At 64.7% G+C, this 226,062-nt stretch carries 209 protein-coding genes, 1 tRNA gene and 1 pseudogene (2 of these 211 only partly in view); 110 read left to right on the top strand and 101 right to left on the bottom strand.

The window, feature by feature from the left end:
- The 10 genes from addB to U0023_RS07415 all read right to left on the bottom strand — a co-directional run.
- Positions 1–595, bottom strand: the start of a protein-coding gene (gene addB, locus U0023_RS07460) for a double-strand break repair protein AddB (RefSeq protein ID WP_009490437.1). The gene continues 2,621 nt to the left of window position 1, outside the view; 595 of the gene's 3,216 nt are visible here — the first part of the coding sequence; its start codon is at positions 593–595; its stop codon lies off the left edge, out of view.
- Between the two features lie 18 nt (positions 596–613).
- Positions 614–1,348 carry a nucleotidyltransferase family protein gene (locus U0023_RS07455; protein WP_009490435.1) on the bottom strand — a complete coding sequence of 245 codons (735 nt, stop codon included), beginning with the start codon at positions 1,346–1,348 and terminating at the stop codon, positions 614–616.
- An 8-nt stretch (positions 1,349–1,356) separates the two neighbouring features.
- Positions 1,357–2,943: a tRNA (adenosine(37)-N6)-threonylcarbamoyltransferase complex ATPase subunit type 1 TsaE gene (gene tsaE / locus U0023_RS07450; RefSeq protein WP_009490434.1), complete on the bottom strand. Its 1,587-nt coding sequence runs from the start codon at positions 2,941–2,943 to the stop codon at positions 1,357–1,359.
- An 8-nt stretch (positions 2,944–2,951) separates the two neighbouring features.
- The gene (locus U0023_RS07445) at positions 2,952–5,522 is read right to left on the bottom strand and encodes a sensor histidine kinase (RefSeq protein WP_009490433.1); all 2,571 of its coding nucleotides are present in this window, start codon (positions 5,520–5,522) and stop codon (positions 2,952–2,954) included.
- A gap of 389 nt (positions 5,523–5,911) precedes the next feature.
- On the bottom strand, positions 5,912–7,312 hold the full coding sequence (ahcY, locus tag U0023_RS07440; RefSeq protein ID WP_009490432.1) for an adenosylhomocysteinase: 1,401 nt from the start codon (positions 7,310–7,312) through the stop codon (positions 5,912–5,914).
- Between the two features lie 243 nt (positions 7,313–7,555).
- Entirely contained in the window at positions 7,556–7,876 is a 321-nt protein-coding gene (locus tag U0023_RS07435) for an HPr family phosphocarrier protein (protein ID WP_009490431.1), read from the bottom strand.
- Positions 7,877–7,881: 5 nt separating this feature from the next.
- Positions 7,882–8,280, bottom strand: coding sequence for a PTS sugar transporter subunit IIA (locus U0023_RS07430; protein ID WP_009490430.1), 399 nt, complete (start codon positions 8,278–8,280; stop codon positions 7,882–7,884).
- An 88-nt stretch (positions 8,281–8,368) separates the two neighbouring features.
- Positions 8,369–8,824: an HPr kinase/phosphorylase gene (locus U0023_RS07425; protein WP_009490429.1), complete on the bottom strand. Its 456-nt coding sequence runs from the start codon at positions 8,822–8,824 to the stop codon at positions 8,369–8,371.
- Entirely contained in the window at positions 8,821–10,674 is a 1,854-nt protein-coding gene (locus tag U0023_RS07420; protein WP_009490428.1) for a sensor histidine kinase, read from the bottom strand. Before U0023_RS07420 ends, U0023_RS07425 begins: the two co-directional genes overlap by 4 nt.
- Positions 10,675–10,764: 90 nt before the next feature.
- On the bottom strand, positions 10,765–11,463 hold the full coding sequence (locus tag U0023_RS07415; RefSeq protein WP_009490427.1) for a response regulator transcription factor: 699 nt from the start codon (positions 11,461–11,463) through the stop codon (positions 10,765–10,767).
- A 511-nt stretch (positions 11,464–11,974) separates the two neighbouring features.
- Between U0023_RS07415 and U0023_RS07410 the strand changes: the two genes are divergently transcribed.
- The 3 genes from U0023_RS07410 (at position 11,975) to U0023_RS07400 (ending at position 15,458) form a co-directional block, all read left to right on the top strand.
- A complete protein-coding gene (locus tag U0023_RS07410) occupies positions 11,975–13,585 on the top strand; it encodes a phosphoenolpyruvate carboxykinase (protein WP_009490426.1) in 1,611 nt (536 codons plus the stop codon).
- Positions 13,586–13,762: 177 nt separating this feature from the next.
- Complete coding sequence (locus U0023_RS07405; protein WP_009490425.1) at positions 13,763–14,677, top strand: DMT family transporter; 915 nt, start codon at positions 13,763–13,765, stop codon at positions 14,675–14,677.
- Complete coding sequence (locus U0023_RS07400; RefSeq protein WP_009490424.1) at positions 14,670–15,458, top strand: SDR family NAD(P)-dependent oxidoreductase; 789 nt, start codon at positions 14,670–14,672, stop codon at positions 15,456–15,458. The genes U0023_RS07405 and U0023_RS07400 overlap by 8 nt, the downstream gene beginning before the upstream one ends.
- 109 nt (positions 15,459–15,567) lie before the next feature.
- Here the strand turns inward: U0023_RS07400 and U0023_RS07395 are convergent, their stop codons facing one another.
- The 3 genes from U0023_RS07395 to U0023_RS07385 form a co-directional block, all read right to left on the bottom strand.
- Positions 15,568–16,611, bottom strand: coding sequence for an aldose epimerase family protein (locus U0023_RS07395; RefSeq protein WP_009490423.1), 1,044 nt, complete (start codon positions 16,609–16,611; stop codon positions 15,568–15,570).
- Positions 16,612–16,672: 61 nt separating this feature from the next.
- A complete protein-coding gene (gene araD / locus U0023_RS07390) occupies positions 16,673–18,394 on the bottom strand; it encodes an L-arabinonate dehydratase (RefSeq protein ID WP_009490422.1) in 1,722 nt (573 codons plus the stop codon).
- A 119-nt stretch (positions 18,395–18,513) separates the two neighbouring features.
- Positions 18,514–19,302: a FadR/GntR family transcriptional regulator gene (locus U0023_RS07385; protein WP_009490421.1), complete on the bottom strand. Its 789-nt coding sequence runs from the start codon at positions 19,300–19,302 to the stop codon at positions 18,514–18,516.
- A 350-nt stretch (positions 19,303–19,652) separates the two neighbouring features.
- Here U0023_RS07385 and U0023_RS07380 point away from each other — a divergent pair, with 350 nt between their 5' ends.
- From U0023_RS07380 to U0023_RS07370, 3 genes are all read left to right on the top strand, one after another.
- Positions 19,653–20,633, top strand: a complete 981-nt coding sequence (locus U0023_RS07380; protein ID WP_009490420.1) for a Bug family tripartite tricarboxylate transporter substrate binding protein — start codon at positions 19,653–19,655, stop codon at positions 20,631–20,633.
- 78 nt (positions 20,634–20,711) lie between these two features.
- Positions 20,712–21,650, top strand: a complete 939-nt coding sequence (locus U0023_RS07375) for a dihydrodipicolinate synthase family protein (protein WP_040638220.1) — start codon at positions 20,712–20,714, stop codon at positions 21,648–21,650.
- Positions 21,651–21,713: 63 nt separating this feature from the next.
- Positions 21,714–23,171 (top strand): FAD-binding oxidoreductase, encoded by a 1,458-nt coding sequence (locus tag U0023_RS07370; RefSeq protein ID WP_009490418.1) that lies wholly within the window; start codon positions 21,714–21,716, stop codon positions 23,169–23,171.
- A 9-nt stretch (positions 23,172–23,180) separates the two neighbouring features.
- Here the strand turns inward: U0023_RS07370 and U0023_RS07365 are convergent, their stop codons facing one another.
- Positions 23,181–23,375, bottom strand: a complete 195-nt coding sequence (locus tag U0023_RS07365; protein ID WP_154660988.1) for a hypothetical protein — start codon at positions 23,373–23,375, stop codon at positions 23,181–23,183.
- On the opposite strand from U0023_RS07365, the gene U0023_RS07360 reads away from it, so the two are divergent.
- The 8 genes from U0023_RS07360 to U0023_RS07325 all read left to right on the top strand — a co-directional run bounded on the left by U0023_RS07360 (position 23,374) and on the right by U0023_RS07325 (position 31,467).
- Entirely contained in the window at positions 23,374–24,015 is a 642-nt protein-coding gene (locus tag U0023_RS07360; RefSeq protein WP_009490417.1) for a TetR family transcriptional regulator, read from the top strand. The genes U0023_RS07365 and U0023_RS07360 overlap by 2 nt on opposite strands.
- A gap of 120 nt (positions 24,016–24,135) precedes the next feature.
- On the top strand, positions 24,136–24,942 hold the full coding sequence (locus tag U0023_RS07355) for an ABC transporter permease (RefSeq protein WP_009490416.1): 807 nt from the start codon (positions 24,136–24,138) through the stop codon (positions 24,940–24,942).
- A gap of 35 nt (positions 24,943–24,977) precedes the next feature.
- Positions 24,978–25,985 carry an ABC transporter substrate-binding protein gene (locus tag U0023_RS07350; protein ID WP_009490415.1) on the top strand — a complete coding sequence of 336 codons (1,008 nt, stop codon included), beginning with the start codon at positions 24,978–24,980 and terminating at the stop codon, positions 25,983–25,985.
- A 17-nt stretch (positions 25,986–26,002) separates the two neighbouring features.
- Positions 26,003–26,827, top strand: coding sequence for an ABC transporter ATP-binding protein (locus U0023_RS07345; protein ID WP_009490414.1), 825 nt, complete (start codon positions 26,003–26,005; stop codon positions 26,825–26,827).
- 4 nt (positions 26,828–26,831) lie between these two features.
- The gene (locus U0023_RS07340; protein WP_009490413.1) at positions 26,832–28,220 is read left to right on the top strand and encodes an enolase-like domain-containing protein; all 1,389 of its coding nucleotides are present in this window, start codon (positions 26,832–26,834) and stop codon (positions 28,218–28,220) included.
- 12 nt (positions 28,221–28,232) lie between these two features.
- The gene (locus tag U0023_RS07335; protein ID WP_009490412.1) at positions 28,233–29,420 is read left to right on the top strand and encodes a Gfo/Idh/MocA family protein; all 1,188 of its coding nucleotides are present in this window, start codon (positions 28,233–28,235) and stop codon (positions 29,418–29,420) included.
- Complete coding sequence (locus U0023_RS07330; protein WP_009490411.1) at positions 29,407–30,597, top strand: dihydrodipicolinate synthase family protein; 1,191 nt, start codon at positions 29,407–29,409, stop codon at positions 30,595–30,597. The genes U0023_RS07335 and U0023_RS07330 overlap by 14 nt, the downstream gene beginning before the upstream one ends.
- Positions 30,598–30,600: 3 nt before the next feature.
- On the top strand, positions 30,601–31,467 hold the full coding sequence (locus tag U0023_RS07325; RefSeq protein WP_009490410.1) for a sugar phosphate isomerase/epimerase family protein: 867 nt from the start codon (positions 30,601–30,603) through the stop codon (positions 31,465–31,467).
- Positions 31,468–31,541: 74 nt separating this feature from the next.
- Here U0023_RS07325 and U0023_RS07320 read toward each other — a convergent pair whose 3' ends face one another.
- Complete coding sequence (locus U0023_RS07320) at positions 31,542–32,654, bottom strand: Ldh family oxidoreductase (RefSeq protein WP_040638218.1); 1,113 nt, start codon at positions 32,652–32,654, stop codon at positions 31,542–31,544.
- A 77-nt stretch (positions 32,655–32,731) separates the two neighbouring features.
- Entirely contained in the window at positions 32,732–33,982 is a 1,251-nt protein-coding gene (locus U0023_RS07315; protein WP_009490408.1) for a Gfo/Idh/MocA family protein, read from the bottom strand.
- Positions 33,983–34,341: 359 nt separating this feature from the next.
- On the opposite strand from U0023_RS07315, the gene U0023_RS07310 reads away from it, so the two are divergent.
- The 6 genes from U0023_RS07310 (at position 34,342) to U0023_RS07285 (ending at position 40,344) form a co-directional block, all read left to right on the top strand.
- On the top strand, positions 34,342–35,622 hold the full coding sequence (locus tag U0023_RS07310; RefSeq protein ID WP_009490407.1) for an ABC transporter substrate-binding protein: 1,281 nt from the start codon (positions 34,342–34,344) through the stop codon (positions 35,620–35,622).
- Positions 35,623–35,709: 87 nt separating this feature from the next.
- Positions 35,710–36,651, top strand: a complete 942-nt coding sequence (locus U0023_RS07305) for a carbohydrate ABC transporter permease (protein ID WP_009490406.1) — start codon at positions 35,710–35,712, stop codon at positions 36,649–36,651.
- Positions 36,644–37,504, top strand: a complete 861-nt coding sequence (locus U0023_RS07300; protein ID WP_009490405.1) for a carbohydrate ABC transporter permease — start codon at positions 36,644–36,646, stop codon at positions 37,502–37,504. The genes U0023_RS07305 and U0023_RS07300 overlap by 8 nt, the downstream gene beginning before the upstream one ends.
- A 10-nt stretch (positions 37,505–37,514) precedes the next feature.
- On the top strand, positions 37,515–38,546 hold the full coding sequence (locus U0023_RS07295) for a Gfo/Idh/MocA family protein (RefSeq protein ID WP_009490404.1): 1,032 nt from the start codon (positions 37,515–37,517) through the stop codon (positions 38,544–38,546).
- Complete coding sequence (locus U0023_RS07290) at positions 38,546–39,424, top strand: SMP-30/gluconolactonase/LRE family protein (RefSeq protein ID WP_009490403.1); 879 nt, start codon at positions 38,546–38,548, stop codon at positions 39,422–39,424. The genes U0023_RS07295 and U0023_RS07290 overlap by 1 nt, the downstream gene beginning before the upstream one ends.
- A 116-nt stretch (positions 39,425–39,540) precedes the next feature.
- Positions 39,541–40,344: an NAD-dependent epimerase/dehydratase family protein gene (locus tag U0023_RS07285; protein ID WP_009490402.1), complete on the top strand. Its 804-nt coding sequence runs from the start codon at positions 39,541–39,543 to the stop codon at positions 40,342–40,344.
- Positions 40,345–40,429: 85 nt separating this feature from the next.
- On the opposite strand, the gene U0023_RS07280 is transcribed toward U0023_RS07285, so the two are convergent.
- Complete coding sequence (locus tag U0023_RS07280; RefSeq protein ID WP_009490401.1) at positions 40,430–41,530, bottom strand: Gfo/Idh/MocA family protein; 1,101 nt, start codon at positions 41,528–41,530, stop codon at positions 40,430–40,432.
- Between the two features lie 307 nt (positions 41,531–41,837).
- On the opposite strand from U0023_RS07280, the gene U0023_RS07275 reads away from it, so the two are divergent.
- Both U0023_RS07275 and U0023_RS07270 read left to right on the top strand, forming a co-directional pair.
- Positions 41,838–42,893 (top strand): ABC transporter ATP-binding protein, encoded by a 1,056-nt coding sequence (locus tag U0023_RS07275; protein WP_009762989.1) that lies wholly within the window; start codon positions 41,838–41,840, stop codon positions 42,891–42,893.
- Positions 42,894–43,115: 222 nt separating this feature from the next.
- On the top strand, positions 43,116–44,210 hold the full coding sequence (locus tag U0023_RS07270) for an NAD(P)/FAD-dependent oxidoreductase (RefSeq protein ID WP_040638927.1): 1,095 nt from the start codon (positions 43,116–43,118) through the stop codon (positions 44,208–44,210).
- Positions 44,211–44,271: 61 nt separating this feature from the next.
- On the opposite strand, the gene U0023_RS07265 is transcribed toward U0023_RS07270, so the two are convergent.
- Positions 44,272–45,678 (bottom strand): sodium:proton antiporter, encoded by a 1,407-nt coding sequence (locus U0023_RS07265; RefSeq protein WP_009762991.1) that lies wholly within the window; start codon positions 45,676–45,678, stop codon positions 44,272–44,274.
- Between the two features lie 175 nt (positions 45,679–45,853).
- Between U0023_RS07265 and U0023_RS07260 the strand changes: the two genes are divergently transcribed.
- Positions 45,854–46,642 (top strand): class II glutamine amidotransferase, encoded by a 789-nt coding sequence (locus U0023_RS07260; RefSeq protein ID WP_009762992.1) that lies wholly within the window; start codon positions 45,854–45,856, stop codon positions 46,640–46,642.
- A 21-nt stretch (positions 46,643–46,663) separates the two neighbouring features.
- On the opposite strand, the gene U0023_RS07255 is transcribed toward U0023_RS07260, so the two are convergent.
- The 3 genes and pseudogenes from U0023_RS07255 to U0023_RS07245 all read right to left on the bottom strand — a co-directional run bounded on the left by U0023_RS07255 (position 46,664) and on the right by U0023_RS07245 (position 50,218).
- Positions 46,664–46,945 (bottom strand): hypothetical protein, encoded by a 282-nt coding sequence (locus U0023_RS07255; protein WP_009762993.1) that lies wholly within the window; start codon positions 46,943–46,945, stop codon positions 46,664–46,666.
- Positions 46,946–47,037: 92 nt separating this feature from the next.
- Positions 47,038–47,746 (bottom strand): annotated as a pseudogene (locus tag U0023_RS07250) (glutathione S-transferase).
- A 153-nt stretch (positions 47,747–47,899) separates the two neighbouring features.
- The gene (locus U0023_RS07245) at positions 47,900–50,218 is read right to left on the bottom strand and encodes a calcium-binding protein (RefSeq protein WP_009762995.1); all 2,319 of its coding nucleotides are present in this window, start codon (positions 50,216–50,218) and stop codon (positions 47,900–47,902) included.
- Positions 50,219–50,626: 408 nt separating this feature from the next.
- Here U0023_RS07245 and U0023_RS07240 point away from each other — a divergent pair, with 408 nt between their 5' ends.
- Positions 50,627–50,830, top strand: coding sequence for a hypothetical protein (locus tag U0023_RS07240; RefSeq protein WP_040638646.1), 204 nt, complete (start codon positions 50,627–50,629; stop codon positions 50,828–50,830).
- A 430-nt stretch (positions 50,831–51,260) separates the two neighbouring features.
- On the opposite strand, the gene U0023_RS07235 is transcribed toward U0023_RS07240, so the two are convergent.
- From U0023_RS07235 to U0023_RS07225, 3 genes are all read right to left on the bottom strand, one after another.
- The gene (locus U0023_RS07235; RefSeq protein WP_009762997.1) at positions 51,261–51,767 is read right to left on the bottom strand and encodes a GNAT family N-acetyltransferase; all 507 of its coding nucleotides are present in this window, start codon (positions 51,765–51,767) and stop codon (positions 51,261–51,263) included.
- Between the two features lie 7 nt (positions 51,768–51,774).
- The gene (gene polA, locus U0023_RS07230) at positions 51,775–54,834 is read right to left on the bottom strand and encodes a DNA polymerase I (RefSeq protein ID WP_009762998.1); all 3,060 of its coding nucleotides are present in this window, start codon (positions 54,832–54,834) and stop codon (positions 51,775–51,777) included.
- A gap of 74 nt (positions 54,835–54,908) precedes the next feature.
- Entirely contained in the window at positions 54,909–56,117 is a 1,209-nt protein-coding gene (locus U0023_RS07225) for an ROK family transcriptional regulator (RefSeq protein WP_195904205.1), read from the bottom strand.
- A gap of 224 nt (positions 56,118–56,341) precedes the next feature.
- Here U0023_RS07225 and xylF point away from each other — a divergent pair, with 224 nt between their 5' ends.
- The 4 genes from xylF to U0023_RS07205 all read left to right on the top strand — a co-directional run bounded on the left by xylF (position 56,342) and on the right by U0023_RS07205 (position 60,525).
- The gene (gene xylF / locus U0023_RS07220) at positions 56,342–57,385 is read left to right on the top strand and encodes a D-xylose ABC transporter substrate-binding protein (RefSeq protein WP_009763000.1); all 1,044 of its coding nucleotides are present in this window, start codon (positions 56,342–56,344) and stop codon (positions 57,383–57,385) included.
- A gap of 154 nt (positions 57,386–57,539) precedes the next feature.
- Positions 57,540–58,841: a sugar ABC transporter permease gene (locus tag U0023_RS07215; RefSeq protein WP_009763001.1), complete on the top strand. Its 1,302-nt coding sequence runs from the start codon at positions 57,540–57,542 to the stop codon at positions 58,839–58,841.
- Between the two features lie 11 nt (positions 58,842–58,852).
- The gene (locus U0023_RS07210; protein ID WP_009763002.1) at positions 58,853–59,632 is read left to right on the top strand and encodes an ATP-binding cassette domain-containing protein; all 780 of its coding nucleotides are present in this window, start codon (positions 58,853–58,855) and stop codon (positions 59,630–59,632) included.
- A gap of 140 nt (positions 59,633–59,772) precedes the next feature.
- On the top strand, positions 59,773–60,525 hold the full coding sequence (locus tag U0023_RS07205) for an SDR family NAD(P)-dependent oxidoreductase (RefSeq protein WP_009763003.1): 753 nt from the start codon (positions 59,773–59,775) through the stop codon (positions 60,523–60,525).
- Between the two features lie 171 nt (positions 60,526–60,696).
- Here U0023_RS07205 and U0023_RS07200 read toward each other — a convergent pair whose 3' ends face one another.
- The 4 genes from U0023_RS07200 to U0023_RS07185 all read right to left on the bottom strand — a co-directional run bounded on the left by U0023_RS07200 (position 60,697) and on the right by U0023_RS07185 (position 65,022).
- On the bottom strand, positions 60,697–61,980 hold the full coding sequence (locus U0023_RS07200; protein ID WP_407667412.1) for an AmpG family muropeptide MFS transporter: 1,284 nt from the start codon (positions 61,978–61,980) through the stop codon (positions 60,697–60,699).
- A gap of 124 nt (positions 61,981–62,104) precedes the next feature.
- On the bottom strand, positions 62,105–62,857 hold the full coding sequence (locus U0023_RS07195) for an SGNH/GDSL hydrolase family protein (RefSeq protein WP_009763005.1): 753 nt from the start codon (positions 62,855–62,857) through the stop codon (positions 62,105–62,107).
- 11 nt (positions 62,858–62,868) lie between these two features.
- Positions 62,869–64,026, bottom strand: coding sequence for an OpgC family protein (locus U0023_RS07190; RefSeq protein ID WP_009763006.1), 1,158 nt, complete (start codon positions 64,024–64,026; stop codon positions 62,869–62,871).
- 162 nt (positions 64,027–64,188) lie between these two features.
- Complete coding sequence (locus tag U0023_RS07185; RefSeq protein WP_009763007.1) at positions 64,189–65,022, bottom strand: SIR2 family NAD-dependent protein deacylase; 834 nt, start codon at positions 65,020–65,022, stop codon at positions 64,189–64,191.
- A 122-nt stretch (positions 65,023–65,144) separates the two neighbouring features.
- Here U0023_RS07185 and U0023_RS07180 point away from each other — a divergent pair, with 122 nt between their 5' ends.
- The gene (locus U0023_RS07180; protein ID WP_009763008.1) at positions 65,145–65,720 is read left to right on the top strand and encodes an NUDIX domain-containing protein; all 576 of its coding nucleotides are present in this window, start codon (positions 65,145–65,147) and stop codon (positions 65,718–65,720) included.
- Positions 65,721–65,891: 171 nt separating this feature from the next.
- On the opposite strand, the gene fghA is transcribed toward U0023_RS07180, so the two are convergent.
- Positions 65,892–66,740 carry an S-formylglutathione hydrolase gene (gene fghA, locus U0023_RS07175; protein WP_009763009.1) on the bottom strand — a complete coding sequence of 283 codons (849 nt, stop codon included), beginning with the start codon at positions 66,738–66,740 and terminating at the stop codon, positions 65,892–65,894.
- Positions 66,741–66,754: 14 nt separating this feature from the next.
- Positions 66,755–67,867 (bottom strand): S-(hydroxymethyl)glutathione dehydrogenase/class III alcohol dehydrogenase, encoded by a 1,113-nt coding sequence (locus tag U0023_RS07170; RefSeq protein WP_009763010.1) that lies wholly within the window; start codon positions 67,865–67,867, stop codon positions 66,755–66,757.
- 117 nt (positions 67,868–67,984) lie between these two features.
- Between U0023_RS07170 and U0023_RS07165 the strand changes: the two genes are divergently transcribed.
- On the top strand, positions 67,985–68,650 hold the full coding sequence (locus U0023_RS07165) for an MBL fold metallo-hydrolase (RefSeq protein WP_009763011.1): 666 nt from the start codon (positions 67,985–67,987) through the stop codon (positions 68,648–68,650).
- Between the two features lie 126 nt (positions 68,651–68,776).
- Here the strand turns inward: U0023_RS07165 and U0023_RS07160 are convergent, their stop codons facing one another.
- Positions 68,777–70,243, bottom strand: coding sequence for a catalase (locus U0023_RS07160; protein WP_009763012.1), 1,467 nt, complete (start codon positions 70,241–70,243; stop codon positions 68,777–68,779).
- A 97-nt stretch (positions 70,244–70,340) separates the two neighbouring features.
- Here U0023_RS07160 and U0023_RS07155 point away from each other — a divergent pair, with 97 nt between their 5' ends.
- Entirely contained in the window at positions 70,341–71,252 is a 912-nt protein-coding gene (locus tag U0023_RS07155; protein ID WP_009763013.1) for a LysR substrate-binding domain-containing protein, read from the top strand.
- A 24-nt stretch (positions 71,253–71,276) separates the two neighbouring features.
- Here the strand turns inward: U0023_RS07155 and U0023_RS07150 are convergent, their stop codons facing one another.
- The gene (locus U0023_RS07150) at positions 71,277–72,512 is read right to left on the bottom strand and encodes a YeeE/YedE family protein (protein ID WP_009763014.1); all 1,236 of its coding nucleotides are present in this window, start codon (positions 72,510–72,512) and stop codon (positions 71,277–71,279) included.
- Positions 72,513–72,728: 216 nt separating this feature from the next.
- Here U0023_RS07150 and U0023_RS07145 point away from each other — a divergent pair, with 216 nt between their 5' ends.
- Positions 72,729–73,760: a cysteine synthase A gene (locus U0023_RS07145; protein WP_009763015.1), complete on the top strand. Its 1,032-nt coding sequence runs from the start codon at positions 72,729–72,731 to the stop codon at positions 73,758–73,760.
- Between the two features lie 210 nt (positions 73,761–73,970).
- Here U0023_RS07145 and U0023_RS07140 read toward each other — a convergent pair whose 3' ends face one another.
- The 4 genes from U0023_RS07140 to U0023_RS07125 all read right to left on the bottom strand — a co-directional run bounded on the left by U0023_RS07140 (position 73,971) and on the right by U0023_RS07125 (position 76,601).
- Positions 73,971–74,447 carry a hypothetical protein gene (locus U0023_RS07140; RefSeq protein ID WP_009763016.1) on the bottom strand — a complete coding sequence of 159 codons (477 nt, stop codon included), beginning with the start codon at positions 74,445–74,447 and terminating at the stop codon, positions 73,971–73,973.
- A 128-nt stretch (positions 74,448–74,575) separates the two neighbouring features.
- Positions 74,576–75,343, bottom strand: coding sequence for a sulfite exporter TauE/SafE family protein (locus U0023_RS07135; RefSeq protein ID WP_009763017.1), 768 nt, complete (start codon positions 75,341–75,343; stop codon positions 74,576–74,578).
- 110 nt (positions 75,344–75,453) lie between these two features.
- Complete coding sequence (locus U0023_RS07130) at positions 75,454–75,993, bottom strand: GNAT family N-acetyltransferase (protein ID WP_009763018.1); 540 nt, start codon at positions 75,991–75,993, stop codon at positions 75,454–75,456.
- A gap of 8 nt (positions 75,994–76,001) precedes the next feature.
- Positions 76,002–76,601: a helix-turn-helix domain-containing protein gene (locus tag U0023_RS07125; RefSeq protein WP_040638650.1), complete on the bottom strand. Its 600-nt coding sequence runs from the start codon at positions 76,599–76,601 to the stop codon at positions 76,002–76,004.
- Positions 76,602–76,782: 181 nt separating this feature from the next.
- Between U0023_RS07125 and U0023_RS07120 the strand changes: the two genes are divergently transcribed.
- A complete protein-coding gene (locus U0023_RS07120) occupies positions 76,783–77,040 on the top strand; it encodes a hypothetical protein (protein WP_009763020.1) in 258 nt (85 codons plus the stop codon).
- A 136-nt stretch (positions 77,041–77,176) separates the two neighbouring features.
- Here U0023_RS07120 and U0023_RS07115 read toward each other — a convergent pair whose 3' ends face one another.
- Together U0023_RS07115 and U0023_RS07110 are read right to left on the bottom strand one after the other, a co-directional pair.
- Positions 77,177–78,730 (bottom strand): hypothetical protein, encoded by a 1,554-nt coding sequence (locus U0023_RS07115; RefSeq protein WP_009763021.1) that lies wholly within the window; start codon positions 78,728–78,730, stop codon positions 77,177–77,179.
- A gap of 63 nt (positions 78,731–78,793) precedes the next feature.
- The gene (locus tag U0023_RS07110) at positions 78,794–79,906 is read right to left on the bottom strand and encodes a TAXI family TRAP transporter solute-binding subunit (RefSeq protein WP_052600579.1); all 1,113 of its coding nucleotides are present in this window, start codon (positions 79,904–79,906) and stop codon (positions 78,794–78,796) included.
- A 493-nt stretch (positions 79,907–80,399) separates the two neighbouring features.
- On the opposite strand from U0023_RS07110, the gene minC reads away from it, so the two are divergent.
- The 3 genes from minC to minE are packed head-to-tail and all read left to right on the top strand — an operon-like array spanning position 80,400 to position 82,160.
- Positions 80,400–81,068, top strand: a complete 669-nt coding sequence (minC, locus tag U0023_RS07105) for a septum site-determining protein MinC (RefSeq protein ID WP_009763023.1) — start codon at positions 80,400–80,402, stop codon at positions 81,066–81,068.
- Positions 81,069–81,084: 16 nt separating this feature from the next.
- Positions 81,085–81,900: a septum site-determining protein MinD gene (gene minD, locus U0023_RS07100; protein ID WP_009763024.1), complete on the top strand. Its 816-nt coding sequence runs from the start codon at positions 81,085–81,087 to the stop codon at positions 81,898–81,900.
- Positions 81,897–82,160, top strand: a complete 264-nt coding sequence (gene minE, locus U0023_RS07095) for a cell division topological specificity factor MinE (RefSeq protein ID WP_009763025.1) — start codon at positions 81,897–81,899, stop codon at positions 82,158–82,160. The genes minD and minE overlap by 4 nt, the downstream gene beginning before the upstream one ends.
- A gap of 51 nt (positions 82,161–82,211) precedes the next feature.
- Here minE and U0023_RS07090 read toward each other — a convergent pair whose 3' ends face one another.
- From U0023_RS07090 to U0023_RS07075, 4 genes are all read right to left on the bottom strand, one after another.
- A complete protein-coding gene (locus tag U0023_RS07090) occupies positions 82,212–83,324 on the bottom strand; it encodes a micrococcal nuclease-like nuclease (protein ID WP_009763026.1) in 1,113 nt (370 codons plus the stop codon).
- Complete coding sequence (locus tag U0023_RS07085; protein WP_154661109.1) at positions 83,317–84,120, bottom strand: hypothetical protein; 804 nt, start codon at positions 84,118–84,120, stop codon at positions 83,317–83,319. Before U0023_RS07085 ends, U0023_RS07090 begins: the two co-directional genes overlap by 8 nt.
- 160 nt (positions 84,121–84,280) lie before the next feature.
- A complete protein-coding gene (locus U0023_RS07080) occupies positions 84,281–84,613 on the bottom strand; it encodes a septal ring lytic transglycosylase RlpA family protein (RefSeq protein WP_052600637.1) in 333 nt (110 codons plus the stop codon).
- 268 nt (positions 84,614–84,881) lie between these two features.
- Positions 84,882–86,114, bottom strand: a complete 1,233-nt coding sequence (locus tag U0023_RS07075) for an MFS transporter (RefSeq protein WP_009763029.1) — start codon at positions 86,112–86,114, stop codon at positions 84,882–84,884.
- Between the two features lie 257 nt (positions 86,115–86,371).
- Here U0023_RS07075 and U0023_RS07070 point away from each other — a divergent pair, with 257 nt between their 5' ends.
- On the top strand, positions 86,372–87,298 hold the full coding sequence (locus U0023_RS07070; protein WP_040638935.1) for a DMT family transporter: 927 nt from the start codon (positions 86,372–86,374) through the stop codon (positions 87,296–87,298).
- A gap of 6 nt (positions 87,299–87,304) precedes the next feature.
- Here the strand turns inward: U0023_RS07070 and U0023_RS07065 are convergent, their stop codons facing one another.
- On the bottom strand, positions 87,305–87,589 hold the full coding sequence (locus U0023_RS07065; protein WP_009763031.1) for a hypothetical protein: 285 nt from the start codon (positions 87,587–87,589) through the stop codon (positions 87,305–87,307).
- Between the two features lie 229 nt (positions 87,590–87,818).
- Between U0023_RS07065 and U0023_RS07060 the strand changes: the two genes are divergently transcribed.
- The 5 genes from U0023_RS07060 (at position 87,819) to U0023_RS07040 (ending at position 90,685) form a co-directional block, all read left to right on the top strand.
- Positions 87,819–88,160: a hypothetical protein gene (locus U0023_RS07060; protein ID WP_009763032.1), complete on the top strand. Its 342-nt coding sequence runs from the start codon at positions 87,819–87,821 to the stop codon at positions 88,158–88,160.
- 285 nt (positions 88,161–88,445) lie between these two features.
- Positions 88,446–88,655 (top strand): cold-shock protein, encoded by a 210-nt coding sequence (locus U0023_RS07055; RefSeq protein WP_009763033.1) that lies wholly within the window; start codon positions 88,446–88,448, stop codon positions 88,653–88,655.
- An 89-nt stretch (positions 88,656–88,744) separates the two neighbouring features.
- Entirely contained in the window at positions 88,745–88,963 is a 219-nt protein-coding gene (locus U0023_RS07050; protein ID WP_009763034.1) for a hypothetical protein, read from the top strand.
- A 46-nt stretch (positions 88,964–89,009) separates the two neighbouring features.
- Entirely contained in the window at positions 89,010–89,939 is a 930-nt protein-coding gene (locus tag U0023_RS07045; RefSeq protein ID WP_322883777.1) for a class I SAM-dependent methyltransferase, read from the top strand.
- Positions 89,936–90,685, top strand: a complete 750-nt coding sequence (locus U0023_RS07040; protein ID WP_009763036.1) for a pseudouridine synthase — start codon at positions 89,936–89,938, stop codon at positions 90,683–90,685. The genes U0023_RS07045 and U0023_RS07040 overlap by 4 nt, the downstream gene beginning before the upstream one ends.
- Before the next feature lie 3 nt (positions 90,686–90,688).
- Here U0023_RS07040 and U0023_RS07035 read toward each other — a convergent pair whose 3' ends face one another.
- Positions 90,689–91,108, bottom strand: coding sequence for a nuclear transport factor 2 family protein (locus U0023_RS07035; protein WP_009763037.1), 420 nt, complete (start codon positions 91,106–91,108; stop codon positions 90,689–90,691).
- Positions 91,109–91,310: 202 nt separating this feature from the next.
- Here U0023_RS07035 and U0023_RS07030 point away from each other — a divergent pair, with 202 nt between their 5' ends.
- From U0023_RS07030 to U0023_RS07000, 7 genes are all read left to right on the top strand, one after another.
- Positions 91,311–91,655 (top strand): hypothetical protein, encoded by a 345-nt coding sequence (locus tag U0023_RS07030; protein WP_154661110.1) that lies wholly within the window; start codon positions 91,311–91,313, stop codon positions 91,653–91,655.
- A gap of 191 nt (positions 91,656–91,846) precedes the next feature.
- Positions 91,847–92,527 (top strand): TerC family protein, encoded by a 681-nt coding sequence (locus U0023_RS07025; protein ID WP_009763039.1) that lies wholly within the window; start codon positions 91,847–91,849, stop codon positions 92,525–92,527.
- 170 nt (positions 92,528–92,697) lie between these two features.
- Positions 92,698–92,774, top strand: a tRNA-Arg gene (locus tag U0023_RS07020).
- A gap of 110 nt (positions 92,775–92,884) precedes the next feature.
- Positions 92,885–93,343, top strand: coding sequence for a hypothetical protein (locus U0023_RS07015; RefSeq protein ID WP_154661111.1), 459 nt, complete (start codon positions 92,885–92,887; stop codon positions 93,341–93,343).
- 542 nt (positions 93,344–93,885) lie between these two features.
- A complete protein-coding gene (locus U0023_RS07010) occupies positions 93,886–95,418 on the top strand; it encodes a c-type cytochrome (RefSeq protein ID WP_009763040.1) in 1,533 nt (510 codons plus the stop codon).
- Between the two features lie 8 nt (positions 95,419–95,426).
- A complete protein-coding gene (locus U0023_RS07005; protein WP_009763041.1) occupies positions 95,427–96,185 on the top strand; it encodes a gluconate 2-dehydrogenase subunit 3 family protein in 759 nt (252 codons plus the stop codon).
- 14 nt (positions 96,186–96,199) lie between these two features.
- Positions 96,200–97,963, top strand: coding sequence for a GMC family oxidoreductase (locus U0023_RS07000; RefSeq protein ID WP_009763042.1), 1,764 nt, complete (start codon positions 96,200–96,202; stop codon positions 97,961–97,963).
- A 14-nt stretch (positions 97,964–97,977) separates the two neighbouring features.
- Here the strand turns inward: U0023_RS07000 and U0023_RS06995 are convergent, their stop codons facing one another.
- Positions 97,978–98,478 (bottom strand): GlcG/HbpS family heme-binding protein, encoded by a 501-nt coding sequence (locus tag U0023_RS06995; RefSeq protein WP_009763043.1) that lies wholly within the window; start codon positions 98,476–98,478, stop codon positions 97,978–97,980.
- Positions 98,479–99,064: 586 nt separating this feature from the next.
- On the opposite strand from U0023_RS06995, the gene U0023_RS06990 reads away from it, so the two are divergent.
- The 10 genes from U0023_RS06990 (at position 99,065) to U0023_RS06945 (ending at position 110,254) form a co-directional block, all read left to right on the top strand.
- On the top strand, positions 99,065–99,982 hold the full coding sequence (locus tag U0023_RS06990) for a LysR family transcriptional regulator (RefSeq protein WP_009763044.1): 918 nt from the start codon (positions 99,065–99,067) through the stop codon (positions 99,980–99,982).
- A gap of 98 nt (positions 99,983–100,080) precedes the next feature.
- Positions 100,081–101,076: an ABC transporter substrate-binding protein gene (locus U0023_RS06985; RefSeq protein ID WP_009763045.1), complete on the top strand. Its 996-nt coding sequence runs from the start codon at positions 100,081–100,083 to the stop codon at positions 101,074–101,076.
- Between the two features lie 9 nt (positions 101,077–101,085).
- Positions 101,086–101,625 carry a deaminase gene (locus U0023_RS06980; RefSeq protein WP_009763046.1) on the top strand — a complete coding sequence of 180 codons (540 nt, stop codon included), beginning with the start codon at positions 101,086–101,088 and terminating at the stop codon, positions 101,623–101,625.
- Positions 101,622–102,401 carry an ABC transporter ATP-binding protein gene (locus U0023_RS06975; RefSeq protein WP_009763047.1) on the top strand — a complete coding sequence of 260 codons (780 nt, stop codon included), beginning with the start codon at positions 101,622–101,624 and terminating at the stop codon, positions 102,399–102,401. The genes U0023_RS06980 and U0023_RS06975 overlap by 4 nt, the downstream gene beginning before the upstream one ends.
- 61 nt (positions 102,402–102,462) lie before the next feature.
- Complete coding sequence (locus tag U0023_RS06970; RefSeq protein WP_245272981.1) at positions 102,463–103,203, top strand: ABC transporter permease; 741 nt, start codon at positions 102,463–102,465, stop codon at positions 103,201–103,203.
- A 35-nt stretch (positions 103,204–103,238) separates the two neighbouring features.
- A complete protein-coding gene (locus tag U0023_RS06965; protein WP_009763049.1) occupies positions 103,239–104,318 on the top strand; it encodes an aromatic ring-hydroxylating oxygenase subunit alpha in 1,080 nt (359 codons plus the stop codon).
- A gap of 40 nt (positions 104,319–104,358) precedes the next feature.
- Positions 104,359–105,279, top strand: coding sequence for a PDR/VanB family oxidoreductase (locus tag U0023_RS06960; RefSeq protein ID WP_322883776.1), 921 nt, complete (start codon positions 104,359–104,361; stop codon positions 105,277–105,279).
- An 18-nt stretch (positions 105,280–105,297) separates the two neighbouring features.
- A complete protein-coding gene (locus tag U0023_RS06955) occupies positions 105,298–106,374 on the top strand; it encodes an aromatic ring-hydroxylating oxygenase subunit alpha (RefSeq protein ID WP_009763051.1) in 1,077 nt (358 codons plus the stop codon).
- Between the two features lie 518 nt (positions 106,375–106,892).
- On the top strand, positions 106,893–107,333 hold the full coding sequence (locus U0023_RS06950; protein ID WP_009763053.1) for a lipid-binding SYLF domain-containing protein: 441 nt from the start codon (positions 106,893–106,895) through the stop codon (positions 107,331–107,333).
- A 116-nt stretch (positions 107,334–107,449) separates the two neighbouring features.
- Positions 107,450–110,254, top strand: coding sequence for an SH3 domain-containing protein (locus U0023_RS06945; protein ID WP_210161016.1), 2,805 nt, complete (start codon positions 107,450–107,452; stop codon positions 110,252–110,254).
- Positions 110,255–110,279: 25 nt separating this feature from the next.
- Here U0023_RS06945 and U0023_RS06940 read toward each other — a convergent pair whose 3' ends face one another.
- The 5 genes from U0023_RS06940 to U0023_RS06920 form a co-directional block, all read right to left on the bottom strand.
- Positions 110,280–111,722, bottom strand: a complete 1,443-nt coding sequence (locus U0023_RS06940; protein WP_009763055.1) for a porin — start codon at positions 111,720–111,722, stop codon at positions 110,280–110,282.
- A 151-nt stretch (positions 111,723–111,873) separates the two neighbouring features.
- On the bottom strand, positions 111,874–113,442 hold the full coding sequence (locus tag U0023_RS06935; protein WP_009763056.1) for an aspartate:alanine exchanger family transporter: 1,569 nt from the start codon (positions 113,440–113,442) through the stop codon (positions 111,874–111,876).
- Positions 113,443–113,451: 9 nt separating this feature from the next.
- Positions 113,452–114,273 (bottom strand): pyruvate formate-lyase-activating protein, encoded by an 822-nt coding sequence (gene pflA / locus U0023_RS06930; protein WP_009763057.1) that lies wholly within the window; start codon positions 114,271–114,273, stop codon positions 113,452–113,454.
- A 4-nt stretch (positions 114,274–114,277) separates the two neighbouring features.
- The gene (gene pflB / locus U0023_RS06925) at positions 114,278–116,623 is read right to left on the bottom strand and encodes a formate C-acetyltransferase (RefSeq protein ID WP_009763058.1); all 2,346 of its coding nucleotides are present in this window, start codon (positions 116,621–116,623) and stop codon (positions 114,278–114,280) included.
- Positions 116,624–116,699: 76 nt separating this feature from the next.
- The gene (locus tag U0023_RS06920) at positions 116,700–118,346 is read right to left on the bottom strand and encodes an L-serine ammonia-lyase (protein ID WP_009763059.1); all 1,647 of its coding nucleotides are present in this window, start codon (positions 118,344–118,346) and stop codon (positions 116,700–116,702) included.
- A 559-nt stretch (positions 118,347–118,905) separates the two neighbouring features.
- Between U0023_RS06920 and U0023_RS06915 the strand changes: the two genes are divergently transcribed.
- Entirely contained in the window at positions 118,906–119,895 is a 990-nt protein-coding gene (locus U0023_RS06915) for a 2-hydroxyacid dehydrogenase (RefSeq protein ID WP_009763060.1), read from the top strand.
- A 519-nt stretch (positions 119,896–120,414) separates the two neighbouring features.
- On the opposite strand, the gene U0023_RS06910 is transcribed toward U0023_RS06915, so the two are convergent.
- Both U0023_RS06910 and U0023_RS06905 read right to left on the bottom strand, forming a co-directional pair.
- Positions 120,415–120,666: a hypothetical protein gene (locus tag U0023_RS06910; protein WP_210161017.1), complete on the bottom strand. Its 252-nt coding sequence runs from the start codon at positions 120,664–120,666 to the stop codon at positions 120,415–120,417.
- A gap of 70 nt (positions 120,667–120,736) precedes the next feature.
- The gene (locus U0023_RS06905; protein WP_195904208.1) at positions 120,737–121,243 is read right to left on the bottom strand and encodes a Spy/CpxP family protein refolding chaperone; all 507 of its coding nucleotides are present in this window, start codon (positions 121,241–121,243) and stop codon (positions 120,737–120,739) included.
- A gap of 723 nt (positions 121,244–121,966) precedes the next feature.
- Between U0023_RS06905 and U0023_RS06900 the strand changes: the two genes are divergently transcribed.
- Entirely contained in the window at positions 121,967–122,362 is a 396-nt protein-coding gene (locus U0023_RS06900; protein ID WP_009763064.1) for a hypothetical protein, read from the top strand.
- Between the two features lie 36 nt (positions 122,363–122,398).
- Here U0023_RS06900 and U0023_RS06895 read toward each other — a convergent pair whose 3' ends face one another.
- Positions 122,399–122,566, bottom strand: coding sequence for a YqaE/Pmp3 family membrane protein (locus U0023_RS06895; protein ID WP_040638945.1), 168 nt, complete (start codon positions 122,564–122,566; stop codon positions 122,399–122,401).
- A 178-nt stretch (positions 122,567–122,744) separates the two neighbouring features.
- On the opposite strand from U0023_RS06895, the gene U0023_RS06890 reads away from it, so the two are divergent.
- Positions 122,745–123,197 carry a baeRF12 domain-containing protein gene (locus tag U0023_RS06890; protein WP_009763066.1) on the top strand — a complete coding sequence of 151 codons (453 nt, stop codon included), beginning with the start codon at positions 122,745–122,747 and terminating at the stop codon, positions 123,195–123,197.
- Between the two features lie 12 nt (positions 123,198–123,209).
- Here U0023_RS06890 and U0023_RS06885 read toward each other — a convergent pair whose 3' ends face one another.
- From U0023_RS06885 to U0023_RS06865, 5 genes are all read right to left on the bottom strand, one after another.
- A complete protein-coding gene (locus U0023_RS06885) occupies positions 123,210–123,407 on the bottom strand; it encodes a hypothetical protein (protein ID WP_009763067.1) in 198 nt (65 codons plus the stop codon).
- A 52-nt stretch (positions 123,408–123,459) separates the two neighbouring features.
- Entirely contained in the window at positions 123,460–124,263 is an 804-nt protein-coding gene (iolB, locus tag U0023_RS06880; protein ID WP_009763068.1) for a 5-deoxy-glucuronate isomerase, read from the bottom strand.
- Between the two features lie 12 nt (positions 124,264–124,275).
- On the bottom strand, positions 124,276–125,160 hold the full coding sequence (iolE, locus tag U0023_RS06875; protein ID WP_009763069.1) for a myo-inosose-2 dehydratase: 885 nt from the start codon (positions 125,158–125,160) through the stop codon (positions 124,276–124,278).
- A 22-nt stretch (positions 125,161–125,182) separates the two neighbouring features.
- Complete coding sequence (iolD, locus tag U0023_RS06870; RefSeq protein WP_009763070.1) at positions 125,183–127,030, bottom strand: 3D-(3,5/4)-trihydroxycyclohexane-1,2-dione acylhydrolase (decyclizing); 1,848 nt, start codon at positions 127,028–127,030, stop codon at positions 125,183–125,185.
- 91 nt (positions 127,031–127,121) lie between these two features.
- Entirely contained in the window at positions 127,122–129,035 is a 1,914-nt protein-coding gene (locus U0023_RS06865) for a bifunctional 5-dehydro-2-deoxygluconokinase/5-dehydro-2-deoxyphosphogluconate aldolase (RefSeq protein WP_009763071.1), read from the bottom strand.
- A 146-nt stretch (positions 129,036–129,181) separates the two neighbouring features.
- Between U0023_RS06865 and iolG the strand changes: the two genes are divergently transcribed.
- Positions 129,182–130,171 (top strand): inositol 2-dehydrogenase, encoded by a 990-nt coding sequence (iolG, locus tag U0023_RS06860; protein ID WP_009763072.1) that lies wholly within the window; start codon positions 129,182–129,184, stop codon positions 130,169–130,171.
- A gap of 381 nt (positions 130,172–130,552) precedes the next feature.
- Here the strand turns inward: iolG and U0023_RS06855 are convergent, their stop codons facing one another.
- Entirely contained in the window at positions 130,553–131,398 is an 846-nt protein-coding gene (locus U0023_RS06855) for a MurR/RpiR family transcriptional regulator (protein ID WP_040638946.1), read from the bottom strand.
- A gap of 281 nt (positions 131,399–131,679) precedes the next feature.
- Between U0023_RS06855 and U0023_RS06850 the strand changes: the two genes are divergently transcribed.
- The 4 genes from U0023_RS06850 to U0023_RS06835 all read left to right on the top strand — a co-directional run bounded on the left by U0023_RS06850 (position 131,680) and on the right by U0023_RS06835 (position 135,996).
- Positions 131,680–132,621, top strand: coding sequence for a sugar ABC transporter substrate-binding protein (locus U0023_RS06850; protein WP_009763074.1), 942 nt, complete (start codon positions 131,680–131,682; stop codon positions 132,619–132,621).
- A gap of 71 nt (positions 132,622–132,692) precedes the next feature.
- Positions 132,693–133,835: an ABC transporter permease gene (locus tag U0023_RS06845; RefSeq protein WP_009763075.1), complete on the top strand. Its 1,143-nt coding sequence runs from the start codon at positions 132,693–132,695 to the stop codon at positions 133,833–133,835.
- On the top strand, positions 133,835–134,620 hold the full coding sequence (locus U0023_RS06840; protein WP_009763076.1) for an ATP-binding cassette domain-containing protein: 786 nt from the start codon (positions 133,835–133,837) through the stop codon (positions 134,618–134,620). Before U0023_RS06845 ends, U0023_RS06840 begins: the two co-directional genes overlap by 1 nt.
- Before the next feature lie 236 nt (positions 134,621–134,856).
- Positions 134,857–135,996, top strand: a complete 1,140-nt coding sequence (locus U0023_RS06835; RefSeq protein WP_009763077.1) for a Gfo/Idh/MocA family protein — start codon at positions 134,857–134,859, stop codon at positions 135,994–135,996.
- Between the two features lie 42 nt (positions 135,997–136,038).
- On the opposite strand, the gene phnF is transcribed toward U0023_RS06835, so the two are convergent.
- Complete coding sequence (phnF, locus tag U0023_RS06830) at positions 136,039–136,761, bottom strand: phosphonate metabolism transcriptional regulator PhnF (protein WP_009763078.1); 723 nt, start codon at positions 136,759–136,761, stop codon at positions 136,039–136,041.
- Positions 136,762–136,859: 98 nt separating this feature from the next.
- On the opposite strand from phnF, the gene phnG reads away from it, so the two are divergent.
- The 13 genes from phnG (at position 136,860) to phnN (ending at position 147,332) form a co-directional block, all read left to right on the top strand.
- Positions 136,860–137,312: a phosphonate C-P lyase system protein PhnG gene (gene phnG, locus U0023_RS06825; protein ID WP_245272982.1), complete on the top strand. Its 453-nt coding sequence runs from the start codon at positions 136,860–136,862 to the stop codon at positions 137,310–137,312.
- A complete protein-coding gene (phnH, locus tag U0023_RS06820) occupies positions 137,312–137,908 on the top strand; it encodes a phosphonate C-P lyase system protein PhnH (protein ID WP_009763080.1) in 597 nt (198 codons plus the stop codon). The genes phnG and phnH overlap by 1 nt, the downstream gene beginning before the upstream one ends.
- Before the next feature lie 3 nt (positions 137,909–137,911).
- The gene (locus U0023_RS06815) at positions 137,912–139,012 is read left to right on the top strand and encodes a carbon-phosphorus lyase complex subunit PhnI (RefSeq protein ID WP_009763081.1); all 1,101 of its coding nucleotides are present in this window, start codon (positions 137,912–137,914) and stop codon (positions 139,010–139,012) included.
- Complete coding sequence (locus tag U0023_RS06810; RefSeq protein ID WP_009763082.1) at positions 139,009–139,914, top strand: alpha-D-ribose 1-methylphosphonate 5-phosphate C-P-lyase PhnJ; 906 nt, start codon at positions 139,009–139,011, stop codon at positions 139,912–139,914. Before U0023_RS06815 ends, U0023_RS06810 begins: the two co-directional genes overlap by 4 nt.
- Entirely contained in the window at positions 139,911–140,687 is a 777-nt protein-coding gene (gene phnK / locus U0023_RS06805) for a phosphonate C-P lyase system protein PhnK (RefSeq protein WP_009763083.1), read from the top strand. Before U0023_RS06810 ends, phnK begins: the two co-directional genes overlap by 4 nt.
- 1 nt (position 140,688) lies before the next feature.
- Entirely contained in the window at positions 140,689–141,429 is a 741-nt protein-coding gene (phnL, locus tag U0023_RS06800) for a phosphonate C-P lyase system protein PhnL (RefSeq protein ID WP_009763084.1), read from the top strand.
- The gene (locus U0023_RS06795) at positions 141,429–142,136 is read left to right on the top strand and encodes a DapH/DapD/GlmU-related protein (protein WP_009763085.1); all 708 of its coding nucleotides are present in this window, start codon (positions 141,429–141,431) and stop codon (positions 142,134–142,136) included. The genes phnL and U0023_RS06795 overlap by 1 nt, the downstream gene beginning before the upstream one ends.
- The gene (gene phnC / locus U0023_RS06790; RefSeq protein ID WP_009763086.1) at positions 142,133–142,972 is read left to right on the top strand and encodes a phosphonate ABC transporter ATP-binding protein; all 840 of its coding nucleotides are present in this window, start codon (positions 142,133–142,135) and stop codon (positions 142,970–142,972) included. The genes U0023_RS06795 and phnC overlap by 4 nt, the downstream gene beginning before the upstream one ends.
- A gap of 28 nt (positions 142,973–143,000) precedes the next feature.
- Positions 143,001–143,990 carry a phosphonate ABC transporter substrate-binding protein gene (gene phnD / locus U0023_RS06785; protein WP_009763087.1) on the top strand — a complete coding sequence of 330 codons (990 nt, stop codon included), beginning with the start codon at positions 143,001–143,003 and terminating at the stop codon, positions 143,988–143,990.
- A gap of 71 nt (positions 143,991–144,061) precedes the next feature.
- A complete protein-coding gene (gene phnE / locus U0023_RS06780) occupies positions 144,062–144,913 on the top strand; it encodes a phosphonate ABC transporter, permease protein PhnE (RefSeq protein ID WP_009763088.1) in 852 nt (283 codons plus the stop codon).
- Positions 144,913–145,602 (top strand): DUF1045 domain-containing protein, encoded by a 690-nt coding sequence (locus U0023_RS06775; protein WP_009763089.1) that lies wholly within the window; start codon positions 144,913–144,915, stop codon positions 145,600–145,602. Before phnE ends, U0023_RS06775 begins: the two co-directional genes overlap by 1 nt.
- A 4-nt stretch (positions 145,603–145,606) precedes the next feature.
- Positions 145,607–146,746, top strand: a complete 1,140-nt coding sequence (locus tag U0023_RS06770; protein WP_040638654.1) for an alpha-D-ribose 1-methylphosphonate 5-triphosphate diphosphatase — start codon at positions 145,607–145,609, stop codon at positions 146,744–146,746.
- 4 nt (positions 146,747–146,750) lie between these two features.
- Entirely contained in the window at positions 146,751–147,332 is a 582-nt protein-coding gene (gene phnN, locus U0023_RS06765) for a phosphonate metabolism protein/1,5-bisphosphokinase (PRPP-forming) PhnN (RefSeq protein WP_009763091.1), read from the top strand.
- Positions 147,333–147,407: 75 nt separating this feature from the next.
- Here the strand turns inward: phnN and U0023_RS06760 are convergent, their stop codons facing one another.
- Positions 147,408–148,301, bottom strand: coding sequence for a LysR family transcriptional regulator (locus U0023_RS06760; RefSeq protein ID WP_009763092.1), 894 nt, complete (start codon positions 148,299–148,301; stop codon positions 147,408–147,410).
- Positions 148,302–148,405: 104 nt separating this feature from the next.
- Here U0023_RS06760 and U0023_RS06755 point away from each other — a divergent pair, with 104 nt between their 5' ends.
- Positions 148,406–149,275 carry an NmrA/HSCARG family protein gene (locus U0023_RS06755; protein ID WP_009763093.1) on the top strand — a complete coding sequence of 290 codons (870 nt, stop codon included), beginning with the start codon at positions 148,406–148,408 and terminating at the stop codon, positions 149,273–149,275.
- A 41-nt stretch (positions 149,276–149,316) separates the two neighbouring features.
- A complete protein-coding gene (locus U0023_RS06750; RefSeq protein WP_009763094.1) occupies positions 149,317–149,790 on the top strand; it encodes an SRPBCC family protein in 474 nt (157 codons plus the stop codon).
- Positions 149,791–149,982: 192 nt separating this feature from the next.
- Here U0023_RS06750 and U0023_RS06740 read toward each other — a convergent pair whose 3' ends face one another.
- The 3 genes from U0023_RS06740 to U0023_RS06730 are packed head-to-tail and all read right to left on the bottom strand — an operon-like array spanning position 149,983 to position 152,307.
- A complete protein-coding gene (locus tag U0023_RS06740) occupies positions 149,983–150,390 on the bottom strand; it encodes a DUF2000 domain-containing protein (RefSeq protein ID WP_009763095.1) in 408 nt (135 codons plus the stop codon).
- Between the two features lie 32 nt (positions 150,391–150,422).
- Entirely contained in the window at positions 150,423–151,355 is a 933-nt protein-coding gene (locus U0023_RS06735; RefSeq protein WP_009763096.1) for an AraC family transcriptional regulator, read from the bottom strand.
- Positions 151,356–151,368: 13 nt separating this feature from the next.
- Complete coding sequence (locus U0023_RS06730) at positions 151,369–152,307, bottom strand: LysR family transcriptional regulator (protein ID WP_040638655.1); 939 nt, start codon at positions 152,305–152,307, stop codon at positions 151,369–151,371.
- Between the two features lie 90 nt (positions 152,308–152,397).
- On the opposite strand from U0023_RS06730, the gene U0023_RS06725 reads away from it, so the two are divergent.
- The 4 genes from U0023_RS06725 (at position 152,398) to U0023_RS06710 (ending at position 156,770) form a co-directional block, all read left to right on the top strand.
- Positions 152,398–153,417 (top strand): NADP-dependent oxidoreductase, encoded by a 1,020-nt coding sequence (locus tag U0023_RS06725; RefSeq protein WP_085985168.1) that lies wholly within the window; start codon positions 152,398–152,400, stop codon positions 153,415–153,417.
- A gap of 221 nt (positions 153,418–153,638) precedes the next feature.
- Positions 153,639–154,217 carry a L,D-transpeptidase gene (locus U0023_RS06720; RefSeq protein WP_009763099.1) on the top strand — a complete coding sequence of 193 codons (579 nt, stop codon included), beginning with the start codon at positions 153,639–153,641 and terminating at the stop codon, positions 154,215–154,217.
- A gap of 264 nt (positions 154,218–154,481) precedes the next feature.
- The gene (locus U0023_RS06715; RefSeq protein ID WP_407667411.1) at positions 154,482–155,702 is read left to right on the top strand and encodes an epoxide hydrolase family protein; all 1,221 of its coding nucleotides are present in this window, start codon (positions 154,482–154,484) and stop codon (positions 155,700–155,702) included.
- Positions 155,703–155,717: 15 nt separating this feature from the next.
- Positions 155,718–156,770 (top strand): alpha/beta fold hydrolase, encoded by a 1,053-nt coding sequence (locus U0023_RS06710; protein WP_009763101.1) that lies wholly within the window; start codon positions 155,718–155,720, stop codon positions 156,768–156,770.
- 171 nt (positions 156,771–156,941) lie between these two features.
- Here the strand turns inward: U0023_RS06710 and U0023_RS06705 are convergent, their stop codons facing one another.
- The 6 genes from U0023_RS06705 to U0023_RS06680 all read right to left on the bottom strand — a co-directional run bounded on the left by U0023_RS06705 (position 156,942) and on the right by U0023_RS06680 (position 164,372).
- A complete protein-coding gene (locus U0023_RS06705) occupies positions 156,942–157,250 on the bottom strand; it encodes a UBP-type zinc finger domain-containing protein (protein ID WP_009763102.1) in 309 nt (102 codons plus the stop codon).
- Positions 157,250–158,938 (bottom strand): FAD-dependent oxidoreductase, encoded by a 1,689-nt coding sequence (locus U0023_RS06700; protein ID WP_009763103.1) that lies wholly within the window; start codon positions 158,936–158,938, stop codon positions 157,250–157,252. Before U0023_RS06700 ends, U0023_RS06705 begins: the two co-directional genes overlap by 1 nt.
- Before the next feature lie 137 nt (positions 158,939–159,075).
- Positions 159,076–160,299 carry an MFS transporter gene (locus U0023_RS06695; protein WP_009763104.1) on the bottom strand — a complete coding sequence of 408 codons (1,224 nt, stop codon included), beginning with the start codon at positions 160,297–160,299 and terminating at the stop codon, positions 159,076–159,078.
- A gap of 319 nt (positions 160,300–160,618) precedes the next feature.
- Positions 160,619–162,919: a xanthine dehydrogenase family protein molybdopterin-binding subunit gene (locus tag U0023_RS06690; RefSeq protein WP_009763105.1), complete on the bottom strand. Its 2,301-nt coding sequence runs from the start codon at positions 162,917–162,919 to the stop codon at positions 160,619–160,621.
- On the bottom strand, positions 162,916–163,899 hold the full coding sequence (locus U0023_RS06685; protein WP_009763106.1) for an FAD binding domain-containing protein: 984 nt from the start codon (positions 163,897–163,899) through the stop codon (positions 162,916–162,918). The genes U0023_RS06690 and U0023_RS06685 overlap by 4 nt, the downstream gene beginning before the upstream one ends.
- Positions 163,896–164,372: a (2Fe-2S)-binding protein gene (locus U0023_RS06680; protein ID WP_009763107.1), complete on the bottom strand. Its 477-nt coding sequence runs from the start codon at positions 164,370–164,372 to the stop codon at positions 163,896–163,898. The genes U0023_RS06685 and U0023_RS06680 overlap by 4 nt, the downstream gene beginning before the upstream one ends.
- Before the next feature lie 251 nt (positions 164,373–164,623).
- Here U0023_RS06680 and U0023_RS06675 point away from each other — a divergent pair, with 251 nt between their 5' ends.
- Positions 164,624–165,202, top strand: a complete 579-nt coding sequence (locus U0023_RS06675) for a TetR/AcrR family transcriptional regulator (RefSeq protein ID WP_009763108.1) — start codon at positions 164,624–164,626, stop codon at positions 165,200–165,202.
- A 338-nt stretch (positions 165,203–165,540) separates the two neighbouring features.
- Here U0023_RS06675 and recQ read toward each other — a convergent pair whose 3' ends face one another.
- Both recQ and U0023_RS06665 read right to left on the bottom strand, forming a co-directional pair.
- Positions 165,541–167,355, bottom strand: coding sequence for a DNA helicase RecQ (gene recQ / locus U0023_RS06670; protein ID WP_009763109.1), 1,815 nt, complete (start codon positions 167,353–167,355; stop codon positions 165,541–165,543).
- A complete protein-coding gene (locus tag U0023_RS06665) occupies positions 167,352–168,623 on the bottom strand; it encodes a TIGR03862 family flavoprotein (RefSeq protein WP_009763110.1) in 1,272 nt (423 codons plus the stop codon). The genes recQ and U0023_RS06665 overlap by 4 nt, the downstream gene beginning before the upstream one ends.
- Before the next feature lie 152 nt (positions 168,624–168,775).
- Here U0023_RS06665 and U0023_RS06660 point away from each other — a divergent pair, with 152 nt between their 5' ends.
- Positions 168,776–169,240, top strand: a complete 465-nt coding sequence (locus U0023_RS06660) for a CAP domain-containing protein (protein ID WP_009763111.1) — start codon at positions 168,776–168,778, stop codon at positions 169,238–169,240.
- Positions 169,241–169,380: 140 nt separating this feature from the next.
- Positions 169,381–171,159, top strand: a complete 1,779-nt coding sequence (locus U0023_RS06655) for an SLC13 family permease (RefSeq protein WP_009763112.1) — start codon at positions 169,381–169,383, stop codon at positions 171,157–171,159.
- A gap of 6 nt (positions 171,160–171,165) precedes the next feature.
- On the opposite strand, the gene U0023_RS06650 is transcribed toward U0023_RS06655, so the two are convergent.
- The gene (locus U0023_RS06650) at positions 171,166–171,417 is read right to left on the bottom strand and encodes a hypothetical protein (RefSeq protein WP_009763113.1); all 252 of its coding nucleotides are present in this window, start codon (positions 171,415–171,417) and stop codon (positions 171,166–171,168) included.
- Between the two features lie 390 nt (positions 171,418–171,807).
- Between U0023_RS06650 and U0023_RS06645 the strand changes: the two genes are divergently transcribed.
- Complete coding sequence (locus tag U0023_RS06645; RefSeq protein WP_009763114.1) at positions 171,808–172,767, top strand: DMT family transporter; 960 nt, start codon at positions 171,808–171,810, stop codon at positions 172,765–172,767.
- On the opposite strand, the gene U0023_RS06640 is transcribed toward U0023_RS06645, so the two are convergent.
- Entirely contained in the window at positions 172,730–173,692 is a 963-nt protein-coding gene (locus U0023_RS06640; protein WP_009763115.1) for a hypothetical protein, read from the bottom strand. The two genes, U0023_RS06645 and U0023_RS06640, sit on opposite strands and share 38 nt — an antisense overlap.
- A gap of 252 nt (positions 173,693–173,944) precedes the next feature.
- Here U0023_RS06640 and ribA point away from each other — a divergent pair, with 252 nt between their 5' ends.
- Together ribA and U0023_RS06630 are read left to right on the top strand one after the other, a co-directional pair.
- Positions 173,945–175,057: a GTP cyclohydrolase II RibA gene (ribA, locus tag U0023_RS06635; RefSeq protein WP_009763116.1), complete on the top strand. Its 1,113-nt coding sequence runs from the start codon at positions 173,945–173,947 to the stop codon at positions 175,055–175,057.
- A gap of 159 nt (positions 175,058–175,216) precedes the next feature.
- Complete coding sequence (locus U0023_RS06630; RefSeq protein ID WP_040638657.1) at positions 175,217–176,899, top strand: L-lactate permease; 1,683 nt, start codon at positions 175,217–175,219, stop codon at positions 176,897–176,899.
- Positions 176,900–176,959: 60 nt separating this feature from the next.
- On the opposite strand, the gene U0023_RS06625 is transcribed toward U0023_RS06630, so the two are convergent.
- The 5 genes from U0023_RS06625 to U0023_RS06605 all read right to left on the bottom strand — a co-directional run bounded on the left by U0023_RS06625 (position 176,960) and on the right by U0023_RS06605 (position 182,098).
- A complete protein-coding gene (locus U0023_RS06625) occupies positions 176,960–178,129 on the bottom strand; it encodes a M20 aminoacylase family protein (RefSeq protein WP_009763118.1) in 1,170 nt (389 codons plus the stop codon).
- Between the two features lie 91 nt (positions 178,130–178,220).
- A complete protein-coding gene (locus U0023_RS06620; protein WP_009763119.1) occupies positions 178,221–179,432 on the bottom strand; it encodes a hypothetical protein in 1,212 nt (403 codons plus the stop codon).
- Positions 179,433–179,642: 210 nt separating this feature from the next.
- The gene (gene mmsB / locus U0023_RS06615; protein WP_009763120.1) at positions 179,643–180,533 is read right to left on the bottom strand and encodes a 3-hydroxyisobutyrate dehydrogenase; all 891 of its coding nucleotides are present in this window, start codon (positions 180,531–180,533) and stop codon (positions 179,643–179,645) included.
- A 45-nt stretch (positions 180,534–180,578) separates the two neighbouring features.
- Entirely contained in the window at positions 180,579–180,950 is a 372-nt protein-coding gene (locus U0023_RS06610; protein ID WP_009763121.1) for a DUF5367 family protein, read from the bottom strand.
- Positions 180,947–182,098 carry an isobutyryl-CoA dehydrogenase gene (locus U0023_RS06605; RefSeq protein WP_040638957.1) on the bottom strand — a complete coding sequence of 384 codons (1,152 nt, stop codon included), beginning with the start codon at positions 182,096–182,098 and terminating at the stop codon, positions 180,947–180,949. Before U0023_RS06605 ends, U0023_RS06610 begins: the two co-directional genes overlap by 4 nt.
- Before the next feature lie 160 nt (positions 182,099–182,258).
- On the opposite strand from U0023_RS06605, the gene U0023_RS06600 reads away from it, so the two are divergent.
- The 3 genes from U0023_RS06600 to U0023_RS06590 are packed head-to-tail and all read left to right on the top strand — an operon-like array spanning position 182,259 to position 183,558.
- Positions 182,259–182,891, top strand: a complete 633-nt coding sequence (locus U0023_RS06600) for a TetR/AcrR family transcriptional regulator (RefSeq protein WP_009763123.1) — start codon at positions 182,259–182,261, stop codon at positions 182,889–182,891.
- Positions 182,888–183,088 (top strand): hypothetical protein, encoded by a 201-nt coding sequence (locus tag U0023_RS06595; RefSeq protein ID WP_009763124.1) that lies wholly within the window; start codon positions 182,888–182,890, stop codon positions 183,086–183,088. Before U0023_RS06600 ends, U0023_RS06595 begins: the two co-directional genes overlap by 4 nt.
- Positions 183,085–183,558, top strand: a complete 474-nt coding sequence (locus tag U0023_RS06590) for a cupin domain-containing protein (RefSeq protein ID WP_009763125.1) — start codon at positions 183,085–183,087, stop codon at positions 183,556–183,558. Before U0023_RS06595 ends, U0023_RS06590 begins: the two co-directional genes overlap by 4 nt.
- 57 nt (positions 183,559–183,615) lie before the next feature.
- On the opposite strand, the gene U0023_RS06585 is transcribed toward U0023_RS06590, so the two are convergent.
- On the bottom strand, positions 183,616–185,112 hold the full coding sequence (locus tag U0023_RS06585; protein WP_009763126.1) for a CoA-acylating methylmalonate-semialdehyde dehydrogenase: 1,497 nt from the start codon (positions 185,110–185,112) through the stop codon (positions 183,616–183,618).
- Positions 185,113–185,266: 154 nt separating this feature from the next.
- Here U0023_RS06585 and U0023_RS06580 point away from each other — a divergent pair, with 154 nt between their 5' ends.
- From U0023_RS06580 to U0023_RS06570, 3 genes are all read left to right on the top strand, one after another.
- Entirely contained in the window at positions 185,267–186,157 is an 891-nt protein-coding gene (locus U0023_RS06580) for a LysR family transcriptional regulator (protein WP_009763127.1), read from the top strand.
- Positions 186,158–186,228: 71 nt separating this feature from the next.
- Complete coding sequence (gene tal / locus U0023_RS06575; protein ID WP_009763128.1) at positions 186,229–187,200, top strand: transaldolase; 972 nt, start codon at positions 186,229–186,231, stop codon at positions 187,198–187,200.
- 5 nt (positions 187,201–187,205) lie between these two features.
- On the top strand, positions 187,206–187,763 hold the full coding sequence (locus U0023_RS06570) for a cysteine hydrolase family protein (protein ID WP_009763129.1): 558 nt from the start codon (positions 187,206–187,208) through the stop codon (positions 187,761–187,763).
- Between the two features lie 81 nt (positions 187,764–187,844).
- On the opposite strand, the gene U0023_RS06565 is transcribed toward U0023_RS06570, so the two are convergent.
- The 3 genes from U0023_RS06565 to U0023_RS06555 form a co-directional block, all read right to left on the bottom strand.
- On the bottom strand, positions 187,845–189,524 hold the full coding sequence (locus U0023_RS06565) for a thiamine pyrophosphate-binding protein (protein ID WP_009763130.1): 1,680 nt from the start codon (positions 189,522–189,524) through the stop codon (positions 187,845–187,847).
- A 76-nt stretch (positions 189,525–189,600) separates the two neighbouring features.
- Positions 189,601–191,151 carry an L-piperidine-6-carboxylate dehydrogenase gene (amaB, locus tag U0023_RS06560; RefSeq protein ID WP_009763131.1) on the bottom strand — a complete coding sequence of 517 codons (1,551 nt, stop codon included), beginning with the start codon at positions 191,149–191,151 and terminating at the stop codon, positions 189,601–189,603.
- A gap of 329 nt (positions 191,152–191,480) precedes the next feature.
- Entirely contained in the window at positions 191,481–192,614 is a 1,134-nt protein-coding gene (locus U0023_RS06555) for a saccharopine dehydrogenase family protein (RefSeq protein ID WP_009763132.1), read from the bottom strand.
- A gap of 114 nt (positions 192,615–192,728) precedes the next feature.
- Between U0023_RS06555 and U0023_RS06550 the strand changes: the two genes are divergently transcribed.
- Together U0023_RS06550 and U0023_RS06545 are read left to right on the top strand one after the other, a co-directional pair.
- The gene (locus U0023_RS06550; protein ID WP_009763133.1) at positions 192,729–193,157 is read left to right on the top strand and encodes an Lrp/AsnC family transcriptional regulator; all 429 of its coding nucleotides are present in this window, start codon (positions 192,729–192,731) and stop codon (positions 193,155–193,157) included.
- Entirely contained in the window at positions 193,154–194,362 is a 1,209-nt protein-coding gene (locus U0023_RS06545) for an NAD(P)/FAD-dependent oxidoreductase (RefSeq protein ID WP_009763134.1), read from the top strand. Before U0023_RS06550 ends, U0023_RS06545 begins: the two co-directional genes overlap by 4 nt.
- A 43-nt stretch (positions 194,363–194,405) precedes the next feature.
- Here the strand turns inward: U0023_RS06545 and U0023_RS06540 are convergent, their stop codons facing one another.
- A complete protein-coding gene (locus U0023_RS06540; protein WP_009763135.1) occupies positions 194,406–195,125 on the bottom strand; it encodes a hypothetical protein in 720 nt (239 codons plus the stop codon).
- Between the two features lie 206 nt (positions 195,126–195,331).
- On the opposite strand from U0023_RS06540, the gene ugpB reads away from it, so the two are divergent.
- The 5 genes from ugpB to U0023_RS06515 all read left to right on the top strand — a co-directional run bounded on the left by ugpB (position 195,332) and on the right by U0023_RS06515 (position 202,059).
- Positions 195,332–196,642 carry a sn-glycerol-3-phosphate ABC transporter substrate-binding protein UgpB gene (ugpB, locus tag U0023_RS06535; RefSeq protein WP_009763136.1) on the top strand — a complete coding sequence of 437 codons (1,311 nt, stop codon included), beginning with the start codon at positions 195,332–195,334 and terminating at the stop codon, positions 196,640–196,642.
- Between the two features lie 127 nt (positions 196,643–196,769).
- On the top strand, positions 196,770–197,651 hold the full coding sequence (ugpA, locus tag U0023_RS06530) for a sn-glycerol-3-phosphate ABC transporter permease UgpA (protein WP_009763137.1): 882 nt from the start codon (positions 196,770–196,772) through the stop codon (positions 197,649–197,651).
- Positions 197,651–198,496: a sn-glycerol-3-phosphate ABC transporter permease UgpE gene (gene ugpE, locus U0023_RS06525; RefSeq protein WP_009763138.1), complete on the top strand. Its 846-nt coding sequence runs from the start codon at positions 197,651–197,653 to the stop codon at positions 198,494–198,496. The genes ugpA and ugpE overlap by 1 nt, the downstream gene beginning before the upstream one ends.
- Positions 198,497–198,608: 112 nt before the next feature.
- Positions 198,609–199,685, top strand: coding sequence for a sn-glycerol-3-phosphate import ATP-binding protein UgpC (locus U0023_RS06520; RefSeq protein WP_009763139.1), 1,077 nt, complete (start codon positions 198,609–198,611; stop codon positions 199,683–199,685).
- 742 nt (positions 199,686–200,427) lie between these two features.
- Positions 200,428–202,059, top strand: coding sequence for an HAL/PAL/TAL family ammonia-lyase (locus tag U0023_RS06515; RefSeq protein ID WP_009763140.1), 1,632 nt, complete (start codon positions 200,428–200,430; stop codon positions 202,057–202,059).
- 46 nt (positions 202,060–202,105) lie between these two features.
- Here U0023_RS06515 and U0023_RS06510 read toward each other — a convergent pair whose 3' ends face one another.
- Complete coding sequence (locus tag U0023_RS06510) at positions 202,106–202,414, bottom strand: hypothetical protein (protein WP_009763141.1); 309 nt, start codon at positions 202,412–202,414, stop codon at positions 202,106–202,108.
- 80 nt (positions 202,415–202,494) lie between these two features.
- On the opposite strand from U0023_RS06510, the gene U0023_RS06505 reads away from it, so the two are divergent.
- Positions 202,495–203,010: a GNAT family N-acetyltransferase gene (locus tag U0023_RS06505; protein ID WP_009763142.1), complete on the top strand. Its 516-nt coding sequence runs from the start codon at positions 202,495–202,497 to the stop codon at positions 203,008–203,010.
- A 6-nt stretch (positions 203,011–203,016) separates the two neighbouring features.
- Here U0023_RS06505 and U0023_RS06500 read toward each other — a convergent pair whose 3' ends face one another.
- The 8 genes from U0023_RS06500 to U0023_RS06465 all read right to left on the bottom strand — a co-directional run bounded on the left by U0023_RS06500 (position 203,017) and on the right by U0023_RS06465 (position 211,150).
- On the bottom strand, positions 203,017–203,457 hold the full coding sequence (locus tag U0023_RS06500) for a GNAT family N-acetyltransferase (protein ID WP_009763143.1): 441 nt from the start codon (positions 203,455–203,457) through the stop codon (positions 203,017–203,019).
- A gap of 10 nt (positions 203,458–203,467) precedes the next feature.
- The gene (locus U0023_RS06495; RefSeq protein WP_040638659.1) at positions 203,468–204,706 is read right to left on the bottom strand and encodes an allantoate amidohydrolase; all 1,239 of its coding nucleotides are present in this window, start codon (positions 204,704–204,706) and stop codon (positions 203,468–203,470) included.
- Between the two features lie 204 nt (positions 204,707–204,910).
- Positions 204,911–205,954 carry an NAD(P)/FAD-dependent oxidoreductase gene (locus tag U0023_RS06490; RefSeq protein ID WP_009763145.1) on the bottom strand — a complete coding sequence of 348 codons (1,044 nt, stop codon included), beginning with the start codon at positions 205,952–205,954 and terminating at the stop codon, positions 204,911–204,913.
- 62 nt (positions 205,955–206,016) lie between these two features.
- The gene (locus tag U0023_RS06485) at positions 206,017–206,331 is read right to left on the bottom strand and encodes a 2Fe-2S iron-sulfur cluster-binding protein (protein WP_009763146.1); all 315 of its coding nucleotides are present in this window, start codon (positions 206,329–206,331) and stop codon (positions 206,017–206,019) included.
- Positions 206,332–206,437: 106 nt separating this feature from the next.
- Positions 206,438–207,154 carry an ABC transporter ATP-binding protein gene (locus U0023_RS06480; RefSeq protein ID WP_009763147.1) on the bottom strand — a complete coding sequence of 239 codons (717 nt, stop codon included), beginning with the start codon at positions 207,152–207,154 and terminating at the stop codon, positions 206,438–206,440.
- Positions 207,151–207,927 carry an ABC transporter ATP-binding protein gene (locus tag U0023_RS06475; RefSeq protein WP_009763148.1) on the bottom strand — a complete coding sequence of 259 codons (777 nt, stop codon included), beginning with the start codon at positions 207,925–207,927 and terminating at the stop codon, positions 207,151–207,153. Before U0023_RS06475 ends, U0023_RS06480 begins: the two co-directional genes overlap by 4 nt.
- The gene (locus U0023_RS06470; RefSeq protein ID WP_009763149.1) at positions 207,924–209,771 is read right to left on the bottom strand and encodes an ABC transporter permease; all 1,848 of its coding nucleotides are present in this window, start codon (positions 209,769–209,771) and stop codon (positions 207,924–207,926) included. Before U0023_RS06470 ends, U0023_RS06475 begins: the two co-directional genes overlap by 4 nt.
- A gap of 173 nt (positions 209,772–209,944) precedes the next feature.
- Positions 209,945–211,150: an ABC transporter substrate-binding protein gene (locus U0023_RS06465; protein WP_009763150.1), complete on the bottom strand. Its 1,206-nt coding sequence runs from the start codon at positions 211,148–211,150 to the stop codon at positions 209,945–209,947.
- A 158-nt stretch (positions 211,151–211,308) separates the two neighbouring features.
- Between U0023_RS06465 and U0023_RS06460 the strand changes: the two genes are divergently transcribed.
- From U0023_RS06460 to U0023_RS06450, 3 genes are all read left to right on the top strand, one after another.
- On the top strand, positions 211,309–212,502 hold the full coding sequence (locus U0023_RS06460; protein ID WP_009763151.1) for an amidase: 1,194 nt from the start codon (positions 211,309–211,311) through the stop codon (positions 212,500–212,502).
- A gap of 76 nt (positions 212,503–212,578) precedes the next feature.
- Positions 212,579–213,460, top strand: coding sequence for an SMP-30/gluconolactonase/LRE family protein (locus U0023_RS06455; RefSeq protein ID WP_009763152.1), 882 nt, complete (start codon positions 212,579–212,581; stop codon positions 213,458–213,460).
- Between the two features lie 5 nt (positions 213,461–213,465).
- Positions 213,466–214,467 carry an aldose epimerase family protein gene (locus tag U0023_RS06450; protein WP_009763153.1) on the top strand — a complete coding sequence of 334 codons (1,002 nt, stop codon included), beginning with the start codon at positions 213,466–213,468 and terminating at the stop codon, positions 214,465–214,467.
- A gap of 296 nt (positions 214,468–214,763) precedes the next feature.
- Here U0023_RS06450 and U0023_RS06445 read toward each other — a convergent pair whose 3' ends face one another.
- On the bottom strand, positions 214,764–216,842 hold the full coding sequence (locus U0023_RS06445; protein WP_009763155.1) for a M3 family metallopeptidase: 2,079 nt from the start codon (positions 216,840–216,842) through the stop codon (positions 214,764–214,766).
- 45 nt (positions 216,843–216,887) lie between these two features.
- Positions 216,888–217,640: a dienelactone hydrolase family protein gene (locus tag U0023_RS06440; protein WP_009763156.1), complete on the bottom strand. Its 753-nt coding sequence runs from the start codon at positions 217,638–217,640 to the stop codon at positions 216,888–216,890.
- Positions 217,641–217,874: 234 nt separating this feature from the next.
- On the opposite strand from U0023_RS06440, the gene U0023_RS06435 reads away from it, so the two are divergent.
- The gene (locus tag U0023_RS06435; protein ID WP_009763157.1) at positions 217,875–219,899 is read left to right on the top strand and encodes an AI-2E family transporter; all 2,025 of its coding nucleotides are present in this window, start codon (positions 217,875–217,877) and stop codon (positions 219,897–219,899) included.
- Positions 219,900–220,021: 122 nt separating this feature from the next.
- On the opposite strand, the gene U0023_RS06430 is transcribed toward U0023_RS06435, so the two are convergent.
- The 6 genes from U0023_RS06430 to U0023_RS06405 all read right to left on the bottom strand — a co-directional run.
- On the bottom strand, positions 220,022–220,849 hold the full coding sequence (locus U0023_RS06430; RefSeq protein ID WP_009763158.1) for an ABC transporter ATP-binding protein: 828 nt from the start codon (positions 220,847–220,849) through the stop codon (positions 220,022–220,024).
- Positions 220,846–221,703 carry an ABC transporter ATP-binding protein gene (locus U0023_RS06425; protein ID WP_009763159.1) on the bottom strand — a complete coding sequence of 286 codons (858 nt, stop codon included), beginning with the start codon at positions 221,701–221,703 and terminating at the stop codon, positions 220,846–220,848. The genes U0023_RS06430 and U0023_RS06425 overlap by 4 nt, the downstream gene beginning before the upstream one ends.
- 2 nt (positions 221,704–221,705) lie before the next feature.
- The gene (locus tag U0023_RS06420; RefSeq protein WP_009763160.1) at positions 221,706–222,620 is read right to left on the bottom strand and encodes an ABC transporter permease subunit; all 915 of its coding nucleotides are present in this window, start codon (positions 222,618–222,620) and stop codon (positions 221,706–221,708) included.
- Positions 222,617–223,627: an ABC transporter permease subunit gene (locus tag U0023_RS06415; RefSeq protein ID WP_009763161.1), complete on the bottom strand. Its 1,011-nt coding sequence runs from the start codon at positions 223,625–223,627 to the stop codon at positions 222,617–222,619. Before U0023_RS06415 ends, U0023_RS06420 begins: the two co-directional genes overlap by 4 nt.
- 65 nt (positions 223,628–223,692) lie before the next feature.
- Positions 223,693–225,294: an ABC transporter substrate-binding protein gene (locus U0023_RS06410; protein ID WP_009763162.1), complete on the bottom strand. Its 1,602-nt coding sequence runs from the start codon at positions 225,292–225,294 to the stop codon at positions 223,693–223,695.
- Positions 225,295–225,537: 243 nt separating this feature from the next.
- Positions 225,538–226,062, bottom strand: the 3' portion of a protein-coding gene (locus tag U0023_RS06405; protein WP_009763163.1) for a response regulator. Its footprint extends 1,392 nt past the window's final position; 525 of the gene's 1,917 nt are visible here — the last part of the coding sequence; its start codon lies beyond the right edge, outside the window — the gene reads right to left on this strand; its stop codon occupies positions 225,538–225,540.

Raw genomic sequence — 226,062 nt, 5'->3', positions numbered from 1 at the left:
AATAGGTCGAGTAGTCGGAATCCACCGCCCCTTCGAGGGCGTGCCAGTCGATGCCTTCCGTCGTGAAGGCATCCATCAGGGTTTCGAGATCGCCCGCGAGGTTCACCGCGTCGGCCGGCGAGGCCGGCACCATGAAGGGCACTTCGGGGCCGAGCTGCAGCAGCGCGCGGTCCACCTCCGCCGACCAGCGCTGCACGAGGCGGGTGAGGATGAGGCGCCGCTCCAGGGGTGGGATCGGGGGCTTGAGGCTCGCGGCTTCCTGGAGCGGCGTGCCCTCCAGGCCCGTCAGCTCGAACTCGGCCTCGTCGGTCTCGCCCAAAGGCACGATCCGCGGCAGAAGCTGCGCCCGGCCTGCGCCGCGCTCGGCAAGCAGCGCGATCAGCGCCCGGGTGGCGCGGCGGTTGGGAACATAGATCGTGATGTCGGACAGCGCCGCGGGATCATCCGGCAAGGGGCCGACGAGATGGCCGTCGAACAGTGCATCCACCAGGGTCGGCAGGAAGGCGCAACCGGGAGGAATCGAAAAGACGCGCGGCGAGGTCCGCGAGTCATGCATGACCGGTTCGGAAAACCGGCTCCCATGGTTCCGGGTCATGCTCGGCACTCGAAAACCTCATCGCTTGCTGGCGGCGAGGCATTGTTCGGCCTCGGTAATCGCCTGAGGCTCCCCAACATGCAGCCATTGCCCCTCCATGCACAAGCCGTAGAGACGCTCCTTCGCGATGGCGCGGTCGTAGAAGGTGTTGGCCGAGAACGCTCCATCGGGCGTCCCGTGAACGAGTTCCGGCTTCACGATGGCGACGCCCGCATAGGCGAAAGGAGCGCTCGGGTCCGTTCCGCGGCGGCGCAGGCGGCCGCTCTCGTCCCTATGAAAATCGCCCCGGCCTTCGAATCCGATGCTTGTGGATAACGGCGCCACGAGCATGAGGATGTCCATCCGGTCCGGGTCCCAGGCCGCCACGAGACGCTTCAGATTCGGCTCTTTGCCCTCGATCCAGAGCGAATCGGAGTTGAAGGTGATGAAGGGCTCTTCGCCCAGAAGCGGCAGGGCCTTCTTCACGCCGCCGCCGGTTTCCAGAAGCTCGCCGCGCTCGTCCGAGATGACGATGCGCGGGAATTCACGGGTGCGCAGATGCGCTTCGAGCATGTCGGCGAAGTGGTGCACGTTCACCACCACCGTGTCGATGCCGGCCTCGTCCAGCCGGTCGAGAGCGAAGTCGATGAGGCTTTGTCCCGCCACCTTCACGAGGGGCTTCGGCAGGGTGGCGGTGATCGGCAGCATGCGCTTGCCTAAGCCTGCGGCGAGGACGATGGCTTTGTGCGGCGCGCGCGTTGAGGTCTGGGACAAGGGGCTGCTCAGGATTCGGGAGGGAGTTCATCCGCCTGCGGGATGAGCCTCGGCAGATAGTTTTCGTACCAGACCTTGAGCTTGCCCAGGGCCGGATGGGCGAGGTTGCGGATGAGATAGGCCTCGATCCGCGGCAGATGCTTGAGGTAATGCGGTTTGCCGTCGCGCCGGTCGAGGCGGGCGAAGATACCGAGGATCTTGGTGGCGCGCTGGCCCGCCATGATCGCATAGGCGCGGGCGAAGGCCGACACGTCGAAATCGGGATCGGCGGCCTTCCGGTCGCGGGCATAGAGGCCGATGAGCTTCAGTTCGAGCTCGGGCGGCACGGTCACGCGCGCGTCCTGCAGGAGCGACGCGACGTCGTAGGCCGGAGAGCCCAGCACCGCATCCTGGAAGTCGATCATGCCGACCCGCTGCAGGCCGTCGCGCTTGGGCAGCCAGATCAGGTTGGGCGAGTGATAGTCGCGCAGGGTCCAGGTGGCCGGGGCGGCGAGAACCTCGCCCAGGGTCTCGGTCCAGAGATTGACGAACTCCGCCCGCGCCGAGCCCGAGAGCTGCGTGCCGATGATGTGGGGCACGTACCAGTCGAGCAGAAGCTCCACCTCGATGAGGAGCGCTTCGAGGTCGTAGGGCGGAATGGCATGGTCGATGCCATCGGCCACGGGGAGCACCTGCGGCAGGGTCTGGCCGTGGAGCTGCGCCAGGACGCGGGTCGCCTCCGCGTAGCGCTCCGGGATCGGCCCCTTGGCGTCGGTGAAGGGCTCCGAGCCGAGATCCTCGATGAGGAGAAGGCCCGCATCGAGATCCTCGCCGTAGATGTAGGGCGCGCTGAAGCCGAGGGCGCGCAGTCCCTTGTCCATCGCCACGAAGGCATGCACCGTCTCGGCGAGCTTCGCGATGGTCGTGTAGGGCTTGCCGCGCCGCACGGCGGGGCCGACCGGACGCGGGGGCGAGATCATCAGCAGCGCGGTCGAGCCGTCGGGCTTCACGAGGCGCTCGTAGGAGCGGATCACGGAGGCGTCGCTCTGCATGGGCTGGCGCTTTGCATCGCCCCAGCCGCAGCGCTCGACGAGGCCGCGATAGGCCTTCATGCGCTGGAGCCGCGACGCGAAGGTGCCGGTTCCGGTGAGCATCGCAAGGCGGCCGCGGCCCTGGCTGCCGGGTGCGAAATCGAGCCGGATGTCGAGATGCTCGGGGTTGAGCGCGTCGTCGGCGCGCTCCGGCCATTCGACGAGGGCGATGGCGTTCTCCGTCATTTCGTCCCAGCCCAGCTCCGCGAGTTCGTAGCCGCCGGAGAGACGGTAGAAATCCGCGTGGACAATAGGGGGCTGCTGGCCGTCATAGACCTGCATCAGTGTGAAGGTGGGGCTTGGAACCTCGAGCTCCGGATCGCCCGCCAGAATCCGCACCAGGGCGCGGGCCAGCGTGGTCTTGCCGGCGCCGAGGCCGCCCGACAGGGTCACGAGATCCCCCGGTTTCAGTTCTTCGGCCAGGATCCGCGCGAAGCGCTCCGTCGACTGGTGGTCGGGAAGCGTCACGATCCATGCGGCTTGCAAAAGGTCCTGCTCGGGCATGAGGGCCAGTCCATTCACCATCGCTGTTCCTACTCGGCTGCGATTGGAGTTAGCGCAGATTGCGCGGATCGGCCATCGGAGGGGGTCTCGTGCCGGTCATTGGGGAAGATGCACGTGACCGTGGTGCCGAGGCCGGGCGTGGACGACACCTCGATGCGCCCGCCATGCAGCTCCACGAAGGACCGCACGATGGACAGCCCCAGGCCCACGCCGCGATGGCGCGTTCCCAGCGTATGGCTCTCGAACCGCTCGAAGATGCGCGCCTTGATCTCGGGCGGAATGCCGCGTCCCTGGTCCTTCACGTCGAAGATCACCTCGCCGCCGCGCTTGCGCGCCGACACCTGGATCGTCTGGCCGGGCGACGAGAAGCCGACCGCGTTGGAGAGCAGGTTGAACAGGATCTGGCGCACGCGCTTGCCGTCGGCCACGAAGGTGCCGATGTCGTCCGGCGTGTCGATGACCAGGTTGAGCGAGGATTCCGCCAGCCGGTCCTCGAGGCCGCGCATGGCCGCCTCGATGGTGGAGCGGATGTCGACGATTTCCGGCGTCAGCTCCAGCGAGCCCGTGTCGATGGACGCGAGATCGAGAATGTCGTTCAAAATCGCGAGCAGCGATGCCGAGGACCGCATGATGTGGTCCGCGTAGTCGCGCTGGCGCGGATTGAGGGCGCCCACCGTCTCGTCGCCGAGCAATTGCGTGAAGCCGATGATGTTGGTGAGCGGCGAGCGCAGCTCGTAGGACACGTGGTGCACGAACTCGTCGCGCAGCCGCGAGGCGCGTTCCAGCGCCTCGTTGCGCTCGGTGAGCGCGCGCTCCACGTTCACGCTCGCGGTCACGTCCGTGAAGCTCAGGAGCGTCGCGCCGTCGGGCAGGGGCTGGGCTGCGCAGTCGAGCGCGGTACCGTCGTGGCGTTCGATGCGGCAGGTGAGGCCCATGCGCATGTCGGCGAGGCCCGCCACTGCGCCGCGAATGTCGATCCAAGGCTCGTCCTGCGGCGCCAGCAGGCGGGCGGCCCTGATGATCGTGTCGATATGCGGGTTCTCCGCCGTCATCTCGGGCGAGAGGTTCCACATGTCGGCGAAGGCGCGGTTGTGCAGCTTGAGGCGCCCGTCGGAGCCGAACACGGCCACGCCTTCCTTGAGCGTATCCAGGGTCTCGGACTGGACGCGGGTCAGCGAATGGACCTGCGAGGCGAGCTCGAAGCGCTCGCTCACATCGTCGAACAGGTACGTGACGCCGCCCTGCGGATTGGGGTTGATGACCACGCGCAGGGTGCGCCGGTCCGGCAGGTGCCACCAGGTCTCCTGCTGCTCGACCGAATGGTAGCCCTGCAGGAACTCGGTCTTCCAGGCGCGGAAATCCGCCTGTTCTGGAAGCTTGCGGCCGGTGCGCAGCTTGTCGAGCACCTCGCTGTCCGTGGGGCGCGAGGCCAGAAACGCGGCGTCCAGCCCCCAGAGGCGCTGATAGGCGGCGTTGCTGAAGATGAGGGTCTGAGACCCGTCGAAGATCGCGACGGCCGTCGGAAGCTGATCCAGGGTGCGCACATGGGCATCCATCTGGCGCTGCAGATCGGTGCGCACCGCTTCGAGTTCGGACACGTCCACCGCGATGCCCGCGCTGCCGCCGGCGGTCGGGCGCTCGATCACGTCGAGCACTGCGCGATGGCCCGCGACGACGGCCGTGACCCGGCCCGAATAGGTGATGCCGGACAGGCGCTGCCGCCGCGCCTCGTCCCGGGTGCCGGTGCCGAGGAGTTCGAGGGAGCGGGCGATGGCGTCGTCGAGATTCTTGGCCTCGACGGAGCGCAGATAGGCCTGGTTGGCCCAGAGCAGCTTGTCGTCCGTGTCGCGGATCCAGAGCGGATAGGCCACGTCGTCGAGCAGCATCGTCATGGAGCGGAGGTCGCTGCGCGCCACCGCGAGCTGGCCCTGCACCTTCATGAGTTCGGCCCGGTCGCCGGTCACGTCCCGCAGGCGCAGGAGCGCCCGCCCGCCGATGGTGCGGCCCTCCACGTCGACGAAGCGGCTGCCCGCGGTGCAGCGCCCCGTCAGGCGGAACGCCTGGCCGCGCTCCTTGAGCTGTTCGAGGGCGCCCTCGACCATGGTGGCGTCGGCCGGGGCGAGCCAGGTGCCGAAAGCGAGGGCGCGATGGGCCGAGGCGTTCTCGCCCACGATGGTGGGGTCGCCCTGGAAGCGCGGCTCCCCGTCCCGCCCGTGCCAGCTCACGAGGAGCTGGCGCTCCGATCCCATGAGCAGGGTCGCGAGATCGTCCGAGCCGCGCAGGGCGTCGAGTTCGTTGCGCAGGCGCCGCTCCATCCGGGCGGCGCGCTTGCGCTCGTGCATCAGCAGCAGGGCGGTCGTGGTCGAGACGGCCACGAGGCCCATGAAGAGGCCGAAATAGACCGCGTTGTGCAGGTCGAATCCGTTCAGGAAGCCGAGAAGGTCCGAGGCTCCGTCCGTGATCGGCCGCAGCAGGTCGTTGGCGAGGGCCGCCTGGGAGGTGCCGGCCAGGAGCGCCAGGGACAGGGGAACGCGGGCCGAACCGACGAGGGAGCCTCTCCCATCGCTGTTGCCGCTATGACGCTCCCGTTGCCCGGCCATGCCGTGCTGCCCTTCCTTTGTTGGCGGCCGAAAAATCATGGCCAAGTTGGATCGATCCCGGCGACGCCTTGCGGCGCTGCAGAGGTCAACCGTCTACGCATGAACGGAACTGCCGGCGCAGGTTCGAAGCCACAGCACAGCCGGTCGATTCGTGTTCACTCTAGACTACCCCCGACTCCGCCAGGAAGAGGGTTAACACCGGCTTAAACTTCCTTTGGAGAACCTGTGTGCAATTCCTCGAACCATATTGCATTTGTGACACACACATGCGGGTGCGACAGTTTGTTCGATTCGACGGCGTCTCATGTCGTCCTGGCCGGCCACGCATGCAGCAAGAAAAAAGCCCGGCTTGAAGCCGGGCTTTTATCGTTCGCGAGGAGCTTATCCCATCAGTAGCGGTAGTGATCCGGCTTGAACGGGCCCTGCTCGGACACGCCGATATAGGACGCCTGGTCGGGGCGCAGCTTGGTGAGCTTCACGCCGATCTTCTCCAGATGCAGGGCGGCGACCTTCTCGTCCAGGTGCTTGGGCAGGGTGTAGACCTTGCGCTCGTACTTGCCCTGGTTGGCGAAGAGCTCGATCTGGGCCAGCGTCTGGTTGGTGAACGAGGCCGACATCACGAAGGACGGGTGGCCCATGGCGTTGCCCAGGTTCACGAGGCGGCCTTCCGACAGCAGGATGATCCGGTGCCCGTCGGGGAATTCGATCTCGTCCACCTGCGGCTTCACGTTGTTCCACTTCAGGTTCTTGAGCGATGCGACCTGGATCTCGTTGTCGAAGTGGCCGATGTTGCAGACGATGGCCCGGTCCTTCATCGCGCGCATGTGCTCGATGGTGATCACGTCCTTGTTGCCGGTGGCGGTGACGAAGATGTCGGCGCGGGGAGCCGCGTCCTCCATGGTCGTGACCTCATAGCCTTCCATGGCGGCCTGGAGGGCGCAGATCGGATCGACTTCCGACACGAGCACGCGGCAGCCGGCCTGACGGAGCGAAGCGGCCGAGCCCTTGCCCACGTCGCCGAAGCCCGCCACCATGGCGACCTTGCCGGCCATCATCACGTCCGTGCCGCGGCGGATGCCGTCGACCAGGGATTCGCGGCAGCCGTAGAGGTTGTCGAACTTGGACTTGGTGACCGAGTCGTTGACGTTGATCGCCGGGAAGAGGAGCTTGCCCTCCTTCTCCATGATGTAGAGGCGGTGAACGCCCGTGGTGGTCTCTTCCGACACACCCTTGATCGACTGCGCCAGCTCGGCGAACCAGCCCTTCGGCTTCTCGGAGAGGAGGCGCTTGATGAGGGCGAAGAACACTTCCTCTTCCTCGGAGCCCGGCTTGTCGAGGAAGGCGGTGTCGCCCTGCTCGGCGCGCAGGCCGAGATGGACGAGCATGGTGGCGTCGCCGCCGTCGTCGAGGATCATGTTCGGCATGCCGCCGCCGTGCCAGTCGAACAGCTTGGCGGTGTAGTCCCAGTACTCCTTCAGGGTCTCGCCCTTATAGGCGAAAACCGGGATGCCGGCGGCCGCGATGGCGGCGGCGGCGTGGTCCTGGGTGGAGTAGATGTTGCAGGACACCCAGCGGATGTCGGCCCCGAGAGCCTTGAGGGTCTCGATCAGCACCGCGGTCTGGATCGTCATGTGCAGCGAGCCGGCGATCCGGGCGCCCTTCAGGGGCTGCTTCGGGCCGTACTCGGCCCGGACGGCCATGAGGCCCGGCATCTCGGTCTCGGCGATGGAGATCTCCTTGCGGCCGAAATCGGCAAGGCTGATGTCTTTGACGATGTAATCCTGCGCCATGATGGCCTCTCTCTTGCACCTGTTCGGTTGAATTGGCGCTGTCTCTACCAGAGACCCGGGAGAGAGGCAATCAAGATATAAAGATGTCTTTATATGTTGGCTGAGGTGCCGAGACGGACACCCCCGGTCATGACCGGGCTTGTCCCGGCCGTCCCGGTTCCGAAGGGCTCGGCGCTCGACAGAAGCGAGATCACCGGCACAAGACCGGTGATGAGGTGTGGAGCAATTGCTTGTGCCGAAGACCTACTCGTCCTCGCCGAACCTGTTGGCGAGCAGGTCGTCGATGGCCTGGAGGCAGGCCTGGGCGTCCTCGCCCTTGGCCGTCACCGTGATGGAGGTGCCCTGGGCGGCCGCGAGCGTCAGGAGGCCCATGATCGAACGCCCGCCGACGGTCTCGCCGCAACGGGTCACGGTCACGTCGGAATGGAAGCGTTCGACGGTCTGGACGAACTTGGCCGAGGCGCGGGCATGCAGGCCCCGGCGGTTGATGATGGGAAGTTCCCGGACCTCGGCTCCATCCGGTACGGGAGCCGGAGGGCAATCCTCGTCGCTGAGCCTGTGCATGACGGTCACTTTCCGGAGAGAACGCGCGAGGCGATGTTGATGTATTTGCGCCCCGCCTCCTGGGCATGGGAGACGGCGTCGGACAGGGATTCCTCGTCACGGACCGAAGCCAGCTTGATCAGCATGGGCAGGTTGATGCCGGCTACGACCTCGACCGAGCCGTTCATGCAGGACAGGGCGAGGTTCGAGGGAGTGCCGCCGAACATATCGGTCAGAACCACGACCCCCTGGCCCGTATTGACCCGGCAGACGGCGGCCATGATGTCCTTACGCCGAGTTTCCATGTCGTCGTCGGGGCCGATCGTGATCGTTTCAAGCTGCTCTTGAGGACCCACGACATGCTCGAGCGCCGCTTTGAATTCCGTCGCGAGCTGCCCGTGGGTGACGAGCACCATTCCAATCATAATGTTACAAGTCCGAACGCTCCGAGAGCGGAGCCGCTATTTTGTGCACTGCGAAGCCAAGCGCAAGAGCATTGAGAGGAAAAGTTCATCACAGTGTCACGACCGTGTCGCAAACACCACTCAGGCAGGCCAGGGCGACATCCGGCGAGCTTGCCCCGGCCGGCATCCGGATGCGAGGGACCATGACGCCGCAGATCTCGACCCTCCTGTCCTCCTCCTCCGGGTAGCGGGCAGGGGCGTCGGAGAGGTCGGCCACCAGGCGTACCACGGCGGCGCTCTCGAAAGGCTGGCGGACGATACCGAGGCCGAAGACCTCGATGCGGCCGCCGAGGGGCACCACCGGCCGCGCCAGGAGGCGGCCGTGATGCGCTTCAAGGAGGGTGCGGTCGTCGCTGACCAGTCGTCCGAAACGGCCGGCCCTGAGGGCGAGCGACACCACCTCGCGGGCCAGCGTCGACTTCCCCGATCCCGAGGCGCCCCGGATCAGGAGGCCCGCCTCGCCGACGAGCACGCAGCCGGCATGGATCGTCTCACGCTTGCTCAAGGAGCCTTCTTCCCGGCGTCGCGCCTGACCTTGTCCCTGTCCTTCTTCTCCTGCTCCTTCTTGGCCCTCGCCCCTTCGACGGGCAGGCGGATGACGAAGCGGGCGCCGAGGCGCACGGGCTCGCCATCCTCGTCGGGAGGGCCGAGCCGGTTCTCGGCCCGGATCGTGCCGCGATGGGCCTCGATGATCTGGCGGGAAATGGACAGGCCGAGACCGGAATTCTGGCCGAAACCCTGCTCGGGCCGGTCCGTGTAGAAGCGCTCGAAGATCCGGTCGAGGGCATCCGGCTCGATGCCGGGCCCGCTGTCCTCCACGAGGATCTCCACCTGGTTCTTGCGGCGGCGCATGGAGACGTTGACGGTTTCGTCGGGCGGCGAGAAGGAGCGGGCGTTGTCGATCAGGTTGTTGAAGACCTGGCCCAGGCGGCTGTCATGGCCGAGCACCAGGAAGGCGTCGCGGCCCTGAGCCTGCCTGTCGATGCTGAGGGTGATCAGCGGGTCGCCGTCCTGGCGACGTTCGTTGGCGACCGACACCACCGCGTCGAGCAGCTGCACCATGTCCACCGGCTCCGCGTCGGCACGGGCGAGTTCAGCGTCGAGGCGCGACGCGTCCGAAATGTCGCTGATCAGCCGGTCGAGGCGCTTCACGTCGTGCTGAATGATCGACAGGAGGCGCTCCCGGGACTCGTCGCTGCGGGCGAGCGGCAGGGTCTCGACGGCGCTGCGCAGGGAGGTCAGCGGGTTCTTCAGCTCGTGCGCCACATCCGCCGCGAAGCTCTCGATGGCGTCGATGCGGTTGTAAAGCGCCCGGGTCATGTCGCGCAAGGCGCCGGACAAGTGGCCGATTTCGTCGGACCGGGTGGTGAAATCGGGAATCTCCTGGCGGGACTTCGTCCCCCAGCGCACCCGTTCCGCCGCTTCGGCCAGCCGCCGGACCGGGCCCGCGATGGCGCCGGCGAGGAAGAGCGACAGGACGATCATGACCACGGCCGCCACCAGGAAGACCTGGAGCAGGGCGAACCGCTCGGACGCGATGATCGCGTCGATGTCGCCTTCCTGGGTCGAGAGCAGCAGGGCACCCTGGACCGTGCGGAAGCGCTGGACCGGCACGGCGACCGACACGATGGTCTCGCCGCGGTTGTTGACGCGCACCACGCTCGATTGCTGGCCGGCGAAGGCCTGCTGCACCTCCGGCAGGGACTTGCCGTTGGCCGGGCCGACCTCCTCCAGCACCGGACGTCTGGTGCGCCGGAACATCTTGCGGATGCTGTTCCAGGTGCGCTCGATGAAACTCGTCGTATCCTCGACATTGGCGACCGGCGGCAGCTCCATGCGCAGGATGTCGCCGCGGGAATAGAACGACCTGGAATCGAGCAGCAGGGTGCCTTCCCGGTCGAAGATCCGGGCCCGGGTCTTGGTCGGCGTCACGAGCCGGCGCAGCAGGGGAGCGACGCGTTCCGGATTGATGGAGAACTCGAGCGCCGAGATGGTCTCGTCGTTGAACCGCTCGGTCTCGCCCGCCTGCATCTGCAGGAGCTGGTCCGGGTCGATGGTGATGGTGTTGGTCTCGACCGTGGCGGAGCTCGCGATCGCGCCCGCGATGATCTCGCCCTGGGTGAGGAGGCTCTGCACCCGGGCCTCGATGAGGCCCTCGCGGAACTGGTTGAGATAGAGGAAGCCGATCAGCAGGGCCACGAGGCCGGCCAGGTTGAGCACCACGATCCGCCGCGTCAGGCTCGACGAGCCGCGCTGCACGATCATGCGGCCGAAATGCTTCAGCCGCGCCAGGATGCCCTGAGGGGCCGGCGGATCGTCGAACGCCGACTCGGCGTGGATGGGGTCAGCCTTCATGCCACTCGTTCAAGCCCGATCCGGTTCCCTCGTCCCGGACCATGGCCGCCGTTCCAGGTTGTCTGCCAGGGTGCTTGCGCCACCAAAGCGTCAGGCTTCCTTGAAACGGTAGCCCACGCCGTAGAGGGTCTCGATCATTTCGAAACTCTGGTCAACCGACTTGAACTTCTTGCGCAGGCGCTTGATGTGGCTGTCGATGGTGCGGTCGTCCACGTAGACCTGGTCGTCATAGGCCGCGTCCATCAGGGCATTGCGGCTTTTCACCACCCCCGGACGCGTCGCGAGGGCCTGCAGGATCAGGAATTCCGTCACGGTGAGGGTCACCGGCTCGCCCTTCCACGTGCAGGCATGGCGCTCCGGGTCCATCTTGAGCTGGCCGCGCTCCAGGGCCTTCGGATCTGCCTCCTTGGGGACGGTCTGGTCCTTCGGCGCGAAGCGCCGCAGGACGGCCTTCACGCGCTCGACGAGAAGGCGCTGGGAGAACGGCTTCCGGATGAAGTCGTCGGCACCCATCTTGAGGCCGAACAGCTCGTCGATCTCCTCGTCCTTGGAGGTCAGGAAGATCACCGGCAGGTCCGACTTCTGCCGCAGGCGACGCAGGAGCTCCATGCCGTCCATGCGGGGCATCTTGATGTCGAAGATCGCCAGATCCGGAGGAGCATGCTTGAGACCGTCCAGAGCCGAGGCCCCGTCCGTATAGGTCTGAATGCGGTAGCCCTCCGCTTCGAGGGCGATGGAAACAGAGGTCAGGATGTTGCGATCGTCATCGACAAGGGCGATCGTTGGCATGAACTCTTCCTTGGTTTGGCACAAACTATGTCAGATTTTCGTATCGTCTGACAACGCAGGAGGCCCTAGAACGTCCCCAACTGCGCCTTTCTCGTGGCGTAAATATGGTTTCCCCTGGCCGAGACCAGGGGCGGCCCTGATAGTGGTGTCTAAAGCAGCCCCCTTCAACCGCAGATGAACGATCCATGACGGTTCCGACAGGATCTGCCTCTGCGGCATCCCCATCGGCATGCATCGGATAGCCGGCTGAAATGGCCACTCGATCATACGAAAGAATTCGGAAAATACCTTGAAATTCGAGGGATTGAGGCCGGTTGAGGTCTGGCTCTCGGAAAAATAGAATGCGATGAAATGACCTGAGTTGACGGCACCGTCAGGTGACCTAAAGAAGGTTCCATGTTCAAGCGAGGCGGCAAAGTCTTGCCCGAATTGTTTGGCCTACCCCATGTGACGGTCATCGGACGGCGGCTGATCCGGCTGCGCGGCGACCGCCAATCAGGAGAAGTCTTCCGTGGAAAATATCGGCGTCTTCAACAGCGCACAGGGCGCTGAGGCCTCCGGCCTCCGCAATCTCAAACGGGTCTACTGGAACCTCGAGGCGCCTGCTCTCTACGAGCAGTCCCTGACCCGGGGCGAGACCAGGCTCGTGCAGGGCGGTGCGCTTCTGGCCGACACCGGCGTGCATACGGGCCGCTCGCCCAAGGACAAGTTCGTGGTGCGCGACGAGACCACGGAGAACACGGTCTGGTGGGACAACAACGGTGCCATCACGCCCGGTCATTTCGACACCCTGCTGGCGGATTTCCTCGCCCATGCGGAGGGCAAGGAGCTGTTCGCGCAGGATCTCTACGGCGGCGCGGACCCGGCCTACCGGGTCAAGGCCCGCGTCTTTACGGAATATGCCTGGCACTCGCTCTTCATCCGCAACCTGCTGATCCGTCCCGACCGGGGTGAGCTGGCGGATTACGCGCCCGGCCTGACCATCATCGACCTGCCGTCCTTCAAAGCCGACCCGGCCCGGCACGGCTGCCGCACGGAGACGGTCATCGCCTGCGACTTCAAGCGCAAGATCGTGCTCATCGGCGGCACGTCCTACGCGGGCGAGATGAAGAAGTCGGTCTTCACCTATCTCAACTACGTGCTGCCGGCCCAGAAGGTCATGCCCATGCATTGCTCCGCCAATGTGGGCGACCAGGGCGACGTGGCGGTGTTCTTCGGCCTCTCCGGCACGGGCAAGACCACGCTCTCGGCCGATCCGAACCGCGTCCTGCTCGGCGACGACGAGCATGGCTGGGGGCCGAACGGCGTGTTCAACTTCGAGGGCGGCTGCTACGCCAAGACCATCCGTCTTTCCCGCGAGGCCGAGCCCGAAATCTTCGCCACCACCGAGCGCTTCGGCACGGTGCTGGAGAACGTGACCATCGATCCCATCACGCGCCTTCCCGATTTCGACGATGCTTCGAAGACGGAGAACACGCGCTGCGCCTATCCGCTCGACTTCATTCCCAATGCGAGCGCCACCGGCCGCGCGGGCATTCCGAAGAACATCGTGATGCTCACCTGCGATGCCTTCGGCGTGCTGCCTCCCATCGCGAAGCTGACCCCGGCCGAGGCCATGTACCACTTCCTTTCCGGCTATACGGCGAAGGTCGCGGGCACGGAGAAGGGCGTGAAGGATCCGGAGGCCACCTTCTCCACCTGCTTCGGCGCGCCCTTCATGCCGCGTCACCCGTCCGAGTACGGCAACCTGCTGCGCGATCTGATCGCCAAGCACTCGGTGGATTGCTGGCTCGTCAACACGGGTTGGACCGGCGGCAAGTACGGCGTCGGCCGGCGGATGCCGATCCGCGTCACCCGCCGCCTGCTCACCGCCGCGCTCGACGGCTCGCTGTCCCGCGCCGATTTCCGTCGCGACCCGTATTTCGGCTTCGCGGTGCCGACCTCGGTGCCCGGCGTCGAGCCGCACATCCTCTACCCGGTGAAGACCTGGCAGAACAAGGCGGAGTTCGCCGAGACCGCCAAGCGCCTGATCGACATGTTCAACGAGAACTTCAAGCGCTTCGAGGGCCATGTGGATGCCGATGTCCGCTCGGCCGCGCCGCAGACCTCTATCGCCGCATAACGACGATCTCGATCTTCCTAACGGAAGGCGGCCTTCGGGCCGCCTTTTTGTTTGCCCGTCCCACCGGCAGCGCTCCCCACCCATGCGCTGCGGGAATTCCGACTCACTGAAAAGGATGTATGATGACAGGCAAATAAGATGGGGCCGAGAGCCTCATAAGCCAGGTGGGATACGCCCGTGACCCGATTGACAGGTGTCCTTTTTGCGATTGCCGCAAACGGGCTTTTCGCAACCAGCGACACCCTGGTGAAGCTCCTCTCCCTGCATTATCCCATCTTCCAGATCATCGCCATGCAGGCGAGCGTCGCCTGTGTCGTGGTCGCAATCGTCATCTGGCGCGACAAGGCCTACAGGCTCTCGGCGGTGCGCAATCCGAAGATGCTGATCGGGCGCGGCTTCCTCGCCGGCGTGGGGACGGTTTCCGGGTTCTATGCCTTCTCGCTCCTGCCGCTTGCGGACGTCTATGCCATCACCTTCGGCTCGCCGCTCGTCGTCACGGTCGCCGCCGCGTGGCTCCTGGGCGAACGTACGGGACCGGCACGGTGGATCGCGATTCTCGTGGGCTTCTCCGGAATCCTGGTCATGGTGCAGCCGGGCTATGCGGCCTTGTCGCTCGGCCACCTGGCGGCGTTCCTCAACGTCTTCGTCGGGGCGAGCGTCATCCTGATCATGCGCACCATCGGATCGCAGGAAAACCGCGCCATCATGGTGGCGGCCGTAATGGCCGGCCAGCTGACCGCGAGCCTGCCCGGCCTGTCCCTGAGCCATGCGCCCGAGTGGAGCGATGTCGGGCTCGTGATCGTCTCCGGCCTCGTCATGGTGTCGGCGCAGTTCCTGATGATCGAGTCTCTCCGTCGCGCGCCGGCCTCGAGCGTCGCGCCCATGCAATACACCAAACTCATCTGGGCCCTTCCGGTCGGGCTGTTCGTGTTCGGCGACGAGCCGAAGCTGCATGTTGTCGCCGGTGCGCTCGTGGTGATCGGATCGGTCCTGTACCTCCTCGACCATCAGCGAAGGGCCGACAACAGGCTGGCCCGGCGCCGCGAATCGTTGATGCGGCAGGATTGTCTGGAGGAGAAGAAGCTTGGTTGAGCATCAGGACGCCATGCCAGGATCGCCGTTCTCGCTGCAGGGCCGGACGGCTCTCGTCGTGGGCGGATCGAGCGGGATCGGCAACGCCATTGCGCACGGCTTCCAGGACAGCGGCGCCCGCATCGCGATTGCCGCCCGGACACCCGAGAAGGTGAAGGGAGCGACGCTCCGCCTTCAGGAGAAGGATCCGTCCGCGCGAGGGTATGTGGTGGATGCTACGCGGCCGGAGGAAATCGACCGGCTTGCCGCGTCGGTCCTGGGGGATTTCGGTCCTGTGGACGTCCTGGTCGCCTGTCAGGGCACGACCATCCTCAAGCCCGCCGAAGACGTCACGCCGGCGGAATACGACGAGATCATGCAGACGAACCTGCGCAGCGTGTTCTTCACCTGCACGCGCTTCGGCCGGGCGATGCTGGAGCGAGGGTCGGGCTCGATCATCACCGTCGCGTCCCTGTCGGCCCATCGCGGCTGGCCGCTCGCCTCGGTCTACGCCGCGAGCAAGCATGGCGTCGTAGGGCTGACGAAGACCCTGGCGGCCGAATGGGCCGAGCGCGGCGTTCGCGTCAACGCCATCTCGCCGGGATTCTTCATGACGGAGCTGAACCAGTCCAAGATGAGCCCGAAGCGCAAGGAGAACGCGCTCCTGAGAACGCCCGCGGGCCGCTTCGGGCAACGCGACGAACTCGTCGGTGCCGCGATCTATCTCGCTTCGCCCGCATCGGGATTCGTGACGGGCACGGTGCTCAACGTGGACGGAGGCTATCTCGCTTCCGGCATCTGATCGGCTACAGCATCGGACCTAAAAGTGGGCCAACTTTTAGTCTGATGCTTTTTCTGAGCTGGAGCATAGTCGGGCGCGGAAAACCGGATTCCCTTTTCCGCGCGACGCTCTAGACGACGAAGAACGGGATGCGCATCACGTGCCGGTATGTTTCGCCCGGACGCAGCACGGCGGAAGGGAAATGCGGCACGTTCGGCGCATTGGGAAAATTCTGCGTCTCGAGCGCGAAGCCGGCATGCCTGTCATAGACGGCACCGCCCTTGCCGACAGCCGGGACCTTGCCGAAATGGTTGGCCGTGTAGAACTGCACGCCCGGCTGGTCGGTCCAGATTTCCAACCCGCGGCGTGATACGGGATCGACCGCACGCGCCGCGCGCCGCAGAGGTTGCCCGTTGTCGTTGAGGCAGAAATTGTGATCGTAGCCGGCCTCCGGCAGTTGCGTGATGTCGTCGATCATTGCGCCGATCGGCCGAGACGACCTGAAGTCGAAGGCGGTTCCGGCGACGGGCGCCAGCTCGCCGGTCGGGATCTTGCCGGGGCCGACGGGCGTGTAATGGTCGGCGTCGATCAGGAGAACCTGGTCGCGCACATGACCGGATTCATGACCGGCGAGGTTCCAGTAGCCGTGATAGGCGAGGTTTACGACGGTCGGACGGTCCGTCGTCGCTTCCATGGTGATCTCAAGCGCGGGATCGTCCGTCAGCCTGTACGTGACCGTCGTCGTGACGGCGCCAGGATAACCCTCGTCGCCGTCGGGACGCTGCAATGTCAATCGGACGGCCTTGTTCGCCGTATCGGCGTCTCCGGTCCAGATCCGCTTGCCGAACCCCCGAAAGCCGCCATGGATGTGATTAGGCGCTTCGTTCGGCGAGAGGGAATAGGTCGCGCCGTCGAGGGTGAAGCGCGCATCGGCGATGCGATTGGCATAGCGGCCGCAGATCGCGCCCGCCGAACCCCGATTCTTCACGTAGGAGGCCGGGTCGTCATAGCCGAGGACGATGTCGGCCTGCCGCCCGTCGCCATCGGGGACGAACAGCCGGCTCAGGGCGGCCGCATAGGTGATGATCGTGGCGCGGATCTGGCCCGCCTCGATCTCGAAGACTTCGACGGGCTCGCCGTCGATCGTGCCGAAGGTGGATGTCTTGATGCTCATGAGCCGATGGGAAAAATGCCGGCAGCGCCGCGATGCGGCGGCACTGTCGGCCAGGGGAGGATCAGTGGATCTCCGGTTCCGGCACGCCGCCGGATCCTTCGAGGAAGTCGAAATCGCAGCCCTCGTCGGCCTGACGGATATGCTGCGCGAAGAGCTTGTTGTAGCCGCGCGGATAATCGCGCGGCGGTGGCGACCAGGTGCGCAGGCGGTCCTTGATCTGCTCGTCGCTCACATGAAGATGGATCGAGCGGTTCGGCACGTCGACCGTGATGAGATCTCCCGTCCTCACGGCCGCCAGCGGCCCGCCGATATGCGCCTCCGGCGAGACGTGCAGGATGCAGGCGCCGTAGCTGGTGCCGCTCATGCGCGCATCGGAGATGCGCAGCATGTCGCGCACACCCTGCCGCAGGAGCTTCTTCGGGATCGGAAGCATGCCCCATTCCGGCATCCCCGGCCCGCCGATGGGGCCGGCATTGCGCAGCACCATGATGTGATCGGGCGTCACGTCGAGGTCGAGGTCGTTCACGGCTTTCGTCATCTCGTCATAGGTGTCGAAGACGATGGCCGGCCCCGTATGCTGCAGCAGGCGCGGCTCCGCCGCCGGCGGCTTGATCACGCAACCCTTCGGGGCCAGATTGCCGCGCAGGATGGCGGTGCCGCCAGAAGCCGCGATCGGCTTGTCGAGCGGGCGGATCACGTCGTCGTTGTAGACGGCAGCACCTTCCAGCGCGTCGCGCAGGGTGCCGGTCACGGTGCGCTCGTCCAGATGCAGCAGCGGCGCGAGGCGGGAGAGGAGGCCACGAATGCCGCCGGCGATATGGAAGTCCTCCATCAGCCATTGGCCCGAGGGCCGCACGTTGGCGATCACCGGCACCTTCTGGGCGAAATCGTCGAAATCCTGCAGCGAAACCTCGATGCCGGCGCGCCCCGCCATGGCCACGAGATGGATCATCGCGTTCGTCGAGCCGGCGAGGGCGTTGTGAACCATCAGGGCGTTCTCGAACGAGCGCCGCGTGAGGATGTCGCTGGGCTTCAGATCGTCCCACACCATCTCGACGATCTTGCGTCCCGTGAGGCTCGCCATGCGCGGATGGGCGGCGTCGACGGCCGGGATGGAGGCGGCGCCAGGAAGGCTCAGGCCCAGCGTCTCGACGATGGATGTCATGGTCGAGGCCGTGCCCATGGTCATGCAGGTGCCGGGCGAGCGCGCGATGCCGGCCTCCATGTCGTTCCATTGCTGGTTCGTGATTGTGCCGGCTTCCTTCTCGGCCCAGTACTTCCAGATGTCCGATCCGGAGCCCAGGATCGTGCCGGCATGATGGCCGCGGATCATGGGGCCGGCCGGCATGAAGATCATCGGCAGGTTCATGCTGATCGCGCCCATGACCGTGGCGGGCGTCGTCTTATCGCAGCCGCCCATGAGCACCGCGCCGTCGATCGGATGGGAGCGCAGGAGCTCCTCCACCTCGAGCGCGAGAAGATTGCGATAGAGCATCGTGGTCGGTTTGACGAAGTTCTCCGACAACGACAACGCCGGCAGCTCGATGGGGAATCCGCCCGCCTGCCAGACGCCGCGCTTCACATCCTCGACGCGCGCGCGGAAATGCGAATGACAGGGGTTGATGTCGCTCCAGGTGTTGATGATCGCGATGACCGGCTTGCCCATGAAGTCTTCACGGGCGTAGCCCATCTGAAGCGTCCGGGACCGGTGCCCGAAGGAGCGCAGATCGGTGACGCCAAACCAGCGGTAGCTTCTCAACTGTTCGGGCGATCGCTTGGCCATTCTTGTTTCACTCCCCGCGCCTGCGGCGCAAAAGCCATATGTCATACAACTTTAAAAAGTCGTCGCCGTTTTAAGGCCAGCTGTCAAGGGCAGCCGGCCCTTTTGCTTATCGCGCCGGATCAAGCTTTGGCGGCTGAGCGGACCTTGACGGGTTTGGCCGCGGACTTGCCGGACGCCTGCAGAATCCGGGCCGAATAGCGGTTGCGGCTGTTGGCCAAATGCGCGCGCATCATGGCGGCGGCGAGGTTCGAGTCGCCCATGGCGATGGCATCCCGGATCGCCCTGTGTTCGCGCTCGATCACGCTGAGATAGTCGCGCTGGCGCTGGTCCATGCCCACCGGGTCCGATTGGCCGGAGCGGCGCGGGACGGCGAATTCTCCCAGGAAGTCCAGGAAGCGGGCGAAGTAAGGGTTCTTGGTCGCGCCCGCGAGGATACGATGGAACTCAAGATCCGCCGCGATGCCGTAATCCTCGCCCTTGGTGATGTTCTCCAGGGCGCGGTCGAGCGCAGCCATTTCCTCGTCGGTTCGCCGCACTGCGGCCAGCGACGCGGCCTCCACTTCCACGGCAAGGCGCAGTTCCAGCATGGCCAGGATATCGTCCACCTCGCCGTTGCTGAGCGATGCGAAGAAATCCGATTTCGGCGGGGGTGGGAGCACGAAGGCGCCGGCGCCCTGCCGGGTCTGGACGAGCTTTGCGGCCTTCAGCGCCGCCACGGCTTCGCGCACCACGGTCCTGCTGACCCCGGCTGCCGCGGCGAGCTCGGCCTCGGTCGGCAGACGATCGCCCGCCTGCAGCCGTCCTTCGGCGATCTCGCGGGAGATCGCTTCCGCCAGATCGCTCACGAGATTGCGCTTGCGGGCGACGGTGTTGAGGGACAGGTCGGAGAGGAAGGAGCGATCGTTCATGGAGCCGTTGATGCCTGTTGCAAGGCGCTGAGAAGGAAGATGTCCGGATGCTGCTTCCAATCGGTTCGGAAGCGATCCGCCAAGCCTGCGCCGGGTTCCGGAGCTTCGACCGGCCGCACGGGCCATGTGCCCGATCCGGCAGGCCAACTTGTCGTATGTCCCACTACCGTGCCGGCATCTCCCAAGTCAAAAGAAATTGTTATTACAGCAGCTTTCCCTGGTGGAAATCCGCCACCGGGAACCGAGTGTGCACGGTCGCGGCGCGCTTGTCAAAATTTGTATGTTGCCATACAAGATAGGCCGCAGTTCCAAGGCCTCGGCTCGATAAGATGGAAACAGGGAGAGAACGCATGAAGACATGGCTCGCTGCAATCGGCCTTTCGCTCCTCGGCGCAGGCGCGGGATTCGGCTCCGCGCAGGCGCAGGCTCCGGACTGGCCGCAGAAGCAGGTCACGATCGTCGTGCCGTTCGGCCCGGGCGGAACGACCGACCTGTTCGCCCGCATCGTGGCCGAGCAGCTTCATGCGAAATACGGCAAGCCCTTCATCATCGAGAATCGCCCCGGCGCCGGCGGCAATATCGGCACGACGGCGGTCGCCAAGGCCGCGCCGGACGGCTACACGCTGCTCGTCGGCACAGTGAGCACGCACGCGATCAATCCGTTCCTCTACAAGAACCTTCCCCATGACGCCGAGAAGGACTTCGTCCCGATCACGGGGCTGGCGAAGCTCCCCAATCTTCTGGTGGTGACCCCCAAGATCCCGGTGAAGACTTTTGTGGAATTCGTCGAATACGCGAAGCAGAATCCCGGCAAGCTGAACTACGGCTCGTCCGGGGCCGGAACATCGCAGCATCTCGCGGCCGAGCTGTTCCAGCTCAAGACCGGCGCCAAGATGACCCATGTGCCGTTCCGCTCATCCCAGGACATCGTCAACGGCCTGATCGGCGGCCATATCGATCTGGCGTTCGACAACATGACCATCGCCTGGCCCCAGGCGCAGGGTGGAACCGTGCGGGCGCTCGCCGTCACCAGCCCCGAGCGCAGCCAGCAGGCTCCCGAGATCCCGACCGTCGGCGAGACGCTGACCGGTTTCGACGCGACCTCCTGGAACGGGCTGTGGGCCCCGGCCGGCACCCCGCAAGCCATCGTCGATACGATCGCGGCCGACGTGAAGACCATTCTCGAAAAGCCCGAGATCCAGAAGAAGGCGGCCGAAATGGCCTCGACCACCGCGGCGATGACTCCGAAGCAATTCGCCGAATACATCCAGAGCGAGCGGCAGAAATGGTCCGAGGTCGTCAAGACCGTCGGTATCCAGATCGGCCAGTGAGAACCCACCCTTGACGAAGGCGGCCGGGCGATGCCCGGCCCCTGCAGAACCGCCCCTGAAAACAGCGAGACACCCTCCATGCTGACGACCATCGACACCTCCCACCTCGCCCGCTCTGTTCTGGCGGTTCCGCCATTCGCCCTGACGGCCGATTTCGAGATCAACCGGGAGGCGAATGCGAAGCTGATCCGCCATCTCGAAGCCGGGGGCGTGTCGACGCTGCTCTATGGCGGCAACGCCAACGTCCATAACTGGCCGGTGTCGAAATTCGCCGAATGGCTCGACAGTCTCGAGGAGTCGGCAGCCGAAAGCACATGGCTGATCCCGTCGGTCGGGCCCGATTGGGGCAAGCTCGTCGACGAGGCCGCGATCCTCAAATCGCGCCGTTATCCCGTCGCCATGGCGCTGCCGATGATCGCCCCGCAGACGCCCGAAGGCGTGGTGCGCGGGCTGCAGGATTTCGTGGACCGCTCCGGCGTGCCGCTGATCGTCTACATCAAGACCGACCAGTACGTGCCCGCGAAGGCCATGGCGAAGCTCGTGGAGCAGGGCGCCGTCTTCGGCATCAAATATGCGGTTCCGCGCGCCGACCTGACGCAGGATTCCTACCTGCGGGAGCTGATCGACGCGGTCGGCGCGGAGCGCATCGTCAGCGGCTTCGGCGAGCCTCCGGCGCTGCCGCATCTCACGCATTTCAAGCTCGCCGGCTTCACGGCAGGCTGCGTGTGCATCGCGCCGCATCTGTCCATGTCCTTCCTCCATGCGCTGAAGCGCGGCGACGAGGCCGAGGCGCGGCGTCGACTGGAGGTCTTCATGCCGCTCGAAGCCCTGCGTGAGCGCCACAACGCGATCCGGGTCCTCCACACCGCCGTGTCCCTTTCGGGCGTGGCCGAGATGGGCCCGATCCTGCCGCTCCTCACCGAGGCCGACCCGGCGGTCCATGGCGACATCAGGGAAGCCGCCAGGGCGCTTCTCGCGGCGGAAATGACCGCTCGACAGGAGGCCGCGGCTGCGTAATCTGACCGGCATCATCGGTCGACCGGCCCTGCGCCGGCAGCATGCAAGGCGTCTGTGATCTCCATGCCTGAAACCCCCTCCGATTTCCTAGGCGTGCTCTCCGCACGCCTGGGAGAAAAGCACGTCATCGCCGATCCCGCCGGGATGGAGAGCTATCTCGTCGAGGAGCGGAAGCTCTACCGCGGCAACGCCCTGGCGGTGGTCCGTCCCGGCAACACCGAGGAGGTTGCCTTCGTGGTGCAGGAATGCGCCAAGGCGAAGGTCGCTGCCGTGCCGCAGGGCGGCAATACGGGGCTCGTCGGGGGAGGGGTGCCGCACACGGGCATCGTCCTGTCGCTGGCGAGGCTCGACCGCATCCGCGAGGTCAATCCTTTCAACGCCACGATGATCGTCGAGGCCGGGTGCATCCTGAAGACCATTCAGGATGCGGCGGAAAAGGTCGATTGCATCTTCCCGCTGTCCCTGGCCTCCGAGGGATCCTGCCGGATCGGCGGCAACATCTCGACCAATGCCGGCGGCGTGAACGTGCTGCGCTACGGCAATACCCGCGAGCTCGTTCTCGGGCTCGAAGTCGTCCTTGCCGACGGTCGGATCTGGAACGGCCTGAAGAGCCTGCGCAAGGACAACACCGGCTACGACCTGAAGAACCTGTTCATCGGCTCGGAAGGCACGCTCGGCATCGTCACGGCGGCGGTGTTGAAGCTCTTCCCGAGGCCGAAGACCCGCGTGGTGGCCTTCATCGGCTGCGCCTCGCCGCATGCCGCCCTCGATCTCTTCGAGGGCCTGCGCCAGACCCTGGGCGATGCGCTCACGGCCTTCGAGTTCATGCCGCGCTTCGCCCTGGACATCGTGCTCAGGCATGCGCCCGGCGCCGTCCGTCCGCTGAGCGGCGACCATGCCGCCTACGCGTTGATCGAAGTCGCGTCTCCTGATCCCGAGATCGATCTGCGCGCGCTTCTGGAGAAGGCCTTGGGAAGCGCCTTCGAGAACGGCACCATCGAAGACGCCACCATCGCGGCCAGCGAGGCTCAGAACGCGGCCCTCTGGTACCTGCGGGAAAGTCTCTCCGACGTGCAGGGTCTCGAAGGAGGCTCGATCAAGCACGACGTTTCCGTGCCGGTCTCGGACGTGGCGGATTTCATCGTCACGGCGAGCCGGGCCTGCGAGGAAGCCTTGCCCGGAATCCGCGTCTGCGCGTTCGGCCATTTCGGCGACGGCAACATCCACTTCAACCTGACGCAGCCCATCGACATGGAGAAGCCGCTCTTCCTCGCTCAATGGGGGCGCTTCAACCGGATCGTCCACGACATCGTTCACGCCATGAACGGATCGATTTCCGCCGAGCACGGAATCGGCCTCATCAAGCGCGACGAACTCGCCCGCTACAAGGATCCGGTGGCGCTCGACCTGATGAAGACCCTGAAGCGGGCGCTCGACCCGCAGAACATTCTCAATCCCGGAAAGGTCGTCGCCCTGGAAGGAGATCTGCCGCCGGCCTTGCCTATGGGGAAGAAGGGGTGAGGGGAGAAGTCAAAGCGATGCAGCCGATGTCATCACCGGCACGAGGCCGGCCGTGACGGATACGTCTTGCCAATCTTTCGCGCCTAATTTCGAGATGAAAACATGCATTCCCCGGCGGCCGTTTCGTTTTTGCGCCGATTGAGGTAACAACATTGGATCTGCAAAGCGGACCGGCCGCCGGCCTGCGGAAATCTGGAGCTTCATGAACGTCCCCGCCGTCAGCAAGCTAGCCGTTCGAGACGCCGAGGCGACGAAGCGGCGCATCCTCGAGGCGGCAACGGCCGAGTTTGCCGGGCACGGCTATGGCGGAGCGCGCGTGGACCAGATCGCGGAAGCGGCCCGCACCAACAAGCGCATGCTCTATTATTATTATGGGAGCAAGGAAGCGCTGTTTCTCGCGACTCTCGAGGCGGCCTACGATCATATCCGCGCCGCCGAGCGCGAGCTGCATTTGGAGGAGCTCTCGCCCTTGCAGGCGCTCGAGGAGCTCGTGCGTTTCACGTGGAACTATTTCGTGCAGTATCCCGAGTTCATGATGCTGCTCAACGCGGAGAACCAGCACCGCGCCAAGCACCTGAAGAAATCCACCCGGGTGCACACCATGAACTCCCCGGTCATCGAGACCATCGGGGTCATCCTCAAGCGGGGCGAGAAGGCCAAGACCGTCCGCCCCGGCATCGACCCGGTCCAGCTTTACGTGTCCATTGCCGGGCTCTGCTACTTTTACCTGTCGAACGTCTATACCCTCTCCGTGGCCTTCGGCCGCGAGCTTCTGTCTCCGCCGGCCATGAAGGAGCGCATCGACCACGTGGTCGATTTCGTGCTGGCGGGCGTGCGCGCCTGAATCTTCCAAAGAGCGCTTGACATGTCCGACAACCGGGCATCTAATTAACCAGGTAGTTACATAGAGCGGCTCAAGCCGCCCGGCTGCACCCTTTGGAAACGCCCTTGAGGAAGACGCTGCATGACGTCGAAGCTCGCGCGCGCCTGTCAAAATCTGCTGAATTCCGCCTGGATCAAACCGTTCGGGCTTCTCGTCCTCACGGTCGTGCTCTGGGACCTCACGGTCCGGATCTTCGCAATCCCGGCCTATCTGATCCCGCCGCCGAAGGACGTGGCGGTGGCCTTCTGGAATGAGGGCGGCATGCTGCTCAGGGAGGCCGTCCCGACCACGACGGCGACGCTCGGCGGCTTCCTCCTCTCCGCCCTGTTCGGCATCCCGATCGCCATGCTCATCGCAGGATCGCGGACGGTCGAGTCCTACGTCTATCCGCTGCTCGTCTTCTCGCAGTCGATCCCCAAGGTCGCGGTGGCGCCGCTCTTCGTGGTCTGGTTCGGCTTCGGCATGGCGCCCAAGGTGATCTCGGCGTTCCTGCTCGGGTTCTTCCCGGTGGTCGTCGCCGGCGTGCAGGGCTTCAAGTCCCTCGACCCCGAGATGCGCGACCTCGTGCGCTCCATGAAGGCCTCGCGCCTGCAAGCCTTCACCATGGTCAATCTGCCTCACGCCCTGCCGGCGATCTTCTCCGGCCTGAAGGTCTCCGTCACGCTGGCCGTCGTCGGCGCAGTCGTCGGGGAATTCGTCGGCGCCAATTCGGGCATCGGCTTCGTGCTGCAGCGGTCCATCGGCAATTTCGAGCTGCCGACCATGTTCGCTGCCCTCGTCATCCTGGCGCTGATCAGCGTCATCCTCTTCTGGATCATCGATCTCGTCGAGCGTCTCACCGTGCCCTGGCACGCCAGCCAGCGGCACGACTTTGCAGCAACCGCCTAAAAAAGGCGGAGCCCAAAAACCATCGGAGGAAGTCCATGAAGAAACGTACGTTCCTGAAAGCCACTCTCTTTGCCGCAACCGCCCTCATGCCCTTCGTGTCGCTGCCGGCGCAGGCCGCGGACAAGGTCGTGCTGATGCTCAACTGGTATGTCTATGGCGAGCACGCGCCGTTCTTCTACGGCAAGGAGAAGGGGCTCTATGCCGCCGAGGGGATCGATCTCGAAATCCAGGAAGGACGCGGATCGGCCGTGACCGTGCAGGCGGTGGCCGCAAAGACGGTGGACTTCGCCTATGCGGACGTTCCGACCATGATCCGCGCGGCGGTCAAGGGCGCTCCCGTCACGTCTCCCGGCGTGCTGCTGCAGAAGAACCCCATGTCGGTGATGGGTTTCTCCGAGAAGAACATCCGCAAGGCCGAGGACCTGCGCGGCAAGACGGTGGCGACGACACCGGGCGATTCCATGTCGCAGATCTGGCCGCTCTTTCTGAAGAAAGCGGGCCTCAAGGAAAGTGAGATGCGCATCGTGTCCGGTGATGCTCAGACGAAGCTCAACGCGGTCATCAACGGCCAGGCCGACGTGCTGCTCGGCTACGTCATGGACCAAAGCATGAAGATCAAGGACGCGACGGGCAAGAACGTCACGCCGATCATGTTCGCGGATTACGGCGTCAACCTCGTGTCCTCCGGCATCATCGCGCACAAGGACACCCTGAAGGACAAGGCCGATCTCGTGCGCCGCTTCATGAGCGCCACCACCAAGGCCATCGAAGGCGCGGAGAAAGCCCCGGCCGAGGCCACGCAGGCCGTCCTCAAAGCTCTGCCGAAGGCCGGAAAGCCCGACACGCTGCAGGAGGGCTTCGAGCTGACGATCCCGCTTTATCGCACCGAGGAGACGAAGAGCCAGCGCCCGTTCAACGTCACCGACGCCAACATGGCCGAGACGGTCAATCTCCTCATCGAATACGGCGGACTCGATCCGGCCGCGAAGGAGAACCCCAAGGCGTTCTACACCCGCGACTTCCTGCCGAAGGCCACGCAGTGAGCAGGACCGCGCACGCCATGGCACATCTTCGTGTCATACCCAAGAATGAACTCAAGAGCGAGGCGTCCGCGCCTCGCAACATGATCGAGATCCGCAATCTCGCGAAAACCTATCGCACCCGGGGCGGCGACGTGCCGTCCCTGCGGCCGATCAATCTCGACATCACCGACGGCGAGTTCGTCGCCGTGGTCGGGCCTTCGGGCTGCGGCAAGTCCACGCTCCTCAAACTCGTGGCCGGCCTCATTCGGCCGACCGAGGGCGAGGTCCAGATCGGCGGCGTCGCCGTTCGCGAGCCGCCGGACGACGTGGGCATCGTCTTCCAGAGCCCGGTGCTGCTGCCCTGGCGCTCGGTTCTGCGCAACGTGATGATGCCCGTGGAGGTGCGAAAGCTCGACCGGGAAACCCATCTCGCCCGCGCCCGCAAGCTTCTGTCGATGGCGGGACTCGAGGATTTCCAGAACAAGTATCCCTGGCAGCTCTCCGGCGGCATGCAGCAGCGGACCGCCATCTGCCGGGCCCTGGTGCACGATCCGAAGATCGTGCTCATGGACGAGCCCTTCGGCGCGCTCGACGCCATGACGCGCGAGCGCATGAATCTCGAACTGCAGCGCATCCATCACGAGACCGGCAAGACGATCCTCCTGATCACCCACTCGATCCCGGAAGCGGTGTTCCTGGCGGACCGCGTGGTCGTCATGTCGGAACGTCCGGGCGCGATCGCCGCGATCTACGACGTGACGCTGCCGCGTCCGCGCAACCTGGAGATCATGGGTCACCCGACCTTCGTCGAGCTCACGCAAAGGATCCGCGCTCACTTCTACGCCCGCGGTCACCTGGACTAGGACCATGTCAGGCATTCGGCTTCGCATTCGTGAGATTGAGGCCTTCGAGCGGCCCATGCGCTTCGCGCGGCCGTTCCGCTTCGGCCTCGTCACGGTCGACGAGGCGCCCCAGGCTTTCGTGCGGGTCGTAGTCGAGGTGGAGGGCGCAGGCACCGCGACCGGCGTCACGGCCGAGATGATGATGCCGAAATGGTTCGACAAGAACCCGGCGAAGTCCCCGCAGGACACGATCGCAAACCTGAAGGCGAGCCTCAGCGAGGCCGCCCGCAGCTACGCGCAAGCGGGGGACTGGGACACGGCCTTCGGCCACCACGCGCGAGGCTTCTCGGCGCAGAAGATGTGGGCCGTCGATCACGGTCTGCCGGGACTCGTCGCCTCCTTCGGTCCTGCCCTGATCGACAAGGCCGTCGCCGATGCGCTCCTCAAGGCGTCGGGGATCGGCTTCGCCGAAGGTCTGCGCCGCAATGTCTTCGGCATCGACGCACGGCAGACGCCGGATCTCGCCGAGGACCTCATTCGGTCCTTCCTGTCGGGGGTTCACCCGGTCGGCGACGTTCTTTTGCGGCACACGGTCGGGCTATTGGATTCCCTGGACGGCGCGGGCGGGCTCGAAGACGAGATCCGGCTGGCGAATTTAAGGCTCTTCAAGATCAAGATCGGCGGCGATGTCGATGCGGACATCGCGCGCCTGGCCGCCATCCACGATCTCCTGTCGCGACACGTGCCCGATTATCGCGCCACGCTCGACGCCAACGAGCAGTACGATCCGCAGCGTCTGCGGGTTCTGCTGCAGGCCATGAGCGGCGGCGTCTTGCGGGCCTTCCGCGATCATCTCCTCTACATTGAGCAGCCCTTCGACCGGGCCGGGACTTTCGCCGCGCCCCTGGACGATCTCTCCGGCGAGATCCCGTTCATCATCGACGAGGCGGACGGCGATTACGACGCCTTCCCGCGCGCCGTCGCGCTCGGCTATCGCGGCGTGTCCTCGAAAGCCTGCAAGGGGTTCTACAAGTCGGTCCTGAACGCCGTGCGCGTGTCGGCTTTGAACGAAGCGCATCAGGCCAAGTTCTTCGTCTCCGCCGAGGATCTCACGTGCCAGGCAGGGCTTGGGATCCAGCAGGACACGGCGCTCGTCGCGACGCTCGGGCTGACCCATGCCGAGCGCAACGGACATCATTATGTCGAGGGCTTCGGCCCCGCACCGGATGCGGAGGCGGCGCGCTTTGCGGCCGCGCATCCCGATCTCTACCGGAAGCAGGGCGGCCGTGTCGGCCTTGCTTTCGAACGCGGGTCGCTTCCGACCGCTTCGCTCCTGTCTGCTCCAGGTTTCGCCAGCGGTGCCGAGCCTGACTGGAGCAGTCTCGTTCCGCTCGCACAACATCATCGTTCATAGGGGATATTCATTATGGCACAGCGCAGATTAGGCATCGTGATGCACGGCATCACCGGCCGAATGGGCATGAACCAGCACCTCATCCGTTCCGTCGCGGCGATCCGCGCCCAGGGCGGCGTGACACTCGCGGACGGGTCGAAGGTGCAGCTCGATCCGATTCTCGTCGGACGCAACGCCGACAAGATCCAGGAACTCGCCAAGACCTACGGCATCGACCGCTGGACGACCGATCTCGATGCGGCCATCGCGGACCCGAAGGACGAGATCTTCTTCGACGCGGCGACGACCCAGATGCGTCCGACCCTGCTGGAGCAGGCGATCAATGCCGGCAAGCACATCTATTGCGAGAAGCCGATCTCCACGAATCTGCCGGAAGCCCTGAAGATCGTCCGTCTTGCGCGCGAGAAGGGCGTGAAGAACGGCACCGTACAGGACAAGCTGTTCCTGCCGGGGCTTCAGAAGCTGAAGATGCTGCGCGATTCCGGTTTCTTCGGCCGCATGCTCTCCGTGCGCGGCGAGTTCGGCTACTGGGTGTTCGAAGGCGATTGGGGCCAGCCGGCGCAGCGTCCGTCCTGGAACTACCGTTCCGAAGACGGCGGCGGCATGATCCTCGATATGGTCTGTCACTGGCGCTACGTGCTCGACAACCTCTTCGGCGAGGTCCGCTCGGTCTCTTGCATCGGCTCGACCCATATCCCCGAGCGCGTGGACGAGAAGGGCAAGACCTATCAGGCCACCGCCGACGATTCGGCCTATGCCACCTTCATGCTCGACGGCGGCGTGATCGCGCACATCAACATGTCCTGGTGCACCCGCGTCTACCGTGACGATCTCGTCACGTTCCACGTGGACGGAACGCATGGCTCCGCCGTCGCCGGCCTCACCGATTGCGTGATCCAGCCGCGTCAGGCGACGCCCCGCCCGGTCTGGAACCCGGACCAGAAGCAGACCATCGACTTCTACGACACCTGGCAGCCGGTGCCGGACAACACGGTCTACGACAACGGCTTCAAAACCCAGTGGGAGATGTTCGTCCGCCACGTGGTCGAGGATGCGCCCTACAAGTACACGCTGGTGGAAGGCGCCAAGGGCGTCCAGCTCGTGGAATGCGCGCTGGAGAGCTGGCGCGAGCGCCGCTGGGTCGACGTGCCGCCGTTGAACGTGGGCGCCGCCAAGGAGAAGCAGCATGAACCGGCCTGAGTCCATCAGTGCCCTGTCGATCCGCCTGCCACAGGCGGATCGCAGCCTGGAGACGTACAAGCTCTCCGCGCCGAAATCCTTCCCCGAGAAGGCGAGCGGGCCGATGAACCGCATCGCGTTCTCGGCCGCCCACGTGGTCGCCGATCCGCTCGCAGATGCGGATCCGTGGCTGCAGGCCGCCATCGACTGGGACAAGACCATCGCCTATCGCGAGCGCCTGTGGGATCTCGGCCTCGGGGTCGCCGAGGCGATGGACACTGCGCAGCGCGGCATGGGGCTCGACTGGCCCACCTCGCTCGAACTGATCCGCCGGTCCGTCGGAGCCGCCAAGGCGCGCGGTGACGCCCTGGTGTTCTCCGGGGCCGGCACGGATCATCTCGCTCCGGAGGGGGCGCGCGGCATCGACGACGTGATCCGCGCCTATGAGGAGCAGTTCGCCGCCATCGAAGCCGTCGGCGGGCGCATCATCCTGATGGCGTCGCGCGCGCTCGCCCGCGTCGCCACGTCGCCGGGCGATTACGTCAAGGTTTACAACCGGATCCTCGGCCAGGCGAAGGAACCGGTGATCATTCACTGGCTCGGCGACATGTTCGATCCGGCCCTCGCGGGCTATTGGGGCACGGGTGATCTCGATGCCGCCATGGACACGGCCGTGTCGATCATCAACGACAACGCCGCCAAGGTCGACGGCGTCAAGATCTCCCTCCTCGACAAGGACAAGGAGATCGCCATGCGCCGCCGCCTCGACGAGCGCGTGCGAATGTATACGGGCGACGACTTCAATTATGCGGAGCTGATCGCCGGCGACGAGCAGGGGCATTCGCACGCGCTGCTCGGCATCTTCGACGCCATCGCGCCGGCGGCGTCGTCCGCGCTCGTGAGCCTGGCGGCCGGCAACCTCGATGCGTTCCACGAGGCGCTCGCGCCGACCGTTCCCTTGTCGCGGCACATCTTCCGGGCGCCGACACGGTTCTACAAGACCGGCGTGGTGTTCATGGCCTATCTCAACGGCCATCAGGACCATTTCACGATGGTCGGCGGACAGGAGAGCGCACGCTCGACCCTGCACCTCGCCGAGCTCTTCCGCCTGGCGGACAAGGCCGGGTTGCTGCGGGATCCGGATCTTGCGGTGGAGCGCATGCGCTTCGTCCTCGCCACGCGCGGCGTGGAGGCTTGACGCATGCGTGACTTTTCCGACGATCATCGCGCCCTGTCGATCAACACGGCGACGGTGAGAAAGCAGGGCGATCTCGTGGCCATCACGGAAGCCTGCGCCAGGGCCGACATCAAGGCGATCTCGCCCTGGCGCGATCAGGTGGCCCATGTCGGCCTCAACCGGGCTGTGGCCGCCGTGAAGGATGCGGGGCTCGAACTCTCCGGTTATTGCCGCGGCGGCATGTTCCCGGCCGATGCGGCGCGCCTGCAGGAGGCCACCGACGACAACCGCCGCGCCGTGGACGAGGCGGTCGCGCTCGGGGCCCCCTGTCTCGTGCTCGTGGTCGGCGGCCTGCCGCAATATTCACGGCTTGGCTCTCCCGTATCGAAGGACATCGATGCCGCCCGCGCCATGGTCGAGGACGGCATCGCGACCCTGCTCGAATATTCCAGCCAGGCCGGCCTCCCGCTCGCCATCGAGCCGCTGCATCCCATGTATGCGGCGGATCGCGCCTGCGTGAACACGATGCGCCAGGCTCTCGATATCTGCGACCGGGTCGATCCGGAGCGGACGGGCATGCTCGGCCTTGCGGTCGACGTCTATCACGTCTGGTGGGACCCGGAGCTGAAGGAGCAGATCCGGCGCACGGGACAGGACCGGCTGCTGGCCTATCACGTCTGCGACTGGCTGGTGCCCACGACGGACCTGCTGCTCGATCGCGGCATGATGGGCGACGGCGTCATCGATCTGCGCGGCATTCGTGAGGCCGTCGAGGCGGTCGGCTTCGCGGGCTATTCGGAAGTCGAGATCTTCTCGGAAAACAATTGGTGGAAACGGCCGATGGAGGAGGTGCTCGCCACCTGCATCGAGCGTCACCGCACGGTCGTCTGAGAAGACGACCGTTCGATCTTTGACATCGTGTCTTTGACTATTGGCTCCCGCCTACGGGCGGGAGCCGAAAAACACTACGCGGCCATGGCGGCTTTCAGCAGGTAGGGAGCGCCGGCCGCCTCCGCGATGTCCTGCACTTTCAGTTTCAATGTCTCGGGGATCGGGATGCCCTTTGCGAGACGCTCTTCGCGGGCCGTCCATTCCGGCTCTCCCGGGATGAGGACCGGATTGTCCTCCCGGACGGGCCGCGTGGTGTGGAGCGTGTCGACGATCGCCTCCACGTCGGCCTGGAACTCGTCGAACGGCCTGAAGGCCGCCGGGTTCAGGGCCATGAAGAAATGCCCGATATTGTCGGGATCGGACGGCTTCTGCGTCCGGTTCCTCACGGGCGAGAAGGATGCGCCGGAGAGGGTACCCGACAAGATCTGAGCAATGAGGCCGAGCCCGTATCCCTTATGGCCTCCCATGTCGCTGCCGTCGCCGCCGATGGGCGTGAGGCCGCCCTCGCGCCCCTCGAAAATCTGGCGGAAAGCCTGTCCTGAATCGGTGACCGGCTGTCCCTGACCGTCGATCACCCACCCGGGAGGAAGCTCCTTGCCCTGGAGGGCATAGACCTTCACCTTGTTGGCGGCCACGACACTGGTGGAAATGTCGACGCAGATGTCCGGATGGGATCCGGCCGGGACCGCGACTGCGATCGGGTTCGTGCCGAGCACGCGCTCGACGCCGTTCGTCGGCACGACGGAGATGACGCGGGTCGTCGACGAGACGACGCCGATCAGCCCACGCTCCGCCGCCATCGTGGCGTAGTAGCCGGCGGCGCCGAAATGGTGGGAATTGAACACCGAGACGATGCCGACATCGTGCGCCAGCGCCTTCTCGATGGCGAGATCCATGCCCATCAGGGCCGCGGGATGGCCGAGGCCCGCTCCGCCGTCGATCAGGGCAGTGCTCGCACTCTGCCGGACGATCCTGGGTTCGGCCTGAAGCCGCAGCTGTCCGGCATTCTGCATCTGAGCATATTGGGTCAGCATCGAGATGCCGTGCGAATCGACGCCGCGCAGATCGGTCTCGACCATCACCTCGGCGGTCAGGCGCAGCTTGTCCTCGTCCATGCCCCAGGCCCGCAGGATCGCCTCGATCTGGGCGCGAATCACATCCGCCGAGAAGTTCTCACTCGCGACCATTGAGTATGCTTTCGTTTCATCAATTCGGCTGCTGCGTAGAGCCGGTGAGGAGGTGGTTTGCGCCACCTCCTGGATCATCAGGCGGCGATGGCCTGCGCCGGATCGAGCAGCTTCGAGACGCTGACCATCTGGCCCGTCTTCGCGCTTTGAAGTGCCGCGATGCCGCACAGGACCGACATGGCGCCGGCGCGCGAACCGGCGCGCTGGTTCAGCGGGTCCGGCGTATCCGGCTTGAAGAGCATGTCCTGCAGCTTCGGGTCGCCGCCGAAATGGCCGCCGGGCTCATGCGGGACCGTGATGGTCTCCGCGCCGCCGAAGTTCCGCACGAGCAGGATCTCGTCGTGCTCCGGCGTCTCCCAGGGCTGGCGCTCGAACTGGCGCATTTGGATGCGGCCCTTGGTGCCGTCGAACGCGATGAAATGGCCCTCGATCGGCATGTAGGTATTCACCGAATAGGTGACCTGCACGCCCTTCCGGTAGCGGATCATGGCCGACATGGTGTCGGGGATGTTGATCTCCTCGCGGAACACGCAGGCGTCGCGCACATAGCCGTCCTCGCGCGAGGGATCCTCGTAGAGAGCCTCAAGCCAGGGATCCTTGCTGATGTCCATGTAGTAGTCGCAATAGCTGGCATGCGGGCATGTCTTGCAGCGCTCGCCGCGGAAGGGGCCGGCCTTGCCGTATTTGCGCAGGCTCGCGAAGGCGGACACGTCCTCCGGGTCGTCGTCCAGGTACCAGTTCATCAGGTCGAAATGGTGCGTGCTCTTGTGCACGAACAGGCTGCCGGAATTCTCCTCGACGGCGTGCCAGCGGCGGAAGTAGTCGGCTCCGTGTTTGTTGTCGAGGAACCAGTGGAAATCAATGGAGGTGACGTCGCCGATCACGCCCGAGTTCAGGAGCTCCTTGATCTTCCGGACGGTCGGCGCGTAGCGGTAATTGAAGGTCACGTCGACGCGCTTACCCGTGCGCTTCTCGGCATCGAGGATCCGGCGCACCTTCTCGGCCGTCGTGGTCATCGGCTTTTCGGTGATGACGTTCACGCCGGCCTCGAGCGCCCGCACGATCATCTCGTCGTGATTCGAATCACGCGTGCAGATGATCACCGTGTCCGGCTTGACGGTCGCAATCATCTCCTGAGCGTCGGCATAGATGGGGGCATCGATTCCCAGGAAGCCCCGAGCGCGCTCGGCGCGAAGCCTGTTGATGTCGCACAGGGCGACGATCTCGACGAAGTCGCCGTAACCCTTGACGACGTTGATCCCCCACATGCTCGTGCCGCGATGGCCTGTGCCGATGAGGGCAATGCGTTTCCTGTTCGCGCGATCCATACTCTTGGGTTCTCCTGCTGCTTCGCTCGTGGCGTTCGCTGAGCGATTGATTTGTCAGACAAATTGGAGCTTCGGCCGTCGGAAAACCAGAGGGGCAGACTCTTCTCGGTCTGATTGTTCCTAGGGAAGCTTCGGTAAAGAAGCTTAGATCGCCAAATTACATCATACAACTGGTTGACATACAACCGTTCTAAATTTTAGCTTCATGTCGGAGGGCGACAAAAGAAAACTGCCGGCGTAGCGTAGGGCTAGGGACCAGAACCTCGACGCGACGCAAGCCAAAGAAAAAGAACCGGCGCCAGGAGAGAGAAATAAGTCCGGGTGGCCGCCCAAGCGGCGCCCAAGAGGGAGAACGCCACATGACTCACGACCTTAACCGTAGGACTTTGTTGAAGGCGGCCCTCGGGTCTGCCGGCCTCAGCGCTCTGGGAAGCCTTCCGGCCTTTGCGCAGGACGCGCGCATTCGCCTGTACTGGTGGGGCTCGAAGGAGCGCTCCGACCGTACGCTGAAAGCGGTCGCGCTCTATCAGGAGCGGAACCCGAGCGTGAAGATCGACGGCGAAACCCTGGCATGGGGCGATTACTGGCCCCGGCTCGCCACTCAGGCGGCTGGCCGCAACGCTCCCGACCTGATCCAGATGGATTACCGGTATGTCGCGGAATATGCCCGCCGCGGCGCCCTGCTGCCGCTCGACGAGTTCCTGGGCAAGTCGCTCACCATCAGTGACTTCGACAAGGCCTCCCTCGACAGCTGCAAGGTCGACGGCAAGCTCTACGGCATCAATATCGGCAACAACTCGAACGCCCTGATCTACAACAAGGCCGCATTCCAGAAGGCCGGCGTGCCCGAGCCGATCGACGTGACCTGGGACAAGTTCTTCGAACTCGCCGCCGCGGTGACGAAAGCGCATAACGGCGAATATTACGGAACGTCCGACGGAAGCTCCGAAGAGACCGCCTTTGAGAACTGGCTCCGCCAGCGCGGCAAGGCGCTCTACACGGAGGACGGCAAGCTCGGCCTGACCGAGCAGGATGCGACCGACTGGTTCGCCATGTGGGCCAAGGCGCGCGAGGCGAAGGCGTGCCCTCCGGCCGACCTGCAGGCGCTCGACAAGAACAATATCGAGACGAACCTGCTGACCCAGGGCCGCGCGGCCTGCGCGTTCAATCACTCGAACCAGTATGTGGGCTATCAAGTTCTCAACAAGAACCCGCTCGGCGTCACCATGTATCCGCAGGGGGCGGGCCCCAATCCCGGCCATTACCTCAAGCCGTCGATGATGTGGAGCATCTATGCCCGCTCCAAGGTGGCCGAGCAGGCCGTCAAGTTCGCCAACTTCACCGTGGAGGACGTGGACGGCGCGAAGGTCCTCGGCGTGGAGCGCGGCGTGCCCGCCTCGCCCAAGATCCGCGACGCCGTCTCGGCAGAACTCGACGACATGGGCAAGCTCGTGGTGGGCTTCATCGCTCACGTCACGCCCAAGGTCGGACCGATCCCGCCCGCTCCCCCGAAGGGCGCCGGTGAGATCCAGACGATGCAGCGCCGGATCGCCGAGCAGGTCAGCTTCGCTCGCCTGTCTCCGGCCGACGGCGGCAAGCAGTACGTCAGCGAAGCCCAGGCCATTCTGAGCCGCGCCTGACATGACCGCCTTCTGACTCACCAGGCCGACCCAGCCGAACCGGGTCGGCCTGTCCGTCTATCATGACATTGCTGTGAGCCATTCCGCATGACAACAACTGCTCAAATCCCTTTGACGATCAGCGAGCCGGAGAAGCGCAGCAAGCGCCGCGGAGGATGGTCCCGGACGCTTGTCTCCTATTCCTTTCTTGCGCCCTGGCTCATCGGCTTTCTCGGGCTGACCCTCGGCCCGACGCTCGCGTCCCTTTATCTGTCCTTCACCAATTTCGACCTGCTGCAGGATCCGCAGTTCATCGGATTGGCCAATTACCAGCGCATCGTCACCAACGACGTGAAGTTCTGGCACTCCATGCAGGTGACGTTCACCTACGTCATCCTGGCGGTTCCGCTGAAGCTCGCTTTCGCACTCGGCCTCGCGATGGTGCTCAACCGCGGCATCGCCGGCCTGCCCCTGTACCGTGCTCTCTTCTATTTGCCCTCGCTGCTCGGCGCGAGCGTCGCTATCGCGGTGCTGTGGCGCCAGCTCTTCGCCAAGGACGGCCTCGCGAACGTGGCGCTGGGCTTCTTCGGCATCCAGGGGCCGAGCTGGATCTCCGACCCGAACTACTCGCTCTACACGCTGGTGCTGCTCAGCGTCTGGCAGTTCGGATCGCCGATGATCATCTTCCTCGCCGGCCTGCGCCAGATCCCGCCGGACGTGTACGAGGCCGCGAACATCGACGGCGCCAACAAGGTGCAGCAGTTCTTCAAGATCACCCTGCCGCTGCTTACGCCGGTGGTATTCTTCAACGGCATCGTGCAGACCATCGACGCCTTCAAGGCCTTCACGCCGGCCTTCATCATCAGCGAGGGCACCGGCGGACCGATCGACTCGACCCTCTTCTACACCCTGTACCTGTATCAGGAAGGCTTCGCCTATTTCCGCATGGGATATGCGTCGGCCCTGGCATGGATCCTGCTGATCATCATCGCCTGCTTCACCGCCTTCTCGTTCCTCACCTCTCGTTACTGGGTCCATTACAATGACTGATGCTGCAGCTACGACGCAGAATGTCGGCGGCGCCCGCTCGCTTCTCTACCATGTGATCCTGTGCGGCGTGTCGCTGGTCATGCTCTATCCGCTGCTCTGGATGCTCGCGAGCAGCTTCAAGCCCGACGACGAGATCTTCGGCAACGCGTCCCTGTGGCCGGACAGCTTCACCCTCGACGCCTACATCCGCGGCTGGAGCGGTCTGACGGTGAGCTTCGGGACCTTCTTCTGGAACTCGCTCGTGATCGCGGTGCTCAGCGTAATCGGAAACGTGATCTCATGCTCGCTGGCGGCCTATGCCTTCGCGCGCCTGAAGTTCCCGCTGAAGAATTTCTGGTTCGCGCTCATGCTCGGCACGCTGATGCTGCCGTACCACGTGACCCTGATCCCGCAATACGTGCTGTTCCTGAACCTCGACTGGGTGAACACCTTCCTGCCGCTGGTGGTGCCGAAGTTCCTGGCCGCGGACGCCTTCTTCATCTTCCTGCTCTACCAGTTCTTCCGGGGCATTCCGCGCGAGCTCGACGAGGCGGCGATCATCGACGGCGCCGGCCCCTGGCGCATCTTCTGGAGCGTCATGCTGCCCCTGTCGGTGCCGGCGCTCGCCACGGCGGCGATCTTCACCTTCATCTGGACCTGGGACGACTTCTTCGGCCCGCTTATCTATCTGAACGATGCGAGCCAGTACACGGTCCAGCTCGGCCTGCGCACCTTCGTGGACTCGACGGGCAAGTCCGACTGGAGCGCCCTGTTCGCCATGTCGGTGGTCGCCCTGATCCCGGTCCTGCTGTTCTTCGGCGTCTTCCAGCGCCTGCTGATCGAAGGCATCGCGACCACGGGCCTCAAGGGTTAAGGATCAACGAATGTCAGCATCCGGTATTCGCTTTTCCGTGATCGGCATCAACCACAACCATATCTTCGGTCAGGTTGATGCCCTTCTCGGCGCTGGGGCCACCTTCGTGTCCTTCTTCGCCAGGGAGGACGATCTCGCGGTTCCCTTTGCGGAGCGCTATCCGCAGGCGGAGCGTGTTCATGATGCCCGCCGCATCCTGGAGGACGACAGCATCGCCATCGTGCTGAGCGCCGCGATCCCCAAGGATCGCGCACGGATCGGCATCGAGGTCATGCGCCACGGCAAGGACTACATGGTCGACAAGCCGGGCATGATCACGCTCGAGGAACTGGCGGAGGTCCGCCTGGTCCAGCAGGAGACGGGGCGCATCTACTCGATCTTCTACTCGGAGCATTTCAACAGCCGGGTCACCAACAAAGCCGGCGAGCTGATCCGCGACGGAGCGATCGGCAAGGTGGTGAACACCTTGGGGCTCGGCCCGCACCGCCTCAATGCGCAAAGCCGCCCGTCCTGGTTCTTCGAGCGGGAGGCCTATGGGGGCATCCTGACCGACATCGCGTCCCATCAATGCGAGCAGTTCCTGTTCTATACGGGCGCGAAGGACGCGGAGGTCACCCACGCGATGGTGGCCAACCGCAACAATCCCCAGACGCCGGGCCTCCAGGATTTCGGCGAGATGACGCTCCGGTCGAACGACGCCACCGGCTATATCCGCGTGGATTGGTTCACTCCGGACGGCCTGCCGATCTGGGGCGACGGGCGCGTGATGGTCGTCGGGACCGACGGCTATATCGAGATGCGCAAGTACATCGACATCGCCGGCCGCGAGGGCAAGGATCACCTCTTCCTCGTGGACAAGACCGGCACGCGCCATCTCGACTGCTCCGGCGAAGACTTGCCCTATGGGCGCGATCTTCTGAACGACGTGCGCGACCGGACCGAGACGGCCATGGGCCAGGAGCACTGCTTCAAGGCCATGGAGCTGACCCTCCAAGCGCAAGCCCTGGCGGAAGCGGCGCCGGCCGGGCAGGGACCCCGCTGATGCCCGAGTTCCGTCTGCTCAAGGATGTGCGCTGCTCCATCGGCGAGAGCCCGGTCTGGGACGATCGCCGCAAGGTCCTGTTCTTCGTCGACATCAAGGCTCCGGCCATCCATTCCATCCGGCTCGACGGTACGGAGCATCGCACCTGGGCGATGCCGAGGGCCGTCGGCTCCATCGGACTCGGCGCCAGCGGGCGCCTGGTCGTGGCGCTCGAGCGCACCATCGCCGTCTTCGACCCGGATGCCGAGAGCCTCGACATCATCGCGGAGCTCCCCGACGAGCCTTCATGGCACCGGTTGAACGACGGCAAGGTGGGCCCCGACGGTGCCTTCTGGGTCGGGTCCATGGACGACCGGCCGCAGAAGGAGCCGCGCGGTTCGCTCTATCGGGTCGATGGGCGCGGTCGGGTGACCCGCGTGCTCGAACATGTCTGCCTCGTGTCGAACGGGCTCGCCTGGTCGGACGACGGCCGCACCATGTTCCATTCGGATTCCCGTGGCCGCTGGATCGACCGCTACGATTTCGAGCCCTCCTCGGGCGGCCTCGCGAACCGGGCTCGCATCGCCACGCTCGATGACGCCAGGGGGCGACCGGATGGCGGCGCGTGCGACGCGGAGGGGTTCTACTGGAGCTGCGGCGTATCGGCCGGACGGCTGAACAGGTTCTCCCGCGAGGGAGAGATCGTGGAAACCCATCCGGTCCCCGTGCCGGCCCCCACCATGCCGTGCTTCTGCGGCGACGACCTCAAGACGCTCGTGATCACATCCCTCAAGCCGGACGATCCCGACGTTCTGGCCGCCGCGCCGCAATCGGGCAGCCTGTTCATCGCGTCGTCTCCCGTCGCCGGTGCACGGATCGCCCGGTGGGCGGACGCCTGACGGGCCGGTTCCATCCATCATCGTGAGGATCCGTCCGGTATCAGGTTCTCTGTACCCGCAGAATTCATCATATATCTTATAAATATCGCCTTCATCATCAGCCCCGCGGACCAGCCATGACCTCGAAACGAATCCTGATCACCGGAGCCGCCGGTCGTCTCGGAACGATCCTGCGCCAGTCCCTCGCCGGACGATTCGAGCTGCTGCGGCTGTCCGACATCGTCCCCATGACAGCAACGGCCGAGGGCGAGCAGATCGCTCCCTGCGATCTTGCCGACGCGGCGGCCGTTCGGGATCTGTGCGAAGGCATGGATGCCGTCATCCATCTCGGCGGCATCCCTTACGAAACCGGATGGTCCGAGATGCTGAGAACCAACATCGCGGGCACCGTCAATCTCTATGAAGGCGCAAGACACGCCGGCGTCGATCGCGTGATTTTCGCCAGCAGCAACCATGCCACCGGCATGTATCCGAACGACAGGACGCTGACCGGCGGCAGCCCGCCCCGTCCCGACTCACGCTACGGCCTGACGAAGGCCTTCGGAGAGGACGTGGCGGCGCTCTATGCCTACAAGCACGGCATCCGCAGCCTCTGCCTGAGGATCGGGTCGTGCCTGCCGAAGCCGGACAACAGGCGCGCCTTGTCCACGTGGCTGTCCCATAAGGATTTCGTCCGACTGGTCGAGGTGGGCCTGACCGCCGATTACGTCCATGAGATCGTCTATGGCGTCTCCCGGAACACGCGCTCCTGGTGGGACAATTCCGCCGCCTATCGGCTCGGCTACGAACCGCTGGACAATGCGGAGGTTTACGCAGCCGAGGTCGAGAGCATCGAGCTCAAGGCGGAGCTTGCCCGCCTCTATCAGGGCGGGAATTTCGTGCCGGAGGAGTTCACGAGCCGCAGGGAATGGCTCGGCTGAGCGATCGCTCGGCGGTTCGTATCAGCAAAAGGAAAAAGCCGGGGCGCCACATGGGCGCTCCGGCTTTCTTCATGTCGCCCGTGGATCAAGCCCGGGCTGCGTAGCGCAGGATGTCGGCGCCTTTGTTCGCGAGGCTCCAGTTCGTATAGCGGGGATGATCGGGGCCCACCTGCAGGGTCTGCGGGCGCTCGGTCTCGATGGATTGGTAGAAAGCCGTCAGCAGCTCCAGCGAGCGGCGCGCATCGGCCAGGGTGATGGGAAGGGCACCACCCGTGACGAGCGCTTCGTGATAGGGCGCGAACAATCCCTCGAAGCGCGTCGGGACGAAATTCCATCCCTCGAAGGCCTGATCGATTTTGGCCTGCACCTCGGGCGAGGCGGGGATGATCTTCCACGGGTCGTCGCCAGGCGCATAAGGCTTCTGGCAGCTCTCGAAGGTCACGTTCTCGAAGCAGAAGCGCAGGCGGCTGATCTCGTCCTGGGAGCCCAGGGTCGCGGCCGTGGACGCCAGGGCGCCGTTCTGCAGTTCCAGGCTGCCGACGACGCAATCCTCCACTTCGATGTCGTTCACGCGGGTCGCCGCGCGAGCGAACACGGATTTCACCGGGCCCATCACGAAGGTGAGAAGGTCGTGCAGATGGATCGCGTGGGTGACGAGAACCCCGCCGAGCTCGGTTTCCCAACGCCCACGCCAGGGATTGTCGTAGTACTTGGAGGTGCGCTTCCAGAACACCTCCACGGAAGCGAGATACGGCTTCCCGGCAATGCCCTGGTCGATGATGTGCTTGGCCTTCATGATGCCGTTGCCGTAGCGATACTGGAAGATCGGCAGCACGCGGCCCTTGGACTGCTTCTCGGCCGCGATCACCTTGTCCACATCCGCCACGGAGCCGACGAGCGGCTTCTCGCAGACGACGTTCTTGCCGGCGGCGAGTGACGCAAGGATCTGCTCGAGATGGACCGCCGGGGGCGTGCAGACGTCGACGATGTCCACATCCTCCATCCGGAGGACTTCATCGAAGTCCTTCGTCCGCCGCGCGATGCCGAACTCGTCGCCGATGCTCGCCAGGCGCTCGTCGTTGAGGTCGCAGATCGCGACCACGCGGAACTTGTCCGGATGAGCCGCATAGGAAACGATGTGAGTGCGGCCAATTCCGCAGCCGACGACCGCAACGTTCTTGATCATGAGCGCTATTCTCCCTTCGCTCCGGGCCGCGCGGGCTTTTCGGAGCTTGACGATGCAAAACGGCTCCTGTGCGTGAGGGCAGACGGATCTGCGAACGGACGACAGCGACTCATTGTGGCTGAGCTTCAGGAACCGTAATCTTCGCGATGCAACGTCACTCCGGCTTGCATGTCAAGATTTGTCGTGCAACATGATATGTGCTTAACTTGATCAAGTCGTGAAAACAGATACGTTAGCGTAGCCGTATCAAGGTTCTGCAGAGCACCCTGAGAGTGCCGCGAACGCACAAAGTTTTGGAGGAAGCCCCGTGGCCTCAGTTGAGATCCGCAACATCCGCAAGAATTTCGGCACGGTCCCGGTCATTCACGGGGTGTCGATCGACATCCAGGACGGGGAGTTCGTGATCCTGGTGGGCCCGTCGGGCTGCGGCAAGTCGACCCTGCTGCGCATGATCGCCGGGCTGGAGAGCGTCTCGGGCGGCGAGCTGCGCATCGGCCCGAAGGTGGTCAACGACATGCCGCCGAAAGAGCGCGACATCGCCATGGTGTTCCAGAACTACGCCCTCTACCCGCATATGACGGTCGCCGACAACATGGCCTTCTCGCTCAAGCTCAAGAAGGCGCCGAAAGCCGAGATCAAGGCCCGCGTCGACCGCGCCGCCGAGATCCTGGGGCTCAACAAGCTGCTCGACCGCTACCCGCGCCAGCTCTCGGGCGGCCAGCGCCAGCGCGTCGCGATGGGCCGGGCCATCGTGCGCGACCCGCAGGTGTTCCTGTTCGACGAGCCCCTGTCCAACCTCGACGCCAAGCTGCGCGTGGCCATGCGCACCGAGATCAAGGCCCTGCACCAGCGCCTGAAGACCACCACCATCTACGTCACCCACGACCAGATCGAGGCCATGACCATGGCCGACAAGATCGTGGTGATGCACGACGGCGTGGTCGAGCAGGTCGGGGCGCCGCTCGAGCTCTACGACCGCCCGGCCAACCTGTTCGTGGCCGGCTTCATCGGCTCGCCGGCGATGAACTTCCTCAAAGGCCACCTGCAGGGCGGGCGCTTCGTCACCGCGAGCGGCACCAGCCTGCCGGTGGCCAATGCCCCGGCGGCCTCGGACGGGCAGCCGATCATCTACGGCATCCGGCCCGAGCACTTCATTCTCGACGACACCAACGGCCTGCCGGCCGAGGTGGCGGTGGTCGAGCCGACCGGTTCGGAGACGCAGGTCTTCGCCAAGTTCGGCGGCGCCGACGTGGTCGGCGTGTTCCGCGAGCGCGTCGACGCTCAGCCCGGCCAGCAGATCCGCGTCACTCCTGATCCGAAGCTCGTGCACCTCTTCGACGAGCAGACCGGCAAGCGTCTCTGAACGGCAAGTCACTCAGGGGCGGCCCGCATCTGCGCGGCCGCCTTTTTTTGTTGCTCCTCGGAGGCTGCCCTCATGACGGACCGACAACCACTCACGTCATCACCGGCCTTGTGCCGGTGATCCCGATTGATTGAGGCAGCGCACGACACAGCACCGGGATGGCCGGGGAAATGTCCGCGATATGCCCGTTGATCGTAGATCTTGAAAGATTGGGAGGCGACCATAGACGTCCTGGTGATCGGCGCAGGGGTCGTCGGCCTTGCTGTCGCGCGGGCGCTGGGCCTTCGCGGGCATGGCGTGATCGTCGCTGAAGCGACCGGCGGCATCGGCAACGGCGTGTCCTCGCGCAACAGCGAAGTGATCCACGCCGGCATGTATTATCCCTCCGGGTCCTTACGGGCGCGTCACTGCGTCGAAGGGCGGCGGGAGCTCTATGCTTTCTGCGAGAGCCACGGTGTGCCTCATGCGAAATGCGGCAAGCTCATCGTCGCTACCAACGATCTCGAACAGGCCAAGATCGAAGGCATCTACGAGCAGGGGCTGGCGAACGGCGTCGAAGGGCTGGCCTATCTCACGGCCGGGGAGGCGCGAGCCCTCGAACCGAATCTCGCCTGCACGGGCGCCGTGCTGTCGCGCGAAACGGGCATCGTCGACAGTCATGCTCTCATGCTTGCCCTGCAGGGCGATCTCGAGAATGCGGGCGGCGTCATCGCCTTTCAGGCTCCGGTGGAACGCATCACGCGAAACGGAACCGGATGGGACGTGCATGTCGGCGGATCGGAGCCGACCGACCTGACCGTCGATGCGGTGATCAACGCGGCGGGCCTCGGCGCGCAGGCGCTCGCCCGCGCGACGGAGGGCTATCCTGAAGATCGCGTTCCCCCGTTGGTTCTCGCCAAGGGCAATTACTTCGGCTGCCTCGGGAAGCCCGCCTTCTCGCGCCTGATCTATCCGGCTCCCGTGGATGGCGGGTTGGGCACGCATGTGACGCTCGATCTTGCCGGCCGCATGCGCTTCGGTCCCGATGTGGAATGGATCGACAGGGAGGAATACGAGGTCGATCCGCGCCGGGCCGAGAGCTTCTATGCCTCCATCCGCCGCTACTGGCCGGGGCTCCCCGACGGCGCCCTCGTGCCCGACTATTCCGGCATCCGCCCCAAGCTCACGGGCCCCGGCGAGAAGGCCGCCGATTTCATGATCGACGGCCCGGCCGAGCATGGACTCCCCGGGCTCGTGCACCTCTTCGGCATCGAGAGCCCGGGGCTGACCTCGTGCCTGTCGATCGCCGAGGACGTGGCGGAGAGGCTGAGCGCTTAAGGAAATTCCGCGCCGTCATCCCGCGGCCACACAGCGGAGCCCGGGATGATGGTGGTGAGGCTCATCCCCTGAAGAACAGCAGCGTCACGAGCAGGAAGGTCGGGATCAGGATCGCGCCCGACCAGAGCAGGTAACCGAAGAAGCTCGGCATCTTCACGCCGCCTTCGCGGGCAATCGCATAGACCATGAAGTTGGGCGCGTTGCCGATATAGGAGTTGGCGCCCATGAACACGGCGCCGGCCGAGATGGCGCTCAGCGTCAGTGCGCCGGTGGTCATCAGCGTCTGCGGATCGCCGCCGGCAAGCTCGAAGAACACCAGATAGGTCGGGGCATTGTCGAGGAACGAGGACAGGCCGCCCGAGAGCCAGAAATAGGCCGCGTTGTTGGCACTGCCGTCCGGATGGGTCACGAGGGCCACGAGCGGCGCGAAGGCGCCGTCCGCGCCGGCCTTCAGCATGGCGAGCACCGGAATGATCGCGATGAAGATTCCGGCGAAGAGTTTCGCCACCTCCTTGATCGGCCCCCAGGAGAAGCCGTTCTCGATCCGGTTGGCCTTCGGCGTCGTCTTGAGGGAGATGATCGTGACCACGATCATGATGAGGTCGCGCAGGGCGTTGGCGAGTTCGATCTCCACGCCGAGCAGGGTCACGCGGCCGAGATCGGTGGTGGCGCTCATGAGGATGGCCGCGATGACGATGAAGATCAGCAGGAAGTTCATGCCGCCCGTGACGCGCACCGGATTGTCGGGCGTCGGATCCGGGCGGACGCGACCTTCCTTCTTGTAGATCGCCAGATCGATCGCGAAGAAGACGACGAGCAGGAGAAGGCTGGCGAACAGCGTCTCCGGAAACAGATGCCTGGTGGTCCAGAAGAACTCGACGCCGCGCAGGAAGCCGAGGAAGAGCGGCGGATCGCCGAGCGGCGTGAGCGAGCCGCCGATGTTCGACACCAGGAAGATGAAGAACACGATCACATGGACGTTGTGCCGCCGGTCGTCGTTGGCGCGCATGATCGGCCGGATCATCACCATGGAGGCGCCCGTCGTGCCGATGAAGCTCGCGAGCACCGTGCCGATTCCCAGGAGTATCGCGTTGGTACCCGGCGCGCCATGAATGTTGCCGCGCACGAGGATGCCGCCTGCCACCGTGAACAGCGCCAGGAGCAGCAGGATGAACGGGATGTATTCCAGGAACGCCGTGTGGGCGAGGGCATGGATCGCCGCCACCGGGCCGAAGGCGAGCGCCATCGGGATCAGCACCATGAGGCCCCAGGCGGCCGCGATCTTGCCCTGGTGATGCTCCCAGAAATGCGGAGCCAGCAGGGGGAACAAGGCGATGGAGAGAAGGATTCCCGCGAAGGGCAGGGCCCAGGCCAAGCCGAGGCTCGCCCCGTCGAATTCCGCCGCGAAGGCTGCCTGAGGCAGGGCGATCAGCGCTGCAGCCGGCGCCAGGCTCGAGAGGCGAAGCATGCTGTCGAATTCCCCATGCCGGCCCGGCCGGCTTTTTATCGAATGATTGAGAATGCTTTTATGGGAATCGACAGGCTGTCGCAACGGCGTGCCTGTTAACCGGCTATTCACCATAAGTCAAAGATAGTACAACATCATTACAGGGGTCGCTGGGGTAAGGGGTTGCCGTCAAACCATGTGCCGCTTTCTCGCCTATAAGGGGGAGCCGATCTTCCTCGACGAACTCGTCTGCGCTCCGGCCCATTCGCTGGTTCATCAGTCGCTGCACGCGATCGAGGCCAAGACCGAGACGAACGGGGACGGCTTCGGCATTGGCTGGTACGGGGAGCGCAGCGAGCCGGGCATCTACCGAGAGGTCCGCCCGGCCTGGTCCGACGAGAATCTGAGGAGCCTGTGCGAGCAGGTGCGATCAAAGCTCTTCTTCGCCCATGTGCGCGCCTCCACGGGCACATCGACCACGCGGGCCAATTGCCATCCCTTTGCCCATGGCCGCTATCTCTTCATGCACAACGGCCAGATCGGCGGCTACGGACGCATCAAGCGGCGGCTGGAAGGGCTGATCCCGGACGAGCTCTACGACCGTCGCCTCGGCACCACGGATTCGGAGGCGATCTTCCTCCTCGCCCTCGCCAACGGGCTGCCCGAGGAGCCCGTGGTCGCCATGGCCAGGACCCTCAAGCAGGTCCGCGGCCTGATGAACGACGCCGGCATCGACGAGGCCCTGCGCTTCACCGCCGCCTTCACGGATGGCGAGAACCTCTGGGCCTATCGCTGGGCCTGCGATGCCAAGCCGCCGACCCTCTATTTCCGCGAGCTGGACGGCAACCTGCTGGTGGTTTCCGAGCCCATCGACGACAAGACCCGGGGCTGGCGCGAGGTGCCGAAGGGCTGCAGCCTCGTCGCCCGGGCCGGCAGCGTCACGGTCGAATGCCTGAACCAGGCCATGGGGCGCCTGGCCGCCTAAGGGCGGCGCTGGCACTCTTCCTCAATTCAAGCTGTCCGTCGGCCGCGCGATCAGGGACATCAGGGCGCCTTTCAGGGCTTCCATCTGAAGCTCCGTCTCCGTCCGGGACGATCCATCGTCCGGGCTCGCGAGGGATCTGAGCCGGGCATTCTCCGTGGCGAGCCGGTCGTTCTCGGCCATGAGGATCGCGATTTTCTCCTCGGCGATCCGAAGACGGGCCTGAAGCTCGTTCCGCTCCTGCTCGCGCAACTGCGCGCGGTCGCGCCAGAGCCGGATCGCAACGCCCTCGGTGTCGTCGTTCATGGTCTGCTCCTGATCTCCCGCCCAAAGTCGAGAGGCAGCGTGGAGGAATTGAGGCATGATCCCATCAGTCCTGCCGATCCTTAAAAAAGGAGTTAACCGTCGAGCTCGGGATAGTGGCGGTAGATGCCCTCCTGGTTGAAGGGAATGCGCCGAGGGCTGTCGAGATAGGCTTTGATCCGCGGCCGCCCGGCCACGGCGTCGTGCAGGGCGGCCACCCGCGGGACCTCCTTCAAGGCGCGCTGCGCGGCCCTGGGGAAGGCGTAGCTCAGCCCCTCCACGACCTGGAACAGGGATAGGTCCGCATAGGTCAGCGTGCGGCCGACGAGATGCGCATCGCCGGCGGGGTTGCGGGCGAGGATCGTCTCGAACCAGTTCAGGAACTTCGGAATCCGGCTTTCGCGGAATTCCTTGGAGCGCCGGCGCGCCTCGTCCTTCTGGTCCTCGTAATAGAGGCCGACCCCGACGGGATGGTGGGTGTCGTGCGCCTCGGCGACGAAATCCGCCAGGGTAAGCTGGATCTGGTGCGCCCAGAGGCCTCCGGCGGGATCCTGGGGGGCAAGGCCGTGCCGCGCCGAGATAGAGCAGGATGGCCGCACTCTGCCCGATGATCGTCTCGCCGTCCTTGAGAAAGGGTGGCGCAAAGGGCGGGTGTTCCGCGCGGTCCATCATCCGCATCATCGCCGCGACGCCCTCCGGTTCCCGGGCCACGTCCACATACTCGGCCCCGGCTTCCTCCAACGCCAGCCTGACGAATTCCCCACGCCCCTGGATGCTCGGCCAATAATAGAGTTCATAGGACATGCTGATCTTCCTGTGGTGCTCTGACACAAAGGGCGAAGGGTCCGGGACGGTTCCGCTCGATGCACCGCTGACCGCTGGGACGAAAAAAGGGCGTCCTGCGAACAGGACGCCCTTGCAGAACCGGTCCGGCCTAGGGGAAAGGCCAGGGCCGGTTTAGATCACGAAGAAGTCCTTGTGGGTCATCTTCAGCTTCGGCGAGAGCGTGGCGATCTTGATCTGCGCCGCGCCGCCGGTGCCGTCCGCATCGTAGTACAGGATGCCCTTCTTGCTGTCGTAGATGATCCGGTCGTCCGCGTCGTGCGCCTTTGAACCCTTGAAGAAGTGCTTGCTCGCCATCTGCTTGGGCTTCGTGAGCGTGCCGGACGGCGTGACCTTGAAGTACTTGTTCTCAAGGTAGATCGAATCGTCCGCGACGTTGAAGTCGACGATCCTGTCGACGTTCTTCGATTTGTGCGGCTTCGTGTCGAAGACGAAGATGTCGTTGCCCTTGCCGCCCGTGAGGACGTCGTTGCCGTCGCCGCCATGGATGCGGTCGTTGCCCGCCCCACTGTCCAGGATGTCGTTGCCCTTGCCGCCATAGAGGATGTTGGCGCCGTCGTTGCCGGTGAACACGTTGTTGCCGTCGTTGCCCGTCAGGGTGATGTTGACGGCGCCGACACCCGTGATGTTCTCGATGGCACCGAGGCGGGAGATGTCGTAGCTGACGGCAAGATAGACGGTATCGACGCCGGAGCCGTCGATGATCTGGTCGTTGACGTCGTCGATGTAGTAAGTGTCGTTGCCCGCGCCGCCGATCATCACGTCGGCCCCGGCACCGCCGATGAGCACATCGTCGCCGTCACCGCCTTCGAGCGTGTCGTTGCCGCCACCTCCGTTGAGGGTGTCGTTGCCGCCCATGCCGTAGAGCTTATTGGCGGCCTCGTTGCCCACGATGAGGTTGTTGGCGCTGTTGCCGATCAGGTCGATCGCATTCGCGCCGGTCGCGAACAGGTTCTCGAGATGGTCGGACAGCGTATAGGTCGCATCGGTGTAAACCGAGTCGGTCCCGCCGCCGGCGCCCTCGACGATCGTCGTGCCGGCCTTGACGAAGTACACGTCGTTGCCGGCGCCGCCCTGCAGCGTGCTTGCGGCGTTCCCGCCCGCGAGCGTATCGGCGAAGTTCGAGCCGATGACCCGCTCGAAGCTCGTGTAGGTGTCGCCCGCCGCGATGCCGGCCGTTCCCACGCCTGCCGCGAGATCGACCGCCACACCGCTGCCCGCAGCCTGGAAGGTCAGGGTGTCGATGCCGCCGCCGCCGTTGAAGTTGTCGCCGGGATGGTCCGACGGAGCGTAGATGTCGTTCTTCGACGTGCCCACGACGGCAACGGCCGTGGCACGGGCGTCGACGATCTTCGTTTCGATGCCGGAGCCGGATGTCGGATGAGAGGGATTTTCCCAGGAAACGGCCAAACGGCCATCGGCCATCTCGAAGACCGAAGGCGTGGTCTGAAGGCCCGCCTCGGCACTGACATTGATAGCCGGGCCCTGCTGGCCGTTCGCATCGACGACCTTGACCCAGATGTCGGGATTGCCGCTGGCCGTCGAGACATAGGCGACCGCATAGCCGCCGCTCCGGAGGGCAATCACGCTCACCTTGTCGCCTGCGCTGGGCAGCGCCGGGTTCTGGGCCGGGGAGAGCGCCACGGATCCGACCAAGGTGGCCGAGCCGTCAGCATTCGCCGTGTAGGTCTGGGCGATGATCGGCTCGAGCTGACCGGCATTGGTGACGACCACGAACTGGCCGGAAGGCTGCCCGTCCGCAGTCTTGAGAACAGCGACCTTGCTCTCGGTCGCGCCCGCGATGTCGGCGCCTGTTCCGACGATGCTGCCGTCGACGATGCGAACTGAACTGCCGGTGTCCGTCAGGAACGAAACGGCATATTTCGTTCCTCCGAGCCAGGTCACATCCGGGCGGCCGACGCCGCTGGCACCTGAGACGGAAATCGGGTTTCCAGCTGTGCCAGCCTGATCGAACAGAGAGAGGCGAACCGTATTCGTGCCGCCGACGTTCTCGATGTAGGCCGTGGCCCAGCCGCTCCCATTGGCGACCATCTGAGCGCCGTCGGATTGGACAGGAGCATCGAGGGACGTCGCTGCCCCATTCGGGCTGCCGTCGAAATTGAATTTCTGCGTCCGAAGGGTGCGCCCGGTCTGCGTTCTGACACCTTCGGTCCAGGTGATGGCGAAGCCCCCGTCGGCCGTGTAGCTGACGACATCGGAAAACTGCTGTGCCGTCCCGCTGGAAGCATCGACGAAGCTCTTTCCGGCGACCTTGGCGCCGGTCCCATCGTAAAGCTGGAACGCGATCTTCTCGTTCTCGCGCCACGTCACCACATAGCCGCCGTTCGGCAGCATGGTGAGCGAATCCCGATCGACACCGATCACCGAGGTGGTGTCCATGGGGCTCCAGATCTTGGGCGTAACGACGGCCATTATGTATTCTCCTGAAAGGCGAAGGCGCCAAATGATGAGAGATGGTGTGCACCGCCGAGCCTGAACTCGTCGGTGGCCACAGGCGTGATGAACCCGGCCTTGGCCGGATTCCATGAAAGCAAGAGTGAGCTTTGCCCTGTCGTGTCTTCGTTCAGACGCTGCTCTCTCGACCCGCAGCCGTTCAGGCTGCCGATTCATCGGAGCGAGTTACGTAACGCTATATTGGCCGGGATTCGGTCCCACAACTCTCCGTTCAGAGAGGTGCGACCGCAAGAGAAGACAGTCTCTCGTCTCGAAGCTCGCGCGGAGAGCCGCTAAGCGCTTGCCGCTGCATCAGGAAGTCCGTTTCCGGCCGCGAGGAGCAGAGGCTTCAGGGCCGACCTTGGCTGTGCGCTGTAGCACATTTTCGTGTCGTCGCTCGTGTTCCACTTCGTCATGGCCGCTCCGGACGTGATCCGGGGACCAGGCCCAATCATCCCCATTGTCCTTGCCGCCGCTCTGTCCTCATCTGAGGAGCAGCGCCGCGGCGGCTCGAAGGATCGTCCTAACAAGCGCGGGGATGACCTCTCCCACGTCATCACTGGCCTTGTGCCGGCCATCTCGATTGTGTGAAGCGCCGCGTCTTTCCGACCGGGACGGCCGGGACAGGCCCGGCCATGACGGGTGAGGGCGTGAGCAGCATGATGTTATGTTCTCACTTTGTTCTTGACAGGGGGATGAGCCTTGGCTATATCGTTGCACAGCCTGATCCGACGAGGGGCGCGCTTCGCGAGGCGTCGCACGGTGTGGGATCCGGCACGGTCCTGTCGGCCGGTCACGCAGCCGGCGGCAGGAGGCCCTTGGCAGCCCTGCGCTGGTCCAAGTCGAAACGCCTAAAAGAACCGTGCGCGAGGAGCCGTCGGGTTCTTCCTTTAGCTTACAACCGAGCCGGACGCCTTCTCGCGCCCTCCCTCGACTGACCTGCAGGCTCGCAGCGCAAGCGGCGGGCCCCAAGGTGCTGCTCTTTGACAGGAAACCATCGGCATGCGCCCGCCATGCGACGTCAAAGGTCGCTTCGCGCCAAGCGCTCCAACGCTTCTCCTTCCAGGCGCATATGCCTGTGACGAAGATCCCGCATCCCGATCCGTTCATAGAAGGCGATGGCGGTCCTGCCTTCCTCGACGAAAAGCTCGATCCGGATCCAGCCGCGTTCCAGGGCGATTCGGGCCACGCCCGCCATGAGCGCCCGCGCCGCCCCTGAGCGGCGCTCGTCCGGCACAACGTAGAGGGCGTGCACGATGCCCATCGGTTGGCCGCGCCATCCGGCATAACCACGAAAGAACGACACGAAGCCAATGGGCCTTCCATTGCGCTCGGCGATCAGGGCCTCGAAGAGCGGATCGGCCCCGAAGCCGTTGGCCTTGATGGCCTCCGCATTCGTCCAGGGTTCCTGACCGGGCAGATGATCCTCGATCAAGCCGGCGGTGAGGCGGAAAAGCGTCTCGGCATCCTCGGGGCCGGCCTTGCGGACGAGAACCGGGGATGCCGGCATATCGGTGGCTCTGGGCATGCGCGGCTCAATGCGCCTCGTCCCAGTTCTGCGCCGCGCGGGCTTCGACGGCGAGCGGAACTTTCAGCGATACGGCCGGGAACGGCGCTTCCGTCATGACGCGGGAGATCACCGGCAGCGTCGCATCGACCTCGTCGTCCGGGACCTCGAACACCAGTTCGTCGTGCACCTGCAGCAGCATGCGGGCGGAGAGGCGCTCGGCCTTCAACGCATCCTCCATGCGCACCATGGCGCGGCGGATGATGTCGGCGGCGGTGCCCTGGATCGGCGCGTTGATCGCCTGGCGCTCCACGCCCGCGCGCTCGGACGGGTTCGACGACTTGATCTGCGGGTAATGGCACACGCGCCCGAACAACGTGGTCACGTAGCCCTTTTCCTTACAGAACCGCTTCGTCTCGTCGATATAGGTGCGGATGCCGGGGAAGCGCTCGAAATACTGCTTGATGAAGGCGGAGGCTTCCTGGTTCGGGATGCCGAGGCGCGTGGCGAGGCCGAAGGCCGAGATGCCGTAGATGATGCCGAAATTGATGGTCTTCGCCTGACGGCGCAGATCGCCGGTCATCTGGTCGAGCGGCACGCCGAACATGGCCGAGGCCGTCGCCGCGTGAATGTCGATGCCTTGCGCGAACGCCTCCTGCAATTGCGGGATATCGGCGATGTGCGCGAGCAGCCGCAGCTCGATCTGGCTGTAATCGGCCGAGATGATCTTGTGGCCTTCCTGTGCCACGAAGGCCTTGCGGATCTTGCGGCCGGCTTCCGTGCGGATCGGGATGTTCTGCAGGTTCGGGTCGGACGAGGACAGGCGTCCCGTCGTCGTGGCGGCGAGCGAGAACGAGGTGTGCACCCGCTTGGTCTCGGGATGCATGTGCTCCTGCAGCGTATCCGTGTAGGTGGATTTCAGCTTGGAGAGCTGGCGCCATTCGAGGATCTTCGCGGGCAGCTCATGGCCGGCCTGCGCGAGCTCGTCGAGGAGCGTCGCGGGCGTGGCCCATTGGCCGGACGGCGTCTTCTTGGCGCCCGGCAGGCCCATCTTGCCGAAGAGAATATCGCCGATCTGCTTGGGCGAGCCGAGGGCGAACTTTTCGCCCGCCATCTCGTGGATCTCGTCCTCGAGCCGCGCGAGCGTCTGGGCGAAATCGCCCGACAGGCGGCTCAAGATCTGCCGGTCCACCATGATGCCGCGCATCTCCATGCGGGCGAGCGTGTCGACCATGGGACGCTCGAGCGTCTCGTACACCGTGGCGCGGTGCTCGGCGGCGAGCCGCGGCTTCAGGAGCTGCCACAGGCGCAAGGTGACGTCCGCGTCCTCCGCCGCATAGGCGGTGGCCTTGGAGATTTCGACCTTGTCGAAGGTGACCTTGTTCCGGCCGGTGCCCGCCACCTCGGAGAAGGTGATGGGCGAGTGGCCGAGATGGCGGCGCGAGAGCTCGTCCATGCCGTGCGAACCCTTGCCCGCATCGAGCACATAGGAGATCAGCATCGTGTCGTCGAAGGGATGCACCTCGATGCCGTGGCGCTTCAGCACGACCCAGTCGTATTTCAGGTTCTGGCCCACTTTAAGGACCGACGGGTCCTCCAGCAGCGGACGCAGGACATCGAGCGCTTCGGTGATCGGGATCTGGCCCTTCACGAGACCGCCGCCGAAGAGATCGGATTCGTCGCGGTGCTGGAGGGGCACGTAGCAGGCCTTGCCCGCTTCCAGCGCCAGGGAGAAGCCGACGAGATCGGCCCGGGTCGCGTCGAGGTCGCTGGTTTCCGTATCGACCGCGACGAAGCCCTGCTCGCGTCCCAGAGCGACCCATTCCTTCAATCGTTCCAGGCTCGTGACGGTCTCGTAAGCTGTCACGTCGAAGGGCACGGACGAGGCTTCCGTCGCGCGTTTGCCCGCGAGCTGCGACGGCGTGCCGATCCCGTCGACGGGCTTGCGCGGGCTTCCGGTCTCCGGCAGGTCGAGACCGGCGAAGGGATCGACCTCGCCCGCCCCGGGATCGCTCTTACCGAAGAACGGTACGGCGTCGTCGGTCGGCGCCGTCACGCCGGTGCCCGCGCCGTTGCGCTCCCACCGGATCGCCTCGCCGCCAGGCATGAGGCGCGGGTCGGGCGAGATGGCGGCCGGGTCCGCCTCGTAGAGTTCCGCCACGCGCCGGGTGAGCGTGCTGAACTCCATGGCCTTGAGAAAACCGATCAGCGTCTTCGGCTCGGGCTCAGGGACGCGCAGGTCGTCGAGGGGCACCGGAACCGGGGCCTCGCAATCGAGCGTCACGAGCTTCTTGGACAGGCGCGCCGATTCCGCGTTGTTGATGAGGGTCTCGCGGCGCTTGGGCTGCTTGATCTCGGGCGCGCGCTCCAGCAGGGTTTCGAGATCGCCGTATTCCTTGATCAGCTGGGCCGCGGTCTTCAGGCCGATGCCGGGAACGCCCGGCACGTTGTCCGAGGTGTCGCCCATGAGGGCCAACACGTCGCCGATCTTTTCCGGCGGAATGCCCTCCCACTTCTCGATGACGGCGGCCTCGTCCAGGTTGCGCTCGGGCCGATAGCCCGGCTTGCCCTTGGAGCCCGACTCGAAATCGTAGAAGCACACCTTCGGGCCCACGAGCTGCATCAGGTCCTTGTCGGACGAGATGATGAGCACGTCCGCCCCGCGGGCCTTGGCCTGCTGGGTGTAGGTCGCGATCAGGTCGTCGGCCTCGTAGCGCTGCAGCTCCACCGGCTCGAGCCCGAAGGCCCGGATCGCCTCGCGCATGATCGGCATCTGGACCTTCAGGTCCTCCGGCGCGTCCGGCCGGTGGCCCTTGTAATCCTCGTAGAGTTCCTTGCGGAACGAGCCCTCGGACTTGTCGAGCACGATCGCGAGATGCGTCGGCTTCAGGCCCGCCGCCCCGTCGCGCATGAACTGCAGGAGCTTGGACACGAAGAGCCGCACGGCTCCCGTCGGCATCCCGTCCGACGAGCGGGCATTGTACTTCTGGTCCTGGTTCATGGACTGAAAGTAGGCCCGGAAGATGAAGGAGGAGCCGTCGACGAGGAAGACGTGGTCGCCGGCTTGGACGGGACGGGAGGAGGCCATGGGTCTCTTTTGGTGAGAAATCGACCCGTTACAGATAGTGTTTTTGAGGGCTGATGGCTACGCCCGCGGCGGGTTTATGCAGCCTTGAGGCGGGCGAGGTCCAGGTCGAGTTCGCGCAGGGCCTGGATCACCACCCCTTCCGTCAGCAGGTCCATGGAGGATTCCACCACATGGATGGCGGCGAGCGCCCGCAGCTCGGGAATGGTCTGCGATTCGAGAGCGGCCTCGAAGGAGGGGCGCAGCAGGTCCATGGCCCGCGTGCCCGGGCCGCAGAGGACGATGTGGTCGGGTTCCAGCGTCTGGATCAGGATCCCGACCGCATCGCCGAGAACCTCGCCGGCGGCCTGGAAGAGATTGAGCAGGGCGGGATCGCCCGCCCGGGCCTGCTCGACGATGGATTCCATGGCGTCCTCGCCCGGCAGCAGCAGGGTCGGGGCGGGGCGATGGTCGATGAGCTGAGCATCCCGGTGCAGGGCGTAATCGGCGAGATAGGCCTCGATGCAGCCACGGCCGCCGCATCGGCATTGCGGGCCGCCCCGGCGCAGGCGCACATGGCCGAACTCGCTGCCGCCGAAGCGGGCGCCGCGATAGAGTTCTCCCTGGATGAGGAAGCCCAGGCCAACGCCGTCGCCGACCATCAGGCAGGCGGTGCGCCCGGATCGCAGGTCCGAGTTCCGCTGAGTGATGGCGAAGGCCATGGCGCTGGCGTCGTTCTCCATGAGGACGGGCAGGCCGAGCCTCTCCCCGAGGCCCGAGGCCAGGGGCAGGTCGCGGGTGCCGAGCACCGGGCTCCAGGCGACGATGCCGTCCCGCGTGTCCACATAGCCCTGGCAGGCGAGGCCGATGGCCTTCACGTCATGGGCGCCGGTCCCCTGGGCAAAGGCGGTGATCGTCTCCGCCAGCACGTCCATCAGCTCGTTCGCGCCGAGATTGCGCAGGGGGCGTTCGATGTGGCGGCTGGCCCGGTTGCGCCCCGCGCTGTCGACGAGCCGCAGCTCGATGCGGTTGAAGCCGGTCCAGACGCCGATCACCGAACCGAGGGTTTCGGCAAAATAGAGACGAGTCTTGGGCCGTCCGCGAATCAGCCCCGAGGCCTGATCGGCCGTCTCTTCCGCGACCAGGATCCCCTCGTCGAGGAGGCTCGCCGTCAGTTCGGACACGGAGGCCGGGCTCATGCCGAGATGCTGGCCGATCTCGACCCGGGCCATGGGGCCTTCCCGGCGCAGGGCATCGAGCAGGCGCCGCCGGGCCGTTTCACGGGGAGAGAGGGGGATCAGGGGCATCGCGGTCATTTGTTCGATATACGAATAAAACAATTCCAAAGTGAATGGATATCAGACGAAAAGATGAGCTTAGGGGTGCTTGAAGGTCCCAATGGCTGAGATAATTATTTCCCCGCTCGAACTATAAAGCATGGCAGAGCGAGCCTCATCGTCGATCCAGCCGGACCGACAGCCTGCCATGAGCCACGGACCTGCAAGGGAACGCAAGGTCCAGGAGGAAGCCGATGCTATCGAAGAAACACGCCCTGATCAGCCTTGCCGCCCTGGCTCTGTCCGCCACCGCCGCCTTCGCCCAGAAGGGGCCCGTCGTCGGCGTCAGCTGGTCGAATTTCCAGGAAGAGCGTTGGAAGACGGACGAAGCCGCCATCAAGGCCGCCGTCGAGAAGGCCGGCGGCACCTATGTGTCGGCGGATGCGCAATCCTCGCCCGCCAAGCAGCTCACCGACATCGAGAGCCTCATCTCCCGCGGCGCCAAGGCGCTGATCGTGCTGGCGCAGGATTCGGATGCCGTGCGCCCGGCCGTCGAGAAGGCCATCGCGGAAGGCATCGCGGTGGTCGGCTATGACCGCCTCATCGAAATCCCGCAGGCCTTCTATCTCACCTTCGACAACGTCGAGGTCGGCCGTCTCCAGGCCCGCGAAGTGCTGAAAGTAAAGCCCGAGGGCAACTATGCCTTCATCAAGGGCTCGGGCTCGGATCCGAACGCCAACTTCCTGTTCCAGGGTTCGATGGAAGTGCTGAAGCCCGCCATCGATGCCGGCAAGATCAAGAACGTGGGCGAGGCCTACACGGACGGCTGGCTCCCGGCCAACGCGCAGCGGAACATGGAGCAGTTCCTCACCAAGAACAACAACAAGATCGATGCGGTGATCGCCGCCAACGACGGCACCGCCGGCGGCGCCATCGCGGCTCTCGCGGCGCAGGGCCTGGCCGGCTCGGTGCCGGTTTCCGGTCAGGACGCCGACAAGGCGGCTCTCAACCGGGTCGCGCTCGGCACGCAGACCGTGACGGTCTTCAAGGATGCCCGTGAACTCGGCCGCAACGCGGCAGAAATCGCCGTGCAGCTCGCAGGCGGCAAGAAGCTGAGCGAGATCCAGGGCGCGAAGCCGTGGAACCTCGGCCCTAAGAAGCAGAACATGACGGCTCTCTTCCTCACCCCCGTGGCGATCACGAAGGACAATCTCGACGTGGTCATCAAGGCCGGCTGGGCTTCCAAGGAGGTGGTCTGCCAGGGCGTGAAGGCAGGCACCGTGAAGGCCTGCGATTAAGGTCGGCAATTGGAAAGAGCCGTCTCCGCGTCATTCCCGGCCGGAGGCGGCGAAGCCGCTGGAGGGGAAGGGGATCCATGCGCGATAGCCTATGGATCCCTTCCCTCGCTTCGCTTGCCGGGGATGACACTTCATTGATTTCTTGCGTGACGCCATGACCGCACCCATTGCCACGACTGCTCCGCCGCCGCCGAGCACCGCTTCCGGATCGCTCCTCTCGAAACTCGAAATCGATGTCCGCATGCTCGGCATGCTGGCGGCGCTCGCCGTGATCTGGATCGGGTTCGACATCCTCTCCGGCGGCGTGTTCCTGACGCCCCGCAACCTCTGGAACCTCTCGGTCCAGACGGCCTCCGTGGCCGTCATGGCGACCGGCATGGTGCTCGTCATCGTCACGCGCAACATCGACCTGTCGGTCGGGGCGATCCTCGGCGTCGTCGGAATGATCATCGGCGTCGCGCAGGTGCAGTGGCTGCCGGCCTATCTCGGCCTGGAGCATTGGCTGACGGCACCGCTCGCCGTGCTGATCGCGCTTGTGGCCGGCGGGCTCATCGGTCTGTTCCAAGGCTGGCTCATCGCCTATCTCGGCATTCCCTCTTTCATCGTCACCCTGGGCGGCCTGCTCGTGTGGCGCGGCGCGGCCTGGTGGGTCACGACGGGTCAGACCGTCGCGCCGATGGATTCGCGCTTCAAGGCTTTCGGCGGCGGCGTGGAAGGCGCGCTCGGCGCCACGGCCACCTGGATCATCGCGGCGATCGCCTGCGGCCTCATCATCGTGGGCTTGGGCCTGACGCGCCGACGTCGCCTGCGCTTCGGGTTCCCCGTGCGCCCGGGCTGGGCCGATGCGGTAATCGCCGTCGTCGCCTGCGGGGCCGTTCTCGCGACGGCTGCGGTCTTCAACGCCTATCCCATGCCGATGGGATCGGCCCGGGCCTGGGCGGAAGCCCGCGGTATCGCGTGGCCCGACGGCGGCATGTTCATCTCCCAGGGCGTCGCCTTGCCGGTGCTGATCGCCGTCCTGGTCGGGCTCGTTATGACCTTCATCGCCACGCGCCGGCGCTTCGGCCGCTACGTCTTCGCCATCGGGGGCAATCCGGAGGCGGCGGAACTGTCGGGCATCAACACACGCTGGACGCTCATGAAGGTGTTCGGCCTCATGGGGCTTCTGTGCGGCATCTCCGCCTGCATCTCGACCGCGCGCCTGAACGCGGCCACGAACGCGGCCGGGACCCTCGACGAATTGTACGTGATCGCGTCCGCGGTCATCGGCGGCACGTCGCTCGCCGGCGGCATCGGGACGATCGCGGGGGCGATGCTCGGCGCCCTCGTCATGCAGTCGTTGCAATCGGGCATGGTGCTGCTCGGCGTCGACACGCCCCTGCAGAACATCGTCGTCGGCGCGGTGCTCGTGCTGGCGGTGTGGGTCGACAGCCTCTATCGCCGTCGCATCAAGTAAGGAGGCGCATCATGCACACCAATGGAACGACGCCTCTCGTCGAGATGCGCAACATCTCCATCGCGTTCGGCGGCATCAAGGCCGTGGACGGCGTGTCCGTGGACCTTCGCCCCGGCGAGGTGGTGGGCCTGCTCGGCCACAACGGCGCGGGCAAGTCGACGCTGATCAAGATCCTGTCCGGCGCCTACCGGCCGGATTCGGGCGAGATCTACGTCAACGGCGAGCATGCGGACATCGCGACGCCCCGCGACGCCAAGCGCTACGGCATCGAGACGATCTACCAGACGCTCGCGCTCGCCGACAACATCGATGCGGCGGGCAACATCTTCTTAGGCAGAGAAGTGCTGACGCCCTACGGCACTCTCGACGACGCGACGATGGAGGCCGAGACCCGCAAGGTCATGGCGCGTCTCAATCCGCATTTCCGCCGCTTCAAGGAGCCCGTGAAGGCGCTCTCCGGCGGCCAGCGCCAATCCGTGGCGATCGCGCGCGCGATCTATTTCAATGCGCGCGTGCTCATCATGGACGAGCCGACGGCCGCGCTCGGCCCCGCCGAGACGCAGCAGGTCGCCGACCTCGTGCTGCAGCTGAAGAAGGAAGGCATCGGCATCTTCCTCATCAGCCACGACATCCACGACGTGTTCGGCCTAGCCGACCGGGTGAGCGTGATGAAGAACGGCAAGCTCGTGGGCTCTGCCGATGTGCAGGACGTCACGCAGGACGAAGTCCTCGGCATGATCATCCTGGGCAAATGCCCGCCCGGCGCGACGCCGGGGCCGGGCGCGAGCTGATCCTTTGATGTCATCCCGGACGAAGCGTAGCGAAGAACCGGGATCGGTTGCAGAATAAGACCCGATTCTGTTCCGAAGACTCCGGAACCTGCGGCGCAGCTCCGGGATGACGGAACTCCATTTCAATCAAGTGAGAAACCATGACCCAGACGACTTATGGCTCCCTGAAGGGCAAAACTGTTCTCATCACCGGGGGAGCCAGCGGCATCGGTGAGAGCATCGCGCGTTCGTTCCATGCGCAGGGCAGCAAGGTCGCCATTCTCGACTACAATGCCGAAGCCGGGCAGGCTCTGGCGAAGGAGCTCGGTGAGCGCGTGCATTTCGAGCACAGCGACGTGCGCGACATTCCGGCCTTCCAGGCGGCGATCCGCCGTGCGAGCGAGGCGATCGGCCCGATCACGATTCTCGTCAACAACGCCGCCCGCGACGACCGCCACACCATCGATCAGGTGACGCCGGAATATTGGCGCGAGCGCTTCGCCACCAATCTCGACCACCAGTTCTTCGCAGCCCAAGCCGTGCTGCCCGACATGGAGAAGGCCGGCGGCGGCTCGATCATCAACATGGGCTCGACGAGCTACATGGTGAGCGACGATTCCTTCGCCGCCTACAAGACGGCGAAATCCGCCGCCGTCGGTCTGACCCGCGCCCTGGCGCGCGAACTCGGACCGAAGAACATCCGCGTCAACTGCCTCGTGCCCGGCTGGATCATGACCCAGCGTCAGATCGACCTCTGGCTCACGCCGGAAGGCGAGAAGGAATTGCTCAAGCGCCAATGCGTGAAGCGCAAGCTCGTGCCGCAGGACATCGCGAACTTCGCCCTGTTCCTCGGCGCGGACGATTCCAGCGCCATGTCGGCGCAGACCTATCTCGTGGACGGCGGCTGGGTCTGACCGCCGTTCGGGCGCTGTCGTTCAGGATGTCGCCAGACGAACCGATGAGTACTCCCGTCATGGCCGGCACTGTGCCGGCCATCCCGCTTCTGAATGGCGCCTCGCCTTAATGAAACGGGATCCCCGGCACAGTGCCGGTGATGACGTGAGAGCGCGTGATGACGGTGAGACTCAAGCCCTCGAGCCGGCGCCGACCGGCTCGGAATCCATACCGGCCGCTTCCTCTTTATCCTCGACAGACTTCATCGTATCCCGGCGGATGATGAAGCACAGGACGACGAGCGGAATGGCGATGGTGGCCGTGCCCGTGAAGAGGGTCGGATAGCCGAAGTTCTCCACCACCGCGCCCGAGGCTCCCCCGATGAGCTTGCCCGGCAGGGCATAGAGCGAGCTGAGTAGCGCGTATTGCGTCGCGGCGAAGCCGGGTGAGGTGAGGCCCGACATATAGGCGACGAGGGCTGAGCCCGCAAAGCCCCCGGCGAAATTGTCGACGCTGATGGCGAGCGTCAGGCCCCACAGCGTCGCGTGTCCGGAGGCGAGCCATGAGAACATCAGGTTCGACCCGGCGGCGATGACGGCGCCGATGAGCAGGGTCCACCAGAGGCCGATCCGGGTGAGGGCCAGTCCGCCGGCAAAGGCGCCGATGATGCCGATCCAGACGCCGTAGAGCTTCGACACATTGGCGATGTCGGCCTTGCTGAAGCCCAGGTCGATGTAAAGGGGATTGGCCATGATGCCCGACGCATAATCGGGGATCCTGTAGCAGGCGATGAGCGCGAGGATGGGGATCAGCATCGAGCCCTTGCGCCGGTAGAGATCCGCCAGCGGCTCGATGATGGCCTTGGCGATGGGCAGGCGCTCCCGGGCCGGTCCTTCGTCGATGCGGGGGGCGAGCAGGGTGCCGATGAGACCGACGGCCATGAGGGCGGCCATGGCAAGGTAAGCGCTGTGCCAATTCGCGAATTCGGCGATGTACAATGCGCCGGCGCCCGCCGTGATGAGGGCGAGCCGATAACCCAGCAACAGGGCTGCCGCCATCATGCCCTGGCGCTCGGTCGCGGCGGCATCGATGCGCCAGCCGTCGATGACCACATCCTGGCTCGCCGAAGCGAAGGCGACGAGAACGGCGAAGAGGATGGAGAAGGGAAGACCGGATTGCGGGTCGGTCGATGCCATGCCGATCAGCCCAGCAGCGACACCGAGCTGCGTCAGAACCATCCAGCCCCGACGACGGCCGAGAAGGCGCGCGAGAACAGGAACGTCGTAGCGGTCCACGACCGGAGCCCAGAGGAATTTCAGGGAATAGGCCAGGGCCACCCAGCTCATCATGCCGATGACGGTCAGCGAGATGCCCGCTTCCCTAAGCCATGTGGACAGGGTGCTGAAGACGAGCAGGAACGGCAGCCCCGAGGAAAAGCCGAGGGGCAGCATGAGCGCGACGCGCCCGTCGGTCAGGACGTCGCGCAGGGACAGACGGCGTTTGGCTGAGGCGGCGATGGGAACCCCCGAACATGGTTGCCGCAGGCCCGGCCCGGGATCGGGAGGCGTGCGGTTCGGCCGATATCGTCCCGCAGAGGCGTTAACGATCTCTCACGGAAGCCGCCGCCGTGACGGTTGGCCTCGCTTCGGCGACGGAATGCTCCACCATGGCCTGAAGGGCATCGGCCATGCAATCGGCAAGACGATCATAGCCCTTGTCGCCCATGTGGAAGCCGTCGGCGGACAGCATGGAGCGCAGTTCCTCGGGGGAGCGGCTGTTCCACTCCTTCATGAGGGCATAGCGTGAGAACACGCCGATCTTGCGCTCGAAGCCGGTTGCGCTGACGGCGTTCACGAACCGCTCGTAGCGGGCCAAGTCCTTGATCGAGGGAAAGTACTGCTGGTCCAGGAGGACCATTTCGGTCCCCGACTGCCGGACGGCGGAAATGCCCCGCTCCAGCAGGGCCCTGAATGCGGTCTCGTCGACGCCGTTGATGGCGTCGTTCGTGCCGACCTGCCAGATCACGAGATCGTATCTGTCGGCCTTGAGAGCGGCTTCCAGGCGTTCGATGGTCTGGATGACGGTTTCGCCGCCCTTGCCGGAATTCACGACCGTGACCGGCTCTTTCCAGAGCGCCGCCAGATCGTCCTCGAGCTGGGCCGGATAGGTGTGATCGGGCGAAGAGGCGCCGATGCCCTCGGTCGAGGAGGAGCCGATGGCGAGAATGCGAATGGGCTGGTGCCGGAACAGCTTGCCGGCGAGACCCGGGATGGCGCTCTGCCCTTTCAGGCGAGCGGAGGCGCTGGAACACGCGGGAGCGTTGTCGGCCCGTGCCGAAGCCCCCGCCCCCAAAACTGCAAGACCTAAGAGAACCGCCCCTGAGAGGCGGGCAATCCGAGATCCTTTGCCAGCCCCTTCGGCGGGACGGCCACGTTGAGCTTGTTCCATTCGAGATATCGCGCCAGCGCAAGAAGACCAATGATACCGATGATGGTGAATACCATCCCGATCATCTGCGGACTAGCGGAGGATTTGACGGCGGCCAGCGTCATGGTGACCTGCCCCAGGGCGCTCAACAGCGATCCCGCGGCGAAGATCATGAGTGCGTTACGGCCCAGCCGCTTCAGGTCGGGGCCGACGAAGGTGCGCTTGAGGACTTCGCCCACGGGGAACTGGGTCACGATGTAGGCAAGGGCGAGGAAGTGGACGATCCGGCCGAGCCCCAGGTCATGCTTCGTCAGGTCGAAAAGCGCATGGGCCGTTTCGGGCAGGTGCGGGAAGAACCCGAAGCCCGCCGTCGTGAACAGCAGGGACAGGACCACGACGAAGATGGACGCGAGCATCAGGGGGCGGCTGTAGAAGTTCTGGCGCCTGAGCATGAGAATGCCGGTCCCAATCCCCAGCGTGAACAGAATCTGCCAGGCGAAGGGGTTGAAGAACCAGGTTCCCGGCTCGGGCCAGCTCCGCAGAGTGAGAAGCTCCATGCGGGCAAGGCCGTAGAGGCCGGCGGATACCGCTAGGGCGAGACCGAGATGGACCCGCGCCAGGACCAGCGCCACCGGAGCCCACAGCATGAGCATGATGTAGAGCGGCAGGATGTTGAAATAGCCGAGCTGATGGCCGAGCAGGAGGATCCCGGTCACGCCCTTCGCCGTGTCGCCGAAGACCATGCTGCGGCCATGCTCTTCGATGAGGCCGATCTCCTCGCTCAGCTCGTAGCCGATGGAGAAGAGCGCGATGGCGCCGGCGGTGAGGAGGAGATGCATCCGGTAGAGCTCGAAGGCACGTCTCAGGCAGCGCTTGACGACGCCGACGATGTCGCCCTGGGGGATCTTTGGATAATAGACGAGCGCGACGGACAGGCCGGAGATGAAGATGAACGCCTCTGTCGAATCGGAGAACCCGAAATTCCGCGGCGTGACATGCTCGATCAGGTTGCCGGGGATGTGATTGACGAAAATGATCACGAGGACAAGCCCGCGCCAGAAATCGATCGTCGTGTTGCGTCCCAAGACCTTCATCGACCCACTCTTGAACCTGTCCTCGATGGAAACGCCAACAAGGCAAAGGGGTTGCCCAGGAGCAATCGCACCTGTGCAGGAACCCCGCGAATCTTCTTGAATGGATGAGTTTTAGCACAAAAGCTTGGCGGGTCGAGATGCGATGCCATCACACATGCATGATCAGGTCCGCGTTTCTCTGTCGTCGGCCCCTTCCACGGCCTTGCTCAGCTTGGCGAGAAAGGTTTCCAGCGCCTGCTCGGACGGGCAATCCTTCTCCGTCAGGACCTGCAGGCCCCATTGCTCCAGGACCGCCTGCTCGACGGGATTGGAGCGCAGCATGAAGATATAGGATTGCGGCCGGTCCCGTTCGTAGCCGGAATCCACCCAGGTCTTCCAGAGTCGGTGCAACAGGAAACGGATGTTGAGGTCCCGCATGCTGTAGCCGATGAACAGGATGGTCTTGCCCAGCGCATCCGAGCGGAACTTGATGTCGATGGGCGATTCGAAGGACAGGCGGTCGAGATAATCGGTCTCGGCGATCACGATGGAACTGTCGTCGTCGAAATCGCCGTGGTACTTCACGATCTGCGGCACGCCCGGCTGAATGCGCGCGATGTCCTTGGCATTGACGATCTTCACGTATTCCCTGCCATGCAGCTCGAACGAGGTCTCGAGGTTCCGGTCGAAATTCGTGGTGTAGACGATCGGGAACTCGAGCTTGCAGATCAATTCGTGCACGCGCGAGGATTTCAGCGCTTCCTCCGGGATGCTCCAGTTCCGGTCCATCCAGCTGCGCAGCGGGCCGATGCTGCCCTGCTTGAGACGGTAATATTCCGCCAGCGTCAAATGGTTGAGCTCGGTGCCCCGGAATTCCGACAGGTCGATCTCCAGTTCGTCGGCGACATGTTCGATCAGGGTGTTCCAAGAGGGCAGGCCGACCGTCATGGAGACGCCGGCCCCGGCGAACAGAATGGCTTGCCGCTTCCGGATGGCGGCAACCAGGTCATCGAGCACGCAACTCTCCTTATACTAGCGACAGCCTTAACGCACGAAGCCGGCACTCTGCTTCAGCTGGGCTTGTGGGATAAGTTGAGCCCCTCGCGTGTTGCCATAGGCTTTAGAGGAGAGAACTGGACGTGGCAGGCTATCGGATCCAACAGATCGAGACCCTCTATGAGGGATGGCGCAAGCTTCTCAAGCTCACGGTCCGGATGCCGGATGACCGGACCATGGCGCGGGAGGTGCTGAACAGCGCCGATGCCGCTGCCGTGCTCCCCTACGATTCCGAGCGGCGCATGGTTATCCTGGTCCGGCAGTTTCGCGCGCCCGTGATGCATGTGGAGGGCCACCCGGATTTCCTGGAGGCCGTGGCAGGCCTGCTCGACGGGGACGATCCCGAGGGCTGCGCCCGGCGCGAGGCCATGGAGGAGGCGGGCCTTCGCATCGACCGGCTGGAATTCGTGGCCAAGGCCTGGTCGGCGCCCGGCCTGACGACGGAGCGCCTGCACCTGTTCCTTGCCCCCTACACGTCCGCCGACCGGGTCGGCGAGGGCGGCGGGCTGCCGGAAGAGCACGAGGACATCGAGGTGTTGGAAATCAGCCTCGACGCGTTGATGCGGATGCGGGACCAGGGCGCCATCGCCGACATGAAGACCCTGACCCTGGTCCAGGCCTTGCAGCTCCGGCACCCGGAGCTGTTCGGGAAGGAGTGAAGTGCTTCTTGCCGATGGGGCATATTTAGCACTTGGCCGATGACATCCTCCACGTCATGGCCGGGCTTGTCCCGGCTATTCCGATGCTGTGAATCGCTGCGTCTTTCCAATCGGGATCACCGGCACGAGGCCGGTGATGACGTCAGGGTTCAATCATCGCCGATCAAGCTCCTACTCGGCTCCAAGCCGTTCGGCATGCCAGCGCAGGTGGTCCTCGATGAAGGTCGCGATGAAGAAATAGGAATGGTCGTAGCCGTCTTGGCGACGCAGCGTGAGAGGCTGGCCCGCCTTGGCGCAGGCGGCTTCCAGGAGCTGCGGTTTCAGCTGGCTGTCCAGGAAGCCGTCGGCCGTGCCCTGATCGACCAGGATCCCGGGGAGCCGGGCACCGTCTTCGATCAGCGCGCAGGCATCGTAGTCGCGCCACGACGCGCGGTCTGGCCCGATATAATGCGACAGCGCCTTCTCGCCCCAGGGGCAGTTCATGGGTGAGACGATGGGCGCGAAGGCCGAGACCGCTTTGAAGCGCTCAGGATCGCGAAGCGCGATGGTGAGCGCCCCGTGGCCTCCCATCGAATGCCCCATGATGCCTTGCCGGCTCATGTCGGCGGGAAGGCTCTCGGCCACGAGCGCCGGCAGCTCGCGCTCCAGATAGGAGCGCATGCGGTAGTTCCGCGCCCATGGGGCCTCGGTGGCATCCACGTAGAAGCCGGCGCCCAGACCGAAATCGTAAGCGCCTTCCGGATCGTCCGGCACATTCTCGCCGCGCGGGCTGGTATCCGGGGCGACGAGGATCAAGCCGAGTTCCGAGGCCACCCGCTGCGCGCCCGCCTTCACGGTGAAGTTCTCTTCCGTGCAGGTGAGCCCGGAGAGGAACCACACCACCGGCACCTTGGCATCCCCGGCCTGAGGCGGAACGTAGACCGCCAGGCGCATGGGCGTGCCGGTTTCCCGGGAAGCATGACGGTAGACGAACTGCGTGCCGTTGAAGCAACGCGCCTGCGAGATGATCTCGAAACTCAACCCATCTCTCCCGATCAGTACACGATCACGGAGCGGATCGACTTGCCTTCGTGCATGAGATCGAAGGCGGTGTTGATCTCGTCGAGCGGCATCTTGTGGGTGATCAGATCGTCGATGTTGATCTTGCCCTCCATGTACCAGTCGACGATCTTCGGCACGTCTGTGCGACCACGCGCGCCGCCGAAGGCCGTGCCCTTCCAGACGCGGCCGGTGACGAGCTGGAATGGACGCGTCGAGATTTCCTTGCCGGCTTCCGCCACGCCGATGATGATGCTCTCGCCCCAGCCGCGATGGCAGCATTCGAGCGCCTGGCGCATCACGTCCGTGTTGCCGGTGGCGTCGAACGAGAAATCCGCGCCGCCGCCCGTGAGGTCGACGATGGCCTGCACGACCTTGTCGTTGCCGATCTCCTTCGGGTTGATGAAATCGGTCATGCCGAACTTCTCGGCCATGGCGCGCTTGGAGGGATTGATGTCGACGCCGATGATCTTGTCGGCGCCGACCATGCGTGCCCCCTGGATCACGTTGAGGCCGATGCCGCCGAGGCCGAACACCACCACGTTCGCGCCGGGCCAAACCTTCGCCGTGTAGATTACCGCGCCGATGCCCGTGGTGACGCCACAGCCGATGTAGCAGATCTTGTCGAAGGGCGCGTCCTCGCGCACCTTGGCGAGCGCGATCTCCGGCAGCACGGTGAAGTTCGCAAAGGTCGAGCAGCCCATGTAGTGGAACACGGTCTCGCCGTCGCAGCGGAAGCGGGACGTTCCGTCGGGCATCACGCCCTGGCCCTGCGTGGACCGGATGGCGGTGCAGAGATTGGTGCGGCGCGACAGGCAGGATTTGCAGTTGCGGCACTCGGGCGTGTAGAGCGGGATCACGTGATCGCCGGGCTTGAGCGTCGTGACGCCGGGGCCGACCTCGCGCACGATGCCCGCGCCCTCGTGGCCCAGGATCGCCGGGAACTTGCCCTCGGAATCGAGGCCCGAGAGCGTATAGGCGTCGGTGTGGCACACGCCCGTCGCCATCACTTCCACGAGCACCTCGCCAGCCTTGGGACCTTCGATGCGGATGGTTTCGATGGTGAGCGGCTTGCCAGCCTCCCATGCCACGGCGGCCCTGGTTTCCATGCTCGTGTCCTTAGCTCGTGATTCGATGCGGGGACTATGTGAAGCCGGGCTCCTCAAGGTCAATAGACGCGAGCCTTTCCAGCGCCCTCCGCAGCACCTATGTGTGGATGCGACACGATGAAGGAATTCTCTGTGCCAGACGTCAGCGCCACCATCATTCCCGTGACGCCCTTCCAGCAGAACTGCACGTTGCTGTGGTGCGAGAAGACGAAGAAAGCGGCCGTGGTCGATCCCGGTGGCGATCTCGACCGCATCCGCGAGGCGATCGCGCAGTCGGGCGTCAGCGTGGAGAAGATTATCCTCACCCATGGCCATATCGATCACGCGGGCGGAGCGGCCGAGCTGCGCGAGGACTTGGGCGTTCCGGTCGAAGGACCGCACGAGGCCGATCGTTTCCTGCTGGAGCGGCTGGCCGAGCAGGGGCAGGTCTATGGCTTTCCCGCCCGCGCCGTCACGCCGGACCGCTGGCTGAAGGAAGGCGATACAGTCACGGTCGGGGATCTCACCCTCGATGTGCTGCATTGCCCCGGCCACTCGCCGGGCAGTGTCGTTCTCGTCTCGCCGGCGCAGCGCTTCGCCCTCGTGGGCGACGTGCTGTTCCAGGGCTCCGTCGGCCGCGTGGACCTTCCCGGCGGCGACGGCAAGGCGCTGATCGCCTCGATCAAGGACAAGCTCCTGCCGCTTGGCGACGACATCGCCTTCATCTGCGGTCACGGTCCGATGAGCACCATCGGCCAGGAGCGGCAGACCAACCCGTTCCTGCAGGGTGAGGGGTTGCTTTAAAAACCTTCCTGTCATTCCGGGTTCGCCTCCGGCGCCCCGGAATGACAGTCCTGCAAACTGCAGAAACAAAAAACGGCCCGGGATCGCTCCCGGGCCGCTCCGTTTTGCCCCTACGGATCGTGCCGCTTACTCGGCGGCCTGGATCATCACGGCGCCCTTGAGGCCCATGCGATCCGCCACGCCGAGGCCGTAGGCCTTGTCGGCGAGGTAGAAGTGGACGATCTGGCGCTTGACGATCGCCTCCGGTACGCCCTGCATGGCTTCCGCGATGTTGTCCATGAGCCGGTCCTGCTCGTCCGGCGTCATGAGGCGGAACAGGTCGCCCGGCTGCTTGTAATCGTCGTTGCCGGCGCGGTGGTCGTAGCGGTCGGCATCGCCCGAGATCTTGAGCGGCGGCTCCGCGGCGCGCTGCGTCTGCACCGGGCCGTTGAAGGAGTTCGGCTCGTAATAGGCATCGCCGCGGTTCGGGATGTCGAACAGCATCGGGCCGTCCGCATGGTAGTGGTTCACGGCGCTGCGCGGACGATTCACCGGCAGCGCTTCGTAGTGGGTGCCGACGCGGTAACGGTGTGCATCCGCATAGGCGAAGATGCGGCCCTGCAGCATCTTGTCCGGCGAGAAGCCGATGCCGGGCACGATGTTCGACGGCGAGAACGAGGATTGCTCGACCTCGGCGAAATAGTGCTGGGCATTGCGGTTGAGCTCGAGGATGCCGACCTCGATCAGCGGATACTCGGCATGCGGCCACACCTTGGTGACGTCGAACGGATTGTAGGAGGTCTTCTCCGCATCCGTTTCGGGCATGATCTGGACGCAGAACTTCCAGCGCGGGAACTCGCCGCCTTCGATGGCCTCGTAGAGGTCACGCTGCGCGCTCTCGCGGTCCTTGGCCACGACGGCCTCGGCCTCGCGGTTCGTCCAGGTCTTGATGCCCTGCATGGACTTGAAGTGGAACTTCACCCAGAAGCGCTCGCCGGCCTCGTTGATGAACGAGTAGGTGTGCGAGCCGAAGCCGTGCATGAAACGGTAGCCCTGCGGCAGGCCGCGATCCGAGAACAGGATCGTCACCTGATGCAGGCTCTCGGGGCTGAGCGACCAGAAATCCCACATGGCCGTGGTGGAGCGCAGGTTCGTCGCGGGATGACGCTTCTGCGTGCGGATGAAGTCGGGGAACTTCACCGGATCCCGCACGAAGAACACCGGCGTGTTGTTGCCGACGATGTCCCAGTTGCCCTCTTCCGTGTAGACCTTCAGGGCGAAGCCGCGCACGTCGCGCTCGGCATCGGCCGCGCCGCGCTCGCCGGCCACGGTGGAGAAGCGCAGGAACACCTCCGTCTTCTTGCCGATCTCGGAGAAGACCTTCGCCTTGGAATATGGCGTGATGTCGTTGGTGATGGTCAGGGTGCCGTAGGCGGCCGAACCCTTGGCATGAACCACGCGCTCCGGAATGCGCTCCCGGTTCTGGTGCGCCAGCTTCTCGATGAGCTGGTAATCCTGGAGCAGAAGCGGGCCGCGGGATCCGGCCGACAGGCTGTTCTGGTTGTCGGCAATCGGCGCCCCCGCCGTCGTGGTCATGGTGGTTGTTTTTGTCATGGTCGTCCCCATTGAGTGCCGGGCACCATGCCGGGGAGGTTCGATAAGGTCCAATTGTATTGATTACAGGGTGTGATCAGATATTCTTATCGGCATCATGGTCACCCTTCGACAGCTCCGATATTTCGAAACGCTTGCGCGCACCCGGCATTTCGGCATGGCGGCCGACCAATGCGCCGTCACTCAGCCGGCCTTGTCCATGCAGATCAAGGAGCTGGAGCGGGAGCTCGGCATCGAACTCGTGGAGCGGCGGGGGAACTCGGTGGCGATCACGCCGGCCGGGCAGGAGATCGCCCAGAGGGCCGAGGCGATCCTGAATCAGGTGCGGGAGCTGTCGGATTACGCCCATCAGCATCAGGGGGTCCTGACAGGTCCGCTCCGCCTCGGGATCATCCCGTCGATCGCCCCCTATCTCCTGCCGGCGATCCTCACCGAGGTGGGACGGCGCTACCCGACCCTCGATCTCCAGATCCGCGAGACGCAGACGGGCGTGCTGGTCGAGGAACTGGTCCGGGGCGATCTCGATGCCGCTCTCCTCGCGCTGCCGATCCCGCAGCCGCAGGTCGAGACCATGGCCCTGTTCGACGACCGCTTTCTCATCGCCGTGCAGAGTGAGGCCGCCAAGGGCTGGTCGGGCGGGGATCTGCGCACCCGCATGGAGCGGGAGCGGCTGCTTCTCCTGGAGGAGGGGCATTGCCTGAGGGATCAGGCCCTGCAGTTCTGCCACTTCGCCAATATGCAGGCCCGCAAGGCGTTGGGCGCCGCGTCGCTCACCACCATCATGCAGATGGTGGCGGCCGGCCACGGCATCACGCTGCTTCCCGAACTCTGCGCCCAGACCGAGGTCGACCGGCAAAGGGTCGCCCTCATCGAGTTTCCCGATGACGCGCCCATGCGCAAAGTCGGACTGGCGTGGCGGCGAAGCTCGACTCGCAAGGGCGACTTCAGGGCATTGGGCGACCTGATCCGGGCGATCAAGCAGCCTGACGAAGAGGCCGAAAGGGGCTGAGAGTGATCTCAGCCCCTTGTCCGTTCAGCAGCCGGTGAGCTTCACGCGCTCCACTTCGAGGCCGAAGAGAGGGCGCAGGCGCGTGCCGATGACATTGCCGGCAAAGGCCGCGACGAGCCAGACCCAGCCGTGGAAGCTGCCGGACGCGATGCCCGAGAAGTAGGCCCCGATGTTGCAGCCATAGGCGAGCCGGGCGCCGTAGCCCAGGAGCAGGCCGCCGACGATGGCCGCGATGGCGGAACGCAGCGGGACCTTCCAGGTCGGAGCGAAGCGGTCGGCGAGCGACGCTGCCAAAAGCGCCCCGAGGATGATACCGAAATCCATCACCGTCGTGACGTCGTTGAAGATGCTGCTCTCGAGCGCGGCCCGGTTGGCGGGGCTCGACCAATAGGGCCAGCTCGCCACGTCGAAGCCGATGGCGGCCGCGATCTTCGAGCCCCAGAGGGCGAAGGCCGAGGTCACGCCCCACGGGCGGCCGGCGAGATAGAGCGTCACGAAGTTCAGGAGAGCCAGGGCGACCGCGCCCGCCACCAGCGGCCAGGGACCGCGCGTGAACCGGGCAAGGCCTTGGCGCGGGGAGGGGGCGGGTTGGATCAGCTGCCCATGGCGGCGCTTCTCGAGCACCACGGTCACCGCCGCGATGAGCGCGAAGACGGCAAGCTGCACGGCGAGCGCCGTCCAGGGACCCCACAGCTCGATGATCGAGATCTTGGGCAGGCTCGGCAGCGCGGTCCACCAGTGCAGGTGCGCTGCCCCGATGGCGGATCCGGCGATGAAGGCCGCGAGTGTGATCAGCATGCGGGTGGAGCCGCCGCCGACCGTGTAGAGCGTGCCCGAGGCGCAACCGCCGCCCATCTGCATGCCGATGCCGAAGATGAAGGCGCCGAACACTACCCCGATCCCGGCCGGCGAGACGTTGCCGGCGACCGGCTGGCCGAAGAGCGTCCCGGAGGCGAGGACGGGGAAGAACAGGATGGAGGCGATGGCCAGCATCACCATCTGGGCCCTCAGGCCCTCGCCGCGGCGATCCGCGATGAAGACCCGCCAGGCGGAGGTGAAGCCGAAGGCCGCGTGATAGAGCACGAGGCCGAGCGCCGCGCCGAGGACATAGAGCGCGGCCTGCTTCGGGTTGATGATGGCGCCCAGAAGAGCCGCGCCGCCGATGATACCGGCTGCGGCCGCCAGGGAAGCCGGGGTATTGATGGTCAAGCTTGCACGGTTTCCGACGGAAAGAGGCGAAGCTACGGCAGAGCTGGACATGGTCGCTCCTGAGCTTTCGTGAGATGATTGATTTCCAGGAGCCTGAGGCTCTTGCCACTACACAATGTGGTTCGATATAAAGAACGTCAAGTAATGTATTTTGATTTTTAATCACATACAAAAATGTGAATATCGCCCGTGGAGATTTCTCCTGAATGGCTTACACCTGATCCTTCGCATTCGCCGACCTCTTCTCGAAACCCGTAGTTAGGCGCCATGACCATCCAGCCCGACGTCCCCGCCGCCATCGGCAACACGCCCCTGATCAAGCTCCGCAAGGCCTCCGAACTCACCGGATGCACCATCCTTGGCAAGGCCGAGTTCATGAATCCCGGCCAATCCGTGAAGGACCGGGCGGCCCTGTTCATCATCCAGGACGCGGTGAAGCGTGGCGCTTTGCGCCCGGGCGGCGTGATCGTCGAGGGCACGGCAGGCAATACCGGTATCGGCCTGGCACTCGTCGCCAACGCGCTCGGGTTCCGGACGGTGATCGTGATCCCGGAGACGCAGAGCCAGGAGAAGAAGGACATGCTGCGGCTCGCCGGCGCCGAGCTGATCGAGGTCCCGGCCGTGCCCTACGCCAATCCCAACAACTACGTGAAGGTCTCGGGCCGGCTGGCGGAGCGTCTCGCGGCGTCGGAGCCGAACGGGGCGATCTGGGCCAACCAGTTCGACAACGTGGCGAACCGGCAGGCGCATATCGAGACGACGGGACCGGAGATCTGGGAGCAGACGGACGGAAAGGTCGACGGCTTCATCTGCGCGGTCGGCACCGGCGGCACGCTCGCGGGGGTCGGCATGGCGCTGAAGGAGCGCAACCCGAAGATCGCCATCGGACTCGCCGATCCGATGGGCGCCGCGCTCTACAGCTATTACACGACGGGCGAGCTGAAGGCGTCCGGTTCGTCGATCACCGAAGGCATCGGTCAGGGCCGCGTCACGGCCAATCTGGTCGATGCTCCCATCGATGTCGCGTTCCAGATTCCGGACGAGGAAGCGCTGCCGGTCATCTTCGAACTGCTCGAACATGAGGGGCTGTGCCTGGGCGGATCGTCGGGCATCAACGTCGCAGGCGCGATCCGCCTCGCCCGGCATCTCGGCCCCGGGCACACCATCGTGACGATCCTGTGCGATTACGGCACGCGCTATCAGTCCAAGCTCTTCAATCCGGATTTCCTACGCTCGAAGGACCTGCCCGTTCCCGCATGGCTCGAGAGGAAGAGCACCATCGATCCGGGACTCGTCTAGAGCATTTTTTGGCGAAGTGGATCCGGTTCGCCGTCAGAAAATGCGGATCGGAACAGAAGAGACGATTCCGCGCACGTGGAAACAACTCTAGCGCATCGGGCGCAAATGCGGGAACCGGTTTTGCGTGGAAAGATGCGCGGGACCGAAACGCCGAAGCACGACATGCGAGCGCCGCGTTCGTTGAACATCGAACGCGGCGCTCTTCGATGATCAGGCCGCCGAGGACGTCGTAGTTTCCGAACTCGTGGACGTCGCAGAGCTCGGGGATGAGGAAGAGCTGCCGGTGTCGTCGGAGCGCTGATGCTGCGGACGGCTGAGATTGGCCGGAGAACGGCCCGTCGTCGCTGTCGTTGCGGCTACCGGCTTGTGGGCGACGCTGTGCAGATCGGACTGGATGCTCTCGATCAGATCGACCAGCCAGGCCTCGCCGCCGTGAATGCGCTCGCGCAGCGCCGATTTCGCGATGTCGAGTTTGGCGGAAATCTCCATCGTGCTGCGCGACGGCAGATCACTGAAATCTTGCTCGATGGCGGAAAGCTCGCGCAGCAGCTCGTCGCGCAGCGGGCGCTGCTCCTCGGCCGTGATCAGCGGCGAGTTCAGCATGCCGCGCAGCGCAGCCCAGCGCAGGCCGAGAGCGCTTACCGATTGCGCTGCGTCCTGTCCTGTGAAGTTTTGGGAATCGGCCACAAGCATTTCCTTTTTTGCGAGCGTTGAGAATCGAGTGTCGCAGGAAGGAGCATGGTTGTGGCGTGAATCGGGCAGCCGCTGTCAAAAAGCTGCCCGACCGCGCGCTATTTCGAATATGGTTATCGAATTCAGCGGATAAAGAAATACAGTGTCAGTGCCGCGCCGACCGCGATGACGAGCCAGCGGATCACGCTCGCGGGCAGGCGTCGGCCGAAAACGACTCCGAGATAGCCGCCGATCACGGAAGCCGCGCCGACAACCAGGGTCTCGGGCCAGCTCACGAGGCCTGCCGCGATGAACAGCATTACAGCGACGAGCTGGATCAGCGTGGAGCACAGATGCTTGGCGGAATTGATCAGGTGGAAGTCGTCACCCTCGGTGATCGCGAGCGCCGCCAGCATGACGATGCCCATGCCCGCTCCGAAGAAGCCGCCATAGATCGCGACGCAGGTCTGGAACGCGAGTCCTGCCGCCCACGCCTTGTTGGACGGGTGATGCCCTTCCTGCTTTCCGATCTTGCGGGCGAGCGCCACGATCTTCGGGCTCGCGGCGAAGAGCAGGGTCGCGAACAGCAGAAGCCACGGCACGAGCCTGCGGAAGGCATCGTTGTTGGTGACGGTGAGGATGTAGGCGCCGATCACGCCGCCGATGAGGCTGACGATGCCGAGCGCCGCGAAGCGCTTCACATTCGCCGCGAGTTCCCGGCGGTAGGCCCAGGCGCTCGCCAGGTTGGCAGGCGTGACCGCGACCGCGCTCGTGGCGTTGGCGATAACGGGCGGGAGGCCTGCGGCCACGAGGGCCGAGAAGGTGAAGAAGGTGCCGCCGCCCGCAATCGCGTTGACGAGACCGGCCGCGAGGCCCGAGGCGGCGAGCAGCGCCGCAGTGGATAGATCCATGATGTTATCTGGCAGAGAACGCGCGGGAGAGTTGAAGAAACCCAGCCCATAGCACGGCGGCAGGACCCGATCCCATTAGGCCAACGTCTAGGCTTCCAGTTCCTCTCCGATCAGCCCGCCGGGAGCTGTTTGTAGAACACGGTCGTGTCGCAGAAGCCGCCCTTGGGCCAGAGGGCATAGTTCGGAATGACGCCGGAACGGGTCCAGCCGGCTCGCTCGTAGAGACGCTCCGCGTCGCCGCCCGTCACCGTGTCGAGGACGAGCACGGTCTTGCCGGCTGCGCGGGCGGCGTCTTCGGCGGCCTTCATCAGGGCCGCGCCGATGCCGCGTTTCCGGGCCCGGCCGTGGACGAGCATCTTGGCGATGTCGGCCCGATGGGGCTGGTTCTCCGGCTGCTTGAGCACGACCTGCACGGTCCCGACGATGCGCCCGCTCGTTTCCTCCTGGGCGACGAGCAGGATGCGCTCGCCCCGGGCGACACCTTCGGCGACGCCCTGCCAGAAGGCATCGGCCCTCTCCTGTGTCAGGGGCGCCATGAAGCTGACCGAGGCGCCGCCCTCGACGCAATCGATCAGGACGGCCGACAAGGCCGGGACCTGCTCGGCGGATTCCTGGGGCGAGAGGTGGCGGATGATGATCGGTTCGCTCATGGGCTTCCTCAGCGTTGAGAGCCAGTGCCGCCACGGGCATCGGTGGCAAGAGCCACCAGATAGCGGGCGGGTCGGTCGGTTCGGTTGCGGAACAGGGTCGGCCGGTCGAGGCGCATGGACAGGCAGTCCCCCGTGCCCAGGCGGTAGGTCTCCTCGCCCAGGGTGAGTTCGATCTCGCCCTCGACGATCCAGATCTGCTGGTGGACCACGGATGCGCGATGGCCCGTGTCGTAGCCCACGCGGGCGCCAGGCGGCATGATGACCTCGACGAGCTCAATGGGGGAGGGAAAGCCCGGGGCGGACAGATTGCGGCGCAGGTAGCCGCTGTCCGGGTCGCGCCAGACACGCTGGTCGGCGCGGCGCGCGAGCGGTGCGGCCTCCCGGCTGTCCCGCTCGGCGAAGAGGGACGCCAGGGTCACGCCGAGCCCCGCGGCTAGTTTGTCGAGCACGGCCGCCGTGGGGCTGCTCTCGCCGCGCTCGATCAGGGAAATCATGGAGCGGCTCACACCGGTGCGCTCGGACAACCCGTCCAGGGTCATGCCGCTCTCGGCGCGCAGATCACGCAGACGGGTCGCCAGATGGACGTGAATGGCGGATGTGCTTTCCATTAAATTAGAAAACCACTCCATTATGATGGAGTCAAGGCTCGCTTCCGGGAAATCGTCCGGTGACCCTGTGTGCAAAAAAGCCGTCGCCATGAAGCGTGGCAGCCATTAAGGCTGCGGTTTGCTGTGGATCGCGCTCGGTTCGTCCATTGCCCTCGGCGGAACAAAAGAAGATTTTCAAAGCATGTCGAACGTGATCCCCCTCGCTCCGCGCCTGAAGCAAGGACGCCCTCCTGTCGCCGAGGCAGAGGAGAGGGCCGCGCTCGCCGCCGACTTGATCGAGCTGATCGAGCGAGTCAGGGAGCTGACCGAGCATGTGGCCGGGCTTCCCGGCCCGCCCCTGCAGATCCAGCAGACGGCCCAGCAGCTGCTCGACGCCGGCACGGCGCTCGAACGGGCCGTGGATTCCCTGACCGAGGGCGGCGAGTGGGTGCCGTTCTGAAGCATCGAACGCAAAGCAGGAATCGCTTTCGCGTACGACGATGCTCCCGCCCTTGATGAGCGCATCCTTCTGAGCGGAAAACCGGATCCACTTTTCGCTGACGCGGCCCTCCGGGTCCGCACGATTCGCTAGATCGTTACTTCAACGCTTCCAGCCGCTCGCCCGCCTGCACAACGCCCAGGGCACGGGCCCGCGCGTAATATTCCCGGGCCTTGGCGGCATCGCCGCGGATTCCCACCACGCCCAGCCGGGAAAGCACATTCGGGTCGTAGGTTTCCGCCAGCAGGAAGGCGGCGCGGGCCTGGCCGCCGTCCATGGCCCGCTCGAACAGAAGCCTCGCTCCGCTCACATCGCCCTTGTGGAAGAGTTCCTCCGCACGGCTCGTCAGGCGGTCATCGCTCTTGGGAGCAGCCGCGGGAGCGCTGACCTTGGGCTCCGTCACCGACGGCATTTCGATCTTCGTGGGAGGCAGGGTCGCGGCGCCGGCCGGCAGGGGCTGGATCGCCTCCGGCAGTGCCGCGATCACGACCGGAGCCAGGTCCTTCGGCAGGGCGGCGGTGGCCTCCGGCAGCGCCTTGTTGGCAATCGCCGACGCCGGGCCGATCTGCGACACGACCGGCGGAGATGCCTCGTCCTGGACGGGCGCGAGAGGGAGTTCCGTCCCGGCGGCCGCGAGGCGGAACACCACGGGTGTCGCGCTCGGGCGTTGGGGCTCCTGAAGCGTGCGCAGCTCCTCCTCGGTATCCACCAATTCCCGGGTCAGCATGTCGCCGCGCCATTCGGCTACGGCCAGGGCCTTCTTCAGTTCCGCGACCCGTGTCGCGTCGGATGCCGTCCTTTGATCCTTGAACGCGCGCAGATCGCGCAGCTCCGTCTGGATGTCGGCCAGTCTGCGCTCGGCCTCGTCGCCCCGCTGGCGCTCGCGGCTCACGAGCGCATCCCGTTCGGACGCGCTCGTGGCTTCGGAAGCCTGGTCCCGCTCCCTGGCAGCCTGAAGACCCCGGTATTCCTCTTGGAGCTTCTCCAGTTCGCCGATGGTGGCCCGGCTTTGGTCCTGCTCCCGCTGGAGGGCCTGCTGCATCTCGGAGGCTGCGGTGGCTTGCGACTTCGTTTCCCTGTCCAGGCGCTCCGCGAGAGCATCGCGCTCCTGCGTGAGGCTCGCGAGAGCTTGCGAGATCCTGTCGCTCTGGGTGCGTTCCTGCTCGAGGGCCTGCTGCATGTCGGCGAGGTTCGAGGCCTCGACAGCGGGGGTGACCGCGCAGGACCCGGCCGCTGCCGCCTTGTCGGCGATGGGCGGCTCCGGCGTCGGGATGTCGTCGCGGAGGCCGAGCCCCTGCAGGGCGCCGACGAGGTTCGGATCGTTCAGGCGATCGACGAGAACGATGGCAAGGGTCCCGACCTCGATCGCCGCATTCAGGTTGCTCTCGGCCTTCCTCATGTCGCCTGTCCGGATGGCCGCCTCCAGATCCAGTGCAAGCCGCTTCCGATCCGGCGAGGTGAGAAGAAGCGGCAGGATCGTGCGAAGATCCCCCGCGTCCCCCGTCGGGGACGCAGAGGTCCCGTTCGTGGGATCGCCGCCGGCCGGGGCGACCTGCGCGGTTGCGGGCCCGAGGAGGGTCGCGGCGATCAGGCCCGTTGTCAGCAACTCCACGGTTAAACGTTTCAATCCGGTCTGGGTGCGCTCAACCATGTCGGACCTCCTTGTGCTCTCTCAAGGCTCCGCCGGAGCCTTGCGTCGGTCCTGTTCGGATCGTCAGTCCTGTCGCGTGACGCGCCGGGTGGATTTTTGCCGGTCGCTCTGCCAGGCGAGGAACTCCCGGAACAGCACCTCGCGCTGTTCGGCCGAGACGTCGATGCCTCTGCTCTTCATGAAGCTCTCGAAGCTCTTGCCCTCGGGCGACGGCTTGCTGGCCGCCGCGGCACGGTCGAGCCAGTCCTGGGCCGGCTTCACGCGCTCCCAGCCGGGCACGTCGGCGGCGAGGTTGACCTCTTTCCATTTCGGATGCCGCCCTGGCTGCAGGAACTCGTCGAAACGGGAGAAGAACGCATCCACGAAACGCTTGACGCGCTTGTAGCGGTCTGAATTCTCCGGCCAGTTGAACACGGCGAGCAGGCTGCCGACGGCCAGGGTCTCGACCGAATTGTCCTTGTCGACGAGCTGCGGGTAATCGGCGTTCGCCAGTCGGGCGGGGAAGTAGCTTTCCGCGATCTCTCCCTCGAAGGGGATCGACAGGAGATGGAAACGCCCATCCGTCTGGAATTCGGCGATGGCGCGAACCGGACGTCCGGCCACATAGACGGCCGCCTGGATCTCACCGGATTTCAGCTTCGCGTAGGACGAGGCCTGATCGAAGGTGGTCATGTCGGGCTTGATTCCGAGCTTGTCGAAGATCAGGCGCGAGGTCAGGTTGGTGCCGCTGCCGGCCTTGTCGATGTTGACCTTCTTGCCGTCGAGTTGCCGGATATCCGTGATCTCCCGGTCGGCAATGATATGGACCTCCTCGTTGTAGAGGCGCGTGATGAAGCGCAGGCGGCGCACCGCGTCGTTCTGAAGGTTCTCCGCCTTCAGCTGCTCGCGCGCATCCATCTGCACGATGCCGATATCGACGCCGCGCAGGAACATGATGTCGCGCAGGTTCTGCAGCGAGCCGCGACCGATCATCGGCAGGACGCGCAGGTCTTCCCCGTCGAGCACGTTGGCGAGATCCGCCGCGATGCGGATATAGGTGCCGTCCGCGCCGCCGGAGATCACCCCGAGCGTGCCCGCATTGGCGCGGGACGGGTCGAAGGCCGGCGCATTCTGGGCCGAGACGGCGACCGAGCCCGACAGGAGAGCGGCTGCGACAAAGACGACCTGAAGAGACAAAGAGCGGAAAAATCTGCTCAACGGAGAAGAGACGTTCACTCGACCCGACATCCTTCATCCTCCCCTGGATGAGCCTTTCGGCTGTTGTCGATCCGATCGCTTTGTGGTCGTACTTATCGGTGGAAATTCGCTATAAGAAACGATGAAACAAAACGAAAGAAAGATCATCGTATGCCCCTCATAGACAGGGTCAATTGAGCTTTGAGGGCGGATTACTACTCAAGAAGGGATAGAAAATACTCAATAAGAGATAGATTATATCTTTATATTCCTTGCAACGGCTGAATTTCTTATTCGGACCTCAGGGTTTACCCGCACGGGATGTCCAGGTTTCCGCCGATTCGACCCTCTGAAAATTGTTAGCGCCCGCCGTCTCCTTTAACCGTCCGTTAACCATAAGCGGTCGAAATCATGGGGTATTAAAGGAATCTGAACCCCCGTGACCATTGCCGTTCGCACCCGTCCATCTCTTCGCTTCCGTGGCAGGTCCTTCATGGCCCTGGTCCTGGCGCCCGAAGTGCCGTTGCGGGACTGGCTCGAAGATCTCGATGCCGTGTCCGAGCGTTCGCCCGGGTTTTTCACCGGACGACCCATCATTGCCGACGTGTCGTCGTTAAAGCCTTCCAAGTCCGAGCTGAAGTTCCTCCTGGCCGCCTTCAAGATGCGCAATATCCGCATCATCGGGCTGGAGGGCGCCGCTCCCGAGAACGTCGACGCCGACATGCCGCCGCAGATCAACGGCGGGAAGCCGACAGGCGAGATCGACGTGCCGGACGCAGCCAATGCGGCCGTCGCAGCGACTGCCGCGCCCTTCGGCGATGCGCCCGTGCCGGAGAAGTCGCTGCTCATCGAAGGTTCCGTGCGTTCGGGCCAGTCGATCCTGCATCCGGAAGGCGACGTCACGGTCCTGGGCTCCGTTGCGTCAGGTTCCGAGATCGTTGCCGGCGGCTCGATCCACGTCTATGGCTCCCTGCGCGGCCGCGCCATCGCCGGCTGCACGGGCAATGGCCGCGCGCGCATCTTCTGCCGCAAATTCGAAGCCGAATTGATTGCGATCGATGGGCTCTACAAGACCGCTGACGATCTGGGGGGCAAGTTCCTCGGTCAGCCTGTGCAAGTGAACCTGGATGGCGACTCGATCATCCTGAAAACAATGGATTGAGAGAAAGAGGGCGACAATGGCCAAAGTCTTGGTCGTAACTTCCGGCAAGGGTGGCGTTGGCAAGACAACGTCTTCGGCGGCTCTGGGCGCGGCACTGGCGCATGGCGGCGACAAGGTCGTCGTCATCGACTTCGACGTCGGCCTGCGCAACCTGGACCTCGTGATGGGCGCGGAGCGCCGCGTGGTGTTCGATCTCATCAACGTGGTGCAGGGCGACGCGAAGCTCAACCAGGCTCTCATCCGCGACAAGCGGCTCGAGAACCTCTCCCTGCTGCCCGCCTCGCAGACCCGCGACAAGGATGCGCTGACCGAAGAGGGCGTGGCTCGCGTGCTCGATGAGCTGCGCCAGAAGTTCGACTGGATCATCTGCGACAGCCCGGCCGGCATCGAACGCGGCGCCACGATGGCCATGCGCCATGCGGACGTGGCCGTCGTCGTGACGAATCCGGAAGTCTCTTCCGTCCGCGATTCGGACCGCATCATCGGCCTCCTCGATTCGAAGACGGAACGGGCCGAGAAGGGCGAGCGCATCGAGAAGCACCTGCTGCTCACCCGCTACGACCCGGCCCGCGCCGAGCGTGGCGAGATGCTGAAGGTCGAGGACGTGCTGGAGATCCTCTCGATCCCGCTGATCGGCATCATTCCCGAGAGCGAAGAGGTGCTGCGCGCCTCGAACGTGGGCTCGCCGGTGACTCTGAACAATCCTGCCAGCGCCCCGGGCCGCGCCTATTTCGATGCGGTGCGCCGGCTCAAGGGCGAAGCCGTCGAACTGACCGTCCCCACCGACAAGAAGGGATTGTTCGGCAAGCTGTTCGGACGGAGAGCTGCATGAGCCTTCTGAGTTTCTTCAACCGGCGCACCTCCGCGCCCGTCGCGAGGGAGCGCCTGCAGATCCTGCTGGCGCACGAGCGCGGCATCGTCGGGGGCAAGCCCGACCTCGTGGCGCAGCTGCGGGAGGAGATCCTGGCCGTCGTCCGCCGCCACGTCATGGTGGAGCAGGACAACGTTCAGGTGAAGATGAACCGGGATGCCGACATCTCGACCCTCGAGATCGAGGTCGAGATTCCCGGTCCGGCCGAAATCCGCATCTGACATGCGGTGCCATGAGGGATGAGCCGCCCTGGCCGATGCCGGGCGGCTTTCTCATGGTTGCTGCTTGCTCCAGACGCCGATCTTCGCCTCGCGGGCCTTTTCGGCCGCGGCTTTGAGCTCGGGCGTCGCGTCGTCCGTGGGGCGCCCGCCGCCGTTGAACAGCACCACGCGGGACAGGTCCTGGCTGCCGACCTGGCAGCGGTACACGTCGTTCCCGCCTACCGGATCACAGGCCACTTCGCGCCCGTTCAGATATTGGGTCAGGTCTTCCGGCTTGCCTGCGCCGGGCGCCCATTCCACCCCGAACAGACGCACCACTTCACCGTTCAGCGACAGGGTTGCCGTATCGATCACGTCCGGCACGCCGCGCAGCGTTCCGGTTGGGGCCGTCGAGCCCGTCGAGACCGGCTCCGGTTCCTTGATCGGCCCGGATGCGGCAGGCGCCGCGGCGCTGGCATGCGGTGCGGACGCCTCATGTCCCCGGAACAGGAAGGTGCCGACGCCGAGAAGCGCGAGGAGCGACACGGCCGCGAGGGCGACAGCCGGCCGGGTCCATGAACGCGTCGGCGCTTCGCCGAAGACAGTCCGCTCATGCTCTTCGACGATCGGAACGGGTTGATCGTCGGCCCTGTTGCCAGGCTCGGGCGTGACCGAGGCTTTCAACGTCTCGAACGTGTTGCGCGCCCGTTCCGGAAGCGTCGGCGTCGCATCCTGTTCCCGAGAGATGGGGGCGGCGTCCTGCATCGGGCGGGACGCGCCGGAATCGACGTTCAGCCAATCGCGCTTCGGCTTCTCGCGGGGCCGAGACGCCTCGGCCTCCTGTGCAGACGCAATCGCATCGGACTTCGCCGGCCTGAACAGCACCGGATATTTGACGCGCAGCTCGTCAAGGAGGTCTTGAAGCGTAAACTCCGCCGTATGCCCGTCCTTCTCGATCGTCCGCTTCTTGCCCTCGTGATCGATGATTGTGAGCTTCAGCGCGCCGTTCTCCTCGGATGGGCGCACGGAGGATTCGATGATGAGTTCGAGGGCGCGGCGCGCATCGTCCGTAGGATGGATCCGGTCAAGTTCCGCATGGATGACCTCGCGCATGCGCTCTCGCATCCGGGCCCAGTTGTGCCGCGGATCGGCCTTGGAATCCGGCGTGGTGGAATCGTCAATCATGCGAGACACCCTCCTGGGCGAGATTTCCCCTGCGCTCCTGGCCGAGCAGGGTGCTGTGTTCCGCGACAATGACCGGTCTGTCGCCGATGAAGTTTACAATGAGCTGAAGGGCGCCGGTACCCTGCGACACGCGTCGCCGTTTGGGGCTCGTGGCCTTGAAGTCGAACACCGCATGCACCGTGCAGACTTCGCCCGCCGGGTTGCACGTGGCCCCGATGGCATCCTGGCGCGGACGATAATCGCGTTCCGGCCAGCGCTGGGCGAAACGGCGCTTCTCGTTGAAGAGCCGCTTCATGGTCATCTCGCGCCCGTGGAAGAGAATGCGCGGCGCATAGAAGGCGGCCGTGGCCTCGAGGGCGACGTCGTTCGAGGCGGACCAGGATTCGAGGTACTCGACGGCGAAGTCCCGCGCGGCCGCGGCCCGGGTGGAGCGCCTGTCGCTCTCCGGCTCCTGGCGCGGCTGAGCAGCGACGGTCGGCGCCGAGGGCTTGGCCGCAGGTGGCGGTTCGGTCTGCGCTGACGTCGGGGGCTCGGGTTTGGCGACCGGCTCCTGCGGCTGGGCCGTCCGCGCGGGCGGAACCGACGGCGCGGGAGGGGGCGGTGCGGCCTGTGCCGGAGGGCTTTCGGGCTGCGGGGCCTGAGGGGCGGGCGCCGGGGTCGGCGCCGGTCCGACCTGGGCCGGAGGATCGACCCAAGTCCGCCCCGTCTGCGCGGCAGCCATGGGGGAGACAGCCGCGGTAAGCGTCAGGAGGGCGGTTATCGATGTCAGCGACCGGCCGATCTGCATGCGTTCCAAAAGGCCTCTTCTAGAGAGAAAGGGACCGGGGAAAAGCGGGTAAAAGGCTTGTCGGTTCCATGATCCGCCCCGGCAGGAGAGGCCCGCCGGGGCAGTTGGCAATAATTCAGTCGTGAAATGAACGGGTGATGAAATAAACGATGGGCTCGAAAGCCGGCCCTTAAAGCTGGGCGACGTCGACCGAGGCGACGCCGGAGAGGCCGATCGCCTGCGCGGAGGCTTTCGACAGGTCGATGACGCGGCCGTGGGCATATGGACCACGGTCGTTGATACGCACGACCACTGATCTGCCAGTCTTCTTGTTCACGACCCGGACCTTCGTGCCGAAGGGCAGGGTGCGGTGCGCGGCGGTCAGATCGTTGGTGTTGAAGGTTTCGCCGCTCGCGGTCCGCCGGCCGTGGAAGCCCGGCCCATACCAGGAAGCGCGGCCGCTCTGAATGACTTTTCCGGAAGATCCCGCCGGCTCGGCGGAAGCTGTGTGAGGTAAGAAGATCGTCGACCCGGAGATGAACAGACTTGCGATTGCGAGCGATACCTTGCGTTGATCCACAATGCATTCCCTTGATTGTTATCGATGGGCTGCAAAATGAAGGCTAATAGGGCAACATTAAGACGATATGTTTATCTGCCTCTAATCGGGTATAGCCTGAGTATCGAGAGAGGCTATTCAGTTAATCTATGCTGAACATTCCCGGTGTCGGGACAATGTCGAATTGTACCTAAATAATCTGACGCGTCATTACTTGGGTTCGCCAGGATTTTTATTGCCCAGGCGGCAGCTTGGATTCCCTTGGGGCAAGAACCATCAGTCGAAGGGACAGAACGAGCGCCGCGATCAGCAGGACGGTCACGAGGGCCGCGACGCCGGGCCAGCCCCCATGGGTCCAGAATACGCCGCCCAGGGTGCCGATGGCGCTGGAGCCGAGATAATAGCAGAACAGGTACAGGGCCGAGGCCTGCGCCTTCGCGCCGAGAGCCCGGTTGCCGACCCAGCTGCTGGCGATCGAATGGGCGCCGAAGAAGCCGAAGGTGACGGCCACGATCCCGGCCAGGATGAGGGCCAAGTGATGGAAGAGCGTGAGCATCACGCCGGCGATCATGATCGCGATCATGGCCCACAGAACCCGCCTGCGGCCCAGGCGTCCGGCGAGCTCCCCGATCCAGGCCGAACTCAAGGTGCCGATCAGGTAGGCGGAGAAGATCGCCCCGATGGCCGATTGACTCAGGGAATAGGGAGGCTCGGTCAGGCGATAGCCGAGATAGTTGTAGATCGTCACGAACCCGCCCATGAGCAGGAAGGCTTCCGCGAACAGGGCGCGCAGGCCCGGGTCGCGCAGGTGCTCGCCGAAGGAACGCAGCAACTGCCGCGGGCGGGCCGGGCGGGGATGAAAATGAGCCGAAGCCGGCAGGCTGCGCCAGGCCGCAAGGGCCGAGGCCAGGCCCACGGCGCCGATCAGCCCGATGGCGACGCGCCAGGAGCCGAGATCCGTCAGCACGCCGCTGATGATGCGCCCGGCCATGCCGCCGACCGCATTGCCGCCGATGAAGAGCCCCATGGCAAGACCGATGGATTTCGGGTCCACTTCCTCGCTCACATAAGCCATGGCGACCGCGGGAAGGCCGCTCAGGGTGATGCCGATCGCCATGCGGGCGAGGAGCAGGCTCGTCCAGTTCGGGGCTGCTGCGGACAAGAGGGTCAGGAACGCCGAGGCGAACAGCGAGGCCACCATGACGGGTTTGCGTCCCCAGACCTCCGACAGGGAGCCGGCCACCAGCATCGCGACCGCGAGAAGGCCGGTCGAGAGCGACAGGGACAGGCTGCTGACCGCCGCACTGACATGGAATTCCTGCGAGAATTCCGGCAGCAGGGGCTGGACGCAGTAAAGGATCGCAAAGGTCGAGAAGCCGGCCGCGAACAAGGCGAGGTTCAATCGGCGAAAGGCAGGCGTTCCGCTCACCAGGCGGCTCGGTGTTTCCGGCAATGGGTCCTGCATGGATTCTTTCCGCCCTGCCGATGACGCAGGCCTTGCTCGGCCGACCCCGGGGTCAGGGGCAGCCTCGATGTCATTATGCTCAAGACGCACGTGTAAGCCAGTGGATGAAGCGATCCATTCACTGAGAGCATGGACCATGTGCCGTCTTTGCACTTCTCTTGAGGAGGAAACGGTATTTTATGCGTTTCGATTACCTCCTCTCTTTGAGACCCTCAGGCTCGCCGCATCGTCGCGCGAGCCTCATTTTTGAGCGCTTCATGACCTCCGCCTCCGCTGCTCGGGAAAACGCGGCGCCAGCGACGCCCGGCGCGCCCGCCTCCCCGCTGCGGGGCATCCTGTTCCTGATCGCCTCCACGGTGGTGTTCTCCGTAGCCGACGTCATCACCAAGCAGCTCGCCTCCACCCTGCCGCCACCGGAAGTGGCCTGGATGCGCTACGTCACTTTCGCGCTCGTCATCATTCCCGTCGTGCTGATCAAGGGTGGGCCGACCCTGTTCCGATCCCAGCGGCCCAGTCTCCAGGTGGTCCGGGGCCTGGGCATGGTGGGCTCCTCCATCATGTTCATCCAGAGCCTGCCTCATCTGCCCGTGGCCGATGCGACCGCGATCTTCTTCGTGTCTCCGATCCTGATCATGGCCCTGTCGGTTTTGTTTCTGGGAGAAACCGTCGGGTGGCGTCGCTGGACGGCAGCGGCGATCGGGTTGATCGGCGTGATGATCGTGGTGCGGCCCGGAACGGGCTCCTTCCAGCCCGCCGCCTTCCTGCCCATCGTCAGCGCATCGAGCTGGGCCGTCGGCGCCGTCGTCACCCGAAAGATCACCGGCGACCACGCGCTCACGACGCTCGCCTATTCAGCCTCCGTCGGCAGCATCGTTCTGAGCGCGCTCATGCCCTTCCACTGGGTGATGCCGAATGGAACAGAGATCGCGCTGGGGCTGTGCATGGGCGTTCTGTTCGCCATCGGCCATTGGTTCGTGGTCATGGCCTATCGTCATGGCAATGCGTCGCTGATCGCGCCCTTTTCCTATGTTCAGCTGATCTGGGCGGGCACGCTCGGATACCTGGTGTTCGGGTCGCTGCCGGATTCCTGGACGATCGCGGGCGCCGGCCTCATCTGCATGAGCGGCTTCTACACGGCCTATCGCGAGCGCATCCGCGCCCTGCAGAGGAAGTTTTCCGCCTGATCCCGATCAGGTTCCCGAGTGAACGACGCGCAGGCGCGGGCGCGCCGTGCGGCTGTAGAAATTGAGTTCCACGAACTCCCCGTCCGCCTGGCCCTCGACGAGGCGGTAGCCGAACTGCTCCACCAGGGCTCGCACCTGACCGAGGTTCTCGTTCGAGATCTTGCGGGAGAATTCCATCAGATCCTGGCTCATCAGCGCGGCCACGATGCCGATCTCGACGCCCTGATCGAAGTCGGCGCTCCGCGCCGGAAAACGAAGCCGCATACCCTCAGCAAGATGGATGTGATGCATGGGATCCTGGTCGGTTTACGCTTAACAACTGGCCGCGTTTATCGAGCACAAGATCCTACCGGTTGCTTAAAGTCCGGTCCGGGGAGGGCCTCAGCAGGGAGCGTGGTTAACCTTTCGTAGAGACGCCCGATGGATCCCGGACGACAGCTTTGCATTATCCCCGAGAGGTTCCTCCCGCCGGTCCCGGGCGGAGCGAACCGGTCTTTGGGGAACGGCAGCGAGGCGCAGCATGAAGCAGGTTTTGATAGGAATCGCACTGGCGACCGGTCTGGCGGGTTCGGCGGCCCAGGCGGCCGATATGACGACGGTGTCCCGGTACACGACCACCACCCGGATCCAGCCGGACCGCGCCATCGCCCGGCTTGCCGATCAGGGACTGGGCTATTCGGTCCTGCACGATGCGCCGAGCGGCCCGCAGGGCTTCTACCGCGTTCACGTGACCTGCGCCATCGACGAGAGCTTCATGCAGACCTATTGCCCGACAACGGCCTATGTTTCCTACTGCCCGCGGGCTCGGATCTACTGCGCCGACGGCGGAGCGAGCGTTCAGGCGTTGCGGCTGAAGTACTGAGGCAAACCGTTCCAAAAGCGACGGTAAAAGCCGGTGGCTGCGGGGCTAGCCTCTGCGCAGGCCAGAGAAGGCTGCCTGCTTTTGCGTTCGGCCGCCTTGTATTCGCCGCAAGTCGGCACTACATGGAGAATATCGACATTTGGCCGGACAATCGGGCCGTTTCGCCTTGGCCTTCCAGGCGCACGTTCAGACACTCTTCCCAAACATCGACGAACCCGAGTGTGCGGGCGTGCGAATGCATGCCCCTTGCTCACGTGCACACCAAGCCTAACCAAGGATATTCCCATGATTTCGGGCACCGTAAAGTTCTACAACGATCAAAAGGGCTTCGGCTTCATCCAGCCGGACGATGGCAGCAAGGACGTGTTCGTCCACGCGACCGCTCTCGAGCGTGCCGGCATCCGCGGCCTGCGCGAAGGCCAGAAGGTGTCCTTCGACACCGCCGAAGACCGCCGCTCCGGCAAGGTCGCCGTCAACAACATCCAAACGGCGTAACATCCGTTGGAACAGGCCCAGCCTCCGCGCAGCCTCTCAAAGCCGCCCTTCGAGGGCGGCTTTTTGCTTTTTCCCGAAAGGAATTTTCCGTGAGCCATAAATTCACCATGGGTCAGCTCGTTCATGCCGCTGCCGCCCATTTCGCGGACCGTACGAGCGGGACCTATGAGATCGTTCGCCTGATGCCGGAGAACAGCAGCGGCGAGCTGGGCTACCGGATCCGCGATACCCTGAGCGGCACCCAGCGCGCGGTCGGCGAATCGGAGATCCGCGCAGTTGCGGCAAAGCAGGCCCGGCAGGGCCATTGAGGCTTACCTTCCGGATCGCGGCATATTAAGAACGCCTGCGTTCAGCGTGGGCTCAGTCACTTTGCAAGTCACGACATCAAGAGGCGTCTACGGGACGCCACCGGCCGAGTTGGCCGAGACCCCGGAAGGGGCCGTTCAGTTTTCGCCATTGATCCCCGGCTCCAAACGTCTGGAAGAGCGGGAGAACGGGTCTCTCGACACCATGGTCATGCTCGCCCCGCCCGGCACGGTGGAGCGGCGCTACACCGTCGCCCTGGCCCTGCGGGCGCTCGCAGCCGGCGGGTCCCTGACGGTCCTCGCCCCCAAGGACAAGGGCGGATCCCGGATCGCCAAGGAACTCAAGGCGTTCGGCTGCGATGTCGCTGAGACCTCTCGCCGTCATCACCGCATCTGCGCCTGTGTGCGGCCCGCCCTTGTTTCCGGCCTCGATAACGCCCTGGCCGAGGGCGGGCCTCGCCTGGACGAAACCTTGGATCTCTGGACCTGGCCCGGCGTGTTCAGCTGGAACCGCCTCGATCCCGGCAGTGCCCTGCTGGAGCAGAACCTGCCTGCCTTGAGCGGTCGCGGGGCGGATTTCGGCTGCGGTATCGGGATACTGGCCCGTGCGATCCTGGCCTCGCCCAAGGTCGAGCACCTCGCCATGATCGATATCGACCGTCGGGCCGTGGACATGGCGGCTCTGAACATCGACGACCCGCGGGTGGAGCTGCGATGGGCCGACATCCGCAGCGGCACCGGATTGAAGGGACTCGATTTCCTCGTGATGAACCCGCCTTTCCACGACGGCGGCGCCGAGGACCAGAGCCTGGGCCAGGCGTTCATTCGCCGGGCTGCGGAAGCTCTCCGGCCGGGCGGCGTGCTCTGGCTCGTCGCCAACCGTCACCTGCCCTACGAGGCTGTGCTGACGAGCCTGTTCAAGCGGGTGACGCCGAAGGCCGAAGCGAACGGGTACAAGATCTACGAGGCCGCCAAATGAGCAAGGTCCCGACGCTTCGCCTCGATCGCCTCCTCGCCAACATGGGCTACGGCTCGCGCCGCGAGGTGCAATCCCTGGTCAATGCAGGTCTCGTCACGCTGGACGGGGCCGAAGTCGAGGATGCCGACCAGCGCATCGCCGTGACGCGCGACCTCTCGGAACGGATGCGCATCCAGGACAAGCCTCTCGATCCGCCCCCCGGCTTGGCCCTGATGCTGCACAAGCCTTTGGGTGTCACCTGCTCGCACAAGGAAGCCGGTCCCCTGGTCTACGGCCTGCTTCCGGACCGGTGGCGCCGGCGCGACCCGGCGATCTCGACCATCGGGCGGCTCGACAAGGACACGTCGGGGCTGCTGCTCATGACCGACGACGGCAACCTCCTGCACCGGGTCATTTCGCCCCGCGCCAACATCTCCAAGCGCTACCGGGTCGACCTCGACCGCCCGCTGCGTGGCGACGAGGCCGAGATCTTCGCGTCCGGGACGCTGATGCTCGAGAGCGAGGACAAGCCGCTCCTGCCCGCTCTGATGGAGGCGATCTCCGAGACCAGCGCCTACCTGACCCTGACGGAAGGTCGCTACCACCAGGTCAGGCGCATGTTCGCGGCTGTCGGCAATCACGTCGCGGCCCTGCACCGCGACCGGATCGGCGGATTGAGCCTGCCGGAGGATCTCGGGCCGGGACAATATCGTCTGCTCGGCGAGGCCGATCTCGCCCTTCTCCTGCCTCCTGCAACAGGGGCGTGATGTTTACGGCGTCGCGGCGGCGATGAGCCCAGCGGTGTCGTAAAACTCCTCGAAATCGACCGCCTTGCCGTTATGGAAACGCCAGATGTCGACCTTCCGGGTGTCCGCCACCTTGCCCGTCCCCTTGTGGCGCCAGACGGCCCGCCCGACCACGGCGATCCGGTCGCCCTGAGCGATAAACTCGCCCATGCTGTGGGAGATCATCTCCCAGTCGCGCATGAGGTCTTCCAGATAGGCCCGCACGCCGGACTTGCTGGTCCGTCGCATGGTGAAGGGGACTTCCGGCGCCCCCTCGGCGAGCGACCCGAGAGAAACATCGTCTGCGATGATATCCATCCAGCATTCGCAGTCGCTGCCTCTGGTGTCGACCCACCGGGCGTAGGTTTCGCGGAGAATGGAAACAGGATCGTCATGGGCTGCCATTGAGCTCTCCTATGGAAAGCAAGCTTGAGCGAGTCGCCCGCATGGAATGGTGAGGCACGAGCCGCCGCCTGCACAATGTCTATTTCGGTCTAGAGATTCGTTCGGCCCACATGCGTCCGCTCAGGTTGCCCTGAGGCTGCCGGTCGGGTTAGGGAGGGGAGGTTCGCCGCTTGGGAGCCCTTTCGCTCGAATGGACAGAGCATTGGCCCGACCCCGCATTTCACTTCCCTTCGTGCAGGCACTGCTCGGGCTGATCCTGCTTGCGTGGCTGCCGGCCATCGATCATGCGAATTCCGGGACTTCCTTCCTCATCCAGATCGAGGAGACCCTTTCGCTCTCGGGCCTGTCCGATGGTGGCGAAACCGACGGGGAGTCCTGTCCGGATACCTGGAAGGATGACCCGGGCAGCCCTGACGCTGCCCTTCCCGGGGACATTTCCTGCCGTTCGAGAGGCTTGACGGGGCTGGGCATCCGCCTCTTCCCCCCGCAATCCGGCAATGTCGCCCTCCTGGGATCCTTACGCGCGACGGGTCCCCCGCGGCTCTGAACGGACTTCAGTTTGGCCGCATGCGTAGCCTAAACGGCTGCGGGCCAATCGCGTCGCGCGCCGGAAACGGCGCCTTTCCTCTCTCCGCGAGCGCCTTCGAACCGCAGGGCCATGCCTTCATCCAGGTCTGGCCGGATTTTCAGGCAAGCTCCGGTCGCTGTTCGTCTCGAAGGCCAATCAAGTTCCCCATTATGGAAGACCTTTTTCCCCAAATCCTCAAACTCCTCGGCATCGTCTGGATCAACATCATCCTGTCCGGAGACAACGCCGTCGTCATTGCGCTGGCCTGCCGCGGCCTGCCGGAAGACAAGCGCCGCATCGGCATGGTGCTCGGTGCCGGCGTGGCGGTCGGCCTGCGCATCATTTTCACCATCGTCGTCGCGGCGCTCCTGACGACGCCCTTCCTGAAGATCGTCGGCGGGCTTCTCCTGCTCTGGATCGCCGTGAAGCTCCTGCACGGCGATGACGACGAGGGCGGCGTGAAGGAAACCGACCGCCTCTGGCATGCGGTCTGGACCGTCGTGGTGGCCGATGCCGTCATGAGCCTCGACAACGTCTTGGCCATCGCAGCGGTGGCGCAGGATTCCACCGTGCTGCTCGCCGTCGGCCTCGCCATTTCCATTCCGCTCATCGTGGCCGGCGCGGCCCTCATCATGAAGCTCCTGGACCGGTTCCCCCTGCTCGTCTGGGCCGGAGCGGCGCTTCTGGGCTGGGTCGCCGGGGAGATGCTGATCTCCGATCCATGGCTCGTCGGGCAACTCGGCCAGGAACTCAGCCACAAGGCGGAGATCCCCATCGCCATCGTCGGAGCCGCCCTGGTGCTTGCCGTCGGCTACGTCTCGCGCCAGCGGGCGGCAACGGACGAGGCCTAGAAACCACGAGATCGTTCCTGCCGGAGTCCGGGTGAGCCCTGCCTCCGGCAGGAGAATGGAAGGATCCCTCCGCGGCCGTCTTGAGAAAAGGGACGGCCGCACTCTCTTCCCGGCAGAGGTTGCCCTGCCGCCCGTAATCGGGTAGGGAAGAAACAGGCCGAAGGCCGCAAGCACCCGTAGCTCAGCTGGATAGAGCGTTGCCCTCCGAAGGCAAAGGTCACACGTTCGAATCGTGTCGGGTGCGCCATTTCTCTTCTCACTTTCAAGAACGCCGCGAACCAAGCCTAAGTCGTACAGCATGACTTTTGGTCTGCCTGAGCTGTGCCAAAGTGCGGATGGTTTGGCCCGTGAGGAAGAATGGGACTGGGCTACGAAACATCATGGATCAGCTTGGGACCATCCACCGCAGTCGATAAGGCCTGTGCGGCAAGCGTGTGGATCGAGGCGCCGGACGGCATCGCGACCTTCATGAGCCGCACGGTGTCGACGCTCGAGCGTCAGCCCTGTCTCCTTGCGACAGGCCTGTCCGTGGTGATCCTGCCGTCAACGCTCGGCAAATCCGGGACAGCCGCGATCAAAGGGACGCAGCCTTTGCGGCGTCTGCCAGCACTGGGTCACGGAGGCTGGGTGAGGGATGGGGCGTCTTCTTGGCGGCGTGGCGGGCATCGGCGAGAAAGCGGTCGATGGCCGGCAGAGCTTCCGAGAGAAGGCCGCCACGACCGAGATCACATTGACTTGGATCATGCCGAGTTCAGCGTGCAGGTCCGTATCGCGAGAAAAATCCCCGAAGACTCCGGCGCCGGCATTGTTGACTAGGAACTCCACCTCGACCCCTACTCGATGCACCGCTTGGAACAGCTTGGGCGGCCCATCGGGTTTCGAGAGATCGACTGACACGACTTCCGCTTGGGCGCCCTTCCATGCGCAAGGCCTCGGCTGCGCGATTCAATCCGTCCTCATGGCGGGCGGCAATGATCATCCTTGGCGAAGCAAAGGGCAATTTCAAATCCGATCCCGCTGGAGGCGCCGGTCGCAAGAGCAAAGTGCGAAAGGAGCCGCCATGGTACATTCTCCCGGCGCGGTCAGTCTGCGTTGGACCCCAACAATATGCAGCTACCAAGTGTTTCACGTGGAACATGAAAGTCATCCGTGAGGAGAGCTGTCGGGAGAGAGCTTAAAGAGTGAGGGCAACCGGTGTTGCCATATGTTCTTGGATCGCCAGACTCAGCGGGAATTGCGGAACTTCCAACGAAGTGGGTTGTTGACGGGAACCTCAATCTCGGGCGTTCGATGTCGGGCCGACACAGCCTTGGCCGTTTCACCGATGCCTGGCTTGGCCAGCGAGGGGACGCTCGAGCATGCGTGTCCTATCAGCAATCCTGCTCTCAGGTGTCGCGCTTTCCGGCCTCGTTCCTGCAGTGGCCCACGCAAGCTGTGCCGAAAATCTGACCAGGGTCCAGAGGGCCCTTCCGAGAGCCACATCCGACGTTAAAAGTCGCGTCGGCTCGCTTGTGGACGAGGCCGAAGCGAAGCTGAAGGCGCGCGATGCCGCTGGATGCGACGCGGCGACGTCGCAGGCACTTCAACTTCTGCAATTGCCTTCACTCCCTCCGATCCAATTATCGACGCCGCTGGCCGGCCCCCAGGAGCCGGCGCGCGCCAACAAGCCGTCAGAACCGGCCGCGTCCGCACAAAGAGCCTCGAACGATCCGAGGGCCGGAGCGAATGCCGGAGCGAATGCCGCGCCGCCGCCGGCTCCCGGAGCATCGACACCGGGAGCGACATCGCCCGCGGCGGTCGAGGCGGCGCGACGGAGCGCAGAGCCCAGCCAACGTACTCCTGGTCAGGCCACGCAACCCGCGCCGTCCGGCGGGGCCGGGCAAGCGGCCCAGACCCAACCTCAATCGCAAGGGCCCAGCACGCAAGTTCAGGCCAGCGCCCAGCCTCCCGCTGCCTCGGCGCTCCAGCCTGGACCGTCGGCAGCTTCCGGCGCGCCGGACACGCCATATTTCCTGTCCTCGCGCGATCTCATCGGCAGTCAGGTGGTCGATCCTGAGAATACCGGCCGCACTCTGGGCCGGGTCGCCAACATCATCATCGATAAAGTGACGGGGCGCACGACCTATGTGACGCTCGAATCCGGCGGCTTCCTCGGCTGGGATCGCAACCGGGTCATCATTCCCTACGGGATTCTCACATTCAGCGGACAATGGGACCGCCCCTCCCTGCGGGTTCCCGCGAGCAAGGTCGAGAATGCTCCCCAGGTCCGTGACCAGGATATCGATGCGCTCCTGCAGGATCCGGATTGGCGTCGAGCGGTTGCTCAATATTTCGGGACGGAACTCGCCGAGAATGCCCCCAATGCGGGCGGGCCCATAGGTCTTCAGGCCAATGCCGCGCCAACCGGTCCGCGTCGACCCGATTCAGGAACGCCAACCTCGTCCTCAAGCCCGACAGGACCGTTCTCCGACCCGAAGGCATCGCCTGGTGAAGGTGCGACCGGTCCCACCGCAGCGACTGGCGATCCTGCCGCAGCTCAGACAGCCGCAGGATCGACCTCAGGGGGAGCCGGCGGAGGTGCTGATCTGGCGCACGGCAAAGCCGCGGCTCAGCGCGCCTGCGCGGCATGCCATACCTTCGAGAAAGGTGGCCCCACACGGGTAGGGCCCAACCTGTTCGGAGTCACGGCACGGCCGATCGCCGGTATTTCCGACTATCGCTACTCGAATGCCTTGAAGGCCCATCAGGGAAATTGGGACCAAGCCCAGCTCGATGCCTTTCTCAAGAGCCCGCGCGGCTACGCTCCGGGAACCTACATGACTTTTCCCGGCATTAAATCGGACCAAGACCGTCAAGGTGTGATCGCCTATCTCGAAAGCCTCAAGGAGTGAGCGCCGACATGACCAACTCATCCGACGAGAGGCCCGCAAACCCATCAAGACGTCGCTTCATCATCGCGGGTGCGGCGGCGACGGCGGTCGCAGCGGAGGCCGCCCACGCTCAAGCTCCCGTGCCGGCAGACACGCCGCAACCGGCGCCGGCCGTACCTCAAAATCAGGTGCCGCGCCCTGGCCAGATTCCTGCTCCTGCGCCGCAAGGCTATCGTTTTCTGACGAACGCCGAAGTGGAAACGCTCACCGCAATGGTGGACCGGCTCATACCTGCGGACGATTTCGGCCCGGGGGGCGTGGAGGCGGGAGTCGTGACCTTCATCGACCGGGAGCTCGGCGGGCAGTTCGGCGCAGCCGCACGATGGTACATGGCGGGGCCATGGGCCGAGGGATCCCGCTCTCAGGGCTGGCAGCTCGCTTTGACGCCAGCTCAGATCTATCGCACAGCATTCATGGCGCTTGATCGTTGGTGCCTGGGCGTCAAGGGAAAGCGCTTCGTCGAGCTTGACGCAACTGATCAGGACGAAGTCCTGACTCTGCTGGAAGGCGGCAAGATCGAACTCGACGGCATTTCATCGGCGACGTTCTTCCAGGTTCTCTGGCAGAACACGGTCGAGGGCTATCTTGGCGATCCGCTTTACGGCGGCAATCGCGACATGGGCGCCTGGCGCATGATCAACTTCCCCGGCGCCAACCCGGTCCTGACGCCGGCGGTCGACCTTAATGGTGAACTCTACGAGATCGAGCCGATCGCCATCGGTAGCTGAAGCGGGAGGCCAGTATGCCGCGCGAGATGCCACACGTCGATGTCGTTATCATTGGTATGGGTTGGACGGGTGGCATCGCCGCTCGCGAACTTGCCGACACGGGATTGCGCATCGTCGGTTTCGAGCGGGGCCGCTATCGCGACACGATACCGGATTTTGCCGCACCGCAAGCCCTGGACGAGATCAAGTGGAACTCCCGCGGAGAGATCTTTCAGAATCTCGCTCGGGAGACGCTCACCTTTCGCAACAAGCCGGACGAGACGGCGCTTCCCATGCGCCGTCTCGGGGCATTCCTGCTTGGCGAGGGATTGGGCGGCGCCGGCCTGCACTGGAATGGCCAGCACTGGCGCTTCCAGCCGGCCGACTTCCAGATGAGGAGCCATAACGAGCAGCGCTACGGCAAGAATTTCATCGACCCCGAGTTGACCATCCAGGACTGGGGCGTGACCTATGACGACCTTGAGCCCTACTACGACAAGTTCGAGTATGTCTGCGGAACATCGGGCAAGGCCGGCAATCTGAAGGGAACCATTCAGCCGGGCGGCAACCCATTCGAGGCTCCGCGCTCACGCGAGTACCCGACGCCTCCCCTGAAACAGGGTCTCGGCCCGCGCCTTTTCGCAGAGGGCGCGAAGAGTGTCGGTTACAAGCCGTTTCCGCAGCCGGCCTCCAACATGAGTGCCGATTCCTATACCACTCCCGACGGCGTTCAAATGGGGCCCTGTACCTATTGCGGGTTCTGCGAACGCTACGGCTGCTACAATTGGTCAAAGGCAAGCCCGTTCAACACTGTCCTGCCGATCGCGCTCAAGAACCCGAACTTCGAGCTGCGCTGCGACAGTCATGTCACGCGAATCGAACTAACGCCCGACAGGAAGGCCGCGCGCGGGGTAACCTATTTCGATATTGCAGGCCGCGAGACGTTCCAGCCGGCGGACCTCGTCCTGCTGTGCGCCTATCAGATGCACAACGTGCGCCTGATGCTCATCTCAGGCATCGGGCAACCTTACGATCCCACAACTGGACAGGGCGTGGTCGGCAAGAATTTCGCCTATCAGACCATGTCCTATGCATACCCCTTCCATGCGGATAAGCGCATGAATGCCTATGCCGGCGCCGGCGCGATGGGAATGGTGATCGACGAGTTCAATTCCGACAATTTCGACCATGGCCCGCACGGATTCGTGGGCGGCGGGTACATTCTCGGACAAACCACCGGCGCGCGTCCGATCCAGCAGACGGTCCTGCCGGACGGAACGCCGACCTGGGGGTCCGGCTGGAAAAGAGCCCTGCACGATTGGTATGACCGAACCTACACTATCCAGGCTCATGGCGGGAGCACCGCACGGCGCACGAACTACCTCGATCTCGATCCGACTTATCGCGACGCCTACGGTATGCCGCTCCTGCGTGTGACCTTCGACTTCCCGCAGAACGATCTCAAGATGCGGCAATTCCTGACCGACAGAATGACCGAAATCGCCCGCGCTACGAACCCGACACATCTGAAGATATCGCTGCCGCCGGTTCCGTTCAGCATCGTGCCGTATCAGACGACGCATACCACGGGGGGAGCCATTACGGGCACTGATCGCACGACCTCGGCGATCAGCACCTATCTCCAGAGCTGGGATGTGCCGAACGTCTTCGTCCATGGGGCGTCGGCGTTTCCGCAGAACGCAGGCTACAATCCTACCAACACGGTGGCGGCCCTGACCTATCGGTCACTGGAGGCCGTGAAGGCGCGATACCTCAGTAATCCGGGCCAGCTTCTCTGACGGATGAACTTCTTTCATGGCAAGAGCGCTCGGGCTCCGGCCTCTGCGATCTGCTGGTCATGCGCAGGCGTGTCGGCCGATACGCCGATAGCGCCGACGATTTCATCATTCACCATGAGAGGCACGCCGCCCTGCATCTGTACGAAGCCTGGCGCCGTGACCGCGGCTGTTCTTCCCCGGTTGATGGTTTCCTCCAGGGCCTGCGTCGGCTTCCGGTAGGCTGCCGCTGCCCTGGCTTTGCCCGGCGCAATCTCGACACTTGCCAGCATAGGGGCATGATCCATGCGCTCCAACAGGATCAACCAGCCTCCATCGTCGACGACGGCCAGCACTGCAGGCGCATTGTTGCGCTGTGCCTCAGCTTCCGCAGCAGCGATCACTCGGCGCGCCGCCTCCAGAGTTAGAACCCTCTTTTGCGGCAGCTGACCCTGTGCTTGCGACCAGGCCGGAAAGCTGGAGGCAGTCAGCGTGAGTATGAGCAAACCTCCAACGGCGGAATGATAGGTCGCTTTCATGATCCTCTCCTAGCCATTGGAGCCCACTTTGCTCGACACCGGACAATGGGATGATAACTCGCACCATGAGTTTGATGTTGCAGCGGGGCCTTTCCCTCGACGTGCTATGGACTTGGGTCGTCAGGGTTTGTGTCCGTGGTGCCGGTTCCCAGATGTTGCGCTTGGTCGAGGCGAACGGACGCGGCTAGGTCCTGATGGAAGGACCGGTCCATGTCGCGCCGGTGCCATCGGGCCCGTGACTGTCAATGGCGCCACCCACCCGATACAGGATCCGGCTCCGGCTGTCTGTCCGAAGCAGCAGTCTCCTCTCATCGTATGGCTTCACCCAGAGGTCGAACCATGCTGCCGGAATCAACGAATTCGGGAATCCTTCGGACGACGGGTCCTTTTGGGGTCTCATCAATCGGCTCAGATTGACCGGCTCAAGACATTCCCAGGGCAGCGAAGGCGGCATATCCTGCCGCTCTGATAGCCGCCCGGGCAACAGGCGCGCCAGACTCGGACAGATACGTGCAGGGGCGTCTTAATGCAGGCGCCGGAGGTTCCGTCGATCGCATGCCAGCCACTCCAGGATTCGGTATAAGCCATGCATACCCGCCTTCTGAATTACTTCGACGCCATCGTCCGCCACGGGTCCATTCGGAAGGCGGCCGAGGCGGTCAACGTGGCCCCGTCGGCCATCAATCGGCATCTCCTGGAGCTTGAGGGTCTCGTTGGAGCACCATTGTTCGATCGTCTCCCGCGCGGGCTCAGACTCACGGCGGCCGGAGAAATCCTTTCGCTGCACATCCGTACGACATTGCGTGACTATGGCCGCGCGATCTCGGAAATCGAGCAACTAAAGACAGGCACGCGGGGTCAAGTGACAATCACATGTATCGAAAGCGCCCTTGCAGATATCCTGCCGGATGCCGTCCGTGCCTTTGCCGATCGCTTCCCCCGCATTGAGATAAGGATCATCGGCAGCCCGGCCGACGAGGCAGTCCGGCTGGTGTCCGAGGGCCAGGCTGACGTGTGCATGATTTTCAATCCTCCGCCACGGCTTCCGCTCATCCAGGTCGCGGCAACGGAATTCCCCCTCGGGATCGTTGCGGCTCCCGATCACCCGCTGGCTTCACTCAAATCGGCGACGCTTACCGATCTGGTCGGTCACCAGCTCATTCTGCCGGATGAGTCGATTACGATCCACCAACAGATCAACAATGTCCTCGCGAGCTCGGCTCTGCGCCTGAAGCCCCGGATCGTTTGCAATAGCATTACCTTCATGAGCAGCTACGTTGAAGCCGGTGGAGCCGTGACCGTCATGACGCCGGTTGGCATCGCCAATAAGCTCAAGTCCGGTCAGTTGGTCTTCAAGCCGCTCAGGGATCGCGGGATTCCGGCCCAGCGCCTCATCGCCGGAGTCCCGGATGCGTCTCTGCCGATCGCCGCAGCCAATTTCTGCCAGCATCTACGCACATTCCTCCCCACATGGCACATCACGGCCGGCGGTGAGGCCGCCTGAGCGTTCTCATTTTGAGGACGCTGGTGCCGCAAATCGATGCTGGTCGTGCTCGCCCAAAGCTGTTCCATTTTGCCTGTCCAAGGCAAAGGAACCACCTCATGGCGGCCATTCGCATCAAAAGCCTCGTTCTCTCAATGACCATGTCGCTTGCAGGGCTCACATCCGCTTCATCGGCCGAAAAGGTAGTCTACCAGCTCGGATGGGTGCCCGGCGGGTCAAATGCTATCGAGTACGTCGCCAAGGCCCGCGGCTTGTTCGCCGCAGAGGGCCTTGACGTCGATATTCTCAGCGGCAATGGCGGCAGCGATACTCTTACCCGCGTTGCCGCCGGGGCTGCCGATATCGGAATTGTCGGCATCGAGTCCGTCATGGGCGCACTCGCCGAGCAGAAGCTGCCGGTCAAGGTCGTATTCGCGCTCTACAACAAAAAGCCCGACTCGATACACGTTCCAGCATCCTCGCCCGTCAAGGCGATTGCTGATCTCAAGGGCAGAAAGCTCGCGACGGCGAGCTTCTCGAGTTCCAATGTCGTCTGGCCGATCTTCGCCAAACGGAACGGCCTTGATCCGGCGAGCGTCGAACTCATGAAGGTCGACGCGGCCGCAGTGGCGCCAATGATGGCGGCCGGACAGGCCGACGCCCTCATCAACTGGGTCACTGTCGCGGCCCTCGATGCCGCGGTCATGAAGGAGGCCGGAAAGGGCATGCGGGTCATTCCGTGGTCCGACTTCGGCTACGAAGGCTATGGACAGTCTCTCGTCGTCAATGAGAACCTGCTGTCCAAGAAGCCCGAGGTGGTGAAGGCATTTCTGCGCGCCTTCGTGAAGGCGACCGCGATCGCCATCGCCGATCCACGAGACGCTGGCAACGCGATCCACGAAATCGTCCCAGAGGTCGATCCCGTCATCGCCAGCCAGGAATTCGCGGCGTCGATCCCCTTGATCCAAAATGAAATCAGCAAGAAGGACGGATTGGGTGCGATCGAGGCCAATCGGCTGAAGACGACCTGGGATTGGGTCGCTCAATCCCGCTCGCTCCCACAGGACGCGATCAATCCGGCTGCGCTCATCGACATGACGTACTTGCCGAAGTGAGGGTGGACGATGAGCGGAGTTGAAGTCACGGAGATCAGTGCATCGGACGAGGCTCGCCTCCGAGAGACCATCGACGACGCCTGGTCAGCCAGCCGGAATGGAATCAGGCCGTTCGCCGCGCAGATCGTCGATACCGACGGCACCGTCCTGGCACGCGTCATCAATGTCGTCGCGCAAACCAACGATCCCACCGCGCACGCGGAGGTTCATGCGATCCGGGTGGCCGCCATGAAGATCGGCCGCCCCGACGGGCTGGCCGGTGCGACCCTGTACGCCAGCGCGGAACCTTGCGCGATGTGCGCGGCGGCCGCGCATTGGGCGGGGCTTGCCAAGGTGATCTTCGGTGTCGGCGAGGAGAGGCTGCGCGTGCTTTATGGCTCGACCGACATCCTGCGCCCGATCACCATGTCGTGCCGCGAGGTGATCGCCTCAGGCGGCAATGTGGTGAGCGTCGTCGGGCCAGTGCTCGAAAGCGAAGCGGCGGCCCCGCATGTGGGATTCTGGACATCCGCCTCCTCCGAAGTGTCGCGCTCCGAGCGGATGTCATGAGTACGCCGGCCATAAGCTTCAGAGCGATCGCCCATGACTTTCGATCAACGGATGGCAGCGTCGTCAGGGCACTTCATCACATCGACATGGAGATCAGACATGGCGAGTTCGCAGTGGTGGTCGGGCCGTCGGGTTGCGGTAAGTCGACCCTGTTGCGTCTCATCGCTGGGCTGATCGCCCCGACTGCCGGATCTGTGCGGGTGTTCGACCATCCCGTCACAGGGCCGCGTGACGATATCGGGATCGTGTTTCAGAAGCCGACCCTTCTGCCGTGGCTGGACGTCTTGTCCAACATCACGTTTCCCATTCGGCATCGCGGCCAGCTGGTGACGGCCGCGGATACCGAGCGAGCGCTGGACTTGCTCGATCTTGTCGGCTTGGCGGACTTCCGGAAGAAGTTTCCCGACGAGCTGTCTGGCGGGATGCAGCAGCGCGTGGGCATCGCGCGGGCGTTGCTGTCGGAACCGGATATTCTGCTGATGGATGAGCCATTCTCCGCCCTGGATGCGTTGACCCGCGACGAGATGAGCTTCGAGTTGCTCCGGCTGTGGTCGGCACGGCGGGGCACGGCTCTCTTCATCACCCATTCGATCACCGAGGCCGTTCTCCTGGCAGACCGGATCTTCGTCATGTCGCCGCGTCCGGGGCGCATCCGCGAAACCCTGGCCGTCGACCTCCCGCGCCCGCGCACCCCGGAAACCTTGCGCGCCCCGCGTTTCCAAGAGCTGGCCGCCCATATCCGCAACCAACTCCTCGGAACCCATGAGCTCCATTGACACAATTCGTTCGCAGCCTGTCCCTCGGCGGATCTCCTTACGGGGTGACTGGATCTATCCCGTGGCTACGGTGGCGTGCACGCTTCTGCTCTGGGAGGGCGTTTGCCGCATGGCAGCCGTGCCGCCCTGGCTGCTTCCCGCCCCCTGGCAGATTGCCGTGGCGGGATTCGCTGTGCCTATGGCGATGTGGTTCGAGCACCTTCAAGCGACCCTTCGCGTCGTCCTCATGGGCTTCGGCCTCGCCCTCGTCATCAGCTTTCCACTTGCCATAGCCATTACGGTCTCGCCCGTTTTCAGGCGCTGCATATACCCCCTGTTGGTCATCGTTCAATCGACGCCCGTCGTCGCGGTGGCACCGATCTTGGTCGTCACGCTCGGCGCGACTGAACTGCCGCGCGTTGTGATCACTGCGATGATCACGTTCTTCCCGCTCGTCGTAGGGATCTCGACGGGCCTTGCGCAAACGCCTTCCGAGTTGATCGAGCTCAGCCGGTCTCTCGGTGCGCCCATAGCGAACCAGTACCGTCACATCCGGCTGCCATTCGCTCTACCGTATATTTTCTCCGCGATCCGCGTGTCCATCACGCTTGCCGTCATCGGGGCCGTCGTCGCGGAGTTCGTCGCGGCCGAAAAGGGAATTGGCTACTTCATTCGATCCTCGACTTCGTTCTTCAAGATACCGCAAGCTTTCGCAGCCTTGCTCGTCTTGGTGGCGTCGAGCCTCTTTCTCTTCCAAGCTGTCAATCTCGTCCAACGGTTCCTCTTTCCTCGCAGCCTGCCTGCGGGGAGCGGCCAATCCTGACATAGCTCCTTCCACTAGAACCGGGACAACCTTCTATGGATGATCTCAAGCTCATCACCGCTCTGGACGACGCGCCGAGTCCGGAAGCGATCACTGGCTTTCGCACGGGGATGATGCCGTTCTGGCATCCTGTTCTCGAAGCTTCGGCTCTCGAATGTGGCGGCCCTACCGGTGTTCGGCTCCTTGGCCGAAATCTGGTGCTTGCCCGCCTTGACGGGGAGATCGTCGTGTTCCCGGATGTGTGCCGGCACTTCCAGGCGCGACTTTCGCTGGGAACTCTTGTCCAGGTGAACGGGGAACAGGCGTTGCAATGTCCCTATCACGGATGGGCATTCGGAACAGGGGGGCGATGCGTGCGCATCCCTCAATTGGCGCCGGGGCGGAAGATCCCGATGACGGCCAACCTGACCAGCTACCGCGCCGTTGAGCGCTATGGGATCATCTGGGTCTGCTTGGCTGACGAGGCCACGTTTCCGATTCCGGACTTTCCGGAGATGGGGGACACCTCCTTCCGAAAGGTCCGTCTGCGGGAGACAAAGCCGATGCGCACCAGCTCAACTCGGATGATCATGGGCACGTTGGACGACACGCACTTTCCGTGGGTCCACGAGGGCATTCTAGGCGATCGGAACAAGCCGGAGCCGCCAAACCACAAGGTGTGGCGGCAAGACAACGAGCTTGTCGTCCAATACGAGGTGGAGCAGCCCCCGGGTCTGATGACGACCGACATGTCGCGGCCGGATGCGCAGCGCGCGGGCCCTGTCAGGATCCTCTACACCGACCATGTCGGCATGCCGAACGTGATACGGCTTGTGAAGGACACAGATGCCGGCCGGTACGTGATATGGCTGGCGACGTCTCCGGTCGACTACAACACGACGATCAACTTCTGGATCTTCGCCCGCAACTATGACCTCAATCCGGCGAGCGATGCCGCCTATGAGGCCATGTCGGCTCATGTTCGCCTGCAGGATAAACCCATCATCGAGAGCCAGCGCCCTTGGCTGATCCCGCCGTTTTGGACACGGGTCGAGCTTCCTATGGGGCCGGGCGACCTTCCCCTCATGGAATATCAGAAATGGATCGAGGAACTCGGGATCGCCACCGCCATCTGACAGGAGAGCTGCGATGATGCAGATCGTTCGAATCGGGGCGATGACGGCGATCGCGGAAGGCATAGTTGCGTTCGAACTGGTGCCTGAAGGTGATACGGCCCTGCTCCCTTTTACGGCGGGCGCCCACATTGACGTTTACACGCCAAGCGGGCATGTCAGGCAATACTCGCTCGTCAACGACGAAAGCGAGCGCCACCGCTATATTGTCGCCGTTCAGTGGGACGCTGCCGGGCGCGGCGGTTCGGCGTCCATGCATAATCTTGGTGTGGGTGCAGTCCTTCATGTTGGACAGCCAAGAAACACCTTTGAACTTGTCCGAGACGATGTGCCGACGGTTTTGCTGGCAGGAGGGATCGGGATTACGCCGCTGATCGCGATGGCGCACGTCCTTCTACGGCGAGGGCGGCCGTTCGAGCTGCACTATGCCGTGCGCGCGGATAACCGCGTCGCCTTCCGCGATTTCCTTGACAGAGGCGGAGACGGCATGGCGTGCGCCATCTATCGTGATGACGACCCGCCGGAGTGGCGGTTCGATGCCGGGAGCCTTGCGGCCCGCATTAAGGACGGGGCGCGGGTCTATATGTGCGGGCCTTCGGGGTTCATGGATGCGGTGAGCCGGGCCTGTGCCTCACGTCCGGATATCGACCTCAGGCTTGAACGCTTCGCCGCACCTGAGCCTGCCGGTCCGGGCCCCGAGTTTACCGTAAGCTTGGCGCGCAGGGGCCTCTCAGTCCCGGTTCCAGCCGGCGCGACAATCCTGGAGACTTTGCGCGGCGAAGGGATCGAGCCTGATGTCAGCTGCGAGCAGGGAGTGTGTGGGACCTGTCTCACGACGGTTCTGGAGGGACAGATCGACCATCGCGATTACTTTCTCTCGGCGCATGATCACAAGGCCGGCGATCGCATGCTCATTTGCGTCTCTCGGGGCAAACCGGGAACGACCCTCGTCCTTGATCTTTGATCTGGAGATCCGATAGCGATGTTCCTCCCCGCCAAGAACAGCAACACGCCGAAATCCAGGCTTCCCAGGAATTGCAGCTTCGTGCCGGCGGACTGGCATATTCTCGCGTCTTATTGGCACCCAGTCGCCTGGTCGACCAACGTGACGGACCACCCGGTCGGAGCGAGGTTGCTGGACATCCCGCTCGTGCTCTGGCGCTCGCACGGACATGTCCATGCCGCTAAGGACCTCTGCATGCACCGTGGGGCCCAACTCAGCATGGGCGCGATCCGGGACGGTCTTCTGGTCTGTCCTCTCCACGGGTTCCACTATGACGGCAGCGGCGCCTGCCGCAAGATCCCGGCGCTTTCGGCCGATGCTCCTATCCCCGTCAAGCTGCGCTTGGAAAGTTATCTCTGCGAGGAACGCTATGGGATGATCTGGGTATGCCTTGATGAGCAGCCGGCGGCGCCGATTCCAGAATGGCCCCATATTGAAAGCGGCAGCGGCAACCTTGCGCGGGTGCGGGGAACCTGGCGCGCATCGGCGGCCCGGCACGTGGAGAATTTCAACGACCTCTGCCACATCCCGTTCGTTCATCAGGGAACGTTTGGAGGGGCAGAGGATCGCGTCATCGAGCCCTATGACGTATCGGTTGGAGATCTCACCTTGAGCTTTCAGGCGGAGTATCATGAGAAGGTGCGGTATGCCGAAAAGACGGAAGGCGAACTCCCGCTCCGCCATCGCCGATACATCTATCGATTGTCTTTGCCGTTCAGCAGCTACCTCCAGCTCTACGACGTGACGAACGACACGACATTCAGGGTGTATGACGTGGCATCTCCCGTGAGTGCGACGGTCTCCGAGATCTTTCAGATCCTGATCGACGACACGGGCCAGATCGATCCGGCGGCGATGGTCGAATTCCAGTCCCGGATCAACGCAGAAGACGCTCCTTTGATCGAGGCGCAGTCACCCTTGGAGCTTCCGCTTGATCTGAGGGATGAGATCCATACTCCGGCCGACCGAATGTCGATCGAGTACCGGCGGTCGCTGGTGAGGCTGGGACTCGGGGCGGAGACCATCCTGGGGACGAAGGCGCCTGCCTCGATTTGAATGAGCGCTCAATCGAGCTTGTCCCGTTGCTGCGGAGAGCCATTGCTCGCTATTCGGCCCGGCTTTCGAGCCGAGCCCGGCTCGCATGGTCGAGTGACGCCGAACGGTTTCAGGGAAGCCGCCGGAAGCTTGCATGCCATGATCCCGCGCATTCAGGCGTTGACCTCCCCGACCCAGACCCTGGCTCCTCGGTGAACCGGCTGCCGGGGCTCTTTCTAGCGTAGCAATGACGCAAAATGACAAGCGCCTGTCCCAAACGATCAAGCGATTGCCGCTGACGGAATCAGAATGGATCGACCTGATGGCAGGCTGTGCGCTCCGTGCGGCGCGCCGGAAGACGGGAGAATTTCATGAGCAGAACTCTCTTGGCTCTGAGCGCGCCTGCGGCCGGCACCCGCGTGGTCGCGGTTGGGGCCGCGGTCCTGCGCGGCCGCCCCAGTGTCGGTGACGCCCGCATCGGTTGAGGTCGTGTCGGCGACCCCGACGGCATTCGCATTCATGCACGGAAGGAGTGATCGATGTTCAGGGTTTCAAACGCTCTTCGATGTGGCCTGATCGCGTTTTCGGCCCTCGTCATGGGATCGGTGGAACCAGGATGGGCCGCGACCGGGACAGTGCACATAGAGATCGCAAAGGCGGGCTTCATCGTCGGCGTCGGCGGCGGTCGCGGAACGCTCGTCTTCCAGGGACGGCGTTACCCCCTGAGCGTCGGAGGCCTGAGCTTCGGCGCGACGATCGGCGCATCGAAGGCCGAACTTGTGGGCCGCGCCTATAACCTGCGTCGCGCCTCCGACATTGCCGGCACCTACACGGCTGTCGGCGGCGGTGTTGCCGTGGGCGGCGGGGCATCCGGCATTCGGCTGCAGAACGCGAAGGGCGTCGTCCTCGAGCTTCGCGGCCGGACCATCGGCCTCGAGCTCAACGCGAATGTGAGCGGCGTGGAGATCGGTCTGCGGTGAGGCCGGGCGCGAAGAACGCTGGGACGGCGGTGACGGCGAGAACGTCAGGCGCACCGCGGGTGCTCCTGCGCCTATCCGGGGAAAAGCGGTTTAGTTGGCTTTGGACCGAGGAGACCATGATGAAGAACGGGCTCTGTTCACGTCGGATCATCGCACTTGCACTCGTTCCCATCATCACCACGACACCGGTGTTTGCAGCTCCTGGCGTCACCACCGGAAACGTCAATTTCCGCTCGGGACCGGGAACGCAGTTCTCCTCAATAAGCACGCTTGCGGAAGGCACGGCCGTCGACATCGGCGATTGCGACGATGCTGGAACCTGGTGTGCCGTCACATTCGGCAAGCGCAGCGGCTTCGTGAGCGGCCGCTATCTCGAGGAGAAGAAGGAAGCCGAGGATTGGCCGCGTGCCTACGAGGTCGGTAAGGGTCGCATGATCCTGTATCAACCGCAATTCACCGAATGGACCGACTTCAAGACCATCGAGGCGCTGGTGGCGGCTCAATACCTGAAGACACCCGAGGACAATCCGGTGTTCGGCGTGATTGGATTGAAGGGCAAGACCTCCTATGACGAGAATGCCGGCGAGGTCGTGATCACCGATATCACCGTCACCGAATTGAACTTCTCGGGTCTCGGGCGTGAGGAACTGACGGCGCTCGCGGTCGAGACAGGCAAGATCCTACCCACCGGACCGATCACGGTGTCGGAGGCGCGCGTGACCGCGAGCCTGGCCGAACAGAATCGCATGACGGACGTCCAGGGACTCAAGTCCGACCCGCCGCCGATCTTCGTGTCGAAGACCCCGGCGATCCTTGTGCAGACCGACGGAGGACCCTCCTATGCGCCGGTGAAAGGCAAGGCGGGTCTGTCCTTTCTGGTCAACTCGAATTGGGATCTGTTCCGCGTGGACGAGGGTGGCGCCCTCTATCTGCGCGACGACACGCATTGGCTGACCGCAAGCGCGCTTGGAGGTCCATGGACACCGGTATCGGAACTGTCGCCCCTGCTGAAGGATCTGCCCGACGACGGCAGTTGGTCGGACGCCCGCGCCGCCATGCCGCCCGAGCCCTACGGTGGTAAAACCATTCCGAAGGTGATCATGACGGAAAAGCCCTCGGAACTGATTCTGTTCGACGGCGAGCCCAAACTCGAGGACGTGCCCGGGACGGCGCTCCGTTGGGCGTCCAACACCGAATCCGACGTCTTCTTCGATAAGACCGGCAAGCAATGGTATGTGCTGCTGTCCGGGCGCTGGTTCCGCGCCGCGAGCTTCGACGGGCCATGGACGTTCGCGACGCCGGATCTGCCCGCCGATTTCAGGAATATACCCGAGGACGCGCCGTATTATGCCGTGCGGGCCAGCGTGCCCGGAACGTCCGAGGCCGCCGAGGCACGCCTGAAGGCGAGCATTCCCACGACCGCCCGCGTCGAAACGGGGTCGATCACGCCGACAGTCGCGTATGCGGGCGATGCCCAATTCACACCGATCGAAACGACCGATCTCTCCTACGCGACGAACACGACGGACACCGTGATCAAGGTCGGAGACCGGTATTTCCTGTTGCAGGATGGCGTCTGGTTCATGGCCGACAATCCGAACGGTCCGTGGCAGCTCGCCCGCGAGGTGCCTGACGCCATCTATGCGATCCCGCCATCGTCGCCGGTCTACAACGTCACCTATGTGCGTGTGTACGACACCGAGCCCAATGCGGTCTGGTACGGCTACACCATGGGATACCTGTTCGGCTTCCTGGCCTGGGGGACCTATGTCTATGGCACGGGCTGGGGTTATCCGGGCTACTGGTACAACTGGCCGGGCTACGGTTACCCGATCTATTACCCCCGGCCGACGACATGGGGGCTCGGAGCGTACTACAATCCCGTGCGCGGCATGTATGGTCGCTACGGATATGCATATGGGCCCTATCGCGGGATTGCGGGTGTACGCGCCTGGAATCCTGTCACCGGCACCTATGGGCGTGCAGGGGCCGCCTGGGGCCCCCGCGGATCGGCAGGCTTCGTCGGCGCGTATAATCCGCGGACGGACAGCGGGGCGTTCGCGGCCGGCGGGCGCAATGTGTACGGCGCATGGAAATCGGCCGGCGTGAAGCGTGGTTCCGAATGGGCGCGGGTGACGGCCCGCGAGAACGCGGCCGGCGGCTCGTCCCTGCGCTGGAACACGTCCAACGGCCAGGGCTTCGTGCGCGAGGGCCGGCGCGGCGACATCTATGCGGGCCGGGACGGCAATGTCTATCGCAACACCGGTGAAGGCTGGCAGCGCTTCGATGGCGGCTGGCAGGATGTGGGTCGGCCGGAGCCCCGCGATCTGCTCCAGCGCGGCGAAGGCCGCGAGGGCTTGTCGGCGGAGGGCCGTGAGAGGTTGCAGGAGAGCGGCGGAGGCGAGGCGCTGCGGGGGCTCGCCGGAGCGGGAGCTGCCGGGGCCGCCGGTGCCGCACTCGGCCAGCGCCTGAGCGGCGGCGACCAGGTTCGGCGGGACGCCGTAAACAACGACGCCGTTCGCGACAGGGCGCAGCAGCGCCAGACGCCTCAGCAGCGTCCGGCAACGCAGCAGCGCCCCGGTTCGCAGCAACGCGGAGCGTCAGACCGACCATCTGCCCAGCAACGCCCGGCCTCACAGCAGCGCCGGGCGACCGGGCAACGACAGACCCAGCCGCAGCGTCCTGCCCAGCGTCCTGCTGCGCAACGTCCAGCGGCGCGCCAGCCGCTTCCGTCGAACGTCATGCGCGATGCCCAGGCGCGTCATCTCGGCAATCAGCGGCAGATGGCGACCCGGCAGTTCAATCGGCCGCCGGCCCAGTTCTCGGGATCCTTCGGGCCTTCACGGAGCATGGGGCCGCGCGGCGGCTTCGGTGGGGGAGGCGGGCGTGGCGGCGGTGGCTTCAGAGGAGGCCGGCGTTAGCGCATCACGCCACTTCCCAGGTCGCTCAGAAGTCACGCTGGACCCGCAGTCGGCCTTGCCAGGTGGATTCCGATCCGGCCGGCCGGAAGGTGCCGGTCGGATCGCCGGACGCGGTCGTGACCGGAACGGCGACCCGCTCGCGCGGATCGACGCGGATGTAGAGCGCCTCGACGCCGATGAGGAAGTCCTTCACCGGGGTCCAGATCACATTGGCGCCGACGCGAATCTCGTCGAAGTCGACGAGGCCCGTGGTTGTTCCTGCCGTCCCGGCCGCAATCGTCGCGGCCGTCGCGGGGACCGTGTACTGAGCGATCCCAGGAGCATCGAAACGCATCCAGGAGCCGAACACATTGGTCTGCCAGGTCGGGCTCCAGTTGTGATTGAGGCCGCCCGCAATGGCGTAGGCCTTGTTGGTCTTGAACTCGCCTGTGAGCGGATCGACGAAGGCATCCGTGAAGGGCATGGCGAGCGCGCCGGCGCTGATGAACCCGTTGCTGATCGGGTTCGTCTGGCCCGCATTGAGGTAGCCGATCGCGCCGTCCGTATAGGTGGCCATCATCCACACGGCGTCGCCCTGCCCAAGAGCCGGCACATTGGCATAGCCAAGGGCGGCAACGGCGAAACCATAATCGGTATCGGCGTAGGTCGGATTGGGCAGGCCGGTGATCGGGTTCAGCACCGGGACGTTCACGCCGTTGACGGTCGTGATGCCCGCCGCCACATCGCGGATCTGGTGCAGGGCGCCGGACAGCTGCACTTCGCCCCAGGTGCCCTTGTAGCGGAGGTTCGCGACCACATCCGGCACGCGCTCACCGCCATAGGTGGAAGCGATCGGGGCGAAAACCGGGAATGCACTGCCGGCTCCGAACAGCGGGAAGTCGAGCTCGTTGTTGACGCTGCGCTGGGTTCCGTCCTCGAACGACAGGGTTGCCGAGAGGCCATTCCCGAATGAGAAGGTATAGGCGAACAGATTGACTTCGGCATTGGAAGGATCATCGAACTTCAGGTCACCGAAGTTCGGAACCGGCAAGTCCGGGCTCGTGAAGAAGGAGACTGCGCGACCGGCCGTCAGGCCGCCGAACTGGACAAAGGCCTGATTGATATTAGGCGTGGTGGAGCTGAATCCGTAAGCCCCGGTGTTGCGGGTCATCTCCATGCGGATGTAGGTCCGCAGCATGCCGTATGCGGTGGCAGTGCGTGCATCGAGGTTGATGCGCCCGCGTCCGCGGAAGCCGATCGTGTCCTGTGCGCGATCGATCGGTTCGAGATAGAGGAGTTCGGCGCGAGCGCGGCCGCTGACCCGCAGGCAGGTTTCGGTCCCGGGGATCACGAAGAAGCCGTTGCCGTGAGTGGAACAGATCCGGACATACTCGACGGGGCTTGCGGTCTTGGCCGGCAAGTCGGCGGCCTGTGCGCCGCCGGTGATGATCGCCGCACATCCAAGCAACAGAGTTCGGACAGACGCCATGGTACAAACTCCAAGACAAAGCCCAGCCGTAGTGATGAAAGAATGTGCAGACGGACGAAGAACCGTCAAGCAGGCCTCAAGGAGACGAATGCTCGACGTTGCTTGAATCCCACCGGGTGTTGCTGGCGGGCATCATGTAAAAGGTTTTGGCTCAGCTCAGAAGAACCTGAACGGCGATGATTTTGACGATGGTCATGCTTGGGAAACAAATCGCATAGCCGATATCCGTCCTCTCCGTAGGAGCAAGGCGGCCCGCCGCAACGACGATGGCGGGATTGCCCGTCGAACCCGCGCAGACGCCGAGCAGGTCGTCGAAGGGGATGCGCAGCAGGTAGCCGACCACCAGCACGATCAGGACGAGCGTGAGCAGCACGGCAGCGCCGCCGAGAAGGATCTGGATCCCATTGGTGGCGACCGTCTGGACGAAGGGGCTACCGGCCCCGATGGCGACCGATCCGATGAACACCGCCAATCCCAGGTTTCGCAGAACCAGGTTGGCGACCATCGGAATCCTCCAGCCCAGGGGGCCGGTGCGGCCGAGCCAGCCGAGGACGAGCGCCATGACGAGCGGCCCACCGGCAACGCCGAGGCTGAAGGTGCCGCCGCCCGGCAGCGGCACGGGGATCATGCCGAGCAGGAGGCCGAGCGCGATCCCGACTCCGATCGACACGAAAGACAATTCGGCATTGCCCTTGATGCTGTCGCCGAAGTGACGCTGGACTTCGGTTTTCCGGTCGGAGGGAACGGCCGCAATCAACACGTCTCCGTACTCGAGCGTCAAGTCGGGCGACGTCATCATGTCGACGTCGCCCCGGCGGATATGCGAGATGACGATGGGAAAATCGGGAAGCGGAATCTCCTGAACCGTTTTGCCCACGAACGCCGCCTTGGAAACGTAGACCCGCACCACGTCGTAATTCGCGCGGTCGCGGCTGATACGTCCGGGCTCCTCATGGCCGACGGCGATCTTGGCCTGCTCGATGCTTGTCGGACTGCCGACCAGCAGCAATCCATCACCTTCATGCAATCGTGTCCCGGCCAGCGGCGGTGCATTTGCATGGTGCTGGCGAATGGCAACGATCTTGATGTCGGCCGGCAGGATGGCAGAGACTTCCTCAACCGTCTGATCCTCGCAATTCGACTCCAGAGTCAGCTCCGCGATGCGCACGTTCTGGGACGGTGCCTTGAACACAGGTTTCACCAACCCGGCCATGAGAGTCATCAGGACGATTGGGCCGACAACGCCGAAGGGATAGGATACGGAATAGCCGATCGCCGGATCCTGGTTCCCCGCCGCTGCCAGTGCCGCCTGCAAGGTCGGCGTGCTCGTGCCGGAGCCGGCGAACAAGCCGGCCGCGGTCGCCATGGAGATCCCGAGCGGCGAAGCCAGCAGCATCGCGACGAGGAGCGATGCGACCACGGCCACGGCTGCAAGAGCGATATACTTGAGCCCGGGCCCTTTCAGGCTCGCAAAGAACACCGGTCCGTACTGAATGCCGACGCCATAGACGAACATCACGAGGCCCAGCGTGCCGACCATGCCGGGCGGCGCCGCCTTCGGGGCAATGGCGCCGATGATGAGGCCCGTGAACAGAACGGCGCCCGCGCCGAAGGAGACGCCGGCAATCGAGATCTGGCCGATCGCATATCCTGTGGCGATGGCGAGGAACAACGCCAGCAGGGGCGAGGCTTCAAGCAGCGTACGGACGATATCGAGCATCGGTCACCCTCATCTTGCGCGACAGCCAGCCTCACGAAACTGACCCAGCACCCGCGTCAGCAGTTCAGGGGAGGGGGGCTGGGTCTCGGAAAGTTCGTAGGTGAGGCCCATGGCCTTCCACTTGAAGACGCCCATCTGGTGGAAGGGCAGAACCTCGACCCATTCCACATTGCGCATCGGCGCGACGAAGCGGGCGATGCCCTCCACATTGGCAGGATCGTCAGTCAGGCCCGGAACCAGCACGAAGCGCACCCAGACGGGCTTGCCGAGGGCAGCCAGCCTCTCTGCGAATTGAATGGTCGGGCGGATGTCCTGCCCGGTGGTCCGACGATAGGTTTCCGGATCCCAGGATTTGATGTCGAGCAGCACGAGATCCACCTCGCGCAGATAGTCGTCGCCGGCGCGCTCGCCGAGAAACCCGGACGTATCCAGAGCCGTGTGGAGGCCCATTCCCTTGGCGGCCGCGAAAAGCCGATGGGTGAAGTGTAGCTGGACCAGCGGTTCCCCGCCTGAAATCGTCAATCCTCCGCCCATGGCGCGCAGCGGTGCGGCATAGGCCTCGAGCGCGGTCCGGGCACGCTCGAACGAGACGCGCGTGCCGTCCTTGAGGTGCCATGTGTCGGGATTGTGGCAATACAGGCACCGCAGCAGGCAGCCGCTCATGAACACGACGACCCGGATGCCGGGACCGTCGAGGGTGGATCCGGTCTCGTAGGAGTGAATCCATCCGAAATCGCCCCGAGGGTCGTTGAACGTGGCCGTTTCAGGCGCGTCGGGGGATCGCGCCTGCTGCAGGTCGTACCGGCTATGCGCCCAGGGTTCGTCGGCCATGGCCTCAGGAATCTCCGTGGAACGTCCTGCTGATGACGTCCATCTGCTGCTCCCGGGTCAGGCGGACGAAATTGACCGCATAGCCCGAGACCCGGATGGTCAATTGCGGATATTTGTCCGGGTGCTCCATGGCATCGAGCAGAGTATCGCGATTGAGGACGTTGAGGTTCATGTGGAACCCGCCCTGGCCGCAATAGGTGTCCATGACCTTTACCGCCTGCGTGATCTTCTCGCCCTGATCCAACCGGTTCAGACTTGGCGTGATGGAGACGGTGTAGCTGATGCCGTCCTGCGCATCCGCATAGGGTAGCTTCGCCACCGACAGGCAGGAGGCGAGCCATCCGTGGCTGTCGCGCCCGTGCATCGGGTTAGCGCCCGGAGCGAACGGCTCGCCGGCCTTGCGGCCGTCCGGCGTGTTGCCCGTATGCTTGCCATAGACGACGTTGCTCGTGATGGTGAGCACCGATTGGGTATGAACGGCATTCCGGTAGGTTGGATGCTTCCGGATCTTTCTCATGAAGGTGGAAACGAGATCGGCCGCAATGGTATCGACCCGGTCGTCATTGTTGCCGTATTGGGGATAGCCGCCTGAGATCTCGTAGTCGACGATCAGTCCGTCGTCGCGCCGGATGGGCCTCACCTGCGCATGCTTGATCGCCGACAGGCTGTCGGCCACCACCGACAGGCCGGCGATGCCGAAGGCCATCGTGCGCAGGATCTGCTGATCGTGAAGCGCCATTTCGAGGCGCTCGTAGTAATACTTGTCATGCATGTAGTGGATGCAGTTCATGGCATGGACGTAGGTTCGCGCCAGCCACTCCATCATGGCGTCGAACTTCGCCATGACGTCGTCGTAATCGAGGACATCGCCGATCACGGGCGTCGATGCCGGGGCGATCTGCTCGCCGCTGACCTCGTCCCGGCCGCCATTGATGGCGTAGAGCAGGCACTTGGCGAGATTGACCCGGGCGCCGAAGAACTGCATCTGGTTGCCGATCCGCATGGCCGAGACGCAGCAGGCGATGCCGTAATCGTCGCCCCAGTAGGGCCGCATCAAGTCGTCGTTCTCGTACTGGATGGAAGAGGTTTCGGCGGAAACCTTGATGCAGTAGCGCTTGAACCCATCGGGGAGCTGCTTCGACCAGAGAACGGTCATGTTGGGTTCCGGCGCCGGGCCGAGATTCGTCAGCGTGTGCAGCATCCGAAAGCTCGTCCGCGTGACGAGGGGCCGGCCATTGAGGTCCATGCCGCCGACGCACTCGGTCGCCCAATAGGGATCGCCTGAGAACAGGGCATCGTAGTCCGGCGTGCGCAGAAATCGGACGATGCGCAGCTTTTGGACGAGCTGGTCGATGAGTTCCTGGGCGCCCGCCTCATCGAGAGCGCCGCTTCTGAGGTCGCGCTCGATGTAGATGTCGAGGAAGGACGAGATGCGGCCGATGGACATGGCCGCGCCATTGGCTTCCTTGATCGCTCCGAGGTAGCCGAAATATGTCCATTGCACGGCCTCCCGCGCGTCGGCCGCCGGGCGTGCGATGTCGCAGCCATAGCCTTTCGCCATGGTCGCGAGATCGGCGAGGGCCCGCATCTGCTCGGACAGTTCCTCCCGTTCACGGATGACGTCGTCGCTCGGCCATTTCGCGTCGAGCAGTGCCCGCTCGGCACGCTTCGCCGCCAGCAGCCTGTCGGTGCCGTAGAGAGCGACCCGGCGATAATCTCCGATGATCCGGCCACGGCCATAGGCATCGGGCAGGCCCGTGACGATGTGGCTGCGCCGGCAGGCCATGATCTCTGGCGTATAGGCGTCGAAGACCCCGTCATTATGGGTCTTGCGGTATTTGGTGAAGGTCTCGTGCACGATGGGGTCGGGCTCGAACCCCGCCGCCTTCAGACCTGCCTCCACCATGCGCAGCCCGCCATACGGCATGATGGCGCGTCGGAAGGGGGCGTCGGTCTGGAGCCCGACGATCACCTCGTTGTCGCGGTCGATATAGCCGGGCGCGTGCGAGGTCATCGAGGAGGGCGTCTTGACATCGACATCCAGCACGCCCTTGCGGATCTCCTCCTTGAAGTAGGGCTGCAGCTTGGCCCAGACGGCCTTCGTCCGCTCGCTGGGCCCGGTCAGGAACGCTTCGTCTCCGTCATAAGGCGTGACGTTCCGCTGGATGAAATCCCGGACGTCGATGCTGCTCCGCCAGCGCCCCGGCGCGAACCCGGCCCATTCATTCACCGAGTCCGCGGCTTCGGACGCGGGAGACGCCTCAGCCCGGCGCTCCGGGGCCGGGGGCTTTCCGACAGGCTGCTTCAGTGTGTCGGCAGAGTCTTGCGCAGCAATGGCTTCATCGGGCATGACGGTCTCCTCCCACGATGCCGATGGGATCGTCGTTCGGTACGCTCACGGCGGCTCGCACGCGGCAACGGGCGCCTCAGCAGAGCACCAGGTTCTGGGCCAAACCTGCCTCGCTCGTTTCCTTGTACTTCGGGTTCATGTCCTTGGCGGTGTCGGACAGCGTCTTGATCGTCGTGTCGAGATCGACCCGGTGCCGGCTCGCGATCTCGTTCGTGGCGATCATGGCGGCGGCCCAGGCCTTCACGGCCCCGAACGCGCAGCGCTCGATGCAGGGAACCTGCACATAGCCCGCGACGGGATCACAGGTCATGCCGAGATGGTGCTCAAGGGCCGACTCGGCGGCATTCTCGATCACGCGCGGCGGTTGGTTCAGGACCTGCGTGATCAGCGCGGCGGCCATTGCCGAAGCGACTCCAATCTCAGCTTGGCAGCCGCCCTCGGCCGCCGCCAGCGTCGCATTGTGCTTGCACAGGTAGCCGACCGCCAGGCCGGCCAAAAGACCTTCCCGGATCTTGTCCATTGGCACCGCCCGGGGACTCTGTGTCAGGGCATAGACGATGGCCGGCATCACCCCGGCCGACCCGCCGGTCGGCGCGGTGATGACCAGATGGCCGCGGGCATTTTCTTCCGAGGCCGCCAACGCGAAGGCGGAGACGAGTCCGATCGCCCGGTCGCTCATATAGGTATCGTCGTTGGCGCGCTCGTAGACGGTAGCCGCCTTGGAATGGAGCTTGATCGGCCCAGGCAGGACGTCGTCCTTGTAGGACAGGCCGGTCTTCACGGTGGCGATCATCGCGTTGGCGATCTTGTCCAAGAAGGCGTTGATCTGCTCCTCGTTCTTGCCGGACACGGCGATCTCGTTCGCCATCATGACATCGGCGACCGAGAGATCGTTGTTCTCGGCGTGCTGCCGCAACTCCTTCATCGTCGCATAGGGGTATTTCGGCTGGCCTTTCTTGGGCGGCTGGTAGCCCTTCCATTCGATGAAGCCGCCGCCGACGGAATAATACTCCTGCTCATAGAGGACCTTGTCGCCGGCCATGAGGCGGGCCGTCATGGTGTTCGGATGCGGGAAGTCGCCTTTCGGTGCGTCATAGATGATGTCGGCGAGAGACAGGTTGAAGGTCTTGCTACCGAGCGTCACCGGATAAGTCTGATCCGGCTTGGCGATCATGTCGTCGAGGAACCGTGGATCCACGGTGGCGGGCTCCTTGCCGACGAGGCCCGCTAGCGCGGCACGCTCGGTGCCGTGGCCCTTGCCCGTGGCGCTCAGGCTGCCGAACAGATGGACCTTGAGGCCGGTCGCCTGCGCGAGCTGATCTGCGGGGAGCTTCGTGCAGCGTTGATAGAAGTCATAGGTGATACGCATCGGCCCGATCGTGTGCGAGCTCGAAGGGCCGGGGCCGACCTTGTAGAACTCGTCCGCGACCGTCATGACAGGTCCCTTCGACGACTTGACGACGTCGAGATCGGGCGAGAGGGCCGAGCTCATCTTGAGACCGGCATCACCTCCTGCTGCCTCTCTTTTAGCCTGCTGCGCAGCCGCTTCCGTCGCCGCCTGCTGGGCACGGGCCTCGGGCGCCCAGGTCGTGCCTGTCATCACCGCTGCCGCGCCGATGGCGGCGTTGCGCATCAGGAACGCTCGGCGGCCAATCCCCTTAGGGATATCATTCTGCTCTGATGTTGCAGGAAACAGCTCGTCGTCCTTGCTGGAGCGAGTCATGAACGCGTCCTCCTATTCGAGACACGGAGACGCGCCATGCGTTCGGGGCGGCTCCGGCCTCATTCTTGGCGGGAGAATAGTTTTCTCCGCTTCGGCATCATCTTAGGTGGCGACGGTGGGGCGCGCTTGATCGAAAGGGACATTCAATTGACAGTTTGCGCCGCTCGTCTCCGATTGACGGACCTGAACGGTCGCGCTCCTTCGATGGCGAGCCAGCCCCCGGAGAGTTGTTATGCGTGGTGGACCGCCCGCTGCATTTGAAGTGATTATTCGGCTGAGGCACGAACTTTGCTATATAGCGGCCTTGTCTCATCAACATCAGCCGTGGGACTGAACGGAATCCCCCGCATTTGTCCCAAAATATCAAGCAAATCCCTCAAATCGTGTACATTGCATTCCCACATGTCGGCCTGCTCCGTGCAGACTCGGCATCGGACCGATTTTGAATACAAGTAAGAGATGGATGGGTAGTTGGCCTGCGCTCGACCCAGACGGCCCTTCGGAGAGGTCTACACAGTCGCTGACCTGATTACATCGATACAAGATGGGGACGTGCAAAATGCGGATCGCAATATTCAGCGCGAAGAGTTACGAACGAACGCTGCTCGATGAACTGAACGCAAGTCACCAGCACGATCTCGTCTACTTCGATACTCTGCTCGAACTCGGAACGGCATCGCTCGCAGCGGGGTTTCCAGCCGTCAGCGTGTTCGTCAACGATCCCGTCGACGGCAAGGTTCTCAGCCGTCTCGCCGAGGGCGGGACGAAGCTCGTTGCGACGCGCTCGACCGGCTTCAATCACATCGACCTGGAAGCGGCCAAGAAGCACGGGATCGCGGTGGTGCGGGTCACCAACTACTCTCCGAACTCCGTCGCCGAATTCGCCGTCGGGTTGATCCTCGTGCTCAATCGCAAGATTCACCGGGCCTATAATCGGACGCGCGAAGGTAATTTCGAACTCGATGGCCTGATGGGGTTCGACCTCGTCGGCCGTACCGTGGCGGTGATCGGCACCGGCAAAATCGGGACCATCTTTGCTCGGATCATGGCTGGATTTGGCTGTGAAGTGATCGGGTTCGACGTCCATCGCTCATCCGAATTCGAACGCATCGGCGGCCGTTACGTCGATGCCGAGGACATCGAGAAGGCGGATGTCGTCTCGCTGCACTGCCCGTTGACGCCGGAAACCTACCATATCGTCAGCGCCCGGACGCTCAGCCGCATGAAGCGGGGTGCCCTGTTGATCAACACGAGCCGAGGCGGTCTCATCGATACCGAGGCGGCCATCGAAGCTCTCAAATCCGGCCAGCTCGGTGGGATGGCCATCGATGTTTACGAACAAGAGGCCGGCCTCTTCTTCAAGGATCTGTCGAGCACGGTGATTCCGGACGACGTGATCCAGCGTCTGGTCTCGTTCCCCAACGTGATCGTGACAGGACATCAGGCGTTCTTCACGCGCGAGGCGTTGGGAACGATTCTCGAGACGACGCTTGCCAGCGTTTCGGATTTCGCGGCCGGGCGGCCGCTGGCGAACCAGATAACGATATGACCGCCAGAGCCCTTAAGGATTGCAGCCACATGTGCAGTGATGTGAGGCTCGTAATCACTCGCTCCATGCAGCCGTGTTTGACCGGATAGCCGCTGCGGGATGGGGTGACGACCGGCCTAGAGACGAGCCGCTAAAGCATCGGATCCACAAGTGGATTTGCACTTTTGGGTCCGATGCTTCCTATAGAGATGCTTTAGCGAGGTAATCCTCGCATCGGCATTGCGGCTCCCCCAAAGGAGTCGTTGCGGAACCCCGGTGCTTGGTAGGCCTGAGCCGAGACGTAGTTCGGTGGCGCCGGGCTCGAACCGGAGTTCGAGATACAGCCTGCCATTAAGACGCTTGCCGCAAGCGCGGCGACAATCATTCGCATTGAGATCTCCTTGATTAGCTGGGGTTATTTCCGCTGGCGTGAAGTCAGTTCTGTTCTTCCGAGGAATGCATTTCCGAATGGAGGGCTGGGTCAACTGGCCCGAAAGAGTGCTTTCGCGGGTGCACTAGTGTGCACCCGCGTCGTATGTGTCAGCGCCGACCGACGCGATTGACAGGACCGCCGCGGTTCATCGGAGTACCGGGGCGAATGCCAACGCCCGCTGCTCCGACACCGGGCGTCACCACCGCGCGGCGGGCCACAGGCGCGACCGGGCGGGCGACGCAGCCTTTCGGCACGCCGACCGTCTTGCAGTAAACGACCGCGTTTGCGGGTTCAGGAGCCGTCATGGAGAGTGCGGTGAACGCGGCCAGCGCCAATCCGGCGTGATGTATGGGCTTCATGATCAGCATGACCATCCTCCATCCTCAAGGTCTCTGCGTCCGCTCCCGGACGCAGACTGCTCGGATCCTCCTAGTAAGGAAGGTCCCAAGAATCGATGTCGTCTTCGTCGTCCATTGCCATGCCGCGGTTCTCCACGGCGGCCCGAAGCCCCTCGATGGCGTGGATGGCCACGAGACGCAGCCGGGCCTTCTGATCGGACGTGAGGCTCTGGTACAGCGGCTGCCAGGCATCGGCGAGCTTTCTCAGGCTTGCTGCACGGTCCGCAAGAACGTCGGCACGCTGGCGATAGAACTGCACCGGATCGATGTCACGTGCCTGACCCATGCGCTCTCTCAAGCTGGCCAGTCTGCGGTAGCGCATGTCGGCCCTGGCGCGGATCGCCTCTTCCACGGCTGGCCAGAGCTTCTCCTGCTCCGGGGTCAGTTGCAGCGCTGCCTTGATCACCCCCACCCGGATGTCCGTCAGCATCTTGAAATCGGTTTGGCTCAGCTGACCGCTCTCAGGTGCGTTTCCAGGACTGGATGGGCTTTGCTGTGCGTACGCGACGGGCGCGCCGACGACGAACAAAGCCGCCACGACACCTATGATTCCACTTCGCATCTTCGTCTCCTGCCGGTTCCTGCAATCGTCAGGCTACGGGATGGAGGAAGGTCTGCTTGATGGCTTGGGACTTTGCTTTATCATTTTGAGACAGCGAGGATGCTCTCGCGATGTTGTGCTGTTGCCGAGTTCGGGCCTTCGCATGGTTGCGGGTATCGCCCGCCTAGGCGGGAAGCCGGAGGGAAAATTTGATCCGGCTTTCCGGGAATAACGATGCGCCGGGTTACGAGCGGACAGCGCAGGCTACCTGATGATCACGCAGGTTTTGTGCTTGCAACGTGCCTTATTCCACGTTCGCTTCACTCTCGGCTTTCGACTCAGGTTCGCCGTTGTCGGACGGCTCCTGCCAGGGCGGCGAGGATGGATCGTCAGAGGGCGCAGATGCGGGCAAAGCACGTGGTTCTACAGACGGGACGATCGCAACCTGTTTGCCGGTGATGGGGTCGAGAACGGTCATTGAACCTGGTCTTTCGGTCTTGCGTGCCGCAATGCCGGATGCAGGACATCAACGTCCCAGGCGCCTCTCCGTTCATGCTTTCCATCATGCCGTGTGCGCTGCGGCACCGATCGGATGCCGCGTCACCAGGCAGCGATCTTCGCCCATGGTTTCTTGCTCCTTCTCCGCGCTTGTGTGGCACGATCGGGAACGCTGACTGGCATGGGAACGTTGTCCCGGGTCGTCAACTGCCGGAGAGTGCAATGTTTTCTTCGCGTATCCTGAAGACCTGTGTCTTGGCCCTGGCCCTTTCCGGCGCGGCCACGCTTGCTTCCTTTCCCGTGCAGGCCGGCGAAAGCACTGGGACTTGGCGGAATGGCATGGTGGCCGGTCCCTACGGTGCCGGCTGGTACGGGCCGGGTGGTGTCGCGTATGAGAATGTCCGGACCGTACGCCGCAGAGCCTATGTCCCTCCGCGCCATCGCTACGGCCGGTCCTATCGTGCTTATCGTTATGCGCCGAACCGCTATTACGGAAATCGCTACTACCGGAATCGCCCCTATGGGAACCGGTACTATCAGCGTCCGGGATACGGATGGCCCGTGGAGCGGCCGCGGCCTGGCCGGGTGGACCGCGCTATCGAGCAGGGTCCCCGGTAGGAGGATTGTGCCTTCTCCCGGTTCACCCTTCCCCTCTCAACGCGCTTGCCGCGCGATGATCCAGACCGCGTGAACGATGCCTGGAATGTAGCCCAGGATCGTCAGGAGGATGTTGAGCCAGAACTGCCCGCCGAGACCGACGGTGAAGAAGACGCCGACCGGCGGGAGCAGGATGGCGAGAAGGATGCGGAGAAGGTTTGCCATAGGTTCGACAGGATAGGGGACCATGGGATGAACGGGACCGTGGCCGTTTCGTTCCAAGAGGCCGCATCCTCAGGGGCGGCTCGATGCAGCCGGCCGTCTCGTGACCGCAATATGATCTGGATCAAGGTGCTAATCCCTCGGCAGACGAAGGATGTGTTCCGTAACGAGGAGCATGGCCGTGAACAAAGCTCTCAAGCTTCCGCATGACGGACTGGTTCTTGTCAGCGATGGCAGGAAGGCCCTTTTCCTGAAGAACAAGGGTGACGAACTTTATCCGAATCTCCAGGTCGAACGCGTTTTGGAGGCTCCGGACAATCAGCCGACCCATCTGCAAGGCTCGGACAAGCAAGGTCAGACGTGGATGATGGGCCAGCGTAGCGCAATCGAGCAGGTCGATTGGCACGATCTTGCGGAACGGAAATTCGCCGGAGAAGTGGCCGAACAGGTCAATGATGCCTGCACCGGCGGCAAGGTGAAGCATATCATCGTGGCGGCACCCCCGCGCACCCTCGCCGAGCTGCGCAGCCGGTTCTCCGATGCCGTGAAGCAGCGGATCCTGGCCGAGCTGAACAAGGATTTGACGAAGCACCCGGTCTACGAGATCGAGCAGCACCTGGTGGGAAGCGCCTGACTCTTCAGGCGCTCAGCGCTCCCACTTGATGTTGAGGACGCTCGTGACGAGCCGGTCGATGAGGACCGGCGCGTCGGCTGCCATGCGCTCGATCCCCGTCACGGCCTGGCGTGTCATGCGCCCGTTCAGGAACGCGTAATCCATCACGACCGCGCTCACGAGCGCGATCGCGGCCTTGAAGACGCGAGCGGCGAGGTCGGACCACGTCATGGGGCCTCTGAGGAAAGTTCCATGAGGCTCATGCCCGATGGAGCCGGCAAGATCAAGCTTTCGCGAGCATCCACTCGTGGTCCGGATCGTTGTGGAATTTCCAGATCCGCTTCGGGCCGGCCATCACGTTCAGGTAATAGAGTTCGTAGCCGTGGGGGGCGCCGACGGGATGGTAGCCCTTCGGCACCAGCACCACGTCGCCGTCGCTTGCGGCCAGCGTTTCGTCGAGGGAGCGGTCGTCCGTGTAGACCCGCTGGAGCGCGAAGCCCGTAGGCGGACTGAGCCGGTGGTAATAGGTCTCCTCCAGGAGCGACTCGTTCGGCAACATGTCCCGGTCGTGCTTGTGCGGCGGATAGCTCGACCAATGGCCGGACGGCGTGATGACCTCGACCACGAGCAGGCTTTCCGCCGGTTCCGTTTCCGGCAGGATGTTGCGCACATGGCGCGTGTTGGTGCCCTGGCCACGGGTCTCCTGGCCGACCTGGTCGGGCCCGATCACGCGCGCCGGAAGCTTGCCTTCGGCCGGAGCAGTGCAGACGGCGATCTCGCAATCGGTCTGCGCCTCCAGTGACCATTCGGAGCGGGCGGGCGCGTAGAGGGACCACGGGTCCGCCTCGAACGGCGAGTTGCGCCCGCCGATCACGCCGAAATCCTGGCCTGAGGTCGCCACGCGCGCCTTGCCGGAGAGCAGCACGATGCAGGCCTCCCGGTTCTCCGTCCGCTGCTTCAGGGACTGCCCGCCTTTGAGTCGGTAGACTTCGAAACCGACATAGGTCCAGCCGGCGGAATCCGGCGTGATGGCATGGACCCGTCCGCTCGGATCGGGATTCGACGGTTTGACGAGAAGCTTCGACATCGCACGGACTCCTTAACGCAGGCCGGCTTCCTTGAGATACCGGGTGAGGTTGGCATAGCCCATCTTGGCATAGGTGAGCGGATGAGCCTTCTTGGGATCCTGCTCCGCCTCGATCACCACCCAGCCGCTGTAGCCCGGCAGTTCCTTGAACACGGAGACGAAATCCACCATACCGTCCCCCGGCACCGTATAGACGCCCTCGATGACGGAATCGAGGAAGCTCCAGCTCTCCGCGCGGGATTTCTCCATCACGGCCTTGCGCACGTCCTTCGTATGCACGTGGCTGATCCGGGCGCGATAGCGGCGGGCGAGGGCGGCAGGGTCGGCGCCGCCCCAGGTGGCATGGCCTGTATCGAGCAGGAGGTGAACGGCCTCGCCCGTGGAGCGCATGAAGGCGTCGATATCGGCCTCCGATTCCACGATGGTGCCCATGTGATGATGGTAAACCACCCGCACGCCTTCCTGGAGCGTTCGTTCGGCCACCTGCGTGATGCGGCGGCCAAACTCGACCCAGTCGCCGTCCTTCATCACCGGGCGTTGCGACAGAGGCTTGGAGCGGTCGCCGTGAATGGCGTTCGACGTCTCGGCGAAGACGAGCACGTTCGAGCCCATCGCCTTCAGGAGGTCGAGATGCGGGCGCAGGGCCTTCATCTCGGCATCCGCATCACGCTGCAACAATTCGGCGGAATACCAGCCGGACACGCAGGCCAGCCCGAAGGGCGAGAGCGCTTTTTTAAGCGCTTCCGGCTCACGCGGAAACTTGTTGCCGAGCTCCATGCCCTCGAAGCCCACTTCCTTGGCCTCGGCGAGGCAGACCTCCAGCGGCGTCTCGCCGCCGAGTTCGAGCATGTCGTCGTTGGACCAGCCGATGGGATTGGCCCCGATGCGGATCGTCATGTTGTTGTTCCTTCTGTCCTGATCAATCGCCCACGCGCTGCGCCGCGAGAGCCGTTTCGTAATCCTTGCGGGCCGTCTTCACCTGCTCGCGCGTCGAGACCTCCGGCACCGCCACGTCCCACCAATGGCCGCCCGCGTCCGTCGACACGAGCGGGTCGGTGTCGATGACGATGACGGTGCTGCGCTCGGCGCCGCGCGCCTTCCGCAAGGCATCCTCGAGTTCCGCGATGCTCTTCACCTTCATGGATAGCGCGCCGAGGCTTGCCGCATGGGCGGCGAAGTCGATGTCGGGCAGCGTCACATGATTCGTGTGCTGCAGCAGGTTGTTGAAGCTCTCGCCCCCGGTGGCGCGTTGCAGGCGGTTGATGCAGCCGTAGCCGCGGTTGTCGAGGAGCACGACGGTCAGCTTTTGACCGAGCATGACGGAGCTGGCGAGTTCCGAATTCATCATGAGATAGGAGCCGTCGCCCACCATCACGATCACGTTGCGGGAGGGATCTGCCATCTTCACGCCGAGGCCGCCCGCGATCTCGTATCCCATGCAGGAATAGCCGTATTCCATGTGGTAGCCCAGCGCCGTGCTCGCCTTCCAATGCTTGTGCAGCTCGCCCGGCAGGCCGCCGGCCGCGCAGACCACCACGTCGGTGGGCGCGGAGGTGCGCTGCACCGCGCCGATCACCTGCGCGTCGGAGGGAAGTTCCGCGTTGGTCGGGTCCGTGTAGCGCGCGGCAGTCTCGAACCAGCGCGCCTGCTCGTCCCGCGCCTTCGCCGTCCAGGCCTCCGGAGCCTTCCAGGTGCCAAGGGCGCGGCTCAGTTCCTCGAGGCCGACACGGGCATCCGCCACGAGCGGAACCGCGTTGTGCTTGGCGGCATCGAAGGTCTGCACGTTGAGGCCGACGATGCGCCGCTCCGGATTCTTGAACAGGGCCCAGGAGCCGGTGGTGAAATCCTGCAGGCGCGTCCCCACGGCGATCACCACGTCGGCCTCTTCGGCGAAGGCATTGGCCGCGCCCGTGCCGGTGACGCCCACGGCGCCGAGACAGGCCGCATGATCGTGGGGCAGGCTCGATTTTCCGGCCTGCGTTTCGCCGACGGAGAGGCCGTGCTTTTCGGCGAAATCGGTTAGTGTCTTTTCCGCTTCGGAGTAGAGCACGCCGCCGCCCGCCACGATGAAGGGCTTCTTCGCCTTGCGGATCAGGTCGGCCGCCTCCGCGAGTTCCGTCTCGTCCGGACGGATGCGGCGCGGCGTCCAGATCTTTTCCGCAAAGAAGCTCTCGGGGTAATCGTAAGCCTCGGCCTGCGTATCTTGGCAGAGCGCGAGCGTCACTGGCCCGCATTCGGCGGGATCCGTGAGGACGGTCATGGCGCGCTGGAGCGCCGGAATGATCTGCTCGGGCCGCGTGATGCGGTCGAAATAGCGGGAGACGGGCCGGAAGCAATCGTTCGCCGAGACCGTGCCGTCGGAAAAGCTCTCGATCTGTTGCAGCACCGGATCGGGGCGGCGGTTGGCGAACACGTCGCCGGGGAGCAGCAGCACGGGCAGGCGGTTCACATGCGCTACGGCGGCGGCCGTCACCATGTTGGTGGCGCCCGGGCCGATGGAGGTGGTGCAGGCCATCATGCGCCGTCGCCGCGAGGCCTTGGCGAAGGCGATGGCCGCATGGGCCATGCCCTGCTCGTTATGGGCGCGGTAGGTCGGGAGCTGGTCCCGCACGCCGTGCAGGGCCTCGCCCATGCCGGCCACGTTGCCATGACCGAAAATGGCCCACACGCCGCCGAAGAGCGGCAGGATTCGACCGTCGATCTCCGTCTTCTGGGCCGTCAGGAAGCGGGCGACGGCTTGCGCCATGGTCAGCCGAATCGTGCTCATGCGTGTTCCTCTTAGAATGGCGTCGCAGCGGTTTCAGGTTTTCGCATACATGAAAGGAGGGCGCAGCCTGTCGCGGACCCCGCCCTTCGTCTTAGGCGGCCTTCGAGCGGGCGGAGACCCGCTTCCAGGCATCGACGAGGCGCTGGAAGCGGCCCGCCATGTCGGCGATCGCGGCCTCGTCCGAGATCTCGCCCTTGAGCCAGCGCCGCGCGGCGTCGTTGAAGATCGTGCGGCCCACGGCGAAGCCCTTGACCTGCGGTTCGCTCGCCGCGGCCGCGAAGGCGGCTTCAAGCTCGCTCTCGGGCGCTTCGAGGCCGAGCAGCACGATGCCACGGCAATAAGGATCGTTCTGCGTGATCACGGCGCCGACGGCATGCCAGGCCGTTTCATCCTGCTGCGGCTCGAGCTTCCACCAATCGGGCTTGATGCCGAGATCGTAGAGGCGCTGCAGGATGCCCGCGACCGTGTCGGCCTTGAGCGGTCCGTGCTTGCCGGCGATGATCTCCACCAGCAGTTCCCGACCGATGCGGCGCGCGGCGTCGTGCAGGCGCAGCAGGTCGCGTTCCTGGCGCTCCTTCATCTCCGGTGGGTCGTCCGGATGGTAGAAGCACAGGCACTTGATGGTGTGCCCGACCGGCCATTCCACCAGCTTCGCGCCGAGCGAGCCGCCACCTTCGAAATCGAGCGGCCGCGAACCGGGCAATTCCACGGGGCGGCCGATCCAGAACGGATGATCGGCCGCGCGGAACAGCGCCTCGCGGCCATAGGTACCGTCGATCAGCATGCCGAAACCTTCACGGCCATCCGCCACGCGCGCAGCCGCCTCGACGGCGAGCACCTTGAAATCGGGGATGCGCTCGACGGGGGCGCCGATCTCCTTCGCCATCGCTTCCAGCTGCATGCGGTGGTCGATGGCGAGCGCCATGAGCGTGTCGGGCTGCGGCCGGCGCGTCGTCGCCCAGTGGATGTGGTTGATGTCCTCGTCGAAGCGCAGGGCCTTGTGGCGGCTGCCGGTTTTCAGGAAATGCTGCAACTCCGGGAAGGTCGGGATCTCGGGCGAGCAGAGCAGGCGGGAGACCGCGAAGGCGCCGCTCGCATTGGCGTAGGCGCAGCAGGTTTCGAGCTCTTCGCCCTTAAGCCATCCGCGCAGGAAGCCGGACAGGAAGGCGTCGCCCGCGCCCAGCACGTTGTAGACCTCGACCGGGAAGCCGGGCCCCTTCACGCCGTCGTCCAGGAAATCCGGAATGGCGCCGGGAAACACCACGCAGCCCATCGGGCCGCGCTTGCACACGATGGTGGCTTTCGAGATCGCCCGGATCGCCCGGATGGCCGCGAGCGTATCCTCGGATCCGCCCGCGATGTGCAGTTCCTCCTCCGTGCCGACGACCAGGTCGCAATCGGCCAGGATGGGTTTGAGATGCTCGGTCACCGTATCGGAGCGCACATAGCGCGAGTCGCCCGCGCCATGGCCGAGAAGGCCCCAGAGATTCGGGCGGTAATCCACGTCGAGCACCACCTTGCGGCCGTTCGCCTTGGCGATGCGGATCGCCTTTTTCTGGGCGGCGGCGGTTGTTTCACGTGAAAAATGCGTGCCCGTCACCACGATGGCGCCTGCGGAGGCGATGAAGCCTTCGTCGATGTCGCTCTCGTCGAGCGCCATGTCGGCGCAGTTGTCGCGATAGAAGATCAGCGGGAAGGAATCCTCGTCCCGCACGCCGAGGATCACCAGGGCGGTGAGGCGCTCCCTGTCGGTGACGATTCCCTCAGTGGCGACGCCCTCGCGCTCCATCTGCTCGCGGATGAAGCGGCCCATCGCCTCGTCGCCGACGCGGGTCACGAGGCCCGATTTCAGGCCAAGCCGCGCCGTGCCGATGGCGATGTTGGCCGGGCAGCCGCCGACGGCCTTGGAGAACGACGCCATGTCCTCCAGCCGCCCGCCCACCTGCTGGCCGTAGAGATCGACCGAGGCGCGGCCAATGGTGATCACATCCAGGGCTGGCTTCATGCTATTCCTCCCGCTCCCGGCCAGGTAAACCGTGTGCGAGCCGCGATCTCGGCTCTTGCTGTTATAGAACGTTTATTCTATTAACATCCTACGATGGAATTTCAATTCCAAATTTGCCGTAAGCCGGCAAAGGACCAGGGGGAAACATGATCCGAATCGCTGTTCTGGGTGCCGGCCGCATCGGCCGCATCCATGGGCGCAACGCCGCCAATCATCCCGATGCCCGCCTCGTGGCGGTGGCCGATCCGCACGCGCCCGCCGCGCAGGAACTGGCGGCCGCGACGGGGGCCGAGGTCGCGGCGCTGGACGAGATCGTCGAGCGCTCGGATGTGGACGCCATCCTCATCTGTACGCCGACCACGACCCATGCGGATCTCATCGAGCGCGGTGCCCGCGCCGGCAAGGCGGTCTTCTGCGAGAAGCCGGTGGACCTGTCGAGCGAGCGCATCGAGACCTGCCTCGCCACGGTCGAGAAGGCGGGCACGCCCCTGATGATCGGTTTCAACCGCCGCTTCGATCCGAACTTCGCGGCCCTGCGCCGCCGGCTCGCCGATGGGGAAGTGGGCGAGGTGGAGCTCGTGACGATCCTGTCGCGCGATCCCGGTCCGCCCCCGGTGAGCTACATCGCCACCTCCGGCGGCCTGTTCCGGGACATGATGATCCACGATCTCGACATGGCCCGCTTCCTGCTGCTGGGCGACGAGCCCGTGGAGGTGCATGCGGTCGGCTCGTCTCTGGTCGACCCGGCCATCGGCCAGGCCGGCGACGTGGACACGGCCGCCGTGCTGCTGAAGACCGCCAAGGGCCGCATCGTGCAGATCTCCAATTCCCGGCGCGCCACCTACGGCTACGACCAGCGGGTCGAGGTCCATGGCTCGAAGGGGATGATCCGCGCCGGCAACATCCATCGCACGACGGTCGAGGTGGCGAATGCCGCGGGTGTCACCGCCGATCCGGTGCAGGACTTCTTCCTGGAGCGCTACGCGGATGCCTATCGCGACGAGCTGACCACGTTCCTGAACGCCGTCCGCGACGGCAAGCCGTGCAACCCGACCGGCCGCGACGGCCTCATGGCGCAGCGTCTGGCCGACGCGGCGACGGAATCGGCGCGGAGCGGAAAGTCGGTGCGGCTGTAACGCTCCACGTCATCGCCTCCCCGGACGTGATCCGGGGATTCGTGCCGGTATCTCGGCGCGAAAGGTGCAAGGCCCTTCCCATCGGCACGCCGTGGCTGATCCTCGAATGGGCCCCATGCCTTGACAGTGCGGCGGTTCCGAAGACGCGGGTGGCCGGGACAAGCCCGGCCATGACGTGACAGGCGGTAGGACGTCGGAAGATGCTATGATGTGGCGAGTGTCATGACGACAGAGGTGTCCTTCTCAGGCTGAGCGAAGCGAGGGAAGGGATCCAGCCGCAGGCGCTCTGAACAAGCGAAAGGGGCGGGATCGACTGTCCGGAAAAGTCCAGGGACGGCCTGGCGGCCGGGCCTTCCGGTCCCCGACCGGGCCGTGTTCCGTCTAACCCTCCGCCCGCTTCTCCGCCGTGCCCACGGCTAGCGCCATCGCCAGCGCGAATGAGGCTGAGAGCGACCGGAAGGCGCCGAAATCGGCTTCCGCGACTTCGAGCCAGACATCGGCGTTCGTCACCAGGGGGCTGAAGGCCGAATCGGTGATCGCCACCACGGGAACGTCGCGTTGCGCGGCGGCCGCCGCCAGATCGGCCGTGACCGGCGCATAGGGCGTGAAGCTGATGGCCAGCACCGCATCGCGCTTGGACGCGATGGCGAGCTGCTCGGGACCGAGCTGGCCCACATGGTCGATGAGGATGGCGCGCACGCCGAGCTTGCCGAAGGCATAGGCGCAGTACGCGATAACCGGGAAGACCCGCCGGGCGCCGAGAAGATAGACGGTGTCGGCCTTGGCTAGCGTCTCGATGGCGCGGGACAATTCCTCGGGGCGCACCGATGCCTGCATCCGCTCCAGGGAAATGGCCGCCGCATGGGTGAAGCCCTCGAGCAGGGACGCCGCATGGACGTGGTGTCCCTCGGCGTCGCGCAGGCCGCGCAGGCGCTCGCGATAATCCGGGAAACGCTCCCGCAGGCGATCGCGAAAAATCTGCTGCAGGTGGGAGAAGCCGTCATAGCCGAGGCTCTTGGCGAAACGCACCAGGGTGGAGGGCTGAACGCCCGCATGTTCGGCGATGCCGGCCACGGTCCCGAACGCCATGTCCTCGGGATGCTCGAGCGCGAAGGCGGCGATCTGCTTCAAGCGCTTCGGCATCGCTTCACGGCGGCCGAGCAGGAGCGCGCGGAGGCCGTCGAAGTCCTCGGGAAGGTCCGTCACGTCCGCTTCCGCGCTGCCCATGCTGTCCTCTGTCTCCATCGCAGGCCTCGGATCTCAGATCGGCCTTGACCCGATCCTACAAAAATGGAATAAAAATTCCAATATAGAAACAAAAAGGTTCTGACGTTCCGTTTAGTCAGGCGGACGATCGGATCGGCAGAGGGAACGCTGTACGGACGGTGATTCGCCCTTCGGCTCATTTGTTTTCTCTCTGCCCTTTGAGGCAAGCGGCAAGGCCGCGGCGTCCGCCGCAGCGCACAGGCGCTGCGACGCTCGCGTGGGAACCATCTGGGAGGAAGAGCATGAAAGCGTTCGTTACCGGTCTGGCCGCAGCCGCGGCCCTGACCCTCGCCACAGCCGCCCCGGTCGCGGCGCAGCAGAATACCCGCATCATCGTCGTCAGCCACGGGCAGGCCAACGATCCATTCTGGTCGGTGGTCAAGAACGGCGTGGCGGCGGGCGGCCAGGACATGAAGGTCCAGGTCGATTACCGGGCGCCCGAGACCTTCGACATGGTCGCCATGGGCCAGCTCATCGACGCGGCCGTGAACCAGAAGCCGGCCGGCCTGATCGTCTCGATCCCCGATGCCTCGGCGCTCGGCCCGTCGATCCAGAAGGCGGTGGCCGCCGGCATTCCGGTGATCTCCATGAATTCCGGCTCCGACGTGTCGAAGAAGCTCGGTGCGCTGCTCCATGTGGGCCAGGACGAGGTGGAGGCCGGACGCATCGCCGGTGCCAAGCTCAAGGAAATGGGCGGCAAGGTCGGCCTGTGCGTGAACCAGGAGGTCGGCAACGTGTCGCTCGACCTGCGCTGCAAGGGCTTCACGGAAGGCTTCGGCGGCAAGGTGACGGTGCTCCCCGTCACGAACGATCCGACGGATGTCCGCGCCAAGGTGAAGGCCGCCGTAGCTGCCGACGGGTCCGTCGACACGATTCTGGCGCTTGGTGCCGGGACGGCGGGCGAGCCGTCGGTTGCGGCCGTGAAGGAGGCCGGCAAGGTAGGCGCGATCCGCGTCGCCACGTTCGACATGTCGGCTGGCTTCCTCAAGTCGGTGGCGAACGGAGAGGCGGTGTTTGCCATCGATCAGCAACAATTCCTGCAGGGTTACCTGCCGGTGGTGTTCCTGGCCAATTACGCCAAGTACGGCCTCATGCCTGGCGGCGACGTCGCCTCGGGCCCGAACCTGGTCACCAAGGAAAAAGCCAGCCAGGTGATCGATCTGTCCGCCAAGGGCATTCGTTGATTGTTGCCTGAAGCCCGCGGCCGCCATGGCCGCGGGCTCCTTGTTTCCTGCATTCATTCGGGGAGGCTCCCATGGTGAACACCACCCAGCCGACCGCAAACCTGTCTCCGGCACCCGTCATCGAAAAGATCCAGGACGAGCGCCTGCGGGAAGTTTCCCTCCTCACCAAGATCATGCGGCGTCCCGAGCTCGGGGCTCTTGCAGGCCTCGTCCTCGTGACGATCTTTTTCCTCTCCACCGCCGATGCGTCCATGTTCACGCTGGCGGGCATCATGAACATCCTCTCGCCCGCGGCCCAGCTCGGTATCCTGGCCATCGCGGCGGCCCTGCTGATGATCGGAGGCGAGTTCGATCTCTCCATCGGCTCCATGGTGGCCTTCACGGGCCTCGTCTTCGGTGCCTTCATCACGCTCAACGGCTGGCCGCTCCTCCTCGCCATCGCCGGGACCTTCGTCGTGGCGGCCGTGCTCGGCGCGCTGAACGGCCAGATGGTGATCCGCACCCGGCTGCCGTCGTTCATCGTCACGCTCGCCTTCCTGTTCATCCTGCGCGGTCTCTCGCTCGTCGGGCTGAAATGGGCCACGGGAGGCTCGACGCAGATGCGCGGCATCGGCGATCAGGCGGGCGAGGGCATCGTGCGCGAACTCTTCTCGGGTGTCGCCTTCGAGGGCGTGTTCTCCTGGCTCGCGGCACACGACGTCATCGCCAAGTTCCCGAATGGCACGCCGACCGTGACGGGCGTGCCGGTCTCCATCGTGTGGTTCATCCTCTTTGCGCTGCTGGCCACCTGGCTCCTCCTGCGCACCCGCGCCGGCAACTGGATCTTCGCGGCGGGCGGCGACGCCAACGCGGCGCGCAATTCCGGCGTGCCGGTTGACCGGGTGAAAACCGGGCTCTTCATGCTAACCGCCTGCGCGGCCGCGCTGGTGGCCATCCTGACCGTCCTCGATGCGGGCTCGACCGATGCGCGGCGCGGTTTCCAGAAGGAATTCGAGGCCATCATCGCGGCGGTGATCGGCGGATGCCTGCTCACCGGCGGCTACGGCTCGGCCATCGGGGCGTTCTTCGGCGCCATCATCTTCGGCATGGTGTCCATCGGCCTCACCTACACGCGGTTCGATTCCGACTGGTTCCAGGTCTTCCTGGGCGCCATGCTGCTGCTCGCCGTGCTGTTCAACAACTTCATCCGGCGCAAAGTGACGGGAGAACGCTGATGGACAACGAAACGCCCCTCATCGACATCCGCAACCTCGTCAAGCATTTCGGCTCGGTCATCGCGCTCTCCGGCGTGTCGCTCATGGTCCGTCGCGGTGAGGTCATGTGCCTGCTCGGGGACAATGGAGCCGGCAAGTCGACCCTGATCAAGACGCTGGCCGGCGTGCACCGGCCGACCTCGGGCGAGTTCTTCGTCGAAGGCCAGCCGGTGGCTTTCACGAGCCCTCGCGATGCGCTCGATGCGGGCATCGCGACCGTGTACCAGGATCTCGCCATGATCCCGCTCATGTCGGTCACGCGCAACTTCTTCATGGGCCGCGAGCCGGTGAAAGGCATCTGGCCGTTCCGCAACGTGGATTTCGACCATTGCGACGAGGTCACCCGCGAGGAGATGCACAAGATCGGCATCGACGTACGCGACCCGCATCAGGCGGTCGGCACGCTCTCCGGCGGCGAGCGCCAATGCGTGGCCATTGCCCGCGCGGTCTATTTCGGCGCCAAGGTGCTGATCCTCGACGAGCCGACATCGGCGCTGGGCGTGGCGCAGACCTCCATGGTGCTGAAATACATCCACCAGGTCCGCCAGAAGGGCCTCGGCGTGATCTTCATCACGCACAACGTGCGCCACGCCTACGCGGTGGGCGACCGCTTCACGGTGCTCAACCGGGGCAGGACGCTGGGCACTTACGCGAAGTCGGAGATCCAGATCGAGGAGCTGCAGAACCTCATGGCCGGCGGCAAGGAATTGCAGGCGGTGTCGGAAGAACTTGGTGGGATGGTGTGAAGCGCTACGCGTCCTTCCGGGAACGACACCCTGCGACGTCATCACCGGGCTTGTCCCAGTGATCCCGAACAGAAGAGCGCGGCGTTTCAAACAAGCGGGATGGCCGGCACAAGGACGGCCATGACGGAGATAGTGCTTCCGAGCGGAATGGCAGCGGCTGATCCCAGATCAGACACGAGGCGATCACGACGTGAGGAGCTTGCGCCAAGCCGTCTATCGTTTCAGGAGCGTCACGCATGAAGTCTCTGAACATCGGTCTCATCGGCACAGGCTACATGGGAAAGTGTCACGCGCTGGCCTGGAACGCGGTTTCCGCCGTCTTCGGGGATGTACCCAGACCGCGCCTCGCGATGCTGGCTGAGGCTTCGCAGGATCTGGCTGAGAAAAAAGCACACGAACTCGGCTTCGCGCGTGCCACCGGCGACTGGCGCTCCCTCGTCACGGATCCCGAGATCGACGTCGTCTCCATCACTACGCCCAATGCCTTCCATCCCGAAATGGCAATCGCGGCCCTGGAAGCGGGCAAGCATGTGTGGTGCGAGAAGCCGATGGCCACGCGTCTGCCGGACGCGGAGCGCATGCTCGCCGCAGCCCGCGCCTCCGGCAAGGTCCCGGCTTTGGGCTACAACTACATCCAGAACCCCATTGTCCGCCTGATCCGGCGCCTGATCGACGAGGATCGCATCGGCGCGGTCAACCACGTGCGTATCGAGATGGACGAGGACTTCATGGCGGACCCGGAGGAGCTCTTCTACTGGAAGAGCGAGGCAACCTCCGGGCATGGGGCGCTGGACGATTTCGGCGTCCATGCCTTGAGCCTGATTTGGACCCTCTTCGGCGGCGTGCGGCGTGTCTGCGGGCACATGGCGAAGCCTTATGCCGACCGGCCGGTGAGGGATGGCGGCCGCCGGACCGTTGAGACCTATGACATCGCCACCACGCTGATCGAGCTCGACAACGGCGCCTCCGGTGTGATCGCGCTCAACCGCTCGGCTTGGGGCCGCAAGGGGCGCATCTTCGTCCAGCTCTTCGGCTCGAAAGGCTCCATCGTGTACGACCAGGAGCGCATGAACGAGGTCCAGCTCTACACGGCCGATGGGGGCAAGGAAACACAGGGCTTCCGCACCATTCTCACCTCACCGCATCACCCGCCCTACGACAAGTTCATTCCGGCGCCGGGACATGGGCTGGGCTTCAATGACCTGAAGATCATCGAGTGCCGGGAGCTGATCCGCCGCATCGAGGGCGATGCCGCGCATCTGATCACGTTCGAGGACGGCATCCGCATCGAGCGGACAGTGGATGCGATTGCGAGAAGTGCGCGCTCCGGTGCATGGGTGGACGTCGCAGCAGGCGAGGGCGGACAGGCCGTTTGAGGTTCAACGAACGCATCGGAACTCGGCGGAATCCGCCGAGCGTCAGCTCTGGAGCATGACGAGTTCCACCCGGTCCGCAAGGAACTTGGTTCTGATGAACTGGACCGGCCGCCCTTCGAGGTCCACGTCGATCGCCTTGCTGATCAGGACGACCGCATCGGTCGCGCAGCTCATGAGCTCGGCATCCTTCGCGGACACACGCTCCGCCGTCAGGCGGGTCTCACGGCGGCGATAGTCGCCGAGTCCTTCCCGCCTCAACGCCTCGGTGATGGAGCCGGTCTCGGCATAGGCCTCGATGATGCCAGGGAAACGCTCAGCCGAGAAGTACGATGTCGAGCGCGAGAGAGGGACGCCGTTCGCGACCGAGAGGCTGTCGAGACGGTGAAGGGGCGTTCCGACACGGCATTCGAGCAAGGCGGCCGTCGCCGCATCCGACAGAACGTAGTCGGATTTGATGAGCCGGCCCGAGGGTTCCAGCGATTGCTTCAGCATGTTTTCGGAGAAGCGCGTCCGCGAGCCGATGGGATAGACGACGCGTTGCGGCTTGTTGTTCACGAAGGTGCCGCGCCCACGCTCGACGCGAAGCAAGCCATCCGCCGTCAAGGCCGCGATGGCGCGACGGACCGTATGGCGGTTGACTCCATAGCGTGCCGCCAATTCCATTTCTGACGGCAGAGCATCAGAGATGACGCCGTCACCGATATTGCTGCGGATGTCATCCGCGACCCGCCGCCAGCGCGTGACGCCGTCTCCATCCAGGCTCATCGACCCACTCTCTCCAAACGTCATCAGTCTGTCACGGTCGGCAGGGTAAACCACGCTCATGACTGGTTGTCTAGACGAATAGACAAGTGATGAACCGAATGCACTCTCACGATCATGCCCGAAAGCGCAGGCTGGATGCTTTGGCGTCGAGCGACCCGGCCAATCTGGCCGAGCGATACGCAGCTCTGGAACCCTCCGCCCCGACCGCAACACCGATCCGCGGCCCAGAAATCGGCATGGTCATGCTTCGTGGCCGAGCCGGGGGCGGCGGTGCGGTGTTCAATCTCGGCGAGGCCACCGTGACGCGCTCGACCGTCAAGCTCGCCACGGGCGAGATCGGACATGCGATCGTCCTTGGACGCCAGCTGCAGAAGGCGCACATCGTCGCCCATCTCGATGCGCTCTCGCAGCGTCCCGAATGGGCCACGGTGATCGAGACGGACTTCGTGACACCGGCGCTGGCAGAGCAGGACGCGGCGCGGACACGGCAGGGCGAAGAGACGGAAGCGACGCGCGTCGACTTCTTCACCATGGTTCGAGGAGAGGATTGATGGCTGTCACAACCCTGTTGGACGGCGGGTTCGCAGATCCGGTCCTTCAATCGCAGGCCACATTCCGGCTGGTGATGGATGCCATGGCGCAGCCGGGCCGCATCGTCGATGTGGGGGAGCCGGTTCGGGCTCCTGCGCCGCTCGACCCGGCTGCGGCGGCCTTCCTGGCGACCCTTGCCGACTATGACACCACCGTCTGGTTTGAAGACGATGGTGCGGATGCAGCCGCCTCGTGGCTGACATTTCACACGGGAGCCCCGGTCACGAAAGACCCGTCGACGGCAAGCTTCGTGCTTTTGTCCAAGGGCAGCCCGGCCGCTGGATGGCTCGAGTTTCCCATGGGCTCCCTTCCTTATCCGGATCGTTCCGCGACGTTGCTTCTGCCGGTGGAAAGTCTGAGAGACGGCACGCCGCTGACGATCCGCGGCCCCGGGATCGAGACAGTTGCCACGATCGCGCCGTGCTGTCTGCCCGACGGGTTCATCGAGACGATGGCGATCAATGCGGCCCGGTTCCCGCAGGGGTTCGACCTTGTGTTGATCTGCGGCAGCGAATTGCTCGCGCTGCCACGCACCACCCGTCTTGTGGAGGCATAAGCCATGTATGTCGCAGTGAAAGGCGGAGAAGCGGCGATCTCGAATGCCCATCGGCTCATGGCCGACCGTCGGCGTGGAGATCGCAATGTGCCGGCGCTCTCAGTTGAACAGATTGTCAACCAGCTATCCCTCGGTGTCGACCGCGTGATGGCGGAGGGCTCCCTCTACGATCCCGAGCTTGCCGCGATGGCCGTGCGCCAGGCACGTGGCGATTTGATCGAGGCGATCTTTCTGCTGCGTGCCTATCGAACAACGTTGCCCCGGTTCAGCAATGCACGCCCGATCGACACGAACAGGATGCGCATCGAGCGCCGGGTTTCGGCGACCTTCAAGGACATCCCGGGAGGCCAGCTGCTGGGGCCGACCTTCGACTACACGCACCGCCTGATCGACCCGTCCATGGCCGGTGACGAAGCCGTCGCAGCTCCTGTCAGGCGGGAGCGCTCCATGGATGAGGGCTGCCCGCGCGTGACGGATCTTCTCGATGGCCAGGGGCTGATCGAACCCGATGTCCCAAGCAACGGTGAGCCGGGAGACCTGACCCGCGAGGCGATTGCCTATCCGGTCGGGCGCGAGATCCGCCTCCAGGCACTGGCGCGTGGCGACGAGGGCTTCCTGCTCGCCCTCGGCTACTCGACCCAACGCGGCTATGGTCGGACGCATCCCTTCGTGGGCGAAATCCGGATCGGCATGGTCGATGTCGAAGTGGACATGCCGGAACTCGGCTTTTCCCTGTGCATCGGCGCGATCCGGGTCACGGAATGTCAGATGGTGTCGCAGTTCAAGGGGAATGCGGATGAACCGCCGCGTTTCACACGCGGATACGGACTCGTCCTCGGGCAATCCGAGCGCAAGGCGATGGCCATGAGTCTCGTCGACCGGGCGCTGAGAGCCGACGAGTTCAATGAGCAGCGGCTGGCGCCGGCCCAAGACGAGGAGTTCGTTCTGGAGCATTGCGACAACGTGCAGGCGACCGGCTTCGTCGAGCACCTGAAGCTGCCGCACTACGTCGATTTCCAGGCGGAGCTCGAATTGCTGAGAACGCTGCGTCGGGAAGCCGAAATGGCGCGTGCTGACACACCCATGAGCGAGGCAGCAGAATGAATACTCCGTCCCTGCCTGCTTACAACTTCGCCTATCTCGACGAACAGACAAAGCGCATGATCCGGCGGGCGATCCTGAAGGCGATCACGATCCCCGGATACCAGGTGCCGTTCGCCTCCCGCGAAATGCCGATGCCCTACGGCTGGGGCACCGGCGGCGTGCAGGTCACCGCATCGATCTTGGGGCCGGACGACGTGCTCAAGGTCATCGACCAGGGTGCCGACGATACCACCAATGCGGTGTCGATCCGGGCCTTCTTCGCCAAGGTTGCGAATGTGGCAACGACGACGCGGACACGGGATGCAACGATCATCCAGACCCGCCACCGCATTCCCGAAACTCCTCTCACCGAGGGCCAGATCATCGTCTACCAGGTGCCGATTCCGGAGCCCCTTCGCTTCCTCGAGCCTCGGGAGACGGAAACGCGCGTGATGCATGCCCTGGAAGAATATGGGCTGGTGCATGTCAAGCTCTATGAGGACATTGCGCAGCACGGCCACATTGCCACGACCTATGCCTATCCCGTGAAGGTCGAAGGCCGCTACGTCATGGACCCGTCGCCGATCCCCAAATTCGACAATCCGAAGATGCACCGGTCGCCGGCGCTGCAACTCTTTGGCGCCGGCCGCGAGAAGCGCATCTACGCGCTGCCGCCCTTCACCGACGTGGTCAGCCTCGATTTCGAGGACCATCCGTTCAAGGTCCAGCGCTTCGATTCCCGTTGCGCTCTCTGCGATGCACAGGACGTCTATATGGACGAGGTCGTCACGGACGACCGTGGGGGACGCATGTTTGTCTGCTCGGACACCGATCATTGCGAAACGCGGCGGTCGGACGGGCATCAGGGCTCTGGCCAGCCGCAGCATGGTGCCGCAAAAGACCACAGGGAGGCTGCGGAATGAACAGCGAACCCATCCTTTCCGTCCGCAAGCTGGAGAAGCGCTACGGCAACTTCATCGGCTGCACCGACGTCTCCTTCGACGTCTGGCCGGGCGAGGTCGTCGCGATCGTGGGCGAGTCCGGCTCGGGCAAAACGACCCTGCTCAACTGTATCTCGACGCGCGTGGAGCGGAGCAGCGGCGAAATCCGTTACAGAATGCGCGACCGGCGGTTCCCGGATCTCGCGGAATTGAGCGAGGCCGAGTTGCGCTTCCTCATGAGGACGGACTGGGGTTTCGTTCACCAGAACCCGGCAGATGGATTGCGGATGCGCGTATCGGCGGGCGCCAATGTCGGTGAGCGGCTGATGGCAATCGGCGATCGCAACTACGGCCAGATCCGGAGCCGGGCGAGCGACTGGCTGGAGCGCGTCGAGATCGCGACCTCCCGCGTCGACGACATGCCGGTGTCTTTCTCGGGCGGCATGCGGCAGCGTCTGCAGATCGCGCGCAACCTCGTCACCCATCCTCGCCTGATCTTCATGGATGAGCCGACCGGCGGCCTCGACGTCTCGGTCCAGGCGCGCGTACTCGACCTGCTGCGAATGCTGGTCTCGGACCTTGGCCTGTCGGTGATCATCGTCACCCATGATCTGGCCGTCGCGCGGCTCCTCTCGCAGCGGATGATCGTCATGAAGAGCGGTCGGATCGTCGAGCAGGGGCTGACCGACCGGGTCATGGACGATCCAAGCCATCCCTATACCCAGCTTCTCGTCGCCTCGATCCTGGAGAACTGAGATGGTGACATCCAATCCATGCGCCATGGCTGGCGCTCCTCTGCTCTCGGTCGAGGACGTATCCAAGTCATTCACGATCCATCTGCGCGGCGGTGTCCGTCTTCCCGTCGTGGCCAATGTCACGTTTGACGTCGCTTCCGGCGAATGCGTCGTGCTCGGCGGCCCGTCAGGGGTCGGAAAATCCTCCATCCTGCGCATGATCTTCGGCAATTACTCCGTCGATACCGGCCGGATCCTCGTGCGGGATCCCGCCACCGGAGACGTTGCAGATCTCGCATCCGGCGATCCCCGCCTTGTCCTCAGGCTCCGGCGCGATCGGATCGGCTATGTCAGCCAATTCCTGCGGGCGATCCCGCGGGTGACGGCTCTGGATGTCGTGGCCGAGCCGCTCCTTGCCCGTGGTGTCGAGCGCAAGCTCGCATCGGACCGTGCCGCTGCCATGCTCGAGCGGCTGAACCTGCCGTCGGCTCTCTTCAATCTCCCTCCGGCAACGTTCTCCGGAGGTGAGAAGCAGCGGGTGAACATCGCCCGTGGCTTCATGATCGATTACCCGATCCTTCTGCTCGACGAGCCGACAGCCTCGCTCGACGAGACCAATCGGAATGTCGTCGTCGGCATGATCCGGGAGAAGCTGACCGCTGGAACGGCCATCCTCGGGATCTTCCACGACATTCCGGTTCGCGAGGCGGTTGCGACGAAGATCATCGACGTCTCGGCCTTCTCGACGCGGAGGGCTGCCTGATGCCCAAGCTCAGCGAACATGAGCCGCTCATTCACGCGACGGCCAGCGTCGAGCGCAGCACGCTCGGCCGCTTCGTCGAGATCGAAGACCGCTCGCGCGTGAGCGAGACCGTGCTGGGCGACTATTCATATGTGATGCAGGACTGCGCGATCTGGTGCGCCACGATAGGCAAATTCGCCAATATCGCGGCTGCCGTGCGGATCAATGCCACCAACCATCCCACCTGGCGCGCCACGCTTCACCACTTCACCTACCGCGCCGGCGATTATTTCGACGGGGCGACTGACGAAGAGGAGTTCTTCGGGTGGCGCCGCTCTCAAGCGGTCACGATCGGACATGATGTCTGGATCGGCCACGGAGCGACCATTCTGCCCGGAGTCAGGATCGGCAATGGCGCTGTTGTGGGCGCAGGCGCCGTCGTCTCGCGTGATGTCGCACCCTACACCATCGTCGGAGGCGTCCCCGCGCGCCTCATCCGAGAGCGCTTCTCCCCGGAGATCGGCCGACGGATGGATCGCCTGGGCTGGTGGGACTGGCCGCATGACAAACTCTTCTCGGCGCTGGAAGACTTCCGGGCGCTGCCGGCAGAGGCCTTTGTCGAGCGCTATGAAGCGCTGACGCCAAACCTTCATCGAACTGACATCGAACCGTCGCCATCAAGTTATCCTGGCTCGGTAGGTTTGGATGAACAGGGACGATGCAGATGACCGCGATCAGCGTTTCCAATCTCTCGAAGCGTTACGGAAAAACCCGGGCGCTGGATAATGTCAGCATCGACGTCCAGCGTGGCGAGATGGTCGCTCTGATCGGCGCATCGGGTTCCGGCAAGAGCACGCTCATCCGTCATATCGCAGGGCTCGAGGCCGGCGACGGCGAGACCGGGAAAGTCGTGGTTCTCGGGGAGCTGTCGCAGGCAGGTGGACGATTGTCGCGTGGGCGCCCAGCCGGCCGCGTGGCGGTCATCTTTCAGCAATTCAATCTCGTCGGCCGGCTCTCCGTCCTGACCAATGTGCTCATCGGCAATCTCGGCCGGGTTCCCCGCTGGCGCGGCACGCTCGGACTGTTCAACCGATCCGAGAAGGAAAAAGCTGAGAGCGCCCTGGCCCGCGTCGGCATTCCCCACGTGGCGACCCAGCGCTCGTCGACCCTCTCGGGCGGTCAACAGCAGCGCGCTGCCATCGCACGTACACTTGTGCAGGAAGCCGAAATCCTGATCGCCGACGAGCCGATCTCGGCGCTCGACCCGTCGTCCGCACGGCGCGTGATGGATGTTCTGTCCGCCATCAATACCCAGGACAAGATCACGGTTCTCGTATCGCTGCATCAGGTCGAGTACGCGCGGCGCTACTGCAAGCGTACGATCGCGATGCGCGACGGGCGCATTGTTTACGATGGGCCTTCGACGTCCCTTTCCAACAGTTTCCTCGCGGAGCTCTACGGCGACGCTTCGGAAGAACTGGTTCTGCCGGAAGGCCCGGCAGAACTGCTGCGAGCTCAGCCGGTCCGGCCGAGCAGTCACGAACCAGTGCATATGTTAGCCTAGACCCAGTAAAATCATCGGAGAATCTGGAATGAACGCGATGCTCAAATGGGCAGCGACGGTGTCGCTCGCCTGCACGATGTCCACAGCAGCGTTGGCCCAAGAGGTTATCAACTTTGGCATTATCTCGACCGAGTCCCAGCAGAACCTGAAGGCCACCTGGGAACCGCTGCTCGCCGACTTGAAGAAGAAGACCGGCCTTGACGTGAAGCCGTTCTTCGCATCCGACTATGCCGGCGTCATCGAAGGCATGCGCTTCGGCAAGGTGCAGCTGGCTTGGTATGGCAACAAATCCGCCATGGAAGCCGTGGATCGCGCCAACGGCGAAGTCTTCGTGCAGAGCGTTCCGGTCGGCGGCGAACCGGGCTACTGGTCGGTCGTGATCGTCCCCAAGGACTCGCCGATCAAGTCGATCGACGACGTCCTGAAATGCGACAAGTCTCTCAATTTCGGGCTCGGCGACCCGAACTCGACCTCCGGCTATCTTGTCCCGATGACCTTCGTGTTCAGCGCCAAGGGCATCGACCCCAAGACCTGCTTCAAGAACGTCACCAACGCCAATCACGAGACCAACGCGATGGCCGTTGCCAACAAGCAGGTCGACGCGGCTGCCAACAACACCGAGAACATGGCGCTAATCCAGAAGAACCAGCCCAAGGCGTTCGACAACATCCGCGAGATCTGGCGCTCGCCCCTGATTCCGTCCGATCCGATCGTGTGGCGGAAGGACCTTCCTGACGCTCAGAAGGCCAAGATTCGCGAGTTCTTTCTCACCTATGGCACCGACAAGTCGACCGGCGACATCGCCGCCGAGAAGAACGTGCTGGCCGGCCTGAAGTGGGCACCGTTCCGAGCCTCTTCCGACAGGCAGCTGCTGCCGATCCGCATCATGGAGCTGACCAAGTCGATTGCCCAGGTCGAAGCCGACGCTTCGCTCGCCGCCGATGCCAAGAAGGCGAAGCTCGACCAGCTGAAGGCGCAGAAGGCCAAGTACGAGGCCGAACTGGCCGCGGCCGGCTGAGCCACTCCAAGGGAAGTGGCCTGGTCAAGGCCACTTCCCGCAATCGACGAACGTAGAGCCTTGAGACCGGTATGGACCAGACAGCATCAACTCCCAGTACTGCGGCTCTCAGGCTTGTAAAGGCCGTCGGGGATCGCGCGACGTCGTCCCCGAAAGCCGGGCGCGAACCTGGCAGAATCCGGAACCTGTTCCTGCTGGCCCTGTTGGTAGCGGCGCTCTCCTGGAGCTGGGGGCCGGCCGACATGAGCCGGTGGACCTTCCTTTTTACCGATTCCGGGAACATGGCCGAATATGCGGCCGGTTTCCTGCGTCCCAACTTCAATGACTGGCGCCATTATCTCGATGAGATGATGGTCACGATCCAGATTGCGATCTGGGGAACGTTCCTCGCCGTGGTGTTCTCGATCCCCTTCGGGATCATGTCCGCGCGCAACATGGCACCCTGGTGGGTCCTGCAGCCGGTCCGGCGCGTGATGGATCTCTTCCGGGCCATTCATGAGGTCGTGTTCGCGGTCCTGTTCGTCGTAGCGGTCGGGCTCGGCCCTTTTGCCGGCGTCATGGCCCTGTTCATCCACACGACGGGCATTCTGGCAAAACTGTTTTCCGAAGCCGTGGAGGCGATCGACCCACGTCCCGTGGAAGCCATTCGCACGACGGGCGCCTCGCGGGTCCAGCAGGTGATCTACGGCGTGATCCCGCAGGTGCTGCCTCTTTGGATATCGTACTCGCTCTACCGCCTCGAATCGAACGTCCGCTCGGCGACCGTTCTCGGCATCATTGGTGCCGGCGGCATCGGCCAGGTACTCTTCGAGTCGGTCCGTGCCTTCTATTATCCGGAAGCCTCCGCCATCCTGATCATCGTCATGATCACGGTCACGATCATGGATCTTATCTCGCAGCTTCTCCGCAGGCTGGTGATCTGATGCGAGCCGCGATCTACTTCACCCCCGCCAAGGGCGATCCGCTGACGGTGCGGGCCGTCGAATGGCTCGGGCGCGACGCCTTCGACAATCGCCCCATGCGTGATCCGGACCCGACGATGGATGGGCTCGTGTCCGAGCCGGCACGCTACGGATTCCATGCAACCTTGAAGGCACCATTCCGGCTCGCCGGCGGCACGACGCTCGACGAGCTGGACCATGCACTGGCCGCGTTCTCGCAAACGGCTCAGGTTGTCTCTCTCGGAGCGCTCGCGGTCACACGTCTGAACCGCTTCTTTGCGCTCACGGTTCAAGATACGCGTCCGCAATTGCTGCAAATCGAGGAGGCCGTCCGGACGACCTTCGATCCGTTCCGGGCTCCGCCGACGGAGCAGGAGCTGGCCCGGCGCAATCCTGAAAGCCTGTCGGAACGGCAGCAAGCGAACCTGTCGCGCTGGGGCTACCCGTATGTGGGTCAGGAGTTTCGCTTCCACATGACCCTGACCAACGCGATCGGGGACGATGAGACGGCAGCAAAGGTCGAGAGGCTTCTGCACTCTCGGTTCGATCCCGTCCTCGATCTGCCGGTCGCCATCGACGCGCTCGCGCTGTTCGTCGAACCGAAACCGGGTGCACCCTTCCATGTTCATTCGCGCCATCCGCTGCAAGGCGGCTCCCATCCGAAGCCCTAGAGCCATGACCCCAGAACTCATATTCACCAATGCACGCATCGTCCTTGCTGACGAGATCATTGAAGGCAACCTCAAGATCCAGGACGGCATCATCGCCGACATCTCGAGCGGGAGCTGCAGGGCAGGCGAGGACTGGGACGGCGATGTGCTGATCCCGGGCTGCGTCGAGCTGCACACCGATCACCTGGAGACCCATTTGCAGCCGCGCCCGAAAGTTCGCTGGAACATGGATGCGGCCCTTCAGGCCCATGACGGTCAAATCGCGACGTCAGGGATAACGACGGTGTTCGACGCGCTTCGGGTCGGCCTGGAGGGCGACACCGAGTTCGGCTCGCGCGAGATGTCGGCCATGGCGGACGCCATCGCGTCGGCGAGCGCCGACGGACGCCTGCGCGCGGAGCACTTCATCCATCTGCGGTGCGAGGTGTCGGTGTCCGACGTGGTGGATCATTTCGACCACCTTCGAGGGAACGAGCGGGTGCGTCTGGCCTCGCTGATGGATCATGCGCCCGGTCAGAGGCAATTCGTCAGCCTGGAAGCCTATCGTGTCTATTACCAGGGCAAGAAGAAGCTCAGCGACATCGAATTCGCCGCCTACAGCGAGCGACGTATTGCGGAATCGACCGCAAATTCGGGCCGCAACCGCCAGCTTCTCGCCGACCGCTGCCACATGGACGGCATCGCGATCGCTTCCCACGACGACGCGACCCGAGAGCATGTGGAGGAGAGTGTCTCGCTCGGAGTGGCGCTGGCGGAGTTCCCCACCACGATCGAGGCCGCGACGCTGTCACGAGAAGCGGGACTGCACGTGCTCATGGGCGCGCCGAACATCGTGCGGGGCGGTTCTCATTCGGGCAATGTTTCGGCCATCGACCTGCTTCATGCCGGCGCGCTCGATATCCTGTCCTCGGATTATGTACCGTTCAGCCTCGTCCAGGCAGCCTTTCTTCTCGCCGAGCGGGCGCATGTCAGCCTGCCCCATGCAATACGCCTCATCACGGCGAATCCGGCCGACGCCGCGGGACTGTCGGATCGCGGCCGCATCGAAATCGGGCGGCGTGCCGATCTGGTGCGTGTCCAGACTTCCAACGGCCGTCCACCCCGGGTTCGCTCGGTCTGGCGGGAAGGGGGCCGCGTTGCGTAGAGGAATGTTCGTCGCGATCGTCGGCCCCAGCGGAGCGGGCAAGGATACGGTCATCAGGGCGGTTGCGGAAGCTTTGCGCGATCGGTCCGGTATCACCTTCGTGCGCCGGGTCATCACCCGTTTGTCGGACGGCGTCACCGAGGATCATGATACGATGACCCCGGATGCGTTCGAGGCCGGACGTGCTGCCGGTATGTTCTGTTTGAGCTGGGGGGCGCACGGTCTCTTCTATGGGCTTCCCCTCTCTGCCCTTGATGCCGTCGGCCAGGGTAATGTCGTCGTCGCGAACGTGTCCCGTTCCGTCCTTGCCGAAGCGGTGAAAACATTCGGCCGGGTCGCTGTGGTCGAGATCACGGCCGACCCGGAGATTCTGCTCGGGAGGATTCTGGCGCGTGGCCGGGAGAGTGCGGAAGAAGCGAGAAGGCGTATCGCACGGTCGGCCGATACCAACCTGCCGCATGCGACGTGCAGTTACGTGCAGATCGACAATTCCGGCCCTGTCGAAATTGCAAGAGATCAATTAACCAAGGTACTCAGCGCATCTATCCTTTCAGACCTTGAGAGAGAGCCGCCGCTAAGGGCATAAGCCGCGCGCGCTGACATCGGGCCGAGCGGAATGCGGGCCAACCCGGTATCTGCGTATTCGAGGAATATCGATGCCTCATTCCGCGATATAGGCGGACAGCTCGTCAGGCGTTCCCATCGGAAAGGCTTCTTTGAGGTAATCGAGGAATGCGGATACGCGAGCGCTGAGGAGGCGCCGCGACGGGTAGAGCGCCCACAAGGTAATGTCTGGTCCTTCGACATTGCCCCAATGCACCAGCGTGCCGGCAGCCAGATCGTGATTCACCAGCGACACGGGCAGGCGTCCGACGCCGACGCCCGCACGGACCGCATCCCGAACCATGATCAGCGATGAAAGGTGGAGGACCGGGTCAACCGTGAGGCGTGATCGTCCGGTCGGCGTCGTGAGATTCCAGGATGCAAGACGCTCCCCGGTTCCGCGCACGACGGCCGGAACGGCGAGATCGTCCGCCGGCCGAACGAGGTTCGGGTTTGCGACGACCACCAGCCGGTCGTGCAGAAAGACCCGTCCGACGAGGCTTTCATCCGGATCCGGATTCACCCGGATCACGAGGTCGTAACCTTCCTCCACCATGTCGACGGCCCGGTCCTCGGTCGTGATCTCAAGCCGGACGTCCGGATATTTCAGAGCGAACCCGGCGGCGAGCTTTCCCATGGCGGTCTGCGAGATGAGCAGCGGCGCGCTGATCCGCAACCTGCCTCGCGGCTTGGCGCCGCCCGCGGCGATCGCTGCCGCGGTCTCGTCAAGTTCGGTGAGCAGCGCCCCCGTTCGCTCGAAGAGCGCCCGTCCTTCCTCGGTGAGCCTCAGCGCACGCCCTCCGCGCTCGAACAGGCGCAAGTTGAGGCAGCCCTCCAGTTCCGTGACCCGGCGGGACAAGGTCGCTTTTGGGCGCCCCGTGGCGCGGGCGGCCCGTCCGAACCCTCCATGTCGGGCGACGAGGTTGAAATCGGCGAGGGCAAGCAGGTCCATCTGTTCCACCAGTGATACGGTCTGTCCAGATATAGCGCCTATCGGCCCGGATGTGGATCGCCGATCTTGACGATGTCCTTTGACAAGAACCCGGAGTGATCCCCATGACCATCCTCGTAACCGGCGCAACCGGCACCGTCGGCCACCACGTCGTCCAGCAGTTGACGAAGCGCGGCGCCGATGTGCGCGCCCTCGTCCGCGATCCCGCCAAGGCCAATCTCCCGGTGGAGGCTGCCGTCGTGCAGGGCGACCTGCTCGACGTCGACGCGCTGCGTAGTGCGTTCTCAGGCGTTTCCACCCTGTTCCTGCTCAACGCCGTGGTGCCTGACGAATTCACCCAGGCGCTGATTGCGCTCAACGTTGCCCGAGAGGCGGGCGTCGAGCGGATTGTCTATCTGTCGGTGATTCACAGCGACCTCTACGTGAACGTGCCGCACTTCGCGGGCAAGTTCGGGGTCGAGCGCATGATCGAGCAGATGGGGCTCGGCGCCACCATCCTGCGGCCTGCCTACTTCATGAACAACGATATCACGGTCAAGGATGCGGTGCTCGGACACGGCGTCTACCCGATGCCGATCGGCGACAAAGGGCTCGCGATGATCGATGCACGCGACATCGGCGAGATCGCAGCCATCGAGCTCCTCCGCCGCGAGCAGGCCGCCGGTCCACTCCCGCTCGACCGGATCAATCTCGTCGGTCCCGATACGCTGACCGGCGCGGCCGCCGCCGCGATCTGGTCGGAGGTTCTGGGGTGCCCCATCGCCTATGGCGGCGACGACACCGCCCAATTCGAGCAGGGCCTGCGGCAGTTCATGCCGAGCTGGATGGCTTTCGACATGCGCCTGATGAGCGAACGCTTCCTCATCGAGGGAATGCTTCCCGAAGCGGGAGACGTGGCCCGCCTGACCACGCTCCTGGGGCGTCCCCTGCGCTCCTATCGCGATTTCGTCGCCGAGATCGCAGCCTCGGCCTGACGGCCGATCGCTGCTCATCATTCACGAGAAGGACCATCGTCATGATCTATTCGACCGCCACAATCCCGGTGAACCCGGAAGGAGAAACCAAGCTGACCCGCGCGCAGGCATGGGCCGGTCTGGAACTCAAGGCCCGCGACGCCCGCTTGTTTCTTCCGCCGGGCCTCTGCACCCGATGCGACGTCGTCGAGGAGAGCCCAACGCATTTCGTGCGTGAAGCCACGATCGGTGGGGCCGATCTGCGCGAGATCATCACCCTGGAGCCCGAGAGCAAGGTCACGTTCTTTCAGGCGACAGGGCCGCGCGAAGGCGCCATCGTCAATGAGCTTTTCGAGGATGTCGACGGCACGCTCCAGCTCCGCTTCTACTGCTACCTCGGCCTGCGTGGCAATGCGCCGAACGGCCCTGAGGAACAGGCCGAGCAGGCGCAGTTCGACAGCGACAGCGGCTACAAAGCCGCTCTGCTGTCCACGCTGAAGCGGACCCGCGAGCTTCTCGCGGAGGGCCGCCTCTGACCACCAGGATCATCGGCAATGGGACGCCCTGACGGGACGTCCCGCCTTTCGAGGTTGCGGCCATGCAAGATCCCATGACCGACAGCATCGGGACTCCCCTGGCGAAGATCCTGGTTCTCGGAGCGACCGGCCGCCTGATCGTTGCCCAAGCGGTGGCGCGAGGGTACGACGTCACCGTGCTCGTGCGCCCTCTCAGGGGTGCAGACGCATGCCCTTCGTCGCTTTGTCGATGTCCTTCTTCGGACCGTAGAGCGCGAGGCCGACAAGGTCCGGAGCATCGGCCGGTTCGGCTCGGAAAACCGCGCGGTTGGCGGCGTCATGCCCGGTTTCGAACATGGCTCGGACATAGGCGCTGCGCGTCAGGCTCCGATTGAGCGAGTGCTGCCAGGCCCGGTGCAGCGCCTCCGTCGAGGCTGCGAAGATCAGGATGGGCTGGCCGAGCAGGCGGCCGTGGAAACGTCCCGCAGCGTCTTCGTAGGGCTTGCCCATCGCCTCGGGAACCGCTCCTGCAATCCCGGTTGCGAGAAACGCGGTGACATTCAGCTTCTGCCACACCGCCAGATCCTCATGAACGAGGATCGCCACCTTCGTGTCAAACATCGAATTCTCCCGTCGAGCGCATGCCGGGAGAGTTATTCGACGGTGACCTCCCCGTCTGGAACGTTCGTGCACCCCAGTCGATAGGCGGCCGGGGTCAGGCCGTAGGCACGGCGAAACCAGCGGCCGAGATGGCTTTGGTCGGCGAAGCCGCTGGCGAAGGCGGCCTCAGCCGGCGGGACTGCCGAGCGAAGCATCGCACGCGCCTTGGTCAGCCGGACCTCGACGAGGCAAGCGTGAGGCGAGGTGCCGAAGCGACGGCGGAAGGTACGGGACAGCTGAAACCGGTCGGTTGCGCCGGCCGCATGGGCGAGGTCCTCGAGGCTGAACGGCTCGTCGTAATGCGCCTGGATGTAGTCCATCGCCCGTTCCGCGACGGGCGAAATGACGGCGGGCGCCGGCCGCGCCCCTCGGCCCAGGTGCTGGCGCAGCTGTTCCACCACCCGATCCCGTGCCGCGTCTGCCGCGAGACGCGGGGCGGCGGAGATGATGGCGCGGCAGGCCGCCGCGATGGCCTCGCCGAGTTGCCGATCGTCGGCCAGCGTCTGCCGGAACCCGATGTCGGCATCCCAGCCGCCCATCTCCTCCCGCAACCAGGATTGCGGCAGATAGAGCATGCTGTAGCGAAAGCCCTTCTCATGCACGGCCTGCCCGTCATGCCGCTCGCCGGGCTCGATCAGGATCACCCGCCCTGCGGTGCTCTGGCGCCGTTGTCCGCGGCAGAAGAAGTCCTGGACGCCCGCATGGGTCACGCCGACCAGCCACTCGTCGTGACTGTGCATGTCGTAAGCGTGGCCGTGAAACTGTGCCGTTACGGCTTCGATCCCGCTGTGTCGGTCGCGCACGAGATGTACGAAATCGGCGCAACGGGCATTCGAGGCATTCCCCCGAACCCGAGAAGCCGGTGCTTGTGAGCAATCCTTGCCATGATCGTGCAATGCAGACCAGCCAGTCTCGTCCATCGGCATCAATCCCTCTCCGTCAGACCGGCACTCCAGTCTCGGCCGTCATCCGCTCCTGGAAGATCTCCTGCAACCGGGCGATGAAGGCGCGCACGGCTGGATTGGCACGGCGACTTTCCGGCCAAAGTGCGGTCATGTTGTCCCGCTCGACGGCGAATGGGGACAGCACCGGAACCAGTTCGCGGCGTGCGACATAGGGCGCCGCCACGAAGGTCGCCACCATGCCGATTCCGCCGCCGGCCACGAGCGACGCGACCAATGCGTCGCTTGCGTCCACGACAAGGCCGGATGGCGGTGCGATCTCGATCGTTCGTTCCCTGATCCGAAACGGCCAGCGGAAAACCTGTCCCGTGCTCTGATACCGCAAGCTGACCGTGTCGTGTCCCGCCAGTTCGTCCGGGTGTGTTGGGGTGCCGCGTGCGGCCAGATAGGCTGGTGAAGCGAAGGCGCAGATTCGGTGCGCCGCGAGTCGGCGCGACAAGAGCTGGGAATCAGCGACGTCGCCGATGCGCACCGCAACGTCGATTCCCTGCGCGATGATGTCGATCATCTGGTCGTTCAGCCGCAGATCGACCGTCACCTTGGGGTGAAGCTTGAGGAACTCGGGCAGCGCAGGTGCTATCACATGCACGCCGATTGGCAGGGACGCTGCAATTCGCAGGGTGCCCGACGGCTCGGACCGCGCCGCCCGCGCGGCCTGCTCGATCGCTTCCGCGTCGTGCAGCAGCTTGAGCGCACGCTGATGCAGCTCGCGGCCCTCTGGCGTGAGTGTCAGAGAGCGGGTCGTGCGGGTGAAGAGCGATACGCCCAGACGCTGCTCAAGCCGCTGAACGCTCTTGCTGACGGCCGATGGCGAGATCGAGAGCGAACGGGCGGCAGCGGTATAGCTGCCCATTGATCCAGCACGCGCGAATGCGATCAGGCCGGTCAATCGCTCCAAGGCAACTTGTTCCTTCATGGCATGATTAAAGCGCCACGAGCCCTCATTATCAACCCCGGATCGCCTGAGTATTTAGCCCATCAGACAGCATGGCGTCCGATGGAGGTTCTGGTGAAAGATACGATGAAGGCGATTCAGTTTCATGAATTTGGTGGGCCCGGGGTGCTGCGATACGACGATGTTCCGTTGCCCGAGCCGAAGGCCGGCGAGGCGCTCGTCCGCGTTCGCGCCATCGGGCTCAATCCACCCGATTGGTACTTGCGCGAGGGTTACAAGATGCTCCCTCCCGAGTGGCAGCCGAAAGTCTCGTTCCCGATCATTCCGGGAACGGACATCTCGGGCGTCGTCGAGGCCGTCGCCGACGACGTGACGCGCTTCTCGGTGGGGGACGAGGTCTATTCGATGGTGCGCTTCCCCTATGGTCTTGCGGGGGGCAGCAAGGCCTATGCCGAGTATGTGAGCGTGCCGGCGTCGGAACTTGCGCCGAAGCCGGCAGGGATCGATCACGTGCAGGCCGCGGGAGCGCCCATGTCCTTGCTCACGGCATGGCAGTTCATGATCGCGCTGGGGCATGACGAAGCCAACCCGCTTCAGCCGAAGCGCCATGAACCGGTGCCGCTCGCGGGCAAGCTCGTCCTCGTGAATGGAGCCGCAGGCGGGGTGGGGCATCTCGCGGTGCAAGTGGCCAAATGGAAGGGCGCGCATGTGATCGCCGTCGCCTCCGGGAGGCATGAGGCGCTTCTCCGCGAACTCGGCGCCGACGCATTCATCGACTATACTGGGACCGCGCCGGAGAACACGGCCCACGACCTCGACCTCGTCATCGACGCCGTGGGCGGGCCCAGCGCCAGCCGTTTCCTGCATACCCTGAAACGCGGCGGCGCCCTTTTCCCGATCTTTCCTTTGGGCTTCACCGGTGCCGACGAGGCCGAGACGCTGGGCGTGTCGGTTTCGACGACCCAGGTTCGCTCGAGCGGTGCGCAACTGGCGGAGGCCGGGCGCTTGCTCGATGACGGCACTCTTCGCGTCGTCATCGACAGCACGTATCCGCTCGCCCAAGCGCGCCAAGCTCACGAACGGGCCGCGAAGGGGCACATCCATGGGAAGATCGTGCTCGAGATACATTGAGCTTTCACGCTTCAGAGAATCAGGGCCGGCCGGTGGTTGCGCGATGGATCGTCGGCCGGTCGACGAGAACGTTCACTTGAAGGCCACGGGTCTGCAACCACGCCAGACATCCGTTCCCGATCGGACAAGTGGTATCCCCCTGGGGCACTCCCGATTCGTAAGGAACCGGCGATCGGACGTTGCGCGTTAAAGCTATGCCATTTCACGCAAGGGAGGCTCGCATGATCCGCTCTGTGCTCACGGTCGTGGTATTTGCGTGCAGTGCGGCGTTTGCAGGTTCATCTCAGGCTCAGCCTGTTGCCTCTCTCGGCGGAGAACCTGCCAGCTTCTTTGGCAGCCTGTTCAGCGGGCCGAGCTCCCCCACGGCGCGACGGCTGGTCGTGTGGTCGGGCGCTCAGCGGCCCGGCACGATCGTCATCTCCACCAGTCAGCGGCGGTTGTACTACGTCCTCGGCAACGGGCAGGCCATCCAGTATGGCATCGGCGTCGGGCGCCCCGGCTTCACCTGGGCGGGGACCAAGACGGTCAGCATGAAACGGGAATGGCCTGCTTGGACTCCCCCGGCCGCAATGCTGCGGCGACGCCCTGATCTGCCGCGTTACATGCCCGGCGGCCTGGACAACCCGCTGGGGGCTCGGGCGCTGTACCTCGGCTCCTCCATGTACCGGATCCATGGCTCCAATGAGCCGCAGACCATCGGGTATGCCGTCTCATCCGGGTGCATCCGGATGACCAATGCGGACGTCATCGACCTGTATGGTCGCACCCGCCTCGGCACGAAGGTCGTGGTTTTGCGCTGACGGGAAGCGAGACGCCGATAGACTTGGCTAAGGCTTTGCTTGCAAGGGCGGCGGGCAGGCGTATCTTGTTCGCAGCCGCTAAAGTCCTGCGTTGGACCTTGGCTCCCCGACGAGCCGCTTTTAATCGACAGCTTTGTCGACGTCGCTCCTGTACTGCGTGGTTTGCTCTGGCCAGCAAGGAGAATGACGATGTCCTTTCTCATCACTTCAGCCGGGATGCTGCTTGTCGCGTCGGTCGCTGTGCTCGCCGTCGGTCTGGCGCCCATGCCTTCAGCGGCGCAGCCCGCCCTATCGGGCGCCGCGACTGAGGACACGTCCATCCGCCCATTCCGCGTCACCATCCCCGACGAGGCCCTCACCGACCTTCGCTACCGGATCGCCGCAACCAAGTGGCCGAAGCAGGAAACGGTCCAGGATCCATCGCAAGGCGTACAGCTCGCAACCATGCAGGCGCTCGCGCGCTACTGGTTGACGGATTACGACTGGCGCAAGGCCGAGGCGAGGCTGAACGCCTTGCCGCAGTTCATGACCACCATCGATGGGCTCGACATTCATTTCATCCATGTTCGCTCGCCGCATCCGAATGCCTTGCCGATCATCATCACGCATGGCTGGCCCGGCTCGATCATCGAGCAGCTGAAGGTCATCGAACCGCTGACCAACCCCACGGCCCATGGCGGCAACGCATCGGATGCCTTCGACGTCGTGATTCCGTCGCTGCCGGGCCATGGCTTCTCGGGCCAGCCGACGGCTCCCGGATGGGACCCGCAGCACATTGCCCGCGCATGGAGCGAACTCATGATGCGCCTCGGCTACACGCGGTTCGTGGCGCAGGGCGGTGATTGGGGGGATGCGGTGTCGGAGCAGATGGCCGTGCAGGCCCCACCGGAACTGCTCGCCATTCACACCAACATGCCGGCCACCGTGCCCGACGAGATCGCCAAGGCGCTCCAGGACGGCGGACAGCCGCCCTCAGGGCTGTCCGCCGACGAGAAACGCGCCTACGATCAGCTCGATTATTTCTACAAGCATGGCCTTGCTTATGCCCAGGAGATGAGCAACCGCCCGCAGACGCTGTATGGGATCGAGGATTCGCCCATCGGTCTCGCCGCCTGGATGCTGGACCACGACATCCGCAGTTACGAGCTCATCGCACGCGTCTTCGACGGCAAGCCTGAGGGTCTGACGCGCGACGACATCCTCGACAACATCACGCTCTACTGGCTGACGAACACGGCGGTCTCGTCGGCGCGTCTGTACTGGGAGAACAAGCTTGCCTTCTTCGCTCCGAAGCACATCACCATCCCGGTGGCCGTGAGCGTCTTCCCGGATGAGATCTATGCCGCGCCGAAGAGTTGGGCCGAGAAGGCCTTTCCCAAGCTGATCCATTACAACCGCCTCGACAAGGGCGGGCACTTCGCGGCCTGGGAACAGCCGGACCTCTTCGTCCAGGAAATGAGGACTGCATTCAAGCCGCTGCACTGAGGGAACGGAGGGCCAATGTCCAAGGAGATCGATCAGAATCGCCGCCGCTTCTTGAGCGCTGCCGCCATGGCGGTTGCCGGTGCCGAACTCGCCATGGCGGGTTCGGCAGAAGCGCAATCGAGCCCCGGAGAGGCATCGGCTTCGCCGGAAATCAGGCTGGGCACGAACACGTCGTTCGGTCCGCTGAAACAGATCGATGCCGGCGATCTGAGCGTCGGATATGCGGAGGCGGGGCCTGTCGATGGTCCCGTGGTCATTCTGTTGCACGGCTGGCCCTACGACATATACAGCTTTGTCGATGTCGCACCGATATTGGCCTCAGAGGGATTCTGGGTGATCGTTCCGTATCTGCGCGGCTATGGCTCGACGCGGTTTCTGTCCGACGAGACGGTCCGGAGCGGCCAGCCGTCTGCGCTTGCCGTCGATGTCGTGGCGCTGATGGATGCCCTCAAGATCGAGAAAGCGACGCTCGCCGGATTCGATTGGGGAGCGCGGACGGCCAATATCGTGGCGGCGCTCTGGCCGGAGCGATGCAAGGCCATGGTGTCCGTGAGCGGTTACCTGATCGGCAGTCAGAAATCCGGCGGCATACCGCTGCCGCCCCAGGCCGAGCTGCAATGGTGGTACCAGTTCTATTTCGCCACCGAGCGCGGCCGCGCCGGCTACGACAAATACCGGCACGACTTCAACCAGCTCATCTGGCATCTCGCCTCACCGAAATGGGCTTTCGACGATGCCACGTTCGAGCGCACGGCAGCATCCTTCGCCAATCCGGATCACGTCGATATCGTCATCCATAACTATCGCTGGCGGCTCGGCCTGGCGGACGGCGATCCGAAGCATGAGGTCCTGGAAGTGCAGCTCCTCGCATTCCCGGGCATCAACGTGCCGACCATCACCCTGGAAGGAGACGCCAATGGCGCTCCTCACCCGGACCCCCGGATCTATGCCACTAAGTTCCTGGGCAAGTATGAGCATCGTCTGATCACCGGCGGGATCGGCCACAATCTTCCTCAGGAAGCGCCGCAGGCCTTCGCCAAGGCCGTGGTCGATGTCGACCGCTCTTGATCGGCGGTCCACCGGCGCTGAGCCGCCGCTGTCGATGAGGCTGGGTTCTGGCCGGTGATCAGACTCCCATCGACGACGGTGACGCGCTCCCAGTCGGCCGAACATGAATGCGAGAATCTTCAAGCCTGGATCGGGAATCAGGATCTCGAACCGGTGATCGCACTGAAGAACTCAGTAAAAGCGCGGGATTGGACCGTTCTGTGGCGTGGTGTTGTCGCCGAGGTCCAGAAAGACTTCGTCGACGTAGCACCACCCCCAGCCTTCGGGAGGATCATAGCCCTCGATGACCGGATGACCGGTTGCCTTGAAATGCTTCGTCGCGTGACGATTGGGCGAGTCGTCGCAGCAGCCGACATGGCCGCAAGTCCGGCACAGGCGCAGATGCACCCAGGGGGACCCGATCTTCAGGCATTCCTCGCAACCGAGCGCGCTGGGTGTGACATGCCGGATATTCGCCGAATGGCTACATTGACCGTCCATCAGACCATCCTCGTCGCTTGTGGCATACTTGGGTGCCGGTCATCCTTGGCAAGACATGCGTGCAAGGCCGCCACGACCTGGGCGCCTTCGCCGACGGCTGTGGCCACTCGCTTGACGGAGCCTGAACGCACGTCGCCGATCGCGAAGACGCCGCTGAGGCTGGTCTCCAGCGGATGCCGCTCCTGGCCTGCTCGACTGCCGGTTTGGATGAAACCCTTGCCATCGAGGGTTATGTCGCTGCGCGCGAGCCAGTCGGTATTGGGATCTGCCCCGATGAACAGGAACAGGTGGCGGATCGGACGTGCCGTTTCTTCACCCGCGCGGTTGCACCAGCGGAGCACTTCGAGATTGCCTTCCTGTCCCTCCAGGGCCGTTACCGTCGTCTCGGTCAAGACCTTGATGTTGGGCTGAGCCATGATGCGCTCGACCAGGTAGTGCGACATGCTGGCGTCCAGGCTTGCACCGCGCACGAGGAGCCACACCGTCTTGACATGGCTCGCCAGAAAGACGGCCGCCTGTCCGGCCGAATTGCCGGCCCCGACGAGGGCGACCTCCTGGCCGGCGCAGAGCCGCGCCTCGAGGGGTGAGGCCCAGTAATGAACCGATGATCCTTCGAACTGCGCAAGGTTGGCCATGTCGAGACGACGGTAGCGGGCGCCGCTGGCCACGATCACCGCCCGCGCGTGGATCGCCTCATCATCGCTCGTCCGGAGGCAGTAGTGCCGGCCGGTATCGTCTGTCGCGATACTCAGATGCTCCGCCTCGTCGGGGATGGCCATTTCCACGCCGAATTTCTGCGCCTGATTGTAGGCCCGCGCCATCAAGGCCATGCCGGAGATCCCGGTCGGAAACCCGAGATAGTTCTCAATGCGGGCGGAGGCGCCGGCCTGCCCGCCGAAGGCCCGGCAATCGAGCACGATGACCGACAGTCCTTCCGAAGCGGCATAGACTGCAGCCGCTAGGCCGGCCGGGCCGGCTCCGACGATGGCGACGTCATAGAGCTTCGACGCATCCATCGGCTTTACCAGGCCGAGGCAGCGTGCGAGTTCGCGCTCTCCCGGATTGAGCAGGAGCTTTCCATTCGGACACAGCACGATCGGCAGGTAGTGGCGGCCCACGTGAAACCGATCGACAAGGGTCCTGGCACAGGAATCCGTTTCGGCGTCCAGGATGCGGTGCGGGTGGCCGCTTCGGGCGAGGAACCCTTGCAGGCGCAGCACGTCGACGCTGTCCTGAGGCCCGATGATGATGGGTCCGCTGCCGCCGCTTTCCAGAAGGCCGACGCGACGCAGGATGAGAGCCCGCATGACGCGCTCGCCGAGGCTCGCCTCCTGAACCATCAGGTCGCGCAGCCGCCGCGAGGGAATGACGACCGCATCCACCGGCTCGATGGCCTCGGCCGTCACGAGCGAGGGACGGTCGGAGAGCTGCGCCAGCTCGCCTGAGAAACTGCCGGGCCCATGGACGACGATGGTCTCGCGCTGGCCGCCGCCGGCGTCTTGGGTGACCTCGACCTTGCCGGACACCACCACGATGAGCCCTGGGGAGACCTCTCCGGCTCTCACGATGCTCTCGCCGGCGGCAAAGGACGCAGGCTCGCCGAACCGACGCATCCGGACGAGATCGTCCGGAGACAGCGTGGGAAACATCTGATCGCGACGGGCAAGGTAGGTGGCGGACAAGGACATGATTTCCACCATTCCGCTCAGGTTATGGGGCGCAGCCTATCCTCTGTCGCCTCCATTGAACAGGACCCATCGGCCGCAATCCCTTGCGGACTCACGGTCCGAGCATGCAGGCTCCATCGGGCTCCTGAGGCGAGGGCTTATCGCGCGGGATCGCTCGCCTTCGACGCGGCCAGCCCCTGCTCGACTCCGAAGAGCAGCAAAGCCAATGCGCCCATCAAGCCACCGGTCGCAGCCGTCGCCATCCAGCCGCCCCAGTGATAGGTGATCGAACCGGCAAGGGATCCCAGCGCGCCGCCAATGAACGTGGCCGTCATGTAGAGGGCATTCACGCGCCCCCGCACCTCCGACGGCACGGAGAAGATGATGCGCTGGCTGACCACCTGATTGCCCTGGACGGCCGCATCGATGAGGATGGCGAGCACGGCCAGCGTCCCGAGCGCTGCTGCGGCCGCAGCCCAACCTGTCGCAAGGAACCCCAGCCCCAGCATGATCATGGCGCCGGCTGTTGCAGCCCGCATGTGCCCGCTGTCGGCGAACCGTCCCGCGAGCGGAGCAGCCAGCGCTCCGCCGGCTCCAGCAAGGGCGAACAACCCGATTCCATATTCTCCCAGCCCGAAGCGCTCGGCCAGCATCAGGGGTGCGGCGGTCCAGAACATGTTGAACGCCGCGAACATCAACGCCTGATAGACGGCGCGCCAGCGCAGGAACGGCAGCTTGCGCAACAGCCCTGCCATGGACACGAGGATCTGGCCGTAATGCATCCTGCTCTCGGGCTTATGGGTCGGCATCAATCGGGCGAGCGCCGCGCCGATCGCCATCATGAGGACGGCCGAGCTCCAGAACACGGCGCGCCAGCCGAAGCTTGCGGCGATGAAAAGCGCGACGGGCCGCGCCAGCATGATGCCCGTCAGCAGGCCGGCCATGACATTGCCGACCATCCGGCCGCGCCTCTCGATGGGCACCAGATGGGCCATGAAGGGGATGAGCACCTGGGCCCCGGTCGAGCATAAGCCGATCAGGAACGCGGCAACGAAGAAAGGGACGGTCGCCGTCGACAGGGCGGCGCCGATGAGGCCGAGCGTGGTGCAGGCGAGCGTGACGAGCACCAGCGTCTTGTTCTCGATGAGATCGGCCAGGGACACGAGCAGGAACAGGCCGAGGCCGTAGCCGATCTGGGTGACGCTCACAATCGATCCGGCGAGGTCGGGGCCGATGCCGAGCTCCGGCGCAATGGACGCGATCAGGGGCTGCGCATAGTAGAGGTTGGCAACGAGGGCTCCCGTGGCGATCGCAATCACCGTGACGAGAAGAGGCGATGGCCCCTGGCCGATCGCCAGTGGATCTTCCAATGTCTTGGGCATTCTGGTTCCAGATGGTCCGAGGGGAGGGCAGGCGCCGCTCTCGAACGCAGCCGACAAGCTGCACGGGGTCGAGGGCCAGGCACGGCCGACCCGATCTGTATCAGGTGCTCCGGCTTCCGGCCACCGGTTGTGCAGCTCGGGTGGTATGACATGAATGCAAGGCGCGTGATGTGTCGGCCGTGCGCGCTCGATCGGCTCCGGATCGGGATGGCTTAGATGCTCAGCGAGGGACAGGCGACGTACGCCCACGGTTCGCAGTGCTCCCTCGCCGAGCGGCGAACTTCCTGGCGGCTTGAGGCCTGCGAGATGCAAGATCACCTCATATCAGGCTCTCCAGAGTGATGGGGAGGCGCCGGATGCGTTTGCCGGTCGCGTGGAACACGGCGTTTGCAATCGCCGGCGCGACACCGACAATCGCGAGCTCGCCCACCGCCTTTCCACCCAGAGGAGTTGCGTCGTAATCGGGAATTCCCACCGAGATGGTCTCGATGTGCGGGATGTCGGCATTCGTCGCGATCCGATAATCGGCGAGGTTCGAGCTCAGGATGCGTCCGTTGCGCGGGTCGGTGATGCCTTCCTCGAGGAGGGCCATGCCGATTCCCATCACGATGCCGCCCTTGAACTGGCTGTCGGCGAGTTTCGGATTGTAGAGCCGCCCGGCATCGAGCGCGGAGACGACGCGCGATACACGGATCGTGCCGAAATCCTCGTCCACCCTGACCTCTACGAAGTGGGCGCAGAACGAGTGACGGGATTTGGGGATGCCTGTTCCTCTCTCCATTCCGGCCATGGTGGTGAAGAACTTCAGCCGTTCGTCGTTCGACCGCTCCTTCTTCGGCAACGTGTCGCGGGTCACTTCAAGGACGTCTCGCCCGGTTGCCGCCATCAGCTCGGCAATGCTGATCCCATCGCCGCTCGGCGGCGCGATTCTCCCACCCGCGACGATCAGTGTGTTGGCCCGATCGCGCAGGGGCGAGTTGGGGTCCGTGAGGCCGAGCGCGATCAGCTCCTCGCGCGCGGCAAGCGCCGTTGTGTGCACGGCTGCGGTCATCAGATTGGCAAGCTGAGATCCACCGGCGACTGGTGCGCGGGGCAGGCGCGAGTCTCCCAGCTTCGTCGTCACCTGTTCGACCGGCACGCCGAGCGCATCGGCGGCCGTCTGTGCGAGGATCGTGTACGTGCCCGTTCCCATGTCGATGGCACTCGACAGCACCTCGACCGAGCCATCGGCGAGGATTCTCACCATCGCCTCACCGGGGCTCGAATAGACCGGATGAGTCCCGCATGCCATGCCCCAGCCGATCAGCTGACGCCCCTCCCGCATCGACCGCGGCGCAGGATCACGACGCGCCCAACCGAACGCCTCTCCTCCCACCGCGTAGGCCTCCCGAAGGCGCCGCGACGACCATGGTTTGCCGGTTTCCGGATCGACGTCCGGCTCGTTGCGCAGACGCAACTCCACGGGATCGAGACCGAGTTCGACGGCCAGCTCGTCCATCGCGCATTCGAGCGCGAAAGCACTCGGGTTCTTGCCCGGCGCGCGAAAGGCACCCGGCGTCACCGTGTTCACGGGTACGATCCGCTGGCGCGAGCGGAAGTTCGGAACGGCATACATCATGGACGTGACGACGCCGAGCGTCTCGATGAACGTGGCGTTCGCGGCGGTTTCGTTCGAGCCGTCGTGATCGATTGCGAGAAGCTGACCGTCCCGTGTGGCGCCGAGCTTCAGGGTCTGGCGGGTGGCCGGCCGGCCGCCATAAGCCGTGAAGGTCTGCGGCCGTGATACGGCGAGTTTCACCGGTCGGCGCAACATCCGGGCCGCGATGGCGGCCGCGGCTGAATGGGGCAGCGCTTGGCCCTTGGAACCGAACCCGCCGCCGACGAACGGCGAGACGACGCGCACGTTCTCGAACGGCAGTTCGAACCATGTCGCATAATGCTTGGCCATCCCGTCGACCCACTGGCTCGGCTCATAGATGGTGAGGCGATCGTCGGCCTCCCAATGAGCAATCAAACCGTGCGGCTCGATCGGGACATTGTATTCCCGAGGTGTCTCGTATGTCGCCTCGACCACCACGGGCGCATCCGCGAGCGCATCGTCCGGGTTGCCCCAATCCTTGTCGAGAGGGACCGGGTTGCCGTAACCCGAGCGCGGATCGTCGTGTGTGGCAATGACTGGCTGCGGTTTGACTTCGACGCGCACCAACTGCGCCGCCGCCTGAGCCTGTTCCAGCGTGTCCGCCACGACGGCCGCGACAATCTCGCCGTTGTGGCGGATCTCGGTCGCGAATGGGGTGTAGTCGTCGCCTGGCGGCTTGTTGCCGAAGAAGTCGGGTTGCGACCGGAGCGTCAGGCTGTTGCCGGCATCGAGCACAAGGCGTACGCCTGGACTTGCCTCCGCGGCACTCCTGTCAATCGCGACGATCTGCCCTGCACCGACCGTGGACTGGATGATCACGCAATGAAGAAGGCCCTCCAGCCGATGCTCCAGCGCATAGGTCGCAGCGCCCTGAACCTTCGAAGGCCCGTCCGCTCGGACGATCTCACGGCCAAGCGGGCCGCTGGACGGAGACCTGTCCGAGGCGTCGCCATGTTTCATCCGGGTTTCGACACCGATCATTGGATGCCTCCAGCCTTCAGGATCGCGCGAGCGACGACCCGGGGTGCAAGTTCGATCTTGTAGGCATTGCCGCCATGGAATTGCGCGCCATCAATTGCAGCCATGCTCGCCTCGCGGATCGTCGCTTCATCCAGGATGCGGCCACGCAAGGCATCTTCGACAGCGATCGCGCGCCACGGCTTCGTGGCGACGCCTCCGAGCGCGATGCGGATGTCGCGGATCGTCACGCCGTCAGGATCGATCTCGATCCCAACGGCAGCGCTCGCGGCCGCGAACTCGTAGGATTGGCGGTCGCGGACTTTCAGGTAGGTGGAGTTCGGGGCAAGGGGCGTCGCCGGGACTGCAACGGCCGTGATGATCTCACCGGGCTCCAGAACGGTCTCCCGCTCGGGCGTCTCCCCAGGCGTCAGGAAGAACTCCTCGATCGGGACGGCGCGCATATTGGTCTGGACGGTCGCCCCCAAGGCCGTCAGGGCAACGGCAAGATCACCAGGATAGAGTGCGATGCAATGTTCGCTGGTGCCGAGTACCGCATGATCGCGGGTGATCCCGCCGATCGCTGAGCAGCCGGTGCCCGGGGCACGCTTGTTGCAGGCAGGAAAGCCGGCTGGATCACGGAAGTAGGGGCAGCGGGTCCGTTGAAGAAGATTACCGCCGATGGTCGCCATGTTGCGGAGCTGCGCCGATGCCGCCGAGAGCAACGACTCCGCGATCGCAGGGAAGTGCCGCCGGATGCCCTCGTCATCCGCCACGCGGCTCATGGGGGCGAGTGCTCCGATGGTTGCTCCGCTCTCGCCGACGGTGATCGTGTTCAGGCCTGGGAGGCGTGTCAGATCGACGACCGTTTCCGGGCGTGCGACCTCGCATTTGGCTAGGTCGAGAAGCGTCGTGCCACCGGCCAGCAGCATCGCGCCGGGACGTCGCGCGAGCGTTGCAGCCTCCTCGAGACTGGTTGCACGGGAGTAATCGAAATTCCTCATGACGCTGCCTCCGCCGCCTTCCTCACGGCCGATACGATGTTGGGATAGGCCCCGCATCGGCAGAGATTGCCCGCCATGAACTCGCGGATCTCGTCGTCAGAGCCGGCATGTCCCTCGCGAATGCACGCAACCGCCGACATGATCTGCCCCGGGGTGCAGTAGCCGCATTGAAAGGCGTCCTCTTCCATGAAGGCCTGCTGGACCGGGTGTGGCGTACCATCCGGGGCTGTCAGGCCCTCGATGGTTGTGATCGCGCAGCCCTCAGCCTGGACCGCAAGCGTCAGGCAGGCGAGAACCCGCTCCCCGTCCACGTGCACCGTGCATGCGCCGCACTGGCCCTGATCGCAGCCCTTCTTGGTGCCTGTCAGGTGAAGGTGCTCCCGCAGGGCATCGAGCAACGTCACGCGCGGTTCCAGGGTCAAGGCATGCTCTTCCCCGTTGATGTGCAGTTTCACGGGCCTGACACTCACCATGAGCTATCTCCCTTCGGGAACCGGTCCTTCCCTGTGCTCCAGGGGAGGCCGTCTGTATCCTTGCCTGCCGATGACAAGCGGACATTTGAGTGCAATAAGATCCTCGGGGCTCTTCATAAACGGAGGCCCCTCCGGTTAGATCGAGATAGAGGCTGCGGATAACGGATCAAGGCCGGTCCTGAGAAAATTGTAGAGAGTTGGGAACGGGCGGTCAGGTGCGGTCAGCAAGGAATTCTCACGCGCAGGCTTCGATGGCCGCGAAACCATTGCGGGCGGATGCGCGTCGCAACCGCGGCCGGCTGATCGAGGTTGCGGCCAAGGCTTTTGCAAGCTCAGGCGTCGATGCCTCGCTGGAGGCGATTGCCCGCGAGGCCGGCGTTGGGCCGGGAACCCTTTATCGCCATTTCCCGACCCGCGAGGTGCTGATCGAGGCGGTGTATCGCCGGGAGGTGGAAGCGCTGGTTGCCGCGGCCGAAGAGTTGGCCCGCACCAGGAGGCCGGATGAGGCCCTGGCTGAATGGATGCAACGTTTCGTTGGGTACATGGCGACCAAGCGCGGGATGCGCGACAGCCTCCGGCTTCTCCTCGAGTCGAATTCGCCGCTCTTCGCGCAGACCTCAGGGGTCGTTCCCCTGGCGTTCAAGTCGCTGATGGAAAGAGCAGTTCAGGCCGGGGCGATCCGACCGGATGCGAACAGCGCCGACGTCCTGCATGCCCTCTCGAGCATTTACTCCGCGTCGGACGGGCCGGATTGGCAGGATCGCTCCAGAAGGCTCGTTAGCCTCATCATGGATGGGCTCCGTTATGGAGCATCGCGAACATCGGATTAGAACAGCGCCACAGAGCTTCCACACATCGGGAACGCCCCTGCGCTGATCAATCTTGCCAATGCACGCTGACCCGTCGTGGATTCATGACCCACTCTGTCGGAGCGAGCGGAAGCCGGGATGCGGAGTAATCCAGGCGTCGGGCCGATGGCCGCGGTCAAATGCCGGGCGAACGCCGCAACAATTGCTGGGAGCAGGCACGCGCTACAGCATCGGACTCGATCCCGAAAGTGGGCCTACTTTTGGGTCCGATGCTCTGGCGCGTTCGCATGCTCGGATTCACCGTCAACAAATGCGGCCAAGTGAGGAGGAGAGATGATTCCACGACAGTGGAAGCAGCTCTAAGGCGACCGTGCCTCGGCATGTGCCTTCAGCACGGCGAGAAACGCATCCGCATAGCGATCGAGCTTGGCCTGTCCCACCCCGTGGACTTCGCCGAAGGCCCGCACGGTGGTCGGGCGCTTGGCCGCCATGTCGATGAGGCTGCGGTCGGAGAAGATCACGTAGGCCGGCACGCCCTCTTCCTTGGCGAGGCGCGTGCGCAGGCCCTTCAGGTCGAGGAGCAGGGGATCGTCGGACGGGACGACGGATTCCGCCTCCATCCGGCCGCGCCTGCGGCGGCGCTCAGCGGGCTTCATGAGCACGTCGGAGCGCAGCTCGATCCGCTCCTGGCCCTTGAGCACGGCGACGCCTTTGTCGGTGAGCGTCCAGCGACCGTACTCTGCCAGCTCCAGGCCGACGAGTCCGGCGGCGTAGATCTGGCGCAGGAGCGAGCGCCATTCGGTCTTGGAGCGGTCGTTACCCACCCCGAAGGTCTTCAGCTTGTCGTGGCCGAAGCGCCGGATGGAATCCGTCTCCTCGCCCACGAGGATGCTGATGAGATGCTCGGTACCGAAACGCTCGCCGGTGCGCACGATGGCGGAGAGGAGCTTCTGGGCCTCGATGGTGCCGTCGAAGGACATGACGCCGTCGATGCACAGGTCGCAGTTCCCGCATGGTTCCGCGCTCTCGCCGAAATAGGCGAGCAGGGTCTGGCGGCGGCAGCGCGGCGCCTCGCACAGGGCCACCAGCGCGTTGAGGCGCTGGCGCTCCACGCGCTTCTGCTCGTCGGATGCATCGCTCTGCTCGATCTGCAGGCGGCGCAGGCGCATGTCGTCGAGGCCGTAGAGAGTGAGCGTGTCGGCGGGTGCGCCGTCGCGCCCCGCGCGGCCGATCTCCTGGTAATAGGCCTCGATGGATTTCGGCAGGGCCGCATGGGCGACGAAGCGCACGTCGGGCTTGTCGATGCCCATGCCGAAGGCGACGGTCGCCACCATCACGACCCCGTCCTCCTGCAGGAAGATGTCCTGGTTCTTGGCGCGGTCTCCCTGAGGCATGCCCGCGTGATAGGGCAGGGCGCGGTAGCCGGCCTGGCTCAAGGAATCGGCGAGCCGCTCAGTGGCATCGCGGGACGAGCAATAGACGATGCCGCTCTCGTGCCGGTGCTTGTCGAGGAAGGAGAAGAGCTGGCGCCGCGAATGCTCCTTGGCCTGCATGGCGAGGCGAAGGTTCGGCCGGTCGAAGCCGTGGATGAAGAGGCGCGGCTCCTCCTCGAACAGGCGGTGCATGATGTCGCCGCGCGTTGCCACGTCGGCGGTCGCGGTGAGCGCGATAGTCTGCACATTGCCCAGCCGCTGGCGCACCTCGCCCAGCATGGCGTATTCCGGCCGGAAATCGTGGCCCCATTGCGAGACGCAATGAGCCTCGTCGATGGCGAGCATGTTCACGCCGGCCCGCGCCAGCCATTCGGTCGTGCCGGTATTGGCCAGCCGCTCCGGCGAGGCATAGAGGAGGCGCATGCGCCCCTCGCGGACCGAATCCACCACGCGGCGGTTTTCGTCCGGGTCGTTGGCGGAGTTGAGGCTTCCCGCTTCGACGCCGAAATGGCGGAGCGCCGCCACCTGGTCGCGCATGAGGGCGATGAGAGGCGAGACCACGATGGTCAGGCCTTCGCGGGCGAGCGTCGGCAGCTGGTAGCACAGGGACTTGCCCGCGCCGGTCGGCATGACGGCGAGAACGTCCTCGCCGGCCAGAACAGCGCGCACGATCTCCTCCTGTCCTTCACGGAAGGAGGGGAAGCCGAAAACGTCGTGGAGAATCTTGGCGGGGTCGATCACGAATGCCGTGTGGCCGATGACGGATTCAAGGTCAATGCGTCATCGGGAATCTGCAAGGCGGCCAGAACGCCTCTTGCGGCCGCCAGGCCGGTGGCGAAGGTCGCCTGGAGCAGGTAGCCGCCGGTGGGCGCCTCCCAGTCCAGCATCTCGCCGGCCACGAAGACGCCCGGCATCCGCTTGAGCATCAGGTGGTCGTCCAGTTCCGCGAACGGCACGCCGCCGGCGCTGGAGATGGCCCGGTCGAGGGATTTCGTGCCCGTTAGCGTCAGGGGCACGGCCTTGATCAGGCCGGCGAGGGCACCGGGTTCGGACGGAAGGGAAGGAGACGCTTCCCGGAGCAGGGCGATCCCGACGGGGCTGAGACCGGCGCTCTTGCGCAGGAACGTGGAGGCGGACTGGCCCTTCCGCGGGGCGCTCAGGCGCTTCACGAGCGCCTCCTCGGACAGGTCGGGCCTCAGGTCCAGATGCAGCGTAGCGTGGTCCGACCGTTCGATGGCGTCGCGGAGCATGGCCGAAAAGGCATAGACCGCTCCGCCCTCGATTCCGTCCGCCGTCACGATCGCCTCGCCCTTCACGGTCCTGCCCTCGAAGGTCAGGGCGATTCGCTTCAGGGGCTCGCCCTCGAAGCGGCTGCGCATGATCTCCGACCAGGCATGGGTGAAGCCCATATTGGCGGGGCGCAGGGGCGAGACCGCAATGCCCTGCTCGGCCAAAAGCCCCGCCCAGGTTCCGTCGGAGCCCAGTCGTGGCCAGCTCGCGCCGCCCAGCGCCAGGATGGTGGCATCGGGCTTGACGCGGACGGTCTGGCCGGCCGGGCCGATGAAGATCAGATCGCCGTCCTCGTCCCAGCCTTGCCAGCGATGGCGCAGCGCAAAGCGGACACCGAGATTTTCGAGCCGGGCCAGCCAAGCCCGCAGGAGGGGAGAGGCCTTGAAGACCTTGGGGAAGATGCGGCCGCTGGAACCCACGAAGGTCTCCTGGCCCAGGCCCTCGCACCAGGCGCGCAGGTCCTCGGGACGGAAAGCCTCGATGAGAGGGCGCAATCGCGGCTGGGCGTCGGCATAGCGGGCGACGAAGCGCTCGAACTCTTCCGAATGGGTGAGGTTCAGGCCGCCCCGTCCCGCCATGAGGAGCTTGCGCCCGACGGACGGCATCCGGTCGTACACGGTGACCGAGAGGCCCGCGCGCCCGAGGACCTCCGCGGCGATCAGCCCGGCGGGGCCGCCGCCGACGATGGCGGCTTCAGGGGAGGAGGGCTTTGAGGACATGCGGTCAGCTGACGCGGGAGGGTGTGGAATCTGGACCCTCACGCTTCAACATGGCATGCAGCGTCATCGGGTTCATGGCTTCTGCACATGAACGCCACAGGCACTTTTTGCAAGGGGAGCGGCGCCTGAACGCCGCCCGAAGGGGATTTTCGATGCGTGCTCTCATCATCTCGGGCCTGGTTGCCCTGGGGCTGGCCGGCTGCGCGGGCGATCTGGCTCTCACCCCGAAGGATACGGTCCTGGCAAGTTCCACGCGCGACGCTGCCGAGGCCGCCCGGCTGATCTCGGCCTATCGCGTGTCGAAGGGCCTGAGCCCGGTGACGGTGGACTCGACCCTGAACAAGGCCGCCGAGCATCAGGCCCGGGCGGTGGCGGCGGCAGGCCAGCTCAGCCATGGCAGCTTCGCCAGCCGCATGAACGATTACGGCATCATCGGCTATTCGGCCGAGAATCTCTCGGCCGGGTCCGACTCGGTGGACGGCGCCATCGGCCGCTGGAAGGCCTCGCCCGGCCACAACAGCAATCTCCTGATGCCCCAGGCCCGCAAGATCGGGCTCGCCCGCGCGGATGCGAACAACCGCTACGGCCGCTATTGGGCGCTCGTTCTCGGGCAGTAAGCTGGGGCATTTTCCCTGAAAGTGGGCACCGGTTCCAAGGAGGACAATGCAGCTCCTTGTTTTCCCGAGGGCGGGCCGCTCTCGGGCACCAACCGAGGCGTGACGCGTTAGGATAGACATTCCTCTCCTTCGCGTTCCGCATGACCCACCAACAAATGCTCTCCTTCGCCATCGTCGCCGGGATGATGGCGCTCTTCGTTTGGGGCCGCTTCCGCTACGATCTCGTCGCTGTCCTGTCGCTGCTGGTGGCCGTGCTCGTCGGCATCGTGCCGCCCGACAAGGCTTTCTCGGGCTTCAGCGACGACATCGTCATCATCGTGGCGAGCGCGCTGCTGGTGAGCGCCGCGGTCGCGAAGTCCGGCATCCTCGAGGCCGGGCTCAACCGGGTCGGGCCTTATCTGCGCACCACGCAGATCCAGGTCGTCGTGCTGGTCGGCGTGGTGACGGTTCTCTCGGCCTTCGTGAAGAACATCGGCGCGCTGGCGATGATGATTCCCGTCGCGTTCCAGATCGCCCGGCGCACGAACACGCCACCATCGAGCTTCCTCATGCCGATGGCCTTCGGGTCACTTCTCGGCGGCATCGTCACCCTGGTCGGGACTTCGCCCAACATCATCGTCTCGCGGATGCGGCAGGAGCTTCTGGGCCAGCCCTTCGGCATGTTCGACTTCACGCCCGTCGGAATCGGCATCGCGCTCGCAGGAATTGTCTTCCTCGCCTTTGGTTACCGCCTGCTGCCCCAAGGCCGAAAGGGAGCCGCATCCCTCGATGCGGCGCTCGACATCAAGGATTACGTGACCGAGGCGCGGGTCACGTTCGAGTCGGACGTGGTCGGGCAGACGGTGGCCGATCTTCACAGGCTCGGCAACGGGGAGGTAAAGGTCGCGGCCATCATCCGCCGCGAGACCCGCAGCTCCTCACCACTTCCGGATGCCCTGCTCCAGGAGAACGACGTGCTGATGCTCGCGGGCGAACCGGATGCGCTCGAAAGCACCGTCGCGCGGGCCGGCCTGAGGCTGAGCCGCGAACACAGGCTGCCGGCCATCGAGGAGGCTACGGACGAAATCGGCGTTATCGAGGCCATCGTCGGGCCGAACTCCGTCCTGAGCGGCCTTTCGGCCGAGCGAATCGGCCTTTACGAGCGCTTCGGGGTCAATCTCATCGCGGTCAGCCGCAGCGGCGAACGGTTCAAGGAACGGCTTCGCACCATTTCGCTGCGTCCGGGCGACGTCATCGTGCTTCAGGGCAACTTCAAGCGGCTCCCCGACACCCTGCGCGATCTCGGCTGCCTTCCCTTGGCGGAACGGGAGATCCGGCTCGGAAGCGCGCGCCGGAGCCTCCTGCCGGCGGCGATCCTCGCCGGCACCATGATCCTGGTCGCCTTCAACATCCTGCCGGTCGCCATCGCGTTCTTCGGCGCGGGCGTGCTGCTCGTGCTGTTCGGGTCACTGACCTTGCGCGAGGCCTACGAGACGATCGAGTGGCCCATCATCGTCATGCTCGGGGCGCTGATCCCCGTCAGCGAATCGATCCGAACGACGGGCGGAACGGACCTGATCGCCGGCTGGCTCTCGTCGGCTGCCAGCATGCTGCCGCCGACCGGGGCGCTCGTGCTCATCATGGTGGCCGCCATGGCCGTGACGCCGTTCCTCAACAATGCCGCGACGGTGCTGGTGATGGCGCCGATCGCGGCGAGCTTCGCCACCCAGCTCGGCTTCAGACCAGATGCCTTCCTCATGGCGGTGGCCATCGGGGCGGCCTGCGATTTCCTCACGCCCATCGGGCACCAGTGCAACACGCTGGTGATGGGCCCGGGCGGGTACCGGTTCGGCGATTACTGGCGGCTGGGACTGCCACTTTCGATCCTGGTGGTGGTGGTCGGCGTGCCGCTCATCATGCTGGTCTGGCCGCTGCAATAAAACCGATCAGCGCAGGATGGCCATCAGGAGCAGGGTCGTGCCGGCCACCGACGAAGACAGGGTGACGATCATGGCCCAGAGATGCAGCCGGTCCCGTTCCTCCTGGTTGAGCAGGGGGCGGTAGCGCGAATCGGAGCGGCCGAAGATGAAGCTGGCGGTTCGGGCCGGCCGAGGATCGTGGGGCAGCACGCAGAAGCTCGACCGCGCCGTCTGAGGGCGGACGCTATAGGTCGTTTCGCGGGAGAGCTGCTGGGTCATGGGTCAAGCGCTACACGGGACTGGATGGCGAGCGCGAGGTTCGCCCCGAAGCCGTGAAGGAGTGGTAAAGGCGTGAGGTCACTTTCCGCCATCGTAAACCAAACCTTTCTCGCGCCGGGATTTTTGCTGTGGATTGTCAGGACACGGGCAGGATCGGCGCCCCGACTCATGCCGTATCGTCACATTATGACATAACTATAGGCGAGTTGAATTCCCGAATGCGAGGCAATGGACGTTTTTCAACGCTTTCAGCCTTTGCTCCCCGTCCACGGAGAGGCGCCGACGTGCGGAAGCAACCGGATCCGGCACGGCATCGCCCGATCACAGGAAACGGGTCGTGCACCGACGGGCTTTGTGTCATTGCAGCCGGTGAGTTCGGGAAATAACACGATGACACAGGCGTCCGTTCAGAAGACCATGAATGCGTCCGATTGGATGCTGCTGGCGATCCTCTCCGTCGTCTGGGGCGGCTCCTTCCTCTTCATCGGGGTCGCGGTCCGCGAGCTGCCGCCCCTGACGATCGTGGCGCTGCGGGTCGTCACGGCGGCCTCGGCGCTGCTTCTCGTTTTGAGATTCATGGGGGTGGAGCTGCCGCGCGGCCGTCAGGTCTGGGCCGCCTTTCTCGGGATGTCGATCCTCAACAACGTCATCCCGTTCACCCTCATCGTGTGGAGTCAGGGCCACATTCCCAGTGGACTCGCATCCATTCTCAATGCGACCACGCCGCTCTTCACGGTCATCGTGGCGCATTACCTCACGGACGATGAGCGCCTGACGGGCCAGCGACTCGCCGGCGTGATCGTCGGGTTCGTGGGTGTCGCCGTGATGATCGGGGCTGCGGCCTTCGTGTCCCTGGACGCGAGCATTCTCGCCCAGCTCGCGGTCCTCGGCGCTGCCCTGTCATACGGTTTTTCAGGGGTCTTCGGCCGGCGATTCAAGACCATGGGGATTCCGCCGCTCGCCACGGCGACGGGTCAGGTCGCGGTCTCGAGCGCGCTTCTGTTGCCCACCGCGCTGATCGTCGACCGGCCTTGGACGTTGGCGATGCCGAGCACGGGCACGATCCTGTCCCTCGCGGCCCTCGGCCTGGTCTCGACGGCCTTCGCCTACCTGATCTTCTTCCGCCTGCTCGCGCGGGCGGGTGCCACCAATGTGGGTCTCGTGACCTTCCTCATCCCGGTCAGCGCCATCCTGCTCGGCGTGCTCGTTCTCGGCGAGACCCTGGCGGCCCGGCACATGGCCGGGATGGCCCTGATCGGGGCAGGGCTCATCCTGATCGACGGGCGGCTCGTCTCGAGGCTGGGCGCCCTGTTCAGCGCGAAGCGCCCGGCTGCGCACGGAAGCGGTTGAACATCATGTCGGGCGCGCTGGTATTGTGACGGGAAGGGACGAGACGTCCCATCCATGCATCGGTCACTTTGGCGCTCTGGAAGTCCATGATAGGCTCCTCACGCCAGGAGCGTGCTTTCTCCTCACGCACCGCGATCCGCGCCACATCGGCGTTGAATTCGGTCACATACATGGAGCGAAGGCCCGCGAAGGGCAGGCCGGATACCGCCTGATCGAAGGAGACGTCCAGGGTCATGCGCTCTTCATTGAGGGCCTTCACGGCGACGCTCGCCTTGCCGCCCTTCGCCAGGGTGAGCGTGAAGGCCATGGCCTTCGGGTCGAAGGCGACGTCCTTCAGGTTCACCACGGGACGCTGATCGAACTCGACCGGGCCGACCAGGAAGGAAGAGCCGTAGGAGGTCCAGTCCAGGTGCTCGGGCGGGAGCGGCTTGATGCGCCAATAGCCGTCGCCCGGATAGATCACGAGCACCTCCACGGCCTTGTCGCCGCGCTTCTTGAGCAATTGCAGGAGATGGATGTTCGGCGTGACCTTGTCGCCGATGGTCACGGTGACGTTGCTCGGACGCCAGAACTCGGTGAAGGAAAGGCCCATGATGCGCAGGTCGGCGTCCTCATAGAGGGTCGACATGGTCGGGTGCGGCTTGGCCGAGGTTTCCTCGGAGATGTCCTCGCAGGCCGTCCAGTCCGGCTCCCAGCGATCCTGGCGCAGGGAACCCATATAGGCCGGATGCACGGCCTCGATCTGGAAATGCTTCACTTCCGGCGAGGCGAAGTTGATCGCCACGTTGTCCTTTTCGGCGCAGAGTACCGGCTCGCTGGTGTTCGTCACGTCGACGGCCAGGCCATCGAGGGTTGCGGCGGTCGCCGTCGAGGCGAGACCGAGGAATCCGAGGGCGAAAAGCCGGGACAGGAATGGAGGCATCATCAAGTGTCTTTACGGAAGCTGAAGCGGGGGAAAGGGCCAGAGATAGCGCGCTCCGACTATGCCGTCGAGCCGAGAGGCCTTTGCAGGGGAGCCTGTTGATTCGACATGGCTGCCATCGCATCTATGGGGTTAGGGATCGGTGGAGGCCTGTGATAGGGTGAAAATCGTCCTGAAACGCGGCTTCAGGGGCTTTTCGGCCCGAAAGACCTCGTCTCCCGCCAGATTTGAGGCTGTTTGCCCGAGTATTCGAGAATGCGCCTGACCTTGAGCCTGTCCGACAATCCCGCCACGACCTCGGTCGAGCGGGCGATCGTGGAGTTTCGCAGTGCCCGGCCCGTGGTGATCGACGGGCCGGAGGGCAGCGCGCTCGTCGTCGGCGTGGAGGACCTGGACGAGGCCATGGGTGCGGAGATCGAAGCCGTTGCCGGCGGACGTGCCCATCTCGTCCTGCCGGCGGCCAGGCTTCGCCGCCTCGGTCTCGAACGGGAGGTCCCCGGCCGGGTGGCCCTGCCCATGGTGGAGCGTAGCCGCGTGGAAGCCTTGGCGCTCAGGGTCGACAGCCGCATCGACGCGCCGGTCCGCCCGGCCGATGAGCTTGACGGGGAGGCCCTGGAGCTGGCCCGCCTGTCCCTTGTGCTGCCGGCCGTGATCGTCGTGCCGCTGGCGAAGGGCATCGAGATCGATCCGTCCCTCGTGCGCGTGCCGGGCGAGGCCATCCGGGGCTATCGCCGGGCCAGGGCGGCCGACCTCAGGATCGTCAGCCGGGCACCGGTCCCGCTGGAGGGGGCGCCCACCAGCGAGTTCGTGGTGTTCCGCGGCGGCGAGGGCCTGCGCGACCAGGTGGCGATCATCGTGGGCAAGCCGGATATCGCGAAGCCCGTGACCGTGCGCCTGCATTCGGCCTGCCTGACCGGCGATCTCTTCGGCAGCCTGAAATGCGATTGCGGCGACCAGCTGCGCGAGACCGTGCGCTTCATGGCCTCGAACGAAGGCGGCATTCTTCTCTATCTCGACCAGGAAGGGCGCGGGAACGGCATCGCCAACAAGATCCGCGCCTACAAGCTCCAGTCGCAGGGCTTCGACACCTATGACGCCGATGAGGTCCTCGGCTTCGAGGCCGATCAGCGCCGCTTCGATTTCGCCGCCGTGATGCTCAAGGAGCTGGGCGTCGGAAAGGTCCGCCTGATGACCAACAACCCCGAGAAGATCGGGGCGCTGGCGCAGGCCGGTCTCGAGGTCATCTCCGATCACCGGGTCCTGGGGCGTCCGACCGCGGAGAACGTCAGTTATCTCGCCGCCAAGCGCGACCGGGCCGGGCACTACATCGATCTCGAGGGCATGCTGGCCTGCTCGCAGAAGGACTGAACGGCCGGCGTCGTCCCATACCTCACAAGATCCATCGCGCGGTTCTATTGCCGCGGCAGAACAATATCCTAGCTTTTCCTTGAGGCGGACAGACCGCTTCGGCCCGACCGCCACGCCATGGGCGCCAGCCAGAGCTGGCGGGGACAGGGGAAAAAGCTCATGTGGAGCCAAGTCTACAATCCATTCGGCAACGCAACATTGTCGACCATCGCGGCGGCCATTCCGGTCGTCCTGCTCTTGGCGATGATCGCGTCAGGCAAGGTGAAGGCTCACATTGCCGCCGTCATCGCGCTTCTCGCCGCGATCGCCGTGTCGATCTTCCTGTTCACCATGCCGGCCGGGCTCGCCACGCGCGCGGCCCTGTTCGGCGTCGCGACCGGCATGTTCCCGATCGGCTGGATCATCCTGAACGTCATCTTCCTTTATCGCCTGACGGTGGAGAGAGGGTGGTTCGCGACACTTCAGCAATCCGTCGGCGATCTCACGACGGATCGCCGCCTCCAGCTGCTCCTCGTCGCCTTCTCCTTCGGGGCCTTCTTCGAGGGCGCGGGCGGCTTCGGCACGCCCGTTGCAGTGACGGGCGCCATCCTCATCGGGCTCGGGTTCTCGCCGCTTGCGGCCTCCGGGCTCTCGCTCATCGCCAACACGGCCCCTGTGGCCTATGGCGCGCTCGGCGCCCCGATCCAGGGCCTTGCCTCGGTGACCGGCTTCGACCCTTACGTCCTCGGCGCGATGGTGGGACGCCAGCTGCCCTTCTTCTCGGTGATCGTGCCCTTCTGGCTGATCTGGGTCTTCGCGGGCTTCCGCGGCATGCTGCAAATCTGGCCGGCCATTCTCGTCTGCGCCGTGTCCTTCGCGATCCCGCAATTTCTCATTTCCAACTACATCAATCCCTGGATCGTCGATATCGGCGCATCCCTGATCTCGATGGCCTGTCTCGTCGGCTTCATGCGGATCTGGCGTCCGAGGGAGATCTGGACCTCCCCGGCGCTTCGTACGCGTGACATTTCCGCCGACACCATCGTGCGTCCCGCGCCTTTGGGCGCCGGCGCCGCCAACGTGTCTCCGAACCCGAGCCGCAGCGAGGTCATCCGGGCCTGGGTTCCGTGGATCATCCTGTCGATCATCGTCGCCATCTGGGGAACCGGCTGGTTCAAGGCGCTCGTCAACCCGATCTTCACCTGGAACTACCCAGTTCCGGGCCTGCACAACATGGTGCAGAAGGTTGCGCCCATCGTGGCCACCCCGACGGCGGAACCTGCGGTCTTCGCCTTCACCTACATGTCCTACACGGGCACGGGCGTGCTGATCGCGGCGATCATCGCAGGCTTCGTCATGGGTTTCTCGCCCCTGCGGCTCGTGACGGCCTGGTTCGAGACGATCTGGGTGCTGCGCTACTCGCTCATCACCATCGCGGCCATGCTCGCCATCGGCACGCTGACGCGCTTCTCCGGCGTCGACGCGACGCTCGGGCTGGCCTTTGCCGGGACGGGAATTCTCTACCCGTTCTTCGGCACCCTGCTCGGTTGGCTCGGCGTGGCGCTGACCGGGTCCGATACCGCGTCGAACGTGCTGTTCGGCGGCCTGCAGAGGATCACGTCGGAGCAGCTCGGATTGTCGCCCATCCTGATGGCGGCGGCGAACTCGTCCGGCGGCGTGATGGGCAAGATGATCGACGCGCAATCCATTGTCGTGGCCTCCACGGCGACGAACTGGTTCGGCCATGAGGGCAGCATCCTGCGCTTCGTGTTCTGGCACTCGATCGTGCTCGCCTGCCTGGTCGGCGGCCTCGTGATGCTGCAGGCCTATGTGTCGCCGTTCACGAACATGGTGCTGCACTGACGGGAACAAAAGAAAACCGCCGCCGGAAACGATCCGGCAGCGGTTTTCTGTCGAGAGGTCTTATCGAGCCGGCATGCCGGTTTCGACGATCTTCGCCCAGAGCGAGACGCCATAGGGGCTCGCCTCGTCGTTGAAGTCATAGGCCGGGTGGTGGACGCCCGCCGTATCGCCGTTGCCGAGGAAGATATAGGCGCCCGGGCGCTCCTCCAGCATATAGGAGAAGTCCTCCGCGCCCATGAGCGGGAGGACCGTGGTGTCGACCGCGTTCTCGCCGGCGACGGAGCGCGCGACATTGGCCATGAACTCCGTCTTGTCCGGGTCGTTCATGGTCACCGGGTAGCCGCGATCGTACTCGACCGCGGCCTTGGCGCCGAAGGCCGCGCAGACATTCTCCACGATGGCGCGGATGCGGGTCTCGGCGAGGTCGCGTACCTCCGGGGAGAGCGTGCGCACGGTGCCGAGCAGGGTCGCGGTCTGCGGGATCACGTTGAAGGCTTCGCCCGCCTTCACGGTGCAGACGGAGACCACCACGGAGTCGAGCGGGTCGGCGCTGCGCGACGCGATGGTCTGGAGGGCCGTGATGATGTGGGCCGAGATGACCACCGGGTCGATGCAATCGTGCGGGCGCGCCGCATGGCCGCCCTTGCCTTCGATCTGGATCGTGAACCGGTCGGCCGCGGCCATCATCGCGCCGGGCCGGATGGCGAAGTGGCCCACGGGGATGCCCGGCATGTTGTGCATGCCGTAGACCTCATGGACGCCGAAGCGCTCCAGCAGGCCGTCCTTGAGCATCTCGTTGGCGCCGCCGCCACCTTCCTCGGCCGGCTGGAAGATCACCACTGCGGTGCCGTCGAAGTTGCGCGTCTCGGCCAGGTACTTCGCCGCCCCGAGGAGCATCGCCGTGTGGCCGTCATGGCCGCAGGCATGCATCTTGCCGGGCACCTTGGACTTGTGGGGAACGTCGGTCGCCTCCTCGATGGGAAGCGCGTCCATGTCGGCGCGCAGGCCGATCACCCTGCCGGAATTGTTCGTCCGGCCCCGGATCACGCCGACGACCCCGGTCCGCCCGAGGCCGGTCACGACCTCGTCGCAGCCGAAGCTCTTCAGCTTCTCCGCCACGATGCCGGCCGTGCGGTGCACGTCGAACAGCAGCTCCGGGTTTTCATGGAAGTCGCGGCGCCAGACGGTGATTTCATCGGCGAGATCGGCGACGCGGTTGATGATCGGCATGTCGTTCCTCGGGGTCAAGAATCCGGAAGCCGCCAGCCAAGCAGAGGCGATGCCTTTCCGTCAATCCTTCTCCGCCGAGAAGTCCGCGTGATTAATTTGTGCGGCGCAGAACGGCCTTGGGGCGGCTGGTGCGGAACTGCCCGCGCTCGATGGCGACGAAGATCAGGACCAGAACCAGGAGTGCCGTGAACCACCAGACCTGCGTGGTGCCGATGCCGAGGCAGCCGAGGGCATAGGTGCAGGCGAACGCCGCCATGATGCTCGGCGCCACCGTGGCGCGATGGCTCTCCGCGCCGACGACGACCTGATACAGCAGCACGCTGCCCGCCACGGCGCCCACGACGCCGAGCTCGTACCAGATCTCGAACAGAAGGGTGGAGGGAGCGCTCGGCGGCAGCAATCCGACGAATCGGCCGCGCAGGGCCGTCTCCAGGCCGTGTCCGGTCAGAAGCCGCAGCGGCTCGTCGAGAATGACGTTGCGCCAGGCCTCAAGGCCGAGCGCCGTCGGCGAGCCTGCTCCGAGCAGCCCTGCCGCCAGGGGTTTCAGGAGGAAGGGCAGGATGGGCGCGAACAGCAGCAGGCCTGCCATGAGGAGGCCGGTCAGGCGGGCGCCTAGGACGGGGTTCCAGGCCGTGACGACGAACACGGCGGCGCCTGCGGCCAGGCCGTAGAGGGGCAGGCCGTCGCGGGTGAGGAGGGAGCAGACGGCCACGGCGAGCGCGAGGACGAGGGCCTCCAGGTTGCGCCCGCGGGAATGGAGCCATGCGATGGCCGGCCAGAGCAGCAGGACGAGCATGAGCATGCCACGCTCCAGGCTCGGGCCTCCCGGATCGAAGCGGCTGCCGCCGGTCAGCGTCAGGCCGATGGCGATCACGGCCGCAAGACCGACGCCCACGGGAAGAAGATAGAGGTTGGCCGAGCGCATCCGTTCGGGAATGGCGAGATATCCGCCAAGGCCCATGAGAGCCATGCCGATGATGTTGAGGAGCCGTTCGGAAGCCTGGGGCAGGAAGGGCGTCCAGGCCAGGGAGAGCCCGGCCCAGAGCAGCAGGACCAGCCCCGCAATGCCGCCGGGGGAGCCGGCGAGTGCGACGAGCTTGTCCCAGGCGTTTCTGGCGCTGCCGTCGAGCACCGAGGCGAGGACGAGGAGAATGACCGCCAGGGGGGCCATGACGACCAGAGCGCGCCGCGTGAACAGGGCCGCCAAGGGGACGGCGAAGAACAGGAGCGCGAAGCCGAGGCGGCGCAGCATGGCGGCGGCATCGGCTGACGGATTGGCCGCTTGGGCAACGGGACGGATCATGCGAGCAGGCAATCGACGATTGAGCATTCAGGGACGGAAAGCGTAATGGACGAGAACGTGAAAAGCTGTAGGTGCGATGCAACACACGCCTTCCATTGTCTCGCCTCCGGAAGGGCCATGACCCTCCTTCGTCGGCGCCCCTCCCGCCCGGGATCCCGATCGCATGGCGCGCCCCGCCTTCCGCTTAGAAAGCTTGTGATCGATCCGCCCTCAAGCTCTCTGGCCGCGGATGAAGTTGATGATCCCCGAGAAATCGTCGCCTTCGTGCCCGGCATTGTTGAACAGGGCATAGAGCTGCGCCGCCTCCGCACCCAGGGGAGTCGAGGCTCCTGAGGTGAGAGCGGCCTCCTGGGCCAGCTTCAGGTCCTTGAGCATCAGGGCCGCGGCGAAACCCGGCTTGTAGCCGTTGTTGGCCGGGGAGGCCGGCACGGGGCCCGGAACCGGGCAATAGGTGGTGAGCGACCAGCACTGGCCCGACGACGTGGAGGCGACGTCGAAGAGCGCCTGGTGCGACAGGCCGAGCTTTTCAGCCAGAACGAAGGCTTCCGCCACGCCGATCATCGAGATGCCGAGGATCATGTTGTTGCAGATCTTCGCCGCCTGACCGGCGCCGGCCTCGCCGCAATGAACCACCTTCTTGCCCATCTTCGAGAGGATCGGCTCCGCCCGGTCGAAGGCTTGTCTGGCGCCGCCCGCCATGAAGGTGAGCGTTGCCCCTTTCGCGCCGCCGACGCCACCCGATACCGGAGCGTCGAGGCTTGCCAAGTCGCGCTCCTGCTCGCGCGCCATGACATGCGCCTTGCGGGCGCTCTCCACATCGACAGTGGAGCAGTCGATCAGCAGCGCGCCGTCCTTCACCGAGGGGAGGATGTCGGCCCAGACCGAGAGCACATGTTTGCCCGCCGGCAGCATGGTGACGACGATGTCCGCATCCTTCACGGCGTCGACCGTGGATGCGGCGATGCTCGCGCCGTCATTGCGCGCCTGATCGCAGGAGGCGGGGGAGAGATCGAACCCGGTGACGGTGTGGCCGGCTTTCACGAGATTGGCCGCCATGGGGCCGCCCATGTTGCCGAGGCCGATGAAGGCGATGTTGGTCATGAGAATCCTCCCGTCTTGTTGTGCGATGTTGCGATGAGGCCATCGTTACGCGCCGCGTGCTCTCCAGAGCGACCCTGCCAAGGCGAAGCCGTAGAACCACAGCATCAGCGATCCGAACACCTTGTCGAGGGCGGGATCGAGCTGCGGGAAGAAGACGGCGAAATGGGACCCGACGGCCGCCGTGATCAGCATGCCCGGAACGGCCACGAACGCCATGGCATGGATCGCGGCTTTCGCAGGAATGCGCAGGATCGACGGCGTCGACAGGCCGAGCGCCAAACCGAGCGCCCCTCCGAGTGTGAAGTTGATCTGGAACGGGCGGCGCCCCTCGAGGAAGAACCATGGGCCGGCGACATGGAACAGCGCAAAGACGACGGCCGCGAGGCCGAAGCCGAGCCCGAGGGATCGTACGATCATCGGTTGCCGCGTCCGACCAGGTCGCGCGCCACGATGAGCCGCATGATCTCGTTGGTGCCCTCAAGGATCTGGTGCACGCGCAGGTCCCGTACGATCTTTTCGACGCCGTAATCGGCCAAATAGCCGTAGCCGCCGTGGAGCTGCAGGGCGTCGTTCGCCACCTGGAAGCCCACATCGGTCGCCATGCGTTTGGCCATGGCGCAGAGCTTCGTGGCATCGAGCGCCTTGGCATCGAGCGCGGAGGCCGCGCGCCACAGGAAGGTGCGCGCCGCTTCGAGTTCGGTCGCCATGTCGGCGAGCTTGAACTGCAGCGCCTGGAAATCAGCGATACGCCGGCCGAAGGCCTTGCGGTCGTTCGCGTAGGCCAGCGCCTTGTCGAGGGCCGCCTGCGCGCCGCCCAGCGAGCAGGCGCCGATATTGAGGCGGCCGCCGTCGAGGCCCGACATGGCGATCTTGAACCCCTGGCCCTCGTCGGAGAGCCGGTTGGCGACGGGCACGCGCACGTCCTCGAAGATCACGGCCGCGGTGGGCTGCGCATTCCAGCCCATCTTCTTCTCCTGCGCGCCGAAGGACACGCCGGGCATGTCCTTCTCGATCACCAGCGTCGAGATGCCGGAGGGGCCGTCCTCGCCCGTGCGCACCATGGTCACGTAGATGTCCGAGGTGCCCGCACCGGAAATGAACTGCTTCACTCCGTTGACGATGTAATGGTCGCCGTCGCGCACCGCCCTGGTCTTGAGGGCGGCCGCGTCCGAGCCCGAGCCGGGCTCGGTCAGGCAGTAGCTCGCGATCAGCTCCATGGTGACGAGGCGCGGGATGTAGCGCTGGCGCTGCTCCTCCGAGCCGTAGCGGTCGATCATCCAGGTCGCCATGTTGTGGATCGACAGATAGGCCGAGACGGCCGGGCAGCCGGTGGCGAGCGCCTCGAAGATCAGAGCCGCGTCGAGCCGCGTCATGCCCGATCCGCCGACATCGTCGCGGGTGTAGATCGCCGCCATGCCGAGGCTGGCGGCCTCCCGCATCACGTCCACGGGAAAATGCTTCTTCTCGTCCCATTCGAGAGCATGGGGGGCGAGATTGTCCGCCGCGAAGGCGAGCGCCATGTCGCGGACGGCGATTTGGTCTTCGGTGAGGGAGAACTGGGTCATGATCCATATCTGGACCTGCGGCGCCATGCGGGCAAGCCGACTTTCGGCGGGAGAAGGGGTGTGGACCTTCCAGGACCGACGGTTTCGCGCGCCGGGTCGTCATGAGATCCGTAAGCTTGAGCACTTGCGCCTTTCCCCTATTCATGTCACGTAGAGTGACATGAATGCCAAGCAGCAGAACCGAACCTATGAGAGCGCTGTCCGAAAGGAGCAGGTCGATGCCACCCGCCAGCGCATCCTGGCGGCCGTGGGAGCTCTGTTCGACCAGAACCCCGAGCATGCGTTCTCGCTCGACGAGGTTGCACGTGAAGCCGGCATCAGCCGGCGCACCATCTTTCGCTACTTCGCCACCAAGGAAGAGCTGATCGACGCCTTCTGGCTTCATATCAACGCTTCGTCAGGCGCTGGCTTTCCTCGGAGCGAGGAAGACCTCGTTCGTCGCCCTGTAGAGCTGTTCGAGTCCCTGGAGAGCGTCGCGGGCGTCGTCCGCGCGTCGCATCTGTCGGCGGCGGGCCATGCCATGCGGCTGCGGGCCAGCGAGGAACGCCGCGCCGCCTTCAGGGTGTGCCTCGCGGATGTCACGGCAGGCATGGCTCCTGAGGAGGCCGTCAAGCTCGAAGCCGTCGTCCAGCTGCTCTACAGCGCAACAGCCTGGCTCACCATCAAGGATTACTGGGGACTCTCCGGGCGAGAAGGCGGCGAAGCGGTCTCCTGGGCGATTGAAACCCTCATCAATGAGGCAAAGCGAAAGAAGCACGCCATGGAAGCGGCTGAAGGAACTGGATCCTCATGATGCAGATCGATCTCGACATGGCAGACCGGATCGACGTGAAGCATCGGGTCCCGAACTGGCGCGAGCTCCTGAAGGACGACATGACGCCTGAGGACCCTGTGCTGCCGCTGCTGAGAAACTTCATGCGGTTCCTCTCACAAATGCGGCTCTATCGATTTTTCATAGCACCATTGGCGAAAGGAGAGGATCGACAATGACTGACAAACCCTTCCGCCGTGCCGTTCTTCACGGCATGGCTCAGGCCCGACCGATCTGGGTGCTGAGCGACCGTGTGTCCGTCATTGGGCACCTTGAGGATCAGGACCTCTACATTGCCGATGTCACCGTGCCGCCTGGAGGCGGCACGCCTCCGCACATGCATCCCGCTCCGGAAATTCTGCGCGTTCTCGACGGCACGATTCTTTTCTGGAGCGAGACGGACAAGGGGGCTCTGGAGGTCCAGGCCAAGCCCGGCGATGTCTTCACGGTGCCGGGGGGCGTGCCGCACGGCTATCGCAACGCCGGCGACGAGGACGCTCGGATGATGCTCATTGCGGATCGCAGGATGGTCGATTTCTTCAGGGATGCCGGATCCCCGGTCGCGCCGCCTCCCGGACCGCCGTCTGAGGAGGATATCGGGCAGGTCATGAAGGCTGCCGCCCGGCACGGATTCACCATACTCGTCTGATTTTCGCGGACAGCCGAGGATTGCACCCGGCTGCCGCTTATCGTTGCCTGTTGCCGCTTACTTCATCGTCGGAATGGAGAATTCCGCGCCTTCCTTGATGCCGGACGGCCAGCGGGAAGTGACCGTCTTGGTCTTGGTGTAGAAGCGCACCGCATCCGGGCCGTGCTGGTTGAGGTCGCCGAAGCCGGAGGCCTTCCAGCCGCCGAAGGTGTAATAGGCGAGCGGCACCGGGATCGGCACGTTGATGCCGACCATGCCCACGTTCACCCTGGAGGCGAAGTCGCGGGCTGCGTCGCCGTCGCGGGTGTAGATCGCGACGCCGTTGCCGTATTCGTGGTCGGAGGGCAGGCGCAGGGCCTCGTCGTAGTTCTTGGCGCGCACGACCGAGAGGACAGGGCCGAAGATCTCTTCCTTGTAGATGCGCATGTCGGTGGTCACCTCGTCGAAGAGGCAGCCGCCCATGTAGAAGCCGTTCTCGTAGCCCTGCATCTTAAAGTCGCGGCCGTCGACCACGAGCTTGGCGCCTTCCTGGACGCCGAGGTCGACGTAGGAGCGCACCTTTTCCATGTGGGCCCGGGTGACCATCGGGCCGAAATCGGCGGACGGATCGGTGGAGGGGCCCACTTTAAGGCTCTCGACGCGGGGGATCAGCTTGTCCATGAGCGCATCGGCCGTCGCCTTGCCGACGGGAACCGCCACCGACACGGCCATGCAGCGCTCGCCCGCCGAACCGTAGCCGGCGCCGATGAGCGCGTCCGCCGCCTGATCGAGATCGGCGTCGGGCATGATGATCATGTGGTTCTTGGCGCCGCCGAAGCATTGCGCGCGCTTGCCGTTCGCGGCCGCGCGGGAATACACGTACTGCGCGATCGGCGAGGAGCCGACGAAGCCCACGGCCTTGATGTCCGGATCGTCGAGGATCGCGTCCACCACTTCCTTGTCGCCGTTGACCACGTTGAGGATGCCGGCGGGAAGGCCGGCTTCCATCATGATCTCAGCGAGGCGCATCGGCACGCCCGGATCGCGCTCGGACGGCTTCAGGATGAAGGCGTTGCCGCAGGCGATGGCGGGCGAGAGCTTCCACAGCGGGATCATGGCCGGGAAGTTGAACGGCGTGATGCCGGCCACCACGCCGAGCGGCTGGCGGATCGAATACATGTCGATGCCCGGGCCGGCGCCTTCCGTGAACTCGCCCTTCAGGAGATGCGGGATGCCGGTGCAGAACTCGGCCACCTCGACACCGCGCTGGATGTCGCCCTTCGCGTCGGCGACCGTCTTGCCGTGCTCGCGGGCGAGCATGTCGGCGAGGCTGTCGGTCTCCTTGGCGATGAGCTCGAGGAACTTCATCATCACGCGGGCGCGGCGCTGCGGGTTCGTGGCGGCCCAGGCGGGCTGCGCCGCCTTGGCGTTCTCGACGGCCTGGCGCAGCTCGTCCTTGGAGGCCAGCGCCACCCGGCCGAGGACCTCGCCGGTCATGGGCTGGAAGAATTCGGTGGTGCGACCCGACTTGCCGGCAACCTGCTTGCCGCCGATGAAATGTCCGACCTCACGCATGGCGTCGTCTCCTCCTCAAGGGTGTTTTTCGTGCTTCCCTTCTATCATTGTTGAAATCGCACGACTATGGGTGAAACCAAAGCACCGTTGTGCGAAAATGCCAATATGGTCAAGGTAGGCCCAAGGGCGTCAAAGGGAGGTCCAAGACAGGCTCATGAGCGCTTTCGACTGGGACGATCTCCGCTTTTTCCTGGCCGTGGCCCGGGCCGGCCGGCTCACCGTAGCGGCGCGGCAGCTGGAGGCCGATCACACGACCGTGTCCCGCCGCGTCTCGGCCCTGGAGGCGGCGCTCAAGGCCAAGCTGTTCGAGCGCAGTCCCCAGGGCTACACCCTGACCGAGCAGGGCGAACGGCTCCTGAGACATGCGGAGAGCATGGAGACGCAGGCGCTGGCGGTCGCGAGCGAGCTCGGCGGGGCGGATCTCGCGCTCTCCGGCACCGTGCGCATCGGCGCGCCGGACGGGATCGGCACCTATTTCCTCGCGCCCGAGCTCGGCGCGCTGGCCGAGCGGCACCCGGGCCTGACCCTGCAGCTCGTGGCCCTGCCGCGCACCTTTTCGCTCTCCAAGCGCGAGGCCGACATCGCCGTGACCCTGGAGCAGCCGACGGAAGGGCGGCTCGTCTCGCGCAAGCTCACGGATTACCGCCTGAGGCTCTATGCGTCGCAGGATTACCTCGACCGCCATGGGCCGGTGACGGAGCTGGCCGATCTGGCGGGCAAAACCCTCGTCACCTACGTGGCGGATCTGCTCTACAGCCCCGTGCTCGATTATTTTTCCGGCCTCGAGAAATACACCGCCCGCCGCTTCGAATGCGCCAGCGTGGTCGCTCAGGCCGAGGCGGTCCGCGCAGGCGTCGGCATCGGCATCCTGCACGACTACGCCGTGCGCCAGTTCCCGGAGCTGCGGGTGGTGCTGCCCGACGTGTCGTATCTTCGCACCTACTGGCTCGTCACCCACGCGGATGCGCGGTCCCTGCGCCGGGTGGAGGAGGTCTATTCGTTCATCCTGAGCCGGGTTCGGGCCAACAGAGGGCTTTTCGTGTGATGCTTTGACCCTTCACGCGCGCCCCTTATGGGACTAAGTCAAACGTCAAAGGACAACCCACGGAGATCCCCATGCCCTCCAAGCTCGACCAATTGCGCGCCATGACGGTCGTCGTCGCCGATACCGGCGACCTCGACGCGGTGCGCCGTCTGAAGCCCCAGGACTGCACCACCAACCCGACCCTGCTTCTGAAGGCGGTCGAGACCCCCGCCTACGGCCATATCATCGAGGAGGCCCTGGCCTGGGGCCGATCCCAGGGCGGATCGCGGCAGGACGTCGTGTCCGCCATCTGCGACCGGCTCGCGGTGGCGTTCGGCGCCGAGCTTGTCAACATCGTGCCCGGCCGGGTTTCCACGGAAGTGGACGCCGACCTCTCCTTCGACACCGAAGCGACGGTCGCCAAGGCGCGCGCCATCATCAAGGCCTATGAGGAGCGCGGCATCGGACGCGAGAAGATCCTGATCAAGATCGCTTCCACCTGGGAGGGCATCCGCGCGGCGGAAGTTCTTCAGAAGGAAGGCATCGACTGCAACCTCACGCTCCTGTTCTCGCAGGCCCAGGCGCAGGCCTGTGCGGAGGCGGGCGTGTTCCTGATCTCGCCCTTCGTCGGCCGCATCCTCGACTGGCACGTGAAGGCGGGCGGCGGCCCCTACACGGGCGAGACCGATCCGGGCGTGCTGTCCGTGCGCAAGATCTATGCCTCGTACAAGGCGCAAGGGATCAAGACCGTCGTGATGGGCGCATCCTTCCGCAACATCGGTGAGATAGAAGCGCTCGCCGGCTGCGACCGCCTCACCATCTCGCCCGCGCTCCTCGACGAGCTGGCGAATGCGCAGGGCGACCTGCCGCGCAAGCTCTCGGCCGACACCGTCGAGACGATCCAGCCCCTGCCGCGCATGGACGAGAAGAGCTTCCGCTTCGCCCTGAACGAGGACGCGATGGCGACCGAAAAGCTCGCCGAGGGCATCCGCTCCTTCGTGAAGGACCTGCGCTCCCTGCGCACGCTCGTGGCGCAACGGCTCGACGAGGCGAAGGCGGCCTGATCGCGATGTCGAAAGCTCTTCTCATCATCGACGTGCAGGAGGGAATCCTTCCCTCGAAGGGCGCGGAACGCCCTGCCGTGAGACAGCGCTTCGACGAAGTGCGCCGCCGGATCTTCGACCTCGTGAGCGAGGCCCGAGGACAAGGCGCTCCGATCGTCTTCGTCCAGCACGCCGGAGCGCCCGGGCACCGCTTGGAGACAGGCACGTCGGGATGGGAGATCTGCGGTGACGTCGGTCGAACGGCGGGCGACATCGTCGTCAGCAAGACGTCCTGCGATTCGTTCTACGAGACCGATCTTCAGATGGTTCTTTCAAACCAAAGCGTGAAGCATCTCGTCGTTGCTGGTCTCATGACGCAGTACTGCGTCGACACAACCTGTCGGCGGGCCGTGAGCCTCGGATTCGACGTCACCCTAGTGGCCGATGCCCATACGACGGCGGATACGGGTACGTTCACGGTCGAGCAAATCGTGGATCATCACAACGGTCTGCTCGACGGTTTTGACGCGGGGACGGCCGTGATCACGGTCAAACGCGCGAATGAAGCCTTCGCTAAGGCATAGACGATATCGCGAGATCCAACGGAAAAGGCGCTGTGGTGATCGCAGCGCCTTTCTTGTTTCTGACCTGATCCGAGGAAGGCCTTACTTCTTCCCCGCCAGAGCCTTGTCGCGGATCTGCGTCAGCGACATCGTCGGGGTGATGACTTCCGGGTCGATGATGCAGTGGAGGATCGCCGGCTTGCCGGAGGTCAGCGCGCGCTGCAGGGCGGGGGCGAATTCCTCCGTCATGGTCACGCGCTCGCCGTAACCGCCGAAGGCCTTAGCGTAGGCGGCGAAGTCGGGGTTCTTCAGCATCGTGGCCGAGACGCGGCCGGGATATTCGCGCTCCTGGTGCATGCGGATCGTGCCATACATGCCGTTGTCGAGCAGGATCACCAGGATCGGCAGATCGTACTGCACGGCGGTGGCGAATTCCTGGCCGTTCATGAGGAAGTCGCCGTCGCCGGCGAACACCACCACGGGGCTGTCGGGCCGGATGCGCTTCGCGCCGACGCCGGCCGGGACGCCGTATCCCATGGACCCGGAGGTCGGCGCCAGCTGCGTGCCGTACTCGCGGAAGGGCCAGAAGCGATGCACCCAGGTGGCGAAGTTGCCCGCGCCGTTGCAGAAGATCGTGTCAGCGGGCATCACCTTGCGCAGATGCGCCATCACCTCGCCCATCTGCAGGCCGCCGGCGGTGCGGACGGCGCTCGGATCGCTCCAGGCGAGATAATCCGCATGCGCGGTCTTCGTGCCCTCGCTCCAGGGAAGAGAGGCCGGCGGATGCACGCCTTCCAGCGCCGCCGTGAAGGCGACCGGCGAAGCGTTGATCGCGAGATGCGGGGAATAGACCCGGCCGATCTCGCTCGGATCGGGATGGACGTGCACCAGTTTCTGCTGCGGCGCCGGGATATCGAGCAGCGTGTAGGCCTGGCTCGGAATCTCGGAGAGGCGCCCGCCGACGAGCAGGACGAGATCGGCTTCCTTGATGCGCGCGAGCAGCTTCGGGTTCACCCCGAGGCCGAGATCGCCGATATAGGAGGCGTGATCGGCGGGAAACAGCATCTGGCGGCGGAACGTGCAGGCGACCGGCAGTTCGAAACGCTCGGCGAAACGCACGAAGCGCTGCACCGCGACCTCGGACCAGCGGCTGCCGCCGAGAAGCGCGATGGGGTTCTTCGCGCCGTGCAGCAGCTTCTGCAGCTCGGCCATCTGGGTGAGGCCCGGATGCGTCTCGACGATCTGGTAGCGCGGGGCGTCGGCGACCTGCGCCATCTCGGTGAGCACGTCCTCGGGCAGTGCGATCACGACGGGACCCGGGCGGCCCGATGTCGCCACATGGAAGGCGCGGGAGACGATCTCGGGGAAGCGTGCCGGATCGTCCACCTCCGTGGCCCATTTGGCGAGCGGGCCGAAGGCGGCGCGATAATCGAGCTCCTGAAACGCCTCGCGCTCGCGCATGCCGCGCTCGATCTGACCGACGAACAGGATCATCGGGGTCGAATCCTGCTTGGCGATATGAATGCCCGGCGAGGCATTCGTGGCGCCCGGACCGCGGGTGACGAAGCAGATGCCCGGGCGCCCGGTGAGCTTGCCGTAGGCTTCCGCCATCATGGCGGCGCCGCCTTCCTGGCGGCAGACCGTCACGTCGATCTTCGCGTCATGCAGCGCATCCAACGCGGCCAGATAGCTCTCGCCCGGAACGCAGAAGATGTGATCGACTCCGTGAAGAGTCAGCTGATCGACAAGGATCTGGCCGCCGGTGCGGGAGGGCGCTGTCATGGAAGGCTCGCGATGTGAGAGGGCAGATAAGAAAACGGAGGGCGTTTCTGCCCTCCGTGGATTTTAGTCAGAACGGTCAGGCGTCCACGTCGAACTTCACGCCCTGGGCGAGCGGGAGCGTCGACCCGTAGTTGATCGTGTTCGTGGCGCGGCGCATATAGGCCTTCCAGGCATCCGAGCCCGACTCGCGTCCGCCGCCCGTTTCCTTCTCGCCGCCGAAGGCGCCGCCGATCTCGGCGCCCGAGGGGCCGATATTGACATTCGCGATGCCGCAATCGGAACCCGCCGCCGACACGAAGGCCTCGGCCTCGCGCAGGTTGAGCGTGAAGATCGAGGAGGAGAGGCCGGCGCCGACCGCGTTGTGCAGTGCGATCACCTCGTCGAAATCCGAATAGCGCATCACGTAGAGGATCGGCGCGAAGGTCTCGCGCGTCACCGGGCCGGTCTGGCTCGGCATCTCGACGAGGGCGGGACGGGCATAGACGCCCTCGTTGGCCACGTCCGTGTAGCGTCCGCCGCCATGCACCTTGCCGCCGGCCGCGCGGGCCTCGTCGAGGGCGCGCTCCATGTTGTCGAAAGCCGCCTTGTCGATCAGCGGGCCGACGAGCGTTCCTTCCGCGCGCGGATCGCCGATCTTCACGCTGCCATAGACCTTCACGAGGCGCGGCACGAGCTGGTCGTAGACGCTCTCGTGCACGAAGAGACGGCGCAGGGTGGTGCAGCGCTGGCCCGCCGTGCCCATGGCCGCGAAGGCGATGCCGCGCAGGGCGAGATCGAGATCGGCCGAGGGGGCCACGATGGCGGCGTTGTTGCCGCCGAGCTCCAGGATCGCGCGGGCGAAACGCTCGGCGAGCTTCGGGCCGACCTGACGGCCCATGGCCGTGGAGCCGGTGGCGGAGAGCACCGGGACGCGGTGATCCTCGACGAGGATCTCGCCGATCTCGCGGCCGCCCAGCAGCACCTCGCAGAGGCCTTCCGGCACGCCGCCGAAGCGCTTGGCGGCGCGCTCGACGATGGCATGCGTGGCAAGAGCGGTCAGCAGGGTCTTCTCGGAGGGCTTCCACACCACGCTGTCGCCGCACACGAGGGCGAGCGCCGCGTTCCAGGACCACACGGCCACGGGGAAGTTGAAGGCCGAGATGACGCCACAGACGCCGAGCGGATGCCAGGTTTCCATCATGCGGTGATCGGCGCGCTCGGTCGCGATGGTCAGGCCGTAGAGCTGGCGCGACAGGCCGACGGCGAAATCGCAGATGTCGATCATCTCCTGCACTTCGCCGAGGCCTTCCGAGACGATCTTGCCGGCTTCCAGCGTCACGAGGCGGCCGAGGTCGTCCTTGGCGGCGCGCAGCTCCTCGCCGAGCAGGCGGATGAACTCGCCGCGCTTGGGCGCCGGCACCTTGCGCCAGGCCTTGAAGGCGGCATCGGCGCGGCCGATGGCGGCCTTGGCCTCGTCGGGCGTCGTCTCGCGCACATGGGCGATCACTTCGCCGGTGATCGGCGACAGGGCCGGGCGGCCGGTGGACGCGAAGGCGCTCTCCGGCACGCCGAGGCGCGCGAGAATGGCGCGGGCCTCATCCGCAACGGAAGCGGGCGCGGAGGATACGGGTTTCAGGCTCGCGGTCATGTTGGTTCTCCCTGGATGCGGGCTTGGGCCCCTGGAGGCCCGCCACCCTCGCTTGTCTTTGAAACGAAACGACGGCGGCTATCATGCCACCGTCTTAATGCATGACCGGGAAGCCTGGGAACTGCTTTTCCCGAATAGGGTCATGCCAATTAGTCAAGAACCCGAGTGCTCGGCGCGACAGGCTCTCCTTCCCCTTGTGGGGAGCAGTTGGAGGTGGGGGTGACGGCGCAAACCTTCATAGGCTATCGCTCACACCCCCACCCTAACCCTCCCCACAAGGGGAAGGGGACACTCTCTGCACCCAGTCGACCCGGGTGCTCCTTCAATCCTCAGGCCACCGCATCGAGGCGGATGTTCTTCACCGCCGGCTCGTGGCCTTCGTCCAGGCGCTCGCCTGCGTAGACGCGGCCGAAGCGGTTGGCGAGGAACGTGCCGAGGTCGACCTCCTCCTGGCGCACGAAACCCTGTTTCGGCAGCTTGCCCGCCACCAGCAGGTCGAGCATGGCGCAGATGCCGGCCGCGGTGGTCACCTGGATAGCGGTGCGCTGGGTCCCGGCGACCTTCTGGCCGTAGACGCTGCGGGCATAGGTTTCCTGCACGTAGCGGCCGTCGCGCTCGCCGGTCACGGTCACGAAGACGATGACCATGTCCTGCATGGTGGCCGGAACGGCGTTCTCCAGGATGTCCTTCAGGACCTCGCGGCGGTTGCGCAGCTGGAGGTCGTTGAGCAGCACGCGCATCAGGGCGCAGTGGCCCGGATAGCGGATGGTCTTGTAGTTCAGGTTGCGCACCTTGCCTTCCAGCGTCTCGCACAGGGTGCCGAGGCCGCCCGAGGTGTTGAAGGCTTCGTAACGGGTGCCGTCGAGGGAGAACTCCTCGAGCTCCTCCATGGCGGGGACTTCGCGCAGCTTGCCGTCCACGACCGCCTCGCAGCGCTCGATATACTCGTTGATGACGCCGTCCGTGCTCCAGGTGAGGTTATAGGAGAGGGCGTTCGAGGGATATTGCGGCAGGGCGCCGACGCGCAGGCGCACGGTGTCGAGCTTGTCGAAGCGGCTCGCGATGTCGTGAGCCACGATGGAGATGAACCCGGGGGCGAGGCCGCATTGCGGGATGAAGGCCGTGGTGGCGCCCTCCGCCAGCTCCTTCACCATGCGGGTGGTGGCGACGTCCTCGGTCAGGTCGAAATAGTTGACGTCGGCGAGGCGCGCGGCCTGGGCCACGTGGCCGGTCAGGTGATAGGGCGCGGCGCTGAGCACGGCGTAGCGGCCCTTGAGGGCGTTCTGCAGGGCGACCGCGTCATTGAAGTCGAGCTGGGTCGTCTTGATGCCACCCTTGGCGACGGCTTCGAGGGCGGCGGCGGACGAATCCGCGACGGTGACGTCGTAATCGCCGGTCTCGTGGAGCATATCGACGATGGTGGAGCCGATCTTGCCGGCGCCGATGACGAGAATCGAATGCATGGAGTTCTCCCTGTGATGATCGGAGAAAAAGGCAAAGCCCTGCAGAACGCCATGGACAAGCTGACGGAAAGACGAGTAATTTTCGGCATATCGCCATAGTGATTGGTCATTCTGATGCTCGATGCCACGGATCGTGCCTTGATTACGCTCCTGCGGGAGAATGCCCGGATCGGCCACGCGGAGGCCGCCCGGCGGCTCAAGCTCTCCCGCACGACGGTGCAGGCCCGGGTCGAAAGCCTGGAGCGCCGGGGGGTGATCGCCGGCTATACCCTGCGCCTGGCCGAGGACGTCGCGAACCGCATGGTGCGGGCGCATGTGACCATCGTGGTGGCCCCCAAGGCATCGGGCGGCGTCGTCACGGCGCTTCAGCGCATGCCAGAATTGCGCGCGCTTCATTCGGTCGCGGGTGTCTTCGATCTCCTGGCGGTGGTAGAGGCTGAGGACGTTCCCTCCCTCGACGCCGCCATCGACAAGATCGGCGCGGTCGAAGGGGTGGAGCGCACCCAATCCTCCATCATCCTCTCAACGAAATTCGAACGATGACCTCTGCAGCTTCCTCTTCAGCCGATGTCGTGATCGTCGGCGGCGCCGTCATGGGCTCCTCCACGGCCTATCACCTGCTCGCCGATTCCGGCTTCAAGGGACGCGTGGTCGTCATCGAGAAGGATCCGACCTACCAGCTCTCCGCCTCGGCCCTGTCGGCGGCCTCGATCCGCCAGCAATATTCGAGCGCGGTGAACATTCGCATCTCGCTTTATGGAATCACGTTCCTGCGCAACATCGCTGATTACCTCACCGTCGACGGCGAGAGGCCGGAGCTTGGATTGAAGGAGGGCGGTTATCTTTACTGTGCGACGGATGCCGGCGAGCCGATCCTGCGCGAGAACCAGGCGCTCCAGGCCGAGGAGGGCGCGGACATCCTGTTCCTGAAGCCCGACGAGCTGAAGGCCCGCTTCCCCTGGCTCAACACGGAGGATTTGGCGGCCGGCACCTGGGGACGCTCGGGCGAGGGCTGGTTCGACGGCTGGGGCCTTTTGCAGGCCTTCCGCAAGAAGGCGCGTTCGCTCGGCGCCGAATACGTGAAGGGCGAGGTGGCAGAGGTCGAGCGGGACGGCGGCACCATCGTGGCCGTGCGCCTCAAGGACGGAACCCGGATCGCCTGCGGCACGCTCATCAACTGCGCCGGCTCCGGCGGGCGGGCCCTGGCGACCATGGCCGGGCTCGACATCCCGGTCCAGGCCAAGCGCCGCTACGTCTTCACCTTCTCCTGCAAGGGACCCGTGGAGAACTGCCCGCTGCTCATCGACACGTCCGGCGCCTATGTGCGGCCCGAAGGGGAGGGGCACTTCATCTGCGGCGCCTCGCCGGAAGCGGATCTCGATCCCGACTGGCACGACGAGGATCCCGCGTCGCAGGAAATCGATCACACCTTCTTCGAGGAGTTCATCTGGCCGAACCTGGCGCATCGCGTCCCAGCCTTCGAGGCCATCAGGCCGGGACGCGCCTGGTCGGGCCCTTACGACATGAGCCTCCTCGACCACAACGCGATCATCGGCCTGGCCGGCGGGTTCAAGAACTTCTACCTCTGCAACGGCTTCTCGGGCCACGGCCTGCAGCAGGCCCCGGCCGTGGGCCGAGGCCTTGCCGAGCTGATCGTCCATGGCGGCTACCGCACGCTCGACCTGTCGGAGCTCGGCCATGAGCGCGTCCTCGCCCACCGCCCCCTGCTCGAGCGCAACGTGATCTGACGCATCGAACGCAAAAGCGGGAACCGGTTTTGCGTTCGACGCTCTAAAAGCCCTCTTCAAACGTGCGGTAAGCCCAGACCCGGCCGCCGCGGTTCATGTGCCGCTGCATGAGGCCGGGCTGGTCGGGATCGGGCCGGGTGTCGACGGCAAGCTCGTTGACGCCCTCCCGGTCGGCCCGCTCGTCGCTGCGGCGCGAGCCCGTGCCCACCGTCGTGCTCGAACCCTGATGGCCTTGAGCGAACCCGTCCGCCCTCACATCCGTGGTGCCGAGGTCGTCCGCGCCTTCCGCCATCAGGCCCATGCCCGGCAGGGCGCTCGTGTTCGTCAGGCCGCCGGTCGAGCCGCCGGCGATCCCCGCGCCCAGCGGGGCGCCTGCATCGGCCCCGGCCCGACCGGACGGGTGCTCGTCCAGCCATTCGCGGCTGCTGGCATCGAGATCGACCGGATCGAACATCTCCAGCGCCCGCAGGGCCTCCTCCACATTGTCCCGGTCGACCTGCGCGGCGATCAGGACGCAATGCCTGTGGATCCCTTGCGCGAAGAGCCGCTTGTCGGCCTCCGGCAGGTTCAATTCATGGAGAGCGTCCAGGGTCTCGTCCCGCGCCGACAGCGCGCGAAAGCCCGAGATCGACGAGATCTCGCGCGCCTCGGCATTGCCGGCAGCGACGATTCGATTCTGGGCGATGCCCATTTCCAGAAGGGATTGAAGGGCTTGGCGTGCTTGGCCGTGATCCCTGAACAGGGCTGCGATCATCTGGGGCATGGATATCTTCCGTTGAGTTACTCCCTCAACGAAGAGGCGTTCCGGCCTGTTCCCCGGGGCGGCCGTTAAGTCTTTTGGCGGAAAGGGCTTCCATTTTGAAGCCGGCTATGATTGTCATGTTTTCGTCATAGAAACGTCATCCGGCCTTAATGCAGGGGTGATGAACGACAAGAAGTCCCCGACGGGATGACATGGGAGAGATCACTATGATGAAGAAGTCACTCCTCGGCGCTCTGGCCTTCGGCCTGGCGACGAGCACCTCCGCCTTCGCCCAGACCGAGATCCAGTGGTGGCACGCCATGACGGGCGCCAACAACGAGGTCGTGAACCGGCTCGCGGAAGAGTTCAACAATTCGCAGAAGGACTACAAGGTCGTCGTCAGCTACAAGGGCCAGTATGCCGACACGCTGAACGCCGGCATCGCGGCCTTCCGCGCCGGCAACGCTCCCCACATCCTGCAGGTGTTCGAAGTCGGCACGGCGACCATGATGGGCGCCCGCGGTGCCGTTAAGCCCGTCTACCAGCTGATGGCCGAGGCCGGCGAAAAGTTCGATCCCCAGGCCTACCTGCCGGCGATCACCGGCTACTACTCCACGGCCAAGGGCGAGATGCTGTCCTTCCCGTTCAACTCTTCCTCGATGGTCATGTGGATCAACAAGGACGAGCTGAAGAAGGCCGGCGTGAACGAGATCCCGAAGACCTGGCCTGAGGTTTTCGAAGCCGGCAAGAAGCTCAAGGCGGCCGGCCACGACACCTGCGGCTTCTCGAACGCCTGGGCTCCGTGGGCCAACATCGAGCAGCTCTCCGCCTGGCACAACGTGCCGATGGCCACCAAGGCCAACGGCCTCGACGGCTTCGACACGGAGATGAAGTTCAACTCTCCGCTGCACGTGAAGCACCTGCAGAACCTCGTCGATCTGCAGAAGGACAAGACCTACGACTATTCGGGCCGCGACAGCCGCTCCGAGGGCCGCTTCACCTCCGGCGAATGCGCGATCTTCCTGACCTCGTCGGGCTTCTACGGCAACGTGAAGGCGAACGCGAAGTTCGACTTCACCTCGGTGCCGATGCCGTATTATCCGGACGTCCAGGGCGCTCCGCAGAACTCCATCATCGGCGGCGCTTCGCTGTGGGTCATGGGCGGCAAGAAGGCCGAGGAATACAAGGGCGTGGCCAAGTTCTTCACCTTCCTGTCGGACACCGACCGTCAGGCCAAGCTGCACCAGGAATCCGGCTACCTGCCGATCACCAAAGCGGCCTACGAGAAGACCAAGGCTTCGGGCTTCTATGAGAAGAACCCGGTCCTGCAGACGCCTCTGATCGAGCTCACCAACAAGGAGCCGACCGAGAACTCCCGCGGCCTGCGCTTCGGCAACATGGTCCAGATCCGCGACGTGGTTTCCGAGGAAATCGAGTCCGCTCTCGCCGGCCAGAAGTCGGCCAAGGACGCGCTCGACTCCGCCGTGACCCGTTCGAACCAGATCCTGCGCCAGTTCGAGCGTTCCGTCAGCCGCTAAAACGATCTGCTGACATCACGACCTTTCATCCCGGACGGCTCCGCCGCCCGGGATGATCTTATAGATCACCTTCGCAGACCGGTTGCTGCCGTCATCTGCCCCCATCATCCGGACAGCCGTAAACGCGATGGAAAAACGAGCTCACTTTTCAGGTTGGACGCTGCCACTTCTGCTGATTCTTCCGCAGATGGCGATCACCGTCATTTTCTTCTATTTGCCCGCATCCCAGGCCATACGGCAGTCCTTCCTGCGGGAAGACGCCTTCGGCCTCTCGTCGGAATTCGTCGGTTTCGAGAATTACAGCCTCGTCTTCGAGCAGCCTGAATATTACCGGGCGATGATCACGACCGTGATCTTCTCCACGCTGGTGGCCTTCTTCTCGCTCGCCGTCGCCCTGCTTTTCGCCACCCAGGCCGACAAGAGCCTGCGCGGCGGTCACGCCTTCAAGACCCTGCTGATCTGGCCCTATGCGGTCGCTCCGGCGATCGCGGGCGTCTTGTGGATGTTCATGTTCCATCCGACGCTCGGCACTCTAGGACGCCCGCTCAACATCCTCGGGTTCAACTGGAATCCGATGCTCGACGGCACGGACGCCATGATCCTGCTGGTGCTCTCCGCCACGTGGAAGCATGTCAGCTACAACTTCCTCTTCTTCCTCGCCGGCCTGCAGGCGATTCCGAAGAGCGTGATCGAGGCCGGCGCCATCGACGGCGCGGGCCCTTTGCGCCGCTTCTGGACGATCGTCTTCCCGCTGCTGTCGCCCACCACCTTCTTCCTGCTCGTCGTGACCATCGTGTACGTGTTCTTCGAGACGTTCGGCATCATCGATGCCGTGACCGGTGGAGGTCCCGCCGGGACGACGACGACCCTCGTCTACAAGGTTTACGCGGACGGCCGCTCCGGCGGCGATCTCGGCCTCTCGGCCGCCCAATCGGTGGTCCTGATGGTCATCGTGATCGCGCTGACCGCCATCCAGTTCCGCTATGTCGAACGCAAGGTACAGTACTGATGGTCGAGAATCGTCCTTTCAGAGACTTCATGGCCTACCTGACGCTGGTCATCGGCGTCGTCCTGGTGGCCTTCCCGGTCTATCTCGCGATCATGGCGTCGACCTTCGACACCGCCACCATCATCAACGGCAACATGCCGCTGACCCCGGGCGATCAGACGCTGGAGAACTACTCCCGCGCGCTGTTCTACGGTGGCAAGACGGCCCGCGAGCCCGTGATGGGCATGATGATCAACTCCATGATCGTCGCGCTGGGGATCGCCTTCGGCAAGATCCTGATCTCGATCCTGTCGGCCTACGCGGTGGTCTATTTCAGGTTCCCGTTCCGCAGGACGGCGTTCTGGGTCATCTTCATCACCCTGATGCTGCCGGTCGAAGTGCGCATCTATCCCACCTACAAGATCGTCGCGGATCTGGGGCTTCTCGATACCTATTCCGGTCTCGTCCTGCCGCTCATCGCATCGGCCACCGGCACGCTGCTGTTCCGGCAGTTCTTCATGACCATTCCGGAGGAGCTTCTGGAGGCCTCGAAGATCGACGGCGCGGGCGCATTCCGCTTCTTCAAGGACACGCTGCTCCCGCTGTCGATGACGACGATCGCGGCGCTCTTCGTGATTCAGTTCATCTATGGCTGGAACCAGTATCTCTGGCCGCTGCTGATCACCACGAAAAGCTCGATGCAGACCATCGTGATCGGCATCAAGAAGATGATCACGACCACCGATGCGCTGACCGAGTGGAACATCGCCATGACGACGGCCGTGCTCGCGATGGTGCCGCCGGTGCTCGTCGTCATCTTCATGCAGCGGCTCTTCGTGAAGGGGCTCGTCGAAACGGAGAAGTGACGCGGATCGCGCGCGGCCCTCTCGCCTCCTGGGCGGGAGGGCTCCTTCTCACATCATTGGAATTTTGCCCGATGCCCCCAAGGCGCGGGCAGCGGCTAAAAGGAATGAAACGATGGCAGGCGTAACCCTCGATACGGTCAGGAAGATCTATTCGGGCAACGTGGAGGCCGTGAAGGGCGTGTCGCTCGGGATCGAGGACGGCTCCTTCTGCGTGCTCGTCGGCCCGTCGGGCTGCGGCAAGTCAACGCTTCTGCGCATGATCGCGGGTCTCGAGACGATCTCCGCCGGCGAGGTGAAGATCGGCGACCGGGTCGTGAACCAGGTAGAGCCGGCGGACCGCGACATCGCGATGGTGTTCCAGAACTATGCGCTCTATCCGCATATGAGCGTCTACGACAACATGGCCTATGGCCTGAGGAACCGGAAGACGCCCAAGGACGAGATCGAGAAGCGCGTGAAGGAAGCGGCCCGCATCCTCGCCATCGAATCCTTTCTCGAGCGCAAGCCGCGCGCTCTTTCCGGCGGCCAGCGCCAGCGCGTCGCCATGGGGCGCGCCATCGTGCGCAAACCCCAGGTGTTCCTCTTCGACGAGCCGCTCTCGAACCTGGACGCCAAGCTGCGCGTGCAGATGCGCGTCGAGATCAAGCGCCTGCAGAAGGCCCTCGGCGTGACGTCGATCTACGTGACGCACGATCAGGTCGAGGCGATGACGCTCTCCGACAAGCTCGTGGTCATGTCCGGCGGGCAGATCGAACAGGTCGGCAGCCCCTCCGAGGTCTACCGCCGTCCCGAGACCCGCTTCGTCGCTACCTTCATCGGCTCCCCGCCCATGAACATTCTGCCCGGAAAGGTCGAAGGCCCCGGCCGCGTATCGGTCGGCGATCAGGTGATCACGGTCTCGGACATGCGTGAAGGGCTCACCCCCGGCTCCGCCATCGAAGTGGGCCTGCGTCCCGAGGACGTGCAGGCGGGCGGCGCGGGCTCCAGCTCTCTTTCCATGGACGTGGATTTCGTCGAGGAACTCGGCGCGACCCAGCTCTTCCACGGTAAGGTCGCGGGCGCGGACTTCGTCGTGCAGGCCTCCACCGGCCAGATCCCGGCGGACACCCGCAAGCTGACCCTCGCGGTCGATCCGGCCAATGTCCACCTCTTCGACCCCCAGACCACCAAGCGCCTCGGCCGCGAGTGACGACACAATCGTCGGTTCGACGGAAAGCAGAGGGCCTCGGCACAGCCGCGGCCTTTTTGCTGTCCTCAAGGGCCGTCGCTCACCATGTCGCGGCCGTCCTTGTGCCGGCCATCTCGATTGTGTGAAGCGCCGCGCCTCTCGCATCGGAATCACCGGCACGGGTCCCCGGATCAAGTCCGGGGAGGTGATGACGCGGCGGGTGTGGGAAGCGTGATGTTATGTTCTCACTTTGTTCTTGACAGGGCGGTGAACCTTGGCTATATCGTTGCACAGCCTGATCCGACGAGGGGCGCGCTTCGCGAGGCGTCGCACGGTGTGGGAGCAGGCACGGTCCTGTCCGCCGGTCACGCAGCCGGCGGCAGGAGGCCCTTGGCAGCCCTGCGCTGGTCCAAGTCGAAACGCCTAAAAGAACCGTGCGCGAGGAGCCGTCGGGTTCTTCCTTTAGCTAACACCGAGCCGGACGCCTTCTCGCGCCCTCCCTCGACTGACCTGCAGGCTCGCAGCGCAAGCGGCGGGCCCGCAGGTGCTGCTCTTTGACAGGAACCGATCAACCTGCACCGCCCTGCAATCGATGCCCCTGGATTTGATCCGGCCACCGACGTCTTCGGAGCCGCCGCGTTCCCACGGCGCGGAGGCCCGGCACGAACCCCGGATCGGCACCTGCATGCACGTCGTCGCGAAGCGGCTGTTGCGCCGCGTTCGAAGCCTCGGTATCCCTTTGTCTTCAACGTGAGGAACAGCGATGACGGTCAAGCTCGACGGCGCCACTCTCGGCATTCAGGACGTGGTGCGCGTCGCGCGCACCGATGCCCAGGGAGCCTTCGCCACGGCCGCCCTGGCGCCGGAAGCGCGCGAGCGCATCGCCGCCACGCGGGACTACATCGACCGCACCTGGATGCACGACGACGCTCCGCTCATGTACGCCTTCAATACCGGCGTCGGATTGTTCAAGGATCAGCGCGTCCTCATCAGCGACATGGCGGCCTACCAGCAAAAGACCGTTTACGCTCACGCGACCGGAATCGGCGAGCCATTCTCCGAGGACGTGACGCGCGCCATGATGCTCCTGCGCGCCAATGCCTTCGCGTCGAACTATTCCGGTCCGCGCGTCGAGCTGGTGGAGCGCCTCATCGCCTTCCTCAATGCCGGCCTGCATCCGGTCATTCCGCAGAAGGGCTCCGTCGGGGCCTCGGGCGACCTCGCGCCGCTCGCGCACATGGCCGGGGCGGTCTGCGGCTTCGAAGAGGCCGAGATGATCTATCGCGGCCGCCGGATGCCGGCGCGCGAGGCCATCAAGGAAGCCGGCTTCAATCCCGATTTCGAGCTCGGCGCGAAGGATGCCTCCGCGCTCATCAACGGCTCGACCACGTCGCTCGCCCTCGGGGCTCTCGCCACGCACGATGCGCGCCGTCTGCTCAAGCAGGCCGACATCGCCATGTGCCTGTCGCTGGAGGCCATGCGCGGCGAGCTCGCGGCCTTCGATCCGCGCGTGCACAAGGCGCGTCCGCATCCGGGCCAGGCGCGCACCGCGCGCAATCTGCTGCGAATTCTCGAAGGCACGAAACGCTGCTCGCAGGACGCGCGCGACATCGTTTTTCCCGACGAGCCGCGCCAGCCCGGAACGCCTGCGGCTCCCCGCGTGCAGGACGTCTATTCGCTGCGCTGCACGCCGCAGGTTCACGGGCCGGCCGTCGAGGCGGTCGAGTACGTGGAGCGCATCATCGGCACGGAGATGAACTCCGCCACCGACAACCCGCTGATCTTCGACGACGGGCAGGGCGGATACGTGTCGATTTCCGGCGGCCATTTCCACGGGCAGTACATGGCCCAGGCCATGGACTTTCTCGCCATCGCCATGGCGGATCTCGGGGCGATCTCGGAACGGCGCCTCGCGCGTCTCATCGATCCCACCATGTCCTACGGTCTGCCGCGCAACCTGCTGGCCGGCAAGCGCGGCCTCAATACGGGCTTTGCCACGGTGCAATGCTCGATGTCGGCGCTCGTCATGGAGAATCGCGGTCTGGCGACGCCGGGATCGGTCGATTCCATCCCTGGCAAATCCAATGCCGAGGACCACGTCTCCAACTCCACCTGGTGCGGGCGCAAGGCGCGCATCGTGGTCGAAAACGTGGAACAGATCGTGGCCGGCGAATTGCTGATGGCCGCGCAGGCGCTCACCCTCGTGGAGGCGCTCGCGAAGGATTATCCGCTGGGCAAGGGCTCGCGCGCCGCGATCGACGCGATCCGCGCCGTCATCCCGCCGGCGCTCGACGGCGACCGCTGGTACGCCACCGAGATGCGCCAGGCCCTCGACCTCGTGCGCTCGGGCGCCGTGGTTGAAGCCGTCGAGAGCGCCATCGGCGAGCTGGAATGAAAAAGGGCCCGGTCATCCCGGGCCCTCTTGCTTCGGCTGAGCTTGATCAGCGGCAGCGGCGGACGTCGCGGTAAATGACGCGGCCGTTGGGGCGAACCACGCGTTCGCGTACGGTGTGGCAGCGTTCCACGCGACGGTTCCAGCCCGGCCGCACGCCGCAATCGCGCACGGTGCGATAGACCACGCTGCCGTTCGGACGCACGGTGCGGACGCGGCGCGTCACACAGGCTACATCGTTCACGAGGCTGGGCGTCTGCAGCTGCTCGGCACCGAATCGGGCCTGTGCTTCTTGCGGTGCAGCAAAGAAACCTGCGCCGAGGGCGAGAGCGAAAGCAGGGAGAATGATGGCTCGCATGGTCCATTCCTTATGTTTTGAGGAGGGGCTGACGACAACGGCATGTCTATGCCATGGTTCCTGAAGATGGGATGAACTTCATGTTGCCACGCGTTGTAATTCGTCTCGTACACGCATCGGACGCCGCCGAGCTGATTGCGGCCAATCTCGCGAGCATCGATCTGCACGAGCCCTGGGTGTCGCCGTGCCGCGACCATCCGAGCTTTCACGGCTATCTCGCCCGCTGCGACGGCGACCGCTCCATCGGCTTCATCGCCCGTGAGCGGGAGAGCGGCAGGATCGTCGGCATCGTCAACCTGAGTGAGATCGTGCGCGGCTTCTTCCAGAGCGCCTACATGGGCTATTACGGCATGGCCGGCATGAACGGGCGCGGGCTGATGAGTGAAGCGGTGCGCCTGGTGGTCTCGCACGCCTTCCGCGAGCTCGGTCTGCACCGGATCGAGGCCAATATCCAGCCGGGCAACGCGCCCTCTCGTGCGCTCGCCCGGCGATTGGGCTTTCGCCAGGAAGGCTATTCGCCGCGCTATCTCAAGATCGGTGGCGAATGGCGCGACCACGAACGCTGGGCCGTGCTCGCGGATGAATGGCGTGGGTAAAGGCGATTACCCAACCGGCCCAAGCTTCTTCTGCAGGAAGAAGCGGCTGCCGCCGATCGGATAATCCTTCAACTCGCCGAAGACTTCGTATCCCAAGCGCCGGTAGAGCACGAGCGCCTTGGGATTGAGCGTGTCGATCCAGGCCGAATGGCAGCCTTGGTTGCGCGCCTCGTCTTCGGCCATCGCGATCAGCCGCGTCGCGAGGCCCAAACCGCGCAGGGCTTCGGGCACGAAGATAAGTTCGATGGCAAGCCAGCCGCCGTTCATGCGGCCGCAGAGTCCTCCGACGGGCTCGTCGCGCTCCGGATCGCGAATGGCGATAGCGAGATCCCGTCCGGGCGGATGACCGGCGAAGAGCGTTTTGTTGAACTCCCGCAAGCCCTTTCGAAGGATCGGCTGCAATGCGGAAACTTCGTCGATCAACGCGATCGTGGGCGGCTGTGTCATGGCACGAGGCTCACACCGAGATCCGCCGGATCGCATCGATCAGCACACGTGCCGCCACATCCGCATCCTCGACCGTGATCGATTCCGCCGGATTGTGGCTGATTCCGCCCTTGCAGCGCACGAAGAGCATGGCCGAGGGGCAGAGATTGGCCATCGCGACCGCATCGTGGCCCGCGCCGGAGGACAGATGCAGCGGCTCGATGCCGAGGCCTCGCGTGGCTTCTTCGAGCTGTCCGATCAGGCCCTTGTCCATGGGCGTGGCGGGCGACTCCATGAACGGTTCGATGGTGAAGTCCACACCACGCCTTTGTGCGGCCGCTCGGCACTCGGTCACGATGTCCTCGACCATGGCCAGACGCACCGCATCGTCCGGCGAGCGGGCATCGAGGGTGAAATCGACCCGCGCGGGAATGACGTTGATCGCGCCGGGCTGCACCTGCGCGACGCCCACCGTCGCCACCGTGTCGGTGCGCGTGGAGCCGGCGCGCTCCACGATGCCGATCATCTCGGCCACGGCCGCAAGCGCATCGCGGCGCATGGTCATCGGCACGGTGCCGGCGTGACCCGCCTCGCCGACCACGCTGGCACGGGCACGGGTGATGCCGTTGATGGCGGACACGATGCCGACGGGCAGGTTCCTGGCTTCGAGCTGCGGCCCCTGCTCGATATGCACTTCGAGATAGCCGCGGTAGCGCGCCGGATCGCGGGCCAACGTGGCGGCGGCACCCGGGTCGCCGCCGAAGCGGATCAGCGCATCGCGCAAGGCGATTCCGTCCTGGTCCTGGCCGTCGAGCCACGCCGGGTCGAAGCGGCCAGCCAGGGCCTGCGACGTGGAGAGATTCGTCGGGAAGCGCACGTTCTCCTCGTCGCCGAACGCTACGATCTCGATGGGGCAGGGAGGCTTCATGCCGTGTTGCTTCAACGCCTCGACCGCCACGATGCCGAGCACCACGCCGAGATTGCCGTCATAGCGGCCCGCATCGACGACGGAATCGATATGCGAGCCGACGAGGAGCGCGGGGGCTTTCGGATCGGCGCCCTCGACGCGTCCGACGACGGAGCCGAGCGCGTCGATGTGGGCATCCAGGCCGGCCTGCTGCATGAGGCGCAGCGTGGCGTCGGCGGCTCGGCGATGGGCATCGGAGAGATAAAGGCGCGTGAGGCGTCCGGGCTCGTCCGTGTACTGGGCCAGTTCCTCGATCATCGCCATCACGCGGCGGCCGAGGGTGAGATCTGTCGCGTTCGTCATGCGCCCGAGAGTTTCAGGAACGGGATTGCTTCGCAAGGGGGGATGAGCAGGGGCATGGCGCCAGATGACAAATCCCATGTCATGGCCGGCCTTGTGCCGGCCATCCCGAGACGGTGAAGCGCCGCGCTTCTCCAATCGAGATCACCGGCACGAGGCCGGTGATGACGGAGAGAACTTGTCCGCGAAGCGTATGAGTGAAATGCCTCAGGCCGCCACGCCGAGCTTCTTCTGCAGGCTCGTGGATGAGGTCGTGTATTGGAACAGGAGCCTCTTCTCGGGATAGACGTAGCGGTGCACCTTCTGGGCCGCCAGCGCACCCTCGTGGAAGCCGGACAGGATGAGCTTCAGCTTGCCCGGATAGGTGTTGATGTCGCCGATGGCGAAGATGCCGGGAACGTTGGTCTCGAACTTCTCCGTGTCGACCGGGATCACGTTCTCGTGCAGGTTCAGGCCCCAATCGGCGATGGGGCCGAGCTTCATGGTGAGGCCGAAGAAGGGCAGCATCACGTCGCAATCGATGGTGAATTCCGAGCCGTCGTCCTTGCGGATCACCGCGCCTTCCAGCACCGGAGCCTCGCCCTTGAGGGAGGTCACCTGGCCGAGGTGGAGGTCCATGTCGCCGGAGGCGACGAGCGAGCGCATCTTCTCCACCGTATGGGGCGCGGCCCGGAAGGCGTCGCGGCGGTGGAGCAGGGTCAGGCGCTTGGCGATGGGCTGCAGGTTCACCGTCCAGTCGAGGGCGGAATCGCCGCCGCCGACGATGAGCACCTTCTTGTTGCGGAACATCTCCATCTTGCGCACGGCGTAGTAGACGCCCGTGCCCTCATAGGCCTCGATGTTGTCGATCGGCGGCTTCTTGGGCTGGAACGAGCCGCCGCCGGCCGCGATGATGACCGCCTTGCAGGTGAAGGTGGTGCCGTTCTCGGAGGTCTTGACCCGGAACAGGGGCGCTTCCGGCGTGCCGATGGATTCCAGGCTCTCCACCATCTCGTTGAGGTGGAAGGTCGGATGGAAGGGCTCGATCTGCGCCATCAGGTTGTCGACGAGGCCCTGGCCGGTCACCATCGGAAAGCCCGGAATGTCGTAGATCGGCTTCTCCGGATAGAGCTCGGCGCATTGGCCGCCCACCTTCGGCAGGATGTCGATGAGATGGCATTTGATGTCGAGGAGGCCCAGTTCGAACACGGCGAACAGGCCCACGGGCCCGGCACCGATGATGACGACGTCCGTTTCGATATGGTCGGTCATGAACAGGCTCCTTCGAGAGACCTCAGGGTCTCTCAGTCTAAATCAATAGGGCAGGGTGGCGGTCAGGCCCCGGTCGGTGCCAGGGTGACCTCCAGGCCGTCGAGTTCGGGGGTCCAGAGGATCTGGCAGGACAGGCGGGAATTGGGCCGCGTCATCACGGTGTCCAGCTGATCCTCCTCCTCTTCCGTCGGAGGATAGAGCTTGTCCAGCCATTCCTCGGAGACGAAGACATGGCAGGTCGCGCATTCGCAGGCGCCGCCGCACAGGCCCTCGATGGGCAGGCCCCAGTCGCGGATGATCTCCATCACCCGCCAGCCCTCGATGGCCTCGAGGGTATGGCGCTGGCCGGCCCGGTCGGTCACATGGATGACGCCCATGAAGCGGGAAATCCTTATGTCGTGCATTCTGGGATGAGGCGCGGAGGGGATGCGCCGGAGGGGCTGATATCGTCCTTTCGGCCCGGTCCGTCAACGGTTTAGGGCACTAAACCCCGAGGGTTTCCGCCCGCAGCGCCTCGTCGGCCATCAGCTCGGCCATGGTGCCCTGGAAGCGGATCTCGCCCCGCTCGATGACGCAGGCCCGGTCGCTGATGCCGGCCGCGAAGGCCCAGTTCTGCTCGGAGAGGAGAACAGCCACGCCCTCCGCCTTCATGGCCCGGATCGCCTCGGCCATCATCTGGACGATGACCGGGGCGATGCCCTCGGAGGGTTCGTCGAGCAGGATCGCCTCCGGGTTGCCCATGAGGGTGCGGGCGATGGAGAGCATCTGCTGCTCGCCCCCGGACATCTGGTTGCCGCGCCGCCCGCGCATCTCGGCCAGGTTGGGAAAGAGCCGGAACAGCCGCTCCGGGGTCCAGGGCGGGCGTCCGTCCCCGGCCGGGCGGCGCCCCGTCTCCAGGTTCTCCTCGACGGTGAGGTCGGTGAAGATGCGCCGGTCCTCGGGCACGTAGCCCAGCCCCAGCCGGGCGATCCTGTAAGTCGGGAGCTTGCCGAGGGAATGCCCCTTGAAGGTGGCATGGGTGGCCGTGGCCGAGATCAATCCCATGATGGCCTTCAGGGTCGTGGTCTTGCCGGCGCCGTTGCGGCCGACCAGAGCCACCACCTCGCCCGGGTAGAGATGGAGCGACAGGCCGAACAGAATCTGGGCGCGGCCGTAGAAGGCATCGAGGTTCCGGATGTCGAGGAGCGCTTCTCGTCTCATGCGGGGCCCGGTCCTTTCGGCCGCTCCAGGGCATGCTCGTCGCCGAGATAGGCGCGTCTCACCTGCGCGTCCCGTCGGATCTCGTCGGGCGTCCCGGCGGCGATGATCTGGCCGCGCAGAAGCACGAGAACCCGGCCCGCATGGCCGAAGACCACGTCCATGTCGTGCTCGGTGAAAAGAACGCCGATTCCCCGCGAGGCGGCGATGGAGGCCGTGAGGTCCATCAGCTCCGCCCGCTCCCGGGGAGCCATGCCGGCCGTCGGCTCGTCCATGAGGAGGAGCTTGGGCTCCCCGGCGAGCGCGATGGCGAGTTCGACGCGCTTCACGTCGCCATAGGCCAGGGCCGAGCAGGGAATGTCCGCCGCCTCCGCCATGCCCACCTGGGCGAGCAGCTCGACTGCCTTCTCGCGATACCGTTCCCGGGCCGGGGCCCAGAGGCCGAGGCTTCGCCGGCGGCAGCTGATCAGCGCCATCTGCACGTTCTCGGCCGCGTTCATCGACAGGAAGGTCTGGGCGACCTGGAACGTGCGTCCCACGCCGCGGCGAAACCGCTTCTGCGGCGCCGCGTGGGTGATGTCCTGACCGTCGAGCAGAACCTGTCCGCGATCGGGCCTCAGCTGGCCTCCGACCATGTTGAACACGGTGGACTTGCCCGCGCCGTTGGGGCCGATGATGGCGAGCATCTCGCCCCGCTCGACGCTGAACGTGACTCCGCGAGCGGCCACCACGCCGCCGAAGGATTTCTGCAGGTCTGTCACGGCGAGAAGAGTCATGCCCGTTCCTCGCGCCAATGTTGGATCGTGCCGGCGAGGCCGCGCGGGAAGATCAGCACCATGGCGATGATGACGAGGCCCAGCAACAGGCGCCAATGCGCCGTAAGCGGCATCACGAAGTCGCGCAGGAAGTGCAGGGCGGCGGCGCCCACGAGCGGGCCCGTCACCGTCTGGATGCCGCCGAGGAGCAGCATGGTGAGCGCGTCGACGGAGGTGGAGATCCCGAGCAGGCTCGGATCGACCGAGCCGCGGGAGAAGGCATAGAGCCCGCCCGCGAGCCCCGCGGCCGCGCCGGATAGGATGAAGGCGAGCCAGCGGTGCCGGCGGATCGTCAGGCCGATGGCTTCGGCGCGGGGTTCGGAGTCGCGGGCCGCGCGCAGGGCATAGCCGAAGGGGGCGTCGATGATGCGTTTCAGCAGCAGCACCGCCACGAGCGTGAGAGCCGTGGTCAGGAGATAATAGGCGACAGGGCTGGTGGCCCAGGTCGCGGGCCAGACGCCCACGATCCCGTTGTCGCCCCCGGTCACGTCGACCCACTGGAACGCGACCGCATAGATGATCTGGGCTGCCGCGAGCGTCATCATGGCGAGGTAAATGCCGGACAGGCGCACCACGAAGGCACCGATCAGTGCCGCCCCCAGGGCCGCGAGTGCAAGTCCGAGGGGAAGGGCCGCCTCCATCGGGGTTCCGAACCATTTGACCGCCAGGGCCGAGCCGTAGGCGCCGAGACCGAAGAAGGCCGCATGGCCGAAGCTCACGAGCCCGCCGACCCCGATGAGAAGCTGCAGGCTGAAGGCGAACAGCGCGAAGATCAGGATCTCGGTCGCGACCTTGAGCAGATAGGCATCGGCCACGAGCGGGAAGCACGCGAGAAGGGCGATGACGACGAGCAGGATGAACGGCCGGCCGGGCAGGGGCTTGTGGCTGGCGATCCCCACCGCGTGGCTCCCGCCGATGACCTCGGCGCGTCCGAAGAAGCCGTAGGGCCTGATCGCCAGCACCACGGCCATGAGCAGGAACACCACGACGAGGGTGCTCTTCGGAAAGATCAGGATGCCGAAAGCCTGCAGCTGCCCGATGACGAGGGCTGCGAGGAACGCGCCGGGCACGCTCCCCATGCCGCCGACCACCGTGACCACGAAGGCCTCCGCGATGATGGAGAGGTCCATTCCCGTATTGGCCGACACGCGCGGGATCTGAAGCGCGCCGCCGAGCCCGGCGAGAAAAGCGCCGAGAAACAGCGTGCCTGTGAACAGCATTGACTGATTGACGCCGAGCGACGCCACCATGTCGCGGTCCTGCGTGGCCGCGCGCACCAGCATGCCGAAGCGGGTCCTGCGCAGGAGAAGCCACACGAGCCCCAGAACGACGGGCCCGGCCGCGATCAGCACGAGTTCGTAGGACGGAAAGCGCCGTCCGAGAATATCGACGGGCGCACGCAATCCCGGAGCCCGGGGGCCGAGAATGTCCTCCGGCCCGAAGACCTGCACCACGAGGTCCTGCACCACCAGCACGACCCCGAAGGTCGCAAGCAGCTGAAACAGTTCCGGCGCGCCGTAGATGCGGCGCAGGAGCAGCACTTCGATGACGACGCCGATGAGGCCGACGATCAGCGCCGCGGCCAGGATGCCGGCCCAGAAGGACACGGGCCCGAAGGAGAATTCGAGCAGGCGCGGCACCAGGGTCGCGGCCGTATAGGCGCCGATCATGTAGAGCGAGCCATGCGCGAAGTTCACGATCCGCGTGACCCCGAACACGATGGTCAGTCCGCAGGCCGTGATGAACAGCGACGATGCGCTGGAGAGTCCGCTCAGGGCTTGGACGGCCAGAAAGGAGGGATCCATGGATCTATCTCCTCTTACCTTAAACACGGTTCATCGGATGCGCCGCCAAGCCCTCTCCCTCCTTGTGGGGGAGAGTTGGAGAGGGGGGAGCGATAGCCTATGAAGGTCAGGCGCCAGCACCCCCCTACCTAGCCCTCCCCCACAAGGGGGGAGGGGATTGTCGGGTGAATTGCTCAATCCTTCCGCACCGCCTTCACCTCGGCCTCGGTCGGCATGAACGACGTGCCGTCCTTGTAGGTCCAGTCGGTCATGCCGCCCGTGGAGCCCTTGAGAGCGAGCCGGCCGACCCAGGCGCCCATGGTGGACTGGTTGTCGATGCCGCGCATGGTGACGGGGCCGATGACGGTGTCGAACTTCGCATCCTCGAGCGCCTTGATGACGGCTTCCGTGTCCGCGGAGCCCGCGCGCTCGAGGGTGTCGCGGATCATGTAGACGACCATGTAGCCGAGGAGCGAGCCGAGGCGCGGCGTGTCGTTGAACTTGGCCCGGTAGGCGTCCACGAAGGCCTTGTGCTTGGGCTCGGTGATCTGGTCCCAGGGATAGCCCGTCACGGTCCAGCCCGCAGGCACCTCGTCCTTCAGGGGCAGGAGCCATTCGGGCTCGCCCGTGAGGAGGGACAGCACCGTCGCGCCCTCGAAGAGGCCACGGGTGTTGCCCTCGCGCACGAACTGCGTGAGGTCGGGGCCGAAGAGCACGTTGAAGATGCCCTCGGGCTTGGCCTGTTCCAGGGCCGACACCGTGGCGCCGGCCTCGATCTTGCCGAGGGCGGGGTACTGCTCGACGACGATCTCGGCGCCGGGCACGCGCTCCTGGATCAGGCGCTTGAACGCCTGCGCGGCCGACTGGCCGTATTCGTAATTGGGCGCCACGATGGCCCAGCGCTTCGCGCCCGAAGCCTTGGCCTGATCGACCAGCATCCCGACCTGCATGGTGTTGTTGGGCCGGATGCGGAAGGTGTAGCGGTTGCCCTGCGCCATGGTGATGGCATCGGTCAGGGGCTCGGCGGCGATGTAGACGATCTTCTTCTGGTTGGCGAAATCCGCCATGGCCACGCCGACATTCGACAGGAACGAGCCGAAGAGAAGCGAGACGCCCTCGCGGCTCACGAGCTCGTCCGCCACGCGGGTGGCATCGCCCGTGGTGGCGCCGTCCTCGCGGGAGACGATCTCGAGCTTGCGGCCGAGAACCCCGCCCTTGGCGTTGATCTCGTCGAGGGCCAGCTGCCAGCCATTCCTATAGGGCACGGTGAAAGCCGCCTGCCGGGCGTAGGAATTCAGTTCGCCGAGCTTGATCGGAGCCTGCTGTGCCTGAATCGATGGCGCTCCGAGCGCGAGCGCTGCTCCGAGAGCCAGCCAGCGGATCGTTGAAAACTTCGCCATTGCGCGTTCCTTAGCAATCGAGAGCCTGCCTGGATTTAGGGCCAATCCAGGTTTGATGAAAGCCCAAACTGCCGAGCTTGGCGAATTCCTGCCTTGCTTGAAACATGGAGGCAATGACACATTCGCCATCTTCGTTCCTCAGAGCCCCGACAGGACCCATGCTCCTCGACCGCGATCCCGCCCATGCTTTCATGCCTTACCCGGCCGTTCCCGTCCCCCACGCCCCGAGCGGCCCGCTCTCCGGCCTGACCTTCGCGGCCAAGGACCTGTTCGACGTGGCGGGCTATCCGACCAGCGCGGGGTCGCCCCACATGCTGGCCATGTCCGGGATCAAGTCCCGGACGGCTCCGACGGTCCAGAAGCTCCTGGATGCGGGCGCGCGGCTCGTCGGCAAGACGATCACCGACGAGCTCGCCTTCTCCATGAGCGGCAAGAACGCCCATTTCGGCACGCCGGTGAACGGCGGCGCGCCCGACCGCATTCCGGGCGGCTCGTCCTCGGGCTCGGCGGCGGCCGTTTCCAACGGATCGTGCGATTTCGCCCTCGGTACCGATACGGGCGGGTCCGTCCGGGCGCCGGCGAGCCATTGCGGGCTCTTCGGCATCCGGCCGACCCATGGCCGGGTGAGCCTCGAAGGCTGCCACGATCTGGCGCCCTCCTTCGACACCTGTGGATATTTCACCCGCGACGGAGCCACCTTCGTGCGTGTCGGCGAGGTCCTGCTCGGCCCCGACAGCGCTCCCCTGCCGCAGAGCCCCAGGGTGCTGCTGGCGCAGGATGCGTTCGGCCTGCTCAAGCGGGAAGTGCGGGATGCGCTCGCGCCTGCCCTGCGCCGGGCGGAAGCCGCCTTGGGACAGCCCGTGCCGGCCGACGTGGCGCCGGAAGGCTTCACGGCGCTCTATTGGGCCATGCGCTACATCCAGAGCCGGGAAGCCTGGAATGTCGACGGACCCATGATCGAGCGCTACCACCCGCCGCTCGGGCCCGGCGTGGCCGACCGGTTCGAGTTCTCGAAGGCGGTGACAGATGCCCAGGTCGCGGAGGCCCAGGTCATCCGGGCGGCCTTCCGCAAGCGCTTCAGCGCGCTTCTGGCCGATGGCGCGGTCCTGATCCTGCCGTCCATGCCGGACATTGCGCCGCTGCTCGCGGAGAGCGACGCGTCCCTGAACGATTACCGCAACAACGCCCTCAACCTGCTCTGCCTGTCGGTGCTGTCGGGCCTGCCCCAGGTGTCGATCCCGCTCGCTTCCCGGTCCGGGGCGCCGCTGGGGCTGTCGATCATGGGACCTGCCGGGTCCGATCTGAGCCTCGTGGCCCTGGCGGATCGAATTGCCGGGAGCGCGTCGGCGTGACGGGACCCATCCGGCCTAGACGGAGTTACCGGCAGGAGCGGGGAAGCGCACAGACCTTGTCCCGAGGGGAAGACACATGACACATCCAGCCGTGCATCCGGAAACGCCCCATGTGGCGGTGGCGAGCGCCTGCGTCCTAGGCGAGGGGCCCGTCTGGGACCACCGGTCCGACACCCTGTTCTGGGTCGACATCAAGAACCCGGGCGTCTGGCGGTATCACCCGGACACGAGGGAGCATTACCGCGTCGATGCGCCGGAACGGATCGGCTTCATCGCCCTGACGCCCGACGAGGATGTGGTCATCGCCGGCTTCAAGTCGGGCCTCGCCCGCTTCAATCTCAAGACCGGCGCGGTGCAGCCCATCGTGTCGCCCGACAAAGACAAGCCGAACAACCGGATCAACGACGGCCATGTGGGACCGGACGGGGCCGTCTATTTCGGCACCATGGACGACGAGGAGAAGGAAGGCTCCGGAGCCTTCTGGCGCTGGGACGGCAGGGAGCTGACCCAGTTCCATTCCGGCATCATCGTCACCAACGGCCCGGCCTTCAGCCCGGACGGGCGGCGGCTCTACGCGACCGACACGATCGACGGCACGGTCTACGTTCTGGATGCGGAAGGGAGCCGGATCGGCGAGCCGCGTCCCTTCGTCCGCTTCGCGGAAGGATGGGCTCACCCGGACGGCATGGCGGTCGATGCGGAGGGCTACGTCTGGGTCTGCCACTGGGGAGCCTCGCGCATCACCCGCTTCGCGCCGGATGGGTCCGTGGAGCGAATCGTGCCCGTTCCCACGGCCCAGGTGACGAAATGCGCCTTCGGCGGGCCCGATCTCACCACGCTCTACATCACCACGGCAGCCATCGGCCACGATCCCCATATCGACCCGATGGCGGGCCATCTCTTCAAGGTCGAGACCGGCGGCATCCGCGGCCTGAAGGCCCATATCTTCGAGGGGTAGGACGCATGACGATCGAACGTTTCGGCTCCCTCGACGGGCAGGATGTGCTGCAGGTCTCGCTGCAAGGACCCGACGGCATGGAGGCGAAGGTTCTCACCTGGGGCGCCGTGGTGCGGGACCTGATCGTGCCGGTGGCGGGCGGTTCCCAGCGGGTCGTTCTGGGCCTCAACTCCATCGAGGACTACGTCGCCCATTCCCCGTACTTCGGCGCGATCGTCGGGCGCTATGGCAACCGCATTGGAAGGGCGCGTTTCAATCTGAACGGCACGACCTACCAACTCGATGCCAACGAGGGCGAAAACCAGCTTCATGGCGGAGCCAAGGGCTTCGGTTCGCGGCTCTGGAGCGTCCTCGACCATACGCCCTCCAGCGTGACCTTGAGCCTTGTGTCGGAGGACGGCGACATGGGCTATCCGGGACGCCTTGTTGCGACCTGCACCTATACGCTCCTGCCGTCATCGCGCCTGCGGATCGAGCTTGATGCAACGTCCGACAAGCCGACGCCGGTGAACCTCACCACCCACGGCTATTTCAACCTCGACGGCAGTCCCGATATCTCCTCGCACGAGCTGACGATCGCAGGTGATTACATCACCCCGACCCGGCCCGACCTCATCCCGACGGGCGAGATCACGGCGGTGGCCGGCACCGACTACGACTTCACGGCGGCGCGGCCGATCCACGGCCCGGCGCATACGCTCTACGATATCAACTATGTCCTGCGTGGGCCCTATGGGAAGCTGCGTCATGCGGCGACACTGGCGTCGCGCGCCAATGGGCTTTCCATGGAGCTTTGGACGACGGAACCCGGCGTCCAGTTTTATGACGGCCATCTGATCGACATGCCCGTCCAAGGCCTAGCGGGCGCCCGCTACAGGCGTCATGGCGGATTGTGCCTGGAGCCGCAACGTTTCCCTGACAGCCCCAATAATGCCCACTTTCCATCGTCTATCCTGCCGCCCGGGCAGGTTTCCCGGCAGGTCAGCGAGCTCCGGTTCTCCCGCTGACCATGGGAACTTTGCCGGATGAAGGCTGTTCTTCTTTGTAGGCGTTGCGTTTCCGGTGAAACACGAACCAAGAAGGGACAGACCCCATGCCGGTGCTCGATGCGAAAGCCCTTGAGATCGATCCGAAGGGAGCGGCTTTCCTGAAGAGCGTCCTGCGTCCCATGCCCGCGCCGGAAACACCTCCGAAAGAAACATCGCGAATCGTCAAGATTCGGTTCTACGCGCTCAAGAGGTCGAGGGAGCTTGCGACCGGTACGGCGTGACGGGCCGCTTTCGCGGCCCGCTGTCTGATTTCCTCACGCATCTTCGACAACAGGCGCCAAGCCACGTTTGGCGAGAAGCGCGTCTGCCGTGGGCAGGCGCCCGCGGAAGGCCGTATAGGCTTCGGCAGGATCGCGCAGGTTGCCGGCGGAATAGATGAAACGCTTCAGCTTATCCGCCATATCCCTGTCGAAGGCATCGCCCGTTTCCTCGAAGGCCGTGAAGGCATCGGCGTCCAGAACCTCCGACCAGAGATAGCTGTAATAGCCCGACGAGTAGCCGTCGCCTGAGAACACATGCGTGAAATGCGGCGTGCGGTGGCGCATGATGATCTCGCGCGGCATGCCGAGCTTGTCCAGCGTCCGTGCCTCGAAGGCGGATACGTCGAGAGCGCTCAGATCCCTCTGGCGATGGAGCTCCAGATCGACGAAGGCGGAGGACAGGTATTCGACCGTCGCGAAGCCCTGGTTGAAATTGCGCGCCGCCATCAGGCGGGCGAGCAACTCTTCCGGAATCGGCTCACCGGTCCGATAATGGGTCGCATAGCGACGCAGAATGTCCGGCTGCGACAACCAATGCTCGTAGAGCTGCGACGGCAACTCCACGAAATCCGTCGATACGGCCGTGCCCGCAAGCAGCGGATAGGTCACGTTCGAGAGCAGGCCGTGCAGGCCATGGCCGAACTCGTGGAACAGGGTTCGCGCATCGTCGAAACTCAGGAGCGACGGTTCGCCTGCGGCGCCCTTGGCGAAGTTCATCACGTTGACGATGATCGGCCGAACGTCGCCGGTGAGTCTTTCCTGCGACCGGAAGGCGCTCATCCATGCGCCGCTGCGCTTGGACGGACGTGCGAAATAATCGCCGATGAAGGTCCCGACGGGGTTGCTGTCCGCATCCACCACCTCCCAGGCGCGGATATCGGGGTGATAGCGCGGGAAGTCTTTCAGCTCCTTGAAGGTGAGGCCGAAGAGGCGGTTCGCCGTCTCGAACGAGGCCTCGATGATCCGGTCGAGCCGGAAGTACGGCTTGATCGTCGCCTCATCGAGATTGTGACGCGCCATGCGGACCTGATCGGCATAATAGCGCCAGTCCCATGGCTCGATGACGATGTTGTCGCCGATGGACTGGGCCTGAGCCTGCAGGTCGTCCCGCTCCTCCCTGGCCCGCGCGATCGCCGGCGTCCAGACGTCGCTCAGGAGCTTTTGCACGTTGTCTGGAGTCTTGGCCATGGTATCGGCGAGCTTGAAATCGGCGAACGTCTCGTAGCCGAGAAGTCTCGCGCGCTCGGCGCGCAGGGCCGCCGTCTCGGCGATGATGACCTTGTTGTCGGTCGCATTGCCGTTGTCACCGCGCGCCGCCCAGGCCTTGAAGGCCTGTTCGCGCAGGTCGCGACGCTTGGAGAATTGCAGGAAGGGCTCGATGCTGGATCGGGAGAGGGTGATCACATGCTTGCCGGGCAGCCCGCGCTCCTCGGCAGCCTGCGCGGCCGCTTCGCGCAGGAAGGACGGCAGACCTTCGAGATCCGCCTCGCCGTCGAGAACCAGCTGATAGGATTTCTCGTCCGCCAGGACGTTCTGCGAAAACTGCGTGCCGAGGCTGGCCAGCCGCTCGGTGATGGCGGCGAGACGCTTCTTCGCCTCCGGTGCCAGCTGCGCGCCGGCGCGCACGAAAATGGTGTGATAGCGATCGAGGACACGGGCCTGCTCGGGGGTGAGACCTAAGCCAGCGCGCCTTTCGTAGAGAGCGGCCACACGCCGAAAGAGCGCCTCGTTCATGAAGATGCTGTTGCGGTGCTTGGCTAGGATCGGCGCCATCTCGCGCTCCACCGCCTGGATCGCGTCGTTGGTATGCGATCCGGCCAGGTTGAAGAACACGCCGCCGACCTTCTTCAGCGCCTGACCGCTTTTCTCCAGTGCTTCGATGGTGTTGGCGAAGCTCGGCTCCTCGGCGTTCTCGGCTATGACTGCGATCTGCTTCTGCTGCTCGGCCAGCGCCGCGTCGAAGGCGGGCTTGTAATGCTCCGGCGCGATGTCCTCGAAGGGCGGAAGCCCGACCGGGGTTTTCCACGGCGTGAGAAGGGGATTGCCTGCGAGAGCCGCGTCTGAAACCGTCATGATCGCTCCTGCCTGATGATCGTCGAGTTGCAAGTCTTAATCGTCTCACCCACCGACGGGAAGGGCCCTCGACTCCGAGGAGGCGTCCGCGCCGGCCAGATATCGCTGCAGGAAGGCAAGGGATCGCGCGGAGGCATCGTCTTCCGCCTTGCCCCTGAAGCCATGGCCCTGGCCGGGATAGACCTTGATCTCATGCGGCACGTTCTGCTGGCGCAGCAGCGCCTCGACCGCATAGGCATTCGACACCGGCACGATAGGATCGGCCGAGCCATGCAGGACCAGGGTCGGCGGCAACCTGGACGTGGTGGCGATCGCACCCTGCGGAAGCGGTCCGAAATAGTTCACCAGCGCCTTCACGCGGTGGTCAGAACTTGCGACGGCAAGGCCCAAAGCCGCGCCGAGAGAAATGCCGATGATGCCGATGCGATGCGGGTCGGCTCCCGGGTGGTCCGATGCGAAGGCGAGCGCATCCTGGACCGTGCCCATCCACGGCACAAAGTTCTGGAACAGGGTGCCGAAGGAAGCCCGCTTCTCGCCGGTTCGGTCGAGATAGTGGACGAGGTGAACCTGGTACCCGGCCGTCGCCACATTGCGGGCGCCGTCGCGATATTGCGCGTTGTAGCTCAGACCGTCGGCGCCATGCAGCATCAGGACCGTGGGGCGGGGCGAGGAGCCTGCCGGTTGGAAGGTCTCGACGGCAATAGCTTGGCCTCCGCTTCTGAAGGTGTTTCGTTGAGTCGTGACGGGCATCAGGTTCGGCTTGTCCTGTTGGGCATGAGAGGTCGAAGAAGCAGCCACGGCTGCTCCGATCAGGAGGGTTCGTCGGGTGAGAGGCATGGAAGGCTGGCAATGGAGGGCTAAGTCTCGGGGTTCTCCATGAGATGGGACCGGATTCCCGCGCATGGAGATGGCAAAAGGTCCCAGCTTTCGCCGACGCAGGGCGTTGTTGTTACGCTCAAGGATCGTTTGGCCGCCCAAGACGTTGTTTGCAGGTCGGCGAGAGAGTCTCGCGGCCCAGCAGAGATCCCTCACATGCGTCCTGGCCCTCCTACCTTGCCTCCCTCGGAGACGGAGATCGAGCCTCCCGCCGTTCCTGGGCTCTCCGGGCTCATGACCCTGGCCGTCGGGGTCGTCGTACTCGCCGGCCTCTATGTGGGCCGGGAAGTCTTCCTGCCCGTCGTGATGGCGATCCTGCTGGCTTTCGTGCTGGCTCCCTTCGTCGAGGTGCTGCGCCGGTGGCGTCTCGGGCGGGTTCCCTCCGTCATCGTGGCCGTGCTCGTCGCCCTCGGGATCATCGGTTCTCTCGGCGCGGTGATCGGTTTCCAATTGGCCGGCCTGGCGAGCGACCTGCCACGCTACCAGACCACCATCGAAACGAAGGTCGGGTCTCTTCGTGAGGGTACGCTCGGAAAGCTGCCGAGCCTCCTGAAGGATTTCGGCCGCCGCTTCGACCGCGCCGTCGCGGAGCCTCCTCCGGAACAGGCGCCTGCGAGGCCCGCCGCGTCGGCGCCCCCGGCATCGACACCCGCCGAGAACCCCGGTCCGCTGCCGGTCGAAGTCCACGAGCCGGAGCCGACGCCGTTCCAGATGGCCCGGGACGTACTGCTGCCGGTGCTCGGGCCGCTCGCCACCATGGGCATCGTGTTCGTGGTGCTCGTCTTCATCCTCATGCAAAGGGAGGATCTGCGCGACCGGATGATCCGCCTGTTCGGGGCGAGCGATCTCCACCGCACCACCGTGGCCATGGACGATGCGGCGCGACGGCTGAGCCGGTACTTCCTGACCCAGCTCGCCCTGAACGCCTCTTTCGGTGTCGTCGCCGGTATCGGGCTGTGGCTTATCGGCGTGCCGAGCCCGGTCCTGTGGGGCGTCTTTGCCGCGCTCATGCGCTTCGTGCCCTATATCGGCTCGTTCCTCGCCGCCCTGCCGCCGATCCTCCTGGCCGCCGCCGTCGATCCGGGCTGGTCCATGGCCCTCATGGCCATGTCGCTGTTCCTGATCGGCGAGCCGCTCATGGGCCACGTGATCGAGCCGATCGTCTACGGCCAGAGCACGGGGCTGTCACCCTTCTCGGTGGTCATCTCGGCGATCTTCTGGACCTGGCTTTGGGGGCCAGTCGGCCTTCTCATCGCCACGCCCCTGACCCTCTGCCTCGTGGTGTTGGGCCGGCATGTGGAGAGGCTCGAATTTCTCGACGTCCTGCTGGGCGACAGGCCGGCTTTGACGCCGGCCGAGAACCTTTACCAGCGCATGCTGGCCGGAGATCCGGACGAGGCGTTGGATTCGGCGGAACTTCTGCTGAAGGAACGCTCGCTGACGTCCTATTACGACGAAGTTGCCCTCAGGGGCCTCCAGCTTGCGGCCAACGATGCCACGCGCGGCGTTCTCACCCAGCGCCAGCTCGACCAGGTCAAGGATGTGATCCGGGCACTGGTGCAGGATCTCAGTACCCATGACGACGTGGAGCCGCACCCGCACGAGACCAAGGATGAGCCGGTCGCATCCCCCGCGAGCGCGAAGCCCGACAACAAGGAGCCGGCGGTCACGCAGCCGATGCCGCCGGACACCAACGTCCCCGAGGCTTGGAGAGCGGACGGAGCGATCCTGTGCGTCGCCGGCCGCGGCCCCCTCGACGAGGCTGCATCGGAAATGCTGGCGCAACTCCTGAACAAGCATGGACTCGGCACCCGGGTGATTCCCCATTCGGCCGTGTCGCGCCGGGAGATCTTCAATCTCGACATGACCGGCGTGCAGATGGTGTGCATCAGCTATCTGGAGATCAGCGGCACCCCGGCGCACCTGCGCTATCTCCTGCGACGCCTGAAGCAGAAGGCGAAGGCTCCGACCCTGGTCGGTCTCTGGCCAGCGGAGGATGCGATCCTCAAAAGCGACTCGATGCGTGCCACGCTGGGCGCCAATTACTACGTGTCGTCCCTAAGGGATGCCGTTGTGCAATGCCTGAAAACGGCAACTGGCGAGGAGAAGCTGCCGGAACCGGCCAATACGTCGGCTGTCGAAGAGGCAACGGCAGCCAAACGACTGCCGTTGCCTGCGTGATGCCCCACCTTTGGAAGAGCGCATCGTCGAGAGCGGAAGACCGGGGCCACTTTCACTGACGTGGCCTACGGGTCAGCACGATGCGCTAGAGCAACGCTGATTCCACAAGGGTGAAATCCGCTTTAGGCAGCGTTCTTCCGCGCCAGCCGTGCCTTGATGCTCGCGGGATCCGCCCGGGGCGTCGCTGCGAAGAGCGTCTTCGTGTAGTCGTGCTTTGGGCTCGAGAACACTTCGTCGCGGGTGCCGTATTCGACCGCCTCGCCGAAATACATCACCATCACCTCGTCGGCGATGTAGCGCACCACCGACAGATCATGGCTGATGAAGACGTAGGTCAGGTTGAACTCGTCCTGGAGATCGGCCAGCAGGTTCAGCACCTGCGCCTGAACCGATAGGTCGAGCGCGGAAACCGGCTCGTCGAGAACGAGCAGGCTCGGGTTGAGCATCAGAGCACGGGCGATCGCGATGCGCTGGCGCTGGCCGCCGGAGAACATGTGCGGATAGCGGTTGTAATGCTCCTCGCCCAGGCCGACCTTCTTCAGCATCGCCATGGCACGGTCGCGGCGCTCGGACGCCGGCACGTTGCCGTGGATCACCAAAGGCGCGCCCAGAACGTCGCCGATCTTCTGGCGGGGATTGAGCGAGCCGTAAGGGTTCTGGAACACGATCTGCACTTCGCGCCGGAGGTCCTTCGTGAGGTCTCCTTTCGCGATGTCGACCTTGTCGCCCTGGATGAGGAGATCACCGGAGGTCGCAGGATCGATCAGCGTCAGGATGCGTGCGAGCGTGGACTTGCCGCAGCCGCTCTCGCCGACGATGGCGAGGGTTTTCCCCTTCTCGACCGTGAAGCTCACGCCCTTGACGGCATGGACGGTTCGCCCCTTGGAGAAGAGACCTCCGGGGACATGGTAATCCCGGACGATGTTTCGGGCTTCGAGAACAACACTCATGATACGGCCGCTCCGGCGATCTCGCTTCCGTCCTTGAAATAATCAGCAATGGTGGGCAGGCGGTCGCCCGTCGCATTGTCGGGCAATGCCGCCAGGAGGGCCTTCGTGTAATTGCTGCGCGGATTCTCGAACAGCGTCAGAACATCCGCCTCTTCCATCTTGCGGCCCTTGTACTGGACCACGACACGGTCGGCGGTTTCTGCGACCACGCCCATATTGTGGGTGATCATGATCATGCCCATCCCATGCTCGGCCTGAAGCTTCACGAGAAGGTCCAGGATCTGCTTCTGGATCGTGACGTCGAGCGCGGTGGTCGGCTCGTCGGCGATCAGGAGCTTGGGATTGCAGGCGATGGCCATGGCGATCATCACACGCTGACACTGACCGCCGGACATCTGATGCGGGAACGAGCTCAGGCGCTCGGCGGGGCTGGGAATGCCGACGGCGGTCAGAAGCTCGATCGCGCGGGCGCGCCGCTCCCGGCGTCCGAGACCGAGATGGAAGCGCAGCACCTCCTCGATCTGGAAGCCGACCGTGTAGCAGGGATTGAGGCTTGCGACCGGCTCCTGGAAGATCATCGCGATGTCCTTGCCGACGATCTTGCGCCGCTCGGAATCGGATAATGCGAGAAGATCGCGACCGTTGAAGGCCATCTTGTCGGCCGTCACCTTCGCGGTCCACGGCAGAAGACCCATCACGGCAAGCATCGAGACGGATTTGCCCGAGCCGGACTCGCCGACGATCGCCAGGACCTCGCGCTCGTCGACCTTGAGCGATACGCCGTCGACGGCCCGGAACATGCCCGCCGAGGTCTGGAACTCGACGACGAGGTTCTCGATTTCAAGAAGCGCCATGATCAGGACCTCTTCAGTTTCGGGTCGAGGGCATCGCGAAGGCCGTCACCCAGAAGATTGAAGGCGAGCACCGTGATCAGGATGGCGAGACCGGGGAAGGTCACGACCCACCAGGCGCGGAGCACGAATTCGCGGGCATCGGCCAGCATGGTGCCCCATTCCGGCGACGGAGGTTGCGCGCCGAGGCCGAGGAAGCCGAGCGCGGCGGCATCCAGGATGGCGGTCGAGATGCCGAGGGAGGCCTGCACGATCAGTGGAGCGGTGCAGTTCGGCAGCACTTCCTTGAACATCAGCCGCATCGTGCTGGCGCCGCTCACTCGGGCTGCCGTCACGTAGTCCTTCGACGTTTCCGTGATCACCGCCGCACGGGCAAGGCGCACGTAATGCGGCAGGATCACCAGGGCCACCGCCAGCATGGCGTTCATCAGGCCGGGCCCGAGCACCGCCACGATCACGATGGCGAGCAGAAGGCTCGGCAGGGTCAGGACGATGTCCATCAGGCGCATGATGAAGATCTCAGTCAGGCCGCGGAAGAAGCCCGCAACGAGACCGAGAACCGTGCCGATGATGATGGAGATCGTCACCACCACGATGCCGATCAGGAGCGACAGGCGCGCGCCGTAAATCATGCGCGAGAGAATATCGCGACCGATCGGGTCGGTGCCCAGCGGATAGGCGAGCGAGCCGCCCTCCTGCCAGAACGGCGGCTTCAGGGCGATGGTGGTGTCGGTGATATAGGGCGAGTGCGGGGCGAGCACGTCGGCGAGCAGCGCCACGAGCACCACCACGACGATCACGACGAGACCGGCGACGGCGCCGTGGTTGGCGCTGAAATAGCTCCAGAACTCGCGCAGCGGGTGGGGAGGGGTGGCCGTCGGAGCTGCGACGGCCGGGGCTTCCATGATTTCAGTGGTCATCGCGTATGCCTGATACGAGGATTGATGAGACCGTAGGCAAGGTCGACGAGAAGATTGACGCTCATCACGACAACGCCGAGCAGCAGCGCTCCGCCCTGGAGCACAGGATAATCGCGGCGGAAGATGGCATCGATGAGCCATTTGCCGACGCCCGGCCAGGAAAAGATGGTTTCGGTGAGGATCGCGCCGGTGAACAGCACGCCGACCTGCAGGCCGATCACGGTCACGACGGGAATAAGCGCGTTGCGGAGGGCATGCAGGGCGATGATCCGGAACCGGGGCAGGCCCTTGGCCTTGGCGGTGCGGATGTAATCCTCGCCCAGGACCTCCAGCATGGCCGATCGCGTCATGCGGGCGATCACGGCGAGAGGCACCGTGCCGAGGACGATGGTAGGCAGGATCAGATGGTTCACCGCCGACCAGAAGGCCTCCGGCTCATTTGAGAGCAGGGTGTCGATCAGGAGAAAGCCGGTGATGGGCTCGATGTAATAGAGCACATCGATGCGGCCGGAGACCGGCGTCAGGTCGAACTGTACCGAGAAGAGCAGGATGAGGATGAGGCCCCACCAGAAGATCGGCATGGAATACCCGGTCAGCGAGATGCCCATCACCCCGTGGTCGAAGATCGAATTTCGTCGGATAGCCGCGATGATGCCTGCCGGAAGCCCGATCACGAGAGCGAAGAGGATCGCGCAGAGCGCCAGCTCGACCGTTGCGGGGAACAGGGACGAGAATTCGTTGAGAACGGGCTCCTGAGTGATCATCGACTTGCCGAGATCGCCCTGCAGGACGCGGGACAGATAGATCCCGTATTGCACGAAGATCGGCCGGTCGAGGCCATATTCCTTCAGGAGCTGCTCATGGCGGGCAGGATCGATGCCGCGCTCGCCAGCAAGTGTTTCAATCGGATCGCCTGGCACCAGGCGGATCAGGAAAAAGGCCAGCAGCGTGATCCCGAGGAAGGTCGGTATGATCAGGCTGACGCGGGTGAAAATGAATCTGAGCATCGTCTGAACGTAAAAAGGCGGAGCGGCTTTTTTGAGCCGCTCCGCCGTAGGTTGAAGGGATGAGCTTACTTGCCCTTGATGTCCACGCCGTAGAAGGTGTGGCGACCGAAGGGCGAGAGCTTGAAGTCCACGACTTCCTTGCGGATCGGCTTCAGCTGCACGGCGTGAGCCACAGTGAACCAGGGAGCCTGCTCCTTGAAGATCACCTGAGCCTGCTCGTAGAGCTTGGTGCGCTCGGCCTGATCGGTCGTGACCTTCGCCTTCGTGACGATATCGTCGAACGGCTTGTAGCACCACTTGGCGATGTTCGAGCCGGAAGCGCTCTCTGCCGAGGCGCAGCCCAGCAGGGTGTGCAGGAAGTTGTCCGGATCGCCGTTGTCGCCCGTCCAGCCGAGCTGAGCCATCTGGTGCTCGCCGGCCTGGGCCCGCTTGCGGTACTCACCCCACTCGAAGCTCTTGATCTCTGCCTTCACGCCGATCTTGGCGAGGTCGGCCTGCATCAGCTCGGCGATGCGGCGGGCGTTCGGGTTGTAGGGGCGCTGCACCGGCATGGCCCACAGGTCCGTCTCGAGGCCGTTCGGGTAGCCGGCTTCAGCCAGAAGCTTCTTGGCGGCTTCGGGGTTGTACTCGTCTTCCTTCACGTTGTCGTTGTACGACCACATGGACGGCGGGATCGGGTTCTTGGCCGGAACGCCCGAGCCGAGGAACACGGCGTCGACGATCGCCTTCTTGTTCATGGCCATGTTGAAGGCCTTGCGGACGCGCACGTCGTCGAAGGGCTTCTTCGTGGTCTGGTAGGCGAGGTAGCCGATGTTCAGGCCAGGCTGCTCGAGAATCTGGACGTTCGGGTCCTTCTTCATGGCCTCGAGGTCAGCCGGGTTCGGGTACGGCATGACGTGGCATTCGCCCTTCTGGAGCTTCGCCCAGCGCACGGAGGCGTCAGGGGTGATCGAGAAGACGAGGTCGTCCAGGGCAGCCTTGCCACGGAAGTACTCGGGGAAGGCCTTGTAGCGGATGATCGCATCCTTCTGGTACTGGACCAGATAGAACGGACCCGTGCCGATCGGCTCCTGGTCGATCTTCTCGGGGCTGCCGGCCTTCAACATGGCGTCGGCATATTCCTTCGACTGAACGCTCGCCCACATCATGGCGAGGTTGGCCAGGAACGGGGCCTCGGGCTGGTTCAGGGTCACGCGAACGGTGTAATCGTCCACCTTCTCTACCGACTTCAGGAGCTTGGGCATGCCCATGTCGCTGAAGTAGGAGTGGTTCGGGCTGGTGACCTTGAAGTACGGATTATCTTCCTTCCACTGACGCTCGAACATGAACACGATGTCGTCCGCGTTCATGTCGCGGGTCGGCTTGAAGTTCTTGTTGGAGTGCCACTTCACGCCCTTACGCAGGTGGAAGGTGTAGACGGTGCCGTCAGCGGAAACGTCCCACTTCTCGGCGAGGCTCGGCTGAACCTTCGTGCCGCCGCGCTCGAACTCGACGATGCGGCTGTAGATCTGCTCGCTGGCGTCGAAGGAGGTGCCGGTGGTGTTCACGCCGGGATAGAAGTTCTCCGGGCTGCCCTCGGAGCAGTAGACGAGGGTTTTGGCGGCCAGCGGAGCGGCGGCCAGGAAAGCCGGAACGCAGATGGCTGCGAAAAGGGCTGATTTTTTCATTACCTAGGTCCTCTGAGACGGCTCTACTCGTGGCCGTTCTGTGACGGAGTTAAGGTGCGAAGCTCCGATAATGTCAATCTATCCATGAAACAATGGATAATTTTTAAAGGAAATTTACCATTTTCTGCCGTTGGGATAGCCGGATTCGGCAGGGCAGAGGGTCAATTTTCCGCGATTCCAGGCGGTTTTCGGCCAAAGCCGCCGCAACACTTTTTGTCCACAATCCGGGGAGCCGGAGCCAAGTCAGGCGGAAGAGCCCGGATCCCGGTCTGGAAGAGCCGCCTCTGTCACCTTCGCGGCCAGGTCGGCGCGGCTGAAAGGCTTGTGGAGCATCAGGTAATCGTCCGGGAGCCGCTTCGGATCGGCATATCCCGTCACGAGCAGGATTCCGAGGCCCGGCCGGATCTCCCGCGCCTTGCCGGCGAGGTCCGTTCCCGTCATGCCGGGCATCGCGAAGTCGGCAATGAGGAGATCCAGCTGATCGTCCGCCTTCAGGATGTCGAGGGCAGACGATCCGTCCGCGGCCTCCACGACCCGGTGGCCCATTTCGGTCAGATAGGCCGCCGTGACCGTCCGAACCTCGGCGTCGTCGTCGACGAGCAGAATGCGCACCTTGGGCGCATCGGGCGCGATCGCCTGTTTCTCCTGCGGCCCCTTTTGCTGCTCCGCAGCCGCACGGGACAGGTAGAGCTCCACCGTCGTTCCCGATCCAACCGCGCTGTGGATGGTCACGGTGCCTCCGGATTGCTGCGCCAGCCCATACACCAT

Origin of the sequence: Microvirga lotononidis (assembly GCF_034627025.1) — a bacterium.
Lineage (GTDB): Bacteria > Pseudomonadota > Alphaproteobacteria > Rhizobiales > Beijerinckiaceae > Microvirga > Microvirga lotononidis.
Note: the sequence above shows the minus strand (reverse complement) of the source record. Positions and strands in the feature narration are given on the sequence as shown.

What these genes read in the sequence shown, in the direction of transcription:
- U0023_RS06425 (WP_009763159.1), bottom strand. Translation starts at nt 221,703, where the DNA reads ATGGCGCTTCTTGAAATCGAGAACCTCGTCGTCGAGTTCCAGACCTCG.
- U0023_RS06740 (WP_009763095.1), bottom strand. Translation starts at nt 150,390, where the DNA reads ATGTTTGACACGAAGGTGGCGATCCTCGTTCATGAGGATCTGGCGGTG.
- U0023_RS06470 (WP_009763149.1), bottom strand. Translation starts at nt 209,771, where the DNA reads ATGGATCCCTCCTTTCTGGCCGTCCAAGCCCTGAGCGGACTCTCCAGC.
- phnG (WP_245272982.1), top strand. Translation starts at nt 136,860, where the DNA reads ATGCACTCTCACGATCATGCCCGAAAGCGCAGGCTGGATGCTTTGGCG.
- U0023_RS06895 (WP_040638945.1), bottom strand. Translation starts at nt 122,566, where the DNA reads ATGGCAAACCTTCTCCGCATCCTTCTCGCCATCCTGCTCCCGCCGGTC.
- U0023_RS06850 (WP_009763074.1), top strand. Translation starts at nt 131,680, where the DNA reads ATGAAAGCGTTCGTTACCGGTCTGGCCGCAGCCGCGGCCCTGACCCTC.
- U0023_RS06605 (WP_040638957.1), bottom strand. Translation starts at nt 182,098, where the DNA reads ATGACCCAGTTCTCCCTCACCGAAGACCAAATCGCCGTCCGCGACATG.
- phnL (WP_009763084.1), top strand. Translation starts at nt 140,689, where the DNA reads ATGGTGACATCCAATCCATGCGCCATGGCTGGCGCTCCTCTGCTCTCG.
- U0023_RS07145 (WP_009763015.1), top strand. Translation starts at nt 72,729, where the DNA reads ATGACCATCCAGCCCGACGTCCCCGCCGCCATCGGCAACACGCCCCTG.
- U0023_RS06955 (WP_009763051.1), top strand. Translation starts at nt 105,298, where the DNA reads ATGTTCCTCCCCGCCAAGAACAGCAACACGCCGAAATCCAGGCTTCCC.
- U0023_RS07325 (WP_009490410.1), top strand. Translation starts at nt 30,601, where the DNA reads ATGCGTGACTTTTCCGACGATCATCGCGCCCTGTCGATCAACACGGCG.
- polA (WP_009762998.1), bottom strand. Translation starts at nt 54,834, where the DNA reads ATGGCCTCCTCCCGTCCCGTCCAAGCCGGCGACCACGTCTTCCTCGTC.
- U0023_RS07135 (WP_009763017.1), bottom strand. Translation starts at nt 75,343, where the DNA reads ATGGATCTATCCACTGCGGCGCTGCTCGCCGCCTCGGGCCTCGCGGCC.
- U0023_RS07435 (WP_009490431.1), bottom strand. Translation starts at nt 7,876, where the DNA reads ATGCACAGGCTCAGCGACGAGGATTGCCCTCCGGCTCCCGTACCGGAT.
- U0023_RS07340 (WP_009490413.1), top strand. Translation starts at nt 26,832, where the DNA reads ATGTCAGGCATTCGGCTTCGCATTCGTGAGATTGAGGCCTTCGAGCGG.
- U0023_RS06520 (WP_009763139.1), top strand. Translation starts at nt 198,609, where the DNA reads ATGGCAGGCGTAACCCTCGATACGGTCAGGAAGATCTATTCGGGCAAC.
- U0023_RS07430 (WP_009490430.1), bottom strand. Translation starts at nt 8,280, where the DNA reads ATGATTGGAATGGTGCTCGTCACCCACGGGCAGCTCGCGACGGAATTC.
- U0023_RS07395 (WP_009490423.1), bottom strand. Translation starts at nt 16,611, where the DNA reads ATGAGCATCAAGACATCCACCTTCGGCACGATCGACGGCGAGCCCGTC.
- U0023_RS06795 (WP_009763085.1), top strand. Translation starts at nt 141,429, where the DNA reads ATGCCCAAGCTCAGCGAACATGAGCCGCTCATTCACGCGACGGCCAGC.
- pflA (WP_009763057.1), bottom strand. Translation starts at nt 114,273, where the DNA reads ATGGCCGACGAACCCTGGGCGCATAGCCGGTACGACCTGCAGCAGGCG.
- U0023_RS06510 (WP_009763141.1), bottom strand. Translation starts at nt 202,414, where the DNA reads ATGCGAGCCATCATTCTCCCTGCTTTCGCTCTCGCCCTCGGCGCAGGT.
- U0023_RS06645 (WP_009763114.1), top strand. Translation starts at nt 171,808, where the DNA reads ATGACACAGGCGTCCGTTCAGAAGACCATGAATGCGTCCGATTGGATG.
- U0023_RS06650 (WP_009763113.1), bottom strand. Translation starts at nt 171,417, where the DNA reads ATGACCCAGCAGCTCTCCCGCGAAACGACCTATAGCGTCCGCCCTCAG.
- U0023_RS06410 (WP_009763162.1), bottom strand. Translation starts at nt 225,294, where the DNA reads ATGAAAAAATCAGCCCTTTTCGCAGCCATCTGCGTTCCGGCTTTCCTG.
- ahcY (WP_009490432.1), bottom strand. Translation starts at nt 7,312, where the DNA reads ATGGCGCAGGATTACATCGTCAAAGACATCAGCCTTGCCGATTTCGGC.
- iolG (WP_009763072.1), top strand. Translation starts at nt 129,182, where the DNA reads ATGATCCGAATCGCTGTTCTGGGTGCCGGCCGCATCGGCCGCATCCAT.
- U0023_RS06415 (WP_009763161.1), bottom strand. Translation starts at nt 223,627, where the DNA reads ATGCTCAGATTCATTTTCACCCGCGTCAGCCTGATCATACCGACCTTC.
- U0023_RS07280 (WP_009490401.1), bottom strand. Translation starts at nt 41,530, where the DNA reads ATGATCAAGAACGTTGCGGTCGTCGGCTGCGGAATTGGCCGCACTCAC.
- U0023_RS06855 (WP_040638946.1), bottom strand. Translation starts at nt 131,398, where the DNA reads ATGGGCAGCGCGGAAGCGGACGTGACGGACCTTCCCGAGGACTTCGAC.
- phnE (WP_009763088.1), top strand. Translation starts at nt 144,062, where the DNA reads ATGGACCAGACAGCATCAACTCCCAGTACTGCGGCTCTCAGGCTTGTA.
- U0023_RS06555 (WP_009763132.1), bottom strand. Translation starts at nt 192,614, where the DNA reads ATGCATTCGATTCTCGTCATCGGCGCCGGCAAGATCGGCTCCACCATC.
- phnK (WP_009763083.1), top strand. Translation starts at nt 139,911, where the DNA reads ATGAACAGCGAACCCATCCTTTCCGTCCGCAAGCTGGAGAAGCGCTAC.
- phnF (WP_009763078.1), bottom strand. Translation starts at nt 136,761, where the DNA reads ATGAGCCTGGATGGAGACGGCGTCACGCGCTGGCGGCGGGTCGCGGAT.
- U0023_RS06810 (WP_009763082.1), top strand. Translation starts at nt 139,009, where the DNA reads ATGAATACTCCGTCCCTGCCTGCTTACAACTTCGCCTATCTCGACGAA.
- U0023_RS06720 (WP_009763099.1), top strand. Translation starts at nt 153,639, where the DNA reads ATGATCCGCTCTGTGCTCACGGTCGTGGTATTTGCGTGCAGTGCGGCG.
- U0023_RS06595 (WP_009763124.1), top strand. Translation starts at nt 182,888, where the DNA reads ATGATGCAGATCGATCTCGACATGGCAGACCGGATCGACGTGAAGCAT.
- U0023_RS06775 (WP_009763089.1), top strand. Translation starts at nt 144,913, where the DNA reads ATGCGAGCCGCGATCTACTTCACCCCCGCCAAGGGCGATCCGCTGACG.
- U0023_RS07065 (WP_009763031.1), bottom strand. Translation starts at nt 87,589, where the DNA reads ATGCATCACATCCATCTTGCTGAGGGTATGCGGCTTCGTTTTCCGGCG.
- U0023_RS06815 (WP_009763081.1), top strand. Translation starts at nt 137,912, where the DNA reads ATGTATGTCGCAGTGAAAGGCGGAGAAGCGGCGATCTCGAATGCCCAT.
- phnD (WP_009763087.1), top strand. Translation starts at nt 143,001, where the DNA reads ATGAACGCGATGCTCAAATGGGCAGCGACGGTGTCGCTCGCCTGCACG.
- U0023_RS07290 (WP_009490403.1), top strand. Translation starts at nt 38,546, where the DNA reads ATGCCCGAGTTCCGTCTGCTCAAGGATGTGCGCTGCTCCATCGGCGAG.
- U0023_RS07120 (WP_009763020.1), top strand. Translation starts at nt 76,783, where the DNA reads ATGTCGAACGTGATCCCCCTCGCTCCGCGCCTGAAGCAAGGACGCCCT.
- U0023_RS06435 (WP_009763157.1), top strand. Translation starts at nt 217,875, where the DNA reads ATGCGTCCTGGCCCTCCTACCTTGCCTCCCTCGGAGACGGAGATCGAG.
- U0023_RS07130 (WP_009763018.1), bottom strand. Translation starts at nt 75,993, where the DNA reads ATGAGCGAACCGATCATCATCCGCCACCTCTCGCCCCAGGAATCCGCC.
- U0023_RS07260 (WP_009762992.1), top strand. Translation starts at nt 45,854, where the DNA reads ATGTGCCGCTTTCTCGCCTATAAGGGGGAGCCGATCTTCCTCGACGAA.
- U0023_RS07320 (WP_040638218.1), bottom strand. Translation starts at nt 32,654, where the DNA reads ATGGTCGCGAGTGAGAACTTCTCGGCGGATGTGATTCGCGCCCAGATC.
- pflB (WP_009763058.1), bottom strand. Translation starts at nt 116,623, where the DNA reads ATGCCCGATGAAGCCATTGCTGCGCAAGACTCTGCCGACACACTGAAG.
- U0023_RS07115 (WP_009763021.1), bottom strand. Translation starts at nt 78,730, where the DNA reads ATGGTTGAGCGCACCCAGACCGGATTGAAACGTTTAACCGTGGAGTTG.
- minC (WP_009763023.1), top strand. Translation starts at nt 80,400, where the DNA reads ATGGCCCTGGTCCTGGCGCCCGAAGTGCCGTTGCGGGACTGGCTCGAA.
- U0023_RS07310 (WP_009490407.1), top strand. Translation starts at nt 34,342, where the DNA reads ATGACTCACGACCTTAACCGTAGGACTTTGTTGAAGGCGGCCCTCGGG.
- phnH (WP_009763080.1), top strand. Translation starts at nt 137,312, where the DNA reads ATGGCTGTCACAACCCTGTTGGACGGCGGGTTCGCAGATCCGGTCCTT.
- iolE (WP_009763069.1), bottom strand. Translation starts at nt 125,160, where the DNA reads ATGACGATCCGCATCGGGGCCAATCCCATCGGCTGGTCCAACGACGAC.
- U0023_RS06900 (WP_009763064.1), top strand. Translation starts at nt 121,967, where the DNA reads ATGTTTTCTTCGCGTATCCTGAAGACCTGTGTCTTGGCCCTGGCCCTT.
- U0023_RS07035 (WP_009763037.1), bottom strand. Translation starts at nt 91,108, where the DNA reads ATGGCAGCCCATGACGATCCTGTTTCCATTCTCCGCGAAACCTACGCC.
- U0023_RS06865 (WP_009763071.1), bottom strand. Translation starts at nt 129,035, where the DNA reads ATGAAGCCAGCCCTGGATGTGATCACCATTGGCCGCGCCTCGGTCGAT.
- U0023_RS06760 (WP_009763092.1), bottom strand. Translation starts at nt 148,301, where the DNA reads ATGGACCTGCTTGCCCTCGCCGATTTCAACCTCGTCGCCCGACATGGA.
- U0023_RS07385 (WP_009490421.1), bottom strand. Translation starts at nt 19,302, where the DNA reads ATGAACGATCGCTCCTTCCTCTCCGACCTGTCCCTCAACACCGTCGCC.
- U0023_RS07445 (WP_009490433.1), bottom strand. Translation starts at nt 5,522, where the DNA reads ATGGCCGGGCAACGGGAGCGTCATAGCGGCAACAGCGATGGGAGAGGC.
- U0023_RS06420 (WP_009763160.1), bottom strand. Translation starts at nt 222,620, where the DNA reads ATGACCACTGAAATCATGGAAGCCCCGGCCGTCGCAGCTCCGACGGCC.
- U0023_RS06715 (WP_407667411.1), top strand. Translation starts at nt 154,482, where the DNA reads ATGCCTTCAGCGGCGCAGCCCGCCCTATCGGGCGCCGCGACTGAGGAC.
- U0023_RS06845 (WP_009763075.1), top strand. Translation starts at nt 132,693, where the DNA reads ATGGTGAACACCACCCAGCCGACCGCAAACCTGTCTCCGGCACCCGTC.
- U0023_RS06730 (WP_040638655.1), bottom strand. Translation starts at nt 152,307, where the DNA reads ATGAAGGAACAAGTTGCCTTGGAGCGATTGACCGGCCTGATCGCATTC.
- iolB (WP_009763068.1), bottom strand. Translation starts at nt 124,263, where the DNA reads ATGTCGAAGCTTCTCGTCAAACCGTCGAATCCCGATCCGAGCGGACGG.
- U0023_RS07285 (WP_009490402.1), top strand. Translation starts at nt 39,541, where the DNA reads ATGACCTCGAAACGAATCCTGATCACCGGAGCCGCCGGTCGTCTCGGA.
- U0023_RS06695 (WP_009763104.1), bottom strand. Translation starts at nt 160,299, where the DNA reads ATGCCCAAGACATTGGAAGATCCACTGGCGATCGGCCAGGGGCCATCG.
- U0023_RS06685 (WP_009763106.1), bottom strand. Translation starts at nt 163,899, where the DNA reads ATGAGGAATTTCGATTACTCCCGTGCAACCAGTCTCGAGGAGGCTGCA.
- U0023_RS06920 (WP_009763059.1), bottom strand. Translation starts at nt 118,346, where the DNA reads ATGACTCGCTCCAGCAAGGACGACGAGCTGTTTCCTGCAACATCAGAG.
- U0023_RS06755 (WP_009763093.1), top strand. Translation starts at nt 148,406, where the DNA reads ATGACCATCCTCGTAACCGGCGCAACCGGCACCGTCGGCCACCACGTC.
- U0023_RS06975 (WP_009763047.1), top strand. Translation starts at nt 101,622, where the DNA reads ATGAGTACGCCGGCCATAAGCTTCAGAGCGATCGCCCATGACTTTCGA.
- U0023_RS06980 (WP_009763046.1), top strand. Translation starts at nt 101,086, where the DNA reads ATGAGCGGAGTTGAAGTCACGGAGATCAGTGCATCGGACGAGGCTCGC.
- U0023_RS06455 (WP_009763152.1), top strand. Translation starts at nt 212,579, where the DNA reads ATGACACATCCAGCCGTGCATCCGGAAACGCCCCATGTGGCGGTGGCG.
- U0023_RS06430 (WP_009763158.1), bottom strand. Translation starts at nt 220,849, where the DNA reads ATGAGTGTTGTTCTCGAAGCCCGAAACATCGTCCGGGATTACCATGTC.
- U0023_RS06495 (WP_040638659.1), bottom strand. Translation starts at nt 204,706, where the DNA reads ATGACGAACGCGACAGATCTCACCCTCGGCCGCCGCGTGATGGCGATG.
- iolD (WP_009763070.1), bottom strand. Translation starts at nt 127,030, where the DNA reads ATGAGCACGATTCGGCTGACCATGGCGCAAGCCGTCGCCCGCTTCCTG.
- ugpA (WP_009763137.1), top strand. Translation starts at nt 196,770, where the DNA reads ATGGAAAAACGAGCTCACTTTTCAGGTTGGACGCTGCCACTTCTGCTG.
- U0023_RS06665 (WP_009763110.1), bottom strand. Translation starts at nt 168,623, where the DNA reads ATGTCCTCAAAGCCCTCCTCCCCTGAAGCCGCCATCGTCGGCGGCGGC.
- U0023_RS06590 (WP_009763125.1), top strand. Translation starts at nt 183,085, where the DNA reads ATGACTGACAAACCCTTCCGCCGTGCCGTTCTTCACGGCATGGCTCAG.
- U0023_RS06840 (WP_009763076.1), top strand. Translation starts at nt 133,835, where the DNA reads ATGGACAACGAAACGCCCCTCATCGACATCCGCAACCTCGTCAAGCAT.
- U0023_RS07345 (WP_009490414.1), top strand. Translation starts at nt 26,003, where the DNA reads ATGGCACATCTTCGTGTCATACCCAAGAATGAACTCAAGAGCGAGGCG.
- U0023_RS07015 (WP_154661111.1), top strand. Translation starts at nt 92,885, where the DNA reads ATGGGACTGGGCTACGAAACATCATGGATCAGCTTGGGACCATCCACC.
- amaB (WP_009763131.1), bottom strand. Translation starts at nt 191,151, where the DNA reads ATGACCGCGAGCCTGAAACCCGTATCCTCCGCGCCCGCTTCCGTTGCG.
- U0023_RS07170 (WP_009763010.1), bottom strand. Translation starts at nt 67,867, where the DNA reads ATGGAAACCAGGGCCGCCGTGGCATGGGAGGCTGGCAAGCCGCTCACC.
- U0023_RS06935 (WP_009763056.1), bottom strand. Translation starts at nt 113,442, where the DNA reads ATGCTCGATATCGTCCGTACGCTGCTTGAAGCCTCGCCCCTGCTGGCG.
- U0023_RS07040 (WP_009763036.1), top strand. Translation starts at nt 89,936, where the DNA reads ATGAGCAAGGTCCCGACGCTTCGCCTCGATCGCCTCCTCGCCAACATG.
- U0023_RS06490 (WP_009763145.1), bottom strand. Translation starts at nt 205,954, where the DNA reads ATGACCGACCATATCGAAACGGACGTCGTCATCATCGGTGCCGGGCCC.
- U0023_RS07215 (WP_009763001.1), top strand. Translation starts at nt 57,540, where the DNA reads ATGACCGCACCCATTGCCACGACTGCTCCGCCGCCGCCGAGCACCGCT.
- U0023_RS07355 (WP_009490416.1), top strand. Translation starts at nt 24,136, where the DNA reads ATGACGTCGAAGCTCGCGCGCGCCTGTCAAAATCTGCTGAATTCCGCC.
- U0023_RS06475 (WP_009763148.1), bottom strand. Translation starts at nt 207,927, where the DNA reads ATGACTCTTCTCGCCGTGACAGACCTGCAGAAATCCTTCGGCGGCGTG.
- U0023_RS07300 (WP_009490405.1), top strand. Translation starts at nt 36,644, where the DNA reads ATGACTGATGCTGCAGCTACGACGCAGAATGTCGGCGGCGCCCGCTCG.
- U0023_RS06770 (WP_040638654.1), top strand. Translation starts at nt 145,607, where the DNA reads ATGACCCCAGAACTCATATTCACCAATGCACGCATCGTCCTTGCTGAC.
- U0023_RS07225 (WP_195904205.1), bottom strand. Translation starts at nt 56,117, where the DNA reads ATGCCCCTGATCCCCCTCTCTCCCCGTGAAACGGCCCGGCGGCGCCTG.
- U0023_RS07150 (WP_009763014.1), bottom strand. Translation starts at nt 72,512, where the DNA reads ATGTCCAGCTCTGCCGTAGCTTCGCCTCTTTCCGTCGGAAACCGTGCA.
- U0023_RS06445 (WP_009763155.1), bottom strand. Translation starts at nt 216,842, where the DNA reads ATGACGGTTTCAGACGCGGCTCTCGCAGGCAATCCCCTTCTCACGCCG.
- U0023_RS07415 (WP_009490427.1), bottom strand. Translation starts at nt 11,463, where the DNA reads ATGCCAACGATCGCCCTTGTCGATGACGATCGCAACATCCTGACCTCT.
- U0023_RS07165 (WP_009763011.1), top strand. Translation starts at nt 67,985, where the DNA reads ATGAAGGAATTCTCTGTGCCAGACGTCAGCGCCACCATCATTCCCGTG.
- tal (WP_009763128.1), top strand. Translation starts at nt 186,229, where the DNA reads ATGCCCTCCAAGCTCGACCAATTGCGCGCCATGACGGTCGTCGTCGCC.
- tsaE (WP_009490434.1), bottom strand. Translation starts at nt 2,943, where the DNA reads ATGGTGAATGGACTGGCCCTCATGCCCGAGCAGGACCTTTTGCAAGCC.
- U0023_RS06500 (WP_009763143.1), bottom strand. Translation starts at nt 203,457, where the DNA reads ATGACACAGCCGCCCACGATCGCGTTGATCGACGAAGTTTCCGCATTG.
- U0023_RS07375 (WP_040638220.1), top strand. Translation starts at nt 20,712, where the DNA reads ATGCTGACGACCATCGACACCTCCCACCTCGCCCGCTCTGTTCTGGCG.
- U0023_RS07070 (WP_040638935.1), top strand. Translation starts at nt 86,372, where the DNA reads ATGACCTCCGCCTCCGCTGCTCGGGAAAACGCGGCGCCAGCGACGCCC.
- xylF (WP_009763000.1), top strand. Translation starts at nt 56,342, where the DNA reads ATGCTATCGAAGAAACACGCCCTGATCAGCCTTGCCGCCCTGGCTCTG.
- U0023_RS06505 (WP_009763142.1), top strand. Translation starts at nt 202,495, where the DNA reads ATGTTGCCACGCGTTGTAATTCGTCTCGTACACGCATCGGACGCCGCC.
- U0023_RS06480 (WP_009763147.1), bottom strand. Translation starts at nt 207,154, where the DNA reads ATGAGACGAGAAGCGCTCCTCGACATCCGGAACCTCGATGCCTTCTAC.
- U0023_RS07075 (WP_009763029.1), bottom strand. Translation starts at nt 86,114, where the DNA reads ATGCAGGACCCATTGCCGGAAACACCGAGCCGCCTGGTGAGCGGAACG.
- ribA (WP_009763116.1), top strand. Translation starts at nt 173,945, where the DNA reads ATGCGCCTGACCTTGAGCCTGTCCGACAATCCCGCCACGACCTCGGTC.
- U0023_RS07265 (WP_009762991.1), bottom strand. Translation starts at nt 45,678, where the DNA reads ATGCTTCGCCTCTCGAGCCTGGCGCCGGCTGCAGCGCTGATCGCCCTG.
- U0023_RS06570 (WP_009763129.1), top strand. Translation starts at nt 187,206, where the DNA reads ATGTCGAAAGCTCTTCTCATCATCGACGTGCAGGAGGGAATCCTTCCC.
- U0023_RS07235 (WP_009762997.1), bottom strand. Translation starts at nt 51,767, where the DNA reads ATGCCCAGAGCCACCGATATGCCGGCATCCCCGGTTCTCGTCCGCAAG.
- U0023_RS07060 (WP_009763032.1), top strand. Translation starts at nt 87,819, where the DNA reads ATGAAGCAGGTTTTGATAGGAATCGCACTGGCGACCGGTCTGGCGGGT.
- U0023_RS07000 (WP_009763042.1), top strand. Translation starts at nt 96,200, where the DNA reads ATGCCGCGCGAGATGCCACACGTCGATGTCGTTATCATTGGTATGGGT.
- U0023_RS06580 (WP_009763127.1), top strand. Translation starts at nt 185,267, where the DNA reads ATGAGCGCTTTCGACTGGGACGATCTCCGCTTTTTCCTGGCCGTGGCC.
- U0023_RS07295 (WP_009490404.1), top strand. Translation starts at nt 37,515, where the DNA reads ATGTCAGCATCCGGTATTCGCTTTTCCGTGATCGGCATCAACCACAAC.
- U0023_RS07205 (WP_009763003.1), top strand. Translation starts at nt 59,773, where the DNA reads ATGACCCAGACGACTTATGGCTCCCTGAAGGGCAAAACTGTTCTCATC.
- mmsB (WP_009763120.1), bottom strand. Translation starts at nt 180,533, where the DNA reads ATGACCAACATCGCCTTCATCGGCCTCGGCAACATGGGCGGCCCCATG.
- U0023_RS06450 (WP_009763153.1), top strand. Translation starts at nt 213,466, where the DNA reads ATGACGATCGAACGTTTCGGCTCCCTCGACGGGCAGGATGTGCTGCAG.
- U0023_RS06945 (WP_210161016.1), top strand. Translation starts at nt 107,450, where the DNA reads ATGATGAAGAACGGGCTCTGTTCACGTCGGATCATCGCACTTGCACTC.
- U0023_RS06460 (WP_009763151.1), top strand. Translation starts at nt 211,309, where the DNA reads ATGCTCCTCGACCGCGATCCCGCCCATGCTTTCATGCCTTACCCGGCC.
- U0023_RS07190 (WP_009763006.1), bottom strand. Translation starts at nt 64,026, where the DNA reads ATGAAGGTCTTGGGACGCAACACGACGATCGATTTCTGGCGCGGGCTT.
- U0023_RS07005 (WP_009763041.1), top strand. Translation starts at nt 95,427, where the DNA reads ATGACCAACTCATCCGACGAGAGGCCCGCAAACCCATCAAGACGTCGC.
- U0023_RS07160 (WP_009763012.1), bottom strand. Translation starts at nt 70,243, where the DNA reads ATGACAAAAACAACCACCATGACCACGACGGCGGGGGCGCCGATTGCC.
- U0023_RS06655 (WP_009763112.1), top strand. Translation starts at nt 169,381, where the DNA reads ATGACCCACCAACAAATGCTCTCCTTCGCCATCGTCGCCGGGATGATG.
- U0023_RS07245 (WP_009762995.1), bottom strand. Translation starts at nt 50,218, where the DNA reads ATGGCCGTCGTTACGCCCAAGATCTGGAGCCCCATGGACACCACCTCG.
- U0023_RS06565 (WP_009763130.1), bottom strand. Translation starts at nt 189,524, where the DNA reads ATGACAGCGCCCTCCCGCACCGGCGGCCAGATCCTTGTCGATCAGCTG.
- U0023_RS06610 (WP_009763121.1), bottom strand. Translation starts at nt 180,950, where the DNA reads ATGATCGTACGATCCCTCGGGCTCGGCTTCGGCCTCGCGGCCGTCGTC.
- U0023_RS06990 (WP_009763044.1), top strand. Translation starts at nt 99,065, where the DNA reads ATGCATACCCGCCTTCTGAATTACTTCGACGCCATCGTCCGCCACGGG.
- U0023_RS06735 (WP_009763096.1), bottom strand. Translation starts at nt 151,355, where the DNA reads ATGCCGATGGACGAGACTGGCTGGTCTGCATTGCACGATCATGGCAAG.
- U0023_RS07025 (WP_009763039.1), top strand. Translation starts at nt 91,847, where the DNA reads ATGGAAGACCTTTTTCCCCAAATCCTCAAACTCCTCGGCATCGTCTGG.
- U0023_RS06620 (WP_009763119.1), bottom strand. Translation starts at nt 179,432, where the DNA reads ATGATCCGTCCCGTTGCCCAAGCGGCCAATCCGTCAGCCGATGCCGCC.
- minE (WP_009763025.1), top strand. Translation starts at nt 81,897, where the DNA reads ATGAGCCTTCTGAGTTTCTTCAACCGGCGCACCTCCGCGCCCGTCGCG.
- U0023_RS07255 (WP_009762993.1), bottom strand. Translation starts at nt 46,945, where the DNA reads ATGAACGACGACACCGAGGGCGTTGCGATCCGGCTCTGGCGCGACCGC.
- araD (WP_009490422.1), bottom strand. Translation starts at nt 18,394, where the DNA reads ATGGCCAAGCGATCGCCCGAACAGTTGAGAAGCTACCGCTGGTTTGGC.
- U0023_RS06965 (WP_009763049.1), top strand. Translation starts at nt 103,239, where the DNA reads ATGGATGATCTCAAGCTCATCACCGCTCTGGACGACGCGCCGAGTCCG.
- U0023_RS07330 (WP_009490411.1), top strand. Translation starts at nt 29,407, where the DNA reads ATGAACCGGCCTGAGTCCATCAGTGCCCTGTCGATCCGCCTGCCACAG.
- U0023_RS07365 (WP_154660988.1), bottom strand. Translation starts at nt 23,375, where the DNA reads ATGAAGCTCCAGATTTCCGCAGGCCGGCGGCCGGTCCGCTTTGCAGAT.
- U0023_RS07010 (WP_009763040.1), top strand. Translation starts at nt 93,886, where the DNA reads ATGCGTGTCCTATCAGCAATCCTGCTCTCAGGTGTCGCGCTTTCCGGC.
- U0023_RS06585 (WP_009763126.1), bottom strand. Translation starts at nt 185,112, where the DNA reads ATGCGTGAGGTCGGACATTTCATCGGCGGCAAGCAGGTTGCCGGCAAG.
- U0023_RS06625 (WP_009763118.1), bottom strand. Translation starts at nt 178,129, where the DNA reads ATGCCGATCATCAACCGCGTCGCCGATCTCGCCGATGAAATCACCGTC.
- U0023_RS07370 (WP_009490418.1), top strand. Translation starts at nt 21,714, where the DNA reads ATGCCTGAAACCCCCTCCGATTTCCTAGGCGTGCTCTCCGCACGCCTG.
- minD (WP_009763024.1), top strand. Translation starts at nt 81,085, where the DNA reads ATGGCCAAAGTCTTGGTCGTAACTTCCGGCAAGGGTGGCGTTGGCAAG.
- U0023_RS06660 (WP_009763111.1), top strand. Translation starts at nt 168,776, where the DNA reads ATGCGTGCTCTCATCATCTCGGGCCTGGTTGCCCTGGGGCTGGCCGGC.
- U0023_RS06885 (WP_009763067.1), bottom strand. Translation starts at nt 123,407, where the DNA reads ATGACGTGGTCCGACCTCGCCGCTCGCGTCTTCAAGGCCGCGATCGCG.
- U0023_RS07380 (WP_009490420.1), top strand. Translation starts at nt 19,653, where the DNA reads ATGAAGACATGGCTCGCTGCAATCGGCCTTTCGCTCCTCGGCGCAGGC.
- U0023_RS06540 (WP_009763135.1), bottom strand. Translation starts at nt 195,125, where the DNA reads ATGCCCCAGATGATCGCAGCCCTGTTCAGGGATCACGGCCAAGCACGC.
- U0023_RS07350 (WP_009490415.1), top strand. Translation starts at nt 24,978, where the DNA reads ATGAAGAAACGTACGTTCCTGAAAGCCACTCTCTTTGCCGCAACCGCC.
- U0023_RS06985 (WP_009763045.1), top strand. Translation starts at nt 100,081, where the DNA reads ATGGCGGCCATTCGCATCAAAAGCCTCGTTCTCTCAATGACCATGTCG.
- U0023_RS06465 (WP_009763150.1), bottom strand. Translation starts at nt 211,150, where the DNA reads ATGGCGAAGTTTTCAACGATCCGCTGGCTGGCTCTCGGAGCAGCGCTC.
- U0023_RS06710 (WP_009763101.1), top strand. Translation starts at nt 155,718, where the DNA reads ATGTCCAAGGAGATCGATCAGAATCGCCGCCGCTTCTTGAGCGCTGCC.
- U0023_RS06675 (WP_009763108.1), top strand. Translation starts at nt 164,624, where the DNA reads ATGGCCGCGAAACCATTGCGGGCGGATGCGCGTCGCAACCGCGGCCGG.
- U0023_RS06550 (WP_009763133.1), top strand. Translation starts at nt 192,729, where the DNA reads ATGCTCGATGCCACGGATCGTGCCTTGATTACGCTCCTGCGGGAGAAT.
- U0023_RS06835 (WP_009763077.1), top strand. Translation starts at nt 134,857, where the DNA reads ATGAAGTCTCTGAACATCGGTCTCATCGGCACAGGCTACATGGGAAAG.
- phnN (WP_009763091.1), top strand. Translation starts at nt 146,751, where the DNA reads ATGTTCGTCGCGATCGTCGGCCCCAGCGGAGCGGGCAAGGATACGGTC.
- U0023_RS06910 (WP_210161017.1), bottom strand. Translation starts at nt 120,666, where the DNA reads ATGAAGCCCATACATCACGCCGGATTGGCGCTGGCCGCGTTCACCGCA.
- phnC (WP_009763086.1), top strand. Translation starts at nt 142,133, where the DNA reads ATGACCGCGATCAGCGTTTCCAATCTCTCGAAGCGTTACGGAAAAACC.
- U0023_RS06995 (WP_009763043.1), bottom strand. Translation starts at nt 98,478, where the DNA reads ATGAAAGCGACCTATCATTCCGCCGTTGGAGGTTTGCTCATACTCACG.
- U0023_RS07055 (WP_009763033.1), top strand. Translation starts at nt 88,446, where the DNA reads ATGATTTCGGGCACCGTAAAGTTCTACAACGATCAAAAGGGCTTCGGC.
- U0023_RS07210 (WP_009763002.1), top strand. Translation starts at nt 58,853, where the DNA reads ATGCACACCAATGGAACGACGCCTCTCGTCGAGATGCGCAACATCTCC.
- ugpE (WP_009763138.1), top strand. Translation starts at nt 197,651, where the DNA reads ATGGTCGAGAATCGTCCTTTCAGAGACTTCATGGCCTACCTGACGCTG.
- U0023_RS07315 (WP_009490408.1), bottom strand. Translation starts at nt 33,982, where the DNA reads ATGGATCGCGCGAACAGGAAACGCATTGCCCTCATCGGCACAGGCCAT.
- U0023_RS07090 (WP_009763026.1), bottom strand. Translation starts at nt 83,324, where the DNA reads ATGATTGACGATTCCACCACGCCGGATTCCAAGGCCGATCCGCGGCAC.
- U0023_RS06680 (WP_009763107.1), bottom strand. Translation starts at nt 164,372, where the DNA reads ATGGTGAGTGTCAGGCCCGTGAAACTGCACATCAACGGGGAAGAGCAT.
- U0023_RS06940 (WP_009763055.1), bottom strand. Translation starts at nt 111,722, where the DNA reads ATGGCGTCTGTCCGAACTCTGTTGCTTGGATGTGCGGCGATCATCACC.
- U0023_RS07335 (WP_009490412.1), top strand. Translation starts at nt 28,233, where the DNA reads ATGGCACAGCGCAGATTAGGCATCGTGATGCACGGCATCACCGGCCGA.
- U0023_RS07420 (WP_009490428.1), bottom strand. Translation starts at nt 10,674, where the DNA reads ATGAAGGCTGACCCCATCCACGCCGAGTCGGCGTTCGACGATCCGCCG.
- U0023_RS06750 (WP_009763094.1), top strand. Translation starts at nt 149,317, where the DNA reads ATGATCTATTCGACCGCCACAATCCCGGTGAACCCGGAAGGAGAAACC.
- U0023_RS06915 (WP_009763060.1), top strand. Translation starts at nt 118,906, where the DNA reads ATGCGGATCGCAATATTCAGCGCGAAGAGTTACGAACGAACGCTGCTC.
- U0023_RS06640 (WP_009763115.1), bottom strand. Translation starts at nt 173,692, where the DNA reads ATGATGCCTCCATTCCTGTCCCGGCTTTTCGCCCTCGGATTCCTCGGT.
- U0023_RS07360 (WP_009490417.1), top strand. Translation starts at nt 23,374, where the DNA reads ATGAACGTCCCCGCCGTCAGCAAGCTAGCCGTTCGAGACGCCGAGGCG.
- U0023_RS06690 (WP_009763105.1), bottom strand. Translation starts at nt 162,919, where the DNA reads ATGATCGGTGTCGAAACCCGGATGAAACATGGCGACGCCTCGGACAGG.
- U0023_RS06515 (WP_009763140.1), top strand. Translation starts at nt 200,428, where the DNA reads ATGACGGTCAAGCTCGACGGCGCCACTCTCGGCATTCAGGACGTGGTG.
- U0023_RS06950 (WP_009763053.1), top strand. Translation starts at nt 106,893, where the DNA reads ATGTTCAGGGTTTCAAACGCTCTTCGATGTGGCCTGATCGCGTTTTCG.
- U0023_RS06960 (WP_322883776.1), top strand. Translation starts at nt 104,359, where the DNA reads ATGACGGCGATCGCGGAAGGCATAGTTGCGTTCGAACTGGTGCCTGAA.
- U0023_RS06545 (WP_009763134.1), top strand. Translation starts at nt 193,154, where the DNA reads ATGACCTCTGCAGCTTCCTCTTCAGCCGATGTCGTGATCGTCGGCGGC.
- ugpB (WP_009763136.1), top strand. Translation starts at nt 195,332, where the DNA reads ATGATGAAGAAGTCACTCCTCGGCGCTCTGGCCTTCGGCCTGGCGACG.
- U0023_RS06705 (WP_009763102.1), bottom strand. Translation starts at nt 157,250, where the DNA reads ATGGACGGTCAATGTAGCCATTCGGCGAATATCCGGCATGTCACACCC.
- U0023_RS07305 (WP_009490406.1), top strand. Translation starts at nt 35,710, where the DNA reads ATGACAACAACTGCTCAAATCCCTTTGACGATCAGCGAGCCGGAGAAG.
- U0023_RS06600 (WP_009763123.1), top strand. Translation starts at nt 182,259, where the DNA reads ATGAATGCCAAGCAGCAGAACCGAACCTATGAGAGCGCTGTCCGAAAG.
- U0023_RS06700 (WP_009763103.1), bottom strand. Translation starts at nt 158,938, where the DNA reads ATGTCCTTGTCCGCCACCTACCTTGCCCGTCGCGATCAGATGTTTCCC.
- U0023_RS07125 (WP_040638650.1), bottom strand. Translation starts at nt 76,601, where the DNA reads ATGGAAAGCACATCCGCCATTCACGTCCATCTGGCGACCCGTCTGCGT.
- U0023_RS06630 (WP_040638657.1), top strand. Translation starts at nt 175,217, where the DNA reads ATGTGGAGCCAAGTCTACAATCCATTCGGCAACGCAACATTGTCGACC.
- U0023_RS07155 (WP_009763013.1), top strand. Translation starts at nt 70,341, where the DNA reads ATGGTCACCCTTCGACAGCTCCGATATTTCGAAACGCTTGCGCGCACC.
- U0023_RS06485 (WP_009763146.1), bottom strand. Translation starts at nt 206,331, where the DNA reads ATGGGCGTCATCCATGTGACCGACCGGGCCGGCCAGCGCCATACCCTC.